The 167,629-nt window shown below is 70.4% G+C and carries 147 protein-coding genes, 3 tRNA genes and 6 pseudogenes (1 of these 156 running past the window's edge); 94 read left to right on the forward strand and 62 right to left on the reverse strand.

What is annotated here, in order from left to right:
• Positions 1 to 50 carry the end of a hypothetical protein gene (locus tag Ani05nite_RS15360; RefSeq protein WP_203768924.1) on the forward strand. Its footprint begins 313 nt before the window's first position, so 50 of the gene's 363 nt are visible here — the last part of the coding sequence; its start codon lies off the left edge, out of view; it ends in the stop codon at positions 48 to 50.
• Positions 51 to 57: 7 nt separating this feature from the next.
• Here Ani05nite_RS15360 and Ani05nite_RS15365 read toward each other — a convergent pair whose 3' ends face one another.
• The gene (locus Ani05nite_RS15365) at positions 58 to 819 is read right to left on the reverse strand and encodes a dienelactone hydrolase family protein (RefSeq protein ID WP_203768926.1); all 762 of its coding nucleotides are present in this window, start codon (positions 817 to 819) and stop codon (positions 58 to 60) included.
• A gap of 184 nt (positions 820 to 1,003) precedes the next feature.
• On the opposite strand from Ani05nite_RS15365, the gene Ani05nite_RS15370 reads away from it, so the two are divergent.
• Positions 1,004 to 2,452: a cellulose binding domain-containing protein gene (locus Ani05nite_RS15370; RefSeq protein WP_203768928.1), complete on the forward strand. Its 1,449-nt coding sequence runs from the start codon at positions 1,004 to 1,006 to the stop codon at positions 2,450 to 2,452.
• 664 nt (positions 2,453 to 3,116) lie between these two features.
• Here the strand turns inward: Ani05nite_RS15370 and Ani05nite_RS15375 are convergent.
• Positions 3,117 to 3,719, reverse strand: coding sequence for a TetR/AcrR family transcriptional regulator (locus Ani05nite_RS15375; RefSeq protein WP_203768930.1), 603 nt, complete (start codon positions 3,717 to 3,719; stop codon positions 3,117 to 3,119).
• 106 nt (positions 3,720 to 3,825) lie between these two features.
• On the opposite strand from Ani05nite_RS15375, the gene Ani05nite_RS15380 reads away from it, so the two are divergent.
• Together Ani05nite_RS15380 and Ani05nite_RS15385 are read left to right on the forward strand one after the other, a co-directional pair.
• Positions 3,826 to 4,314 carry a MarR family winged helix-turn-helix transcriptional regulator gene (locus tag Ani05nite_RS15380; RefSeq protein ID WP_203768932.1) on the forward strand — a complete coding sequence of 163 codons (489 nt, stop codon included), beginning with the start codon at positions 3,826 to 3,828 and terminating at the stop codon, positions 4,312 to 4,314.
• The gene (locus tag Ani05nite_RS15385) at positions 4,311 to 5,909 is read left to right on the forward strand and encodes an MDR family MFS transporter (protein WP_203768934.1); all 1,599 of its coding nucleotides are present in this window, start codon (positions 4,311 to 4,313) and stop codon (positions 5,907 to 5,909) included. Before Ani05nite_RS15380 ends, Ani05nite_RS15385 begins: the two co-directional genes overlap by 4 nt.
• Before the next feature lie 1,093 nt (positions 5,910 to 7,002).
• Here Ani05nite_RS15385 and Ani05nite_RS15390 read toward each other — a convergent pair.
• Together Ani05nite_RS15390 and Ani05nite_RS15395 are read right to left on the reverse strand one after the other, a co-directional pair.
• Positions 7,003 to 8,430: a DHA2 family efflux MFS transporter permease subunit gene (locus Ani05nite_RS15390; protein ID WP_203768936.1), complete on the reverse strand. Its 1,428-nt coding sequence runs from the start codon at positions 8,428 to 8,430 to the stop codon at positions 7,003 to 7,005.
• Positions 8,431 to 8,550: 120 nt separating this feature from the next.
• Entirely contained in the window at positions 8,551 to 9,222 is a 672-nt protein-coding gene (locus tag Ani05nite_RS15395) for a TetR/AcrR family transcriptional regulator (RefSeq protein ID WP_203768938.1), read from the reverse strand.
• Positions 9,223 to 9,427: 205 nt separating this feature from the next.
• On the opposite strand from Ani05nite_RS15395, the gene Ani05nite_RS15400 reads away from it, so the two are divergent.
• Together Ani05nite_RS15400 and tsaA are read left to right on the forward strand one after the other, a co-directional pair.
• Entirely contained in the window at positions 9,428 to 11,032 is a 1,605-nt protein-coding gene (locus Ani05nite_RS15400) for a GGDEF domain-containing protein (RefSeq protein WP_203768940.1), read from the forward strand.
• Between the two features lie 14 nt (positions 11,033 to 11,046).
• Complete coding sequence (tsaA, locus tag Ani05nite_RS15405) at positions 11,047 to 11,451, forward strand: tRNA (N6-threonylcarbamoyladenosine(37)-N6)-methyltransferase TrmO (RefSeq protein WP_203768941.1); 405 nt, start codon at positions 11,047 to 11,049, stop codon at positions 11,449 to 11,451.
• Between the two features lie 1,331 nt (positions 11,452 to 12,782).
• Here tsaA and Ani05nite_RS15410 read toward each other — a convergent pair.
• Both Ani05nite_RS15410 and Ani05nite_RS15415 read right to left on the reverse strand, forming a co-directional pair.
• Positions 12,783 to 13,154: a hypothetical protein gene (locus Ani05nite_RS15410; protein ID WP_239130002.1), complete on the reverse strand. Its 372-nt coding sequence runs from the start codon at positions 13,152 to 13,154 to the stop codon at positions 12,783 to 12,785.
• The gene (locus Ani05nite_RS15415; RefSeq protein ID WP_203768942.1) at positions 13,132 to 13,383 is read right to left on the reverse strand and encodes a hypothetical protein; all 252 of its coding nucleotides are present in this window, start codon (positions 13,381 to 13,383) and stop codon (positions 13,132 to 13,134) included. The genes Ani05nite_RS15410 and Ani05nite_RS15415 overlap by 23 nt, the downstream gene beginning before the upstream one ends.
• Positions 13,384 to 13,640: 257 nt before the next feature.
• On the opposite strand from Ani05nite_RS15415, the gene Ani05nite_RS15420 reads away from it, so the two are divergent.
• The gene (locus Ani05nite_RS15420) at positions 13,641 to 13,877 is read left to right on the forward strand and encodes a DUF397 domain-containing protein (protein WP_203768943.1); all 237 of its coding nucleotides are present in this window, start codon (positions 13,641 to 13,643) and stop codon (positions 13,875 to 13,877) included.
• A 50-nt stretch (positions 13,878 to 13,927) separates the two neighbouring features.
• Here Ani05nite_RS15420 and Ani05nite_RS15425 read toward each other — a convergent pair whose 3' ends face one another.
• Positions 13,928 to 14,818: a Sco1979 family transcriptional regulator gene (locus Ani05nite_RS15425; RefSeq protein ID WP_203768944.1), complete on the reverse strand. Its 891-nt coding sequence runs from the start codon at positions 14,816 to 14,818 to the stop codon at positions 13,928 to 13,930.
• Positions 14,819 to 15,140: 322 nt separating this feature from the next.
• On the opposite strand from Ani05nite_RS15425, the gene Ani05nite_RS15430 reads away from it, so the two are divergent.
• A complete protein-coding gene (locus tag Ani05nite_RS15430; protein WP_203768945.1) occupies positions 15,141 to 15,467 on the forward strand; it encodes a hypothetical protein in 327 nt (108 codons plus the stop codon).
• Positions 15,464 to 15,664, forward strand: a complete 201-nt coding sequence (locus Ani05nite_RS15435; protein ID WP_203768946.1) for a hypothetical protein — start codon at positions 15,464 to 15,466, stop codon at positions 15,662 to 15,664. Before Ani05nite_RS15430 ends, Ani05nite_RS15435 begins: the two co-directional genes overlap by 4 nt.
• A gap of 203 nt (positions 15,665 to 15,867) precedes the next feature.
• Here Ani05nite_RS15435 and Ani05nite_RS15440 read toward each other — a convergent pair whose 3' ends face one another.
• The gene (locus tag Ani05nite_RS15440) at positions 15,868 to 16,644 is read right to left on the reverse strand and encodes an NAD(P)-dependent oxidoreductase (RefSeq protein ID WP_203768948.1); all 777 of its coding nucleotides are present in this window, start codon (positions 16,642 to 16,644) and stop codon (positions 15,868 to 15,870) included.
• 79 nt (positions 16,645 to 16,723) lie between these two features.
• On the opposite strand from Ani05nite_RS15440, the gene Ani05nite_RS15445 reads away from it, so the two are divergent.
• From Ani05nite_RS15445 to Ani05nite_RS15470, 6 genes are all read left to right on the forward strand, one after another.
• A complete protein-coding gene (locus Ani05nite_RS15445; RefSeq protein ID WP_203768950.1) occupies positions 16,724 to 17,650 on the forward strand; it encodes a LysR family transcriptional regulator in 927 nt (308 codons plus the stop codon).
• A complete protein-coding gene (locus Ani05nite_RS15450) occupies positions 17,647 to 18,099 on the forward strand; it encodes a hypothetical protein (RefSeq protein ID WP_203768952.1) in 453 nt (150 codons plus the stop codon). Before Ani05nite_RS15445 ends, Ani05nite_RS15450 begins: the two co-directional genes overlap by 4 nt.
• Before the next feature lie 55 nt (positions 18,100 to 18,154).
• Complete coding sequence (locus tag Ani05nite_RS15455) at positions 18,155 to 18,502, forward strand: winged helix-turn-helix transcriptional regulator (RefSeq protein WP_239130036.1); 348 nt, start codon at positions 18,155 to 18,157, stop codon at positions 18,500 to 18,502.
• Between the two features lie 67 nt (positions 18,503 to 18,569).
• Positions 18,570 to 19,193: a malonic semialdehyde reductase gene (locus tag Ani05nite_RS15460; RefSeq protein ID WP_203768954.1), complete on the forward strand. Its 624-nt coding sequence runs from the start codon at positions 18,570 to 18,572 to the stop codon at positions 19,191 to 19,193.
• A gap of 65 nt (positions 19,194 to 19,258) precedes the next feature.
• On the forward strand, positions 19,259 to 19,552 hold the full coding sequence (locus Ani05nite_RS15465) for a DUF3040 domain-containing protein (protein ID WP_203768956.1): 294 nt from the start codon (positions 19,259 to 19,261) through the stop codon (positions 19,550 to 19,552).
• A gap of 20 nt (positions 19,553 to 19,572) precedes the next feature.
• Positions 19,573 to 19,758 carry a hypothetical protein gene (locus tag Ani05nite_RS15470; RefSeq protein ID WP_203768958.1) on the forward strand — a complete coding sequence of 62 codons (186 nt, stop codon included), beginning with the start codon at positions 19,573 to 19,575 and terminating at the stop codon, positions 19,756 to 19,758.
• A 14-nt stretch (positions 19,759 to 19,772) separates the two neighbouring features.
• Here Ani05nite_RS15470 and Ani05nite_RS15475 read toward each other — a convergent pair whose 3' ends face one another.
• Entirely contained in the window at positions 19,773 to 20,609 is an 837-nt protein-coding gene (locus Ani05nite_RS15475; protein ID WP_203768960.1) for a phosphoribosylaminoimidazolesuccinocarboxamide synthase, read from the reverse strand.
• Positions 20,610 to 20,647: 38 nt separating this feature from the next.
• Entirely contained in the window at positions 20,648 to 20,812 is a 165-nt protein-coding gene (locus Ani05nite_RS15480; protein ID WP_203768962.1) for a hypothetical protein, read from the reverse strand.
• Positions 20,813 to 20,898: 86 nt separating this feature from the next.
• Between Ani05nite_RS15480 and Ani05nite_RS15485 the strand changes: the two genes are divergently transcribed.
• The 4 genes from Ani05nite_RS15485 to Ani05nite_RS15500 all read left to right on the forward strand — a co-directional run bounded on the left by Ani05nite_RS15485 (position 20,899) and on the right by Ani05nite_RS15500 (position 24,776).
• Entirely contained in the window at positions 20,899 to 21,723 is an 825-nt protein-coding gene (locus Ani05nite_RS15485; RefSeq protein ID WP_203768965.1) for a DUF1206 domain-containing protein, read from the forward strand.
• A 55-nt stretch (positions 21,724 to 21,778) separates the two neighbouring features.
• Positions 21,779 to 22,885, forward strand: a complete 1,107-nt coding sequence (locus tag Ani05nite_RS15490) for an FxsB family cyclophane-forming radical SAM/SPASM peptide maturase (protein WP_203768967.1) — start codon at positions 21,779 to 21,781, stop codon at positions 22,883 to 22,885.
• Positions 22,882 to 24,489, forward strand: coding sequence for an aKG-HExxH-type peptide beta-hydroxylase (locus Ani05nite_RS15495; RefSeq protein WP_203768969.1), 1,608 nt, complete (start codon positions 22,882 to 22,884; stop codon positions 24,487 to 24,489). Before Ani05nite_RS15490 ends, Ani05nite_RS15495 begins: the two co-directional genes overlap by 4 nt.
• Positions 24,490 to 24,584: 95 nt before the next feature.
• Entirely contained in the window at positions 24,585 to 24,776 is a 192-nt protein-coding gene (locus Ani05nite_RS15500; protein WP_203768971.1) for an FxSxx-COOH-like cyclophane-containing RiPP peptide, read from the forward strand.
• A 54-nt stretch (positions 24,777 to 24,830) separates the two neighbouring features.
• On the opposite strand, the gene fxsT (Ani05nite_RS15505) is transcribed toward Ani05nite_RS15500, so the two are convergent.
• From fxsT (Ani05nite_RS15505) to Ani05nite_RS15520, 4 genes are all read right to left on the reverse strand, one after another.
• On the reverse strand, positions 24,831 to 28,721 hold the full coding sequence (gene fxsT, locus Ani05nite_RS15505; protein WP_203768973.1) for an FxSxx-COOH system tetratricopeptide repeat protein: 3,891 nt from the start codon (positions 28,719 to 28,721) through the stop codon (positions 24,831 to 24,833).
• Positions 28,722 to 28,729: 8 nt separating this feature from the next.
• On the reverse strand, positions 28,730 to 29,986 hold the full coding sequence (locus tag Ani05nite_RS15510) for a TIR-like protein FxsC (RefSeq protein WP_203768975.1): 1,257 nt from the start codon (positions 29,984 to 29,986) through the stop codon (positions 28,730 to 28,732).
• Positions 29,987 to 30,122: 136 nt separating this feature from the next.
• A complete protein-coding gene (locus tag Ani05nite_RS15515; RefSeq protein ID WP_203768977.1) occupies positions 30,123 to 30,461 on the reverse strand; it encodes a RyR domain-containing protein in 339 nt (112 codons plus the stop codon).
• A complete protein-coding gene (locus Ani05nite_RS15520; protein ID WP_203768979.1) occupies positions 30,419 to 31,873 on the reverse strand; it encodes an NAD-binding protein in 1,455 nt (484 codons plus the stop codon). The genes Ani05nite_RS15515 and Ani05nite_RS15520 overlap by 43 nt, the downstream gene beginning before the upstream one ends.
• 61 nt (positions 31,874 to 31,934) lie before the next feature.
• Between Ani05nite_RS15520 and Ani05nite_RS15525 the strand changes: the two genes are divergently transcribed.
• On the forward strand, positions 31,935 to 32,759 hold the full coding sequence (locus Ani05nite_RS15525) for an AAC(3) family N-acetyltransferase (protein ID WP_239130004.1): 825 nt from the start codon (positions 31,935 to 31,937) through the stop codon (positions 32,757 to 32,759).
• On the opposite strand, the gene Ani05nite_RS15530 is transcribed toward Ani05nite_RS15525, so the two are convergent.
• Together Ani05nite_RS15530 and Ani05nite_RS15535 are read right to left on the reverse strand one after the other, a co-directional pair.
• On the reverse strand, positions 32,740 to 33,891 hold the full coding sequence (locus Ani05nite_RS15530) for an FxsB family cyclophane-forming radical SAM/SPASM peptide maturase (protein ID WP_203768980.1): 1,152 nt from the start codon (positions 33,889 to 33,891) through the stop codon (positions 32,740 to 32,742). The two genes, Ani05nite_RS15525 and Ani05nite_RS15530, sit on opposite strands and share 20 nt — an antisense overlap.
• On the reverse strand, positions 33,891 to 34,088 hold the full coding sequence (locus tag Ani05nite_RS15535) for a hypothetical protein (protein ID WP_203768981.1): 198 nt from the start codon (positions 34,086 to 34,088) through the stop codon (positions 33,891 to 33,893). Before Ani05nite_RS15535 ends, Ani05nite_RS15530 begins: the two co-directional genes overlap by 1 nt.
• A 411-nt stretch (positions 34,089 to 34,499) precedes the next feature.
• Here Ani05nite_RS15535 and fsxC point away from each other — a divergent pair, with 411 nt between their 5' ends.
• Positions 34,500 to 35,729, forward strand: coding sequence for an FxsC protein (gene fsxC / locus Ani05nite_RS15540; RefSeq protein ID WP_203768982.1), 1,230 nt, complete (start codon positions 34,500 to 34,502; stop codon positions 35,727 to 35,729).
• Positions 35,730 to 35,878: 149 nt separating this feature from the next.
• Entirely contained in the window at positions 35,879 to 39,772 is a 3,894-nt protein-coding gene (gene fxsT / locus Ani05nite_RS15545) for an FxSxx-COOH system tetratricopeptide repeat protein (protein ID WP_203768983.1), read from the forward strand.
• A gap of 4 nt (positions 39,773 to 39,776) precedes the next feature.
• On the opposite strand, the gene Ani05nite_RS15550 is transcribed toward fxsT (Ani05nite_RS15545), so the two are convergent.
• Both Ani05nite_RS15550 and Ani05nite_RS15555 read right to left on the reverse strand, forming a co-directional pair.
• Positions 39,777 to 41,333: an aKG-HExxH-type peptide beta-hydroxylase gene (locus Ani05nite_RS15550; RefSeq protein ID WP_203768984.1), complete on the reverse strand. Its 1,557-nt coding sequence runs from the start codon at positions 41,331 to 41,333 to the stop codon at positions 39,777 to 39,779.
• 37 nt (positions 41,334 to 41,370) lie between these two features.
• Complete coding sequence (locus Ani05nite_RS15555; protein ID WP_203768985.1) at positions 41,371 to 42,723, reverse strand: TolB family protein; 1,353 nt, start codon at positions 42,721 to 42,723, stop codon at positions 41,371 to 41,373.
• A gap of 134 nt (positions 42,724 to 42,857) precedes the next feature.
• Here Ani05nite_RS15555 and Ani05nite_RS15560 point away from each other — a divergent pair, with 134 nt between their 5' ends.
• The 6 genes from Ani05nite_RS15560 to Ani05nite_RS15585 all read left to right on the forward strand — a co-directional run bounded on the left by Ani05nite_RS15560 (position 42,858) and on the right by Ani05nite_RS15585 (position 48,696).
• Complete coding sequence (locus Ani05nite_RS15560) at positions 42,858 to 44,435, forward strand: hypothetical protein (protein WP_203768986.1); 1,578 nt, start codon at positions 42,858 to 42,860, stop codon at positions 44,433 to 44,435.
• A 197-nt stretch (positions 44,436 to 44,632) separates the two neighbouring features.
• Positions 44,633 to 45,271 (forward strand): DUF4360 domain-containing protein, encoded by a 639-nt coding sequence (locus Ani05nite_RS15565; RefSeq protein ID WP_203768987.1) that lies wholly within the window; start codon positions 44,633 to 44,635, stop codon positions 45,269 to 45,271.
• A 144-nt stretch (positions 45,272 to 45,415) separates the two neighbouring features.
• Positions 45,416 to 46,468, forward strand: a complete 1,053-nt coding sequence (locus tag Ani05nite_RS15570) for an IS110 family RNA-guided transposase (RefSeq protein WP_203768989.1) — start codon at positions 45,416 to 45,418, stop codon at positions 46,466 to 46,468.
• Between the two features lie 325 nt (positions 46,469 to 46,793).
• Positions 46,794 to 47,012, forward strand: coding sequence for a hypothetical protein (locus tag Ani05nite_RS15575; protein WP_203768991.1), 219 nt, complete (start codon positions 46,794 to 46,796; stop codon positions 47,010 to 47,012).
• A gap of 93 nt (positions 47,013 to 47,105) precedes the next feature.
• The gene (locus Ani05nite_RS15580; RefSeq protein WP_203768993.1) at positions 47,106 to 47,351 is read left to right on the forward strand and encodes a hypothetical protein; all 246 of its coding nucleotides are present in this window, start codon (positions 47,106 to 47,108) and stop codon (positions 47,349 to 47,351) included.
• A gap of 238 nt (positions 47,352 to 47,589) precedes the next feature.
• The gene (locus tag Ani05nite_RS15585) at positions 47,590 to 48,696 is read left to right on the forward strand and encodes a DNA cytosine methyltransferase (RefSeq protein ID WP_203768995.1); all 1,107 of its coding nucleotides are present in this window, start codon (positions 47,590 to 47,592) and stop codon (positions 48,694 to 48,696) included.
• Here the strand turns inward: Ani05nite_RS15585 and Ani05nite_RS15590 are convergent.
• From Ani05nite_RS15590 to Ani05nite_RS42235, 7 genes and pseudogenes are all read right to left on the reverse strand, one after another.
• Positions 48,649 to 49,143: a very short patch repair endonuclease gene (locus Ani05nite_RS15590; protein ID WP_239130011.1), complete on the reverse strand. Its 495-nt coding sequence runs from the start codon at positions 49,141 to 49,143 to the stop codon at positions 48,649 to 48,651. The genes Ani05nite_RS15585 and Ani05nite_RS15590 overlap by 48 nt on opposite strands.
• A gap of 795 nt (positions 49,144 to 49,938) precedes the next feature.
• Entirely contained in the window at positions 49,939 to 53,022 is a 3,084-nt protein-coding gene (locus tag Ani05nite_RS15595) for a Z1 domain-containing protein (protein ID WP_203768997.1), read from the reverse strand.
• A gap of 1 nt (position 53,023) precedes the next feature.
• Positions 53,024 to 54,004: a PD-(D/E)XK motif protein gene (locus Ani05nite_RS15600; RefSeq protein ID WP_203768999.1), complete on the reverse strand. Its 981-nt coding sequence runs from the start codon at positions 54,002 to 54,004 to the stop codon at positions 53,024 to 53,026.
• Positions 54,001 to 55,515, reverse strand: coding sequence for an ATP-binding protein (locus tag Ani05nite_RS15605; protein WP_275410553.1), 1,515 nt, complete (start codon positions 55,513 to 55,515; stop codon positions 54,001 to 54,003). Before Ani05nite_RS15605 ends, Ani05nite_RS15600 begins: the two co-directional genes overlap by 4 nt.
• Positions 55,515 to 58,931, reverse strand: a complete 3,417-nt coding sequence (locus tag Ani05nite_RS15610; protein WP_203769001.1) for a DUF499 family protein — start codon at positions 58,929 to 58,931, stop codon at positions 55,515 to 55,517. Before Ani05nite_RS15610 ends, Ani05nite_RS15605 begins: the two co-directional genes overlap by 1 nt.
• The gene (locus tag Ani05nite_RS15615; RefSeq protein WP_203769002.1) at positions 58,931 to 61,771 is read right to left on the reverse strand and encodes a DUF1156 domain-containing protein; all 2,841 of its coding nucleotides are present in this window, start codon (positions 61,769 to 61,771) and stop codon (positions 58,931 to 58,933) included. The genes Ani05nite_RS15610 and Ani05nite_RS15615 overlap by 1 nt, the downstream gene beginning before the upstream one ends.
• Positions 61,772 to 62,606: 835 nt before the next feature.
• Positions 62,607 to 63,008, reverse strand: a pseudogene (locus tag Ani05nite_RS42235) (HNH endonuclease); the annotation flags it as partial.
• Positions 63,009 to 63,381: 373 nt separating this feature from the next.
• Here Ani05nite_RS42235 and Ani05nite_RS15625 point away from each other — a divergent pair.
• Positions 63,382 to 64,216 (forward strand): annotated as a pseudogene (locus tag Ani05nite_RS15625) (integrase core domain-containing protein).
• Between the two features lie 464 nt (positions 64,217 to 64,680).
• Positions 64,681 to 64,905, forward strand: a pseudogene (locus Ani05nite_RS41050) (ERCC4 domain-containing protein); the annotation flags it as partial.
• A gap of 24 nt (positions 64,906 to 64,929) precedes the next feature.
• On the opposite strand, the pseudogene Ani05nite_RS15630 reads toward Ani05nite_RS41050, so the two are convergent.
• Positions 64,930 to 65,283: pseudogene (locus tag Ani05nite_RS15630) on the reverse strand (replication-relaxation family protein); the annotation flags it as partial.
• Between the two features lie 347 nt (positions 65,284 to 65,630).
• Between Ani05nite_RS15630 and Ani05nite_RS42125 the strand changes: the two are divergent.
• The 5 genes from Ani05nite_RS42125 to Ani05nite_RS15645 all read left to right on the forward strand — a co-directional run bounded on the left by Ani05nite_RS42125 (position 65,631) and on the right by Ani05nite_RS15645 (position 68,808).
• Positions 65,631 to 66,005 (forward strand): hypothetical protein, encoded by a 375-nt coding sequence (locus Ani05nite_RS42125; protein ID WP_307836702.1) that lies wholly within the window; start codon positions 65,631 to 65,633, stop codon positions 66,003 to 66,005.
• Positions 66,002 to 66,955 (forward strand): site-specific integrase, encoded by a 954-nt coding sequence (locus tag Ani05nite_RS15635; RefSeq protein WP_307836703.1) that lies wholly within the window; start codon positions 66,002 to 66,004, stop codon positions 66,953 to 66,955. The genes Ani05nite_RS42125 and Ani05nite_RS15635 overlap by 4 nt, the downstream gene beginning before the upstream one ends.
• Positions 66,892 to 67,086 carry a tyrosine-type recombinase/integrase gene (locus Ani05nite_RS42130; RefSeq protein ID WP_377881240.1) on the forward strand — a complete coding sequence of 65 codons (195 nt, stop codon included), beginning with the start codon at positions 66,892 to 66,894 and terminating at the stop codon, positions 67,084 to 67,086. The genes Ani05nite_RS15635 and Ani05nite_RS42130 overlap by 64 nt, the downstream gene beginning before the upstream one ends.
• A 527-nt stretch (positions 67,087 to 67,613) precedes the next feature.
• Positions 67,614 to 68,066, forward strand: coding sequence for a PPC domain-containing DNA-binding protein (locus Ani05nite_RS15640; RefSeq protein WP_239130038.1), 453 nt, complete (start codon positions 67,614 to 67,616; stop codon positions 68,064 to 68,066).
• Between the two features lie 220 nt (positions 68,067 to 68,286).
• Positions 68,287 to 68,808, forward strand: coding sequence for a hypothetical protein (locus Ani05nite_RS15645; protein ID WP_203769003.1), 522 nt, complete (start codon positions 68,287 to 68,289; stop codon positions 68,806 to 68,808).
• A 12-nt stretch (positions 68,809 to 68,820) separates the two neighbouring features.
• Here Ani05nite_RS15645 and Ani05nite_RS15650 read toward each other — a convergent pair whose 3' ends face one another.
• Positions 68,821 to 69,126 (reverse strand): hypothetical protein, encoded by a 306-nt coding sequence (locus Ani05nite_RS15650; protein ID WP_203769004.1) that lies wholly within the window; start codon positions 69,124 to 69,126, stop codon positions 68,821 to 68,823.
• A 289-nt stretch (positions 69,127 to 69,415) separates the two neighbouring features.
• Between Ani05nite_RS15650 and Ani05nite_RS15655 the strand changes: the two genes are divergently transcribed.
• Both Ani05nite_RS15655 and Ani05nite_RS15660 read left to right on the forward strand, forming a co-directional pair.
• The gene (locus Ani05nite_RS15655; protein WP_203769005.1) at positions 69,416 to 70,549 is read left to right on the forward strand and encodes a PDDEXK family nuclease; all 1,134 of its coding nucleotides are present in this window, start codon (positions 69,416 to 69,418) and stop codon (positions 70,547 to 70,549) included.
• A gap of 45 nt (positions 70,550 to 70,594) precedes the next feature.
• Complete coding sequence (locus Ani05nite_RS15660) at positions 70,595 to 71,344, forward strand: DUF7662 domain-containing protein (RefSeq protein ID WP_203769007.1); 750 nt, start codon at positions 70,595 to 70,597, stop codon at positions 71,342 to 71,344.
• 306 nt (positions 71,345 to 71,650) lie between these two features.
• Here the strand turns inward: Ani05nite_RS15660 and Ani05nite_RS15665 are convergent.
• Positions 71,651 to 71,723, reverse strand: a tRNA-Arg gene (locus tag Ani05nite_RS15665).
• A 281-nt stretch (positions 71,724 to 72,004) separates the two neighbouring features.
• Between Ani05nite_RS15665 and Ani05nite_RS15670 the strand changes: the two genes are divergently transcribed.
• The 3 genes from Ani05nite_RS15670 (at position 72,005) to Ani05nite_RS15680 (ending at position 77,323) form a co-directional block, all read left to right on the forward strand.
• On the forward strand, positions 72,005 to 73,303 hold the full coding sequence (locus Ani05nite_RS15670; protein ID WP_203769009.1) for a hypothetical protein: 1,299 nt from the start codon (positions 72,005 to 72,007) through the stop codon (positions 73,301 to 73,303).
• A 250-nt stretch (positions 73,304 to 73,553) separates the two neighbouring features.
• Entirely contained in the window at positions 73,554 to 75,992 is a 2,439-nt protein-coding gene (locus tag Ani05nite_RS15675; protein ID WP_203769011.1) for an Ig-like domain-containing protein, read from the forward strand.
• An 80-nt stretch (positions 75,993 to 76,072) separates the two neighbouring features.
• Complete coding sequence (locus Ani05nite_RS15680) at positions 76,073 to 77,323, forward strand: hypothetical protein (protein ID WP_203769013.1); 1,251 nt, start codon at positions 76,073 to 76,075, stop codon at positions 77,321 to 77,323.
• A 62-nt stretch (positions 77,324 to 77,385) separates the two neighbouring features.
• Here the strand turns inward: Ani05nite_RS15680 and Ani05nite_RS15685 are convergent, their stop codons facing one another.
• The 7 genes from Ani05nite_RS15685 to Ani05nite_RS15715 form a co-directional block, all read right to left on the reverse strand.
• Positions 77,386 to 78,714, reverse strand: a complete 1,329-nt coding sequence (locus Ani05nite_RS15685; protein WP_203769015.1) for a nucleotide sugar dehydrogenase — start codon at positions 78,712 to 78,714, stop codon at positions 77,386 to 77,388.
• A gap of 93 nt (positions 78,715 to 78,807) precedes the next feature.
• Positions 78,808 to 79,617, reverse strand: coding sequence for a hypothetical protein (locus tag Ani05nite_RS15690; RefSeq protein ID WP_203769017.1), 810 nt, complete (start codon positions 79,615 to 79,617; stop codon positions 78,808 to 78,810).
• On the reverse strand, positions 79,614 to 80,369 hold the full coding sequence (locus Ani05nite_RS15695) for a polysaccharide deacetylase family protein (protein WP_203769019.1): 756 nt from the start codon (positions 80,367 to 80,369) through the stop codon (positions 79,614 to 79,616). The genes Ani05nite_RS15690 and Ani05nite_RS15695 overlap by 4 nt, the downstream gene beginning before the upstream one ends.
• Positions 80,370 to 80,399: 30 nt before the next feature.
• Positions 80,400 to 81,926 carry a polysaccharide deacetylase family protein gene (locus Ani05nite_RS15700; RefSeq protein WP_203769021.1) on the reverse strand — a complete coding sequence of 509 codons (1,527 nt, stop codon included), beginning with the start codon at positions 81,924 to 81,926 and terminating at the stop codon, positions 80,400 to 80,402.
• The gene (locus tag Ani05nite_RS15705; protein ID WP_203769023.1) at positions 81,911 to 83,389 is read right to left on the reverse strand and encodes a glycosyltransferase family 2 protein; all 1,479 of its coding nucleotides are present in this window, start codon (positions 83,387 to 83,389) and stop codon (positions 81,911 to 81,913) included. Before Ani05nite_RS15705 ends, Ani05nite_RS15700 begins: the two co-directional genes overlap by 16 nt.
• Before the next feature lie 420 nt (positions 83,390 to 83,809).
• Positions 83,810 to 83,900: transfer RNA gene (locus Ani05nite_RS15710), tRNA-Ser, on the reverse strand.
• Between the two features lie 84 nt (positions 83,901 to 83,984).
• Positions 83,985 to 84,899, reverse strand: coding sequence for a hypothetical protein (locus Ani05nite_RS15715; RefSeq protein ID WP_203769025.1), 915 nt, complete (start codon positions 84,897 to 84,899; stop codon positions 83,985 to 83,987).
• A gap of 79 nt (positions 84,900 to 84,978) precedes the next feature.
• Here Ani05nite_RS15715 and Ani05nite_RS15720 point away from each other — a divergent pair, with 79 nt between their 5' ends.
• Positions 84,979 to 85,656, forward strand: coding sequence for a hypothetical protein (locus Ani05nite_RS15720; RefSeq protein WP_203769027.1), 678 nt, complete (start codon positions 84,979 to 84,981; stop codon positions 85,654 to 85,656).
• A gap of 12 nt (positions 85,657 to 85,668) precedes the next feature.
• Here Ani05nite_RS15720 and Ani05nite_RS15725 read toward each other — a convergent pair whose 3' ends face one another.
• Positions 85,669 to 86,442 (reverse strand): CPBP family intramembrane glutamic endopeptidase, encoded by a 774-nt coding sequence (locus Ani05nite_RS15725; RefSeq protein ID WP_203769029.1) that lies wholly within the window; start codon positions 86,440 to 86,442, stop codon positions 85,669 to 85,671.
• Positions 86,443 to 86,599: 157 nt separating this feature from the next.
• Between Ani05nite_RS15725 and Ani05nite_RS15730 the strand changes: the two genes are divergently transcribed.
• Positions 86,600 to 87,709, forward strand: a complete 1,110-nt coding sequence (locus Ani05nite_RS15730) for a globin domain-containing protein (protein WP_203769031.1) — start codon at positions 86,600 to 86,602, stop codon at positions 87,707 to 87,709.
• On the opposite strand, the gene Ani05nite_RS15735 is transcribed toward Ani05nite_RS15730, so the two are convergent.
• The gene (locus tag Ani05nite_RS15735; RefSeq protein WP_203769033.1) at positions 87,706 to 89,268 is read right to left on the reverse strand and encodes a peptide deformylase; all 1,563 of its coding nucleotides are present in this window, start codon (positions 89,266 to 89,268) and stop codon (positions 87,706 to 87,708) included. The genes Ani05nite_RS15730 and Ani05nite_RS15735 overlap by 4 nt on opposite strands.
• Before the next feature lie 399 nt (positions 89,269 to 89,667).
• Between Ani05nite_RS15735 and Ani05nite_RS15740 the strand changes: the two genes are divergently transcribed.
• Positions 89,668 to 90,384, forward strand: a complete 717-nt coding sequence (locus tag Ani05nite_RS15740; protein WP_203769157.1) for a hypothetical protein — start codon at positions 89,668 to 89,670, stop codon at positions 90,382 to 90,384.
• A gap of 18 nt (positions 90,385 to 90,402) precedes the next feature.
• Here the strand turns inward: Ani05nite_RS15740 and Ani05nite_RS15745 are convergent, their stop codons facing one another.
• Positions 90,403 to 92,379 (reverse strand): DUF6311 domain-containing protein, encoded by a 1,977-nt coding sequence (locus Ani05nite_RS15745; protein ID WP_203769035.1) that lies wholly within the window; start codon positions 92,377 to 92,379, stop codon positions 90,403 to 90,405.
• 265 nt (positions 92,380 to 92,644) lie between these two features.
• On the opposite strand from Ani05nite_RS15745, the gene Ani05nite_RS15750 reads away from it, so the two are divergent.
• Positions 92,645 to 93,358 carry a class I SAM-dependent methyltransferase gene (locus Ani05nite_RS15750; RefSeq protein ID WP_203769036.1) on the forward strand — a complete coding sequence of 238 codons (714 nt, stop codon included), beginning with the start codon at positions 92,645 to 92,647 and terminating at the stop codon, positions 93,356 to 93,358.
• Positions 93,359 to 93,419: 61 nt separating this feature from the next.
• On the opposite strand, the gene Ani05nite_RS15755 is transcribed toward Ani05nite_RS15750, so the two are convergent.
• Positions 93,420 to 93,950, reverse strand: a complete 531-nt coding sequence (locus Ani05nite_RS15755; RefSeq protein WP_203769038.1) for a YbhB/YbcL family Raf kinase inhibitor-like protein — start codon at positions 93,948 to 93,950, stop codon at positions 93,420 to 93,422.
• Positions 93,951 to 94,301: 351 nt separating this feature from the next.
• Between Ani05nite_RS15755 and Ani05nite_RS15760 the strand changes: the two genes are divergently transcribed.
• Entirely contained in the window at positions 94,302 to 95,504 is a 1,203-nt protein-coding gene (locus tag Ani05nite_RS15760; protein WP_203769040.1) for a GAF domain-containing sensor histidine kinase, read from the forward strand.
• A 7-nt stretch (positions 95,505 to 95,511) separates the two neighbouring features.
• Here the strand turns inward: Ani05nite_RS15760 and Ani05nite_RS15765 are convergent, their stop codons facing one another.
• A complete protein-coding gene (locus Ani05nite_RS15765; RefSeq protein WP_203769042.1) occupies positions 95,512 to 96,153 on the reverse strand; it encodes a GNAT family N-acetyltransferase in 642 nt (213 codons plus the stop codon).
• A 42-nt stretch (positions 96,154 to 96,195) separates the two neighbouring features.
• Positions 96,196 to 96,945: a C40 family peptidase gene (locus tag Ani05nite_RS41860; protein WP_275410554.1), complete on the reverse strand. Its 750-nt coding sequence runs from the start codon at positions 96,943 to 96,945 to the stop codon at positions 96,196 to 96,198.
• A gap of 305 nt (positions 96,946 to 97,250) precedes the next feature.
• Between Ani05nite_RS41860 and Ani05nite_RS15775 the strand changes: the two genes are divergently transcribed.
• Together Ani05nite_RS15775 and Ani05nite_RS15780 are read left to right on the forward strand one after the other, a co-directional pair.
• Complete coding sequence (locus Ani05nite_RS15775; protein WP_203769044.1) at positions 97,251 to 97,592, forward strand: YciI family protein; 342 nt, start codon at positions 97,251 to 97,253, stop codon at positions 97,590 to 97,592.
• On the forward strand, positions 97,580 to 98,791 hold the full coding sequence (locus Ani05nite_RS15780) for an RNA polymerase sigma factor (protein ID WP_203769160.1): 1,212 nt from the start codon (positions 97,580 to 97,582) through the stop codon (positions 98,789 to 98,791). The genes Ani05nite_RS15775 and Ani05nite_RS15780 overlap by 13 nt, the downstream gene beginning before the upstream one ends.
• Here Ani05nite_RS15780 and Ani05nite_RS15785 read toward each other — a convergent pair.
• The 3 genes from Ani05nite_RS15785 to Ani05nite_RS15795 all read right to left on the reverse strand — a co-directional run bounded on the left by Ani05nite_RS15785 (position 98,760) and on the right by Ani05nite_RS15795 (position 100,676).
• Positions 98,760 to 99,221, reverse strand: coding sequence for a DUF427 domain-containing protein (locus Ani05nite_RS15785; protein ID WP_203769046.1), 462 nt, complete (start codon positions 99,219 to 99,221; stop codon positions 98,760 to 98,762). The genes Ani05nite_RS15780 and Ani05nite_RS15785 overlap by 32 nt on opposite strands.
• A 40-nt stretch (positions 99,222 to 99,261) precedes the next feature.
• Positions 99,262 to 100,053, reverse strand: coding sequence for a TIGR02452 family protein (locus tag Ani05nite_RS15790; RefSeq protein WP_203769047.1), 792 nt, complete (start codon positions 100,051 to 100,053; stop codon positions 99,262 to 99,264).
• An 89-nt stretch (positions 100,054 to 100,142) separates the two neighbouring features.
• The gene (locus Ani05nite_RS15795) at positions 100,143 to 100,676 is read right to left on the reverse strand and encodes an NADPH-dependent FMN reductase (RefSeq protein WP_239130019.1); all 534 of its coding nucleotides are present in this window, start codon (positions 100,674 to 100,676) and stop codon (positions 100,143 to 100,145) included.
• An 85-nt stretch (positions 100,677 to 100,761) separates the two neighbouring features.
• Between Ani05nite_RS15795 and soxR (Ani05nite_RS15800) the strand changes: the two genes are divergently transcribed.
• Positions 100,762 to 101,187, forward strand: a complete 426-nt coding sequence (gene soxR / locus Ani05nite_RS15800) for a redox-sensitive transcriptional activator SoxR (protein WP_203769049.1) — start codon at positions 100,762 to 100,764, stop codon at positions 101,185 to 101,187.
• A gap of 683 nt (positions 101,188 to 101,870) precedes the next feature.
• Entirely contained in the window at positions 101,871 to 102,470 is a 600-nt protein-coding gene (locus tag Ani05nite_RS15805; protein ID WP_203769050.1) for a hypothetical protein, read from the forward strand.
• 357 nt (positions 102,471 to 102,827) lie between these two features.
• Here the strand turns inward: Ani05nite_RS15805 and Ani05nite_RS15810 are convergent, their stop codons facing one another.
• Both Ani05nite_RS15810 and Ani05nite_RS15815 read right to left on the reverse strand, forming a co-directional pair.
• Positions 102,828 to 103,802, reverse strand: a complete 975-nt coding sequence (locus Ani05nite_RS15810; RefSeq protein ID WP_203769051.1) for an NAD(P)H-quinone oxidoreductase — start codon at positions 103,800 to 103,802, stop codon at positions 102,828 to 102,830.
• A 108-nt stretch (positions 103,803 to 103,910) separates the two neighbouring features.
• Positions 103,911 to 105,773 (reverse strand): ricin-type beta-trefoil lectin domain protein, encoded by a 1,863-nt coding sequence (locus Ani05nite_RS15815; RefSeq protein WP_203769052.1) that lies wholly within the window; start codon positions 105,771 to 105,773, stop codon positions 103,911 to 103,913.
• A 236-nt stretch (positions 105,774 to 106,009) separates the two neighbouring features.
• On the opposite strand from Ani05nite_RS15815, the gene Ani05nite_RS15820 reads away from it, so the two are divergent.
• Positions 106,010 to 106,097 (forward strand) — tRNA-Ser (locus tag Ani05nite_RS15820).
• Between the two features lie 105 nt (positions 106,098 to 106,202).
• Here Ani05nite_RS15820 and Ani05nite_RS15825 read toward each other — a convergent pair.
• The 3 genes from Ani05nite_RS15825 to Ani05nite_RS15835 all read right to left on the reverse strand — a co-directional run bounded on the left by Ani05nite_RS15825 (position 106,203) and on the right by Ani05nite_RS15835 (position 108,718).
• Complete coding sequence (locus tag Ani05nite_RS15825; protein ID WP_307836704.1) at positions 106,203 to 107,639, reverse strand: tyrosine-type recombinase/integrase; 1,437 nt, start codon at positions 107,637 to 107,639, stop codon at positions 106,203 to 106,205.
• Entirely contained in the window at positions 107,636 to 107,824 is a 189-nt protein-coding gene (locus tag Ani05nite_RS15830; protein ID WP_239130022.1) for a helix-turn-helix transcriptional regulator, read from the reverse strand. Before Ani05nite_RS15830 ends, Ani05nite_RS15825 begins: the two co-directional genes overlap by 4 nt.
• Positions 107,825 to 108,151: 327 nt before the next feature.
• A complete protein-coding gene (locus Ani05nite_RS15835; protein ID WP_239130026.1) occupies positions 108,152 to 108,718 on the reverse strand; it encodes a DUF3987 domain-containing protein in 567 nt (188 codons plus the stop codon).
• Between Ani05nite_RS15835 and Ani05nite_RS41060 the strand changes: the two are divergent.
• The 4 genes and pseudogenes from Ani05nite_RS41060 to Ani05nite_RS15850 form a co-directional block, all read left to right on the forward strand.
• Positions 108,678 to 108,902 (forward strand): annotated as a pseudogene (locus Ani05nite_RS41060) (GntR family transcriptional regulator); the annotation flags it as partial. The gene Ani05nite_RS15835 and the pseudogene Ani05nite_RS41060 overlap by 41 nt on opposite strands.
• Positions 108,903 to 109,076: 174 nt before the next feature.
• Positions 109,077 to 110,360 carry an AAA family ATPase gene (locus Ani05nite_RS15840; protein WP_203769058.1) on the forward strand — a complete coding sequence of 428 codons (1,284 nt, stop codon included), beginning with the start codon at positions 109,077 to 109,079 and terminating at the stop codon, positions 110,358 to 110,360.
• Positions 110,361 to 110,529: 169 nt separating this feature from the next.
• Entirely contained in the window at positions 110,530 to 111,288 is a 759-nt protein-coding gene (locus tag Ani05nite_RS15845; protein ID WP_203769059.1) for a hypothetical protein, read from the forward strand.
• Positions 111,289 to 111,298: 10 nt separating this feature from the next.
• Positions 111,299 to 112,951: a DUF262 domain-containing protein gene (locus Ani05nite_RS15850; RefSeq protein WP_203769060.1), complete on the forward strand. Its 1,653-nt coding sequence runs from the start codon at positions 111,299 to 111,301 to the stop codon at positions 112,949 to 112,951.
• 469 nt (positions 112,952 to 113,420) lie between these two features.
• Here Ani05nite_RS15850 and Ani05nite_RS15855 read toward each other — a convergent pair whose 3' ends face one another.
• Positions 113,421 to 113,903 carry a hypothetical protein gene (locus Ani05nite_RS15855; RefSeq protein ID WP_203769061.1) on the reverse strand — a complete coding sequence of 161 codons (483 nt, stop codon included), beginning with the start codon at positions 113,901 to 113,903 and terminating at the stop codon, positions 113,421 to 113,423.
• 707 nt (positions 113,904 to 114,610) lie between these two features.
• Here Ani05nite_RS15855 and Ani05nite_RS15860 point away from each other — a divergent pair.
• Together Ani05nite_RS15860 and Ani05nite_RS15865 are read left to right on the forward strand one after the other, a co-directional pair.
• On the forward strand, positions 114,611 to 115,174 hold the full coding sequence (locus tag Ani05nite_RS15860) for a hypothetical protein (RefSeq protein ID WP_203769062.1): 564 nt from the start codon (positions 114,611 to 114,613) through the stop codon (positions 115,172 to 115,174).
• Between the two features lie 91 nt (positions 115,175 to 115,265).
• A complete protein-coding gene (locus tag Ani05nite_RS15865; protein ID WP_203769063.1) occupies positions 115,266 to 115,784 on the forward strand; it encodes an AAA family ATPase in 519 nt (172 codons plus the stop codon).
• Here Ani05nite_RS15865 and soxR (Ani05nite_RS15870) read toward each other — a convergent pair.
• Positions 115,774 to 116,208, reverse strand: coding sequence for a redox-sensitive transcriptional activator SoxR (gene soxR, locus Ani05nite_RS15870; RefSeq protein ID WP_275410555.1), 435 nt, complete (start codon positions 116,206 to 116,208; stop codon positions 115,774 to 115,776). The two genes, Ani05nite_RS15865 and soxR (Ani05nite_RS15870), sit on opposite strands and share 11 nt — an antisense overlap.
• Before the next feature lie 49 nt (positions 116,209 to 116,257).
• Here soxR (Ani05nite_RS15870) and Ani05nite_RS15875 point away from each other — a divergent pair, with 49 nt between their 5' ends.
• On the forward strand, positions 116,258 to 116,926 hold the full coding sequence (locus Ani05nite_RS15875; protein WP_203769064.1) for a thiamine pyrophosphate-binding protein: 669 nt from the start codon (positions 116,258 to 116,260) through the stop codon (positions 116,924 to 116,926).
• Positions 116,927 to 116,931: 5 nt separating this feature from the next.
• Positions 116,932 to 117,822, forward strand: a complete 891-nt coding sequence (locus Ani05nite_RS15880) for a transketolase family protein (protein ID WP_203769066.1) — start codon at positions 116,932 to 116,934, stop codon at positions 117,820 to 117,822.
• On the opposite strand, the gene Ani05nite_RS15885 is transcribed toward Ani05nite_RS15880, so the two are convergent.
• Positions 117,819 to 118,277 carry a hypothetical protein gene (locus tag Ani05nite_RS15885; protein WP_203769068.1) on the reverse strand — a complete coding sequence of 153 codons (459 nt, stop codon included), beginning with the start codon at positions 118,275 to 118,277 and terminating at the stop codon, positions 117,819 to 117,821. The two genes, Ani05nite_RS15880 and Ani05nite_RS15885, sit on opposite strands and share 4 nt — an antisense overlap.
• A gap of 59 nt (positions 118,278 to 118,336) precedes the next feature.
• On the reverse strand, positions 118,337 to 119,467 hold the full coding sequence (locus Ani05nite_RS15890; protein ID WP_203769070.1) for an acetyl-CoA C-acyltransferase: 1,131 nt from the start codon (positions 119,465 to 119,467) through the stop codon (positions 118,337 to 118,339).
• A 37-nt stretch (positions 119,468 to 119,504) separates the two neighbouring features.
• Between Ani05nite_RS15890 and Ani05nite_RS15895 the strand changes: the two genes are divergently transcribed.
• A complete protein-coding gene (locus Ani05nite_RS15895; protein ID WP_203769071.1) occupies positions 119,505 to 119,927 on the forward strand; it encodes a PH domain-containing protein in 423 nt (140 codons plus the stop codon).
• A gap of 604 nt (positions 119,928 to 120,531) precedes the next feature.
• On the forward strand, positions 120,532 to 121,293 hold the full coding sequence (locus Ani05nite_RS15900) for a PASTA domain-containing protein (RefSeq protein ID WP_203769072.1): 762 nt from the start codon (positions 120,532 to 120,534) through the stop codon (positions 121,291 to 121,293).
• 5 nt (positions 121,294 to 121,298) lie between these two features.
• Here the strand turns inward: Ani05nite_RS15900 and Ani05nite_RS15905 are convergent, their stop codons facing one another.
• Together Ani05nite_RS15905 and Ani05nite_RS15910 are read right to left on the reverse strand one after the other, a co-directional pair.
• Positions 121,299 to 122,213 carry a rhomboid family intramembrane serine protease gene (locus Ani05nite_RS15905; protein WP_203769073.1) on the reverse strand — a complete coding sequence of 305 codons (915 nt, stop codon included), beginning with the start codon at positions 122,211 to 122,213 and terminating at the stop codon, positions 121,299 to 121,301.
• Positions 122,214 to 122,244: 31 nt separating this feature from the next.
• Positions 122,245 to 122,769 (reverse strand): peptidylprolyl isomerase, encoded by a 525-nt coding sequence (locus Ani05nite_RS15910; RefSeq protein WP_203769074.1) that lies wholly within the window; start codon positions 122,767 to 122,769, stop codon positions 122,245 to 122,247.
• A 174-nt stretch (positions 122,770 to 122,943) separates the two neighbouring features.
• Between Ani05nite_RS15910 and Ani05nite_RS15915 the strand changes: the two genes are divergently transcribed.
• Positions 122,944 to 123,657, forward strand: coding sequence for a hypothetical protein (locus tag Ani05nite_RS15915; RefSeq protein ID WP_239130028.1), 714 nt, complete (start codon positions 122,944 to 122,946; stop codon positions 123,655 to 123,657).
• Between the two features lie 70 nt (positions 123,658 to 123,727).
• Here Ani05nite_RS15915 and eccB read toward each other — a convergent pair whose 3' ends face one another.
• The 3 genes from eccB to Ani05nite_RS15930 all read right to left on the reverse strand — a co-directional run bounded on the left by eccB (position 123,728) and on the right by Ani05nite_RS15930 (position 127,792).
• On the reverse strand, positions 123,728 to 125,182 hold the full coding sequence (eccB, locus tag Ani05nite_RS15920) for a type VII secretion protein EccB (RefSeq protein ID WP_203769077.1): 1,455 nt from the start codon (positions 125,180 to 125,182) through the stop codon (positions 123,728 to 123,730).
• Between the two features lie 64 nt (positions 125,183 to 125,246).
• Positions 125,247 to 126,386: a magnesium and cobalt transport protein CorA gene (locus tag Ani05nite_RS15925; protein WP_203769079.1), complete on the reverse strand. Its 1,140-nt coding sequence runs from the start codon at positions 126,384 to 126,386 to the stop codon at positions 125,247 to 125,249.
• A gap of 311 nt (positions 126,387 to 126,697) precedes the next feature.
• Positions 126,698 to 127,792 (reverse strand): aminotransferase-like domain-containing protein, encoded by a 1,095-nt coding sequence (locus tag Ani05nite_RS15930; protein WP_203769080.1) that lies wholly within the window; start codon positions 127,790 to 127,792, stop codon positions 126,698 to 126,700.
• Positions 127,793 to 127,830: 38 nt separating this feature from the next.
• On the opposite strand from Ani05nite_RS15930, the gene Ani05nite_RS15935 reads away from it, so the two are divergent.
• The 4 genes from Ani05nite_RS15935 to Ani05nite_RS15950 are packed head-to-tail and all read left to right on the forward strand — an operon-like array spanning position 127,831 to position 130,825.
• On the forward strand, positions 127,831 to 128,280 hold the full coding sequence (locus Ani05nite_RS15935; RefSeq protein ID WP_203769082.1) for an NUDIX hydrolase: 450 nt from the start codon (positions 127,831 to 127,833) through the stop codon (positions 128,278 to 128,280).
• Between the two features lie 52 nt (positions 128,281 to 128,332).
• A complete protein-coding gene (locus Ani05nite_RS15940) occupies positions 128,333 to 129,064 on the forward strand; it encodes a phosphocholine cytidylyltransferase family protein (protein WP_203769084.1) in 732 nt (243 codons plus the stop codon).
• Positions 129,052 to 130,113 (forward strand): iron-containing alcohol dehydrogenase family protein, encoded by a 1,062-nt coding sequence (locus Ani05nite_RS15945; RefSeq protein ID WP_203769086.1) that lies wholly within the window; start codon positions 129,052 to 129,054, stop codon positions 130,111 to 130,113. Before Ani05nite_RS15940 ends, Ani05nite_RS15945 begins: the two co-directional genes overlap by 13 nt.
• The gene (locus tag Ani05nite_RS15950) at positions 130,088 to 130,825 is read left to right on the forward strand and encodes a CDP-alcohol phosphatidyltransferase family protein (protein ID WP_203769088.1); all 738 of its coding nucleotides are present in this window, start codon (positions 130,088 to 130,090) and stop codon (positions 130,823 to 130,825) included. Before Ani05nite_RS15945 ends, Ani05nite_RS15950 begins: the two co-directional genes overlap by 26 nt.
• A 1-nt stretch (position 130,826) precedes the next feature.
• Here the strand turns inward: Ani05nite_RS15950 and Ani05nite_RS15955 are convergent, their stop codons facing one another.
• Entirely contained in the window at positions 130,827 to 132,347 is a 1,521-nt protein-coding gene (locus tag Ani05nite_RS15955) for an arylsulfotransferase family protein (protein ID WP_203769090.1), read from the reverse strand.
• A 29-nt stretch (positions 132,348 to 132,376) separates the two neighbouring features.
• Entirely contained in the window at positions 132,377 to 133,567 is a 1,191-nt protein-coding gene (locus Ani05nite_RS15960) for a glycosyltransferase (protein ID WP_203769091.1), read from the reverse strand.
• A gap of 25 nt (positions 133,568 to 133,592) precedes the next feature.
• Between Ani05nite_RS15960 and Ani05nite_RS15965 the strand changes: the two genes are divergently transcribed.
• From Ani05nite_RS15965 to Ani05nite_RS16020, 12 genes are all read left to right on the forward strand, one after another.
• The gene (locus Ani05nite_RS15965) at positions 133,593 to 134,453 is read left to right on the forward strand and encodes an Fpg/Nei family DNA glycosylase (protein WP_203769092.1); all 861 of its coding nucleotides are present in this window, start codon (positions 133,593 to 133,595) and stop codon (positions 134,451 to 134,453) included.
• Positions 134,454 to 134,705: 252 nt separating this feature from the next.
• Positions 134,706 to 136,202: a sugar transferase gene (locus tag Ani05nite_RS15970; protein WP_203769093.1), complete on the forward strand. Its 1,497-nt coding sequence runs from the start codon at positions 134,706 to 134,708 to the stop codon at positions 136,200 to 136,202.
• A gap of 1,464 nt (positions 136,203 to 137,666) precedes the next feature.
• Positions 137,667 to 138,878 carry a sensor histidine kinase gene (locus Ani05nite_RS15975; RefSeq protein WP_203769094.1) on the forward strand — a complete coding sequence of 404 codons (1,212 nt, stop codon included), beginning with the start codon at positions 137,667 to 137,669 and terminating at the stop codon, positions 138,876 to 138,878.
• Positions 138,875 to 139,618 carry a LytR/AlgR family response regulator transcription factor gene (locus Ani05nite_RS15980; RefSeq protein ID WP_377881510.1) on the forward strand — a complete coding sequence of 248 codons (744 nt, stop codon included), beginning with the start codon at positions 138,875 to 138,877 and terminating at the stop codon, positions 139,616 to 139,618. Before Ani05nite_RS15975 ends, Ani05nite_RS15980 begins: the two co-directional genes overlap by 4 nt.
• 223 nt (positions 139,619 to 139,841) lie before the next feature.
• Complete coding sequence (locus tag Ani05nite_RS15985; protein ID WP_203769095.1) at positions 139,842 to 140,537, forward strand: response regulator; 696 nt, start codon at positions 139,842 to 139,844, stop codon at positions 140,535 to 140,537.
• Positions 140,534 to 141,793 carry a sensor histidine kinase gene (locus Ani05nite_RS15990; protein WP_377881508.1) on the forward strand — a complete coding sequence of 420 codons (1,260 nt, stop codon included), beginning with the start codon at positions 140,534 to 140,536 and terminating at the stop codon, positions 141,791 to 141,793. The genes Ani05nite_RS15985 and Ani05nite_RS15990 overlap by 4 nt, the downstream gene beginning before the upstream one ends.
• A 445-nt stretch (positions 141,794 to 142,238) precedes the next feature.
• Positions 142,239 to 143,873: a DUF4153 domain-containing protein gene (locus Ani05nite_RS15995; protein ID WP_239130030.1), complete on the forward strand. Its 1,635-nt coding sequence runs from the start codon at positions 142,239 to 142,241 to the stop codon at positions 143,871 to 143,873.
• 66 nt (positions 143,874 to 143,939) lie between these two features.
• A complete protein-coding gene (locus tag Ani05nite_RS16000; protein ID WP_203769097.1) occupies positions 143,940 to 144,332 on the forward strand; it encodes a DUF485 domain-containing protein in 393 nt (130 codons plus the stop codon).
• Positions 144,329 to 145,966, forward strand: a complete 1,638-nt coding sequence (locus tag Ani05nite_RS16005; RefSeq protein WP_203769099.1) for a sodium/solute symporter — start codon at positions 144,329 to 144,331, stop codon at positions 145,964 to 145,966. Before Ani05nite_RS16000 ends, Ani05nite_RS16005 begins: the two co-directional genes overlap by 4 nt.
• Positions 145,967 to 146,061: 95 nt before the next feature.
• Positions 146,062 to 146,691, forward strand: coding sequence for an SCO2207 family protein (locus Ani05nite_RS16010; protein ID WP_203769101.1), 630 nt, complete (start codon positions 146,062 to 146,064; stop codon positions 146,689 to 146,691).
• A gap of 71 nt (positions 146,692 to 146,762) precedes the next feature.
• Positions 146,763 to 147,539 carry an ABC transporter ATP-binding protein gene (locus Ani05nite_RS16015; RefSeq protein ID WP_203769103.1) on the forward strand — a complete coding sequence of 259 codons (777 nt, stop codon included), beginning with the start codon at positions 146,763 to 146,765 and terminating at the stop codon, positions 147,537 to 147,539.
• A complete protein-coding gene (locus Ani05nite_RS16020; protein WP_203769105.1) occupies positions 147,530 to 149,128 on the forward strand; it encodes an ABC transporter permease in 1,599 nt (532 codons plus the stop codon). Before Ani05nite_RS16015 ends, Ani05nite_RS16020 begins: the two co-directional genes overlap by 10 nt.
• On the opposite strand, the gene trpS is transcribed toward Ani05nite_RS16020, so the two are convergent.
• Positions 149,122 to 150,147, reverse strand: a complete 1,026-nt coding sequence (gene trpS, locus Ani05nite_RS16025; protein WP_203769107.1) for a tryptophan--tRNA ligase — start codon at positions 150,145 to 150,147, stop codon at positions 149,122 to 149,124. The two genes, Ani05nite_RS16020 and trpS, sit on opposite strands and share 7 nt — an antisense overlap.
• Before the next feature lie 51 nt (positions 150,148 to 150,198).
• Between trpS and Ani05nite_RS16030 the strand changes: the two genes are divergently transcribed.
• The 12 genes and pseudogenes from Ani05nite_RS16030 (at position 150,199) to Ani05nite_RS16085 (ending at position 162,364) form a co-directional block, all read left to right on the forward strand.
• On the forward strand, positions 150,199 to 150,843 hold the full coding sequence (locus tag Ani05nite_RS16030) for a flavin reductase family protein (RefSeq protein WP_377881505.1): 645 nt from the start codon (positions 150,199 to 150,201) through the stop codon (positions 150,841 to 150,843).
• A 111-nt stretch (positions 150,844 to 150,954) separates the two neighbouring features.
• Positions 150,955 to 151,307 (forward strand): annotated as a pseudogene (locus Ani05nite_RS16035) (DUF485 domain-containing protein); the annotation flags it as partial.
• Positions 151,308 to 151,343: 36 nt separating this feature from the next.
• The gene (locus Ani05nite_RS16040; RefSeq protein ID WP_203769113.1) at positions 151,344 to 153,026 is read left to right on the forward strand and encodes a monocarboxylic acid transporter; all 1,683 of its coding nucleotides are present in this window, start codon (positions 151,344 to 151,346) and stop codon (positions 153,024 to 153,026) included.
• 69 nt (positions 153,027 to 153,095) lie between these two features.
• Complete coding sequence (locus tag Ani05nite_RS16045) at positions 153,096 to 154,061, forward strand: NAD-dependent epimerase/dehydratase family protein (protein WP_203769115.1); 966 nt, start codon at positions 153,096 to 153,098, stop codon at positions 154,059 to 154,061.
• Positions 154,062 to 154,171: 110 nt separating this feature from the next.
• The gene (locus tag Ani05nite_RS16050; RefSeq protein ID WP_203769117.1) at positions 154,172 to 155,431 is read left to right on the forward strand and encodes an LCP family protein; all 1,260 of its coding nucleotides are present in this window, start codon (positions 154,172 to 154,174) and stop codon (positions 155,429 to 155,431) included.
• A 163-nt stretch (positions 155,432 to 155,594) separates the two neighbouring features.
• Positions 155,595 to 156,788, forward strand: a complete 1,194-nt coding sequence (locus Ani05nite_RS16055; RefSeq protein ID WP_203769119.1) for an LCP family protein — start codon at positions 155,595 to 155,597, stop codon at positions 156,786 to 156,788.
• A 15-nt stretch (positions 156,789 to 156,803) separates the two neighbouring features.
• Positions 156,804 to 157,139 (forward strand): rhodanese-like domain-containing protein, encoded by a 336-nt coding sequence (locus Ani05nite_RS16060; protein ID WP_203769121.1) that lies wholly within the window; start codon positions 156,804 to 156,806, stop codon positions 157,137 to 157,139.
• Between the two features lie 11 nt (positions 157,140 to 157,150).
• Complete coding sequence (locus Ani05nite_RS16065) at positions 157,151 to 157,954, forward strand: glycerophosphodiester phosphodiesterase (RefSeq protein WP_203769123.1); 804 nt, start codon at positions 157,151 to 157,153, stop codon at positions 157,952 to 157,954.
• Positions 157,955 to 158,039: 85 nt separating this feature from the next.
• Complete coding sequence (locus Ani05nite_RS16070; protein ID WP_203769127.1) at positions 158,040 to 159,494, forward strand: sensor histidine kinase; 1,455 nt, start codon at positions 158,040 to 158,042, stop codon at positions 159,492 to 159,494.
• Positions 159,495 to 159,565: 71 nt separating this feature from the next.
• Complete coding sequence (locus tag Ani05nite_RS16075; protein ID WP_203769128.1) at positions 159,566 to 160,450, forward strand: DUF5926 family protein; 885 nt, start codon at positions 159,566 to 159,568, stop codon at positions 160,448 to 160,450.
• 81 nt (positions 160,451 to 160,531) lie between these two features.
• On the forward strand, positions 160,532 to 161,605 hold the full coding sequence (locus tag Ani05nite_RS16080; RefSeq protein WP_203769129.1) for a hypothetical protein: 1,074 nt from the start codon (positions 160,532 to 160,534) through the stop codon (positions 161,603 to 161,605).
• Between the two features lie 18 nt (positions 161,606 to 161,623).
• Complete coding sequence (locus tag Ani05nite_RS16085; protein ID WP_203769130.1) at positions 161,624 to 162,364, forward strand: glycoside hydrolase family 16 protein; 741 nt, start codon at positions 161,624 to 161,626, stop codon at positions 162,362 to 162,364.
• Positions 162,365 to 162,370: 6 nt separating this feature from the next.
• Here the strand turns inward: Ani05nite_RS16085 and Ani05nite_RS16090 are convergent, their stop codons facing one another.
• Entirely contained in the window at positions 162,371 to 163,573 is a 1,203-nt protein-coding gene (locus Ani05nite_RS16090; protein ID WP_203769132.1) for an arginine deiminase, read from the reverse strand.
• Positions 163,574 to 163,910: 337 nt separating this feature from the next.
• Here Ani05nite_RS16090 and Ani05nite_RS16095 point away from each other — a divergent pair, with 337 nt between their 5' ends.
• The 5 genes from Ani05nite_RS16095 (at position 163,911) to pheA (ending at position 167,391) form a co-directional block, all read left to right on the forward strand.
• The gene (locus tag Ani05nite_RS16095; RefSeq protein ID WP_203769166.1) at positions 163,911 to 164,645 is read left to right on the forward strand and encodes a hypothetical protein; all 735 of its coding nucleotides are present in this window, start codon (positions 163,911 to 163,913) and stop codon (positions 164,643 to 164,645) included.
• 151 nt (positions 164,646 to 164,796) lie between these two features.
• Positions 164,797 to 165,267, forward strand: a complete 471-nt coding sequence (locus Ani05nite_RS16100; RefSeq protein WP_203769134.1) for a hypothetical protein — start codon at positions 164,797 to 164,799, stop codon at positions 165,265 to 165,267.
• 75 nt (positions 165,268 to 165,342) lie between these two features.
• Positions 165,343 to 165,735: an ACT domain-containing protein gene (locus tag Ani05nite_RS16105; protein ID WP_203769136.1), complete on the forward strand. Its 393-nt coding sequence runs from the start codon at positions 165,343 to 165,345 to the stop codon at positions 165,733 to 165,735.
• Between the two features lie 38 nt (positions 165,736 to 165,773).
• A complete protein-coding gene (locus Ani05nite_RS16110; protein ID WP_203769138.1) occupies positions 165,774 to 166,379 on the forward strand; it encodes a hypothetical protein in 606 nt (201 codons plus the stop codon).
• A gap of 55 nt (positions 166,380 to 166,434) precedes the next feature.
• Positions 166,435 to 167,391 (forward strand): prephenate dehydratase, encoded by a 957-nt coding sequence (gene pheA / locus Ani05nite_RS16115; protein WP_203769140.1) that lies wholly within the window; start codon positions 166,435 to 166,437, stop codon positions 167,389 to 167,391.
• Positions 167,392 to 167,629 lie beyond the last annotated feature (238 nt).

Consider the following 167,629-nt stretch of genomic DNA (forward strand, 5'->3'; position numbering starts at 1 on the left):
ACGACGTGGTGGCGCTCCGCCGCTACTTCCCGGGCCTGCTCGACGAGTGATCCGGGGTCAGCGGGCCGGCGTGGGCAGCGCGTGGTCGAGCAGCTCGAAGAGCTTCTCCCAGTGCCGCTTCTCCGCCTCGGCGTTGAAGACAGCGGTGTCGGCCATGGTGAAGCCGTGCTCGGCGCCGGGATAGATCTCGGAACGGAAGCGCACGTCGGCCGCGTCCAGGGCGGCCTCGAGGCGGTCGATCTGCTCCTGCGGCATGGCATGGTCGTGGTCGGCGTGCGCGAAGTACACCTCACCGGTGATCCGGGGGATCTCCAGGTGCGGGCTGTCCGGCTCGTCGGTGGCCAGGTGGGCGCCGTGGAAGCTGGCCATGGCGACGATCCGCTCCGGGTGCGCCGTGATGGCCCGCAGCGCGTTGCGGCCGCCCATGCAGTATCCGACGACCGCGTCCGGACCGGGCGAGACCCCGTCCTGGGCGGCCAGGAAGTCGAGGTAGGCGCGGGTGTCCCGGGTGATCGCGCCGGCGTCCAGGCGCTGCATCATCGGCATGAGCTTGGCGAAGACCTTCCCCCGCTCGGCCGGGTCGGCCAGGTTCGAGGTGTCGGCGACCGGCGAGCGCGCGCTGCGGTAGAACAGGTTCGGCGCCAGGACGGCGTACCCGCGCTCGGCGATCCGCTCGGCCATCTCGTACAGGCGCGGGCGGAGGCCGAACGCGTCCATGAAGAACAGCACGCCCGGGAAGGGGCCGTCGCCGTCCGGCACGACCAGGTACGCGTCCGCGACCCCGTCCTCGGTCGACACGTCCACCATCGTCTTGCGCATGCACTGCCTCCTGAAGAGTGCTCCGGATGACCCTCCGCGAACGGTAGCTCTTCGTACCCTCCGTGAGCGGGATCCCCCCTCCCCGCGGGTCGCTTCAGAGAGATTTAAGGATTTTCCCCTCTTCCTTTAATGCACCCAGCGTCAGGATCATCCGCGTCGGCATCCCCCGCGATCGGAGTAATCCATGGCCCGCAACCGTCTTCGCCTCGCCATCTACGGGACAGCGGCGTTACTCACCGTAGCCGGAGGCGCGGTAGCGGCGGTCGCGGCGACGGCCCCGGCGGCCGGCGCCGGCGCACTCACCGCCACGTTCAGCAAGGACTCCGACTGGGGTTCCGGCTACCAGGCCCGGTACACGATCAGCAATTCCGGCGGCGCGGCCGTCTCCGGCTGGCAGCTGAGCTTCACCCTGCCGGCGAGCGCCAAGCTCGGCAGCTTCTGGGACGCGGCCGTCACCACCTCGGGCGCGACCTCGACGGCCCGCGACCGCGGCTACAACGCCTCGATCCCGGCGGGGGCGACCGCCGAGTTCGGCTTCATCGTGGCCGGCAGCGGCGCGCCGGTGAGCTGCACCATCAACGGCGTCTCCTGCGCGGGCGGCGGTACGGCCCCCACCACCGCACCGACCAAGCCCCCGGTCACCGCGCCGACCAAGCCGCCCACGACTGCGCCCACCACCGCACCGACCACCGCACCGACCACCGCGCCGACCACCAAGGCGCCCACCACCGCGCCGCCTGCCCCTTCCGGTGGGCGGGTGCTCGTGGCGCCCTACGTCGACATGGGCCTGCTCTCCAACGGCGGCACCACGCTGGCCCAGCTCGCCGCGAGCGGGAACGTGAAGTCGTACACGCTGGCCTTCGTCACCAGCGCCGGCTGCAAGGCCAGCTGGTTCAACGCCTTCGACCCGCGCGCCCGACAGTTCGGCGACCAGATCGCGGCACTGCGCGCGGCCGGCGGCGACGTCAAGGTCTCCTTCGGCGGCGCGACCGGCATCGAGCTCGCCCAGGCCTGCACCGACGTGCGGGCGCTGCAGGCCGAGTACCAGGCGGTCGTGTCGGCGTACGACCTCAAGTACATCGACCTCGACATCGAGGGCGCGGCCGTGGCCGACCCCACCACGATCGCCCGCCGCTCGACCGCGCTGGCCGCCCTGCAGCGGGCCAACCCGGGCCTGAAGATCTCGCTGACCCTGCCGGTGCTGCCCGAGGGCCTCACCGCCGACGGCCTCGGCGTGGTCAAGTCGGCCAAGAACGCCGGCGTCGACCTCGACCTGGTCAACATCATGGCGATGGACTACGGCCGGTCCGCGCAGGACTACGGCGACCTGGCCATCCAGGCCGTGAAGTCGACCAAGGACCAGCTCAAGGCGATCTACGGCGGCAGCGACGCGGCAGCGTTCAAGATGGTCGGCGTCACCCCGATGCTCGGCCGCAACGACGACAACGGCACGTTCAGCCAGAGCGACGCCCGCGACCTGGTCGCCTTCGCCAACAGCAACCACCTCGGGTTCGTGTCCTTCTGGGAGACCAACCGCGACCGCAACGCCTGCACCGGGGCGCTCTTCCAGTGCACGAACGTGGCGCAGGCCCCGTTCGAGTTCAGCAAGATCTTCGCCAACTTCCAGGGCTGACCGCCCCCGTCCCCGGCAGGGCCTCCCCGGGTCCTGCACCTGTCGCGCGGCGTCGAGAGCCCCCACTCTCGGCGCCGCGCCCCTGTCCGGGCCACGGGATGGCGCGGTGAGGTCGGCTCGATACGGCTCAAATCCGGTCGCCCGAGAGGGATGGGGCCGGCGCGGCTTGGCGTGACGCGGCTTGGCGTGACGCAGCTTGGCGTGACGCGGCTCAACGCGACGCGGCGTGGCGCGACTCAACGCGGCGTGGCGTGGCGCGGCCCGAGGCGGCGCGGCGCAGCGCGGCCCGACGCGGCTCAGGGCGGCGCGGCTCAGGGCGGCGCGGCTCAGGCGGCGCGGCTCCGATCCGGCTGCTCGGCGCGGCCCGGATCAGCTTCCGGTCGCCCGGTCCCTGGTTGGACCGGCTCCGCGCGGTTCGGCCCGACTGAGATCCGGTCGGCTGGCGCGCCCGGCGCGGCCCGGCACGGGCTGACCCAGCCCGACGCGGCAGGCGCGGCCCGGCACGGGCTGGCCCAGCCCGACGCGCCCGGTGCGGCCCGGCACGGGCTGGCCCAGCCCGACGCGGCAGGCGCGGCCCGACGCGGCAGGCCCGGCCCGACGCGGCCTCAATCAACTCCGGTCGCCCGGTCGGGTCGGCTCGGCCCACCCGGCCCGGCGCGGCTGCTCAGGCGAAGCCGCGGCCGGCCTCGGCCAGCGCCCGGTCCACCAGCTCGGCCAGGGACGTGTCGGCCGGCGCGTCGAGCCAGATGTGCAACGCCACCCGCAGCGACGCCATGAAGGTGGCGGCCGCCAGCTTCGCGCGTACCCCCGAGGGGTCGGGCTCGGTCATCCGGGCCGTGACCGCCGCCGCCAGCTCGCGCTCCACCGCCGCGAAGGTGTTGAGCTGCTGCGCCAGCAGCGCGGGCTGGCTGCGCAGCAGCCGGGTCTGGGCCACCCAGGCCGGGTCGAGCCGGCCCACCTGCCGGTAGAACTCGCGGGCCGCCTCGGTCAGCGCCTCCCACGGCCGTTCGCCGGTGGGCCGGGCCCGCACCATGCCGATCAGCGCGCTGATCCGCTGGTGGTCGCCATAGAGCAGGGCCTCTTCCTTGTTGGCGAAGTAATTGGAGAACGTGCGCCGGGAGACCCCGGCCTCGTCGGCGACGGCCTCCACCGTGATCTTGTCTGCGCCGTGCGCGATCGCCAGGCGCACCGCGGCCTCGTGCAGCGCCTGGCGGGTCGCGGCCTTCTTGCGTTCCCGCAGGCCCAGCTCGGCGGTCGTGGTGCTCATACCGCTGAGCCTAGCGAGGTGTGATTCAGTTCCCAACGGGCAAACTTGCGCAGTGGGCAACTTGAGCCGATAGTTGTATGCGGCAACCATTTGGAGGAGGTGGCACATGGTCGACGACGCCGGACCCGCGTCACGCCGGGAGCTGCTCACCGGCGTGCGGGACCTGCTCAAGGCCGTACGCCTGTTCAAGAGCGACCTGCCCACCGGGCACGAGGCCGTACCCACCGGCACGCTCGGCGTGCTTGCGACGATCAGCACCATCGGCGGTGAGCCGATCGGCGGCTGCCACCTCAAGGACCTCGCCGCCCGCTGCGCCCTCGATCCGTCGACGGTCAGCCGGGCCGTCGCCGCGCTGGTCCGCTCCGGCCTGGTCGCCCGCACCGCCGACCCGTACGACGGCCGCGCCAGCGTGCTGACCGTCACGCCGCAGGGCGGGCAGACCCTCGACGACTTCCACCGCCTGGCCGACGAACGCCTCGCCGACGCCCTCCGCGGGTGGAGCGCCGAGGACGTCGACGCCTTCTCCGCGATGCTGCGGCGCTTCGCCACCGACCTGATGACCCGTACCGACCGAACCCTGGAGGCCGCGCGATGAGCGCACCCACCACCACGCGCGCCGAACCCGGCGCGATGAGCCACCGGCAGATCCTCGAGGCCCTCAGCGGCCTGCTGCTGGTGCTGTTCGTCGCGATGTCCAGCGCCACCATAGTCTCCACCGCGCTGCCGAAGATCATCGGTTCGCTGAACGGCAGCCAGACGCAGTACACCTGGGTCGTCACGGCCACCCTGCTCACCGCCACCGCGAGCACCCCGATCTGGGGCAAGCTGTCCGACCTGTTCAGCAAGAAGCTGCTGATCCAGGTGGCCATCGTGGTGTTCGTCCTCGGCTCGATCGTGGCCGGCCTGGCCCAGAGCGCCGGGCAGCTCATCGCGGCCCGCGCCTTCCAGGGCATCGGCGTCGGCGGCCTGCAGGCGCTGGTCCAGGTGGCCATCGCGGCGATGATCCCGCCCCGCGAGCGCGGCCGCTACAACGGCTACCTCGGCGGCGTCATGGCGCTCGCGACGGTCGGCGGCCCGCTGCTCGGCGGCCTCATCGTGGACACCCCCTGGCTGGGCTGGCGGTGGTGCTTCTTCATCGGCGCGCCGATCGCCGCCATCGCCCTGGTCGTGCTGCAGCGCACCCTGCACCTGGTGACCATCCGCCGGACCGACGTGAAGATCGACTACGCGGGCGCCGCGCTCATCGCGGCCGGGGTGAGCGTGCTGCTGATCTGGGTGTCGTTCGTGGACAGCTCGTTCGCGTGGGTGTCCTGGCAGTCCGCCGCCATGGTCGGCGCGGGCCTGCTGCTGCTCGCGGCGGCGGTCTGGGTCGAGTCCCGCGCGGCCGAGCCGGTGGTGCCCCTGCAGATCGTCCGGCAGCGCACCACGGCCCTGTCGATCCTGGCCAGCCTCGCGGTCGGCATGGCGATGTTCGGCGGCTCGGTCTTCCTGGGCCAGTACTTCCAGATCGGCCGCGGCTACAGCCCGACCGAGGCCGGCCTGCTGACCATCCCGCTGATGGCCGGCGTGCTGGTGTCCTCGACGATCTCCGGCCGGATGATCAGCAACTCCGGCAAGATCAAGCCCTACATCGTGGCGGGCACGGTGGTGCTGGTGGCCGGCTTCGCGGCCCTCTCGGTGATCGACCACCAGACCCCGCTCTGGTACGTCGGCATCGGCATGGCCCTGGTCGGCATCGGCGTCGGCATGTCGATGCAGAACCTGGTGCTCGCGGTGCAGAACTCGGTCGAACTCAAGGACATCGGCGCGGCCAGCTCGACGGTGGCGTTCTTCCGCTCACTGGGCGGCACGATCGGCGTCTCGGTGCTCGGCGCGGTCCTCGCCCACCGCGTGACCGACTCGATCACCACCCAGCTCGCGGCGGCCGGCGTCCCGGCGACCAGCGGAGGCGGCACCAGCAGCCTGAACCTGGCCGAACTCCCGCCGGCGATGCAGAACATCATCCGCGCGGCGTACGGCGACGCGACCGGGCACATCTTCCTGATCTCGGCGGGCATCGCGGTGGTCGGCGTGATCGCGGCGCTGCTGTTCCGCCAGATCACGCTGCGCACGACGATCGACCTGGCCAAGGCCATGCCGGAGAACGACGGCGACGCGGCTGCGGTGCCGGCCGCGGCGGTCAGCCGGTAGGTGGGTTGGGGTGGGGACGGCGCCCGGGTTGTCCGGGCGCCGTTCGCTTTTGGGTGGCGGGTTCGGGAGTGGACTTCCGGAGGCTCTTCTCGGGGTCGTCCTGGTCAGCCGCCTGTCCGGGCTGATGCGGGACCGTCTGGCTCGCTGGGCGCTTCTCGGCCGTCACCGTGATCTTGCCGGCCGGCCGACATCATCGCCGGACCTTGGGGAATCCTCCTCCGCACGCTATCCACAGCCACGCTGTCCACGGCCTCGCCGTCCACAACCGGGGGCTCCACAGCAGCGCCGTTCACAACCCCTCGCCGTCCACATCCGTGCGGTCCTCAGCGGTGGCGTCCACAGCTGTGCAATCCATAGCAGCGCCGTCCACAACCCCGCCGTCCACAGCCTGGCTGTCCACAACCGGGCCGTTCACAACTGGGCCGTTCACAACCCTGCGCTGTCCACACCCGCGCTGTCCACAACCCGCCTGTCCACAACCCGCCCTGTCCACAACCAGGGCTTTTCCACAGCCGGGGTCCACCTACACAGATCGCTTGCACAGCTTGACTGCGGCCCCTTAATGCCGCCGCTCACAACATCGACGGCCCTGAACAGACCGCTGCGGCCCGACCCGCCGCTCACGAAACCGACCACCGTCATGTGGCCGAAGCCCTCCGCATGAGCGTGCTGCGAGCCCTGCCAATCTGCTCGGCGAAGCCGTGGCCGCCCACAGCCCCAACCGCCATCCGCGCCCGAGCAACCATCCACAGCCGGACCGCCAGGTCCCCAGCAACCCCGACCGCCGACCGCCCGACCACCGCGACTCCAGCGACGCCGCCCCGACGCCTCGACTCGCGACCCCCGACCCCCGACCCCCGACGCCTCGACGCCAACGGCCGACGCCGCGGCCCGCGACCCCCGACCGCGACCCCCGACCCGCGACGCCCGACCCCGCGACGCCCGGCCCTCGAACCCCGACCCCGACCCGCGACGTCCGACCCCGCGACGCCCGGCTCCCGGCTCCCCACGCCACGCCACGCCACGCCACGCCACGCCACGCCACGCCACGCCACGCCACGCCACGCCACGCCACGCCACGCCCCAACGATGATCAGGCCGCGACCGCAGCCTCAGCCAACTGCTCAGAAGTAGGCCGCAACCGAGGCGCACCCAACGCCATCACGATGTTCACCGCCGCGAACACCGCCGCGATCATCAACCCCCGCTCGAAGCCGCCCACCAGCGCCTCCTGCTGCCCGGCCCCGCCGCTGACCAGCCCCTCCACATGCGACGTGGCCAACGTCGTGATCGCCGCCAGGCCCAGTGCCCCGCCGACCTGGTACCCGGCGTTCACCACCCCGGACGCCGCCCCCGCCTGGTCGTGCGAGACGTCCGCGACCGCCGCGATCGAGGCCGGGGTGCCCACCGCGATGATGCCCATGCCGAACAGCACGAGGCCGGGCAGGATCGTCAGGGCGTACGAGCCGGTGGCGTCCGCGCCGGACAGCAGCACGAGGCCCAGCACGCTGAGCGCCGCGCCGCCGAACTGGACCGGCTTGGTGCCGAAGCGGGTCACCAGTTGCGAGGCGATCACCGCGCTGGCGATCGCGGCGATGCCCATCGGCAGGAACTGCAGGCCCGTCTCCAGCGCCGTCAGGCCGCGGACCTGCTGCAGGAAGATCGCGGTCAGGAAGAACATCGCCAGGAACGCCGCGCCGTTGAGGGCCAGCGCCACGATCGACGTGCTGAGGCCGCGGGAGCGGAACAGGCTCAGCGGCACCAGCGGGGCGGCGGATCGAGACTCCACCCGGACGAACGCCGCGAGCAGGGCCACGCCGCCGGCCAGCAGGGCGATCACCTCGACGGACGACCAGCCCAGCGGTTCGGCGCGGATCACGCCGAGCACGATCGCCAGCAGGCCGGCCGTGCTGAGCAGGGCGCCCGCGACGTCGAAGGTGCGCGTACCGGTGGGGGTGATCTTGGATTCTCCGACGAACAGCGGCACGATCGCGGCCAGCACCAGCGCGATCGGCACGTTCACCAGGAAGACCCAGCGCCAGCTCAGCGAGTCGACCAGCAGGCCGCCGGCGATCACCCCCAGGGTGCCGCCGAGCCCGGCCAGGCCGCCCCAGACGCCCATCGCGATGTTGCGTTCGCGGCCGTGCTTGAACGTCACCGTGAGGATCGCGAACGCGGCCGGCGACAGCAGCGCGCCGCTGAGGCCCTGGATCGCGCGCATGACGACGAGCTGCTCCGGGTTCTGCGCGAGCCCGGCGATCAGCGAGGTCAGGCCGAACAGCACCAGGCCCACGACGAAGACCCGGCGGCGGCCGAGCAGGTCGGCCGCGCGGCCGCCGAGGAGCAGAAAGCCCCCGAAGAGCAGGGTGTACGCGCTGACGACCCACTGCAGCCCGGACGCCGAGAAGCCCAGGTCCCGTTGGATGTCGGGCAGCGCCACGTTCACGATCGTCACGTCCAGCACGACCATGAACTGGGCGACCGCGATGACGGCCAGGGTCGACCACGGATTGCGTTGCATCGGTTCTCACCTCCACCGAGCGCCGCACTGTGCGGCGTACATGTACACCGTAGATGTACGCCGTATAGGTACGTCAAGGGGTCGCCTGGATCGAACGGTGTGACGGAGAACGCGCTGGGCTCAGCCGCGGCGCAGGCCGTGCAGGCCCCCGACCAGGAGGTCCAGGTTCAGCGAGAAGTAGTCGTCCTCGTCGCGGCAGACCACCAGCGCGGGCGCAGCGGCGATCACGTTGGGGTAGCGGCCCGGCGGCAGCGACTCGAGCCGGGCCCGCTTGTCCCGCAGCGCCTGCTCACGCTCCTCGCCCGTGGGCGGGGGCCCGGGAACGGCGTCGGCCACGGCCAGCGTGATGATCGAGCAGATCAGGAAGGTGCCGACCTCCGCCGCCTGCGCGGGCGCGAAGCCACCCCGGCGCAGCAGCCCGAGGACCCGCTCGGCGATCAGCAGCCCCGACTCGGCGGCGAGGATGCGGCGCATCGCGAGACCGGCCAGCGCCGGGTGCGGGCGGATCGCCGCCAGGAACGCGTCCAGGATCTCGCGCAGCTCCTGGTCCCACGGCGCGTCGCCCGGCTCGGGCAGCTGCACCGCCTCGATCAGGTGCTCGGCCAGGCCGTCGAGCAGGCTGTCCTTGTCGTTGAAGTGCCAGTACATGGCCATCGGGGTGACGCCGTGCTCCTGCGCGAGCCGGCGGATGGTGACGGCGTCCAGCCCTTCGGCATCGGCCAGGGCGACCGCGCTGACGATGATCGCTTCCCGGCTCAGCCGTCCCCGGGTCGCCTCGTTCCGCTTGGCCATCCCATAACTGTACGACGTACATGGGGGTGACCCCGCGGTGGTGGCGAGCTGGATCACGTCTGCGACGCTGGGACCGACACTTACTCACGGCTAGCCTTTGAGAGCGGAGCGCAATGCTCCGTACACCCGGAAAGGTTCTGTCATTTCTCTTCAGCCGGGCTCCCCGACGTCGATGAGGTTCCCTGACCGGAATGGGGTGAGCTTGATGGACGGACGCGGGGAAGAAGCGGTGCGGCTGTCGGCCGCCCTGACCGAGATCGAGGACCAGTACCTCTGGGACGCCGACGCCTCCCTGGCGGCGGCCATCGAGAGCGAGGAGCAGGCTCTCGCCCTCGGCGACGAGCGGCTCGTCTTCCGCGCGCGGCTCTGCCAGGCCAACATGCTCATGCGCAAGGGTGAGGTCGCCGCCGCCGCGCGCCGGATCTGGAAGATCCACCAGTGGGCCACCGACCACAACGACCAGGTCGTGCTGGCCCGCACCCACCTGGTCTGGGCCAACATCCACCGGCACCTGGGCGACGCCGCGCAGTGCCTGGAGCACTCCGTGCTGGCCGTCGAGCTGCTCGACGAGCGGGCCACCGGGCACATGCACGTGTGGCACCGCGCCAAGCTGGCCGACGCCCTCGGGCTGGCCGGCTCCATGGATGCGGCCCGGCAGCGCTACGCGCAGACCGAGGAGCTGGCCATCGAGCTGCGCCACCCGCGGCTGCTCATGGGCATGCTGAACAACTACGCCTACACCGAACACGCGGCCGGCGAGAACGGCCGGGCCCAGCAGGTCGCGCGCCGGCTCCAGCAGGTCGCCGAGCTGCACGGCTTCCGGCTCGACCCCGCGGTGCTGGACACCATCGGCGTGATCGAGATCGAGAACGGCAACTACCTGGCGGCCGAGCAGACCCTGCGCGAGGCGGTCCGCCGCCACCACGAGGGCAACTACGAGGACGCCGACGCGCTGGCCGAGTACATGTTGACGCTGGCCCGGGCGCAGCGCTTCCTGCGCGCCACCGACCGGGCGCAGGTCAGCCTGGACCAGTCCCGCACCCTCTGCGTGGAGCGCGGTCTCGGCGACGTGCTGGTCCGGGTGCACCAGGAGCAGGCCGAGCTGCACGCGGCGCGGGGTGAGTTCGCCGAGGCTTTCGCCGTACACAAGATCTTCTTCTCCGCCCACAACGCGTTGCACTCCTCGCAGCGCGAGGCCCAGGCCCGCACCCGGCAGGCCATGTTCGAGACGACCGAGGCCCGGCAGGAGGCCGAGCGGTTCCGCGAGCAGGCCCGCCGCGACCCGCTGACCGGGCTGCGCAACCGGCGCTACCTGGACGAGGAACTGCCCGGCCTGATCGAGACGGGCGGCCCGTTGACCGTGGCGATCGTCGACCTGGACCACTTCAAGCGGGTCAACGACCAGCTGTCGCACGACGTGGGCGACCAGGTGCTGGTGCTGGTCGCGAAGCTGCTGGAGACCGAGCTCGCGGCGGTCTCGCCGGAAGGCTTCGTGGCCCGGATGGGCGGCGAGGAGTTCCTGATGGTGCTGCCCGGCACCGAGGTTCCCGAGGCGGCCGGCCGGCTGGACGACATCCGCCGGACGGTCGGCTACTACGACTGGGCCGGGCTGACCCGCGGCGTGCCCGTCACGGTGAGCATCGGCGTGGCCGGCCTCCGTGAAGCGCCGGCACCCACCCAGGCCAGCCTGCTGTCCACAGCCGACCGACACCTGTACGTCGCCAAGCACGCCGGACGGGACCGGGTCGTCTCCGCGGCCCCGCACGAGGCCCGGCACCAGTCCTACCGCAACAGCGCGTCCGCCGCCTGAGGTACCGTCCGCCGATGTTCGAAGTGCCTCCCATCGGCAGAGTCGAATCCCCGCTGACCGACCCGGCGTCGGCACCGAAGCAGGGCGACGAAGGCGCACCCGAGGCCTGGCTGATCTTCGAGGCGCACGTCGCCGCCGGCCTGCGCGACATCGAGCCGGGCGCCGAACTCCTGCTCATCACCTGGCTTGACCGCGCCGACCGCGACGTCCTCACGGTCCACCCCCGCGGCGACCACACCCGCCCCCCGACCGGCGTGTTCAGCACCCGCTCACCGGACCGTCCCAACCCCCTCGGCCTGCACCGGATCACGGTGCGGTCGGTGGAGGGCCTGCGCCTGCGCGTCGCCGACCTGGAAGCCGTGAACGGCACCCCGATCATCGACGTCAAACCGGTCCTGCCCACCCAGGCCGAACGCTGACGGCCGCATCGTCGGCTGGGGCCGGGCGGTCCACTGCGGCTGCGGTTCCGGTACGCCGCATGGCGACGCCCGCCCCAGCCGGAGCACTCTGCGTCAGCCGGGGGTGGTTGCGTGGCTAACGCGGGGTAGTTGCGGCGAGATACCGCTGGGCGTGGGCGGGATGCCATGGCGCGTGAACGGGATGCCGCAGCACGTAGGCCGAAGTCTGTGCGGCGGGGGTCAGGAGCTGCGGGGCGTGGGTCGGATGCCGCAGGGCTTGGGCTGGCATCCCGCGGGGCGGGGGTCGGGATGCCGCGGAACGTAGGCCGGACGCCCACAGCACGTGAGCCGAGCACCTGGGAGTGGGCCGAACGCCTGGGGGCGTGGGCCGGACGCCGGCGGCGCGGGCCGAACGCCGGCGGCGCGGGCCGAGCGCCTGGGGGCGTGGGCCGAACGCGCGGCGCAGGCCGGGAGGTCGGGGGCGCGGGCCAGACGCGGGCGGCGCGGGTTCGGGCGGCGCGGGTTCGGGCAGCGCGGGTTCGGGCGGCGCGGGCCGGACGCCGGCGGCGCGGGCGGGGCGCCGCAGGTCCCCGGCAGGATGCCGCTGCACGTAGGCAGGTTGCCGCGCTCGGACGCCATGGGGGCTGACTACGCCGCGGTGTGACCATCCGCGCGAATCTTGGATAGTGCGGGCCATTTTTGGAGCCCTGGTGCCACAAGATTCAGCCCAGGATGGCCCCTGAGGCGATTGGCCCACTCGAGCAAGGCAGAAATGCCCGTCATAACCGGAATGGCGGGGACGTTCACCGAGCGACCGGGCACCCGAGCGACCGGACGACCGGGCACCCGGGCGACCGGGCACCCGAGCGACCGGACGACCGGGCACCCGAGCGACCGCGCGACCGACCTGGAGGAGCGAGAGGCCGCGCAGAGGCGCGAGGCGTCGCAAGACCGCAAGACGACGCGGGAGCGCCAGTCAATCCACAAGTGCGAAGGCGGAGCCGCCATGACCCGGACCGGCCGGAAGGTCACCCAGCCACGAGGATGCCCCACAGCAGGGATCAAGCCTGACCGCCCGAAGTGGGGCATCCCCGCCCCCAAGCCCCACCATGCATCCAGCCCGAACCGACTAGAGCAAAGCACGAAGCTCGCAATCGGCGGGAGCGACGGTCAGCACCATGCACCCACGCACGACATGCCCTTCAAGAATTTGATCTTGATCGGAGCAACCCCCGAACCGGCCGAGCGATCCGGCACGGGGGAACCGGACCGCCCGGCCGGAGTCGGGCGGCGCGCCCTGCGGCGCGCGCGTGGAGCGGCGCCCGCCGGCGTCGCTCCTCGGGGTGAAATTGTCAGGGCCGCAGCCGCGGTCGCTTCCGCAGCGGCGGGTGGGGCAGCCGGCCGGCCCGGACCAGCACCTGGCGGCGTGATCCTTCCCGGCCGGCCTGGTCGATCACCAGGCCTTCGACCTCGAGCCAGGTGTCGCCCTCGTACGGGATCGGCCGGGTCCATTCGACCCGCTCGACCCGCAGCGTCAGCGGGCCGATGCCGTAGCAGTAGTCGGTCTCCGCGAAGACGTGCACCGGCCAGCGCGGGACGCTCAACTGGATGCGTCCGCTGCGGATGATCGGGGCGGCCAGGGCCCAGGCCTTGCGGCCGGGCGCCGTCCCGGTGCGCCGTCGGCGCGCGCAGTGGACGTGTTCAGTGACTCGCGTCGGGATCACCGCCGTCGTTCGGGTGGGGCTCGGCCGGGGGGAACCTGTCGGGGCGGGTCAGGGGGTGGCGGACGCCGCCGAACCGGTGTGACACGGCGGTGGCTCGCGTGGAGGCCGCCTGCATGCCGCCGGTCAGCGGTTCGTCGCGGTAGACCATCGCGGGGTTGCCGCGCCGGGCTTCGGCGCCGTCGGTTTCGGACGGGTCCGGCTGCTGCGGGCCGGCGTTCGGGACCGTCATGCTTTTTCCTCCCGCTCGGACGCCCCCGCGAGGGAGCTTCGCGTTGAGCGGCACCGCAGTCGCGGAGGCGTTTCCGCGACCGACCCGTCACTCAAAGATGTCACCCTCCGTGACCCACCTACGGTGGGGCTCGTGCGTTATCATGCTCACAATCATGTGAGAACGCAAGGCCAGATGCACGTGCATTTGCACAGCAAGTAGCCGGCGTGACACACAGAGCCGGTCCCCGGACCGGTCAAACCGTTAGGGAGCAAGTAATGACGCGCATTGTTAACGGCATGCCCGCCGGGCAGCTGGAGGGCGTGACCTGGCAAAAGAGCGGTCGGAGCAACCCCAGCGGCAACTGCGTCGAGTGCGCCGCACTCCCGGACGGCAGCGTCGCCATGCGGAACTCACGCGACCCGGAAGGAGCGGCTTTGATCTACACGCCGGCCGAGATCGAGGCGTTCCTCGGCGGCGTCCGCGACGGGGACTTCGACAACCTGCTCCGCTGAGTCACCCCGCAGGGTGATTGACAGAGAGTGAAAGCGCCACGACCCAGGGGTCAGGACAGCCGGCCCACCTCGTGGAGCAGCTTGCCCAGGATCTCCTGGGTGTGGTTCGGCGGCTCGGCATCGATGCAGACGCGTTCCATCGCGATCGCGTAGTGGTCGACGTCGTCCCGCTTCTCCAGATAGATGGCGCTCGTGAGCTGCTCGACGTAGACCACGTCGGGCAGCTCCGGCTCCGGGAACCGCAGGATGGCGAACGGCCCGCCGGCCGCGGCGTGCCCGCCGGCGTGGAACGGGATGATCTGCAGCCGGACGTTCGGCTTCTTGGCCGCCTCGATCAGCGCCTCGATCTGCGCCCGCATGACCTCGGGGCCGCCGATGGGCCGGCGCAGCACGGCCTCGTCGATCACGGCCCACAGCTGGGGCGGCTCGATCCGGTCGAGGATCTGCTGGCGCTGGCGGCACAGCTCGACGCGGCGGTCGATCTCGTCGGCGGTCGCGCCCGCGTGGCCGAGCAGGATGACGGCCCGGGCGTACTCCGGCGTCTGCAGCAGGCCGGGAACGAACTGGATCTCGTACGTGCGGATCAGCGAGGCCGCGGCCTCCAGCCCCAGGTAGGACTGGAACCAGGGCGGCAGGATGTCTCCGTAGTGGTGCCACCAGCCGGGGTTGTTGGCCTGGCGGGCCAGCCCGAGCAGCGCCTCACGCTCGGCGTCGTTGGCGACGCCGTACATGCTGAGCAGGTCGGCGACGTCGCGCTCCTTGAAGCTGACGCGGCCGAGCTCCATCCGGCTGATCTTCGAGCCCGATGCCCGGATCTCGTAGCCCGCGTCTTCCCGGCTGATGCCCTTGCCCTCACGCAGCCGTCTCAGCTGGGCACCGAGCAGGATGCGCAGCACGGTGGGACCGCTGTTCGGCGGCTCCTCCTGCGTACCCGCGCTCACCGGACTCCCATCGATCGTCCTTGGAGATGCAACTTGCAGCCCCTTCGCCCCAGAGCATCCTAAGGGTGTGATCGTTCGGCGAGAAACCGATCGATCGGTCACCCTTACGGGCGCGCACACGCCAGATGCACGTGCAGACGGCCTTGCGGACGCACTTGATCCAGAGCATGATAGCTGACAGGCGGTTACTTGGCTGCTGACACAGCGTGTTGAAAAGTCTGTCCTCTTTGGGGAGTCGGACCGATCGAAATGCTGGTGACGACCGAGTCGAACGCCCCGGTGTCCGCCCGACGACCGAGTCCCGGAAACAGGAGGCTCTCGAATGTCGACCCCGTCCATAGCCCCGCCCCAGCGCGACCCGGCCGATGTCGCACCGGCCGACAGCTACCACAAGGCTGACCCGGTCTGGGTCTACCGCGATGGCTGGCGGGCCGGCGTGATCGAGGCCGCCTCACCCCGGGCGGTCACGGTGACCTACCGTCCCGGATCCCACCGGGGCACCGGCGTGGACACCTTCACCGCCCCCTACGTGACCTCGCGAGCGGACGAGGACCCGGCGCTCGACCGGCGCAGCAGCGGACCGCTGATGACCCGGCGCCCCCGCATCGGCACCGACGGCGCGGCCGCCATGGGTGGCCTGGCCTCGTGACCGGTGCTGTTCTCCTGGCCGCGGTGATAGGGCTGGTCAGCCTGCTCGCCGGGGTCGCCCTGGGCTGGTATCTGCGCCGGTCCAACGACTGGTGCGCGCACTGCGGCGACCAGCTGAGCTGCGACGGCTGCGGTAGCAAGGCCGCCTGGCCCAAGCGCCGGCCCGGGGCCGAGCTGAGCTTCCGGCCCGGGCCCTGATCAGACGGCCGCGGTGACCTCCACCTCGAGCACCGCTCCCGGCAGGAAGAGCCGGCTCACGTCGACCGTCGTGCTCGCCGGCGGCGGCCCGGGGAAGATGCGGCGCCGCACGACCGCATAGCCGGCCGGCTGGGAAAGATCGGTTCAGGAAGGTCCGCACGTGCAGCACGTCGGCGAAGCCGGCGCCGTGCGCGGCCAGCAGCTCACGGCTTCGCCTCCGGGACGATCGTGCCGAGGTCGGCGTCCTGATCGGGTGCCCCCCGCAACACCTCGGCGGCGGCCCGCACCATGGGCGCCGCGACGTGGCTCAGCACCAGCTCGAGATCCTTGGCCGCCAGGGCGACAGGGAAGGCCGCGCCGGCGGCGGTCGCCCGGGTGACCGCACCGCCGAGCGCTCCCTGCCCCACCACCGACAGCGCCGTCTCGACATCCACGCCGACGGCGCGGGCGACGGCCACCGTGTCGGCGAGCGCAGCGAGCCCGGTGACCAGGGCCGTGTTGGCCACCAGCTTCAGCGCGGCGCCGCTGCCCAGCTCGCCGCAGCGGCGCACGGTGCCCAGCGCCTCCAGCACCGGCAGCGCCCGCGTCACGTCGCCGCCGGCCAGCACGGTCAGCCGGCCCGACTCCGCGGCCGCGACGCTACCCAGGACGGGCGCGTCCACCAGCGTCACCCCATCGGGCACCGTCAGCCCGCGGACCGCCGCCGGCCCGATGGTCGACATCTCGACCAGGACGCTGCCGGGACGCGGAGCCGCAGCGGCCAGCACCGCGCGGACCGCCTCGGTGTCCGTGAGCATCGTGATGACCACCTCGGCATCCGGTACGGCCGGCGTCGGCGCGGCGCGGGCGCCGGCCGCCACGAGCGGCGCCGTCTTGGCGGCCGTACGGTTCCAGACGGTCACCTGATGTCCGGTGGCGAGCAGGCGGCGCGTGATGGCCGCGCCCATCCGGCCGGTGCCGAGAACGGCGATCGATGTCATGCCGACGACGCTAACCAGCCCCCAGCCATGCCACCAACGACTGTTCCGCATCACTGCCATGCCCATCTAGCATGGCAGCGTGCAGACCCAGAGCCTCGAGGTATTCGTGGCGGTCGCCCGCGGCACGTCGTTCACCCGGGCCGCGCGCTCGCTGGGCTACACCCAGTCGGCCGTCTCCCGGCAGATCGCCGTCCTGGAGAAGGACCTCGGCGCCGCCCTCTTCGACCGGCTGTCGCGCGGTGTCGAGCTGACCGCGCAGGGCCGCGCGCTGCTGCCGCACGCCGAGGCGATGCTCGACCGGTGGCACTCGGCGCAGCGGGACATCGGCGCGCTGCGCGACCTCGGCGGCGGGCGGCTGCGGGTGGGCGCCTTTCCCACGGCGGTCGCTGCGCTGGTGCCGCGGGCCCTGGCCGCTTTCCGCTCGGCGTACCCGCAAGCGGAACTGTCCCTGGTGGAGGGCCTGACCCCGGCCCTGCTGGACCGGCTCGCCGCGGGCGAGGCCGACCTCGCCGTGGTCAGCGCCCCGCCGGACCGGCCGCTGGACGCGGCCCGCTTCGAGCTGCACCACCTGCTCGACGAGCGGCTGCTGGTCGCCGTCCCGCCCGGGCACCCGCTGGCCGGCCGGCCCACCGTGCGGCTCGCCGACCTGGCCGGCGACCCGTTCATCGCCGGCTCCGCGACCGCCGAGGAGACCCTGCTGCGGGCCACGCTGCCGAGCGGGTTCCGGCCCCGGATCGACATCGTGGCCGCCGAGTGGACGGGCAAGCTGGGCTGCGTCGCCGCCGGGCTCGGGGTCGCGCTGGTCCCGGCCCTCGCGGTCCGCGCCACCCCGGCCGACGTGGTGCTGCTCCGGTTGCATCCGGACGACGCCTCGGTGCGCCGGGTGTTCGCCGCCACCGCCCGGCGTCCGGCGCCCGGCGTCGTCCACATGCTCGCGTTGCTGCGCGGGATTGCCGCGACCCTGCAGGGGCAGGAGGAGGCGGGGACGGGGAGGGTGGGCGCGTGAGCACGTTCATGCTGATCTGGGACGCCAGCGAAGCCGGTTATCCACCGGCCAACCTCGCCGCGGACATCGCCGCCACGGCCGCCGGCGGGCTGGTCCGGGGCCGGTGGAGCTTCGGCTCGCGACGCGGCGGCACGGCGCCCGGCGACCGGGTCTTCCTGCTGCGCCAGCGCCGCGACCGCGGCATCGTCGCGAGCGGCACCCTGGCCGACGGGGAGATCTTCGCCGCCGCGCACTGGCAGGGCCATCCGGCGAAGCGGACGTACTACGCCGACGTGCTGTGGGAGCGGGTGGTCGCGGTGGCCGACCGGCTGCCGTTCGAGGAGTTGGCGCACCAGGTTCCCGGGCACGACTGGCGCCACATCTACGGCTCCGGCCAGCGGGTGCACCCGCCGGCGGACGTCGCCCTGGAGCGCCGCTGGGCCGGGCACCTCGCCGGTCTGCGCCCGTGATCCGGCCTCTCGGACGACCGGGGCGCAGCCGCGGCGATGTTACGTTTGGCCGGTGATGACAGCGCCGGAACACATGCCGGTCGATGCCGGGCAGTGCGCCCGCGGCGACGCGGCGCTGGCGCGGGCGTTCCAGTTCCTCGGTAAGCGCTGGAACGCCGCCGTGCTCGGCAGCCTCTCCGCGGGCCCGGCCGGCTTCCGCGAGCTGTCGCGCAGCATCGAGGGGATCAGCGACTCGGTGCTGTCCAACCGGCTGGTCTCGCTGGCCGAGACGGGGCTGATCAGCCGTACGGTCGACGCCGGGCCCCCGGTGACCGTGGCGTACGCGCTGACCGACCGCGGCCGCGCGCTGATGCCGGCGCTCGAGCAGATCTCCCGCTGGGCCGACGAGCACCTGCCCTGCTGAGGATCCACCCTGTTGCGAAGCTCACTTCCCATCCACTTTGCAACTCGAAGCCGCTAGCGTTTTAGAAGTGAATACTGAAGCAGAAGCCAGCGTCACCCGCCTGCCCCGCCTCGACGAGGCCGGGCGGGCGCTGTTGTTCACCGAGGCCCGCACCGCGAACACCTTCGCCGCCACGCCGGTGACCGATGCGGAGCTCAGCGCCGTCTGGGAGCTGGCCAAGTGGCCGCCGACGGCCGCCAACACCCAGCCGCTGCGGGTGCTCTACGTGCGGACGCCCGAGGCCAAGGAGCGGCTGGTCTCGTTCATGAACGAGGGCAACCGGGCCAAGACCGCCGCCGCCCCGGTCACCGCCGTCCTCGCCGTCGACACCGACTTCCACGAGCACGTGCCGGAGATCTTCCCGATCAACCCGGCGCTGCGGGACGTCCTGGCGGACGCGCCGCAGATGCGCGACGGGATGGGCCGGTTCAGCGCCGGGCTGCAGATCGGCTACTTCCTGCTCGCGGTACGGGCGGAAGGCCTGGTCGCGGGTCCGATGGCGGGCTTCGACGGCGAGGCGATCGACAAGGAGTTCTTCCCCGACGGCCGGTTCAAGTCGCTGCTCGTGGTCAACATCGGCCACCCGGGCGAGAATCCCTGGTTCCCCCGCCTGCCCCGGCTCTCGCACGACGACACGGTCGTCTGGGCCTGAGGTGTTTCGGCCTCCGCTCGGCGGGTAGCTGAGACCGTCGGCTCCCCGCGGCGGAGGTGGTCAGGGTGCGCGATCCCGCATTCGAGGCAATCGTGGCGCGGCTGTGCGCCGACGACCCGGAGTTCGCCCGCCGGATGAGCGAGCCGGGCGGACCACCCTCGAAGAAGCGGATGGTCCTCGCGGTTCTGCTGTGGACGATCGCGCCGGTGTGCGTGTTCCTCGGCGGCGCGACCGGTGTGCTGATGGCCGTCGTCGCCGTGGCGTACGCCGCGTACCTCAGGTGGTCCGGTTCGTTGTTCGTCGCGGCCGGGTCACGCACGACCCTGCCGCGACGCCGCCGGCCGGGCGCCTCACTCTGACCCGACCTGGAGGCACCGCGATGACCGACCCCGGCACCGACCGCGAGGACCTGCGCCCGGACACCCGCGAGGAAGCGGCCGAGATCGTCACCAGCAATCCCGCCCTGAACACCGCGACGGACACCGCAACGCCGGACGACGACGCCGCGACGGACGACGACGCCCGCACGCCGGACTCGGCCACGGCCGGCGAGACCCGCGACTGAACCGCGGGCCGGCCTCAGCGCCAGCGGTCGCCGGTGAGCCGCTCGTAGACCTCCACGTAACGGTTGCGGGTGGCCTCGACCACGGCGTCGGGGATCTCGGGCCCCGGCGCCGTCCGGTCCCAGTCGGTCAGCGAGGACGACCAGTCGCGCAGGAACTGCTTGTCGAGATAGCGCTGGGCGCCGCCGGGCTGCCACTCGTCGGCGGCCCAGAATCGCGACGAGTCCGGCGTCAGCAGTTCGTCGCCGAGCTTCAGCGACCCGCCGGCGAAACCGAGCTCGATCTTGGTGTCGGCGATGATGATGCCCCGGTCGGCGGCGATCTCGGACCCGCGCCGGTACACCTCCAGGGTGATCCGGCGCAGCTCGGCGGCCACGTCGGCGCCGACCGAGGTCTCGACGTCGGCGTACGTGATGGACTCGTCGTGACCCTCGCCCGGCGCCACCTTGGTGGTGGGGGTGAACACGGGCTCGGGCAGCCGGGAGCCCTCGATCAGCCCGTCCGGCAGCGCCACGCCGGAGACGGCGCCGTCCTTCTCGTACGCCTTCAGACCGGAACCGGCGAGATAGCCGCGGGCGATGCACTCGACCATGACCATCTCGAGCCGCTCGCAGCGCACCGCCCGGCCGGCCCACTCGGCGGGCACGTCGGTGGCGGAGATGATGTGGTTCGGCACCACGTCGGCCAGCCGGTCGAACCACCACAGCGAGAGCTGCGTGAGGATCTTGCCCTTGTCGGGGATCGCGGTCGGCAGCACGACGTCGTAGATCGAGATCCGGTCAGAGGCGACCAGCAGGATGTCGTCGCCGTCGGCGTAGACATCCCGCACCTTGCCCGAGTGCAACAGCTCCACGAGTTCCCCTCACCGCGCCCGACCCGACACCGGTCACGCTATCGGACCGGCGCGGCGGCCCGGCCGCGGTCCCGGCTCCAGCGCTCAGGGCACAGACCGCTGCGGCGCAGCGCCCCGAGCGCGCTCTCCACGGCGTACACGCCCAGCATGCCGGCCAGCCCGGCCACGGCCGGCTGCGCGAGGTCGACCCAGGTCAGCTCCATCCCCGCTCATTCGGTCGGGGCCCGGCGGGGTTGAGCGGAAACCCCGGCGGGTTTCGAAGAACCGGCTTCCGGTCAAAGCAGGGGCCATGCCCTCCCTCCCCTCGCAGGCCCGCGGCGCGGCGTCGCGCACCGCCGACAGCAGCTGGCTCGAACACCTCACCCGCGGGGGGCTCGTCGGGTACGGCGTCATCCACCTGCTGTTCGCCTGGCTCATCCTGCAGATCGCCTTCGACGGCTCCGGCACCGACGGCGACCAGTCCGGCGCCCTGCACGAGCTCGCGGAGAAGCCGTTCGGCACGTTCCTCATCGTGGTGATCGTCATCGGCCTGATCGCCATGACCCTCTGGCAGGTGCTCGAGGCCGCCGTCGGCCACCGCGCGGAGCGCGGCCGGCACCGCCTGTACGAGCGCCTCGCCTCCGCCGGCCGGGCGCTGTTCTACACCTACTTCGCCTGGACCGGCATCAAGGTGCTGCGCGGCAAGAGCGCGTCCAGCGCCGACACGCAGCAGCAGGCCAGCGAGGATCTGATGGTCTCCACCGGCGGGCGGATCACGGTCGGGCTCGCCGGCCTCGTGATCGCGGCGATCGGGGTCGGCCTGGTGATCTACGGGGTGCTGAAGAAGTTCGAGAAGCACCTGCGGACCAGCCGGATGAGCGCCGACATGCGCCGGCTCAGCCGCCGGCTGGGCGTCGCCGGCTACGCCGCCAAGGGCGCCGCGTACGGGATCGCCGGCATCCTGTTCCTGGTGGCGGCCGTCCGGTACGACCCCGACAAGGCCCGCGGCCTGGACGCCACGCTGAACGTGCTGTCCGAGCAGAGCTACGGCCGCTGGCTGCTGGCGCTGACGGCGCTCGGCATCGCCGCATACGGGCTCTTCTCGATCGTGCAGTCCCGCTACCGCAAGGTCTGACCCCGAACGGGCGTTTCGCCTGTCACCGCGGCCGGACCAGTGGCAGGATGCTCGCGTGTCCGCGTCTGTCCGGCAGATCATTCTCAAGCTGCACAGTCGCTGCAACTTGTCCTGTACGTACTGCTACGTCTACCACAGCGTCGACGAGACCTGGAAACGCCAGCCCAAGACGCTGACCGCCGACACCCGGCGCCGGGTGGCGGAGCGGATCGGCGAGCACACCCGCCGCCACCGGCCGGCGTCGCTGTCGGTGGTCCTGCACGGCGGCGAGCCGCTCCTGGCGGGACCCGAGCAGGTGGCCGCGGTGCTGGCCGCGGTCCGCGACGCGGCCGACCCCGGCACCCGGCTGCGCTTCGGGGTGCAGACCAACGGCATGCTGCTCGACCAGCGCTTCCTGGACATCTTCCACGAGTACGGCGTGCGCGTCGGCGTGAGCCTCGACGGCGGGCGGGCAGCCAACGACCGGCACCGCACGTACGCCGGGGGCGGCGGCTCGTACGACCGCGCCGCCGCGGGCCTGCGCCTGCTGGCCCGGCCGGAGCATCGCGCGATCTACAGCGGCGTGTTGTGCACGATCGACGTCCGCAACGATCCGGTCCGGGTCTACGAGGACCTGCTCGCGTTCGATCCGCCCGCGATCGACCTGCTGCTGCCGCACGGGAACTGGACCAACCCGCCGCCCCGCCCGCCCGGCGGCATGCCGTACGCGGACTGGCTGATCGCCGTCTTCGACGCCTGGTACGCCGCGCCGGTCGCCCGCACCCGGATCCGCCTGTTCGAGTCGATGATGATGCGCCTGCTCGGCGGGCGCAGCGACACCGAGGCGATCGGCGGCGACCAGCCGGGCATCGTGGTGATCGAGACCGACGGCACGTACGAGGACACGGACTCGCTGAAGGTCACCGCCGACGGCGCGGCGGCCACCGGGCTGGACGTGATGACCCACTCGCTCGACGACGTGCTGGCCCGCCTGGACCGGCCCCCGGCGCTGAGCGCACAGTGCCTGGCCTGTCCGGTGCTGCGTACCTGCGGCGGGGGCCTGCGCGCGCACCGCTTCAAGGACGGCTCGTTCGAGCATCCGTCCGCCTACTGTGCGGATCTGTTCGCGGTGATCCGCCACATCGAGCGGCGGATGGCCGCGGACCTGGTGGCGGCCGGATGATCACCGACCACTACGTGCTGACCGCGGCCCAGTTCGACGGCCTGGCCGCTGGGTACGGAACCCCGGACGCCCTCGCCATGCTCCGGCAGGGGCAGCTGGCCAAGCGCAAGATCCTGCTCCAGGGCGTGCTGGCCGCGTACCCGGGTCCGGCGGTGGATCTGCTGCTGCGGGCCGAGGAGGCGGACGCCGCGGTCACCGGCGAGGTGCTGCGCCACCCGCACGTCGACGCCTGGGCCGCGCAGGCCCTGCGGCACGGCACCGCCTTCGGCTACCTGGCGCAGCTGGCGGCGGCCGCGGCGGTACGGGCGGGACTGTCGTTCGCCATCGACGCTCCAGTGAGCCACGGGTGGGCGTACCTGCCCGGGCTGGGTGCCGTACCGGCGGACGGCGGGACCGTCACGGTGACGCCGGCGGTTCTCGGCGCCGACGGCTGGGAGCCGTTGCGCAGCGTGGAGTTGGAACCCGGCTACGCGGTGGCGATCGAGGACCTGGAGCCCTTCCGGGACACGTATCACTGGCGGCCGGCGCCTCGCCTGGACGCCGCCGCGTTCGCCCACGCCGCCGCGCTGCTGCGCGACGCCTGGCAGATCCTGACCCGGCGGCACCCGGAGCACGCCGCCGCCATGCGGGTGCTGCTGCGATCCGTGGTGCCGCTGCTGCGCCCGGAGTCCGGGGCGAGCGTGAGCGCGGCGTCCCGCCAGGCCTCGGGCTCGGTGGCGGTGGTGATCACCGACACCGCCGAGGAGCTGAGCCTGCTGCTGCTGCACGAGTTCATGCACATGAAGCTCGATGCGCTGCGGGACCTCGTCGATCTGCACGCCTCGGGGGCCGCCGGCCGGTTCCTGGCCCCGTGGCGGATGGACCCGCGCCCGGTCGGCCCGTTGTTCCAGGGCGTGTACGCCCACACCGGCGTCACGGACTACTGGCGGGCCCGCCGGGGCGAGCCGGACGCGCCGGCGGTGGCCGAGCTGGAGTTCGCGTACTGGCGCCGGCAGAGCGCGATAGCCGCCGAGTCGCTGGCGGAGTCCGGGGAGCTGACCACCGAGGGCGAGCGATTCGTGCGCGGCCTGCGCGAGACCCTGGGCCGGTGGGAGCGGGAGGCGGTCGCGCCGGACGTGGCGGACAAGGCCGACGCGATGGTCCTCGCGCAGACCGTGCGGTGGCGGCTGCGCAACTGGCGGCCGTCGCGGACCGAGCTCGCCGAAATGACGGGGGCTTGGCAAGCCGGCAGCACACCTGTCGCTCGAAAATCGGGTGTGCTCCGTACGGACGCCGACGGCGAACCGTCGGGCATGCCGGGGCTCGTCGGACTGATCAGGTCGAGCCGGGTCTCGACGCCCGAGACCGCGGACAAGGCCGCCGCGGCCCTGCTGGCCGGACACCCGCGCGAGGCTTGCTCCGCGTACACCCTGCGGGTGACAACCGGCCACCCCGATGACGACTCGCTGATCGGGTGGGCGGTCGCCGCCGCGGCGGTCGACCCGGATCTGGCCGTGGCGCTCCGCATGCGACCTGACCTGGCGCAAGAGGCGCTGCGTTCGATCCGCGACACAGATCAGTGCGACTTCTTGCGATGCCTGGGCCGATCTTTGCGCATGATCTAGTATTGAGGCGGCGACGCCCCCGATCCTGGAGCGCCCCGGGCGGCTGGCTATTGTTCAGAAGCCATAATCAGCCCTAGGCACGAGAAGGTACCCGCATGGGCCACGCAAGCAGTGTCGACGCGGTTGACGTCGAGACTCAGCTTCTCGACGTCGCGGACGCCTCCCTCCAGAAGCTGACCTCGCTGCGGAAGACCGCTGCCGACAGTGCGCTCGAGCGTGTGCTGGCAATGCTGCTCGCCGGGGACGAGGGCGACGCGGTGTCGCCTTTCACATCGTATCTTCCCTGAAGCGCGCGCACGGCCCGGTTCGCATATTTCATGCCGTTGGGGCCGGCCGCCCCCTCAGGTCGGTGGCGGCGAGATGTCGCAGTTGAGTCGCCGACCCTCGCGCATGGCGAGGAAGTTCGGATGCTTGCCCCCCAGAACGGCCTCGCCGCGACGCAAGGTGTCGGCCAGGAGGTCCTCGGCAGGGGCCCGCTCGCCGAGCTTTCGCCGGCTCACCGCGAGGTTGGACGCCACAGCCAGGGTGTCGGGGTTGTCCGGGCCGAGCACCTCCCGCAGCGCCAGCCACGTCGCCTCGTCCAGCAGGAGCGCGGCGTCGTATTCACCGGCATCGAAGAGATCGTTGGCCAGATTGACCTGTGCCGACAGCGTGTACGGGTGCCTCTCGCCCAAGGTCTCCTGGAAGCCGGCCACCACCTCGTTGGACAGGACGCGGGACTCGGCCGGCGCGCCGGCCAGGCGGGTGAAGACGGCGAGGTTGTTCATCCCGGCCAGCACGAACGGATGCTGGGGCGCGTAGACGCGCTGGAAGCCGCTGACCGCCTGCTGCGCGGTGGCGCGCGCCGCGGCGTGGTCGCCCAGGGCCGACTCCTCGCAGGCCCGGTTCATGAGGCAGGACAGCGCTTCCGGATGGTCCAGGCCGACCGATTCGCGGTAGCGGCGGAGGGTGTCGTTGGTCAGCGCGTGCGCCGCCTTGAATTCACCGGTCTTCCGCAGCGTGGCGGCGAGGCTCTTCGCGGTTCGCAGCGTGAGTGCGGCGCTGCTCCCCATGACCTCGCGGTACCGGGTGAGTGTCGGCTCGAGCAGCGCGCGTGACTGCTCGAACCGGCCGATGGCCCGCAGGTCGTGCGCGAAGTTGTCGACGGCCTGAAGGGTCTGCGGGGCGCTCATGCCGAAGTGCCGGCGCCGGTCTTCGACCACCTGTTCATCGATCTCGGCGGCCTGGGCGAAGTCGCCGATCAGGCGCAGCGAGACGGCCAGGTTGGTGTCCGCCCGCAGCTTGAGGTCGTTGGTCTCGCCGAACACGGTCAGGGCCAGCTCCGCCGCGCTCCGGGACATTTCGAGCGCCTCGCGGTAGCGGCCCAGGGCGCGCAGATCGGCGGCCACGCTGCCGGCCACGATCACCGAGTACGGATGGTCGGGTCCCTCCGTCGCGGTGAGGTGCGCCAGCGCGTTGCGGTCCAGCCGGTAGGCCTCGGCGTAATGCGCCTGCCAGCGCAGGGCGTTGCCGAGATGGAAGGTGAGCAGCTGGGTGGTCGTGTCCTCACCGAACCGGGCGCGCCAGATCTCCAGCGCGTTCTCGGCGAGCTCGCGGCTGCTCGAATAGTCGCTGCGCCGCTCGAGGAAGCGGGCCATGTCCGCCACCAGTTGCCGCACGGCGGGGTTGGCCGACTCCAGCGCGCCGGAGGCCCGCAGGTGCGGCCAGAGCAGCGCGTACGTCTCCCAGCTCTCCGGTACCTCCGGGCTGCCGCGCTCGAAGGAGGCCAGGATCTCTTGCACGTTCTTGCTGTTGGCGTGCTGCTCGTCCGTGTCGAGGCTGTTGCGGATGACGGCCTGCACCAGGCGGTGGATCTGGATGCCCTGGTGCACGTTGTCCACGGTCGCCAGCGCGTAGCGGCCGATCTCGCGCAGCAGCTGGCCCTGGAGGATCGGGTCCCGCAGGGCCGGGTCGTAGTCGAGCAGCACCTGGGTGAAGCGGCTGCTGTAGATGAGCTTGGTGGAGATCGGCTCGGGGGCGAAGAACGCACAGATCTCCAACAGCTTGGCCGCCGCCGGCTTGGTCTGGCGCAGCCGTTCCAGCGACAGCAGCCAGGTGGCGGCCGTGGTCTTCTCGTAACCCAGCGGCGGGTTCTCGTCCAGCATCCGCATCAGCTGGGTGTCGAGCAGCTCGAGGTACTGCGCGACCGGCATCAGCGTGGTGGTCAGCCACGCGCCGGCCTGCTCGATGGCCAGCGGCAGGTCGCCCAGCTTGTCGGCCACCTGCTCGGCGTCGGCGGTGCTCAGCTGGGGCACCCGGCGGGTGAGCAGGGCCACGGACTCGGCGCGGGTGAAGACGCCGAGCTGCACCGCCTGGGCCTCGGTGTTCCAGGCCTGGTTGCGCGATGTCAGCAGGACGTGGCCGGCGCCCTGGGGGATGAACTCGCGGATCTCCTCGGGCCGGTCCACGTTGTCGAAGACGATGAGCCAGCGCTGGTAGGGCCGGCCCTGCCGGAGGGCGTCCAGCACGATCCGGACCGCCTCGTCCAGGCTCTCCCCGCCCTCCAGGCGCAGCGCGCGGCCGAGCTCGGCCATCGACGACCGGACCATGTGCGACTGTTCCGCCGGGATCCACCAGACGACGTCGTAATTCGCGGCGAAGCGGTGCGCATACTCGAGCGCGAGCTGGGTCTTGCCGACGCCGCCCAGGCCGAACAACGCCTGCGGCACGACCGCGGTGATGCTGGCCGAGAGGCGGTCGCGGAGCCGTTCCAGCACGGCGCCGCGGCCGGTGAAGTCCGTGTTGCGCTGCTGGAGGTTCCAGATCGGGGGCAGGGTGCCGGGGAACCGCGGGCCCGAGTGCCGGCTCGGCGCGGCCGGCGACTCGGCCCCGACGACGTCGAGCAACAGCTCACGGGCCCGCTCGGGGGTGGCGCCGGTGAGATCCACCGGGAGCCGGTCGTTGTACGGGGCCTCCAGCCGGGTGCCGTCGATGCGGACCGGGATCAGGGCGGCCCGGTTGGCCGTGCCGGCCCGGGAGAGCTGGCGCCAGGCCGTTGCCGCGTGGCGGGACCCGACGTACTCCTTGGAGAGCAGCACCAGGGTGTAACGGGCCGCGGCCGGACCCGGGTCGGCCGGTTCGGTGGTCTCGGCGTCCACGAAGTCCACGTCGGACAGCCGGGACCGCAGGCCGACGGCGCTCAGCTCGGAGGCCGCCCACTCGGCCCACATCCGGTCCACCGGGGCGTAGCTGATCTCGATGTCGGGGGTGGCGGGGGGCCGGCGGCGTTCGAACTCGCGCAGCCACTCGCGGCGGAGCGTCTCGTCCAGGGCCGGGAGCTCGCGGACCCGGCCGTCGGTGATCCAGCCGGCCAGCCGCTCGTACGACGCCAGCAGCGAGTTCTCCAGCAGGGGCCGCTCGGCGAACGGGGCCAGGATCTCCTCGTACGCGAAGAACGGCTTGTAGGGGATCTCCACGTCGCCCCAGTAACGGTCCGCGGAGTCGCCGAGGGCCGTCAGGAACGGGCGGAACTCCTGGCGGGCGTAGTCGCGGCCGGCCTCGAGCTTCAGCGCCTCGGCGTTCTCGATCCGCATCGGCACCGGCAGGATGCGCACCGGGCGGCGGTCGCGTTGGGCGCCGACCGACCGGGCCACGGAGACGGCGCCGTCGATGCTCTGGGTGCTGAGGGTGAAGCAGTTGACGATGGTGTCGGGCAGCTGGACGGTGCAGATCCCGGCGCTGTCGCTCAGGCCCGTCCGGCTGTCGATCAGGACGTAGTCGTAATGCGCGCGCATGTCGTCGGAGAGCGCGTCGATGAAGACTCCCCCGCCCAGCCGGTCCCAGAAGCTCGACCAGTCGAACGTGCTGACCCGGCGCGCGTAGGAACGGTCCTGCTGGCCCGCGGGAAGCAGGTCGATCCCGCCGCCTTCGGGGAATTCCCAGTCCAGCGAGACCGCGTAGTCGAGCACCCGCGCGCGCTCGGCCAACCATTGATCCGAGTCATTGTGCTCGGGCTCCATCGCGGCCGACGCGTAGTCGCGGATCATGTCGATCATGCCGGGAGAGGAAGTGAGCTTCTTGTCCAGCAGGAACGGGTGGAAGTAACGGTGCAGTCCGGGCGATTCGAGATCCCAGTCGACCACCAGAACGCGCAACCCGTTGCTCGCGAGCAGCCAGGCCGTGTTGGCGACGCACATGGTGCGGCCGGTGCCGCCCTTGTAGGAGTAGAAAGTCACGATGTGACCGCTGCTCATCGCCCCTCCTAGGGACCCTCGAGGATGGGCCGGCTACCGGAGGTTCCCGGCAGTGGTCGTCGGATCCTGCCGTTGGCGATCGCCCGGTTGCGCGACTCCTCCAGCACCACGTGCAGGTCGGAGCCGAAGGTCTCGTGGGTCAGCACGCTCTGCCGGAAGGTGGTGTTGTGCGGCCGCCGCACGTTGCGGGGGAACGTCCGGTTGACCGCGCTGGTGAGCTCCGAGGCCTTCGCCTGGGTCTCCGCGTCGTCGCGGTTCCACGGGATCATCACGGCGGCCGGATGGTCCTCGCGCTCGTCGTAGCGGTGCAGGATGTCGTGGTTGCGCGCCAGCCGGGTGCTCCACGGGTCCACCAGCAGCACCACGATCTGGTTGTCCCGCTCGGCCTTGTCGATGCACTGGTCCAGCTCCCCGACCTCGGTGATCTGCGCGTCCAGGCTGCGGGCGCCCGCGATCCGGGTGGCGTAGTCGGCCAGCGGCTGATCGAGCGCCGGCCGGTACGGCGACCAGGCCCGCGCGGATTCGCCGTAGAACCGCGGGTCCCGGCGGCCGACCTCCGGCGTGGCGGCCTGCGCGGCGGTGGGCGCGGACATGACGAAGTAGACCTTGTCGGAGCGCGGCAGCAGCTCGCTCGGCTCGATCGCCGGGGTCCGGCTGCCGTTGAGCGACACCTGGTCGTGGAAGGCGCTGGGCACCATCTCGAACTGCACGCGGTCGGCGGCGGCCGGCAGGGGGTTGTTGGTCGCGGCGTCCATCACGAGCTCGGCCACGGTGGTGACGAACTCGAGGTAGTCGTCGCGGTTGCGCTGGATCCGCAGCAGCTGCCGGATGCCGCGCTCGCGCCCGGACTCGTGGGGCGGGTTCTGCCGCTGCGGCTCCTGGACGTACTGGACGACCTGTACCGCCGTGGGCATCGTGCGCGGCGGCAACCAACGCAGCGGGATCAGCCCGGACCCGCTGGTGCCGACGTGGCGCCGGTGCCGGCGGGCCCGCTCGGCGAAGATCGCCCACTCCCGGCCGCACGGCTCGCTGAGGAAATAGGCCGGCGAGCAGAGCGCGAGAAACGACTGGCAGCGCGACAATGCATCGACCAGCGTCTCGGGCCAGATGTCCCCCGGCTGGATGTTGCGATTGTCCAGGAAACCGATCTCGGCGTCCTGGTCGAGGCCGGCCATCAGCCGGACCTCTTCGCACAGGTCCTGGAAGAATTGGTGGACATAGACGTCGTCGCTACCGCGGGCGTAGCTGAGGAAGAAGTACAGCACGCAGTCTCCGACGAAGTCCGGGCCTCATGCGCTCGATGAGGCTGCGTAACGCAGAGTATATTGACCAGAACGTTAAGTGAATAGCTGCGTTGGGCGGACTTCAGAGTGCCGCCCGGGCGCAAACTCCGCCCCCCGGCTACACAGTGGCCCTGCCCTGGCTTTCTCCGGCCGGACGGCGCCGCGGCGCCGACGCGGTGGCCGCGCCGACGCGCACTATCCGAAAACCAGCGTCCGCCAGCAATTCCGGCAGTTGCCGAACGGCCTCGCGGTCCTTCTCCCGCGCCGCTTCGGACAGTCGCTCCCACTCGACGAGATCGGGATGCTGCCGCCCCGCGTCGTCCCGCCGCTCGCCGTACCGCCAGCCGTTGGCCCGCTGGAACCGGCACCACCGGTCGTGCTCGCGCCGGGCGAGCCGTTCGATCAGCTCCGCCGTCAGCGTCTCCGGCTCACCCCAGACCGGATTCGGGGCGAGCACGCAGCCCACCTCGTCCAGCTTGGGTCGATGTCCCCAGCCTGCGCGCGGTTGCCGCCGCGCACCTCCTCCGGGAGGTCGCGCCACTCGCGCATCGCGGGCGTCGCACCGAGCGGCACCCCGGCCCGCACCTGGTGATGCAGGTAGCCGTCGTGGATGGCCCGGGCCAGCCGCTCGGTGAGGCTGTCCTCGGTGCCGCTGACGTCGGTGCCGGCGCGCAGCGCGTCGAACATGTCCAGCCGCCCGGACACCGAGTCGAGCAGCCGCTCGCCGGGCCCGTGGAACGCCTGGACGAGGCCGCCGAGCTGACCCAGCCGCACGATGACCGACCCGGGGCCGGAGCGCCAGAAGTGGTCCATCGTCAGGGCCAGTTTGAGCCCGGCCTCCTCGTCGTCGCAGCAGATGTAGACCTGGTCCGGCGGCGCATCCGGCAGGTCGCCGTCGAGCAGGGTGGCGACGTTGCGGTTGCGGGTCACGAAGTCGCAGACCGTGCCGACGAACGGATAGAGCCGGCGCAGCCGGTGCACCGCCTCCCACGCGCCGGCGTCGACCACGACCACCTCGAGACGCCGGCGCTGCCCCCGCAACCGCCAGGTCCGGGCCAGCTCGACCATCAGCGCCCGGCCGAACCAGGAGGCGCCGACCACCATGACGCGGGTCGGGCGGTCCGGATGGACCGGCGGCCGGTGCCGGCTCAGCAGGGCGTGCGCGGCGCGCTCGTGCCAGTTGAAGAAGTTGACCACCATCCGGTCGTCGGTACGCCGGGCCAGCCGGCGCGCCTGCAACGCCATGCACAGCTCCGGATCGTCGACCTGAACGTGCACGCGCAACGGCGTGCGCCGGCGCAGCCGGTCCGCGGCCACCACCACCGCCAGGTCCCGGGCGGTGTCGCCGGAGCACACGTAGAGCGTCTCGGCGTGGTGGATGCCCGCGCCGCGCAGCAGCTCGGCCCGGGTCGAGTCGCCCGGCGCGAGCAGCACCCCCCGCCGCCCGGCGGCCGGCGCACCGGCGCCGGCCATCCGGACGACCCGGCGGCCGCCGTCCGCCAGGCGCGTCGCCAGCGCGTCGGCGACCAGGCTCTCCCCGCAGACGATCACGTGCCCGCGGGACCGGCGCGCCCGCAGCCGGGCCAGTTCCGCGGCGAACAGCAGCCGGACCGCCTCGATCACCGCGTAGACCGTCACGGCCGGGGCCAGGAACCGCGCCACCTGCAACGACACCGGCATGACACCGCCCTCGTCGAGCGGGGGCGCGCCGAGCACGAACAGCTGCAGCGTGTAGTAGAGGCGGTCCCACGTGTCGTCGGCGAACTCGACCCGGGCGGCCAGCAGCCCGCCCATGCCGACGTAGCCGAGGATCACCGAGACCAGGGCGAGCAGCGGGAACAGCAACCGCCACACCACGGGCTTCGCCATGACCCACCCCCGCGGCCTCGGGTATCAACGTACCGCTATGGAGGAGTTACTTTAAGCCACGTTGCCTGCCACAATCCACGACGTGGTGATCAGCTATCCCCCGGTGGGACCGCAGACCCGGCAATCCCTCGTGGACGACCTGCACGCGCTCGGCGTACGGGAGGGCGGCGTGCTGCTCATCCACACATCGCTGCGCTCCCTGGGCTGGGTCTGCGGCGGGGCCCTCACCGTCGTCCAGGCGTTGCTGGACGTGCTGGGTCCCTGGGGCACCCTGGTGGTCCCCAGCCAGACCGCGACCAACCGGGACCCGTCGACCTGGGCGCCGCCGCCGCCGCAGTCCTGGTGGCCGGCGATCCGGGAGAACCTGCCCGGCTTCGACGTGGCCCGCACCCCCAGCACGGCGGTCGGCGCGATCACCGAGCAGGTCCGCACCTGGCCCGGCGCCGTACGCAGCGGGCACCCGCAGACCTCGTTCGCGGCGATCGGCGCCCGGGCGGCCGAGCTGATGAGCGTGCACCGCACCGACTGCCACCTGGGCGAGGACTCCCCGCTGGCGGCCCTGGCCAAGGCCGACGCGGCCACCCTGCTGCTGGGCGTCGGCTACGACCGGGCGACCGCGTTCCACCTGGGCGAGTACCGGGTGCCGGACCCGCCACGCCGGACGTACTCCTGCGCGGTCCTCACGCCCGGCGGCGAGCGGCGCTGGCTCGAGTACGAGGACGTCGTTCTCGACGATCACGACTTCGGGCGGCTCGGCGCGGACTTCGAGCACGACACCGGGCTGGTGACGAGCGGCACCGTGGGCGCCGCGAACTGCCGGCTCTTCCCGATCGCCGACGCCGCCGGGTACGCGCAGCGGTGGTTCGTCAGGAACCGGGGCGCCTGACCAGGTCGTCCCGGAGTCGCCCGTGGGCGTGGGCGATGAGGTGGTAGAGATCGGGGCAGTACACGCTGCGGTTGGCGAACCCGGTCCCGTCGTACCGGTGGGCGTGCAGGCCGCCGCCGCAGACCCGGACCACCGGACAGCTGCGGCATTCCGGGCCGAGGGCGATCACCCCGCTCCGGCGTGCCCGGATGCCCGGATGCGCCGCGGCGTCGTCCAGCGAGGCGGTGATCAAATGCAGCCCTGTTGTCGCGGCGTCCTCCGCCACGGTCTTGAGCACGTCGCTCTGCTCGATGGAGCCGTCGGTGTCCACGGTCACGATGTCCGCTGGTTCGAGGCCCAGCCACTCGGTATGGCTGTGTCCGCCCAGGAGCAGGTCCAGCAAGCTCTCGAAGAGCCGGATGCGGGTCTCGCGGACGGGCGCGTCATACCACCGGTCGAAGACGGCGACCAGCCAGTCCCCGTACGCCGACAGTTGATCGTCGAGCGGCCGCGCCGGTGGCGGGTGCTCCCGGTTGCCGTGCGGCAGCAGCAGGTCCATCGCCGGAGGACGGTAGGTCAGCAGATGCTCGTACGTCTCCAGGGGATCACTGTGGACATCCACCGTGCAGAGGATGCCCGCGTACAGCTGCCGGTACCGCTCCGTTCCCAGCAGGCGCAGTGCCTCGACGACCGCGGGATGGCTGCTCCGGCCACCCGCGAACCGCCGGTGGCGGTCATTGGTGGCACGAGAGCCGTCGAGGCTCACGCCGACCCGAACTTCCTCCTCGAGAAACAGCTCGAGGACCGCGCGGTCCAACAGCACGCCGTTGGTCTGCACGGTGAACAGCGGCCGGGTCCCGCACGGCAGCGCCCGGCGGATGGACCGTACGGCATATCGCAGGAAATCGGCACCAGCCAGCAACGGCTCACCGCCGTGCAGGATCACCCGCAGATACGGCAGGTGGTGCGTGCGGGCGTGCTCGCCCAGCCGGTCCGCGAGCCGCTCCATCGTGGACCGGCTCATCGCCACCGGCTTCCGGCGCCAGCTCTGGTCGGCGTGCCGGTAGACGTAGCAGTAGTCGCACGCGAGATTGCAGCGTCCGTGGACCTTGACGACAACTTCGCCGAACGGCCTGACCGGCGAGCCGCCCATCACCCGATTGCGCTGCCGAAGTCGGCTGAGCCGGTGCCGTCCTCCGCGGCGGCGTCCGACTCACCGCGGGCCCGGGCCAGGGCGTGCACCAGGGCCGAGGCCCTCCGCGGATCCAGCTCGCCGGTGAGCAGTTCGGCGAGATCTTCCGGAAGGTCCGGCAGCACGGTACGCAGGACCGGTTCGTCGTGGCTGAGCATCGGCATCCACTCCCTCGTGAGGATGTGCGGACGAGGATCTGACCGGGTTTCAGCGTTACGGTCGCATGTCCGCCAGATCAAGCACGGACCGAATCAATCGCCCTCCGGGAAATTTGCGGCTTGCGGCCGAAGGATCCGATCAGACGTCTAGTGTGGGAAGCCTCGGTCGCGTTCGGGGGGTCGACTCGCATCTTCGCCGTCGGGAAGGGGTGAGCGCGGTGCACAGCATCGGGGTCACCGGCCGGATACACCCTACCCAGCCCCGCATCCGACCCGCGGGACGTTCGGCGTCGGCCGACGCTGTCGGAAGTACGACATTGCGATGATCGAAGGACCCGGCCACCGGGCCGATAACGTGCTGGGGGACCCGGCCGTCACCGGCTTCGTCCCCTGCCGATCGGCGACCGCCTGATGAACGACGTAGCCGCTGCGGCCCCGGAGGAGCACGTGCCCCTTTTCCTGGTGAGCCACATCCGCGGTGACGACGACGCGTACGTCGAGGAGTTCTTCCACGACCTCTGCCGCGAGGTCCGCGCGCTGACCGGCACCGGGCGCACCGACGACGTGGGGACGCTCGCGACCGACCTCGATCCGGCGGAGGGCGACTGGCCCCCGGCGACCGCCCGGGCGCTGGCCTCCTGCCAGGTATTTCTCCCGCTCTGCTCGCCCCGGCTGCTGTTGAGCGAGAGCGGGGGCCGGCACTGGTGGCTGTTCCACGAGCGCCTGCGCCGCTTCAGCGAGGACAACCAGCGGGACGCGGCCTCCCTGCTGCCGTTGCGCTGGGTGTCGATGCCGGACCTGCCCCCCAGCTTCCCGGAGTTCCTGGCCGCCGACCCCACCGACCCGCGTCGACCCCTGCGGCAATACCTGCGGCTGCGCACCCTGCGGCCGCACTACCGGTCCTTTCTGCACCGGCTCGCCGGCCAGATCGTGAAGACCGCGCGCAGCTGTCCGTTGCCGCCGTACTGGCCGCTGCCGTCCGCGGCGCGCACGCCGAACGCGTTCGCCCCGTCCGAGACCGGCCTCGACCGGCCGCTGGTGCCCGGCACCCGCAACGTGCGCTTCGTGGTCGCCGCCGGGTCCCGCGGCGACATGGAACGCGTACGGGCGGCGGTCGAGTACTACGGCAAGGACTCGACCGAGTGGGCGCCGTACCGGCCGCTGCGCCGGCAACCCCTGGTCGAGCAGGCCCAGGCGATCGCCGCCGGGCAGCTGTTCGACTCGCACGTCACCGGCCTGGAGGACCTGCGGCGCACCCTGGACGTCGCCAAGGAGGCCAACGACCTGGTCGTGCTGCTGCTCGACCCGTGGTCCACCCGGCTGCCGGCCAGCCGGCGGCAGCTGTCCGAGGCCGACCTGGCCGGCCTGCCGGACGCGGCCGTGCTGGTCCCCGTCAGCGACGCCGACCCGGAGAGCGAACAGAGCCGCGACGAGCTGATGTTCGACGTGGAGCAGACCCTCGCCCGGTTCCTCGGCCGGTACGACGCGCTCTACAGCGGCCGGTTGCCCACCCCGGAAAGCTTCGGCAACCAGCTGGCGTCGACCCTGGAACAGAGCCGCAACCGCCGGTTCCGGGTCGGCCGGCCCGCCCCGGGATCCGCCTCGGCGGCCGGCGACCGGCCCATCCTCAACGGACCCTGACCGTCACCCGGACGAGTCAAGACCGGCGAGGAAAAATAGCGCCATCATCGAGTGGCTTCCACCTCCATTGGGTCGTCCTCTCTAGGCTGAGACTCTGGAGTCTTGGCCCGGACGACGATTCATCGCGTCATGAACGACGAGGAGCCGGCGTGAGCGCACCCGTGGACCGCTCGGATGGGCAGATCGTCACGTTCTATTCGTACAAGGGCGGCACCGGCCGGACCATGGCGCTGGCCAACATCGCCTGGATTCTCGCCGCCTCCGGCTATCGCGTGCTGACCGTCGACTGGGATCTCGAATCCCCGGGCCTGCACCGCTATTTCCACCCCTTCCTGCGCGACAAGGAGCTGCACGAGACCGACGGCGTGATCGAGATGATCCGCCGGTTCTCGGAGGCCACCCTGGGCGGCGAGGCGGATCTCGACATCGCCGAGCTCGCCGACTTCCGCGAGTACGCGGTGTCGCTGGAATGGGACTTCGGCACCGGCTGCCTGGACCTCATCGGCGCCGGCCGGCAGGGTCCGCAGTATTCCGCGATCGTGAGCACCTTCGACTGGGACTCGTTCTGGGCGGCCCACGGGAGCGCCTTCTTCGACGAGCTGCGACACCAGATGCGCTCGGGCTACGACTTCGTGTTCCTCGACAGCCGCACCGGGCTCAGTGACACCGCCGGCATCTGCACGGTGCAGATGCCGAGCACGGTGGTCAGCTGTTTCACGCTGAACACCCAGAGCATCGAGGGCTCGGTGGCGGTGGCGCGGTCCATCCTCAAGGCCCGGGAGCAGCGGGACGCCCCCGCGCCCCGCATCCTCCCGGTGCCGACCAGGGTCGAGGACGGCGAGCAGCGCCGGTTGGAGCGCGGCCGGGCGTACGCCCACCGCAGCTTCAACCCCTTCCTCGCCGCCTCCGGGATCGACGACGCGGTCGAGTACTGGGGCTCCGTGGAGCTGCCCTACCGCACCTTCTACGCCTACGAGGAGATCCTCTCCACCTTCGGCGACCAGCCCCGCCAGGAGAATTCGCTGCTCGCCCCGTACGTGCGGCTGGCCCGCCGGATCGCCGGCCACCCGGTCGCCGCGCCGGTCGTCGAAGAGGGCGTGCGGCAGCGGGTCATCCGGATGTTCGAGCGGTCGGAGCCGGTCGAACCCAGCCGCATCCTGATCAACTATGTGCCGCTGGACCGGATCTACGCCGAGTGGCTCAGCGAGCAGCTGAGCCGGTGCGGGCACCATCCGGTACGCCACTTCGCCGGCACCGACCTGCCCGACCTGGACACCGTCGACCGGCTGATCACGCTCGTCTCCCGGGACTACGAGACGTTCCCCGAGAACGACCGGCTGGCCCAGGCCCTGCTCCAGCGGGACACCCCCGACGACGTCTTCGCCGTCGCGGTGCAGACCGCCTCGGTGTCACTTCCCGACCAGCTGCGCCGTTACCCCAGCGTGGACCTGACCCGGCACAGCGGCGACCGCGTCCTCGAGCTGGTGCTCAACGAGCTGCGGATCCAGCCCGACGGCTCCCGGGCGTCCTACGAGGAGCCCGAGGAGGGCGTCCGCTACCCGCGCGTGCGCGCCGATCTCTGGAATCTCCAGCTGGCCCGCAACGCCGCCTTCTCCGGCCGCAACTTGCTCCTGGAGGCCCTGCGCGACCAGCTGCTCGCCACCGAGAACGTGGACGGCGGCCGGATCGCGCTCGAGGGCATCAACGGCGTCGGCAAGACCCAGATCGCCCTGGAGTACGCCTACCGGTTCGCCGCCGCCTACGACATCGTGTGGTGGGTCTCGGCCGAGCAGACCGACCGGGTCCGCACCAGCCTCGCCGAGCTGGCCGAGCGCCTGGGCATCCCCGGCGACGCCGAGGCGCAGGTGGCCGAGGTGCGGGAATGGCTGCGGCAGGGCAAGCCGTCGGCGCGCTGGCTGATCGTGCTGGACAACGCCGACTCCCCGGAGGAGCTGTACGACTTCCTGCCGACCGGTACGGGCCATGTCATCGTCACGTCCCGTAACCCGCACTGGTCGGAGAAGTACCACCTGCCGCGCCTGGACGTGAACGTCTTCGCCCGCGGGGAGAGCATCGAGCTGCTGCGCCGGCGCGTCGACGGGCTGAGCCACGACGACGCCGACCGGATCGCCGACGCGCTGGGCGACCTGCCGCTGGCGCTCGAGCAGGCGGCCGCCTGGCTGGCCCTGACCGGCTCCAGCGCCACCGAATACCTGGCCGAGCTGGGCGCCCGGACGGCTCGGCTGCTCGACCAGCAGGCGCCGCCCAACCAGCCGTCGACCACGGCCAGCGTCCGGCTCTCGTACGACCGGCTCCGGGCCAAGAGCCCGGCGGCGGCCCGGCTGCTGGAGCTGTTCGCCTTCCTCGCGCCCGAGGCGATCCCGTTCCGGTTGCTGGAGGGCGAGCGACTCTCCGACCACCTGGCCGGGATCGATCCGGCCATGCACGACCCGCTGCTGCAGCGCACGCTGATCAGCGTCATCGGCCGGTACTCGCTGGCCCGCGTCAACACCGCGGTCGGGGGCGCGGTCGTGCACCGGCTCACCCAGGGCATCATCCGCGACAGCCTGAGCGCCGAGGAGCAGGCGGCGACCCGCGACGAGCTCTGGCGGATCCTGGCCGGTGTCAAGCGTCCCCCGCGCGAGGACTCCGACAACTGGCCGATCTACGAGGAGCTCCGGGCCCACCTGGAGGCCTCCGGCGCGATCGAGTCCCCGCGGCCGGAGGTGCGCACCCTGTTCCTCGAGCTCGCCGGCTACCTGCGCCACCGCGGTGACTTCATCGGCGCGGAGGATCTCATCGCCCGGGTGCAGACGCGCTGGCGGGAGCTGTTCGGCGAGGACGACGTGCTGACCATGCGGCTGCAGTCCGAGCGCGGGAACACCGCCCGGGAACGCGGTCACGTGACACGGGCGTACGAGATCGACCGGGATGTCGTCGAGCGGATGACCACCGTGCTCGGCGCCGAGCACCCGTACACGCTGCTCGCCGCGAACGGGCTCGCCGGAACCCTGCGGGCCCAGGGGGAGTTCGCTCGCGCCCGCGACATCGACGAGAAGACCGTTCCCCTGGTGCGGGACGTGTTCGGCCGGAATTCCGACCGCACCCTGCTGCACCAGAACAACCTCGCCCTGTCGCTCTGGCTCACCGGTGACTACTCCGAGGCGCTGGCGGCGTCCCGGCAGGTGCTCGACTCCGGCCGGCGGCTGCTCTCCACCAAGGACTACCGGCTGACGCTCTTCGCCGACAACCACGCGCGCTACCTCCAGGCGGCCGGCCGGCACCGCGATGCCCGCGACATCCTCGAGCCGCTGGTCGCCCAGCGGCGCGAGAGCGCTCCGGACGCCGTGCTGACCTGGCGGGCGGCGGTCAACCTGGCAGCGGCGCTGCGGCTCACCACCGGCACGACCCGCGACCGGCTGATCGCCGAGGAGGCCTACGAGCGGCTCGGTGAGCTGGTCGGCTCGCAGCATCCGGAAACCATGGCGGCCGAGACCGAGATGATGTTCGGGCTGTGGGCGCAGGGACGGGTCGAGACGGCCCGCAAGCACGCCCAGCGGGTGTCCGACTTCTACCGCGACCGGCGCGGCCCCAAGCACCCGTTCGCCCTGGTCACCGCGGCCAATCTCGCGATGGTCGAACGGGCCAACGGCGACCTGACCACCTCCCGCTCGCGCGCCGAGGAGGCCGCCACCGGCCTGAAGGCCGTGCTGGGTCCGGCGCACCCGTGGACGTTGACGGCTCAGACGAGCGCCGCCACCGGCCGGCTGCGGCTCGGCCTGGTGGAGGAGGCGTACGTCCTGGACCAGGAGGTGCACCGCCGGCTGAGCGAGCAGCTCGGCGACCGGCACCCGAGCACGCTGGCCGCCGAGGTGAATCTCGCGCTGAGCGGCCGGGAACGGCGGGAGGGGCCGCAGGCCCGCGCCGAGCTGCAGAAGGCCAAGCACCGCTGCGCCGAACTGCTGAGCCTGACGCACCCCTACACGGTCGCGGCCGACGAGGCGCGGCGCATCGACGTCACCATCGACCTGCCGCCGACCTGACCGGTCAGCGACCGCCGGCGCACCACCGCACGACGTCCCGGGGGTCGGGCGCCGGGCCGGTCGCCGCGAGCGCCGCGTGCAGGTCGCGGGGCAGCTCGGGCCGGTCCGGGGCGCCCAGGGCGACGGCCAGACCGGCCCAGTCGTCGTCTCCGCCCGTACCGGAGTTGATCGTGGCCGCGTAGCTCTCGGCCGCCCGCCGGGCGTCTCCGGCCAGCAGGGCCCGGTCCCCGGCGGGCAGGGCGGGCCGGTCGTTCCGCAGGGCGGCGAGGATGCGCGCATCGGCCCCGGCGCCGGCCCGTTCGGTGCCTGCCGCCCCCGGCGGCACGGCGGAGCCGGCCGCCCACGCGTCCGTCAGCCGGTTCAGCCCGTCGGACCCGACGGCCCGGTGGGCCAGCCGCCACCTCGCGCCGCTCACCTGGATGCACACGCCGGCGACGCGCCGGGCCGCCTCCGGAACCGGCTCGCCGGCCCAGCCGTCCAGCGTCGCCCGCATCCCGGCCACGAAGCGGGCGCCGGCCGCGGTCAGCTCCCGTGCCCCGTCCAGGGTCGCCGCGGCCCGGCTGGTCTGACCGTGCCAGTACGCGAACTGGACGGCGCTGCGCCCCCGCCAGAAGTCGGTCACCCCGAGGTGCGCGTAGGTGCCCTGGAGCAGGCCGCGGAACGGGCGCGGGTCGGCCCGCCACGGGGCGTGGTACAGCGCCTGGCTGCGCTGGTCCAGGTCCACCAGGTGCAGCAGGGAGCTGAGCTTGAGGTGCTGGGTCTCGTGCAGGACGAGCAGCGCCATCGACTCGGCGGTACGCGGCAGCGCGAGGGCGATCGCCCCGACGGCCCGGCCGCTGCTGGCGCTGTGCTCGGCGCCGCCGGCGGGCGCGGCGAGCGGCACGAACGAGCGCACCAGCAGCCGGACCGCGCGGGCGTGCGCCGGATGATCGGTGGCCAGCAAGGGCCAGGCCGCACGCCACAGGGCCGCGAAACGGTCGTGGCCGGCGCCGGGCTCGGCGACCGGCAGCCGGTACTGCGCCCGGTACTGGTCGACGTCCTCGATGGCGACGACCGGGCCGCCGACGTCGCCGAGGTCGATGGACCGGCGCGCGCGCAACGGCGCCGGCGAGCCGTCGGCGGTGAGCCGCTCGCCGTCGAAGGCCAGGCGCACCGGATCGCCGGCGCCGGCCAGGGCACCCAGGCCCGGCAACGTCACGGCCCCGGCGGCGGCGGGCACGTCGATCGTGAAGGGCACGCCCGCCCGGATCGCGGCCGCGGCCGCGAGCGCGTGCAGATAACCGAGGGCACGGGTCCGGGGGAAGTCCGCGGCCCACGCGTCGACCTGCGGATGGGCCAGCATGTCGGCGACCGTCCCGGCGGACCGGGCCTGCACCCGCAGCAGCAGGTCGACGGCGTCGCGCACCGGGAGAGCCGCGGCCCGGGCCTCCCGCACGACGCCCCACAGCAGCAGCCGCCGCCGGACGAGCTGTCCGGCGGCGAGCTTGCCGAGCGCCGCGGCCGATCCGTGGCCGGCCGCCAGACCGGCGAACTCGTCCGCGGTGAAGGCGATCGGCGGCACACCACATACTGTCACGGACGTCGATGGACTGCCGTTCCTACCGGGGCGGCACCGCGTCCCAGACGAAGACGCGGTAGCCCTCCTGGCCGAGCGGCGGGCCGCCGGGCTGCGGGTCGACGTCCGAGCCGAACGACACATGCCGGCCGTCGGCCGAGATGGCGGCGGTCTGGCTGCCGTTGCCGGTGTCCGGGTACAGCCGCCGCTGCCCCCGGGTGATCCAGGTGACGACCCCGGTCCGGCGGTCCCGGACGTACGTGTCAACCAGGGTGTCCTCATCGGAGCGGAACACGGGCGTGGCCGTGGTGAAGGCGACGAAGCGCCCGTCGGCCGACACGTCGGCATTGGCGTACGCCCCGATCGTCGTGTTCGGGCGGCCGCGGTAGTCGGCGGAGACGATCTCCAGCCGGCCGGTCCGCAGGTCACGCAGCCACACGTTCGGCACCGGGTCGACGCCCACGCCCAGCGATCCGCTGTGCTCGAAGACGACGAAGCGTCCGTTGTCGGAGACCGATGGCTCGGCGCTGGTCGCGATGAAGGACCGCGGGTCGACCGGGACGTCCCGCGACAGCACGACGGTCGTGCCGCGCCGCCGGTCCCGCGCGTAGGCCAGCGAACTGGTGAACACCGGCAACGGCGGCCCCGGCACCAGCGCCTGGTCGGAGGCGAAGGCCACGACCTCGCCGTGCGCGGAGACCGACGCCTCGGAGCTGAAGGACTGGCTCTGCTCGCCCTCCGGCGTCAGGGACACCCGTTCCGTGCGGGCGGTCGCCAGGTCGCGGACGAACACGTCGCTGGTGTCGTTGGTGTCGCCGGGGATCAGGTTCGTCGAGGCCGAGTCGAAGGCGACGTACCGGCCGTCGGCGGAGATGTCGGGCCGCAACGCGCCGCGGTCGGCCAGGCCGCCGCCGGCAGCGACGGACACCAGGGTGGTCCGGCCCCGCCGGAGGTCCCGGACGAACACGTTCCACTGGTGGCTCTCGTTGCCCGGCAGGAACGAGGCGGCCGCCGACTCGAAGACGACGTACCGGCCGTCGGCCGAGATGTTGCCGGGCCGGCTCTCGGCGTCGCTGGGCACGCCGCCGGTGCCCTGCGAGACGAGCACGGTCCGCCGGGCGACGGTGTCCCGGACGAACACGTCGGTCTGATCGTTGGTGTCCCCGGCGACCAGGTCCGTCGCGGCCGAGGCGAAGACGACGTACCGGCCGTGCGCCGAGACGCCGGAGCCGGGAGTGGAGTAGCTGTCGGCCGGACCGCCGTCGCGCGCCGCCGACACCAGGCTGATTGTGCCGCGCCACGCGCTGGGCGCGGCCTGGGCACCGGGTGGCGCGCTCCCGAGCACCACCGCGGTCACGGCCACCAGGACCGTCGTACCCGTCCATCCTTTGTGCATGGTGAGACCTCCGGTCGCCGGCGTCCCTCCGACTCTCCTCTCGTGCCCGGACGGGCGCAACGCCCGCCGCGAGTTGTGGCAAGATCACCGCCAATCCTCCCGCGTCACCCCGCCAGCCAAGGGGATACCCCACGATGCTCTCGTTCCTCAGCCGGGCCCGTCTCGGCCGCCACCTGGCCGTCTCCGCCGTGGTGCCCGCCCTGGTGCTCAGCACCGGCGGCGCCGCCGTCGCGGCGACCCACACGCTCACCCTCACCGCGCTGAACCGGTCCGGCGCCAAGGTGTCGGTCTCGGCCACGGTGGTCGACCTCCTCACCAGCTCGCGGTACACGGTCCGCACCGGCAAGAAGAAGAAACTGCCCAAGGGCAACTACGCCGTGCTCGCCTCGATCACCAGCGGCGACGCGACCACGCTGGGCGGCCGGACCGTCAAGGTCTCCGGATCCGCCAAGCTGACCATCGACGCCCGCGCGGGCCGGCGGGTCAACCTCGCGGTACGCCCGGCGCCGACCGGCCTCAGCCGCAATCTCAGCGCCCGGATCTGCACCAGGACCGGCGGCGCCGACTACGACGTCGAGGCGTACGGCGACAACCTGTACGTCATCCCGAGCACCTCCAGGAAGCTCGCCTTCGCGGCGCTCGGCACCTGGAGCGACAGCTGGGGCGCGGCCGACGCGTACGCGGTGGTGCACCAGACGATCGGCGTGCCGAAGAGCCCGACCCGCACGTTCACCCGGTCGTCGCTCGGCAGCGTGTCGGTCGTGTCCCGCCTCGGCCCGGCCGGCTCCAACTACACCGACGTCGCCGTGCAGCCGATCAAGCGCGGCTGCGCCGACGACATGTACAGCGGCCTGTGGTCGGCCGACCGGCCCACCCGTCCCCAGCTGCGGCTCTCGACCGGCTCCTGGCACATCCGGTCGGGCACCTTCGCCACCACGAAGGACAACCAGACCTGGAACATCGGCTCGTACTTCGCCGAGCGGAAGATCGTCGCGGGTAAGTCGTCCTCGGTCCGCTTCTACAACGCCGCCTGGGGCCCGGGCCCGCAGCTGCCGATCACCATCCGGGGCCGGGTCATGTTCGGGCTGAACGACATGTTCACCGACCCGGGCTTCCTCCGCGACGGCAGCGAGGGCGGCGACAAGGCGCGGGCGACGCTGACCTACAAGGGCAAGACGGTCAAGACGGCCCGCGACCGGGGCTGGGAACCGGAGGGGACGACCCTCACCTACCCGGTGAAGAAGGCCGGCTGGTACACCCTCACCAACACGGCCACCCGGTACTACCCGGAGATCACCTACCCGGCCGGCATGCTGTCAACCAAGAGCGTGGTCAGCTACCGCTTCCACACCAAGCCCAAGAGCAGCGCGCTGGCCGAGGTCAACTCCGTCACGATGGTCCCGATCGGACTCAACGGCTGGAACAAGGCCCCGGCCGGCAGCACCACCAACGTCGCGCTCAAGCTGAACCGCTACGCCCAGGACCCGGACGCCAAGCGCGGCAAGAACCCGAAGCTCAAGTCGCTCAGCACCACGATGTCGGCCGACGGCGGCCGGACGTGGCGGGCGGTGAAGGTCAAGAAGATCAACGGGGTGTGGACCGCGGTGGTGCGCAATCCCGGCTCGGGGGCGGTGTCGTTGCGGGCGCGGGCCACGTACGCCAGCGGTGGGTACACGGACGTGACGATTTATCGCGCTTACGGAATCGCCTGACCCGGGCCGGAAAAGAACGGCCGATCGGATGATTTGATCATCGGCCGCCCGGCCCAAAAAGGCGATCGCGTCATCCGTTCGTGATCCTCTTAATTCGGAAAATGCCTCGGGCCCCACGAAACGCTCCATATCTTGCGAATGCGCCGGCTCCCGCGACCACCGATGACGGGAGGCCGGCCATTCGCGAGAGGACCTCAATGTTCAAGGCATTTGCCATCGGCGCCACCCTGGTCGCCTCCCTTGCCGTAACGGCCGCGCCCGCCACCGCCGCCCCGGCCCCGCCCCGGGACCACAAGATGATCGTCGATGTGGTGTCGGCCAACGGCTCCGGCTGCCCGCGAGACACCGCCGAGGTGACGCCGTCGCCGGACGGCACCGCGTTCACCGTCACCTACAGCCAGTTCACCGCGCAGGTCGGCGCCGGCACCCGGCCCGTCGACTTCCGGAAGAACTGCCAGCTCGGCGTGAACGTCCACGTGCCGCAGGGCTACACCTACGCCGTGGCCGGCACCGACTACCGCGGCTACGCCAGCCTCGCCCCCGGCGCCTTCGCCTCGCAGACGTCCTTCTACTACTTCCAGGGCGAGCGCCGGACCACCCGGATCCGGCACAACTTCTCCGGGCCCATGGACGCGAACTGGCAGCGTACCGACACCGTCGGGGTGAGCTCCCTGTCGTTCCTGCCGTGTGGCGAGGAGCGCTACCTGAACATCAACACCGAGCTGCGGGTCAACGCCGGCTGGTCCAACTCGCGTCGGACCACCAGCCTCCTGACCATGGACTCCACCGACGGCCACATCGACACCATCTACCACGTCGCCTGGAAGAAGTGCTGACCTCTTCCCTGCGGGGCTGATCGGCCGCCGACGGCACGGGCGGGGCCCCATCCGCGTTGCGGGTGGGACCCCGCCCGGCTAACCTGCCGTTCTCCGTACCGGACCGGGACCTGCAAGCGTCCCTCCGGGCAAGGAGAAGAACGCATGTCCATGCTGGCAGACATCGCCGAGGTCGTCATCGGCGTCGACACCCACAAAGACACCCACACGGCTGCGGTCCTCGACACCCGCACCGGCGCTGTGCTGGCCCGGATCACCATCAGCACCGATCCCGACGGCTACGCCGAACTCATCGCCCTGGCCGACCACCATTCAGCATTGCGGGCCTGGGCACTGGAAGGATCCAGCGGATACGGCGCCGGCCTGACCCGGCACCTCAGCCAAACCGGGGAACTGGTCGTCGAACTCGACCGGCCACAACGCCCGGCCCGCCGCGCCGGGGCGAAATCAGACCCGATCGACGCCGAACGCGCCGCCCGCGACGCCCTGGCCCGCACCCGGATGGCGCAGCCCAAGACCGGTGGGCAACGCGCCGCGCTGCAGATGCTGTTGACCGCACGCCGCGCGGCGGTCGAAGCCGGTGCTGACGCTCAGCGACAGCTGCACGCCATGGTCATCACCGCCCCGGAGGTGGTCCGGGCCCGGTTCCGGGGCCAGAGCACCCGGATCATGCTGGCCACCGCGATCAACCTGCGTCCGACCACCGCCGCAGGCGAGGTTGAGGTGTTCACCAGCCTGAACGTGCTGCGTGATCTGGCCCGCCGGGTCCGGTTCCTCGAAGCCGAGGCCGCCGTCGACGAGAAAGCCATCCGAGCCATCGTGCGCGCGTGGCGCCCGGAGCTGCTCGCGTTGACCGGGGTCGGGCCTATCGTCGCTGCGACGATGCTCGCCGCCTGGTCACACCCCGGCCGTTGCCGCAATGATGCCGCGTTCGCCATGCTCGCCGGCACCGCCCCGATCCCGGCCTCGTCCGGCAAGACGGTGCGCTACCGGCTCAACCGCTCCGGCGACCGCCAACTCAACCGCGCCTTACACACCATCGTGTTGACCAGGCTGCAAAAAGACCAACCAACCCAGGCCTACGCCGACCGACGCCGCACCCAAGGCAAAACCGACCGCGAGATCAAACGCTGCCTCAAACGCTACGTCGCCCGAGAGCTCTACCGCCTCCTCGAAACAACACCATCAACCCCTTGACGCGCCATAGGAGCGTCCGTCTGCTCCTCGACCGGCTCGCCGCCCGAGCCAGAACACCGGCCCGCAGGGCGCTACGACACCTATCCCGCGGTGCTACGCCGAGCCGGGTTCGATCCCGCCCGTACCGGTCTGCTCGGCGACTTCCCCGTGACGTACCTCGCCGTCGGCTATTCCCGCGCGGGCTTCGGTCGTGCCGAAGCGGACCTCGTGCCCTACCGGGACCGGGTCAACCGAGGCAACCCCCACGACCACCCTGCTCTACGCCCACCCCTCGACCACCGAGGCCCTGCTATTCGCCCTCGACCCGGAGCGGATACGCCGGTGGATGTACGCCAAGCGGCTCGCCGATCCTTCCCAGATCGGCAGCGCTTCCGACCTGCGTCGCTGGTTCGCCACCCATCTGGACCCCAGGGCCGGACAGGTGCCTGACTTCCCCGGCAACATCGACGAGCGGCACCCTGACTGGCCGGCCCACCAGATCTTCGGCCTTCTACACACCCTTGCCCATCAGGCCCTGCGGGCCCCGGCCGTCGACTCCGGCTAGTCGGAGACCTCCCTGTCCGAGTATCTGTTCCCGTACGAGCTGGCCCTCGCCGTCCACCCCAACGGCGCCCGAGGCGAGTCCAGCATCGGCGCGTTGCGCACCGTTCTCGAACAGAACCTCGACGCGGTCGCCAAACGGGCAGTCGACAACGACACCTGCCTGTACGACCCCAACTGCATGACCGCCAACCGCGGCGCCGACCACGGTTGCCTGCTCCTGCCGGAAACCGCCTGCCAGTGCTGGAACCGCTACCTCTCACGGGGGCACCTCTACGGCTCGCCGGAGGGAACAGCCGTTGGATACTGGGACCCGATGCTGGCCCCGGCCCCCATCTATTGACCATGCCACGCCGCGCGGGCCGCAAACGCGCCCCGCCCGAGCCGAGGCCGGAACGTTCAGCCCGGTTTACCCCGGCTACCATCAGCACGTCCGACCTCGGAAGGAGAACAGAGGGCCGAGCTGCGGCGGACATCACCTTGCGGACGACGCGCCGGCAGATGCCTGTACGACACCGGCCCGGGGACGCTATGGTCCTAATCCATACCGGCGTTGGCGGGCATAGACGGGAGGATCGCGGGTGCACACCGTCGTGGATTTGTTCTGCGGCTGCGGCGGTGGATCGATGGGCTTCCACCGGGCCGGATTCCGCACTGTCGGAGCCGTCGAGATCGACGAGGACGCCGCCACCGCATTCACCCTGAACGTTGGAATCGCGCCTATCGTCAAGGACATCCGCGACGTCCGCGGTGAGGATATCGTTGGCTCGGCCGGCTTGCGCCGCGGCGAGCTCACCCTGCTTTTCGGGTGCCCGCCCTGCCAGAGCTTCACCGTACTCCGCCGCGCCGCCAAACCCTTGGATTACGACGAGCAGCGTCGGGAACTCATATACGAGTACCTTCGACTGGTCGAGGAACTCTACCCGCGACACATTGCGTTCGAGAACGTCCCAGGACTGGTGGAGGGCCGCTGGCGCCCCTACTATGACAACTTCGAGAAGATCCTGTCAGACCTGGGCTACCGATTCGAACAGGCCGTGGTCGACGCGGCGGAGTACGGCGTCCCGCAACGACGGCGAAGGGTCCTCGTCATCGGAAGCCGCGTGACGGAACCCGAATTGCCCTATCCGACCCATAGCACCACCGGCAACAACGAAATGGGCCTGAAGAAGCGCCTACCTTTCGTCACGGTACGGGACACGATCGAATGCCTTCCGGCGCTGGCCTCGGGAGAACAGGACCCGACGGACGAATTCCATAAAGCCCGCCGACACAGTGACCTGGCCCTGCAACGCCTGGCCTCGCTGAAAGAGGGCCAGGGTCGAGCGGACCTGCCCGCCCACCTGGTTCTCGAATGCCACAAAGACCACAAGGGCCACTACGACATCTACGGCAGGATGTGGTGGGATCGGGTCGCACCCACCCTCACATCCGGTTGCACCAACGTCACGAGGGGGCGGTTCGCCCACCCCGAACAGCATCGCGCCATCACGCTGCGCGAGGCGATGCTTCTGCAGACCTTCGACGAAGGCGCGCGGCTTCACGGCGGCGTAGAGAAGATGGCCCTGCAGGCCGGAAACGCCGTTCCCAGTCTGCTCGCCGAACACATTGGCAAGACGATCAAGACGATGGAGCGCCGTTCACGTCAATCCACGCGCCCGGCGGACGGGCTTGAGGCCGAGAGCTAGGCGACGCGACAGTACGCACGCCTTTACGGACTCGGCCATGGCGTCGGGCTCCTCATGCGACCAGAACCGAAGAACCACCCACCCGAGAGCGGAAAGGTGGGCAGAGGTTTCGGCGTCCCGACTACGGTTTCCGTCCAGTTTCCGGGACCACCAGTCCCGATTCGCTTTAGGCGTCATGCCGTGATCTGGGCAACCGTGCCAGAAACATCCGTCGACAAAGACCGCGACCCGTACCCGCGTGAACGATATGTCGACGGTCCGACGCGGCATCCCCGTTACCCGTTCATGCACGCGATATCGGAGGCCGCTGGCGAACAGCAACCGGCGCAGCGCCAGTTCCGGTGTCGTATCTTTGCGCGGCAACCGGCTCATCCGCTCGGACACCTGGGCGGAAGACGCAACCATGGCGGGCGGCGTCTGGGTTTCCTGCAACTCAGTGCGGTTCATCCACACGGATCTGCCTCAGTATCGACCTCTCTGCCTGACACAACTTTACCCCCCGGGTCTCGCCGCAACGGATCGGAGCAGGCACGAAGAACCACCCATTGCCGCGCCGAACTGGGACCCTCGGACAGTTGGCCATGACGAGTTCCCGCACACCACCGACTCCGATCCCATGCCTCGATGGGGTCACTGCGCCCAGACTGCTTCCGGTGCGATCTTGATGCACAACACCTGCCGGTGTGATCTTCAAACGGCGGCTGCCTCAGTTCCGAGGGGCACAGGCTGGGAGGCGCTCGGAGACCCGTTGTCACTGATGGGCGGCTGTGATCACAGTTGGGCACGGATAGCCAGCCGGCCCGCCAGCGTGTGATCGCCCTGCTCCGAATGCGCTCCGCCGGCCGGATCATCCCGTAGACGGCACCCCTGGTCACGGTGGGCCATTGCCAGGTACCGGTGGTCACCGCTGGTCAGCAGTGAGTCGGGTGACATACCCATCGCGCCATCGTAGCTCGGGGTATAGAGCAACGGTTTCCTAATGCCGACAGCCGTCGGGGCTCGTGGACTACCTGCAGGAACACCATTTGAGGGCGCCACATTGCAGGCCCATCGCTCGACGTCTGCACCGTGGGTCGAGCGATCGACGGTCTGACTGACTGCCAGGGTGGGGTCGATCCGGTCCCCGGCATGAAGGGCCCAACATCGTCATCCAGATGCCGAATCGCGTCGTGAGCGGCCCCGACGCAATCCCCTTGGACAGGTGTTGTGACGATCACCTGAAGCCACCCCCGGCGGGCGATATCAGTGGCCTAAATCGTTGTCCACGATCGCGTCGTCGGGGCGGTCCTTGCGGCGCACGGTGAAGGCGATGCGACCAGCTGGCGCGGACCCCAGCGGGAGGGCGTACGAGAAGAGCGTCGCGATATTCTTCGGGTCTGTCGGGTTGGGCAGCTTGTTTGGGTCGGTCCTGCCCTGTGCATCATGGAACCGCACGGAGGTGCTGTCGCCAGCAAATGTGAGCAAGAACGCTCCACGGGTGGCAACCTTGAGCTCCTTGACGTGGCTGAATTCGGGCAACTCGAGTGCCGATGCGATCTCACCATTCTGGTCAACGGTTTCGGCGTCGATCCCCCCGGAGATCGCCACCAGCGCATCGCGTTGGCGTGTCGAAGAACCCGAGAACTGCCAAGGACGGTCTGTTCGACGGAAACGCCGAATAATCCTGAGGTCTCTGCCAGCGACGGTTCTGGTCGGCAGTGAGTCAAGCTCGGGCACAATGATAGCCCAATCCTTGAGGGTGCCCTCTGTGATTGCCTTGCACATGAATGCGAGATACGGACCGAACTTGAAGTTGCTCGCCCATCTAAATTTGCGGATGATGTCAATGAGAACCTCAGCACTGACTACTCCGTAGCGAGCGTTCCAGGGTCGGGGCAGGCCGGCCTCGTTGATGTAGAAGAACTGGCCCTTGGTGTCGGCAGCGTCGAGCAACGGCTGAACGGCCTCGAAGTGATCCTCATTCACCTTGTTGTCGTGGTCGCCGTGTTGGTTGAAGTCGACGACCTTGCCGCCCTCGCCCTGCTCGGTGAGCTCAGCGTTGTACATCTTGTTGCTGCTGGTCGGCTTGAGGTACGGCAGGCTCTGGAAGACCAGCGGAGGTACATCCATCGGGCGTACGAGCGGCCGGCCGTCCTCGTCGAAACCCTGGAAGCGGCGGAGTTCCTGACGGAAGTCCTCCTCATCACGGACGATTGCCTCGAACGACTTGTACAGGTCGATGACGGTCTTTCTCGGCCCGGGCACATTCCGGCCGATATACAGCCGTACCAGGTCGCCGTAGTGCAGCCGGTATCCGAACCAGCGGCCCATCTGCATGAGTGTGTCGGCCGCGACCGTGCGTCGAGTGTAGTAAGAGACCGTCAGGCCCTCTACGGTGAAACCGCGAGAGAGCTTGGTGCCGCCGACGAGGATCTTCCAGACGTTGCCGGACTGGAAGTTGATATCGGCCTGGAGGTAGTCCTTCTCTGCGACGCCGTTGACGATAACGACGGGATTGACGCCTTCCTGGATTCTGTCCACGGCGTGGCCGATGTGAGGGATCAGGTCGCCGAACCTGGAGATGCCCGGTTCCTCGGGGACGCGAGCCTCCGTCACCGGTCGGAAATCTGTGTTCCACAGATCCTGGAGACGCTTGAGCCCCATGGGGAGGTCGTAACCCGCCGATGCCCAGACCCGACGAATGTCGCCGGCGAGCCATGCGTGCTCGGTCGTCTTGACTGATTGGTGGACTAGCATCGTGTGGTGCGGGAAGAGTTTAGGCTTGTTGAGTAATGCGGCCCGGTGCAGTTTGATTGCACCCGATAGCACGTACGCGTCCAGGGCCGCGAGCAGTTCAGTGTTGCGGGCCTCGGTGTCGTCCGAACCCGCAAGAAGTGAACGGACGTAAGCCTTCTCGTTCGAGTTTGCGTAGGTCCTCTCCTCGGCCTCTTCGCCCTCTTCCCCTGACATATCCCGTTGGAGGTCGTGGAAGGCCCCGCCGCCCATGTATCCCGGGGGCGGTTGGAGGCTAACGATGAAGTCTTTCGGAAAGATGTCCGCGGAATCCTCAGGGTCAACGAACACATTCGCGAACGGCGTTGCGGTGTAGCCCACGTACTGGGCACGTCGGATCTCGCTGAGAAGCTGTGCGATCAGGCGGTTGATCGCGGTGCGTTCCTTCTCCTCCGGCGAGTCCTTCTTCGGCCGAGTCGTGTTGATCGATGCCTGGTCGGCCTCGTCGTCGATGATGAGCGCGGGAATCTCGCCTAGGTCGGTTTTCACCGACTGGAGGTCGTGAACCAGCTTCTTCAGCACCGTCGAGTTTTTCTTCACGACGGCGATCCGAATATCCGGCCGGTAGAGGTTCTGTGGGTCGTACAGCGGTCGAGCAGGGTCGACGAGATGGTCGGTTTGGCGAAAGTCGAGATAGCCTAGTCCGGCCTTGAGCAGCTTGTAATCGTCCTTTGCCCCAGTGAGCCGGCGGATGCCGGGCATTCCTAGCTCCTTCGGGTCCTTGCCGTAGGAGACAAAGTTGCCCTCAGCCCAGTCGACGTCCCCGTCGCCGATGTAGTCGACGGAAGCTGTGAGTTCACGGTTGTTACGGTCCACGCCACCAAGGATGTTTTCCTCACCGATGAGTTCCATGTCGACGCGACGCTGGGTCTGTCCACGAAGAAGCTCGATGGTGCCGGTGAGAACGACGACCAGCTTGTACCCGGCGTCGATCGCCTTGGCAATCACCCCTGTGAAGTTTGCGGTCTTGCCGGACTGTACGTGACCAACGACCAGTCCCTTTGACTGATAGGGGTCCTCCCGAGTGGGGTCCGCGAGACGCTTCACAACCTCATCTGTGGTGCGGTTGAGCTCGCTGATCGCGTCAGCGTCCCAGCCCTTCGCCTCGAGCACGCCTCGGTACCCGTCCCAGTAGAACGAGCGATCCGGCTTGACCTCGTACCAGGGGTCCCAGTCGGCCGGCTTACCGGAGATCACGACGGCGCCGGAGAGATTTACCTGGAAGGCGTGGTTGATCGTAAGCTGCGCCTCGTCGGAGAAGCCGAGAGCGCCGAGGATAGCGTCCCGTCGCTCTTGCGAGTACGCATTAGTGCCGGCAACCCAGGTCGGGTCGCGCACGGCGTCCCACTTGGAGAGCTGGATGTGAAATTCATAGCGCGCGGGGCTGTTGACGTCGGTCGAGGTAACCGCAGCGACCAGGTCCTTCTCAGAGTAGTTGTCGGACACACCTGCGTCCTCCAGCTCGAACCGGACGCGTTTAAGCATCGGCTTGGGCTCACTCTTGGTCATGCTGCGCACGACGCTCACGATCGCGTCGGTGTACTGGTCGGTCACGTCAAGCCTCCTGCGAGGGAGTACTGATGAATCCGCTAAGCGGCTCGCCCGGGTCTCCCGGCGTGCGCGAGGAGACGTCCACACGGTAGCTCACGGCACTGACAAGATTGCTATGCGGAACGATGGCGTGAAGGCGACTGGGCGTGACTGCGGGGAAGTCCTCGTCCACCAGGTAGGCCGCTGGCGTCGTGCGAAAGATGTACGACGTCGGGTACATCGCAGCGTCGTCGTCTTCCCATCCTGCCGACATCAGATAGGTGATGAACCGGTCCCGAGTCGTAGTGAGCCGCTCGCGGATCTCCTGGATCAGTTCTGGGAGAGCGATGCCGTTGGGATCGCCACCGGCCCGCGTAATTTGGATGGATACCAGCCAGAGGGGCCTGCCCGGGCTCGGTTCGAGCTGCCCGGCTCCGTGGATCACATGCATCCGCGACTCGCCGAGAGTGGTTTTGACCTCGACATCGAACGCCGGGAAAGCATAGTCCCGTTCTTCAGCGAGCGGACCCAGCCACCAGTCGATGATCGTGTACTCGTCGTAGGCGTCCAACAGCGCCCGGAACAGCAGGAGCTCGCCGACCAACCCGATCTGCTTTTCCTCCGAGATTCGCGGCTTGGCTGCGAGCAGGGCTTTCATGTTCGTCATCGCCGCCGATGTTGCCGCTGCAAAGGTCGCGCCACCGTGCATCGCCTGGACGACGGAGAGCATCAGACCGTACGCCTCGACGAACATGTTGCGCGCATCGACCGTGAAGCGGGCCCAATCTTGGCCGTTGTGCGTCTCGAGTCCGGTGCTGACGCGCTTCAGCTCAGCCGTGTCCTGGACCATGCCGGTGTGTGGTGTCAGCAGTGAGATCTTTTGTCCGGGGCCGTCGATCCTGATGATGACGTCCGGGGATGCGCTGACACGATGGGCAGTCGTTGTCCCGCTGCGGAAGTACTTCTCCAGGGTGTCCGGATTCAGTTCTGACAACGGCTCGTTCATGGTCGACCGTCTCTCTCCTTGCGCGTTTGTGCCTGGATCGCGGCCAGCAGGATGGCCTGCCACGCCGTGCTCTCGCGCTTCTTTCTTGCGCCGCTACCGGTGCCGACGAAGTGGTCCGCCAGGAGCAGGAGTAAGAGGCCCTTGAACAATGGCGCGTCGTTGATGTCCAGGCTCTGGCGCCCGGCGATAACGGAGCGGTATCTCGCATTCAGGACGAGCCGGTGCCTCTCGACGTCGATGTCGTAAACCTGATCATCGGGAAGGAGACTCCACCTGATGTCGATCGGAGTCGCGTCGTTCGGTTCGGTATATGTGGCGAACGTGTCCTTCACCTGGCCGGGAAGTCCATCACCTGGGATCGGCGCCTCGATGGGTGAGGCGACCCGCTGCCGAGCGAACCTGGCAGCGTGCTTCGCGTCTTCCCGGAACGCCGCGAGCGCCTTCCCGTCGCCGGCGCGGGCGAAGGCGCCGCGCAGTTCGTCGTCGAATGTGGTGCCGATCTTCTCGGGGTTGATCGTTACGTGGCTTTCCATATCCACCGTCAGGTCAAAGGCAACCCGCGCAAAGACGAGGTCGGCATGAGGAGTCGCCAAGCCGTTCCATCCGCCCGCTTGGAGCAGCCGATCGTTGCGGTAGATGTAGAGCCCTTGGGACTCGCTCGCCGACCGTCCGCCTTGCACGAAGCCCAGTCCTTTGTCCCAATGAGGCCAGATATGCAGGTGTGCGGTCCCGGCGGCGTCACCGACCACCACTCGAACGTCCTTGGGGTAGCCCGAGTGTCCCAGACTGCGATAGTCGAACGGGTCGATGGCGGTGACCTGTCGTGGTGGACCGCCGATGCCCAGCCCTACGTCGAAGGTCTGAACCTTAATCGACAGGTCGCCCCGCTCCACGATCCGGTGCATGACGAGCCCGAGGTGATTGACCAGCTCTTGGGTGGTCCTGCTCGTCCAAGCTCTCTGCTCGTCTTCGCTCGATGAGGTGAGGAACGTCTGTACACCCTCCCATTCGACGATCGTTCCGGTGTCGATTGCGAACTCGACGTTGGCGTTGGCGAGACGCTCGCCGGCGTCGACGGTGGAGAACTCCTCGACCACGGGCCCGGTGTCGATCGTCTCCCGGCGCAGTCGTCGTCCGACCGGCGGTGAGCCGTAGCGCTTCGACCACACCACCAGTGTGTTCGCTTGGCTGAGCGATGCCGCCTTGAGTCCGATGCCGAAGTGCCCTAGATCGCGGCCTTTGTACTCCCGCTTCTTGGCATAGGTCATCGCGTCGTCGATGCCCGCCGAATCCATCCCAGAGGCGTTGTCGATGACCTGCAGGCCGACCGGGCGTGCACCGTCCATCAGAAACCTGATCATGACGTGGCTAGCGCCGGCATCGATGCTGTTGTCCACGACGTCTGCCACGGCAGTGACCAGTGTGTGGTGGCGGCCGATGGCCGACGTGATCGATGGATCGGGAGGGACGACTCGCGAACCGACGGGCTGGGGTATGGACGCCGAGCCCATTACAGATCCTTGAATGCGCCGTGCGTAAGCCCGAGGTCTTCAGAGTTCTGCTTCACAGCTCGAACAGTGTTCTCGTCGAACCCAACTGCTTTCTGTGCATCCACAGTCAGGGTGATGTCTAGGACGTCGGGGTTGGCGTTGCGCAGAAGCTCTAGGACCTCTTGAGCGATCGTCTGCAGCTTGGTGGTCATGTCTCCGCCGGGATCGACGATGTGCCTGAGCGAGTATGTGGCGTTGGCGATGATCTTGCGTGGGGCAGGCGTGGGCGCAGGACCGGGTGTATTTGTAAAGCCGGGACCGGCACCAGGACTAGGAGTGGGTGCCGGCCCAGGTTCAGGCTCAGGCTTCACCCGCTCACGCTGCCGCTGCGTGATCGCGAGGTCGGGGCGTACGACAAGCGTCTTGTCGTCGAACGGTCCGAACTCCGTGTCTTCCAGCGGGACGGCCAACCCGAGGAAGTCGCCCGTCGCCGAGTCGAAACCGGTCGCCAGGGCAACCCCCGCGTCCGCGAAGGCCGCGTCCAGGAGCGACTCCTCGAGAGCCCTGACGAGGACGGACTTGTCCCGCAGCCGGTGCAGGTACGGGTAGCGACAGAAGTAGGCCCACAATTCGGTGAAGCTGATGAAACCGCGGGTCCACCGAGCTCGTAGGAAATCTTCGATGTCCAACCTAACGACGCGGTTCGCGATGTAGGAGTGGGCGGCGTCGACTGAGGCAAGCTTGACGCCGATGCGCTTGGTGAGGTTCTTCTCCTGCCCGTCTGCGCGTACTTGTCCGACGACGAACGGCGCCTGCGGGTCGTCCTGCACTGCGTGCAGCCCCCAGATCCAGGTATGCGCCAGGCGATCGTCGACCGTTCGGTTCGCGGTCTCCAGCATCGACTGCGCTTGCGCCGCAGCGGACTGGGTCAGGTCGAGTCGTGCGGTTTCACCGAAGATCGATTTCCAGGCCAGATACGAACGGACCGCCGACTCGAGCGTGCCCCACTGTTTATCGTCCGCGGCGACCGCGACGATCGTGTTCACATTCGTGCGTGGGGCATTACCGCGCTGTCGCAGCAAGTCGTGCACCCACTTAGAGGCACTGGATTCCTTGTCCTTGCCGTTGTGTGTGTACTGCGGCGGCACCACGACCAGGCGCAGGTAGTCGGCCTCATCAACGTCGGAAGAGGACTCGGGGTGCAGAACCTCGGCGATGACGTCAGTGGAGCCCTTGAACACCCGGCGGAGCCGGGTCGCTACCTCGCCGTTTACGGCCGGAGTCGACAGCTGCGCCGCACGCTCGGCGGCGAGCCGGTTGAGCGAGGGTTGGGTGTCATACCAGTAACGTCCATCCTCCGTGTAGTAATGCGAGGACTTCTCCTGGAGCCCGTCCAGCGCCGATCCGATGTTGCCCAGAACATCGCCGGGCATGGCGATGCCTAGGGCGATGCTCTTGCGGTCCCTGCCCTTGAGCGCAGCGTCAAGCGTAGGCGTAGCTTCGATGAAGATCGCCCGGGCGGTACGGAGAGCGAGTGACCGGTCCTTCAGCACAGGGCGCTCTGCGTCGACGGTACGGGCGACGGCGTTCTCACCGTCGATCTCGGCCTGGATGATCGCGTCCCATGCGTTGCCGACGTATTGCACGATCTCCGACCGTACAGGCTGAGCATCGAGCGGAACGGAGCCCGCCATGATCAACGGTGAAGGATCCTGACGCTGGTAGAGCTGGTGGATCACGTGGCTCATGAGACGAAGCACGCCCCGCGTGCGCTGGAACTTCTCCAGCGTCGACCAGTCGGAGTAGAGCCGGTCCAGCAGCTCAGGGTGGATCGGGTAGGCCGCCTTGATCCTCGACTCGTACTCGAACTCCCCGACCCCTGTGGGGAACTCCTTCTGGTGGTGGCGGTAGTAGTCGGTGAACCGCCGCGCCGCGGCCGCGATGGACGAGAGCGCCTTCGCGTCCGGTTCCACGAACAATCGGCGGCGGACGATCTCATACGACTCGTCACGTGTCGCGGGCGTCCACTGGTAAGCCACTCGGCGGATCACGTTGTCCAGGCGCTCCAGGGCGTCGCGGCCGCGCTGGCCGCCCACCTCCAGGTCGCTGGCCTTGCTCGCGTGGGCTTCGCGTCCCTCACCGGCCCCGGGGCTCTTGCCTTCGCTCGCCGGCACGGAGACGAGCAGCAGGGTACCGGGCACGTTCTCGGCCGCAAGTGTTAGCGCCTGGGCGAAGGTGAACTGAGTCTCGAACAGGCCCGCGGCCACTCGAAGCGCGTGGGGGCCGTTGTTGTCATAGTCGTCCGGGAGTTGGCGGGCGTATGCGACCCACTCGTCGATCAGCACGACGGCCGGCCCGAACCTGGCGAACAGGTCGCGCAGGAGGTTCCCGGGATTGGTGCCGGTCCTGTCGGCCTCGGCGACGATCTCGTACCCCTCCGCGCCACCGAGTTGCCAGGCAAGTTCGCCCCATAAGGTGTTGACCACGGTGCCGTCGGGCTTCTTCGACGGCGTACCCGGCGGGATCTCGTTGCCTACAAGTGCGGCCTTGCGCACCGGCCGGCCGAGCACCTCGGCGTGCTCGTCGGCGAACAACTCCTGCACGCCTTGCGGGAACTCGTGCAGCGCTCGACCGGAAAACAGATGCCACACCGCAAGCATCGAGTGGGTCTTGCCACCGCCGAACGTGGTCTGCAGGTTAATGACCGGATTGGCCGACTTCGACCCGGAGATCCGGTCCACCGCCCGGCGCAGAAGCTCCTTGAGCCCGTCGGTGAGGTAGGTGCGTCGGAAGAATTCGACCGGATCCTGGTACTCACCGGCGGCGTTCCGCTGTACCGCAACCGAGTACAGGTCGGCGGCGAACTCGGCATTGTTGTACCGTCCCGACGCCACGTCCGGGTGCGGCTTGAGCACTTCGCGCCACGCCGGCAGCTCCGCATCCGGTGTGCCGGGCAGAGCGATCGCCTCGCGCACCGCCTTGCGCGTCTGCTGCTCGAAGCTTCCGCGCAGGATGTCGAGCCGGGAGGTACGGACCGCATCGGCCTCACGCACCGCTCCGATCGCTCGCATCACCCGCTCGATCGTGTCCAGCGCGCGGACCGCGTCGTCGGGGGAAAAGGGCTTGAAGTGCGCGACGTCGTTGCGCACGCTGCGCAGCTCGCCCACGAACCCCTGCTCGCCCCTCGACAGGTGGTCGTTGAAGAGATACCCAAGCGAGGACATCGGCTCGGTGATGATCCGGAACTGGTCCTGCGGGTCAGTACGCGAGTAGGACTTGCCCTGAACGCCCTTATCTTTATCCTTCGCCGCGAGGAGCACCGTCCAGTCCTTGCCCGCCGGCACGTACTTCGCAGTGACCTGCTCGATGTACGGATCGAGGACCGCGGACAGCGACTCGAGCGCCGTGCGCACAACCTCGATGTTGCTCTTCGCCATCAGCCCTCATTCCCGAAGTCGAGCTCGGTCTGCACTTCAGACCGAACCTGCACGCGGCTCGCGGCCTCGGTCAGATCTGTCCACGACCCACCGACGAGGTTGAAGAGTCGTGCGTCGTCTGTGCGGGAAGTCTTGGTCATTTCGTACAGCCGGTACGCCAACCGCTGCACGGCCTCGACGTCGATCTCGGGTCGCGTGGCCGCCAGGGACATGAGCCTCGCCGCGGGCTCCAGCCCGCCGTCCTCGGCCGAGAGCACCCGGCCGAGATGGCACATCACCTCCCAGACCGAGATCCGGGCATCGGTGAGCGGGTTCCACGTCGGCGGCAGGTCCGCTGGCGCTAAAAGCTGCACAATGCCCTCGCCCTGCGTCAGTACGCCCGAATCAGCGACACCGCGCACCGACGTGTCGTAGGAACGAGCGAGCAGGTCGGCTGCCCCGAACGGACCCCTGCCCCAGCCGTATTGCTCGTACCACTTCAGGCAGAAGCGGGTATCGGGATCGAGGTCGCCCTCACCCTCGGCGAGCACCTCGTCGAGGGCCTGGTTGATCAGCCGGAGCGCGGCCTTCACGTTCATGTCGCTGCCGTCGTTTTCTACAACCCGCGTGAATCGGGAGAACACCGCCATGCCGGGGCCGATCGTGGCTTGCGTGAGGTCCACCGGCGCGACGGAACCCTGACGCAGATTCTCCAGCGCGTCGGGCAGTTCGCGCCGCATAGCAGCGAGGAATCCCCGCCGAGTCGTCTGACCCGCCGTCTCGTGACGCGGGCGGAGCACGAGGACGATCGACGAGGCCAGAGCATTCGTGCCTACGGCGATCATTCGACCGCTGCGCTCAGATCGCACTGGCCAGGTGGCGGTGATCGCCCAGCCCTCGCGGATCATTCCCTCCAGGATCGTGGCCCAGCCTGTACTGGTGATGCCTTCAGCCTGTAGTTCGGACTGCTTGAACGCGTAGTAGACCGTAACCGGATAGTCCTCGGATGCATGCTTCCGAGCCCGCGCGAAGACGTGCTCGAATCCGATCTCGAAGAACTTCTCCGCACCGTCGCGACCACCGTGGCGGTATGGGTTGGCGACCAGTTCCTCAGCCTTCGGAACCAGCATCGAGGCGAAGAGTTCAGGATGGACGTCCCGCAGCGAACGCCGTAGCCAGACGTAAAAGAAGTCGGAGAGGTCCGAATAGCCAATGTTATCGTAATACGGCGGATCGGTCGAGACGACAACACCCGTAAAGTCTCGCGTGGCGGCGTCCGCCTGCTCCGCATCGGCACCGACCGTCGGATCCACTCGTTCGAGAACGGCGACTATCCCAGGGATCGTGTTGCTGAAGTCGCCAGCAGTGCCCGACAGGGGATTCGCCTCGGCGTAGTCCCATACCATGGGAAGCGCCTGCCGCGCAAATGTTGATCGTGTCGCACCTGTGCCGTGACTCGATCGCCACGAGACCAGTGATGAGTGATCGTCAGCCGTGTTCGACACAGCCATGCCGAGGTAGGTGGCGACTGCGTCGGCGTACGCCTCGGCGCCGGTGCCTCCGTCGGGGAGACGAACACCCGACGGGAGCCCCGCGGCGACGGCGTCCTTCAGCACCTTCTCCCGCGCCTCGCCCACGAGATCGCTGAACGTCGTCAGCGCCACCAGCTGCCGATTGGTGAACAGGTCCGAAAACTTCGTCAGGCCGTACTGAGGCGGCGAAAACCAGCGCGGGTTCTCAGCGACCTTACCGCCGGGCAGACTATCGGGTGCCCGTACGCCAGCGGCGGCGATGTGGTCCGGCGCAGCTGGTACGTAGATGCGTCGTCGGTTTCCCTCCGCAACGATAGCGAGCAGCCGGGTCCCGTATCCTTGCGCGAGTGCGCTGCTTCGGATCTCTGCGAGCGGGCTGAACGACTCGCAAGCGACGCAGGTGGCGCCGCGCGCCGCCGTCATCGTGCCATCATTGTGTGTAGTCGGGCCCTTCTTGGGCTCATGTCCGATCGTAAACTCGACACGGCGCCCGCTTGGGGCGTTGGAATCGTCGACCACTGTCGCGACGACGTACGCCTCCTTGCCCTTCTTTTTGCTGAGCCACCAGGAGCGGACCAGGGGCATCTCGATGCCGCAGGCCGGGTTGGGGCAGGTGACGGTGCGAGCCCAAATCCAGGCAATCGTGGTCGCCTTGGTCTTTTTCTTGGTCTTCTCGTCGAGGATGGTCGCGTCGGGGTAGAGGTCACCGATGTGCTCCTTGGCCTGCTCGCGCATCCAAGCGCCGTAGCGGCGTACGTCCTCGGCCAGGCCTGTTGCGCGCGGCCACACGCCGAGCCTGGTCTCGGCCGCTCCCGGGAAGACCGGCGGCTTGCCGGCGAACTTCGGTGGGATCTCGATGAGCGCCTTGTTGATGAGCACGGCTACCGGGTTGAGGTCGGAGGCGTGTGCCTCGAGGCCAAGCCGCTGTGCCTCGAGCGGAATGGTGCCGCCGCCGGCGAACGGGTCGAGGATCGCCGGCGGCTTGCCACCGGTGGACTTGAGGATCTCCTCGTGCGCCTGGCGCAGCAGGGTCTCGTTGTTGACGTTCTCCCACTTGACCAGTCGCCGGATGATCCCGTGCAGCCGCTCACGCTCGACCTTTTGTTGCTCCTCAGTCAGCTCGGGGTTCGACGAGGGATCGTCGACGAGCTGCGCGAAGAGCACGGCGCGTGCTGCAGCGAGCGGTCGGCGCGCCCACCACAGGTGGAGCGTCGAAGGGTGGCCGTGGCGGATCGACTTCTCCCGGGCGGACTCGGCGTTGATGTCCTCCAACGGGATTGACACCTCGATCAGCTTCTTGCGGATCCGGGCGTCGGGCGTCGTCGTCATGCGTTTTGACTCCTGTGGTGGCTCGGCTGCTCTGATGCTAGTTGCCACCTCCGAAGGTCGCTCGGAGTTGGGCGGTGAGGACGGCGCGCTTTCGTGGAGCCGCGCGGCGCCCGGCTATATGTTGTCCCCGCGCTCCGAGGCCTCCGTTGCGCGCCTCTTTTGGGCGGGGCCCGTGCAAATCGTGGATCGTCCCTGTCGTCGGACGTGCACGAGTAGTTCGTCCGCGGTCTGAACCAGCCCTTCTTCATTCCAGACGACCACTACCGAACCTCGCGTTAATTCAAGTGACACCCCGCAACGAAAAAATTCTCACGGTGGCCCCACTCCCCCCAACTGGGCCATCGGTGCGGTCGATCGTATCCATATCAACGCAAACAGCGGTATCCGCACATACGGTTTTCCTACATCGATCATCAGCCCAAGCGAGCCCACGAATGGTGGAATCGCCGCTGGCAAAGCCGGGTCAGGTCTCGGCGCCTCCGCGGGAGTAGAGAGGGCTTCCTGTCACCGCCGCAGGGAACCCTCCTGCCCGCTGCGACCATCCAACTATCGGACGGTCGGACGGTCTAGAGCCGCCAGCGGACGGGATCGCTCGACGAGGCTGCAGCAACGTTGCCACTGCTCATGAGCTTTACCTGTGCTCCTACATTCATTCGGGCCCTAATCTTCTGCTTCGGCAGTGAGGCCGAGTCGGCGTCATGCCCGTGTTCCTGTGATCGCTGTGCGGATGCCGTGTACTGCACCTAACGACATGCACCATAAGCGGCATTCCGGGGCAAGCGCCGCGGTAGGCGAATCGGTTGGAGGAGTCGGGCGCTCGGGTCTCGCTGTACGGTCAGGCTCCGAGGTGCTGCCTTCTGAGCACCAGGCGCCGGTGCCAGTCCAGGTGCTGCTCGGCCGACGTGACAGTGCCAGGACGGGCTTGCACGGAGCTGCCGTGGAGGTAGCACAGCGGCCCGGGCGGCCGTGGTGCGCGAGGTGTAGCTGGCGGACACCAGGATCCGCACGTCCGGGTCCAGGCCGAGGGCGCCCCCGTCAAACAGCTTGTGGTGCAGGGCGCACAGCGCCAGCCCGTTGTCCGGCTCGTCCCGACCGTCGAGTGCGAACCAGGGTACGTGTGCGGCGTCGATGCCGACGTCGCGCCGAGGATCTGGCCGTCAAAGCCGCAGAACGCGCACTGCCGATCCCACGCCTGGATGATCGCCGCCGATTCGCGCACCGCGGGCGGCCGTTGCGCGCCCCGCAAGGCTCCGCCGGGACGGCCCGGAGGCCCGGTCGGCGCTGGCCGATCGCGGCGACGTGTGCCTCAGGTCGATCACTCGGCCCGGCAGGGTGGCTTGATCTGCTTCGGCGGCCTGGTCGGCGCGTGGATCGTCTTCCTCGCGGCTATGGCGTTTCCTGCGCGCGCTCCTGAACCACCACGGGTAGGCCGCCACGATGGCCCTGGGGCACTCCGCAGCGACCGGTGTGGAAGTGCTAGGTGTACTGGCCAGGCACGTTGGTCGAGATCGTGTGACGAATCGGTCTGAGCGCAGATCTTGAATAGAGAGGACCTCCTGTCGTGGAGTGGAGCTGCTGAAGGCGACCACACCACAGACCAGGAGGTCCTCGTGTCACACGCTAACGCAGCGCTGACCCCACGCGCGCGGCTGCGTCTGGCCCGGCTGATCGTCGAGCAGGGCTGGCCGATCGCGCGCGCCGCGCAACGCTATGACGTGGCCTGGCCGACCGCGAAACGCTGGGCGCAGCGTTACCGTGAACTCGGCGCGGCCGGTATGCGCGACCGTTCGTCTCGGCCGGCGTCACAGCCGAACCGCACTCCGCAGCCGGCGGTCCGCAAGATCGTGCACCTGCGCTTGAAGCACCGTCTGGGTTCGGTCGAAACTCGGCAACATCCCCGACGGCGGCGGCTGGCGCTACCTCGGCCGCGCCCAAGGCAAAAAGAACCGGAACACCACCGCTGACGCCCGGCGCAACAAGTACCGCCAACCCGTGCCGGGCACCGCGTTCGTCCACACCGTCATCGACGACCACTCCCGCGTGGCTTACGCCGAAATCCACGACGACGAGACCGCCGCCACCGCGGTCACCGTACTGCGCAACGCCGTCGCCTGGTTCGCCGAGCGTGGTGTCAGCACCCAACGCGTGCTGTCCGACAACGGCAGCTGCTACCGCAGCCACGCCTGGCGCGATGCCTGCACCCAACTCGGTATCACCGCGAAAAAGACCCGCGCCTACCGGCCGCAGACCAACGGCAAGATCGAGCGCTTCCACCGCACCATGACCCAAGGCCGGGCCTTCAAAAAGATGTACTCCAGCGAGTCAGCCCGCCGCAGAGCACTACCAGCCTGGCTGCACGAATACAACCATCACAGACCACACACCGCCATCGGCAAGCAGCCACCCATCACCCGCTTAACCAACCTGCCTGGGCAGTACACCTAGGCCGGCGTACGACGTCCTCGTACGCCGACATGCCTTGCGGTTGACGTTGTTGCTGGCCTGGTGTAGTTGACACTGGTCGGGTGCAGTTGCTGATCGCGCGAAACCCGGATCCGGAGTCCCGGCTGCCCTACCTGTTGCGGGTTCCGCTCGGCGCCGGGCTGGTGTTCCGGACCGCGGGGACCTGGCCGCGGACCAACGCGTTGTACTGCTACCTGGTGCCCGAAAGCGAGTGGCCCGCAGCGCCGGAGATCGTCGAGCAGGTGCCGGTGCGCTCGTGTGTGCGCCGGGGCGCGGCCATCGACCTGGTGCTGGACCGGGGCCGGGAGAATAGGTCGCAGTTGGTGTTCACCACCGCCCGCGGCTGCGAGGCGGTGTTCTGGCAGTCGGCGCGGACGCGGAAGCAGGCGCGGCCGAACGTGCGGACACCGACCGCGCGGGCGGCCGGCATCGCCGAGCTGGAGATCGTGGTCGACTCCCACGAGCAGTACCCGTACCGGTTCGCGGGCCAGCAGGTCCGTACCGTCCGTCGGGCTCTGCCGTGCGGCGACTACGGCCTGACCCTGGGTGGGCGGCTGGTCGCGGCGGTCGAGCGCAAGTCGATGGTGGATCTGGTGGCCAGTCTGACCGGCGGCAAGCTGCGGTACGCGCTGGCCGACCTGGCGGCGTTGCCCCGCGCCGCGCTGGTGGTGGAGGACCGCTACTCGCAGATCTTCGCCCAGCAGCGGGTCCGCCCCGCGGTGGTGGCCGACGGCCTGGCGCCGTTCCGCGCGGGCGTGGTCGCGGCGTGGGGGCCGTTCGTCGCGGGCTGCGGCGACGACCTCGGCGCCGAGTTGGTCGATGACCCAGTGGTACGGGTAGGAGCCGCCGTCGGCGCGCTGGGGCCAGAACCGGGCGACCAGCCGTAGTTGGTACAGGGTGCGCAGGCGGCGCTGGCAGAAGTCGAGGGACGGGAACAGGGCGTGGGCGAGTTGGAAGGTGGTCAGGACGCCGTGGTCGTAGAACCAGCCGAGAAGGATCCGGTCGCGGGCGGTGAGCTGGGACTGCACGCGCAGGACGGGATCATCCATGGCGTCCTCCCGGGGGAAGACCCGAATAGTCGAAGGGTCTGTCGGAGGACACGGCTGCCCCGGCGACAGGCGGGTTGACCAGGGTTGTGAGACGGTCCTGCGGGTCGGTTCGGGGGTCAGGTTGAAGACTGACGTTAACGCTGACGGCAACACTGACGCCTGAACGGACGTCGAGACGGTCGATGGCCGGGATGCTGGTCGCACGAGAGTTCTCCTCAACGGAAGCTGCTTGACGGCGAAGACGTCCGTGACGAGTCGGCGGTTCTCCCGCGCCTCCCCCAAGATGGAGCGCGCCGGCAAGCTGCGCGCTAAGGCAGCGTCACTGCCGCGGCGGCGGTGGTCGCCGGATGTCCTCATCCCTCAAACCGGGCTTTGTCAGCTCTGGCGAACACCTGCCGATGGGTAAACGGCTCAACGCCAGTTGCCCGAAGCTGCGCCGGCCGGGCGGCTCGTGGAGCACCATCCACGGCACCTGGGGCTACCAGCTCGAGCTGCCGACCGCGCCGGGACGCAGCCGCCGGCAACTTCGCCGGAGTGGGCTCGACAGCCGCGACGCTGCCCGCTCGGAACTCGATCACGCCCGATCGCTGCTCGCTCTGGCCAGCGGAGACGAGCACCTCGCGGTGCAGATCGGCGACCTGCTCTACGCCTGCAAGAGCGGCACGCCGCTGCCGGACCGGGACACCGTCGCTGCCCGGGTGCGGCAGGTGTGGCGGCTATGACGCCCGTGACGACCGGCGAGTACCTGACCACCTGGCTCGCCGGGCGGCGGGGGCTCTCGCCGAAGACCGTGCGCGGATACGGCGACCACATCCGCGCCTACCTCATCCCGCACCTCGGCGACATTCCGCTGCAGCACCTGCGGGCCAGCCACATCCAGGCCATGTTCACCGCGCTCCACACCCGCAACGAAGAGATCCGCGCCGGACGGGCGAGCGACGATCCGATCGTACGGATGAAGTTCCGCGGTGTTCGGCCGTTGAAGGCGGCCAGCCTGCGGGGGCTGTACGCGACGCTGCGGGTGGCGCTCAACGACGCCGTACGCCGGGCGAAGTTGATCCCGGCCAACCCGGCGCTCGGTGTGGAGCTCGAGGCCGGTAGCCGACCGAAGGCGCGGGTGTGGACGCCGAAGGCGATCGAGTGGTGGCAGGCGAGTGGGGAACGGCCGAGCCCGGTGATGGTGTGGCGGCCCGAACAGGCCGGGCAGTTCCTCGACTACGCCCAGCGGCACGACCCCGTGCTGTACCCGCTGTTCGCGCTCATCCTGCATCGGGCGCTGCGGCGCGGGGAGGCGTGCGGGCTACGCGACCACGACGTCGACCTCGGCGAGGCGGATCTGACCGTGGTCCAGCAGATCACCACCGTCGGCTACACCCCGGTCGTACGGAAGGTGAAAAGCGACGCCGGGGACCGCATCATCCCGCTCGGGCCGACGACCGTCGCGTTGCTCGCCGAGTACCTGAACATGCGGCAGGGATGGCAGGAGGCCAGCGGGGACGCGTGGCCGAACACCGGGTTCTTCTTCATCCGGCCGGACGGGCAGCCGTGGCATCCCAGATCGTCAGCGACCGCTTCGACTACCTCGTCACCGCGAGCGGCCTGCCGCCAGTGCGGCTGCACGACCTGCGCCACTGTGCCGCCACGTACCTCCGGCACGGCGGCGCCGACATGAAAGAGATCCAAGAGGTACTCGGGCACTCCACGATCGGGCTCACCTCGGACACCTACACCTCGGTCATCCTCGAACTGCGCCGACCGAACGCGGATGCTGCCGCGAACCTCATTCTCCGCAAGGCGGTATGAGCGCTGAGCTCAGTTCTGCTGGCGATGCCTTTGCCACGACCGAGCGGCCGCGCCATCTGGTCTTTCCAGGAGCCGGGGTCCGCATTGGCGATCTCTGACCACATCCTGGGCAGAGCCGCGGCAAACGCTGTGGGCATCCTGGCCAAGATCGGCTCACCGGCCATCGACAACGAGGCGTCTCTGTTCTGCATGCCGACAGCGAGACTTGCCGCCTCTATTTGGCGGCAGTAATCCACCGCGTGCTTCGAATCTCGTGGGACAGCGCCGCAAATCTGGTGTCCAGCCGATCGCGGCTTAGCGACCCAGATCAGCTTCGCCTGTTCGCAGCCGAGCTGTCGAACCGGGGCAGATAGCGAAGCGTGGTATTGCTCGACGCTGATACTGGCGCGAAGCCACCCGAGCCGGCCGCTATGGACGCCCCTTCTACAAGCTTGCGTACCGAGCAACGTTGCGAGAATGTACGCGCTGTCGGAGCAGCCCTCGCCGGTGTCGACCCCACTAATTTCTAGGAGAATTCCTTGAGCACAGTGCTCGTGCAGGTCAGCCGCAACCAGGAAGTCATCAAGACCATCGCGCGTGAGGCGTCCAGGCGCGGTATCACCGCGGCGAGTATCAGCCTCATTGGAGCCGTTCAGCGGGCAACGGTCTCCGTGATGAAGAAGGACCAGCCCAAGACCGACTATCTCCGTGAGTATGATCAGCCCTTCGAGCTCACCGGCACCGGTGAGATCACCAACGACGGCGTCCACGTTCACGTCACCCTGGCGGGCGAAGACCTGATCGTGGCCGGCCACCTCCACGCGGGACGGTCCAGGATTTCTTCGTCCGGGCGTACGTCACGCCGCTCGCCGATTGACGCGCCAACCGATCAGCACCCCTCGGCCCGATCGGCGGCCACGGGTGTAGCGGCCTGCAGTAGACGTTCACCGTGCCATGACTACAACGGGCATTGCGCGGGAAGCCGGGAACGCTTACGGTGACCGAGGGACAGCGGTCCGTTCGCATCCCTACAGCTGACTCAACGAGCTTCGGCTCGCCGCTTCCTCTCGCGGAGCCCGTCGCGGCCGTCGTGCCGAGGGCTGAAGACCGCTCGCGGCACTCTCTTCTCTATTTCCACGCGTTCGTCTGCATCGACGGATCGCTCGTCTCGCTACCGCGTGCGGCTTCACCGCCGCCGCCCGATGCGAGAGGAACAACACCATGTCACCACACCCGCACGAGGCACCGGAGAGCCCCGCTGAAGCTTGGCTCAACCGGACTCTTCCGCTTCGGTACGGCTTCTGCGCCGAAATCGGCGCAGACCTGCGCAGCCACACTGCCATTCCGGTCGACGTCGCCGACAAGTCGTTCTTCGGGGACCTCATGGAACGTGCGATCGGCCTATCCCTCTGCGGCCAGCCTCCATACCTCAACTTGTTCCGCCTCCTCAGCGATGACCGCGCTGCCCGGCTTCTGCGGCTCGCGGGGTACGACAAGGCCTGCGCCGCACCGACACCGACACCGACACCGACACCGACACCGGGCAACGTCTTTCTCGTCGCCTACCGCCTGGCTCAGATCAATCAGCTCCTGAACCCGCGATGGGGCGGCCGAGTCGATCCGGAAGTCATCGCACGCTTCCTTCGCCGGCATCCGGACGCCCTCCCACGCCATATCGGCGAGACGAACCCCCAACGGCGCGCATTCGACGACCTCTGGGCAAGCTACAGCGGCGGCTTCTAGACAGCGCTCAGGTCATACGGCAACGCGACCGCCCAGGTACCACTGCTCGGCGGACAACGACATGCCGACTTCCTGGTCGGCCGAACCGTACTGGAGGTCAAAAGCGGGCGACTTGACCGAGAGGCCTACATCCTCCAGCTGATCAACCAGCTGATCGGATACGCCCTCCTCGCCCATGTCGACGGCCACGCGGTCACCCACGTCGCGGTCTACGCCGTCCGCTACCAACGACTGCTGCGCTTTCGGATAGAGCCGCTGCTCACTCGGCTCGCGGGCCACCGGCTCGACATGGATCCAGCAAGCGGCGGATTCGCTCAAGCGGTAGACAGCCGCCGGTACGGGACAACGGCAGCCTGAGCGCCACGCGCCGGGCCTCCCAAACGGGAGGTCCGGCGACGCTGCCACAGCGATGTCCTACGTAGGACCGTTTGCCACGGTGCCGGCCGCAAGGCGGCCGGGTGCACGAACGGTCGCTCCACTCTTCGCAACGGTCAAGTCGACCGCCGAGAGCTACGACGGAATAGTACTGATCCAGCAGGCGCCTGGAAGAAAGGCGGACCGCCGCGGCCCGCAGAGAAAGGACCGAAGAAAGTGTTACCGTCCGTCGATGACACTCGTCTGGGGACTCGACCATGCCGGTGCCTGGAAGCCTTTGGCGGCGAGCCCATACGCCGCGGAGAAAGTGCTGCAAGACCTTGTCGCACAGAGCCCGCAGATGTTGCCGTTGGCGGGTTCACCCCGGCTGACGGTCCTCGGCACTGAGGTACAGCTCGGGGCGGGGCGGGCCGACATCGTGGCGGTGGAGTCGTCGGGCCGACTGGTCGTCATCGAGATCAAACTCGCCGACAATCCCGAAGCCCGCCGTGCCGTCGTGTCCCAGATCCTCTCCTACGCCGCCTACCTGCAAGGCCTCGACCCGCAATACCTCCAGTCGGCCACCCTGGCCGTGCACTTGTCACGGCAGGGCAACAGCACGATCTGGGAAGCCGTCCACAACGACGATCAGGAAACCGCGCTCGACGAGGCGGCGTTCGCTGACGGGTTAGCCGCCAGCCTTTCCGCGGGCGCATTCCGCCTGGTCATCGTCCTAGATCAGGTGCCGGACGAGTTGGTCCAACTCGTCGGCTATCTCGAACTGGTGACTGACAAGGTCATCATCGATCTGCTGACGATCTCGTCGTACGAGGTCGGCTCGTCCAAGGTCCTGATACCGCAACGGATCGACCCAGGCCGGCGGCAAGCGGAGCTGTCGTCCGCCGAGGCGACAGCGCGTCAGGCGAACGCTGCTCAACCGGGGTCGCAAGATTTCCGCGCAGCCATAGCGGAGGCGCCAAGCGAGTTCCGACCCTTGCTGGAGCGCCTGCTCACCTGGGCAGACAGCCTCAACACTTCGCCGATGATCAAGCTGGAGACCTACCGTGGCAAGAACCAGATCACCACACTGCTACCGAGGATCCGCAGCGACAACGCGGGACTGGTCACCATCTACCTGGATCCGAAGACCGCCTGCATCCAGCTCTGGCCGAGTGTCTTCCAACGGCGAGCGCCGGCCAGCATCCTGGCGGTCAACAGGGAACTGGGCGTCGAGATGGCTGCGGGCCGACGGATTCACGAGGTGTCCGACGGACTACTGGCGGCACTCACATCCGCGTACGAGGAGGCGGCCGGGGCTCCTCGTTCCGTTCCATCAGGCGAGTCACGCGGTCGAACCACGCCACCGTCCGCCTCGCAGCCGACGTGATCGCCACCAGCACGTGCTCCGCCGGTGAAGTCGTGAAGGAAGCACATGGGTAAGTACGACCCTCTCCGAGACCTTTCGGCATCCCGGCAGCTTGACGAGGTCGTCCTCACGTTTGACGAAGTCGAGACGCTGGTCGGGCCATTGCCACCCTCCGCCCACGAACACCGCGCTTGGTGGGCGAACGACTCCAAGGTGCAGGCCCAGGCGTGGCGATCGGCGGGATGGCACGTCGCGGCCGTCGACCAGACGATAGGGCGGGTCACCTTCGCCCGAGGGACGGTCGGCGGGGCGTACTTGGCCACCCGCAAGGTCGAACCGGCCACCGGGGGCACGCCAAGGACGCGGGGAGAGGCCAATCAGCAGAACCTCGGCTCCGACATGACCGAGGAGGCCGTGCAGGGCCGCCTCGTCGCGTACCTGGTCAAGGAGGGCTGGCGAATCCTCCGAGTAGCCCACACTGCCAACCGTGAACGAGGGACGGACGTGCTGGCAACCCGCCACGAGCGCACCCTCGCCGTCGAGGTCAAGGGATACCCCAGCCTGACCTACGCGGACCCCCGCCGAGCCGGCGAACTCAAGCCCACCCAGCCCACGACGCAGGCAAGGCACTGGTACGCCCAAGCCGTACTCAAGTGCATGCTGATCCGCGACGAAGAGCCGGACGTCGACGTCGCAATCGCTCTTCCTGACGTGCCCACCTACCGCAGCCTCTTCCAGCGCACGAAGACCAGCCTGCACTGGGCTGGAATCGACGTGCTCTTCGTCGCCGGGGACGGCGAAGTCTCCCTGGGTTAGGGAGGACGATGGCGCTGGGCCACCAACCTCGTTCGACCGGACGAGGCGGCGCGCATACCGCGAACCCACGCGAGATCGGTGGCCTCCCTGCAACAACGGATAGCCGCTGGGTGCCGTCCGCCGTGGTGCCCAGCCGTCCGCATCAGCTCGCTGCCCACGGACTACAGCGGCAGCAACCCTCCGTCACGAATCGACGGAGCACCATCCGAGCACCACGCTCCCAGAGACCGGGAACCGGCTCGCCAATCATGGGAACGAGAAAGGCCGCTACCCGCGTTCCCGCTGGTGACGGCCTTCTAAAGTCTGTGCGCCCGAAGGGACTCGAACCCCTAACCTTCTGATCCGTAGTCAGATGCTCTATCCATTGAGCTACGGGCGCTTGCACAACCCCCACCCACCTGGCGCGCGATGATGCGCCAACCGAGTCGCGGTCACGTTTTCGCAGGTCGCGGCCGTAGGTGCGCCCTGGCCTGCTAGACGACGACTCTAGCACGGCGCCGATCGGACCCGCGGGCCGGTGGGGGTGGTGCGGACCACCCCGGCGTCCCGGCACCGTAACGGCACCTCGCCGGCTCCCGTACCGCGATCAATCGTTCCCGCTCAGCAGTCGACTGGCCTCAGGAGGGACGGACCGATTCGATCGATCGAAGGCGAGCAACCATGCGTTTTGCCAGACCACTGTTCGTAGCCGCGACGGCTGCCGGCCTTCTCGCCGGGCTGGTGGGCACGCCCGCCGCCGCCGCGGGAACCACCTCGGTGGCGGTGCCGAACTCCTCGTTCGGCGACGGGTGGCTGGACGGCAAGCTGAAGTGCTGGAACACCGGCCCTTCGGGGGCCGCGAAGCTGACCTTGACGAGCCGGTCGCACAGCGGCCCGTGGGCCGCTCACGCAACGGGCACGACCGCTGCCGGCAGCCAGGTGGTGCTGTCCACCGACCGGACGGAGGCCTGTCCGATTCCGGTGACGGCCGGCCGGCAGTACACGCTGGGCTTCTGGATGAGCTCCTCGGCGGGTGCCCAGCCGGTGGTGTCCAGCTACTCGACCACCGCGGGCTGGACCGAGTGGTTCCGGGGCACCAAGATCTCCGCCACCACGGATCTGCGCCGCTACACGGCGGTGCTCCCCGTCGTGCCGACCGGCGTGACCCGGCTCAGCGTCGGCCTGTCCTTTCCCGGCACCGGCACCGTGGTGCTCGACGACGTCGACCTGACGGCGCCGGAGACCGTGCTCACGGCGCCGCAGACCACTGCCCCGGCTGCGCCGGCCGCGCTCTTTCAGCCGGTTTTCCCCGCGTCGGGGCTGGTCACCAACGAGTTCGCCTACTGGAATCCGACCGACCCGCAGCGGGCCGACTCCCGGGACTGGGAGATGACCAGCGGCTCGTTGTTCGCGCTCGACGGCAGCGGCTATTCGGGCAAGGTCGACGGCGGCTCGCCGGATGTGCGATCGGTCACGAACACCGGATCGGCGATCTTCCGGCTCAACACCCGCGATCATTCGTTCGGCGACGTTCAGGTCGCCATGAAGCTCAACGTCTCCGGCCTCACCGCGACCTCCCGCACTCCCGCGGTCGACTGGGACGGCGTGCACATCTTCCTGCACTACCAGAGCCAGTACGAACTCTATTACGCCAGCGTGGCCCGCCGGGACGGCCACGTGGTGATCAAGAAGAAGTGCCTGGGTGGGCCCTCCAACGGCGGCGCCTACTACGCGCTGGGCAGCAGCGAGGTCAGCGGCCTGAGCCTTCCCCTGAATTCCTGGCAGGACGTCGGCGCGTCCATTCGCAACAATGCGGACGGTAGTGTATTCATCGCGCTGCAACGCAATGGGAAGACCGTTTCCACCGCCACCGACTCCGGCGTCGGATGCGCGCCGATCCGGGCGGCCGGGGCGACCGGCATCCGCGGCGACAACGCCGAGTTCCGATTCTCCGGCTTTACCGTTTCGGCCCTGGGCTGACGAGTTCGGCGGAGGGCGCGACAGCCCTCCGCCGAACGTGTTGTCCGCCCCGGCCGGTTCGGTCAGGATTGCCGCCGCAGGACCTTTTAGCGGCTGTCGCGCCATCGTTTCGCACCAGCGCTCGTTAACCGGTTGAAGGCCGGCAATCAGGTCAAATATCAACGATCAGGTATAAGCCCGGCCGGTCAAAAGGTCCCCTCAGACCAGCAGAACGGGCATCTACATGCGATGGCAAACACGACCATTCCTGGTGGCGGCAACTCTTGTGCTCGCCACCACGCTGCTTTTCGTACGTCAATGGCAGCCCTCGGCCCAGGCCGAGACCGGATCCGTAGCGGCGCGCTCGCCGGTCACCGTGTCGTTCACCTACGACGACGGGTCGAGCGACCAGCTCGACGCGGCCGAGATCATGTCCCGCTATGGCTTCAAGGGCACCTTCTACCTCAACTCCAGCCTGCTGGGTGCGTCCGGCCGGCTGAGCGTCGCCCAGGCGACCGCCCTGCAGTCGGCCGGCCACGAGATCGGCGGGCACACGGTCACCCACGCCGACCTGCCCACGCTGAGCGCGGATGAGCAGGCGCGGCAGGTCTGCAACGACCGGACGACGTTGCTCTCACACGGGCTGCAGGTGAGCAACTTCGCCTATCCGTACGGCGACGACAGCCCCGCGGTGCAACAGGTCGTCCAGAACTGCGGCTACAACTCGGCCCGGATCGTCGGCGGCATCGCCTCGTCCGGCTCCTGCTACGGCTGCCCGACGGCCGAGAAGCTGCCTCCGGTCAACCCGTACGCCATTGCGACGCCCGAGTCGATCAAGCCGGGTACCTCGCTGGAGGCCATGCAGAACCTCGTGCTGCAGGCCGAGGAGAACGGTGGCGGCTGGGTGGTTCTGGTCATGCACCGCGTCTGCGACCGCTGTGACCCCTACGCCGTCGCGCCGTCCACGCTGGACAGCTTCTCCTCCTGGCTCGCCGGGCGGGGGCCGGGTGGCACCGTGGTCAAGACTGTCGCCGACGTCATCGGCGGGCCGGTCCGAGCGGCGGTACCCGGTCCCGCGCCCCAGCCTCAGCAGGATCAGGGGGAGCTGATCCGGAACACGTCGATGGAGACCGACAGCAACGGCGACACGATCCCGGACTGCTGGCAGCGTGGCGGCTACGGCGCCAACACCGCGAGCTGGTCCAACGCTGCCGCTCCCCACACCGGCAGCAAGGCGATGCGGGTCAGCATCGACGCGTACACCGACGGCGACCGCCGCATCATCACCCAGCAGGACCTCGGCGCCTGCGCCCCGAAGGTGGTCCCCGGCCACACCTACCGGGTAGCCGGCTGGTACCGGTCGGCCGGCTCCAGCCGGCCCGTCGCCTACTACCGGGACGGCTCGAGCCGTTGGCAGTTCCTCGGCCAGGCGCCGCTGCTGACGGCCTCCTCGACGTGGCGCCAGTCGGAGTGGACCACTCCGGCGCTGCCCGCCGACGCCGGCGCGCTGTCGGTCGGCCTGTCGCTGCGCTCGTCCGGCATGCTCGAGGCCGACGACTTCAGCGTGCAGGACACCGACGCGACACCGCCGCAGGTGGCGCTGACCTCGCCGGCCGACGGCTCCCGCGCGCGGGGCACCGTGACCTTCACCGCCGTGGCGAGCGACGCCTCCGGCATCGACCACGTCGACTTCCTGGTGAACGGGGAGCAGGTCTGCCGGACCACGACCGCCCCGCACAAGTGCGCCTACGACACCACAGCCCACCCCGACAGCGTGATCGCGGTGACGGCACGGGCGACCGACACGGCCGGCAACGTCACGCTGTCGTCCGGCTTCAACTTCACCGTCTCGAACAGCGTGCCGCTGGACACGACAGCGCCCTCGGTGAGCCTGATCGCTCCCGCCGGCGGGTCGGTGGTCAACGGCACGGTCACTCTCAGCGCCGCCGCCAGCGACGACGACTCGGTGATCCGGGTGCTGTACTCCATCGACGGCGAAGTGATCGGCGCTCCGACCACCGCGCCGTACACGCTGTCGTGGAACACCACGACCCACCGGGACGGCCCGGCCCGGATCCAGGCCAAGGCGCTGGACGCCTCGGGCAACGTCGGTGAGTCGGAGGAGCGGACCGTGGAGGTCAGCAACTATCAGCTCGACTCCACACCGCCGGTCACGTCCGCTTCCTGCGGCACAGCGCCGTGCGACGGCACCTGGTTCAACACCTCGGTGACCCTGAGCCTCAGCGCCACCGACGCCGACTCGGGGGCGGACCTCATCATGGTTACCACGGACGGGTCGACGCCGACCCGGACCGACGGCACCCGGTACGTCGGCCCGCTCACGATCCCGGCGAGCACCACGGTGAAGTACCGGGCGTGGGACCGGGCCGGCAACGCCGAGGCCGTGCACACGCTGGACCTGAAGGTCGACAAGGTCGCACCCACGGCGAGGGTGAGCGCGCCGGACGCCGGTGCCACCATCAGCCGCCCGCTGACCTACTACAAGACCGAGGTCACGGACGACAACGGCATCGCCCGGGTGCTGTTCTACGTGGACGACGTCTTCCTCGGCAGCCGCACCAAGACGCCGTACCAGTGGGTCTGGGACACCACCAACGTGCCCGCCGGCCCGCACAAGCTGCAGGTCGTGGCGCGTGACGTCGCCGGGAACGAGACCCGCTCGGCAGCCATCACCATCACCGCACCCTGAGCTGACCGGCGCCGGGCCCCGGGGAACCTGCCCCGGGGCCCGGCGTCCCCGCTGTGCCACGACTTCCAGAAAGACACCACATGCGTCCGACCAGAACATTGGCATCCGGAGCCGTCCTGCTGCTCACCACGCTGGCGTCGGTGGCGGGCACCGCGGGGCCCGCGTCAGCGGCCGCGTCCGCCGTACCGAATTCCTCGTTCGAGGGCGGCTGGAGCGGCGGCAAGCTCGCGTGCTGGGATCTGTCCAGCAAGCTCGGGCGGCTGACCCTCACGCGCAAATCCCATCACGGCCTCGCCGCTCACGCGCAGGGCGGTGGCCCGGCGGGAACCCAGCTGACCCTCGCCTCGGACGCCACCACGGCCTGCCGGATCGGGGTCTCCGCCGGTGACCGTTACCGCCTGCGGTTCTGGCTGCGGTCCACCGCCGGCGCCCGCCCGGTGGTCTTCGCCTATGCGCCGGGGAGCGGCTGGCGCTCCTGGTTCACCGGCGAACGGTTCGCCGCCGCGTCGCTGCGGCAGTACTCGGTGACGCTGCCGGCTGTGCCGGACGGCGTCACCGCGGTCCGGGTGGGCGTCGGGTTCGACGCCGCCGGCACGGTGGTCCTGGACGACGTGACGTTGACCGCCGGGGCCGGTCAGGTGCTGTTCCGGCCGACCTTCCCGGACGGGGACGGCCTGGTCACCAACGACTACGCGTTCTGGAGCCCGACCGATCCGCGCCGCGCCGGCTCGCGCGTGTGGGACATGACCAGCGGCTCGCTGTTCGCCCACGACGGCAACGGCTACTCGGGGGTGCCCGACGACAAGCCGACCGACGCCCGATCGCGAACCAGCACCCGGTCGGCCATCTTCCGGCTCACCACCCACGACTTCTCCTTCGGCGACGTCTCGGTGCGGACGACGCTGAAGGTCCGCCGGCTGTCGTCGACCCGCAGCACTCCCGCGGTGGAGTGGGACGGCGTCCACCTGTTCCTGCGCTACAAGAGCCAGTACCGGCTGTACTACGCCAGCGTCGCCCGCCGGGACGGCACGGTGGTGATCAAGAAGAAGTGCCCGGGCGGGCGGTCCAACGACGGCACGTACTACGAGCTCACCCGGGAGAAGCCGGGCTATCCGATCCGTTTCGGTACCTGGCAGCCCGTCGGCGCGACCGTCAGCGACAATTCCGACGGTAGCGTGGAGCTCACCGTGAGCATCGACGGCCGGCTCGCGGCGAAGGCCACCGACCGGGGCGTGGGCTGCGGACCGATCACCGGGACCGGCGCGGTGGGTATCCGCGCCGACAACGCCGAGTTCGAATTCGCCCGTTACCGGGTCTCCTCCCTCGACTGACCCCCACACGACAGCGGGCCCGGCGCTGCCGGGCCCGCTGTCGTGGCGTATCGCGCGGCCCGCTACAGGATCGCGCGGTTGTCGAACTCCCGGAGCCGGTACGTCGCGTCCAGCACCGCCGGGACCCGGCTCAGCCACGACACGTCGGCGCCCGGGTGGAGCGTGTGGGCGAGGACCAGCTCCCACTCCATGGTCTCCGGCTGCTCGGTGCGGCGCAGTTCCCCGTCCGACGTGACCAGCGACGGGATGAAGTCGTCGGCGTACGACACCTCGGCGCCGGCCGCCCGCAGCCGATCGATGATCTCCAGGGCCGGCGACTCCCGGACGTCCGCGATGCCCGGCTTGTAGGCCACCCCGAGGATCAGGATCCGCGCACCCCGCAGCGCCCGGCCCCGGTCGGCCAAGATCTCCAGGGCGCGCTGCACCACCTTGCCCGGCCGGCCGGCGACCAGTTGCATGGTCGCCTCGATCAGCGGCGCGGACACGCGGTCGGCGCGCAGCTGCCAGAGCAGGTAGTGCGGGTCGCAGGGAATGCAGTGCCCGCCGACCCCCGGGCCGGGGTAGAACGCCATGAACCCGTACGGCTTGGTGGCCGCCGCGTCGATGACCTCGGTGACGTCGAGGCCGAGCCCGCGGCTGATGTCGGCGAACTCGTTGGCCAGCGAGATGTTGACCGCCCGGAAGGTGTTCTCGTACAGCTTGGTCAGCTCGGCGGTCTCGACGCTGCTGACCGGGTACACGAAGCTGGCGCAGTCCTCGAGCACCCGGCGGGTACGCCGCACGCACTCGTCGGTCACGCCGCCCACCACCCGGGGAACCTGCCGCTGGACGTGCTTGTCGTTGCCCGGGTCGATCCGTTCCGGGGCGAACGCCACGAAGACGTCGCTGCCGACGACCAGGCCGCGCCGGCGCAGCGGCTCGACCAGCATGTCCCGGGTGCAGCCGACGTAGGTGGTCGACGTCAGCACCAGCGTCTGGCCCGGCACGGCCTGGGCCACCACGGTGCGGCAGGCCGCCGCCAGCGGCGACAGGTCGGGCAGCAGGTGGTGGTCGATTGGGGTCGGCACGCAGATCAGCACGGTGTCCGCCTCGGCCAGCCGGGACGCGTCGGCCACGAGGTCGAACCGGCCCTCGTCGCCGATCGCCTCCGCGAGGCGGTTGTGGTCGGACGGCAGCAGATCCACCCGGCCGGTGCGGATGTCGCCCAGGCGCGCGTCGCTGACGTCGAGACCGAGCACCTCGTGCCCGGCCGAGTGCAGGGCCAGGGCGGTCGGGAGCCCGACGTAGCCCAGGCCGACGACCGCGGTCCGGTAACGGAACGCCGGCGCCGACTGGCGGTCGGCCTTCTCGGTGCGCTGGCCGACATTCTGAAGCTGATTTCCGGTCGCCATGGAACTGTCGCGCCGGCGGCGAGCCTTGTCTGCGGTGAGCATATCTGGAGAACGAATAACAAGATCTACGGTCGCCTGGACGTACAGCGCGACTCAGTTATCCGAATGGCCGATGACCGTGCCGGCCGGCGTGCCCGCGGAACGCACCTGGAAGTCGGCGAACTGGAAATCGCAATTGTCGGCGCGCAGGCCGACGGCTCCGGCGGTCAGATTGGGTGGCGCCGCCCCGCCCCGGTCGACCACCCGCAGCAGGGTCCGGTCGGCGTTGCCGATGGATATCGACACGGTACGACCGGCGGTGTTCTCGATCGCGATCCGGAAGGTCTGCCAGGCGCCGTACGGCACGGGATAGGCCGTTTCACCGAGCGTGGCGTACGTGCCGCCGTTGACCGTGCCGCCGGGGGTCTTCCGCTTGACCACGATCCGCTCGTCCCGGCGGTTGAGCGACACCACGTACAGGTCCTCCGGGCTGTGCCAGCGCAGGAAGACGTGGATGCCGTCGGTGGAGGAGGGCGCCATCCGGCCCCGCGAGGTCAGCCCCAGGTTCCTCACCCGCAGCACGACGAAGGCGTCGAGGAAGGAGTGGCGCTTGGTCGTGGCCCGGAAGACACTCGACCCGGTCCCGTTGGCCGAGCGGATGTCCGGCCTGGCCGCGTCCGGCGGCCCGGTCCACCCCGTACCGTCCCGCAGGAAGAGCGACCCGCTGGTCACGTCCCATTCGGGCGATCGGACCGTGCGCGGGTCGCCCGGATTCCAGTGCGCGTATTCGTTCGCTATCAGGCGGTCCGGTCCACTCAGATCGGGGCGGTACACCTGGGTACGGTCGGCCGCCCCGGACTGCAGGCACAGCAGTGTGATCCCGGTCAGGGCGAACGCCTGGGAGGTTCGCCTCAGCGCATTCATGACAGGGTGGCGGTGCAGTAACCGCGGCTGCGGATCCCCTGGATGATCGCCGGGAGGGCGTTCAGCGTGTTGGCGGGGTCCTGGATCCCGTCGTGGAGCAGGACCACCGCGCCGGGGTGCAGCCGGGCGAGGACGGCGTCGGTGATGTCCGCGGAGCGCCGGCCCCGCCAGTCGTTGGTGTCGATGTCCCACTGGGCCAGCTTGAGCCCGTGCCGCGCGGCCGCCTCGCGGACCTCGTCGTCCTGATCGTTGAACGGCGCCCTGAGCATGGTCGGTGTCGGGGCGCCGGCGGTCCGCAGCGCCTGCTGGGTCCGGGCGATCTGCGCGTCGATCTCCGCCGGCGTCAGGTCGCCGAGATGCGGATGGTCCCAGGTGTGGTTCTCGACGAGGTGCCCGTCGCGGACCGCGGTCCGGACCAGCTGCGGGCGCCGGCTCACCTTGGAGCCGAGCACGAAGAAGGTGGCCTTGGCCCCGTACGCGTTCAGCACGTCGAGGATGGGCTGGGTGTAGACGTCCGGCCCGTCGTCGAAGGTCAGGGCGACCTCGCCCGCGACACACGGGTTGTGCTTGGATGCCGACCGCAGCAGGGCCGGGTCGAGCGACACCGCCTGCGGCTTCGGCGGGGGCTTGCTGCCGAGCTCCGGGAACGACACGTGGACCACCACGGCCGCGGCCAGCGCGACGAGCACGACCAGCCCTTCGAACGCGGTGCGGGACAGCGAGGTTCGGTTGCTGCCAGAGGCTCTCTGCATGCTTGATCCCTCCCGGATCGGGCCGGAGCGTCAGGGGGCGGAGCGGTTGGCCAACGTCGGGTGCTCGAACGTCACCGCGCCGGAGCCGATCCGCGCCAGGGTGACGCCGCCCTCGTGAAGGCGCCGGTCGAAGGTCACCGTCGCGGCGGGGCGGCCGTCGACCCGTACGGTCAGCGCGTCTGCACGCACCTCGAGGCGCAGCGTCCGTTTCGTGGCGCTGGGCAGCGGGAAGGTGTGCAGAACCTTGATCGGGTCGGAGTGGACACGCTGCCGGACGACCATCCGGGTCACCCCGACCGACACCTCGACCCGTCCGTAGTGGCCCGCGCCCTCGCCGTCGCGGACACCGATCACCGCGGTGGTCCTGGGCGAGAGTCCCGCGACCTTCAGGTCGAGGACATAGTTGAGCCAGCGGCTGGTGTTCACCCCGTGCACCGCGCAGGTTCCGTAGCTGCCGGTCCGCGACTTCACCGTCACCGACTCGGGACGGGTGAGGCACTCGGCGTCCTGGCCGGTCCACCGCAGCCGGGTGAGGTCGGACGGCATCGCCGTCGGCATCGACTCCTTGAGGATCTTCAGCAGGTCCGCGACGGACGTGGTGCGGCGGATGCCGATGCGCGGGAGCAGCCACCGCGGCGAGGAGTCCGTCACGGCGTCGACGTGTCCGGTCGGCACGTTCTCGCCGACGAAGGCGATGTCGAAGCCGCCCCGTTCCAGCAGTCCGGGGAGCTCGGTGGCGATCGTGGGGATGTTGCTGCCGTGCCCGGCGTCCCCGAACGGGTAGCTGAACGCCACCGCCGGATCCCCGGTCATCTCCTGCAGACGCCGCTGGCTGCGGGCCAGCTCGCCGGCCACCCGGGAACGCCACTGCTCGGTGGTCTCGTCGCCGCGGTCGGTACGCAGGCGGTTGGTCAGCGGCGCCCCGACGTCACCGGGAATCGGCGCCAGCTTCTCCATGGCCGCGCTGTGCGAGCCGAACTCCCACCGGCCCGTCTCCTTCAGCTGCCGCACCTGGCGGGTGGACAGGAAGTACGACGGGGTGCCCGGGTCGACCAGCGAGTCCGTGGTCAGGAAGGCCACCGCGGTGAAGTGGTGCCGTTCGAGGACCGGATCGACGGTGGTCCACGTGGTCAGCGAGCCGTCGTCGAAGGTCAGCAGCAGCGGGCGGGCCGGCAGTCGCACCGGCTTGTGCCGGACCAGGTCCCGGACGGTCGTGAGCGGCACCGTCTGGTAGCCGAGCGCGGCCAGGGTGGCCATCTGCTCGCCGAAGGCCCGCCGGGTCAGGGTCTTGGACGACGGGTTCCGGTCGGAGATGTCGTGGTACGTCAGGACCGTGATCGCACCGGGGTAGGCCGGTACCGCTCCCGTCGTGGCCGCCGCGGCCACCGGCAGCGGAGCGATCCTGGGCGGGTCGAACGGCTTGCTGAGATCGATCCAGGTCATCACCGCGACGCCGAACGCGCACACGGCGACCAGGGCCGTCAGCGTGCGCAGCAGGGCGGCGCCGGCCCGGGCCGCGGCGCCGGGACGCTGCGGGCGGCTCACGCGGCCAGACACGGCTGAGCCATGGTCCGGTCGGCGGCTTCGCTCCGCGGGGCCGGCGGCGACTGGCCGGTGCCCGCGTCGTCCCGTGTTCCCCACTTGCCGTCCCGGATCCGGGCGAGCGCCCACAGCAGCTGCGGCGAGAACGCGATGTAGAAGAACGTGCCGAGGAACGCGTAGATCCACATGCCGTCGTTGCGGAGCATCCGGTACACCAGCGCGTAGGCGCACGACACCAGGAAGAGGCCGACGAAGTAGACCGCGGGGAACCGCCCGTGGGTCAGCGGCTGCGCGAGGCTGTAGAGGATGACGAGGGGACTCATCAGGCCGGCGACCGTCTGCACGGCCACCGACGGCAAGGCCCTGAGGCGCGAGCGCCAGATGTGCGCCAGCAGCAGCGGCCCTTCCCGGCTCCACGACTTCTTCCAGCGCAGCTGCTGCCGGAAGAACTTCCGGTAGTCGTCCGGCGCGTCCGTCCACGCCTCGGCCCGGGAGTCGTACCGGGTGGTCCAGCCGGCCTTGATCACCCGGTTGGTCAGCGCCCGGTCGTCGCCGTAGGTGCACTCGACGCCGAGGAAGCGCTGGTGCTCCCACTCGTCGAGCAGGTCGACGACCGCGGACCGGCGGTACGCCGCGAAGCATCCCGAGCAGCACGTGACCGCGCCCAGCACCGACTCGGCGCTCTTCAGCAGTTGGAACGAAACGTAGTAGCGCGTCGCCTGCATCCGGGTGAGGCTGTTCGTGTCGGCGTTGCGGACATAGGTCAGGCCCGAAATGGCGCCCACCTTCTCGTCGGCGAAACCCTGTACCAGCTTGGTGATGGCGTCCTGCGCCGGCATGGAATCGGAATCGACGAAGACGAGAATCTCCGAACTGGTGGCGCGGATGCCGGCGGCCATCGCCGCGCGCTTGCCCATGTTCCGGCCCAGATCGATACATCGCACCGCGCCGGGCGGGTACTGCGCCGCCGCCTCCTGCATCCGCTCCCACGTGTCGTCGGACGACCCGTCGTTGATCACGACGATCTCGATTTTGTCGCGCGGGTAGTCGAGGGCCAGGCAGGAGTGGATGGTGCGGCTCACCGCCTCGCTCTCGTTGTACGCCGGCACGATGATCGCCACGGTCGGCTCGATGCCGCGGTCGGCCGGGGGCCGGTAGAACGCGGCCAGCCCGAACCGGCTCAGCACGTAACTGCTGATGAGGATCGTGTAGCCGGCCATGATCAGGTTGCCGCGGATGAACAGGATCTTCACCCCGACGTGCCAGGCGATCAGGCCGCAGATCACGGCTACGCCCAGCAGGCTCAGCAGCTTCAGCAGGCCGCGGCTGCGATCGCCGTCCCCGTCCCCCGATCCGGCCGGCTCCGGCGGTCCCGGTTCACCGCTGTGGACACCGCCCGGAGCCCGCCGAGTATCCAGGACGAGGGTGTCGGCCTCGTCCGAGGATTCGCGCAGACGGGAAGCAGGACTGTAGAGCACAGGATTTCTCCGAGGAGTCGAGACCGGATGTCGAATGGTCGCCGGTGAGGAAATGTGGCGGCGGCAGCAAGGCCATTTCCCGAAGGGTCACGACCATTACTATCAGCTGGGGGAATCCGCCTCAAAACGGCGTCACTCGCACGAGGAATACGAGATCAGGATATGGTCCGACCAAATGGCGGTTCGCGATTCCGAGTGGAATGTTTCGACGACTGGTGCCGTCACCACCGCCGACCGAATGGGGCCGGGCGAACTGTCGGACTAATCCTTTAGCGATGAGACGAACGCAACGTCGCTCCGGCCGCAACCCGGAGCCGGAAGCGCCACCCGCGGGCGCCGGAGCGCCGGGCGGCCCGGCGGCGTGCGGGGGTGAGCATGCGAAGAGGCCGTGAGCAGCAGCTCACGGCCTCTTCGGTCGTGCGGAGACTCCGGGATTCGAACCCGGGAGGGGCTATAAAACCCCAACCGCATTAGCAGTGCGGCGCCATAGACCGGACTAGGCGAAGTCTCCCCCGGCGGCTCGCAGGCCACCGACGGTTGAGGATACCGGACCGCCCCGGGGCCCGGCAAAGAGGTCGCCCCCCGGCCACGCCGATCATGGAAATCGGCGGCCGCGCCGCCTTCCCACAGGTGAAACCGCCGGAGCGCGACTAGGCTGCCTCGGCATGGAGGAGAACGAGCCGAAGCAGCGCCGTCCGCGGACGTCGAACCCCGCGTTCAGCACGCCTGACCAGCCCACTCCCCAGGCCAAACCCGCGAAGGCGCCGCCGGCGGTGACCTTCCGGCCACCGGCGGGCGACAAAACCTCTTCCGGTACGGGCGCAGAGTCCCCGGAAGCAACACCGTCGCCCCGCCCCCGGCGAAACCCGGCGAAGTCCGCACCGCGCGGCGCCGCCCAGCCTTCGCCCGCCCAGCCTTCGCCCGCCCAGCCTTCGCCCGCCCAGCCTTCGGCCCCCCAGCCCTCGGCCGCACCGCCGCCCGCCGCGGAGGCACCCGGCAGCCGGACTGCACCGGCGAAGCGCCAGCCGCGCAAGGCCGCACCCCCGACCAAGGCCACCCCGGCCGATGTGGCGCCGGCGAAGACGACCCGCCCCGGCACCCGCCGGCCGTCCCAGCCGGCCCAGGCAGCCGAGCCCGCCCAGCCCGCCACCGCCCCGGCAGCGCGGCAGACCGAACCGGCCAAGCCGGCGGCCCAGCCCGGGTCCAGCCCCGCGAAGAAGGCAGCCCCGGTAAAGGCGCCGAGGCCGGCCAAAAAGGCAGCGGCGACCGTCAAGGCAGCAGCAGCCGAGATCGCCCCGGCCGTCGTGCGGCCGGACATGAGCACCGTGCCCGACGAGCCGCCGACCACGAGCACCACACCGGCCAAGCAGCCGGCCTCCAGCACCGCATCCGACGAGCCGCCGACCACGAGCACCGCGCCTACCGACCAGCCCGCCGCGACGCCCGCTCCGCCCACATCCGGCGCGAGCTCCGCGCCCTCGGCGGAGAGCGAGTTCCTGCCCGCCGCCACCGCCGACCTGGCTGCCGGCGTACAGGAAAAGGCCCGCACCGCAACGACGTCCCCGGGGCAGCCGGGGACTGCCGTCGGGGTGACCCTTCCGCCCGCCGCCGCGGCCGTGGCGGACGCGCTGTCCGGCATCCGGACCGAGGCCTGGGCCGCGGTGATCGCCGATCCCGGCCACAGTCCCGAGCTTCTCGCGGTGGCCGCCACCCAGGCCATCGGCCCGCGCGCCAAGGAGTGGGCCGAGCGCACCCGGGCCGCCTATCCCAGCGCGACCCGCGACGCCCTGGCCCGGCTGGCCGCCGCCCAGTTCACCCGCTTCGGCAGCGTCAGCAGCGTCTTCGCCGCGGTCGCCGGTTCCTACGCGCCGATCGCCCTGCTCGGCGCGGCCGCCGTCACGCACGCCCAGCTCGCCCTGCACGTGGCCGCCGCGTACGGGCTCGACCCCACCGACCGGGAGCGCGCGGTCGACCTGTTGGTGCTGACCCGGGTGCACCCCGACCGGGCGGACGCCGAGGCCGCCCTGGCCGCGGCCGAGCAGCACAGCTACGAGCACACCGCGCTCACCGACGTCGCCTGGCGGCTGGGCCGGATGGTCGCTGTCCAGGCCGGCGGCTGGGCGGCGGTGCGGGCGGTCAGCCGTTTCCTGCCCGGCACCAGCCTGCTGGCCGCCACCCTGGCCAGCCGGGGCGCCGCCCGGGCGATGGCGGCCCGCGCCACCGTCCATTACCGCGCGCTGAGCCGGGCCGAGGTCGGCGCCCGGTGACGGCGGGGCGCGTCACAGCCAGCTGAGCCATTCCTTGGGCAGCAGCGTGTAGCCCACGAACGCGACGACGTCGAGCAGGGTGTGCGCCACGATCAGCGGCATGACCCGGCCCTTGCGCAGGAAGAACAGGGCGAACACGACGCCCATCACGGCGTTGCCGACGAACGCGCCGAAGCCCTGGTAGAGGTGGTACGAGCCGCGCAGGACCGCGCTCGCCGCCACCACGTAGCCCAGCCGCCAGCCCAGTTGGCGCAGGCGGGTGGTCAGGTAGCCGACCACGATCATCTCTTCCAGGACCGCGTTCTGCATCGCCGACAGGATCAGCACCGGCACCGCCCACCACACCGGCTGCAGGGCGGCCGGCACGATCTGCGCGTTGAGGCCGAGCTGCGCGGCCTCGTACACCAGCAGCAGGCCGGGCAGGCCGATCGCCGCCGCCAGGGCGATGCCCCAGCCGGTGTCGCCGGCGGGCCGGCGGAAGTCGACGCCGAGGGTACGGGCCGGGTCCAGCCGGTCCCGGCTCAGCAGGTAGACCGCCAGCAGCACTGGGACCAGGGCGAAGCCGATCCCGAGCAGCTGGTACGTGAGGTCGAGGTAGGGCCGCGGCGACTGGGACGGGTTCAGCGTCGCGGTCTGCTGGGACAGGGGCTTGCTGGCCGTGAGCTTGGCCACCAGGGAGACCACCGAGTAGACGGCCGACTGGCCGAGCGACAGCAGCAGGACGAGGGCGACCTCGAGGCCGAGCTGGCGGCGAGTGGCCGGGGGGCGATCAAGGGCTACCGTCACGCGACCACTCTAGAAGTGGCGGGGCCGTGCGAGCGCCCACGGTCATGCACATTCGGACCTATCGGGGCGAGCGACGCGCCGGGTGTCGGCAATTGTGCGGCGTACATCGCACTTCGCGTGCGATGCGTAACCGGCCGTTGTGCTCAGGCTGAAGGGCATGGGAGACCTCGCTCGTTTGCTCAAGGAGAGTTGGAGCCTCGTCGAGGAGCATCAGGACAAGGTTGCCGGCTACTTCTACGCGCGGATCTTCCTCTCGCACCCGGATCTGCGGGACCTGTTCCCCGTGCACATGGACATCCAGCGCTCCCGACTGCTCAACGCCATCGTGACCGCCGTCCAGACGCTGGAGGATCCGGAGAAGTTCGACGACTACCTGCGGGGGCTGGGCCGTGATCACCGCAAGTTCCACGTGGAACCGGCGCACTACGAGGTCGTCGGTGGCGCTCTGATCGAGGCGATGCGGCAGTTCGCGGGCGAGCAGTGGGGCGTCGAGTACGACCAGGCGTGGGCCGACGCGTACGCGGTGATCGCGGCCAAGATGCTCGCCGGCGCGGAGGCGGACACCAACCCGCCGTACTGGTATGCCGAGGTCGTGTCGCACGAACGCCGCGCGTCCGACATCGCCGTCTTCACGGTCCTGCCCATGCAGCCGCTGGAGTACCGCGCCGGCCAGTACCTGAGCCTGGAATGTCCGCGCTTCCAGCCCCGGCTGTGGCGGACCTATTCGCCGGCCAACGCGCCCCGGCGCGACAACACCATCGAGTTCCACGTCCGGGCGGTGGGCGCGGGCTGGGTCTCCAGCGCGCTGGTCCGCCGGCTGGAGGTGGGTGACATGATCCGGCTGGCCGCGCCGATGGGCGCGATGAACCTGGACCGCCGCTCCACCCGGGACGCCGTCTTCGTGGCCGGCGGTACCGGCCTGGCCCCGGTCAAGTCCCTGCTCGAGGAGCTGACCCGCTACAACCGGACCCGCTGGGTGCACGTCTTCTTCGGCGCCCGCACCCGCGACGACCTCTACGACCTGGCCGAGCTGAACCGGCTCGCCGCCCGCTACCCCTGGCTGTCCGTGGTGACCGCGTGCAGCGACGACCCGACCTTCCCCGGTGAACAGGGCAACATCTCCGACGTCGTGGCCCGCTACGGCCCGTGGAACGAGCACGACTTCTTCGTCTCGGGCTCCGGCCAGATGGTCAAGGCGACCATGAGGACCCTGGCCGAGCTCCAGGTCCCGTCCGTACGCATCAAGTACGACAGCTTCGGCGACTAGTAACTCCACGGCTTCCCGGCCTGGCTGTACTCCTCGACCGGCACCAGATTGGCGCCCGCGGCCATCCGGTCCACGTACAGGCGCCCCTCGAGGTGATCGATCTCGTGGCTGACCAGCCGGGCCATGGCCTGCTCGAAGGAGGTGATCACCCGGGTGCCGTCGAACCGGGCGTGCTCCACGTCGACGCGCAGCGGCCGGACCACCAGGCCGCGGTAGTCGAAGAAGGAGAGACAGCCCTCGTACTGCTCGTCGGTCTCGCTCGACTCGTCGACGACCCGCGGGTTCAGCAGGACCACCGGCTCCGCGCCGCGCTCAGGTGGGCGTACCACGGCGGCGGCAACCGCCAGGCCGATCTGCGGCGCGGCCAGCCCGACCCCCTTGCTGAAGTCGTGCAGAGCCTCGAGCCGGTCGAGGGTGGTGCGCAGGCCGGCGACCGCGTCGCGGGCGGCCTGCTCCTCCCGGGGGAGTTGGAAGTGCCGGGAGCGCTGGCGCAGCAGATCCGCGCCGCGCTGCACGATGCCGATTCCCCGCATCCGCTGGCTCGCTCTCAGCTCGTGGCCGTTGGTGCTGCGCTCCTGGCCGTTGACCCGGGGCCGGGGGACTCCTTCGTCCGGGGTGGTCGGTGCGGACTGGCCGCGGAACCGCCACTCCAGGCGGTAGCGGGCGTTGAGCAGCGGCGCGTCGGTCGACCATTCGAAGACCGCGCGGCGCGCGTCGTTGTGGCGCTCGAGGGGGGTACGCACGGGCACCTCGGCCGCCAGCGAGGTCTCGACGCCCCAGACCTGCGGCTCGAACTCGACGGGGAAGTTCAGCCGTACGGTGAGGTTGCGGGTGGGCAGGCGGACGGCCCGCTGGAACCACTGCCCCCACTTCTCCTCGCCGACGGTGTACGCGTACTCGATGCTGGTGCGCTCGCCCGGGTAGAGCGGGAACTGGCCCTGGTCGTTGGCGAAGAGCAGCCAGACCTCCTTGGCGGCGTCGCGGTCCAGCTTGAGCCGCCACTGCATCGGCTCCCGGGCCGCGCCCTCGCCGGCCACGGCGCGCAGGTCCATCTCCTCGAAGCTCAGCGGGTGCTGCCGGTGGTGGCGGTTGGAGCCCTGCGGGTCGTGCGGGTAGCGGTCGACCGCGATCTTGACCAGGTACCGGGTGACCGGCTCGACCCCGGCGTTGTAGAGGGCCCGCCGGATCACGCACCGGTACGCCCCCTCGGTGTACGTGAGCTCGGCCACTTCCTGCTCGACGATGAGGCCGGTGCCGGGCGGCATCCACTGGGCGGGCACGGGCGGGTCGCGGTGCAGCACGGGGCCGCGGGCGTGCCGCAATTCGTCGTACTCCTGGAAGCTGTGCCAGATCGCGCCGCCGGCGGCCAGCACCGCCTCCGCGCGGCGGGCGAAGTCCTCGGTCGGCTTGTGCCGGCGGCCCTCGACGTGGCTCACGTACGACGGATCGAACCCCATGCGCGCGGCGAGTTGCTTCTTCGTCATCCCGCGTTCGACCCGCCATTGCGCCAGCGCCGAAACGAAGCGGTCGGCAGCCCTCTCGACAGGCGAGGTGGTCATCACGGATGTCCCCTTTGCGACAGGAATTTCAGTGTCCATGTCTTCCGGTGTCCGCATGGGGCTAGTAGCGCGTTGCCGACAGATACCTTGACGAAACCGGCAACGGCGCAACGCTCGGTTAGGTCACCCTTGCTGGGGGTATTTACCCTCAGGAACACCTGTCCGGGGCCGGGTATGGGAGGGTTTTGCTGGCGTGGTTAGGTTAGCCTTAACAAGGTATGGTGGGCAGTCCTGACCGGCGAAGCGTGGCGAGGTGACAGTGGTGATCCAGCGGACGAAGCCGCGTTGCCGGCGCCTGAGCGGCACCCGAGGGTGACCACCGCGCTGGATCGTGTCCTCGCCGATCACTCCGCCTACGCCGCGCAGCCCCTCGCGCCGGTGACCGCGACACTGCGGGCCATGTTCGGCACCAGCACCGAGCTGCCCGGCCTGGCGCCGGACCTCACGGTCCAGGACCCGACCGGCTGGCTGCCGGCCGCCGACCTGACCGGCGCGAGCCTGGACACCCTGCTGAACTCCTCCCGCGAACGCTGGCAGGCCCAGCCGCACGCCGCCGCCGCGCTGGCCTGGAAGGCCTACACGTACTGGCTGGCGCTGCCGGCCGTGCTGGGCTGGGCCTCGGCGCGCCGGGTGCCGCTGCTCACCGGCACCGACGTGCTGATGCACTTCAACGACCCGCGGCCGCTGGTGACGCTGGGCCTGCACCGGGACATCACGGTGGCGGTGCTGCCGTCCGACCCGCTCGCGGTCAGCGGCCTCGCCCAGGTCAAGGTCGTGGCCGACGAGACGGCGCTGCTCGAGGAGCTGCGCCGGTCGCTGCTGGACGAGCACCTGACGCCGCTGCTGGACGCGATCCACGCCAAGGTCCGGCTGGGCCAGCGGACGCTGCTGGGCTCGCTGTCGTCCGGGGTGGCCTACGCGGTGCTCCGCTCGGCCGACGTGCTGCCGGGCTCGTCGGCGGAGACGATCGCGACGCTGCTCGGCACGCTGGGCGTCGAGGACCTGATCGAGCTGGTCCCGGACCGCACCGGACGGCTGGACGTGCAGCGCAAGACCTGCTGCCTCGCCTTCACCCTGCCCAAGCCGAAGGTCTGCGTCGGCTGCTGCATCAAGTAGCCCGGCGGTACGGCCCGGCTACTGCTCCACCTTCTCGGCGTCCACCAGATTCCGGACGTTCCAGATCCAGGCGCCACCGGTCCAGGTGGGCCGGAAACCCAGCAGCTCGGTCATGGTCCGCAGCATCTCGATGTCGCGGACCTGCGGGGTGAGCACCACCACCCCGGCCTTCCAGTAGCGCAGGTCGGCCAGCGTCATCTCGCGACGGGTCTCGGTGATCTCCGGGATCGGGTTGCCCTGCTTGATCGACGCCATCAGGCCGCTCGTCGGCCGCCACGGCGGCGCGAACAGGGCCGAACGGTCCGTCGGGTCGAGCGGGTTCTGGTTCGGCAGCAGGGCGTACGCGCTGGCGATCCGCATCTGCTGGCCCGTGTAGGCGCTCCAGCGCAGCGGGTCCGGATACGAGCTGTCCGGCAGCGGCAGCGCGACCAGGGTGTGCTGGTCGTCGACGTACTGCTTCCAGGCGCCCGAGGTGACGAACGCCGGCACCGGGTCCATCGGGGTGGTGCGCAGCGGGGTGGGCGCGAGCGGGACCAGCGCCATGGCCACCGCGGTGATCATCGCCACCCGGACCGGGCCGCGCGCGGCCGGCTGGGAGCGCATCAGATCCGAGGCGCGCTGGCAGCCCAACGCCAGGATGATGGCGACGATCGGCGCGATCGCCAGGGCCCAGCGGGTCGGCACGGCCGAGTTGAGGACCGGGACGCTGTGCAGCAACGACCAGAGGCCGGGGACGCCGGTGTCGACGCCATTGAGCCGGATGCGCGGGCCGAGCGACATCGCACCGAAGAACAGGGCGACGCCGGCCAGCGTGACGATGGCCACGTTGCGGCGCATCCAGGTCACCAGGCCGAAGAAGAGGATGACCAGGCCCCAGCCGAAGAACGCGTTCTCCTCGGCGGCGTTCTGGGCCAGGCGGCCCGCGGTGACACTGTTGCCGGCCACCGAGCGCTGGGCGTACGCGGTGAAGGAGCCCAGGTCGGCGCCGAAGTACCGGACGAACTCGGGCAGCCCGTGATAGCTCTGCGGCCCGAAGAACTGCACGCAGAGCGGGTACGCCAACACGGCCAGCGTCACCGCGGCGGCCACGCCGAGCCCGCGCAGGAAGGACGTGATCTCCCCCGGCCGGCGCCGGCGCCGCGAGATCGCCATCACCGTGCAGAAGATCCCCAGCCCGACCGCGGTCATGAAGAGGATCTCGAGGTTGATGAACGCCTGCCAGACCAGCAGCCCGGCCAGCAGCAGCCCGTTGCGGGCGGCCCGGCCGGGTGCGCGCAGCGCCAGCGTGCGCCAGATGATCAGCGGCACCAGGAACTGCGAGACGATGTTCGGGTGCCCGCCGGCGTGCGAGATCATGCTCGGCGCGAAGGTGGCGAACAGCGCGCCGACCCAGGCCGCCAGTCGCGAGGCGACGAACTGGCGGGACAGCACGAAATACCACGAAACGCCGGTGACTGCCAAGGCCAGCGTAAGAAACGCGTTGAACGCCACATGCGGGCCGAACATGGCAGTGATGGGCGTCATCGGCAGCGAGACGGCCAACACCGACGTGTTGGCCATCATGTTCACCCCATCGGGGTAATTCATGCGATCCGAGAAGAACGGATAAACGCCATCAGTGAGCACGCGGGCACCGTGCGCCAACATCCACTCAAAGAATGCCTGATCCTGGGGATCATCGCGCAACTCATGATCAAGATTGAGCCACAACGGGGCGGTGACGAAGAGCGCTACCGCAATGAAGGTGACTATTGCGAGAACATCTCGCCAGGTGAGAGAGCGCCACCACCGCGGCCGGGGCGCCGGCTCGGCCTGGCGCTCGGGTGCGGCGTCAGCAGCGGGTACGACCGCGATCGGCGCCGTGACGACTTCGGTCTGCAGGCTTTCCAGCGCGCGCAGCTCGGCGTCCAGGTCGTCGGCGTCGGCGGCGGGGTCGGGCGGCAGAACGTTCCCGCCGGCCGACTGGCCTGTCGAGTCAATACCCGTAATCGTCATAGCATCGGCGAGCCTAACCGAGGTTGGTAACAGTGTTGTGACGGGCAGCGCAGGCGTGATCGAGCCGATATCTAAGCGCGTATTACCGCTGCCTGGCGCCGACGGTGCATGATGGGTAAGACAGGTGGGTACCCACGGGTCAATGTCTCAATCAGGCAAAAACCGAGCGGGCGGCCCCCGCTCAACTTTCGGTTGCGCGCAGCGGATGGTTAACTCTTCCGGTCCCGCTGTCAGCTCGGATCGGCAAGACGAGGGAACCTTACTTATGGCAGACATCACTGGAGACCAGCGGATCCAGTCCGAAGTGCTCGAAGGCCTCGCCACGGCCGTGAACCACCGCCGGTGGTTCGTGGAGCTCGCCCTCCCGTACCTGGGCGACAACCCGATCGAGATCGGCAGTGGCCTGGGCGACTACGCGCTGGAGTGGGCGGAGCACCTGCCCCGCTTCACCGCCACCGAGGCCGACCCCGACCGGCTGGTGCAGCTCAAGGAGCGCCTGGCCGACCACGACAACATCGACGTGCGGCAGATGCTGCTGCCCTCCGCCGACGCGAACGGCGAGTACAGCGCCGCCGTCTCGTACAACGTCCTCGAGCACATCGAGGACCACGTCGGCGCGCTGCGCAGCATGGCCGAGCTGGTCCGCCCGGGTGGCCGGATCATCCTGATCGTGCCGGCCTTCATGTTCGCGATGAGCCAGGTCGACATCGCGACCGGGCACATCCGCCGCTACACCAAGAAGACGATGCGCGCCGCCATGACCGAGGCCGGCCTCACCATCGAGAAGCTGCACTACGCGAACGCCCTGGGCCTGATCGGCTACTACGGCGCGACGAGCATCTTCAAGCTGGCCCCCAAGGAGGGCCCGATGGTCAAGGTCTACGACAGCATCGTGCTGCCGGTCACCAAGGCCGCCGAGAGCATCGTGAAGCCGCCGTTCGGCCAGTCGGTCTTCGTGGTCGCGAAGGTTCCCGGCTGATCCCGACCCCCGCACGCAGGCCCGCCGGATCCGCGATCCGGCGGGCTTCGTCGTCAGTGGGTCAGCCCCTGACCTGGTACGTGGGCCGGATCGTCGCCCGGGCCAACGTGTGGAAGGCCAGGTTGAAGCCGACGTAGGCCGGGGTGGCGTCCGCGCCCACCTCGAGCCGGTCGACGTCCAGGGCGTGCACCGCGAAGACGTACCGGTGCGGCCGGTCGCCGGGCGGGGGCGCCGCGCCGCCGTAGCCGGTGTCGCCGTAGTCGTTGCGGACGGAGAACGCGTCCTCCGGCAGCGGGTCGACACCGCGGTCGAGCTCGGTCACCGAGACCGGCAGGTTGACCGCCACCCAGTGCCAGAAGCCGCTGCCCGTCGGCGCGTCCGGGTCGAAGCAGGTCACGACGAAGCCCCGCGTCTCCGCGGGGAAGCCGGACCAGGACAGCTGCGGGGAAAGGTTCTTGCCGCCCACGCTGGTGTGGGCGTACAGCTCGTCGAGCGGTTGGCCGTCGGTCACGTCCGCGCTGGTCAGCGTGAAGGCCGGGACCGGCGGCAGGAGGTCGTAAGGATCCGGCGCTGGGGCTCGCTCCAGGCTCATGCTCGGTAGTCCTTCCACGTCGTCGGCACCGCGATGGCGCCGGTTCGAGAACTTCCCCCGTCTGCCGACAGTAACCGGGTGAGGTGTCACACATCTTTCGCGCCGTCGCCGCTGTGCTCCTTTTCAGGAAACGCACAGGTGGTGCGCGTGGTCGGGGTTGCGCGCGGTGATAGTGGTGTCAGACATCCGACCGGGTACGTAGGGCAGAGATCCCCGTGCTCGGTGGCGATCGGTCGCCGCACGGCGGCCAGCAAGTCGGCACCCGCCCTCGCGACGGGTGCCGACTGCTGTCTGCGGAGGTTGCGCCGCGAATCACCACGGACACCGGGCGCGCGGTGAGAGCATCGAGGCGTGAGAGCCCCTCTCCCGACCGACGAAGAGGCTCGCCTGGCCGCGCTGCACGAGGCCAAGGTGCTCGACACCCTGCCGGAGGACGACTTCGACGACATCGCCCTGCTGGCCTCGGAGATCTGCGGCACCCCGATCAGCCTGGTCACCATGGTCGACGCCGACCGGCAGTGGTTCAAGGCCAAGGTCGGGCTGGAGCTCGACGGGACGCACCGGGACGACTCGCTGTGCGCCCACGCGATCCACCAGCACGACGTCCTGGAGGTGCCCGACGCCGGCGCCGACCGCCGGTTCGCCGACAACCCGCTGGTCACCGGCGACCACAAGTTCCGGTTCTACGCGGGCGCCCCGGTCCTGCTCGACGGCACCCACGCCGTCGGCACCGTGTGCGTCGTCGACCACGTCCCCCGCGAGCTCACCGAGGCCCAGCGCCGCGCCCTGCGCTGCCTGGCCCGGCACGCCTCCGTCCAGCTCGAGCTGCGCCGCTACGCCCAGCACGCCGGGGACATCGCCGACCGGATGCGCCAGCTCGACCGGATGAAGGACTCGTTCCTGGCCGGGGTGAGTCACGAGCTGCGGACGCCGCTGACCTCGATCCGCGGCTACCTGGAGATGCTCCAGTCCGACGGCTTCGAGCCCGAGACGTCGCAGCGCTTCCTGTCGGTCATCCAGCGCAACTCCGACCGGCTGCTGCGGCTCATCGACGACCTGCTCACGGTGTCCCGGCTCAGCGACGGCGGGATCCGGCTGGACCTCGTGGAGCTGGACCTGGCTGAGCTGGTCCACCAGGTCAGCACGGCCTGCCGGCCGCTGGCCGAGCACCGCGACGTGGCGCTGCACAACCTCGTGGATCACCCGGTGCCCGCCCGGGGCGACTCGCGCCGCCTCGGTCAGGCGCTGAACCACCTGGTCGTCAACGCGATCAAGTTCACCGCGCCGGGCGGCGAGATCATCATCCGGACCACGGCCGGCGCCGAGCCGGAGCTGCTCATCATCGACACCGGGATGGGCATCCCCGCGGCGGAGCTGCCGCACGTCTTCGACCGCTTCTTCCGCAGCGCGGCCGCCGACCGGATGGCGGCGGCCGGTTCCGGGGTCGGGCTGTCGATCGTCAACCTGATCATCGAGGCCCACCACGGCAGCATCCACCTGGACAGCGAGCCGGGCGTGGGCACCACGGTCCGGATCACCCTGCCGCGGCCCTGACCCGGCCTCAGCAGCCGAACAGGGGCAGGCAGGGCTCCAGCCCCTCGATCCGGACGTCGATCGTGCGGTTCGCCGCCCAGCCGGCCCGGTCGAGGCGCAACCGGCGGCCCACCACCGCCTCGCCGCGGACGACGTGCCGGGCGATGCCGTCGTCGGCGTAACCGAGCTTGCGCGAGACGCCGTACGACGCGGCGTTGTCCGCGAACGCCTCGGAGATTGCCCACTGGGCGTCCAGCCCGGCGAACGCCAGCGCCAGCACGGCCGCGCGCATCTCGGTGCCGAAGCCCCGGCTGTGGTGCTCGCGGCCCAGCCAGGAGCCCGTACCCACCTCGCGCAGGACGGCGAACCGCCGGGCGTCGACGCCCTGGGTGCCGATCACCTGGCCGTCGTGCACCGCCACCAGGTGCAGCGCCCAGTCGTCGGGCGCCCACTGGCCCCACATCCGCCAGTGGAACTGCAGGGTGCCGCGGGCCACCTCGCCCGGAGGGCGATCGGTCCACGGCACCACGAACGGCATGACGCCGGGGTCGTGCACCCCGGCCGCCGCGACCTGCGCGAGCCCGGCCAGGTCGGTCAGGTCCGGAACGCGCAGTTCGAGCCGCGGCGTCCGCAGCCGCAGCCCGAACAGCGGCCAGTGCTCAGCGATCATGCGAAGGATTCTCGCCGCCGGGCACCGGCCCGCGCCAACCCCTCAGAACCGCTCGATGTGCAGACCCGCGTAGAGCGGGCGGTAGACGACACCGGTCCGCGGGTTCCCGGCGTCGATCATCATGCCGCCGCCCATGTAGATGCCCACGTGCCCCGGCCCGACGACCAGGTCACCCGGCCGGGCGGCGGACCGCGAGACGGTACGGGCGCGGGCCGCCTGAGCCCCCGAGGAGTGCGGCAACCGGAGCCCGGCCAGCGCGTACGCCCGCTTGGTGAAGCCCGAGCAGTCGAACGCGTGCGGCCCCTCCGCGCCGCGCCGATAGGTCTTGCCGACCTGCGACCGGGCGAACGCGATGACCGACGACATCCGCATCGACGTGCGCACCCGGGTCACCGTACGGCGCTTGGGCACCGCCCGGTGCCGGACAGCCGACCGGGTCCGGGCCCCGACCGCGGACCCCCGCTCGGCCGCGGCCCGGCGGGCGGCAACCGCGCGTCGCACGGCGACGCGGCGTTGCGCGGCGGCCCTGACCTCAGCGACCCGGCGGGCCTGCGCGGCCCGGCGTAACGTCGCGATTTTCTGGGTCTCCCGCTGGGCGGAGCGCTGCGCCGCCCGCACTGCCACGGCAACCGGCCGCGCGGTGGACCGGCGCACGGCCGAGCGCGACGCTCGCAGTGCGGTCCGGGCCAGCAGGGCCGGCTGTGGGTCCACCACGGCGGGCGCGGCGGCCGGCGCGGCGGCCGGCAGGCTTTCCAGGGGAGGTTCGACGGATTCGAGAACCGGCGAGCTCACGGCGAGCGCGAGGGCGCCGGCGGCCAGGACGCGGCCGGTGGACGGACGGGACAGCGAAGCCTCCGAGTTCGGCCCGGGGCTCTCACGCGAATCCCAATTCCGTTGCGACGGGTGGTGCCGCCGTGCCGGAAGTCGACCGCGCAAACGGTGACAATGGGAACCCAGGCGATATTGGTAATTCCGTCGACCATGCCAACACACAATCACGGTCGCGTTGCGGAGAATCGAAAAAAAGTGCCCCCGGAGTGTCGATCCGAGCGTGACCCGTTCGTGTATCCGTAGCGATCCCGAGCAGTGGAGCAAACATGAAGACGTACCTGATCAGCATCTTCCAGCCGGACGGCCCGCCGCCCGGGCCGGAGGTTCTGGAACCGATGATGCACCAGCTCGAGGCACTTCAGCAGGAGCTGAAGGACACCGGCGCGTTCGTGTTCGCCGCGCCGCTGTGCCCGCCCAGCACCGCTACCGTGGTGCGGGTCAGCGGGGCCGACGCCGTGCTGACCGACGGGCCCTTCCTGGAGAGCAAAGAATTCCTCGGCGGTTTCACGGTCGTCACCGCCGCCGACCTCGACGCCGCGCTGAAGTGGGCCCAGCGCATGGCGGCGGTCACGACTCTGCCCGTGGAGGTGCGGCCATTCGCGGATTGAGCGACGTCTTCCGGGCGGAATACGGCCGCGCGGTCGCCGTCCTGACCCGCTTCCTCGGCGACCTCGATCTCGCCGAGGAAGCGGTGCAGGACGCGTTCACCGTGGCCAGTGCGAAGTGGCCGGCCGAGGGCGTCCCGCCGAGCCCGGCCGGCTGGATCATCACCACGGCCCGCAACCGGGCCGTGGACCGGCTGCGGCGCGAGTCCGCCCGGGCCGCCAAGGAGGCCGAGGCGGCGCTGCTGGTCCCGGACTCGCCGGCGCGGGAGCGCACCGACCAGCTCCGGCTGATCTTCACCTGCTGCCATCCGGCCCTCGCCCCCACCGCCCGGATCGCGCTCACGCTGCGGCTGCTGGGCGGGCTGAGCACGTCCGAGATCGCCCGCGCGTTCCTGGTGCCGGAGCCGACCATGGCCCAGCGCATCGTCCGGGCCAAGGGCAAGATCCGGGACGCGGGCATCCCGTTCCGGGTGCCCGGCGACGACGAGCTGCCGGGCCGGCTGCGGTCGGTCCTGGCCGTGCTCTACCTGATCTTCAACGAGGGGTACGCGGCCAGCGGCGGCCCCACCCTGACCCGCGACGACCTGTGCGCCGAGGCCGTCCGGCTCACCCGGATGCTGGTTCGGCTGATGCCCGAGGAGCCCGAGGTGCAGGGGCTGCTGGCGTTGCAGCTGCTCATTCTGGCCCGGCGTCCGGCCCGCACCACAGTGGACGGGACGCTGGTCCGACTGGCCGATCAGGACCGCTCCCGGTGGGACGCCGCGCTGATCGCCGAGGGGCAGCAGATCGTGCGGGCCTGCGTACGGCGCGGGCAGCCGGGCCCGTACCAGCTCCAGGCCGCGATCAACGCCGTGCACAGCGCCGCGCCCACCGTGGCCGCGACCGACTGGCCGGCCATCGTGGAGCTCTACGACCAGCTCATGACCTGCACGCCGACCCCGGTGGTGGCCCTGAACCGCGCGGTGGCGGTGGCCGAGGTGTCCGGCCCGGCCGCGGCGCTGCCCCTGGTGGAGGCCCTGAACCTGGACCGCTATCACCTTTTCCACGCGATCCGGGCGGACCTGCTGCGCCGTCTGGGCCGCGACGCGGAGGCGAAGGCGGCCTACGCCCGGGCGGCCGGGCTGACCGGCAACGCGGCCGAGCGGGCGTTCCTGCGACGGGCCGGGGACCTCACCAGCCCCGGGTTCCCGGACCGCCCTTGAACGGCCCGGTGATGTCCTTGGTGATCCACCCCCCGTAGAAGTCACCCTCCTGCGCCCGGACCAGCTCGCCGTCGACCCGGCACTCGTCCACCCGGCTCGGGTAGAACGCGACGGCCCCGGCCAGCTCGGCGTAGGCGGGCTCCGGCACGGCGTAGGACCAGGCGGCGTCGGGCACCCGGGTGCCGCCGACGACCAGGTCCCAGTAGCCGGCGGTGCCCTTGAACTCGCAGAACGAGTGGCCGCGGGCCCGCTCCAGCACGCCGGGGGCGACGTCGTCGAACGGCACGTAGTAGACGGGCGGGTGCGACGTCTCCAGCACCCGCCAGCAGCGGTCGCTGTCGACCAGAGTCACCCCGGCGTGCACGACGGTGATGCGGGCGGCGCTGCGCTCGAGCCGCGGCGGCCGCGGGTAGTCCCAGACGGATTCCACCTCGTCACGGTACGTCGCTCACCTGGGGAACCCCGGGTCGTCAGCGCGCGGCGCCGCCGGCGCCGGCCAGAACAGCCGCGAACTCGGCGCGGTTCGGGCCCAGCACGGCGAACACCACGTGCACCATGGGCTGCCCGGCCAGCGCGGCGGCGAAGGCCTCCGCGACCGTGGTGGGGTCGTTGCCGAACACCCCGCACCCCCACGCGCCGAGCACCAGCCGGCGATGGCCGTGCGCGGCCGCGACGGCCAGGATCCGCGCCGCGCGACGGCGCAGCACCTCGGGCACCCCGGCGGCCCGGTCCGGCTGATTGCGGCGGATCGCGCCCAGGTTGGGCGCGGCCGCGGTCAGGAACGAGACCGGGTACGGCTGCGTGAGCAGCGCCGCCCGATCGTCCCGGAAGACGGGTACGCCCGGTGAGTAGATGACCCGGTCGGAGTAGGTGAGCTCGGCGTGCGACCGGTGGAACGTGTAGAACTCACCGGCGGCGCGCAGGCACGGATACAGTCCCGAGCTGCGGGCGATGCTCTCCTCCTGGGCCTGCGCGCCGTTGAGGAAGCCGCCGCCCGGGCTGCGGGCCGAGGCGAAGACCAGCGCCGCGACATCACCGCCGAGGCGTCGCGCCGCGGCCAGCGTGGACTCGCCCGTGACCTCGACGAGCCCGGCCGGCCCGGCGTCACCGGCGGGCAGCTCCTCCGTGGGCAGGTGCAGCCGGGTGCCGGCGACCGCGGGCGCGACGTCGATGCGCACCTCGGTCCCGCCCGGGTCGTGATACCAGCCACGCTCGGTGATGGCCACGGTCTCCCGGGCGATGGCCCGCAGTCGTTCGCTCATGATGTAGTCCATCATGGTCGCCCGGGCGCCCGCGGTCACCGGAGTTACGCCGCCGTCATCCCGCGGCCCACCCTCCCGGGATCCGCACGTCAGGCCGTCACGTACGGGCGGGCCTCGTGGGCGTCGCGCAGCGTGAGGCCCCACCAGGCCAGGCGGTCCAGCAGCAGCTGGGCGGCGGCGCCGGGCACCTCGGGATCGAGCGGCAAGCCGTCCGGCCCGAAGCAGCTCCGCCCGCCGTGGAAGCTGACCGTGTCACGGACCGTGACGGCGTGCAGCTCGGCGAAGACGGGGCGCAGATGCTCGACCGCGCGCAGGCCGCCCGACAGCCCGCCGTACGAGACGAAGCCGACGGGTTTGGCGAGCCACTCGCGGAAGTGGCCGTCGATGACGGCCTTGAGCGGTGCGGGATAGCTGTGGTTGTACTCGGGGGTGACGACGACGAAGGCGTCGGCGGCGCCCAGCCTCGCAGTGACAGTGGCGGCGTCGGCCAGGTCGACGACCTGGACGTCCAGGTCGGCACGGCGGCGCGCCTCCCCGGCGAACCAGGCGGCGACGGTCGGCCCGAAGCGCCCTTCCCGGGTGCTGGCGACGATGACGGCTACGCGGAGCGGTGGTACGGGCACGGTGTTCTCCTCGGTCGGTGCGGTGACGGCCGACGCTAAAACCCCAACTAATGTTGAGGTCAAGCCGAGGATGGGGGACGGACCCATGGAACTGAGCGTCGGCGAACTGGCCGCCCGCAGCGGGGTACGGGTGTCGGCCCTGCACTTCTTCGAACGCCAGGGCCTGATCACCAGCCGGCGCACGGCCGGGAACCAGCGACGGTACCGGCGCGACGCGCTCCGGCGGGTGGCGTTCATCCGGATCGCGCAGCGGGTGGGCATTCCGCTGAAGGAGGTGCGCGCGGTGCTGGCGCTGCTGCCGGACAGCCGCACCCCGACCCGCGAGGACTGGGCCCGGGTGTCGCGCTGCTGGCAGGAGGAGCTGGACCGGCGGATGCGCCATCTGGAGCAGCTGCGCAGCGACTTCACCGGCTGCGTCGGATGCGGGTGCATGTCGATCGACCGGTGCCCGCTGATCAATCCGAACGACGAGCTGGGGCGGCAGGGGCCGGGACCGCGCCGGCTCATCTGACCGCTCCCCCCGCCGGCGGGCCGGACGGACCGGCGGTTGCTTGCGGGCGCGGCGCGCGCCTCAGCGACACCGAGGTGGCAAAGTGGGGCATATCCCCTTAAGTCATCGAGAGGTAGTTCCCTTCCATGCTTCGTCGTCCCGCCTTTGTGCTCGGCGCCCTGGTCGTTGCCGCCTTCGCGCTGCCGCTGGAGGCGGGTTTCGCCCGGACTGGTGATGCCGGTGCGGAGGTCAACCCGGCAGCGAACTGGGCCGGCCCAGCGGGTGCGGCCGAGCCGGCTGCGCCGGTGGGTGGTGCGGTGGGGAGGCCTCATCCGGTCGCATCTTCCACGCCGACTGCTTCGGCTGGTCCGGCCACGTCGGCCGGTCCCGCCACGTCGGTTGATCCGGCCACATCGACCGGTCCGGCTGCGTCGGCCAGTCCGGCCACATCGACCGGTCCGGCTGCGTCGGCCAGTCCGGCTGCGTCGGCCAGTCCGGCTGCGTCGGCTGATCCGGCTGCGTCGGCTGATCCGGCTGCGTCGGCCGGTCCGGCTTCGGCTTCGGCTTCGACCGGGCAAAGCGGCCTCGCAGCCGCTCCGAGCAGCCCGGCCGCTCCGAGTAGCCCGGCCGCTCCGACCGGGCAAGCCAGCCCGTCGCGCCCGGCCGGTGCGCCCGCCGCTCCAATCGGCACGGCGGCGGTGAGAATGAGCTTCGACGCCGGTCCCGAGCCGGTCGTCAAGGGCGCGACCATCACCCTGACCGGCCGGGTGTGGCGAACCGCCCGCGGCAACCAGACCACAGTGGACTTCTACTTCCACCCGGCCACGGCGCCGGCGAACTCCTACACCTATCAGGGCTCCGCGACGACGACGGACGCCGGGGACTTCCGCCGCCGCGTCGTCGCACAGACCACCGGCACGTGGAAGGCGGTCTTCGCCGGGTCGGCGAGCCGTCGTAACGCGGCCCGGCTGGACACGGTGCAGGTGTTCCAGCGCCGCTCGCGGGAGATCGCCGGATGGTCGGCCCAGACCCCCTCGTGGCAGAGCCCGGCGCTCCGGATCCCGACCCCGGAATACAAGGCCGTCGTGAACTGGACCTGCCCGGCAACCGGCTCCCCGTTCATCCACCTGTCCTGGACCGCCCGGGGCGGCGGCAGCGAATACGTGCACGGCGCCCAGCCGGCCGGCGCTCTGACCTTGGCCGGTCACGCGGGCGGCCGGCGGGGATCCTTCCGGGTCACCACCTCGGCCGACTGCACGTGGCGGGTCCGCGTCTTCTCGGGCATCACCGTCTTCCAGGTCTGATCCGCACTTCTCCGAGCCGGGGCCGGCCCGGGGCCGGGCGTGGGGCCGAGCCGGGCGTGGGCGGCCGGGCCGGGCGCGCGGGCCGAGCCGAGCGGGGGCCGAGCCGAGCGCGGGGGCCGAGCCGAGCGCGGAGGCCGAACCCGCGCGCGCCGAGCCGAGCCGATCGCGGCCCGGGCCCGGAGGCCGAACCCGCGCGGGCCGAGCCGAGCCGAACGCGGCCCGGGCCCGGAGGCCCAACCCGGCGCGAGCCGAGCCGAGCACCGGCCGGGTCCCGGAGGCCAAACCGGGCGGAGGCCAAACCGGGCGGAGGCCGAACCGGGCGTAGGCCGGGTAGGGAGAGGGCCGGGCCGGCGAGGGTCAGGGCAGGAGCAGGATCTTGCCCAGGTGGTCGCTGCTCTCCATCAGCCGGTGCGCCTCCGCCGCCTGCGCCATCGGGATCGTGCGGTCGATGACCGGCCGGATCGTTCCCGCGTCGACCAGCGGCCACACCTGGTCGCGGACGCCCCGCACCACCCGGGCCTTGTCGGCCGCCGTGCGGGCGCGAAGGGTCGTCGCCGACACTGACGCGCGCTTGGCCATCAGGGCGCCCAGGTCGAGCTCGCCGCGGCGGCCGCCCTGCAGGCCGATGATCACGAGGTGGCCGTCGGGGGCCAGCGCGGCCACGTTCCGGTCGAGGTATTTCGCGCCCATGATGTCGAGGATGACGTCGGCGCCCCGGCCGTCGGTGAACCGCTGCGTCTCCGCGACGAAGTCGGCCGCCGTGTAGTCGATCGTCAGGTCGGCGCCGAGCGCGCGGAGCTGGGCGTGCTTGGACTCGCGGGCGGTGGTCATGACCGTGGCGCCGAGGGCCTTGCCGAGCTGGATCGCGAAGGTGCCGATGCCGCCGCCTCCGCCGTGCACCAGCAGCGTCCTGCCCTTGCGGAGCCGGGCGATGTCGACCACGTTCGACCAGACCGTGCAGGCGACCTCGGGCAGGGCCGCGGCCTCCTGCACCGACATCTGCTGCGGGATCGGCAGGAGCTGGCCGGCCGGCACCGCCACCTGCTCGGCGTAGCCGCCGCCGGCCAGCAGGGCGCACACCCGCTCGCCGACGTGGTGGCCGGTCACGCCGTCGCCGACCGCGGTGATCACGCCCGAGCACTCGAGGCCCGGATAGGGCGGCGCGCCGGGCGGGGGAGGGTAGTGGCCCTGGCGCTGCATCACGTCGGCGCGGTTGACCGCCGCGGCGGTCACCTCGACGACCACCTCGCCGGCGCCCGGGACCGGGTCGGGCACCTCGGTCCAGACGAGCGCTTCCGGGCCGCCGGGCTGGTCGATCGTGATCGCGTGCATGACTGACAGCTTGCCCGAGCCGTACGACAAAAAACGGAGAAGCCCGCGGGTAGCGCCCACCGCCACCCGCGGGCCTCCGTTGCCGGGTCTTACCCCGGCGGGCCGCGCTTATGCCGGCAAGGTCCACCGCTGGTTGGCGGCCCCGGTGCAGGTCCAGATCTGCAGCTTGGCGCCGTCCGCGGTGTTGTTGTCCTTGACGTCGAGACACTTGCCGGAGGCCGGGTTGACCAGCGTGCCGTTGCTCGCTGTCCACTTCTGGCTGGCCACCGTGTCCAGGCAGTCCCACAGGTGCACGGCGGCGCCGTCGGCCGTCGCGTTGTTCGACACGTCCAGGCACTTGCCGAGGCCGCGGACCGTGTTGTCGGCGCCGACCGTCCAGGTCTGGTTCGGGCCACCGGTGCACGACCACAGCTGCGGGAGGTTGCCGTTGGCGGTGGAGCCGTCGGTCACGTCCAGGCACTTGCCGCCGAGACCGGTGATCGCGCCGGTACGCGACGCGGGCGGCGTACCCCCGCTCTGCGTCCCGCCCCAGGTGAAGGTCGCCGAGGTCCTGGTCGGCAGGCTGTACACGAAGGACTGGCCGCCCCAGTTGACCTTGACCGTCTGCGCGCTGCCGCTGGTGTTGTACGCGATCAGCGCCTTGGACCCGTCGGGGTTCTTCCAGGCGACGTTCTTGACGGTGGCGTTGGCGGTCGAGTCGATCCGCACCGCCCCCGGCTTCACGAACTTGGTCAGATGACCCATCGTGTAGTACTCGATCGTGTAGTCGACCTGCCCGCTGCGGCCGTCGCCGTTGTGCACGGTGACCAGCCCGGTGCAGGTGCCGCAGCCGCCGTTGTGCGGGCCCATGTTCTGGTCCACGGCGAGGCTCCACTTGGTCCACGAGCGGGCCCAGTTGCGGGTGTAGTCGATCAGGTTGTTCATGTCCTCGGCCTGCTGGTTGCCGACCCAGGTGCCACCGGAGTGCTCGGTGAAGTACTGGTTCATGGCCGGGTACTGGTTGCGTACCGTGGAAGCCTTGCCCGGATCGCCGCCGTAACCGTGCCAGCCCACCCCGCCGAAGTTCGGGTGGTTGCGGATGGTCGCGTCGTTGACCAGCGGCGCGCCCCAGGTGTCGTAGTCGCTGTAGTTCCAGTCGTGCACCAGCAGCTTGGTGCTCAGCCCGGCCGCCTGCAGGGCCGGCAGCAGGTCGTTCTTGGCGAACGACTGCAGGCCGGAGACGCTCCACTGCATGGAGGGGTAACCGGGACAGCAGCCGGGTTCGTTCTGCTCGGTCACGTATTTGATGGGTACGCCCTGAGCCTGATACCCCTGGATGTACTTGACGAAGTACTGCGCGTACGCCTTGTAGTACTCGGCCTTGAGGTAGCCCTGGTCGTAGCTGTTGTTGTCCTTCATCCACGACGGCGCCGACCACGGGGACGCCATCACGAACAGGTTGGGGTTGAGGCTGCGGGCCTGCTTGGTCAGCGCCATCACGTCGACGTCGCGGGCCAGGCTGAAGTCGTTGAGGTCGCAGCACGTGCCGTCGTACGAGTAGCTGGACCGGGCCAGGTCCGACGAGCCCAGGACGTTGCGGGTGGCGCTGACCCCGATGCCGGCGGTCGGGCTGAACAGCTTGGTCATCACGTCGTTGCGGGTCGCGGCGGAGAGCGCCCCGCTGCCGTTGATGAGCCAGGCCGCGGTGTCGGTGAACGAAGCACCGGCGCCCTCGAACTGCTGGTACGTGGTGTTCTCGTTGACGGTGACGGTCTGGTTGGCGCTGCCGGTGCCGGAGGCGAAGCTGACCGGCGTCTGCGGCTGCAGGCCGCGGGTGACGGCGCGCCCGCCGCTGTCGCTGGTGGTGGTGAGGTAGACGGACACCTGCTCGTTGGCGGCGAACGCGCTCGGGGCGAGCACGATGCCGGCGCCGGCCGCGAGCACGACGGCGGCGGCCAGCGCGGTTCTTCTGGTTCTTCTGGGGACGGACATGACGGGGACTCCCTTGACCGGAGGTGGGGGCCTGGCCGGGATAGGTAAGGCAGCGAACAATAACCACGCCGCTCGATGTCGTGTCAACCGTGGATGCCCAGGTCAAGGGGCATGTTTCAGCAGCTCGGGCCGCTGTTACATGGCTTAATTTAAGTTTTTGGCAAGTCCGGCACGCCAGGGCCGCGGTCCGTTCCGGGACGCCGGGACGGGATCTGGCAGACTGGGTGCGCCGTACGGGAGGGCTCGCCTAGTGGCCGATGGCGCCGGTCTTGAAAACCGGTGAGGCGTTACGCGTCTCCGTGGGTTCGAATCCCACGCCCTCCGCTCCAAGCACGGAAAAGGCCCCACTGACCTGCGGTTACGCAGGACGGTGGGGCCTTTCCCATCGATGGGCGAGTCTCACTTAGTCTCAGATGATCTAGCTCCAGCTCACTGGTCACGGCAAATACGCGGCAAAGTTCCGGCGGGCCTACCCCTCGTCCTCCTCCGCCTCCAGGGCCTCGGCGATCCGGCGGCGCGCCGCTTCGTCCTGGCCGTCGATGCACTTGGCGTAGACCTTGAGAAGCACGTGTGCACGCTGTGACCCGCCCACTCCGCCACCTGGGTAGCGGGTACTCCCACGTTGAGCCAGAGGGACACGGCGGCGTGCCGCAGCTGATAGGGCACCTTGCCGAGCGGGGACCGCTGTTGCGCGGGAGTGAGGGCATCCTTGCGTGCCTGCCGCCAGACTCGCGAGTACGTCTCCTTCGAGACAGGACCGCCCCCGTAACCCTGCCGAGCGAACAGCCGGCCGTCCGGCGCCGCGCCGAACTCCGCGAGGTGCCACCGAAGCGCCCGAACGAGAATCGGAGGGGCGGGGACGATTCGCGTGGCCGTCTTCGCCCGGTGCTTGAGTTCGCGGTCCTCTCGCAAGTCCGTGCTGTCGTCGCCCCAAGTCCTCCCCACATGTTGTGTCGATCCGGTCAGCCGCAGAACGCCCCACCCGGACTCAGGCAGGTCACATTCCTCTTCGCGCAGGTGCAGCGCTTCGGCCGGCCGAAGCGCCGAGTAGTACATGCAGGCGAAGAACGCCACCAACCGTGGAGACTTCACGCTGATCGCGGCGAGCAGGACCAGCGCTTGAGCCGGGCTGATCACAGACCTCCGGTCAACCTCCTCGGTAGATTTGGGGGCGGCCCACTGCACGAAGTCCATCGGATGCGCTTCGAGTAGCCGAAGCTCCACGGCGTATCGAAGCGCGCCGTAGAAGACGGCACGTTTGCGGGCAATCGTGTTCGCCGCTGCTCCCTTGCCGTCGATGCGGAGGGCGAGCGTATCGAGCGCCTTACGGATCAGGGCGGCATCGGTGAGGTCCGTCAGCTTCACGGTGTGAGCCGATAGCCATTTCACCGTGGCGGCCATGTCGTCCGGCGGCGGCCCTTCCTCGCGCCGCGTGCGGTTGAAGGACCACTTGTAGAGGGCCTGCCGGATCTCGTCCGCCGACGGCGCACCTCTGTCCGTCGCGAGCAGGGCAACGGTGACGTTGGCCAGAGACTCGGCGATGCTCTTGCGCTGCTTCGGCGCGGCCCGGGACCACTTCATGTCCACGAACGCGACGGCATGGTCATACCAGGATTTCGTGTCCAGTTCGCGCGCCATCGGCTCTGGCAGGCCGCTCACCACGTCGAATGCGATGCCCTCCCGCTGCGCGGTGATCAGCCTCGACCGGAAGCTCTCGGCGAGTGCCCTGGTTTGGAACGTCTCGCCGAATTCCTCGCCCGCCACCATCCACCGGACCCGGTAGGTGCTGCGCGGCTTGCCGGTCTTGCGGTCCTTGCCCTTGTGCTCGCGGATGGCCCATACGCGCACGTCATAGGTGGTGTTCATGCGGCTTGCGGCTCCTCACGGCTCGACAACCAGGCGTCAAAGTCGGTGCGGCGGATGCGGAGCTGCCCGTTGGGAAGCTTGTAGGTCTTGGGTGCCTGGCCGAGGGCCTTCCAGCGGAAGAACGTCGACTTAGGCACCTCCAGCTCAGCGAGAAAGTCAGTCAGGGTCAGAAAGTTGCGAGCCATCGGGTCCGGCCTCCCTAGGCGGGTCATGCGGGGTGGTCAGCGTTGCGGTGACGGGTTTTCAGCGCTTCGATGTCCTCGATGGACGGTCCGGGCCGATGGCCGGGGGAAGGGCTCCTACGGGCCCGTTGAGAGCGTCGTAGCCGCTTGATCCGAAATACCCCCGGTATCAAGGCATAGCCCGGAGTGGCTGTGTGGCTCTGAGCGGATCGGCGTTGCGTCGACCGGGTGGGTGCGACCCGCCGGAAGGGGCGTGCCAGAACTGCCACAACTGCCAGAACCTCGGCGGATGGGAGGGTTGTGGCGGTTGTGGCAGTTCTGGCAGGGCCATCACGCCGACCTCCGAACGGCGGTAATCGGGTGCACGCTGGCGGCGGGCCGGTGCACTTCCGGGTGGACCAGGAAGCTGGGCGACGGTGGTCGGCCTCCGGCCCGTTTCGGTGCGGGCGGGTCGAGCTGGCGCAGGTAGCCGTGGGCTTCGAGCACCGACAGCGGCGGGTCGAAGTCGGCGGCGGTGGGCAGCTGGGAGGACTTGAGCGCCCGGAACACCTCGCGTTTGGTGAACGCGCTCGATCCGGTGCGCTCGATCCACGCCAGGATCGTCCGGGCATTGCGGGTCGACTGGTCGGCGCTCATGTCGTCGAACGCGGCCAGGGCGTGCGCGGCGTAGTAGTCCCCGATCAACGCCGCCCGCTCGATGGTGTCGGCGTCGATGGGCTGGCCCCATCCGTCGTGCAGGTGTTCGGCCAGGTGCAACAGCCCAGCGATCCGCACAACAGCCCCGACGTACTTCGATCCCCAATCCACGATGTGCGACCACGCCGCGCCGGGCCGCAGCCGAGGCTCCACCTGGCGTTCGCCCGAAACGATCGCTGTACGGGTACTGATCTCCGACATGACAGCGCCGATGGCGCTGCCCGCACGCGCCGAGACCCAGGCCGACGATCCGGCCGTACGGGAACGCGCCGAGCGAATCACCCGCCGCGCCGCAGACGGCATCATCGACCAGGTTGCCGAGCTGGGCGACCTCGGCCTGGTCCGCTCCACCACCGTAGAAGTCCGGATGCACCGGGCATCGCCGCACGGTCCCTTCGTCACGGGCCGTGTATCCGGTCCCAACGGCATGGAAGACCCCAACCGTCCGAGCACTAGACGATGGTGGGCGGCTTGCCGCTAGGATGCCCGGCTCCTCCGCAGTCCAGGTCGCAACGGCACTAGGCGGACGCCATGCAGGCAGAACGCTACTGTGTTCAACATGGCACTGATCGGCATGGGACTCGCCAACTATAGATGCTTCGTCGAGCGCCAGGATATCGAGCTGCGACCAATCACCGTTGTCCTCGGACGCAACAACTCGGGCAAGAGCGCGCTCGTACGGACCCCTCTTGTGCTTTCGACCGGTATCAGGACTGACTCACCTTCGCCCCTCGACCTCGATTTGCTTGGCGAGGATGTTGTCGATTCCTTCACCGACTTGCTGTATGGCGGTCGGCCACATGGCAGCCTGCAACTCGATGCAAGAGTGGCTAATCCCGAGTCAACGGAATTAGCAATGTCCGCCACTGTGCAAAACATCGATGAATACCGGCAGCAGGTTGTAAGCGAGCTGACCATATCGAGTGAAGGCAGGAGCTTTTGCCTTCGCTGGCAACCGGACGGCAATCTAAGCGACCTCCGCTATGTCGTCGAAAGCGACGGCCTGACCGAACGCGATGTTAGGGTAACGTTTGAAGGGCTATTGCCGTCCGCGATCGTCGGAGACCCAGCGAATGGCGAGCGCGATCGAGCTCTTCTTTCGATGGCGAGCGCAATCCGTGCTGGGTTCGGAGAAGTGCGTTATCTTGGACCCTTCCGGGACAGGCCGGCGCGGTATTATCGGTCCCCTGCACGGATGCCGAATAACGTTGGCCATAGTGGCGAGCATACTGCTGGCGTTCTTTCTTTGGACTTGACTCGGAATCAGGGCAAGTTGCTTCGCCAAATCAATCGCGAACTGAAAGACAGTTTGCCGGGCTGGGACGTTGATATCTTGGCGCGAGGAGGCGTTTTTAACATCGTCCTCCGATCGCAGATGGATAATACTCTGGCAATCAATCTTGCTGATACCGGCACGGGCGTTGCTCAGGCGCTGCCGATCTTTGTTCAACGCGCGCTTGACGTTCTGTATCCGTCGGCAGATCCTGTTCTTGAAATAGTCGAGCAGCCGGAACTGCACCTTCACCCCGCGGCGCACGCTGCACTTGCCGACCTGTACCTGCGTGCCTCGTCGGTGAGCCGCCAACGATTCCTAATCGAGACACACAGTGAGACGATCCTACTACGACTTCGTCGGAGGATTGCTGAGGGAACGGCGGATCCTGCGAACATTGCCGTGTACTTTGTGGAGAGCAATGGCGGCGCTAGTAGTACACGAAGGATCAATATCAGCCAAGACGGCGGTTTGGACTATTGGCCGGACGGGGTCTTCTCTGAGGACTATCAGGAAACCAAGGCCCTAGCCAGTGCTCAGATTTCGAGGCTGAAGTCCAATGCGCGTTAGTCTCACTCCCGACGTTTTTGCTGAAGCCACGGCTCTCAGACCTCTTCTGAATATCCTAAACTGCTTCACGACCGAACGACACGACTGGGCGGCAACCACGGAGATAATTGAGGCCGCGTACGGATACCTAGAGCGCGAAGCGTCGAGCATGGCGAGTACTATTGCTCAGTTGGGCGAGAAGGCAATTGTAAGCTCCGTATGGGGGAGCAATTCAGCGGACGCGGTGCAAGTAAGTGCCGAAGATTTGGAAGACGCCGCAGATGACCTTTGTCAACCAGCAGTTCTAGTTGTTGAAGATCAAGAGAATGACGGCTGCTTCGTCAAGAGTGTCGCTAGCGCACTCGGCCACACCCGACTCATTGATGCAATCGACCGAGGATGGCTAGTGATCCGCCATGCCGGCGGTGAGCGTCTGGAACTTGTGGCCAAGAATGAGCTCCTCACCTTTCGTAGACTTTCACGAATAGCTGCCCTCTTAGATAGTGACCGTTGGACTCCCTCAGACCGCACCAATAATCATGTGAAAGCTGAGCGGCTGACTGCCCTCGGAATTTCGGTACACGTGCTAGAGCTTCGCGAAGCCGAGAACTACGTTCCGAGCCGGATCCTTGCTCTGATTGGAAAGCCTGCGGAAACATCCAAGAAGCTGGAGGCGCTGAAAAGCCTTACCCCCAGCCAAAGAGGCTATTACGATATGAAATTCGGATTCGGCCCTGTTGCGAGTCCCCCGAGAATTAGGGCAGAGCAAACGGAACTCTTCTCTACGATCGACATGCCAACGTTGCTTCGGTTGCGCGGCGGGTTCGGACGTAAAGTCCTTGCCGCTATGTATGAAAATCGTGCCCGCCTGAAACAATCCGACTTAGCAGCACTGGGCGTTGAGCAGGAGCTCGAAGAGATGCTCATGCGCATTGAGAGCTTGGTATAGGAGAGAGCACATGGCATCATACAATGACATCACGGTAAAGCCCGAGATCATGTTACTGGAACAGGTCCTAAGCGAGATTAACGATGGCCAGCTTCGGGTTCCGAAGTTCCAACGTCCTTTCGTCTGGCGGCCGGAGCAGATGGTTAATCTTTTCGACAGCATCGAGCGTGGCTATCCAATCGGCAGCCTGCTTGTTTGGGATACTAGCATTCCTATTCCGAGCCTTGACCGTATCGCCGATGTAGAAATTCCCTCGCCACCAGACAAGCCGGTGTCTTATCTGCTAGATGGTCATCAACGCCTGTCCACTCTTTACGGATGCCTCATGCGTCGACCAGCCGACAGGACGATTTCGGGTCAACAGGACTGGATGTGGAATGTTTTTCGAGCACTCGGGGAACGTGACGAAAGCGCTAACCGCTTTAGACACTGGAAGCATCCACAACCGCCGCCCCCTAACTACCTCCCGATGCGGTCAGTGCTGCGCACGATGGACTTCTTGGCTTACGCTCGCAGTCTCTCCGATGCGTCCGAACACATCGCGGACTTGACCTCATTGGTCGATGAGGCCGAAGAGCTAGCCCAGCGCATCAAGTCCTACAAGATTGCCGTCGTCAGGCTTGTAGGAGGCGACTTGGAGCATGCCGTCGAGGTATTCTCGCGCTTAAATAGTAGCGGTCAATCAATCACGCCGGATCAGATGGTGTCTGCCCTTACGTACAAGGTCGATGAAGGCGAAAGTTTGGCCGAGCGCATCGATATGCTTCGCGAGGGCCTTGCTGATATCGGGTACGGCCAAATCCCGTCCATAACGGTTTTTCAGTCTGTTCTCGCGGTTGCCGGCGAGCAGGATGTTCAAAGAGCTCGATGGGAAGTTCTATCTCAGCGAGTAAAGGGCGGACTCGCGGATGCAGTCGATTCCACTGAGAAAGCTTTGTATCGAGCGATCGAGTTCTTACGTGTGGATGTCGGCGTTCCCCTTGCTCGGCTGATACCTTACAACACCCAACTGATGCTCTTGGTCGCCTTTTTCAATGAAGTTGCCAATCCCATCCCAGCGCAACGACGTAAGCTGGTCGACTGGTTCTGGACGACCTCACTGTCGGGATTTTTCGCCGGAGCAAACACAACGCAGATCAAGAATGCTCTTATAGAAATGCGGCATTTTGCCTTGAGCGGTGAAGACCTCAATCTTAAGGGTCAGATAGCGAGGCCTTTCCCGGACCGTTTTGACCTACGAAGCGCGCGGATCCGATCTTTTATCATCTGGGAGCTGGGCACTTATCGTGCGCGTCTAGATTTGACCGGCCAACCGGTCGATGCGGTCGAGCTGCTCGCACGTTCCGATGCTGCTGCATATCGCCAGATCGTGATTCAAGGTGCAGGCAGGTCTAGTCCTGCTAATCGCCTGATCTTTCCTACGCCCCCCGGCGTTTCGGTCAGGCGAGCCCTGACCGAGCTGTCCGACGCTCTGAAAGATTCAGTCCTGGAGAGTCAGGGAATTCCGTTAGCGGCGGCCGAGAGGTTGCAGCAGGGTGATGTCGAGGGCTTCATTAGGGAGCGAGCACAGCACCTTGCTTCCCGTGAACGAGAATTCATGGAGCAATTTAGCGTTCTACCCCCTCAAGAGCTTGTCGGGGATTCAGACATCGATACTGAATAGGCCGTTCATAATTCGCCGCAGCGGTGTGTCTTCTCACCGAGCGATCGCGATCCATGTTGTCATGATTAAACCCCGGCGGGCATGACGAGCGTCTCGCTAGACAGGGGAGAAATTCTTAAGGATTACTAATGAACGAACGGGAGCAAGCACGTCTACGGTTGCATCTTTGCTGCCAAAGCGTGTAGGCCGAGTGCCGTACTCGGCGGCTAGCGCCAGCGGGCAGGACGGCATTAGGCAGGTGTCGGACACTTAACCGAGCTACGTCGGCCGCTCGGGGCACGAATGCGGTAAGTGCATGGCCAACGAGGCGAACGATAGGGCCTCTGGCTGGTCAAGACCGTTCTGCGCACGGTATTGCAAGTCGGTGAACGTGGCGGGTGCGAAGCTGTCCCGACCGGACCACTGGCTTGGGGCTGGCGGGCTCCGCGTTGCGTACGTGTGGTCGAGGTGGGTTCGGAGGGTGCTGGATCTACTCTTCGGCTGGGGTCCAGCCACCCTTTTCTTCCTCGTAGACGACGTAAGTCCACTCTTCTTCCGAACGATCGAAGGTGGCGGAAACGGCTTCGGTAAGGCCGGTCATCGCCCGTCGAAGATATTCGGGGTCGTCCGTTCGGACGAACGCCTCCACGCTACGTCCGCCATCGTTAGTCTCATTGATCTTGAAGGTGACAAGAGGTTCCGGCCGGCTTTCCCCGTGTTTGCGCCGGAAGTTCACTAACAACAGCTTGAGGCCATCCCAGATAGCCGAAGCCGCGAGATTGGGACCAAGAGCCAGCAGGACCGCGTAGCTACCCTGCAGCAGGATCTCGACATCCCAGCCAGATCCGCCCCGCTGAAGGGGCTGGACCTCGACAGGATTTGCCGTGCTCATCTTGCGCGCAGCGTCAGCGAGCTCGTCAGGCGTAAAGCCATAGCTCGTAGCGGCAAGTCCCATTGCCTGCGGTTCAATCATCGGTTTCCGTTCGAGAATCGTTGCGCGGTCGACAGTATCGGAGGTGTCGAGTACCGATCCAGGGCGTCTTGAGGGGCGTCAGGATGTACCAGGCAACGCGTACTTCCTGGTCGGGTGCTCTCCGATCCTAGCCAGGAGGGCAGCCTGTGCGTCTGCCTGTACGCCGGATTTCAGGGTGATAGCCGTGCACCTGGCAGGAGTTCGTGCCGTTGGCATGACATTACGAGAGGCTGCCGGAGGTCACTCCAGGCCACTCAATGCCGTGCTGGCCCGCGCCGGCGCGTGTGGTCGGGCCACCTTGTACGGTTCCCGAGCTGACAGTGCCGGTTCGATGCCTTCACCGCTCCTCACGGTCTGTGAAGCGTGCCCTCAGCCGCCGGGTAGGACGCCTCGGAACGCGGTTGCGGTAAGTGTGCGGCAAGCGGGGCGATAGATCGGATGTTGTGACTGTTCAGGACGTTGCTGCGCACGGTCTTGAAACCGGTAAGGGAAACCTTCGTGGGTTCGAATCCCACGCCCTCCGCTCCAGCCCGGAACCCCGCCGAACCGCCTCAAGCGGGTCCGCGGCCTTTCCCGATCCGACGATCCCCAACCGGACGTATCCGATTATTCGGTCTGGAGGCGAACGTGTCCGTCCGGGCGGACCCACCGCCAAGGCCCGGACCTCGTGGCCCCATCAGCAAGATCCACGGTGCTACGCTGCCGCGATGCTCAAGATCCGCATTCACGACAGTCACTTCGCTAAGAGGTTGGTAGCGAAAATAGCCGCAGTATTCACCCTGGCCACCACGGTGGTGCTGATCGCCGCCTCCCCCGCCGCGGCGCATTCCGAGGTCTCCGAGACGCGTGTTTCGATCGGCGCGGCGGCGACCACGATCATCGGCCCCACGATGACGTACAACCTGGGCGAGCTCGGCCTGGGCTGCGGGTCGACCTACAAGGCGACGTTCTCGCCCACCTGGCACGTCTCCAAGGTGACCTCCACCTCCGTCTACATCGACTACATGACCTACCAGGTCACGCCCTCGCGGTCGATGGACCTCGGCGCCACCGGCGTCATCAACGGGAGCAATTCGTCGGTGTGGACCGGCAACTGGGCGCAGCTCGGCATCACCAAGACGGTCAAGAAGGCGTACTACCTCCGTAAGACGGTCAGCTTCGGAAGCCGTGGATACATTGACCTTTACCAGTGGTTCCACTTCAGCCTGGGAAACCAGCCGGGTATCTGTGGCGACGACAAGAACGTGCATTTCTGGCTCCGTCGCGCCTGACGGGAAACCAGCTCGGCCAACGAAGCCGCCCGGTGACTCCAGCGAGTCGCCGGGCGCCTTGGTTTCCCGGGCGGCACTAGCATCGGGCCCCGTGATCGTATGGCTCAACGGCACCCACGGCGCCGGCAAGACCACCACCGCCGCCCTCCTGCAGCGGCTGCTCCCGCAGTCCCGGGTGCTCGACGCCGAGAAGGTCGGCGAGACGCTCATGGACATCACCCCGGGCCTGCCCGAGACCGACAACTTCCAGCACTGGCCGCCGTGGCGCCCGCTCGTCGTCGAGACCGCTCGCCGCGTGCTGGAGTACACCGGCGGCACCCTGGTGATGCCCATGACCGTCCTGGTCGAGCAGTACTGGCGTGAGATCAGCACGGGTCTCGCCGGCCACGCCATCCCGGTACGGCACTTCGTCCTCCACGCCGACCAGGACACCCTCCGCGACCGTATCGAGCGGGAACACGCCGTCCCGTCGCCGTTCCGCCTGAAACACCTCGTCCCCTACGCCGAGGCGGCCCGTACGTGGCTGCACGCCGAGGCCGAGGTCGTCGACACCACGCACCTCACCCCCGCCGAGGCCGCGCTGCGGATCGCCGCGACGCTCACGGATTGATGATCATCTGAGGGCCCCGGCCGCGGGCGGCCAACCGGTCCTCCGGGTTGATCAGCTTGCAGCGTTGCAGGCTCAGGCACCCGCACCCGATGCACCCCGTCAGCTGGTCGCGCAGCCGTTCCATCATCGCGATGCGCGCCTCGAGCTTGCGCCGCCACCGCGCCGACAGCCGCGCCCAGTCCGCCTTCGTCGGGGTCCGGTTCTCCGGCAGCTCGGCCAGCGCCTCGCGGATCTCCTCCAGCGACACCCCGACCTGCTGGGCGATCCGGATGAACGCGACACGGCGCAGCTCGTGCCGCTCGTAGCGACGCTGGTTGCCACCCGTCCGGGTCGAGCGGATCAGACCTTCCCGCTCGTAGAAGCGCAGCGCGGACTGGGCCACGCCGCTGCGGGCCGCCATGTCGCCGATGGTGAGGAGCTCCACCCCACGCACTCCTTGAGTTGAAGTGAACTTTAACTTGCAGGCTGAGGATATGACCACGACAGCGGTAGATCCAGCCCTGCTGACCCGGCTGACCGGCGACGAGAAACACGCGCCGAGCGCCTACTCGACCCTCGACGTGCTGTGGGTGCTCTACGACCGCGTTCTGCGCGTCTCCCCCGGCACCGTCGACGAACCCGACCGGGACCGGTTCCTGCTCTCCAAGGGGCACGGGCCGGCCGCCTACTACGCCGTCCTCGCCGCGAAGGGTTTCTTCCCCCTGGACTGGCTGGACGACTTCGGCGGGCCGGACAGCCGGCTCGGTTACCACCCCGACCGGTTGCTGATCCCGGGCGTCGAGATCGGCACCGGCTCGCTCGGGCACGGCCTCGGCATCGGCGTCGGCACCGCCCTGGGCCTGCGCGCGCAGGGCCTCGACGCCCGGACGTTCGTGCTGCTCGGCGACGCCGAGCTGGACGAGGGCGCCAACCACGAGGCGATCGCGTACGCCGTCGCGGCCCGGCTGGACAAGCTCACCGCGATCGTCGTGGACAACCGGTCCGCGACGCACGGCTGGCCCGGCGGGATCGCGAGCCGGTTCCCGGGCTGGACCGCCTCCACCGTGGACGGCCGGGACCACCCGGCCATCGAGCAGGCGCTGCGCGAACAGGACCGGGACCGCCCGCACGTCGTCGTCGCGACCGTCGCAACGAAAGGCTGAGGATCATGCGAGAGACCTTCGTCGCCACCACCACCGCGTTGCTGGAGGAGGACCCGCGGACCGCCGTGGTGCTGGCCGACATCTCCGCCGACGCGTTCGCGCCGGCGCAGCGCCGGCATCCGGACCGGGTGCTCAACGTGGGCATCCGCGAGCAGCTGATGCTCGGCGTCGCCGGCGGGCTCGCCCTGACCGGGCTGCGGCCGTACGTGCACTCGTACGCGCCGTTCGTCGTCGACCGGGCCTACGAGCAGATCAAGCTCGACCTCGGACACCAGGACGCCGGCGCGGTGCTGGTCAGCATCGGCGCCTCGTACGACGCGTCCACCGCCGGCTACACCCACCACTCGCCCGGTGACGTGGCCCTGCTGGACACGCTGGAGGACTGGACCGTGCACGTGCCCGGTCACCCCAACGAGGTGCCGGCGCTGCTGCGGGCCGCCGCGCGGACCGACGACCGGATCTACGTGCGGCTCTCGTCGCAGCAGAACAGCCGGGCGTACGCCGCCGCGGGCGAGCTGCGGGTCGTGCGGCAGGGCTGGGCCGGCGCGCCGGTGGTGCTCGCGATCGGGCCGATGCTGGACCCGGTGCTCGCCGCCACCGCCGACCTGGACGTCACGGTCGCGTACACGCTGACACCCCGGCCGCTGGACGGCCGCCGGCTGCGGGAGCTGGTCAACCGCGAGATCGTCGTGGTGGAGCCGTACCTGGCCGGGACGTCGAGCCGGCTGGTGGCGGCGGCGCTGTCCGACGTACCGCATCGGTCCCTGCACCTCGGGGTGGGCCGCGCGGAGCAGCGGCGTTACGGCACCCCGGCCGACCATGCGCGGTGGCACGGCCTGGACCCGGCCGGCCTGCGCGCCTCGATCAGCGGCTTTCTGCAGGCGGCCCGGCGCTAGGCCGCGGCCGCGGCCGGCACGCGGGCCGGGGTACGCCGCTCGCGGAAGGCGTGCTTGAGCCGGGCGTCCACCTGCCACACCTGCGCCGGGTCGGCCAGGCGCATCCGGAACCGCTCGCGCACCCCGTCGACCGCGGTCGCCGCGATGTCCACGACGGAGGTCCGCAGGTCGGGGCTCCAGGAGACGTCGCTCAGGTGACGCAGGTTGGCGTTCAGGTGCAGGCGCAGCCGGTGCAGCACCCGGGTCTCCTGGATCACGACCATCCGGCGGTACGTGAGCAGCAGCAGGAATTCCCCGGCCAGCGGCCGGTCCGGGGTGACGCACCGGGTGACCAGCACCGTGGCGTCGTCCGGTTCCACGCAGCGGCGGAAGATGGGCATGTGCCGGCTCACGGTGGGGATCGCGACCCCGGCTTCGGCGGCGGCGGGCAGGAACGTACGGGAGAACACGTCCATGTGGCGTTTAACGGAGGCTGCCCGGGGAAAGCAGCGGGGAACCCACAATGAATATCGAATTACAGAAGTTCGAGCACCGTGGCGTTGGCCATTCCGCCGCCCTCGCACATGGTCTGCAGGCCGTAGCGGATGTCCAGCTGTCGCATGTGGTGGATCATCGTCGTCATGATCCGCGCGCCGGACCCCCCGAGCGGGTGGCCGAGGGCGATCGCCCCGCCGCGCGGGTTGAGGCGGGCGACGTCGGCGCCGGTCTCCGCCAGCCAGGCCAGCGGCACGGGCGCGAACGCCTCGTTCACCTCGTACACCCCGATGTCGTCCAGGGTGAGTCCCGCCTTGGCGAGCGCCTTCGCGGTGGCCGGGAGCGGCGCGGTCAGCATGATCACCGGATCGTCGGCCGCCACCACCGCGGTGTGCACCCGGGCCAGCGGCCGCAGGCCGTGCGCGGCCGCCCAGCGTGAGGTCGTGACGGCCAGGGCGGCGGCGCCGTCGGAGATCTGCGACGCGGACCCGGCGGTGACCACCCCGTCCGGTTTGAACGGCGTCTTGAGGGCGCCCAGCTTCTCCAGCGTGGTGTCCCGCCGGATGCCCTCGTCCCGGGTGATGCCGCCGACGCCGACGATCTCGGCGTCGAACTCGCCGGCGTCCTGCGCCTTGGCCGCCGCCGCGTGGCTGGCCAGCGCGTACTCGTCGAGCCGCGACCGGGAGAAGCCCCACCGCTCGGCGATCATCTCGGCCCCCACGCCCTGGTTGAAGACGGTGGTGCCGTAGCGCGCGGCGATCGCCGTGCCGTACGGGTCGGCGCCGGCCGCGCTGGAGCCCATCGGCACCCGGCTCATCGACTCGACCCCGCCGGCCACCACCAGATCGGCCTGCCCGGACAGTACGGTCGCCGCCGCGAAGTGCAGCGCCTGCTGGCTGGAGCCGCACTGCCGGTCCATCGTCGTGCCCGGCACCGACTCGGGCCAGCCGGCGGCCAGCACGGCGTTGCGGCCGATGTTCCACGACTGCTCACCGACCTGGGAGACACATCCCCACAGCACGTCCTCGACGTCGGCCGGGTCGAAGCCCGCGCGCTCGGCCAGCGCCTTCAGCACCACCGCCGACAGGTCGACCGGGTGCACCTCCGCCAGCCCGCCGTTGCGCCGCCCGACCGGCGTGCGCACCGCCCCCACGATCACCGCATCTCGCATACTGCCGACGGTACGCCGGACTGCCATAGTGGTGACCATGTCGCCTCTTCAGTGGCGGGTGCGGCCCGTCCTGCCGATCGCCAAACTGCTCGGTGCGGTGGCCCTGGTGGTGCTGGTCTCGGCGTTCGGCCACGGGGACCCGGTGCAGTGGTTCATCGCGATCGCGGTCGCCATCGCGCTGGCCGGCTGGGCGGCCCGCGACCTGATCGCGCCGGTCCGGCTCAGCGCGGACACGAGCGGGATCACCATGGTGGTCGGCCTGGTCCGGCGCCGGCACGTGGCCTGGCCGCAGATCGAGCGGGTACGGGTGGACCGCCGCGACCGGATGGGCCTGCGCAGCCGGTTCCTGGAGATCGACACGGGCGAGAGCCTGCACCTGTTCAGCGTGCACGAGCTGGGCACCGAGCCGGAAGAAGTGGCCGAGGCCCTGAACGCGCTGCGGGCCAACGCCCCGCGCTAGGCGAAATGGGCGGATCTGTCACCTCAGGGCGGGTTCGGCGGCGATGATCTTCGGTGGTGGTCATCGCCCCTATCCGTGCTGAGGAAGCGACATGCGTCTCACCCTGCCGTCCCGGACACCGCCCGAGGTGTCGAAAGCGCCCGCGCCCGTGGGGGACGCGCCGGTCGTGTCCCCTGATTCGCGGCTGTTGTCGCCGGGCGGGGAGGGCGCGGGGTCGCCACTTCGGGCGGGCCGGCTGGGGTGGATCGGCGCACCGGCCGGGCAAGGGCCGGGGCGGATCGGTGGCCCGGCCGAGCAAGGGCCGGACCGGCCGGGGCGGATCGGTGAACCGGCCGAGGAAGAGCCGGACCCGCTGAGGCGGGTCGGCGGTCCGGCCGAGCAAGGGCCGGCCCCGCTGAGGCGGGTCGATGGGCGGGCCGAGCGAGGGTCTCGCCGGCCGGGATGGATCGGCGCGCGGGCCGGGCGGATGCGGAACCGGCTGGGATGGATCAGTGGGTCGGCCGGCCGGGGGTGGGGTCGGCTGGGGTGGATCGGTGCGCCGGCCGGGTGGGACTGGGGCCGGCTCATCCGGAGCCGGGCGGTGGCCGGGACCGTGGCGGCCGGCATGGCTTTGGTGCTGGTCGCCTTCGGCCTGGGGTGGGGCACGGATGCCGGCCGGCCGGGCGCCGGGCGGGGCGGGGAGAGCGGCAGCGCCCGGGCGGGTGAAGGACCACGGCACGGCGACACGGCGAGCCGGCCGCACAACAGCCAGGCGGACGGAGGTCGACCAGGCGGGGCCAAGGCCGGCGAACCGGGCAACGCCGAGGCGGGCGGGCCGGACCGCGACGAGCCGGGTGCGGGCGGGTCAGGCACGGCCCGGCCGGGCGAAGGCCGGCCGGGCGAAGGCCGACCGGGCCGCGGCGGCGCGGATGCCGGGAACACCGACGTCACGAAGGCCCAGGACCCCGCCGAAAGCGCCGGCCAGCCCGAAGCCGCCCAGGCCGCAGCGGACCGGGCCGCCGCCGAGAAGGCCGAACGCGCCCGAGCCGCGGCGAACCGGGCCGCCGCCGAACGCGCAGCCGCCGACCGGTCCGCCGCCGAGAAGCTGACCGCGGCCCAGGCCGCCGACGCACGGGCAGCCGAAGAACGTGCCGCCCGAGCCGGCCCGGAGCGGACCGTCGCCATGCCCGCGCTCGTCGGCCTCAAGCTCACCGACGCGCTGCGGGCCGCCACCTCAGCGGGCCTGACCGGCGTCTCGATCTGCCGCACGCCCGGCGGCCCCGTCCCGCTCTGGCTGTCCCGCTGGCGGGTCGCCGGTCAGGGCGTACCGGCCGGCCGCCGGGTCGCCGCGGGCCGGCCGATCTGCCTCTTCGCCAGCCGGTCGTAGGCGGCTCAGCCCGTCAGCGCCAGTGTGCGGTAGACGGCCAGCAGCAACAGGATCACCAGCACCGCCGCGCAGCCGACCCCCTGCACGAGGTTGCGCCTCTCCCGCGGCGCGTACGCCAGGATCGCCGCCACCGCCGCGCCCACCGCCAGGCCGCCGAGGTGCCCGGCGACCGAGATGTTGGAGACCACGAAGGTGAACACGACGTTGATGACGATGATCGGCAGGATCGGCGCGACGCTCTGATTGAGGCGTTTGAGCAGCACGAAGATGGCCGCCATCAGGCCGAAGACGGCGGTGGAGGCGCCCGCGGTCATGCCGTTCGGCGCCGCGAACAGGTACGCCGCCACGTTGCCGCCCAGCCCGGCCAGCAGGTAGAGCCCGACGAAGCGGAGCGGGCCGAGCACCCTCTCGATGTCGCGCCCGAGGATCCACAGGGCGTACATGTTCATCAGCAGGTGCAGCACGCCGTAGTGCAGGAACATCGCGGTGAACAGGCGGTACCACTCGCCGTGGGCGATGCCGTGCGGGACGACGTCGCCGGCCGGGCCGTACACGGCGGAGCCGAGCACCGCGCCCCACTCGGTGAGCGGGGTGCTGCCGCCCAGCAGCCCGCCCCAGCCGCCCCCGGCGACCGCGTTGGCGCCGCCGCTCAGGATCGAGACGAGCATCACGACGACGTTGATGCCGACGAGCGCCTTGGTGACCGTGCCGGCGCGGCCGGCCACGCGGCCGCCGAAGGCGGTACGGGCCGGCCGCTGCGTGCGCCGGCCCTGGGCGACGCACTCCGGGCACTGGTGACCCACCGAGGCCTCGTTCATGCAGTCCGGGCAGATGGGCCGCTCGCAGCGGGTGCAGCGGACGTAGGTCTCTTTCGACGGATGTCGGTAACAGACCGGTGCCGTCACCGGAGACTCACTCATGCCCCAACGGTACCCGGACGGGGTAACGGAACTACGCGCGCTCGATCTCCACGCGCTCCACCACGACGTCCTCGCGGGGACGGTCGCCGGGACCCGTCGGCGTGGTCGCGATCGAGTCGACGACCTTGGCCGACGCCTCGTCCGCCACCTGGCCGAAGATCGTGTGCCGGCGGTTGAGGTGCGGGGTGGGGCTGACCGTGATGAAGAACTGCGAGCCGTTGGTGCCCGGGCCCGCGTTCGCCATGGCGAGCAGGTACGGGCGGTCGAACTGCAGCTCGGGGTGGAACTCGTCGGCGAACTGGAAGCCGGGGCCGCCGCGCCCGGTGCCGGTCGGGTCGCCCAGCTGGATCATGAAGTTGGCGATGACGCGGTGCGAGATCGTGCCGTCGTAGTACGGGCCGCTGCCCTTCTGGCCGGTCCGCGGGTCGACGTAGTCCTTGGTGCCCTCCGCGAGCTCCACGAAGTTGCGCACGGTCGCCGGCGCGTGGTCCGGGAAGAGCTGGAGCCGGATCGGGCCGTGATTGGTGTGCAGGGTGGCGTAAAGAGTCTCGGCCACGGGTACTCCCATCAGTGTCGCGGTCGCCGGTCCGCTACGTCGGGGCCGGCGCTGGACAGTTCTTTTGCAGTTCGGATCCTCCCCCATGTGTCTGATCCGGCTACGCGGGGGTACCCAAGAGGGCAACATGTCGTGGGAGAGAACCACAGGAGGTGGGCACTGGTGTTCGCAACGATGCGACGGAAGAACCGCAGCGCGAAGATGAAGAGCGAGCTCGGTCAGAGCGTTGATCACTTCAAGCGTGCGGCCTCGATCGCCGCGCAGGAGACCAGCGCGACCGTGGGTCCCAAGTTCTATGCCGCGCGTGATCGCGTGCAGCCGACGGCCAGCAAGGCCAAGGATGCCGCGTCGACCAGCTGGGAGAGCGCCCTCGCGACGCTGACTCCGCTGGTCGCTGCCGCGACCGAGAAGGCGCAGCAGGTGAGCCGGACGACGGCCAAGGCGAGCAAGAAGGAAGCCAAGGCCAGCCGCAAGGACGCGAAGAAGAACGCGAAGAAGCTCGAGAAGCGCGCCAACAAGACGCTGGGCCGCAAGCAGAAGGGCAAGAGCTCCAAGCTCGGCACCCTGCTGGTGGCCGGCGCGGCGGTCGGCGCCGCGGGCGCGTACGTGGTCCGTAAGCGTCGCCAGCAGCAGTGGGACGAGTACGACCCGAACCCGACCTCGCCGACCCGGAGCACGGCCAGCACCCAGGCCACGTTCCCGCCGGCCGACATCTCGGGTCCCTCGGGCTTCGTCACGCCGGTGGACGAGACCACCCCGGCCGTCGGGGCCGTCGGCTCCGACCCGGCCGTCGAGGTCGACGTCGACACGGCCGACCAGACCTCTTCGGCGCAGCACAGCCCGAAGGTGGCCCGGCTGGCCGGCGGCCAGAACAGCACCAAGAACTGACCCCGGTTCCGCAGTTCGAGCAGGCGGGTGGGCGCTCCGCGAGGAGTCGTCCGCCCGCCTCGCTGCGTCCTCAGCCCTCCGTGGAGTCGCTGCGGCGGGCCCGGACCGGGTCCAGCGCCGGCCCCTGCGGCAGCAGCGAGACCAGCTGGCCGGGGATCGACACGGGCGGCACGCCGCCGTACCCGAGCCGGGGCAGCACATCGCGGTTCGCCACCGGATAGCGCCGGCCGGTGTCCGTCACGATGCTGACCGTGCCGGTGCCCGCCGGCGCGGTGGGTGAGGCGGCGGCGACGACCAGCGCCCCCTTGCCCCGCGGCACGTACACCGAGTCGGCCTGCACGCCGCCGGGCACGGCCGGCGCCCCGGTGACCGGGTTGCCGGGGGGCGTGGTCGGGCCGATGCGGATGGTGACCGGGGCCTTCTGATCTCCGCCGGCGTAGCTGAGGCACACCTGCTCGGGGCCGTTGAGCAGCACCGGAACGGCCGGCGGCAGACCCGCGGCGGCGGCGGCGGAGACGAGCTGGGTGTCGGAGTGCGGCAGGCTGCTGTAGAGGTTGAGCTCGATGTCGCGGCTGTCGTACGCCTCGGGGTCGACCTGCATCAGCCGGGCCTGCACGTCGGTGAGGTCGGCCACCCCGTCGCTGAGCACCGCGCCCCACTTGTCCGTACCGCTGGCATCGCCGCGGATCCGCAGCAGCTGGCCGATCTCGAAGTCGTCGATGGCCGGCGACGGGTCGCCGAAGTCGCGGATCGCCGGCGGCTTGAGGTCGGGCCCGATCGGCACCGCGTTGATCCAGGCGGCCGCCACCTCCAGCGGCTGCTGGTTCCAGCCCAGGAAGGACTGGGTCCGCTGGAGCCGGCCGGCCGGGATCAGGAAACGCTTGTTGTTGTAGACCAGGTAGGTGCGCCCGGACGGGTCGGCCACCAGCAGTCCGCGCAGGTCGGCGGCGGGCGTGTCGGCGCGCGGCACCGGCAGCACGGTGCCGTCCGACGGTGCGCCACCGACCATGAGCAGGCTCTGCGTCGCGGTGCCGGAGCCGGCGTCGGCCGGCGTCCGCGAGCACACCGTCCACACCTTGTCGACCAGCCCGCCCTTGGCGGCCGGCAGCGAGTCGGGCGCGTCCGGGATGCCCAGCGGGTCACCCAGCGGCACCTCGGCCAGGCTCTGCGACGAGGCCTCGACCATCTGGGGCTCGGCGGCGTTGGCGATGAGCAGGGCCGAGCTGTAGTTGAGCACCGGGTGCATCCGGTCGTCGGACTTGAGGTAGACGAAGCGGGCGCCCGAGCCCTTCTCCAGGAAGACCACGGCCTCGTTGCGCGGCTCGACCGAGCTGCGGCCCTTGAGCAGGCCGTAGACCGCCGCGCCGCCGACCGCGAGCGACGCCACGACCAGGCTGATCAGGGCGGCGCTGCCGGCCCGGCGCAGCGGCGAGCGGTGCGGATCGGGGTCGTGGCTGACCAGCGCGGCCACCACCCGCTGCTGCGAGTACTGGTACGAGTGCAGCTGATCCTGGCGTGACGGCACGCGGCTTCCCTCCCCAGGGCGACTCCGTCACTGTAAAGGGCGACCGGCGGGGCCGGGGGGCGGGTCAGAGCCAGCCGTTGCGGCGGAACGCCCGGTAGAGCAGCACCGAGATGCCCAGCATGAGCAGGAAGACGACCGGATAGCCGTACGGCCAGCTCTGCTCCGGCATGTGCACGAAGTTCATGCCCTCGACGCCGGCGACGGCCGTCCAGACCGTGGCGATGCCGGCCCAGGCCGCGATCTTGCGCATGTCGTTGTTCTGGTCGACCGTGACCTGGGCCAGCCGCGCTTGCAGGATGGAGTTCAGCAGGTCGTCGTACGAGGACACCTGCTCGACCGTCCGGGTCAGGTGGTCCTGCACGTCCCGGAAGTACCGCCGGATCTCCTTGGGGACCTGCCGGCTCTGCGGCGAGGTGATCGTGGCCAGCGGCCGCTGCAGCGGCACCACCGCCCGGCGGAATTCCACGATCTCGCGCTTCATCTGGTAGATCTGCTGCACCGGGCTGCCGCTGTCGCGGGAGAACGCGCCCTCCTCGATGATGTCGAGGTCGGCCTCGACCTGGTCGGCCACCGCGATGTACGCGTCCACCACCCGGTCGGTCACCGCGTAGGCGACCGCCCACGGGCCCTGGGCGAGCAGCTCGCTGCGGGCTTCCATGTCGGCCCGCACCGGCGCCAGCCGCGCGGCGTCGCCGTGCCGGACCGTGATGACGAAGCGCTCGCCCACGAACAGCATCATCTGGCCGGTCTCGACCACCTGCGAGGTCTCGGTCAGCTCGCCGTGCGGCACGTAGCGGGCGGTCCGCAGCACCAGGAAGTGGACCGCGCCGAACTGCTCCAACTTGGGCCGCTGCTCGGCCTTGACCGCGTCCTCGACGGCCAACTCGTGCAGGTCGTACGTGCGCGCGACGGCGGCCATCTCGTCGGCCGTGGGCTCGTGCAGCCCCAGCCACACGAATGCGTTCTCCCGGCTGCACGCCTCGCGCAGCGCCTCGTCCGGGGTGAAGTCGCCCGGCTCGCGCTTGCCCTCGACGTAGACGCCGCAGTCCATCACGGCGCTGCCGTGATAGGGCCGGCCGGAGTCGTCGGGCCGGCCCTCGGGGGCGCCGAGGAACCGGTTCATCGCCCGGACCGGGGCGGTCCACGCCCGCGACAGCGACCGGTTCACACCGGTGCCCCGGTTGCGGCGCGCACTCTCGCTCATGGCTGCCTCCCCCAAAGGTGATGTCGGCTCGGCCCTCGTAGTGAGGCCCGCCCGAGGCTACGCCCGTTACCTTTCCGGCCGCGCCACACACCTGCGCCTCGGCAGGGTGGCGCCGGACGGACCGGCCGCATTTCGGGGGGTGAAGGTGCGATCGGCCCGCCCGGCGCCGGGGGGCGGGGGTGGGTGTCAACGCGCCGGGCCGCATGGTCATGCAGCCGGTGCAGCAGCATTGTGAGCCGAACGCCGGTCCTGGGGAAACCCGAGACCGGCGTTCGGAGCACAGTGTCGGAAACCCGACAGTCGGGCAGGTATCAGGCGGAGACCTCGGCGATCGCCGCGGCGAGGCGGCGGACCCCCTCGTCGATCTGGTCGACCGTGACGGCCGAGAACGCCAGGCGTACGGACGACTTGCCCCCGTCCAGCAGGAAGTCGCTGCCCTTGACGATGGCCACACCCTTCTTCATGGCCGCCGGGAACAGCTTGTCCACGTCCACCGAGGAAGGCAGGTCGACCCAGAGGAAGTAGCCGCCGTCCGGCTCGGTGAAGGTGGCGCCGGGGATGTGCTCCCGCAGCGAGGCGGCCAGGACCCGGGCCCGCTCGGCGAGGGCCGTGCTCACGGTCTGCACCGAGCGCTCGATGTCGCCGGAGACGCAGAACTGGTGCACGATCGCCTCGGACACCATGCCGGGCGAGATGTAGAGGTTGGTGGCCTTCTTCGCGATGGCGTCGATGAGGGCGGCCGGGCCGACCAGGTAACCGACGCGGACACCCGGGCACACCGTCTTGGTGAAGCTGGAGGCGTGCACGACCACGTTGTCGGTGTCCATCGACAGCATCGACGGCAGGGCGTCGCCGCGGAAGCGGATGTCCACGTACGGGTCGTCCTCGAAGATCGTGAAGCCGTACTCGACCGCCAGGCTCAACAGCGCCCGGCGCTTCTCCAGCGACAGCGTGACACCGGCCGGGTTCTGGTAGTTCGGGATGATGTGCGCGAGCTTCGGGCGCAGGCCCGCCTCGAGCATCCCCTTGAGCTCGGCGACGTCGATGCCGTCCGGCTCGATCGTCACCTGGTGCACCTTGCCACCCAGGTTCTGCAGGTTCAGCAAGGTGCGGTCGTAGGTCGGCTTCTCCACGATCACGTCGTCGCCGGCCTTGACCAGGTGGTTGAACAGGAAGGCGTCGGCCTGCAGGGAACCGTTCGTCACGATGACCTGGTCCGCGTCGACCCCGTGCTTGTCGGCGATCCACTTGCGCAGCGGGACGTAACCGACGGAGGTGCCGTAGGCGGTCACGCCGGCCGGGTCGGCGTCGAAGGCCCGCGCGGCGGCGGCCTTGAGGCCCGCCACGTCGACGATGTCCAGGGACGGAGCCCCTCTTGCGAACGAGATCAGCTGCTCAGCGGTCATGCCCCAAGCTTACGAGCAGGCTCTATATCATTTTTCGCGTGTACCCCGACCCGCTGCTCGTCGCCGGAGCTCTCGTCGTGGACGACGACGGCCGCATTTTCTTCCAGCGCCGGTCACCGCAACGCAAGCTTTTCCCGAACTCCTGGGACATCGTCGGCGGCCACCTCGAACCGGGCGAAACGGTCGACGACGCGCTGCGCCGCGAGGTGCTCGAGGAGACCGGCTGGCGGGTGTCGGCCGTGCTCGCCCTGGTCGGCGACTACGCCTACACCGGCGACGACGGCCGGGACCGGCACGAAACCGACTTCCTCGTCCGGGTCGACGGCGACCTGGCCCGGCCCCGCCTGGAGGAGGGCAAGCACACGGAGTTCCGCTGGCTGGGCCCCGACGACCTGGCCGTGCTGGACGAGACCAGGGCCGTCGACGACGGGATGATCCGGCGGATCGCCGAGGACGGCTTCGCGGTCCTGCACACGCTCGGTATGTGAGTCCACGGCTATCCTCGGCTGGCACGCCCCTCACTTCGGAAGGAACCACCCCATGATCGGTCTCGTACTCGCTGCCGGCGCCGGGCGCAGGCTGCGCCCGTACACCGACACGCTGCCGAAGGCGCTGGTGCCCGTGGACGGGGAGACCACGATCATGGACATCTCCCTGCGTAACCTCGCGGCGGCCGGGCTGACGGACGTGACGATCGTGGTCGGCTACCGCGCCGAGGCGGTCGAGGAGCGCCAGGCGGGTTTCGAGCAGAAGTACGGCGTGAAGATCTCCCTGGTGCACAACGACAAGGCCGAGGAGTGGAACAACGCCTACTCGCTGTGGCTGGCGCGGGACCACTTCGCCCAGGGCGCCCTGCTCGTCAACGGCGACACCGTGCACCCGATGAGCGTCGAGCAGACCCTGCTGGCCAACCGCGGCCCCGGCATCCTGCTCGCCATCGACAATGTGAAGAAGCTGGCTGACGAGGAGATGAAGGCTGTCTTCTCGGCGGATGGCCGGCTGGAGAAGATCACGAAGCTGATGGAGCCCGCCGAGGCGTCGGGCGAGTACATCGGCGCCACGGTCATCGAGGCCGGTGCGGCCGCCGAGCTGGCCGACGCGCTCCGGACGACCTTCGAGCGCGACCCCAACCTCTACTACGAGGACGGCTACCAGGAGTACGCCAACCGCGGCGGCGAGATCCGCGGCGCGGCGATCGGCGACATCCCCTGGGTCGAGGTGGACAACCACGACGACCTCGCCAAGGCGCGGGACATCGCATGCCGTTACTAGCCCGCAGCGTCCAGACCCCGCTGCACATCGACGTGCGGCGGGGCGCGGTCGCGGACCTCGGCCGCATCCTCGCCGACGGCCGGATCTCGGCCGGCGGCGACGTCGCCGTGGTGGTCGGCCCGGGTCAGGGTGAGCGGATCGCCGAGATGATCCGGCCGTCGCTGGGCTCGGCCGACGTCTACACGACCACCGGCGGCACCCTGGACGCCGCGCTGGAGCTGGCGGCGAAACTGCGCTCCCGGTCGTACGACGCGGTGGTCGGCATCGGCGGCGGCAAGACCGTCGACGCGGCCAAGTACGCGGCCAACCGCTGGGGCATGCCGATGGTGTCGGTGGCGACCAGCCTGGCCAACGACGGCATCGCGTCCCCGGTGGCCAGCCTGATCAACGACGGGGTCAAGGGCTCCTACGGCGTGCACATCCCGTACGCGGTGATCGTCGACCTGGACTTCGTGGAGAACGGCCCGGACCGGGTCAACCGGGCCGGCATCGGCGACGTGATCAGCAACATCAGCGCGCTGGCCGACTGGGACCTGGGCCGCGAGGTGCGCGGCGAGCCGGTCGACGGCCTGGCCGCGTCGCTGTCGCGGGTCGGCGCCGAGGCCATCCTCAACATGCCGGGCGACATGCAGGACGACGTCTTCGTCACGATCCTCGCCGAGGCGCTGATCTCCAGCGGCCTGGCCATGGCCGTCTGCGGCAGCAGCCGGCCGTGCAGCGGCGGCTGCCACGAGATCATCCACGCCACGGACACGCTGTTCCCGGGCACGGCCTCGCACGGCGAGCTGGCCGGTCTCGGCGCGCTGTTCTGCACGTTCCTGCGCGGCGACGAGCGGCGCTTCGCGCAGATGTCCGACTGCCTGGTGCGGCACAGCCTGCCCCGGACGGCGGCCGACGTGGGGCTGACCCGCGAGCAGCTGGCCGAGGTCGTCGACTTCGCGCCGCGGACCCGCCCCGACCGCTACACCATCCTCGAACACCTGGCGATGTCGCCGGACGAGATCCGCAGGAAGCTGGCCGACTATGACGACGCCGTCGCCGCCCGCTGAGCCGACAGTGGACCGCCCACCCACCGCTGCCGACTACTACGGCGTGAACCGCGGGGGCGGGCTGTTCAGCGAGGCGGTCAGCCAGCGCCTGGGCGCCCGGATCTCGGTCTTCGCCCACCGACACCGGCTCGCGCCGACCGTGCTGACCGTGGCCAACCTGGGGCTGAGCTGCCTGGTCTCGTTCGTCGTGGTGGCGGCGGCCGGCCCGGTCGCCGACGGCCGGGTGTGGGCCTGGCCGATCGGCCTGCTCGCGCTGCTGGGCTGGCAGTTCGCGTACGCGCTGGACTGCGCCGACGGCCAGCTGGCCCGGGTCACCGGCCAGACCAGCCCGGCCGGCGGCCGGGTCGACGTGCTGTGCGACGTGGCCGGTCAGATCGCCCTGGTGGCGGCCCTGTCGGCCGTCGCCGAGGCGCAGGTGCCGGAGACCCCGGCGTGGCTGGTGGCGGCCTTCGCCGGCACCTGGATGGTCAACCTGGTCACCTCGGTGATGCAGACCGGCAGCCAGGCGTCGAGCATGGTGACGAGCCGCTCGCTGCCGGTCCGCGTGGTCAAGCTGGTCCGCGACTACGGGGCGGTGATCGCGCTGGCCGGCCTGGTGCTGACCCTGGCGCCACAGTGGACGATCTTCGTGATCGGCGCGTTCACCCTGGTCAACGGGGCGTTCCTGGCGGCCAGCATCGCCTTCTCGGGTCGCGCCGCGCTGCGGGGCTGACTCACACCCGTACCGGGATCGCCGACGAGGTCCCCAGCACCTTGCCGGCGCTGTCCAGCGCATCGACCACGACGTATTCCGGCGTGCCCGGCAGCGTCAGCGTCGTCTCGAAGCCGGTGCGGTCCGCCTCGGCGGTCTGGGTCAGCGCGCGCGGCTGGCCGCCGGCCCGGGCCCGCCACTTGGCGACCTTCGTGCTGCCGTTCCAGCTCGTGCTGACGATGACGTTGCCGCCCTCGGCCCGCAGGCCCATGGCCGGCTGGTCCAGCGGCGCGCCGGCCCATTCCGCCTTGTACGCCCGGTACGACTGGTTGTCGAGCGGCAGGTGCCCGGCCAGCCGCACGGTCCCGTCCGGGGCGTACTCGGTGAAGTAGGGCTTCTGGCCCCAGCCGATGAACGAGCCGCCGTCGGCCAGTTCGCGGAAGCTGCCCTGGGTCGGCGCGGAAAGCTTCTCCGGGTGCAGGAACTCGCTGACGAACGAGATCCTCTTCGCCGCCTCGTCGACCTTGAAGACCAGGCCCCGGGACTGCTCGCGCTGCTTGGTGATGCCGGCGCCGTTGTCGAAGACGCTGTACGACCCGTCGCGCCGGCGCCGGAAGTCGTGCTGCCAGCTGAACGCCGACCGCTCGTCGACGGCGAAGTCCGACTTCTTGCCGCCGATGCGCCACCGCACGTCGCCGGACTTGCGATCGATCTTGTAAACGGTCCAGGTGTGCCGGGACGAGGCGAGGATGTGCCCGTCGGCGTCGAGCCCGACCGAGTTGGCGTGGAAGTAGTCGTAGGGCAGGTGCGCGGAATCGCCCTCGGGCAGCGGCGCGTACGACTCCGCGAGGGTGACGTGGTCCCGGGCCCGCCACTCGAAGACGCGCCGGCCGGTCCTGATGTCGATCTCCTGGATCACCCCGTCGTGCAGCACGCCGTCGGTGGGCCCGCCGAGCGCCGACAGGTCGTACGGGACCGGGTCGTAGACCCAGAAGAGCGCGGTGTCGTTCGGCGTGATCACGAAGTCGTGCTGGTCGGCCTGTTCCGAGCCGGCCGCCCGGACCCGGGTGATCTCCCGGTACGAGGTGTCCGCGATGACGAACTCGCCCTGCCCCACGCCCTGCCCGCCGGTGCCGCCGATGGTCCCCTCCCACCAGGTCAGGACCGGCTGGTTCCGATACTGCTGGACCTTGAAGTCGATGGCCACCGTGGCGGGGTCGGGCACCTTGCGGAACCACACCGGCGAGCCCTTGTCGTCCACGATCAGCGGTCCCCACAGGCCGGTGCCGGAGGCGGGCGTCAGGAAGACGTAGCCGGGGGCGGTCGCGTTGGCCGGCGTCGTGATCGTGACGTCGGGCAGGGTGCGCAGGTCGGGCCGGGACCGGTACTTGGCCGGCCCGGCCTGCGGAGCCGCCGCCGGGACGCCCGCGTCGTCCTTGCTGTCGGCGATCGCGTAGCCGGCGCCGGCGCCCGCGGCGGTGAGCGCCACGGCGCCGCCGACGCCGAGCAGGAGGTTCCGGCGCGAGAGTTTGGCATCGGTCACGGATCAACCTTTCCCGATTCGATGGCGATCTACCTCGGTGCCGGCTCGAAATTCTCTGTGAGCCCGGTGTAGATGTCGATGAGCCGCCGGGTCACCACATCGGGGTGGAAGGCGCTCAGATAGCGGGCGCGCGCGGCCGGCGCGACCGCCGCGGCGCCGGCCCGGGCGACCGGCAGGGCGGCGGCCAGCGCCTCCGGGTCGGGCCGGACCGCCCAGCCCGCCGGCGCCGCCGGGCCGCCGATCCCCAGCAGGTACGGGATGCCGCCGACATCGGTGCCGAGCACCGGCCGGCCCGCCGCCATCGCCTCCAGGATCACCGTGGGCAGCACGTCGTCCCAGGTCGGCACGGCCACGATCACGGACGCGGCCCGGCGCTCGGACGCCATGCCGGCCTGGTCCAGGGCGCCCAGGTAGGTCACGTCGGCCCGCTCGGCGGCGGCCCGCTCGGCGAGCGGCCGCAGCTCCCCGTCGCCGGCGATGCGCAGCGGCCCCAGCTCGCCGTCCGGGTGCCGGCGCCAGGCGTCGAGCAGCAGCGCCAGGCCCTTCTCCGGGGAGAGCCGGGCGGCGTACAGGAATCCGTCGCCCGGCGGTTCCGGCGCGCCGGGATCGGGCAGGCCGTTCGGCTTGATCACGATGCGCTCGTCCGGAATGCCGTAGTCGCGCAGGTGGTCGGCGATCCGGCCGGTCAGCGCGATGTAGCGGTCCACCGACCGCCAGGTGGGCCGGTGCACGGCCAGGGTGGTCGCCATCAGGGCGCTCTGCGCCGCCGAGCCCCGGTAGCACCTGTGCACGACGGCCGGCCAGCCCAGCGCCTTGCCGCGGCAGTCGTGGCAGTTGTGCCCGTCGCGGAAGTACAGACCCGAGGAGCACACCTGCCGGTAGTTGTGCACGGTCTGCACGACCGGGACCCCGTGCGCGTGCGCGGTCCGCACGACCGACGGCGACAGCAACGGGTACGGGTTGTGCAGGTGCAGCAGGTCGGGGCGCTCCCGGCGGAGCAGCTCGGCGAGATCCCGCTGGGCGGCCCGGCCGAGGATCGGCGAGAGCGGCAGGAGGGCCTTCTGCGCGAGCGGGAGCTCCCCGATCGAGTCGGAGGCCCGCTGGAACGGCAGCACCTCGATCCCGGCCGCCGTGAGCTGCGCGATCTCCGTGTCGACGATGACGTTCTCGCCGGACGGGATGGCCTCGCGATATCTGTTGTGCGCAACGACGACCTTCACGGGTGGAAACGCTACCGTTGAGGGCGTGCCGGAGCTTCCCGAGGTCGAGGCGCTCGCCGCGTATCTGCGGGAGCGTGCGGTCGGCCGCACAGTGCAGCGCTTCGAGGTCTCGTCGTTCAGCGCGCTGAAGACGTACGACCCGCCCGCCTCCGCCGTCGCCGGCCTGGTCGTCACCGGCGCCGGCCGGCACGGCAAGTTCCTCGACCTCACCCTGGGCCAGGATCTGCACCTCGTGGTGCACCTGGCCCGCGCGGGCTGGCTGCACTACCGGGAGTCGTTCAAGTCGCCCGCGCCGCTCAAGCCGGGCAGCGGCCCGATCGCGATCCGGGTACGCCTCGACGACGAGTCCGGCTTCGACCTCACCGAGGCCGGCACCCAGAAGTCGCTGGCGGCGTACCTGGTGCGCGACCCGGCCGAGGTGCCCGGCGTGTCGCGGCTCGGGCCCGACGCGCTGGAGGTCGGCCGCGAGGAGTTCGCCGAGCGGCTGCGCGCCCGCCGCGGCCAGGTCAAGGGGGTGCTGACCGACCAGGAGGTGCTGGCCGGCATCGGCAACGCCTACTCCGACGAGATCCTGCACGTGGCCAAGATGTCGCCGTTCGCGCTGACCCACAAGCTGACCGACGAGCAGATCACCACCCTGTACGAGGCCATGCGGCAGGTCGAGACCGACGCCGTGACCCGCTCGGTGGGTCAGAAGGCCGCCGAGCTCAAGGGCGAGAAGCGCGCCGGGATGCGGGTGCACGCGCGGACCGGGCTGCCCTGCCCGGTGTGCGGCGACACGGTCCGCGAGGTCTCCTTCGCCGACAAGAGCCTGCAGTACTGCCCGACCTGCCAGACCGGCGGAAAGCCGCTCGCCGACCGCCGCTTGTCCAAGTTGATCCGATAGTCACGCAGAGTGCACAGGTGGCTCCGCGGGGGAAAGCGGGCACAACGTCCCCTTCTGCTGGACCGTTCCATCGGTATAGTGGCCCGGTCCCACGCTTCGTGCGCGGCGCGCAGGGGACCGGCGGCCCGCCGGAGCCCCCAGGGCCGTGGCGGTGCGTAATGTTCTCGGTGTGGGCGGTACGTGATGCGGGAGGACGTAGGCGAGGTGACCACAAGCCTCCAACGCCCGGGAACCAGCAAGAGCCGGAGCGGCATGCCGTACGACAGTTTCGAGTGGCAGCAGGAGCCGCCGCCCAGTAACGGCGTACCCAGATCCGCCTGGACCCGTTCGCACCGCCGGCTGTCGCGCTGGCACCGGCCGTACACCATGATCCTGATCCTCCTGGATCTCGTGTCGGCGATCCTGGCCAGCGCCCTGGCCGTGACCTTCATCCAGAAGGCCAGCTCCGGTTTCCAGGGCCGCGAGAACATCTTCTACTTCGTCGCCTTCGTCGCCCTGCCGCTGGGCTGGATCTTCACCCTCTGGGCCAACGGCAGCTACGACCGGCGCTACCTGGGCCTGGGCAGCGAGGAGTTCAAACGGGTCGTCCGCTCGTCCATCACGGTCGTGGCCGCGGTCTCGCTGCTGGCCTTCGGCACCCGCACCCAGCTCTCCCGGGTGACGGTCGCCTACGTCTGCCTCGCCGCGCTGATCTTCATCCTGTTCTGCCGCTACTCGGCCCGCCAGGTGCTGCACGTGGCCCGCCGCCGCACCGGCCACGGCGCCCACCGGATGATCCTGATGGGCACCCTGCCGGAGGCGCTCGAGGTCTACACGGCGGTCACCCGCAGCCCCGCGGCCGGCCTGATCCCGGTGGCGATCCACCTCACCGACGGCTACTCGGCGGCCCGCGGCATAGAGACCCCGGTGCCCGTCTACGCGGGCCGCGACGTGCTCGCCCTGGTCCGCGAGGTCGGCGGCGACACCATCGCGGTCTGCGGCTCGGCCAGCGCCGAGCCCGGCGAACTGCGCCGCCTGGCCTGGGCACTGGAAGGCACCGGCGTCGACCTGGTGGTGGCCCCCCAGCTCACCGACATCGCCGGCCCCCGCGTGCACATCCGCCCGATCGAGGGCCTGCCGCTGCTGCACGTCGAGGAACCCACCCTGTCCGGCCCCGGCTGGCTGGCCAAGAACCTGCTCGACCGGGTGGCCGCCTTCTTCGGCCTGCTGTTCCTGAGCCCGGTCCTGGCCGTGATCGCCGCCGGCATCAAGATGGCCAGCCCCGGCCCGGTCTTCTTCCGCCAGCCCCGGGTCGGCCACGAGGGCCGCACCTTCCGGGTGTGGAAGTTCCGGACCATGGACGTGGACGCCGAGGAGCGCAAGGCCACGCTCGAGGAGCTGAACGAGGCCGACGGCATGCTGTTCAAGCTGAAGGAGGATCCCCGGATCTTCCGGTTCGGCAGCAAGCTGCGGGCGACCTCGCTGGACGAGCTGCCCCAGCTGATCAACGTGCTGAAGGGCGAGATGTCGCTGGTCGGCCCCCGCCCCCTGCCCGCCGACGACGGCGACTACCTGGGCGACGTCCGGCGCCGGCTGCTGGTGCGGCCGGGAATCACCGGGTTGTGGCAGGTGTCGGGGCGCTCGGATCTGTCGTGGGACGAGGCGGTCCGGCTGGATCTGTACTACGTCGACAACTGGTCGCTGACGTATGACCTCGGCATCCTGTGGCGGACGATCTGGGTGGTTCTCAAGCGCAAGGGTGCTTATTAGCTCGGCGGCCGATCAAGATCAAATCTTTGGGGGCATGTTGTGTGGGCCCGCGGCTCCGTCCACAGCCTCGCCGCCATCCAGGGCGTCGCTGCCATCCACAGGGCGGCCATCCACAGGGCGGCATCCACAGCTTCGCGGCCTCCGCTCGTCCTCCTCGCGTTCACGGCTTTCCGGCCGTCCTCTCGGTGGGCCCACCGGTGAGGCGTTCCTGGTTGGGTGTTGAAGCGCCGGTCGCCTCACCGCACCGTTGCTGACTGTCCGCCCGCTCGCTCGGCCGCTCACCAGGCCGTAGTTCGCCCGCGTGCCCGCGCGCACATCCGCCCGATGGTCCGGCTGCCCGCACTCTCGCCTGCACGCCTGCACGCCTGCACGCCTGCGCGGCCGCTCGCCTACCCAACTGCCGCACGCACGGCCGCTCGCCTGTCCAACTGCCGCACTCACGGCCGCTCGCCTGCCGAGCTGTCGCCGCACGGCGCCGCCCGCTGCGCCTCGGCCGGCGTGCCGGCGGCCCGGGCGGTGACCATGCCGCTCGCCTGAACAACTGGCCGCCGGGCCACCTGCCCGCCGGGCCACCTGCCCGCCGGGCCACCTGCCCGCCGGGCCACCTGCCCGCCGGGCCACCTGCCCGCCGGGCCACCTGGCCGCCGGGCCACCTGGCCGCCGGGCCACTTGCCCGCACGTCAGCCCGCCTCCCGGCTCGCTTCGCGCGTGTCGCGCGTGTCGCGCGGATCTTGATTAGCTAAAACGATTCCTCTCGACCGCCACGCATCAAGATCCGCTGCCGCTGTCTACTGCAACCGCCACGACCACCGCCACTGCCCACCACCCACCACCGCTGCCACCCGCCGCCTGCTGACTCACCGCTTCAACTGCCGCCGGCGGCAGCGGCGTTAGCTCTGGCTCTGCCACTGACGGCGGCACTGGCGCCGGCCGCGCCACCGCTACCGGCCGCGCCACCGCCACCGGCGGCGGCACCGACGGCGACGGCGACACCGGCACCGGCACCGGCACCGGCACCGGCACCGACGGCAGCACTGCACCGGCGGCGGCAGGCGCCGACGGCGACACTGGCACCAGCGACGGCAGGCGCCGACGGCGGCAGGCGCCGACGGCGACACTGGCACCAGCGACGGCAGGCACCAAGGGCGACACTGGCACCGACGGCGGCATTGGCATTGGCGGCGCCACTGGCACTCGCGGCGGCATTGGCGGCGCCACTGGCACTCGCGGCGGCACTGGCACTCGCGGCGGCACTGGCGGCGGCACTGGCCCTGGCGGCACCACTGGCTTTGGCACTGGCACTGGCCAGAGACCCGGAGACGGTGAACTCCCGGAATCGCCCGCACCGTCCGCACAGCCCCGGGCGCACCCAACCCCCCCCCGACCCGACGACAGCCGCCCTCCGCGCCCCACTCTCACCCCCACACGCTGGCAATTTCGGCACGTTCCGGTCAGGATGCGTGCGTGGCTGGTCAGGTCGGCAGTGCGCTCGCGGTTCTTGCGGTGCTTGCTGCCCTGGTCGGTGCCGTGGTCGCGGTCCTGCGGCTGCGGGCCCGCCGGGGCATCGCGACGGCGGGACAGCGCGCCACGTACGACGTACTGCACACCGCCTCGCTCGCCGCCGAGCCGTTGCGTACCGGTTTGACGCCCGCGTCGGCCGCCAAGGCCGCGCGGCATCTGCGCCGGCTGGTCGGCGCGCCCGGGCTCACCATCGCCGACCGGGAGCGGTGCCTGGCCGTCGACGGGCGCGGGGGGCACCACACCGCCCAGTTCAGCGCGGCTGCCGCGCGGGCCGTGCAGGCCAACCGGTCGATTGTGTTGGGGGTGGCCGACCTGCCCTGTGACCGGATGGACTGCGTGGTGCGGGGCGCCGTCGTCGCCCCGCTGACCGGCGCCGACGGGCAGGCCGTGGCCGCGCTGGTGGCGGTCGCGGACGATCAGCCGGCGCCAGGGCTGGTCCAGGCGACCATGGAGACCGCCCGCTGGGCGAGCTCGCAGCTGGCCCTGGCCGAGCTGGACTCCTCGCGCGAGCGGTTGGCCCGGGCCGAGGTACGCGCGCTGCGGGCCCAGATCAGCCCGCACTTCATCTACAACGCGCTGACCGCGATCGCCTCGTTCGTGCGCACCGACCCGGAGCGCGCCCGCGAGTTGATCCTGGAGTTCGCGGAGTTCACCCGCTACTCGTTCCGGGCGCACGGCGAGTTCACCACGCTGGCCGAGGAGCTGCGCTCGATCGACCGCTATCTGACCATCGAGCGGGCCCGTTTCGGCGACCGGCTGCAGGTTCGGCTGCAGATCGCCCCCGAGGTGCTGCCGGTGGGCCTGCCGTTCCTGTGCCTGCAGCCGCTGGTGGAGAACGCCGTCCGGCACGGCCTGTCCCGCAAGCCGGGCGTCGGTATGGTGAGCATCGAGGCCCGGGACGCCGGCGCCGAATGCCACATCACGGTCGAGGACGACGGGGTCGGCATGGACCCGGCGGTGCTGGCGGCGGGGGTCGCCGAGGCGGTCAACGCGCGGGACGACGACGCGGGCCAGCACGTCGGCCTCTCGAATGTGGATGAGCGGTTGCGCTCGGTCTTCGGCGACCACTTTGGGCTGGTGGTGGAGACCGCGCCGGGCGCGGGGACGAAGGTGAGCATGCGGGTGCCGAAATTCCATCCGGGGGTACGGGCGTGAGTCTCGTGGTGCTTGCCGTGGACGACGAGCCGCCCGCCCTGGACGAGCTCGCGTACCTGCTCAACGCCGACAGCCGGGTGGCCTTCGTGCACCGGGCGGGCGACGCGACCGAGGCGCTGCGGGTGCTGCGCGACACCGAGGTCGACGCGGTGTTCCTGGACATCCGGATGCCGGGGCTGGACGGGATGGAGCTGGCCCGGATATTGCACCGGTTCGCCCGGCCGCCCGCGATCGTCTTCGTGACCGCGTACGACGACGGCGCGGTGGACGCTTTCGACCTGGGCGTGACCGACTACGTCCGCAAGCCGGTGCGTTCGGAGCGGCTGGGTGAGTCGCTGCGCCGGGTCGCCGGGTTGCGGGCCACGCCGCCTCCGGCCCCGGTGAAGCAGCAGGACGAGCCGAGCATCCCGGTCGAGCTGGCCGGTACGACCCGCATGCTGCCGCGCTCCTCGGTGCGCTGGGTCGAGGCGCAGGGTGACTACGCCCGGCTGCACACCCTGGACGCGTCCCACCTGGTCCGGGTGTCGCTCGCGACGCTGGCCGAGCGCTGGGCGGACGCCGGCTTCGTCCGGATCCACCGCTCCTACCTGGTGCAGTTGCGCCTGGTGGCGGAGCTGCGGCTCACCCAGTCGGGCTACGTGGTGGCGATCGACGGCGTGGAGCTGCCGGTCAGCCGGCGGCACACCCGGGAGCTCAAGGACAAGCTGATCCGGGCCGCGAAGCACGACTGGACCCGCTGAATCCACCGTTCTCCCCACCGGATCCACAGGTTTATCCACAACCCCACAGCGTTATCCCCAGAGTTATCCACAGGTCGATCATCTTCACAAGTTGTCCACAAAGCCGCCCCCGGCCCTGCACGACTGATCAATAGGCTGCTCAGCGCAGGGGGTCGGCGGGTCACGGGGGCACGCCGGTCTTGCGCCGGTCACGCACCATGCGGGCGGGGCGGAAGGGGGCGACGTGACGGCCAAGAGGGTCCTCGTGGTCGAGGACGAGCGCACCATCGCCGAGGCGGTGGCCGCGCGGCTGCGCGCGGAGGGTTTCGAGGTGCACGTCGCCGGCGACGGCCCGGGCGCGGTCGACGCCGCCCGGCGCACCCGGCCCGACGCGATCGTCCTCGACGTCATGCTGCCGGGCTTCGACGGTCTCGAGGTGTGCCGGCGGATCCAGGCCGAGCGCGGCGTACCGGTCCTGATGCTGACGGCCCGCGACGACGAGACCGACCTGCTCGTCGGCCTGGCCGTCGGCGCGGACGACTACCTCACCAAGCCCTTCTCGATGCGTGAGCTGACCGCCCGGGTGCACGCGCTGCTGCGGCGGGCGGCCCGCAACGCCGCGCCGGGCGAGACCGCCCCGGCGGAGGCCGCGATGCTGCGGTTCGGCGACCTGGAGATCAATCTGGCCGAACGCCGGGTGCACCGCGCCGGGGTCGAGGCCCGGCTGACCCCGACCGAGTTCGACCTGCTGGTGCACCTGGCCGGCCGGCCGCGCACGGTGCTGCCCCGGGAGCGGCTGCTCGCCGACGTGTGGGGCTGGGCGGACGCCTCGGGCACCCGCACGGTCGACAGCCACATCAAGGGCCTGCGCCGCAAGCTCGGCGCCGATCTGATCCGCACGGTCCACGGCGTCGGGTACGCCCTGGAGGTGCAGCGGTGAGCTTGCCCCGGCTCGGGCGGGTGCTGCGCTGGGTGTCGCTGCCGCTGGGCCTGGCCCTCGGCTGGCTGGAGCCGGCGCTCGGCTGGCTGCCGCGCCCGCTCGACCCCGTACGCTCGATCAAGGCGAAGCTGTCGGTCGCGCTCGGCCTGGCCGGCGGCGTCGGCCTGCTGATCTTCTGGTGGAGCCTCGACTTCATGCGGGTGGAGCTGTCCTGGTTCGCCATCGCCGTCGCGCTCGGGCTGGTCACGCTCCAGGTCGCGGCGCACGGCACCACGGTTCCGCTGCGCGAGATGACCGACGCCGCGCGGGCGATGGCCCGGGGCGACTACACCCGCCGGGTCCGGGCCACGTCCCGCGACGAGATCGGCGAGCTGGCCACGGCGTTCAACCAGATGGCCGGGGACCTGGCGGCGGCCGACCGGCAGCGCCGCGAGCTGATCGCCAACGTCTCGCACGAGCTGCGGACCCCGATCACCGCCCTGCGCGGCCTGCTGGAGAACATCGTCGACGGCGTGTCCGAGGCTGAGCCGGAGACGATGCGCACCGCCCTGACCCAGACGGAACGCCTCGGCCGCCTGGTCACCGAGCTGCTGGACCTCTCCCGGCTGGACGCCGGCGTCGTGCCGATGGACCGCACCGCGATCGACGTCCGCGCGTTCCTCGGCGACGTGGTGCGCGAGGCCACGGTGAACGCGGACGGGGCGGGTCACGACGTCCGCTTCGAGGTGTCGGCGCCGGCCATCCACATCGAGGGTGACCGCGAACGCCTGCACCAGGTCTTCGCCAACCTGCTGGACAACGCGGCCCGGCACAGCCCACCGGGTGGCACGGTCACCGTGCGGGCCGAACGCCACGACGAGCACGTGCTGGTGGCGGTGGCCGACGAGGGCGACGGCATCCCGCCGGCCGACCGGGACCGGGTCTTCGAACGCTTCACCCGGGGCGAACGCGCCACCGACGGCGGCACCGGGCTCGGCCTGGCGATCGCCCGCTGGGTGGTCCAGCTGCACGGCGGCACGATCGCCGCGGTCGACCCGGCCCGCACCCCGACCGGCGACCCGGCCCGCGGCCCAGCCCTCTCCTCAACCGGCAACCCGGCCCGGACCCCAGCCGACAACCCGACCCGCACCCCGGCGAACGATCCAGCCCGCGGCCCGGCCAACGATCCAGCCCGCGGCCCGGCGCCGGTCCGGCGGCCGGGCTGCCTCATCCACGTGACCTTGCCCCTGCAGCCGACCGGCCTCATCCCCTCCTGACGGCGAAGCGGCCCGGCGAACCGGGCCGCCGCCACCTCTCAACCTCCTGAAGAGGGAGCTCACTGTGCCCACGAACAACCCGTCGCCGCGCACCGGGAACGACCCGGCGGACGAGCCACCCCACGCCCCCGAGCGAACCGGCCCACCACACCCGGCGGACCAGCCCCGCGCCGCTTCCGACCCGGCGTCCCAACCGGATCGGGCCGGACCCGCCGGCAGCGCCGGCCCACCACCGACAGCAGCGGACCCCGCAGCATCCGGCCCCCCATCCGCCACCCCGCCGCCCACCGCGCCGCTGCCCGCGGCCCAGCCGCCCCGCAGCGCCGCCCAGCCGGCCCGCAGCGCCGCCCAGCCGCCCCGCGACGCCGGCCAAGCAACCACCCCCGAGGCACGACCCGCCGCAGCAGCAACCAACCCCACCGCACCAGACCAGGCCAAACGCCTGATGGATCCCGCCCGCCTCCCGCACCAGGCCGCCCCGGAAGCCCGCACCCAGGTCTCCACCCAACCGACCCCGGCCCACCTGCCACCAGCCCCGCTGCACGGACCCTGGGCGGACATGCGCGTGTTCGGCAACCGCTGGCCCGGCCCGCCCCGCCCAGCCTCCCGGGCCACCATCGCCGCCGTGCTGGTCGCCGCCGTGGTGGCAGCGCTCAGCGTCCCGCTCGACCGCGCCGGCGTCGGCTGGCTGATCACCGCGATCGCCGGGGTCGTGGCCCTGGCCGTGGCCCGGCTGGTGCCCGATCCCGCCCCCGCGGCCGTTCCCCCGCCGCTGGTGCGCCGGCCGAGCGGCCCGGAGGCCCTGAGCAAGTTCCGCTACTTCTGGGCCGCCGCCACGGTCGCCCTGCTCGGGGTGGGCACGGTGCGGGCCGCGGGCTGGCTCTTCTTCCTCTGCCTGTGCACGGCGGTGCTGACCGCGGCGCTGGCCGTCGCCGGTGGGCGGTCGCTGCGGGCGATGACCGTCGCGGTGTTCCTGGCGCCGGTCGCGACCCTGCGGGCCCTGCCCTGGATCGCCCGGGGAGTCGCCGCGGCCCGGCGGGGCGGTGGCGGCCGGGGCCTGCGGGTCGCCGCCACGGTCGCTGTCTCGGCGTTGCTGCTCCTGGTCTTCGGCGCGTTGTTCTCCTCGGCCGATGCGGCGTTCGCCGGGCTGGTCGGCCGGGCGGTGCCCGATGTCGACGCCGGCACGGTGACCCGCTGGATCTTCGTCTTCGGGGTCGCGTCGTTGGTGCTGGGCGGGGCCGCGTACCTGCGGGCCGCGCCGCCGGACCTCACCGTCCTGGAACGTCCCGGCCGGCGGCGGGTGGCCCGGCTCGAGTGGGCGGTTCCGCTGACGCTGCTGGTGCTGCTGTTCGCCGTGTTCGTCGCCGTGCAGCTCACCGTCCTGTTCGGAGGGTCGGCGCACGTCCTGGACACCGAGGGCCTGACCTACGCCGAGTACGCCCGCAGCGGCTTCTGGCAGCTCCTCGTGGTCACCGGGCTGACGCTCGGCGTCCTCGCCGGCGCGGCCCGGTGGGCGCCGCGGGAGACGGGCGCCGACCGGGTGCTGATCCGTACGGTGCTGGGCGCCCTCGCCGCCCTGACCCTGGTCGTGGTCGCCTCGGCCACTCACCGCATGGACGTGTACGCCGACACCTACGGCCTGACCCGCCTCCGGCTGCTGGTCATGATCTGCGAGCTGTGGCTGGGCCTGGTGTACGTGCTGATCCTGGCCGCCGGCCTCCGCCTCACCGGCCGGTGGCTGCCGCGGGCCGCCGTCGCGACGGCCGTGCTGGCGCTGCTCGGCCTGGCCGGCGCCAACCCGGACCGGCTGATCGCCGACCACAACGTCACCCGCTACGAGCAGACCCAGCGGATCGACACGCTGTACCTCTCCGAGTTGTCCGCGGACGCGGTTCCCGCCCTGGACCGCCTCAGCGGCGTCAACCGCGACTGCAGCCTGGCCCCGATCGCCGCCGGGCTGCGCAGTGACCCGGACGACTGGCGCGGCGGCAACCTCGGCCGGCACCGGGCCCGCGAGCTGCTCGCCCACCACCCGGCGCCCGCCCCGGCCACCTGCCCGGGCGACTACCGGTACCGCTGACCACGCGACGCCACGAAAGCGGCGGCGTGTCTTGACATCGCCGCGCGGGCGGCCAGACTGCCGGGCATGGACGACGTGAGGAACGGCGCCCCGGTGCGGCGTACCCGCGTCGTGCTGGGGGAGGCCGCCGCCCGGCGGCCGGCCCCCGACCCGGCCCGGGCCGATCTGGCCGAGCAGACCCCGGTGGGCGAGGCGCTGGTCAAGGGGCTGGTACGCGCCCAGCTGGCCCTGGCCCTGCGGCTGTCGCTGGTGGTGGTGACCGGCCTGGGCGCTCTGCCCCTGCTCTTCGCCGTGGCGCCCGCCGTCGGCCACGCCAAGCTGCTCGGCGTCAATCTGCCCTGGCTGCTGCTCGGCCTGCTCTCCTTCCCGTTCCTGCTCGGCGTCGGCTGGGCCTACGTGCGCTGGGCCGAACGCAACGAGCAGGACTTCACCGCCGTCATCACCAGGCCGGAAGGGTGAACCCGTACGTCGTGCCGGGGCTGATCCTGGTCGTGCTGGTCACGGTCGGGATCGGCGCGTACGGGCTGCGCTTCGCCCGTACCACCTCGGACTTCCTGGTCGCCTCCCGCTCGGTCAGCCCGACCTGGAACGCCGCCGCGATCAGCGGCGAGTACCTGTCCGCCGCCTCCTTCCTCGGCGTGGCCGGGCTGATCCTGCGGTACGGCGTCGACGTGCTCTGGTACCCGGTCGGCTTCGCGGCCGGCTACCTGGCCCTGCTGCTGTTCGTCGCCGCCCCGTTGCGCCGCTCGGGCGCGTTCACCCTGCCCGACTTCTGCCAGGTGCGGCTGCGTTCACCGGTGCTGCGCCGGCTGGCCACGGTGTTCGTCGTCTTCATCGGCTGCCTCTACCTGGTGCCCCAGTTGCAGGGCGCCGGCCTGACCTTCACCACCGTCACCGGCGGCCGGTACGAGTGGGGGGCGCTGCTCGTCGGCCTGGTCGTCACCGCCAACGTGGCCCTGGGCGGGATGCGGGCGATCACCTTCGTGCAGGCGTTCCAGTACTGGCTGAAGCTGACCGCGCTGGCCGTACCGGTGATCTTCCTGGCCCTGCAGTGGCAGTCGGACGGCCGCCCGGCCGTGACGCCCCCGGCCGGGCCGGTCTTCTCGGCCACCACCACCGTGACGTTCGCCGAGGCGGCGACCCTCACGCTGCCCGACGGTTCGCAGAGCCGGGTCGCCGAGGGCGAGGAGCGCACGTTCGCGGCCGGCGCGGCCGTGCCGGAGGTCAGTTCCGTCGACGATCGCCGGGGCGCGGACTGGCTGCTGCCCGGCGGGGACACGACCCTGTTCGCCACCTATTCGCTGATCCTGGCGACGTTCCTGGGCACGATGGGCCTGCCGCATGTGCTGGTCCGCTTCTACACCAATCCGGACGGCGCCTCGGCCCGGCGCACGACCCTGGTGGTGCTCGGCCTGGTCGGCCTGTTCTACCTGCTGCCGACCCTGTACGGCGTCCTCGGCCGGGTCTACACCCCGCAGCTGTTGATGACCGGGCGCACCGACGCGGTGGTTCTGCTCCTGCCGGAGGCGGCCCTCGGCGGCGGCCATCTGGGCCAGTTCCTGGGGGCGCTGGTCACCGCGGGCGCGCTGGCCGCCTTCCTGTCCACCTCGTCCGGGCTGCTGACCAGCGTCGCGGGCGTGGTCTTCACCGACATCCTGCACGCCGACCGGGGCGGTTCGGTCCGGGACTTCCGGCTCGCCACCGTGCTGGCCGCGATCGTGCCGATGGCGCTGTCGGTCTATGTCGCCGACATGGATGTCTCGCGGGTCGTGGGGCTGGCGTTCGCCGTGGCCGCGTCGAGCTTCTGCCCGCTGCTGGTGCTCGGCATCTGGTGGCGCGGGCTCACCGATGTCGGCGCGGTGGCCGGGATCCTGGCCGGCGGCGGGGCGGCGATGGTGGCGGTGCTGATCACGGTGCTGGGGCCGCCGTTGTCCGGCTGGCCGGCACAGCTCATCGGGCAGCCCGCGGCCTGGACCGTGCCGCTGGCGTTCGTGGTGATGGTGACCGGTTCGCTGGTGTCCAAGCGTCGGGTGCCGCGGGACGTGGGCGCGACCATGTTGCGCCTGCACGCTCCGGAGTCACTTCGTCTCTAGAAGTTTTAGGAAACTTTACTGAACCCTTCGTGGGGTCCGTCCCGTAGCTAACGATGCTGCAACGGGGCAGCCGGACGAACGCGAAGGAGCGCTGCATGTACCGCAGGAACAGGATGAGCGGCCGGGTCCGCAAGCTGCTGATCGGCGCGGCGGCGGCGACGCTGGCCGGCGGCGCCTTCGCGGTGAGCACCGGGATGAGCAGCGCCGGCGAGAACTGCGCGGGCCTGGACGGCGCCCTGCGCAACAACCTCGACTTCATCGCCGGCCAGCGGGCCGCCCCGGACGCGCTCTCCGACGCCCGCATCGCCAACCGGCAGGCAGTCGTCGACCTGATCAACCAGCGGCGGGCCGCCGCCGGCTGCACCGGCGGCGGGCCGGCCGCCCCGCCGGCGAAGGGCGCCACCAAGCCACCGACCAAGCCACCGACCAAGGCACCCACCAAGGCGCCGGCGCAGCCCGCGCCGGCACCCGCGGGTGGCGACGTCGTGTGCAAGGGCTCGACCGTGACCCTGTCCGGCGAGGGTGGCGCGCCGGCGGCGTCCAGCGGCACCTTCCCGATCGGCACCACGCTCAAGGTGACCAACCTCGACAACAACAAGAGCATCACCGTGAAGGTGGCGACCCCGTCGGGCAGCTGCGTGCTGCTCAACAACGCGGCCTTCGAGCAGGTCCGCGAGGCCGGCAAGTTCCTCATCCGGCGCGCGGTCATCGAACGCGTGGGATAAGCGGTGTGATCTGGCCCGGGCCGCCCACGGGGGGTGGCCCGGGCCGCTTACCAACCGTTAGGTTCTTCCCCATGACGGTTCCCCAGCAGCGCTCGAGCCCGGATCCGGCGCTCGCGCTGCGTGGTCTCGTCAAGCGGTTCGACACCAAGCTGGCGGTGGCCGGCGTCGACCTCGACGTGCCGGCCGGCTCGTTCTTCGGCCTGCTGGGCCCGAACGGCGCCGGCAAGACCACCACCCTGTCCATGGCCGTCGGCCTGTTGCGGCCGGACGCGGGCCAGGCGCGCCTGCTGGGTCACGACGTGTGGGCCGACCCGGCGGCGGCCAAGGCCCGGATCGGCGTGCTGCCCGACGGCGCCCGCCTCTTCGACCGGCTCACCGGCACCGAGCTGCTGGCCTACCACGGGCTGTTGCGGGGGATGGACGCCGGCGTGGTCGACCAGCGCGCCGCCGAGCTGATGGACGTGCTGGCCCTCGGCGCCGACAACCGCACCCTGGTCGTGGACTACTCCGCGGGCATGAAGAAGAAGATCGGCCTGGCCTGCGCGATGCTGCACGCGCCCCGGCTGCTGGTGCTGGACGAGCCGTTCGAGGCGGTCGACCCGGTGTCGGCGGCGCTGATCCGCGACATCCTCCAGCGGTACGTCGCCGGCGGCGGCACGGTGGTCTTCTCCAGTCACGTGATGGCCGTGGTCGAGCGGCTGTGCAGCCACGTCGCGATCCTGGCCGACGGCACGATCCGGCTGCGCGGCACGCTCGCCGAGGTCCGCGGCGAGCGCTCGCTGGAGGACGTGTTCGTCGAGGTCGTCGGCGGCCGCACGGCGACCGGGTCGGAACTCGCGTGGCTGTAGGCGTCCGGCACTTCGTCAAGCTGAAGCTGCGCATCACCGCCAACGGCCTGCGGGGTCAGACCTGGCGGGTCGCCCTGTTCGTGCTCGGCGCGGTGCTCGCGGCCGGCGCCGCGGTCGGCGGGTACGCCCTGTTCAGCCTGCCCGGCCTGCTCGGCGAGCAACGGGCGGCCGAGGTGGCGTTGCCGCTGGCCGGCGGGCTGATCGTGCTGGGCTGGCTGTTCCTGCCGCTGGTCTTCTTCGGCGTGGACGAGTCCCTCGACCCGGCCCGCTTCGCGCTCCTGCCGCTGCCCCGCCGCACGCTGATCCGGGGCCTGTTCGTCGCCTCGCTCGCCGGGGTGCCGGCCGTGGCCACCTTCGCCGGCACGCTGGGCATGGTCGACTCGGCGGCGCGCCTCGGCGGCCCGCTCGCGGCCCTGGCCCAGTTCGTCGGCGTGGTGACCGGCCTGCTGCTGTGCGCGGCGATCAGCCGGTCGCTGACCAGCGCCTTCGCCACCGCCCTGCGGTCGCGGCGGGCCCGCGACCTGGCGACCGTGCTGCTGGCCTGTGTCGCCGCGCTGCTCGGCCCGCTGCAACTGGCCGCGCTGGCCGGCGCCGAGAACGCCGACTGGGCCGGCATCGCGCGGGTGGCCGACGTGATCGCGTGGACGCCGTTCGGGGCGCCGTACAGCCTGGGCCCGGACGTGGCCGCGGGCCGGCTGTGGGCCGTACCGGTGAAGGTGGTCCTGATCCTGGCCACCATCGGGCTGTTGCTGTGGTGGTGGTCCCGGACGCTGGAGCGGGCGATGCTCGGCGCGGTCGGCCGGTCCGGCCCGCGCGAGCGGGCGGCCTCGGCGCGCCGGCCCGTCGCCCAGCTCGTGCCGGCCTGGCTGCCCCGCACCCGCTTCGGCGCGCTGACCGCGCGCGAGATGCGCTACTGGTGGCGCGAGACCCGGCGGCGGGCCAGCCTGATCACGTTCAGCGTGGTGGGCGTGTTCCTGCCGGTCTTCATCGGCGTGAGCAGCGGATCCGCCGGCGCGCCGACCGGCATGCTGATCTTCGTGGGGGCGCTGGCCGCGGTCAGCCTGGCCAACCAGTTCGGCTTCGAGGGCAGCGCCTACGCGGCCAACGTCGTGGCCGGCGTCCCGGGGCGGCTGGAGCTGACGTCGCGGGTCGCGGGCTTCTCCGTGTACGTCGTCCCGGCGCTGCTCGTGATCTCGGTGGTGGTGGGCCTCGCCGTGGGCCGGCCGGAGTCGATCCCCGCGCTGTTCGGCGTGCTGGCCGCGGCGTACGGCGTGGGCCTCGCCCTGGCCCTGCCCGTCTCGATCCGGATGGCCTACGCGCTGCCCGACACGGCCAACCCGTTCGCCCTGTCCTCGGGCGGCGGCATGGCCAAGGGCCTGCTGACCTTCGCCGCCCTGTTCGGCGCGGCGCTGCTGACCGTGCCGGTGCAACTCGTGGCGTTCCTGGCGCACGACGTGTGGCTGTGGGCCGGCCTGCCGCTCGGCGTGCTGTACGGCGGGGGCGCCCTGCTGCTCGGGCTCAGGCTGGCCGGCCCGATGTTGGACCGGCGCATGCCCGAGCTGCTGGCCACGGTGACCGCCCGTCAGTAACGGGTGCCCATCGCCTCCCGTACCTCGGCCAGGGTCTGCTCGGCCCGGGCGCCGGCCCGCGCGTTGCCGGCCCGCAGCACGTCCCACACCAGGCCGGGCTCCCGGGCGTACCCGGCCCGACGGGCCCGCAGGGGCGCCAGGAATTCGTTGACCGCCTCGGTGACCAGCCGTTTCAGGGCCGCGGCCCCGGCGGCGCCGACCGTCGCGGCGACCTCGTGCGGGTCCTGCCCGAGACAGAGCGCGGCGAGCTGGACGAGCCCGGACACCCCCGGTCGCGCCTGCGGGTCGTACGTGATGTGCCGGTCGGCGTCGGTCTTCGCGCTCCGGATCAGCCGGGCGGTCTCGTCCGGCGTGGCGGAGAGCGCGATCGCGTTGCCGCGGCTCTTGCTCATCTTGGTCCCGTCGGTGCCCAGCAGCAGCGACGTGGTGCCGAGCAACGCCTCGGGCACCGGGAAGACCTCGCCGTAGCGCTCGTTGAAGCGCCGGGCCACCGTCCGGGTGAGCTCCACGTGCGGGAGCTGGTCCTGCCCGACCGGCACCAGGTTGCCCTTGCAGAACAGGATGTCGGCGGCCTGGTGCACCGGGTAGGTGAACATCAGCCCGCTCACCGCGCTCTGCCGGGAGTGCGCGATCTCGTCCTTGACGGTCGGGTTGCGCTGCAGCTCGGGGACGCTGACCAGGCTGAGGAACGGCAGCACGAGCTGGTTGAGGGCGGGCACGGCGCTGTGGGTGAAGATCGTGGCCCGCTCCGGGTCGAGCCCGGCGGCCAGGTAGTCCAGGATCAGCCCGTGCACGGTCGGCGCCAGTCGGTCGGCGACGTCGCGATCGGTCAGCACCTGGTAGTCGGCGACCACCACGATCAGCTCGACGCCGCGTCGCTGGAGGCGGACCCGGTTGCGCAGGGTGCCGAAGTAGTGGCCCAGGTGCAGCGGGCCGGTGGGCCGGTCGCCGGTCAGCACCCGGAAGTCGCCGGGCCGGGCGTCGATCCGGTCCTGGAGGCTCGCGGTCTGGATGGTCATCTCTGTCTCCCGGGGTCGTGGACGTCCCGGGAACGAGCAACGGGCCGTCCGATGGGACGGCCCGCGCGTGCGGAAGTGGCGGCCGTCGCTAGGACGGGCGCCAGCTCTGCGGGCACGCGGTGTTCATGGGACCGACTGTACCGCGAGGACGGCAGAATGTTTCCCGTGAAACCTGTCGAGCCCGGCGCGCACATCCACTCCAGCGACCCGTTCGCCACTCCGGAACCGGACAAGTCCGCGGTCCGGCGGCTGCGCGGCCGGCTGGCCGCGCCGGTGACGCTCTGGACCGCGCCCGGTCCGGCCGGGCTCACCGTCTCGTCGATGCTGGTCGCCGACGGCAGCCCCGGCCGGGTGCTCGGGCTGGTCGACGAGGAGAGCGAGTTCTGGGACGCCGCCGCGGTGGCCGGGCGCTTCGCGGTCACGCCGCTGCGGCCGGGCGACCAGCAGCTCGCCGACCGGTTCGCCGGGCTGATGCCCGCGCCCGGCGGCCTGTTCGCCGGCGACGGCTGGGCCGACACCGACTACGGCAAGGTGCCGGCGGGCGCGGGCACCTGGGCCGGCTGCCGGCTCGACGGGCACCGGCCGTACGGCTGGGGACTGCTCGTCGAGGCGACCATCGAGGAGATCCGGCTCGACGACGGCGGCCTCGCCCCGCTGCTGCACTTCCGGGGCCGGTACCGCGCGCTCGACCGGTAAGCGCAACAGGGCCGCCGCTCGGCGCACCTGGCGACCAACGGCCAGTGATCGCCACCACTGCTTCGTACGGTGCGGAAAAGACCCGCCCCTCCACGAAGGTGGTGAGCCACGTTGACAACCGAAGCGACCCCGTCCGAGAAGTATCTCGAGGTCCAGCGATCCGATGAATTCGCCGGGTTGCGCCGCAGACTGCGCAACTTCGTCTTCCCCATGACCGTCGCGTTCTTCCTCTGGTACGCCCTCTATGTCCTGCTCTCGGCGTACGCCCGGGGCTTCATGTCGGTGAAGATCATCGGCAACATCAACGTCGCGCTGCTGTTCGGCCTGCTGCAGTTCATCTCGACGTTTGTGATCGCCTGGTACTACTCCCGGTTCGCGGCCCGCCAGGTCGACCCGATCGCCGACAAGATCCGCGAGGACCTGACGGCCGGCGCCGCCACCCGCAGCGCCGCGGCCCGCGAGGACGACGCCACCCCGACGGACACGGAGGTGGCCAAGTAATGCACTCGCACCTGATCCTCGCGGCCGAGGCCGGCACCACCTCGACCAGCCGCACCCTGACCATCACGCTGTTCCTGGTCTTCGTGGCGATCACCCTGGGCATCACCATCTGGGCCAGCCGGCAGACCAAGACGGCGACCGACTTCTACGCCGGCGGCCGGCAGTTCTCGGGCTTCCAGAACGGCATGGCGATCGGCGGCGACTACATGTCGGCGGCCTCGTTCCTGGGCATCGCCGGCCTCATCGCCCTGTACGGCTACGACGGCTTCCTGTACTCCATCGGCTTCCTGGTCGCCTGGCTGGTCGCGCTGCTGCTGGTGGCCGAGTTCCTGCGCAACTCGGGCCGGTACACGATGGCCGACGTGCTGGCGTTCCGGATGCGGCAGCGCCCGGTGCGCACCGCGGCGTCCGTCTCCACCATCGTCGTGTCGATCTTCTACCTGATCGCCCAGATGGTCGGCGCGGGCGCGCTGGTCAGCCTGCTGCTGGGGATCAAGCCCGGCACCACGTTCTTGGGCATGGACGCCGACACCGCCAAGGTCGCCACCATCATCCTGGTCGGCGCGCTGATGATCGTGTACGTCGTGGTCGGCGGCATGAAGGGCACCACGTACGTGCAGATCGTCAAGGCGTTCCTGCTGATGACCGGCGCCCTGCTGATGACCCTGCTGGTGCTGGCCCACTACAAGTTCAACCTGTCGTCGCTGCTCGGCGACGCCGCCGAACAGTCCGGCAAGGGCTCGGCGTTCCTGGAACCCGGCCTGCGGTACGGCGTGGAGACCGCCGGCGACGCGGCGAAGACGTTCTACAGCAAGATGGATCTGCTCTCGCTCGGCATCGCCCTGGTGCTCGGCACGGCCGGCCTGCCGCACATCCTGACCCGCTTCTACACCGTGCCGACCAGCAAGATCGCCCGCAAGAGCGTGCTCTGGGCGATCGGCATCATCGGCACGTTCTACCTGTTCACCCTGGCCCTCGGCTTCGGCGCGGCGGCCCTGGTGGGCGGCAAGGCGATCACCGCGCAGGACAAGGCGGGCAACACCGCCGCCCCGCAGCTGGCCCAGGCGCTCGGCATCGACTACTTCGGCGGCGAGACGGGCGGCGCGGTGCTGCTCGCCATCATCGCGGCCGTCGCCTTCGCCACCATCCTGGCCGTGGTGGCCGGCCTGACCCTGGCCTCGTCGTCGAGCGTCGCGCACGACTTCTACGCCAGCGTCGTCAAGCGCGGCCAGGCCTCGGAACGCGACGAGGTGCGGGTGGCGCGGATCGCGGCATTCGTCATCGGCGCGATCGCGATCGTGCTGTCGATCTTCGCGCAGAGCCTGAACGTGGCCTTCCTGGTCGCGCTCGCGTTCGCGGTGGCGGCGTCGGGCAACCTGCCGGCGATCCTCTACAGCCTGTTCTGGAAGCGGTTCAACACCTCCGGCGCGCTGTGGGCGATCTACGGCGGTCTGATCTCCGCGGTGTTCCTCGTGTTCTTCTCGCCCGTCGTGTCCGGTGCGCCCTCGGCGATGTTCCCGGACAGCGACTGGCACTGGTTCCCGCTGAACAACCCGGGCATCATCTCGATCCCGATCGGCTTCCTGTGCGGCTGGATCGGCACGGTGCTGTCGAAGGAGTCGGACGAGGACAAGTACGCCGAGCTCGAGGTGCGGTCGCTGACCGGCTTCGGCGCCCACTAGAAAGCGGACAAAGAACCCGGGGCCGACGTGCGAAATGCGCGTCGGCCCCGGTCGCTTAGAGTGGCCTCCATGTCAGTGCAGCAGCGGTACGGCGCAGGCCATCGGATTCTCGTCAGCGGCGGCGCGGGCTTCGTGCCGTCCCACGTCGTCGATGCCCTGCTGAGCCGGGGCTGCACCGTGGTGGCGATCGACAACTTCGTCACGGGCGCCAAGGAGAACGTGGCCCACCTGGCCACCGAGCCGCGCTTCACGCTGATCGAGGCCGACCTCACCGAGGGCCTGCCGAACCACCCGGCGATGCGCGAGCGCTTCGACGCGATCCTGCACATGGCCTCCCCGGCCAGCCCCACCGACTTCGCCAAGCTGCCGGTGGAAATCCTCAAGGTCGGCTCGGTGGGCACGCTGGCCCTGCTGGACCGCGCGGTCGCGGACGCGGCGCGCTTCCTGATGGCGTCGACCTCGGAGGCGTACGGCGACCCGCTCGTGCACCCGCAGCCGGAGTCGTACTGGGGCAACGTCAACCCGATCGGCGTGCGCGCGGTCTACGACGAGTCCAAGCGGTTCGCCGAGGCCGCAACGATGGGCTACCACCGGTTCCACGGGCTCTCCACCGCGATCGTGCGCATCTTCAACACGTACGGTCCGCGGATGCGCCCCGACGACGGCCGGGCCATCCCCACCTTCATCAGCCAGGCGCTGCGCGGCGCCCCGATCACCGTGCACGGCACCGGCGCGCAGACCCGGTCGATCACCTACGTCGACGACCTGGTCCGCGGCATCCTGCTGCTGCTCGACTCGGACGAGACCGGCCCGATCAACTGCGGCACCGAGCACGAGCTGACCATGCTCGAGCTGGCCGAGCTGATCGTCCGGCTGTGCGGCAGCGACTCGCGGATCGACCTGGTCGAGCGCTCCGCCGACGACCCGGAGAAGCGCCGGCCGGACCTGACCCTGGCCCGCACCCTGCTCGGCTACGAGCCCCGGGTCGCGCCCGAGGAGGGCCTGCGGCGCACGATCGACTTCTTCAGAGGCTGAGCATTTAGCCTCGGTAGTGAACGTTTCACCGTCGGTAATTGTCTCCTCCCTTCGTGCCGCGCCAGTGTCGATGCACGCTTTGCCTGGTTCCCGGTACGTAACCTGAAGTCATGTCTGCGACCACGTCCCCTTGGGGTAGCTCCTCCGGCCGGGCTTCCGTGCCGGGCTCGATGAGCCGGGCCTCGGTGCCCGGGCCGGGCCGCGCCGGCACCGCCGGTCCCGTGTCGGGCCGGGCCGGCGCGCCCCGTGGGTACGACGACTGGCCGCCGCGGGGCTCCGCCGGCGGTCCCGGCGGGCCGGCCGGCCCGCCGCGCGGACCGGGTGGGCACCCCCGCCCCGGCCGTCCGTACAAGGGCCGGCGCAAGCCGCGCTGGGGTCGGATCGCCCTGGTGGCCGCGGCCGTCCTGCTGGTCGGCGGCCTGGTCGCCGGCATCTCGCTGTACGGCTACGCCAACGGCCTCAACGACGACCTCAAGCGCACCGACGCGTTCTCCGACATCACCGCGGGCCGCCCGGTCAAGACGGTGGACGGCGCGCTCAACATCCTGCTGGTCGGCAGCGACTCGCGGGACCCGGACGCGGCCAAGGACGACACCAACGCCTGGCGCGCGGACACGCTGATCGTCATGCACATCCCGGCCGACCACAAGTCCGCCCAGCTCGTGTCGATCCCGCGGGACCTGTGGGTGCAGATCCCGTCGGGCAACTCGGCCGACTGCAGCAGCGGCAGCCGTAACAAGATCAACGCGGCATTCGCGTTCGGCGGCCTGCCCCGCGCGGTGCGGACCGTGGAGTGCATGACCGACGTGCACCTGGACCACGTGCTGGCGATCGACTTCGGCGGCTTCAAGGAGGTCACCGACGCCCTCGGCGGCGTGGACCTGAAGGTCGAGCAGAGCATCACCTCCATCCACAAGCCGTTCCGCAAGTTCAAGAAGGGCACCATGCACATGGACGGGGCCCAGGCGCTCGACTGGATCCGCCAGCGCAAGCAGTTCGCCCGCGGCGACTTCGCCCGGATGCAGCACCAGCAGGAGTTCCTGAAGGCGCTCATGGACAAGGCGGCCAGCACCGGCACGCTGAGCAACCCGGCCAAGCTCAACAGCTTCCTCAAGGCGACCACCAACGCGATCACCGCCGACCAGGACTTCTCGCTGACCGACATGGCGGTGCAGTTCCGCAGCCTGCGCGGCGAGAACCTCACCTTCCTCACCAGCCCCAATCTGGGTGGCCAGACCATCGCGGGACAGAGCGTCGTGGTGTCGGATCGGGAGAAGGCTCTGGCTATGTACAAGGCGATGGCTGCCGACAAGATGGATGAGTGGATGTCGTCGACCAAGACGGCACCGTCCAGCCAGGCCAACGGCTGATCCCTCAAGATCCGGGCAAAGGGCGCGGGTCGGCGGTTCTCGCCGGCTCGCGCCCTTTGTTTAACGCTGCGTGTCATTGATCTGAAACGCACGAGACCTCGCAAGAGATCGAAGATGAACGTACAGTGATGTCCGCCCGGATCCCGACCCGCTTGGAGAGCGCATGACCGTCCAGACCCCCCGACGGGTTTCGTCGCTGGATCGGGACGCCGTCACGGCCCCCAGGCGCACCGCTCCGGCGGGGCCCGCCAAGCCCGCCGCCGGCCGCAAGAAACGCCGCGATCCGCTGTGGGCCAAGGCGACCCTGGTCTTCGGCGCGGTCCTGATGATGGCCAGCGGCGCGGGCATCGTCGGCACCAAGTGGGTGGTCAGCAGCGCGACGAACGCGGTCACCCAGGACGACCTGCTGGGCGGCACCAAGAAGACGGCGGCCGAGGGCGGCAACAGCCTCAAGGGCCCGATCGACCTGCTGCTGATGGGCGTGGACGCGCGCAAGCGCTGGGCCGTCGACGACCTGCACGCCGACACGATCATCATCCTGCACATCCCGGCGAGCCACGACCAGGCGTACCTCGTCTCGGTCCCGCGCGACACCGAGGTGCAGGTCCCGCCGTTCGCCAAGAGCAAGTATCCGGGCGGCACGGCGAAGGCCACCGAGGCGTTCTTCCACGGCGCCCAGAACGGCGGCGGCTGGGCCGGCGGCGCCCAGCTCATGGCCCAGACGCTGAAGAACACGACGGGCATCAGCTTCGACGGCGCGGCGATCATCGACTTCAACGGCTTCAAGGGCGTCATCGACGCGCTCAAGGGCGTGAAGATGTGCGTGGACCAGCGGGTCAAGTCGCACCACATGGTCATGGTGGGCGGCAAGCCGATGTACCTCGCCGAGGCCCGCAAGACCGGCCGGGCCCAGACCCCGATCTGGCACGAGAAGGGCTGCCGGGACATGGAGGGCTGGGAGGCCCTCGACTACGCCCGCCAGCGCTACGGCCTGGAGAAGGGCGACTACGACCGCCAGCGCCACCAGCAGCAGCTCATCAAGGCGATGGCGAAGAAGGCCAGCAACAGCGGCGTCCTGACCAACCCGGTGAAGGTCAGCGCGCTGATGAAGGCCGCCGGCAAGGCGTTCGTCCTGGACACCGGCGGCGTGCCCGTCGCCGACTTCATCTTCACTCTCAAGGGTGTAGCCGCCAACGATCTGGTGCTGCTGCGCAGCAACGACGGCTCGTTCGCCGGCAACCAGAACGGCCGCGAGGCCATCACGCCCAAGACGATGGCCATGTACCGGGCCGTCAAGCAGGACAAACTCGCGGACTTCATCATCGGCAACCCGGACGTCGTGGCCAAGGAGAAGTAGCTTTACGCTGGTCGGGTGTTCGGACCTCAGGTACCCAGCGTGACGCCGTCCCAGGTCGAGGCCACGGCCTACCTGCTCGACGTGCGGGAGCCCGACGAATGGGCGGCGGGGCATGCGCCCGGCGCCCATCACCTGCCGATGATGGAGGTCCCGGCGCGCGTCGCCGAGATCCCGCACGACACCGAGGTCGTGGTGGTGTGCCGCTCCGGCGGGCGCTCCGGGCAGGTGGTGTCGTACCTGATGGGCAACGGATGGGACAACGTCCGCAACCTCGATGGCGGCATGCAGGCGTGGGCCGGCGACGGCCGCGATGTCGTCAGCGAGAACGGTCAGCCTCCCCGCGTCCTGTGAGCCCCGGTTCCATGGCCTCCGGACGCCCGCTGGTCTTCGCCCATCGCGGCGGCGCCGACGCGCTGCCCGAGCACACGCTGGCGGCGTACCTGCGCGCCCTCGACGAGGGCGCCGACGGCGTGGAATGCGACGTGCGGCTGACCCGCGACGGCCACCTGGTGTGCGTGCACGACCGCCGGCTCAACCGCACCAGCAACGGCACCGGGCTGGTCAGCGGGAAGACCCTGGCCGAGCTGGAGGAGCTCGACTTCGCCTCCTGGCACCCGGCCGCCGCCGCAGCCGCCGACGAGTGGCCGGAGGAGCACGCCCGGCTGCTCACGCTGGAGCGCCTGCTGGATGCTCTGCGGGAGCACGGCCGCCCGGTACGCGTGCTCATCGAGACCAAACACCCGTCCCGCTACGGCGCCGAGGTCGAGCGGCGGCTGGTTGCCATGCTGCGCCGGTACGGCCTGGCCGAGCCGAAGCCGGACGACCCGATCCAGGTGACCGTGATGTCCTTCGCGGCCCTGGCCCTGCGCCGGGTACGCAAGCTGGCGCCCGCCGTCCCGACGGTCTACCTGCTGGAGATCGTGCCGCCCGGGGTGGGCCGCGGCCGGTTGCCGTTCGGCGCGCGGATCGCCGGCCCCGGGATCGCCCTGCTCCGGTCCCGCCCCCAGCTGGTCTCCGCCCTGCGCGCCGCGGGCCACCAGACGTACGTCTGGACGGTCAACGAGGAAGCGGACCTCGATCTGGTCGTGGCTCAGCGCCCGGACGGCATCATCAGCGACCGCCCGAAGTTCGTGCTGGAGCGTCTCGAGAAGGTATCCGAAGTGTGACGCCGGACACTCTCGGCCCGGTTAGCGGCAAGATCCACACCAACCGCCCTGCCCAAAAGCGCGTAAGCGAGGCAGACTCGCAGACATGCCGGATCGTCCCGACTACGCCGCGCTGACGCGAGGGCAGATCGCGCTTCTCGACCGGATCAACGCCGGCGAGGCCGGACTGGCCGTGCTGAACCAGCTGGTCCGCCTCGCCCAGGACGTGCTGGGCGGGCTCGGCGCCGGCTTCGCCGAGTACAGCCCCGGCCACGGCCGGATCATCGCCGCCGCCGGCGTCTGCGCCCGCGCGCTCGGCCGCCGGGTGGAGCTGGCCGGCAGCCCGCTGGCCACCGGCCGCCGGACCCAGCTGCTGCCGCTGGAGGAGGTCAACGACGAGTTCGCCGGGCAGATCGAGGGCGGCGACCGGCACCGGATGCTCGGGGCGCGGTGCGAGATCAGCGGCCTGGCCGTCGGTTCCCTGCACGTCTACTACGGCGAGGACGACAGCGAGCCCGGCCCCGAGCACCACGACGTGCTGGAGTTGCTCGCCACCAACATCGCCCACATGTACGGCGACCAGGCCGGCCTGCCGGTGCACGGCGACGGCCCGGTGGTGGCCGCCCTCTCCGACGGGCTCACCATCATCGACCGCGACTGCGTCGTGCAGCTCTGGAACCCGGCCGCCGAGCAGCTCACCGGGCGCAGCGCCGCCGAGATGCTCGGCCGCGAGCTGCCCTTCCCGGTGCCGCCGCCCGGCCAGGTGCTGGTCCACCGGCTCCCGTCCGGCCGCCTGCTCAAGGTAACCGCGGGCGACCTGCCGCACACCCCGGCCATGCGGGTCGTCACGTTCCGGGACTCCACCGACCAGGACCGCCGGCACGAGGACCGCGACCTGTTCGTCGCCGTCACCAGTCACGAGCTGCGCACCCCGGTCACGGTGATCAAGGGGTACGCGGACACGCTCACCAACCACTGGCAGACCCTGGGCGAGGACGGGCGTCAGGAGGCGGTCCGGGTGATCGGCGCCCGCGCCGGCGAGCTGGCCCGGCTCGTCGACCGGCTGCTGTCGGCCACCAGCGACGACGGCGAGGTGGCCGGGCACCCGCCCGGGCCGTTCGACCTGGCCGAGGGCCTGCGGCAGGCGGCCGCGGACCTGCCGGTGGACCTGCGCCGCCGGCTGGTGCTCGACGGGCTGCCGGCCGAGCTGCCGAAGGCGTTCGGCGACCGCGACTCGCTCGCCACCATCCTCACCGAGCTGGCCACGAACGCCGACAAGTACTCCGACCGCGACACCGAGGTCGAGGTGAGCGCGGCGGCCGACGAGGCGACGGTGACCTTCCGGGTGGCCGACCGCGGCATCGGCGTCAAGCCGGAGCACGTGGAGCGCGCGTTCGAGCGCTACTGGCAGGGCGACTCCCACGACCGCGGCCGCAACCCCGGCGCCGGCCTGGGCCTGTACCTGGTCCGCCGGATCGTGGAACGCCAGCACGGCTGGGTCTCGCTGCGCCCGCGCGCCGGCGGCGGAACGGTCGCGGAGGTCCGCCTCCCCCGGGCCTGACCGGATGATCCTTTTCGCCGCGGCGGCCCGGAGTGCCGGGATCGGGCGGCCACCGCCTAGGCTGATTCGCCGTGAGCAAGCGTCGAAACCCCCGCGCCGCCGCCAACGCGGCCCCCAAGCGCCAGAAGGTGCGTGACATCTTCGTCGCCCGGCCGTTCGAAGGCCTGGCCGACGAGCCGGAGTGGATCGCGCTGCGGGAGCTGGTTCCGGCCGCCTCCGCGCCGCTGACCCTCAAGCCCGAGATCATCGAAGAGTACGGGGACCGCCCGGTCACGCTCTCGACGGTGCTCCCGATGGCCTGGCCGGCGATGACCCGCCAGGACGGGCGCGTCTTCGTCGGGCTGCAGCGGCACGTGCAGTCCGGCGACGTGTCGCGGGACATCGCCGTGGCGATCCTGTGCGCCCTGAAGACCGAGCCGGGTGACACCGTCGCCGTGCCGGCCCTGCCCGGCGAGGGCCCGCGCCTGCAGGACATCCTCGTCGACGGCCCGCTGGACATCACGATGCACGACGGCTTCGAGTACTGGCTCGACGCCGAGCAGGCCGAGGACCCGAACGTGAAGGCTTCGCTGGAGCGGGCCAACGCGTCGATCTACCCGACCGTGCGGATGGGGGTGCCGGCCGCGTACTGGTGCCGGGTGCAGCCGGACAAGTCGCACGTGCGCTGGGTGCTGCCCCAGGACGAGGACCCGGCGCTGGACGCGCTGGCCCGCCTCTCCGCGAGCGGCGACCTGCTGCTCGGCGAGCACACCAAGTTCGCCGGGATGTTCCGGGCCCACGGCCGGCTGGTCCCGGTCTGGGATGTGCCGGGTGAGCCCGAGGCCGGCGACTGGGAGGCCCCGCTGGCCGACTTCGCCAAGCGCTACAGCGACATCCTGGCCGAGACGGCGCCGCTGGACGCCGCTGGACGCCGCGCCAAGCAGGGTCTGGTGAGCCGGCAGCTGACGCTGCGCTGACGGCCGCGCTCCGTTCGGCGGGGTGCGCTTCCCCCGCCGAACGGGACGGACAGGCTCGCGTGTGGTCCGTACAGTGCCGGTATGCGCTTGTCCATCGCCGCGCCGGTCGCCGCGGCAGTTCTGCTGTCCGTCCTGCCGGCCGCACCGGCCCTGGCCGAGGCGGACACCGCGGCGCCGGAGGTCCACTCGATCACCTTCGCCGAGTCGTCGGTGACGGTGTCCGGCCTCGAGACCCACTTCGTCGAGGTGCGGGTCCGCCTGACCGACGAGACCGGGGTCCAGCAGCAGGACTACGTGCCCAGCGACCAGGCGGCCGGCCCCTCCGTGGAGGTCGACGGCGGTCTCAACCGCTACGTCGTGCTGCGCCGGGTCGAGGGCACCGACCAGGACGGGATCTGGGCCGGATCGATGCCGGTCACCTCGGCCTGGAGCGGGACGATCGAGCCGGTCGGCATCAACGCGATCGACAAGACGTTCCGCAACACCCTGGACCTCGATCCCCGTACGGTCGTCGACACCCCGAGCCTGCAGGTGCAGAGCTCGCACCGGCCGATGATCGAGATGACCTTCGCGCCGGAGCCGGCCGACAGGACCAAGCCGGTGACGCAGCGGATCCGGGCCTGGGACAACACCACCGGCGACCCGTGGCCCAGCCTGCCGTTGCAGGTCGGCTCCGACAACAGTTGCGTGGAGGACGCGGGGACCCTGTCCGCGCGGACCGGCGCCGACGGCATCTACCAGCGGACGCTGAACGCCAACGAGGCGCAGTGGCTGCAGTGCGCCTGGGTGACCGGCACGGCCCGGCCCGGCGTGCCCTGGCCGCCGACGATGCTCGCGGTCGACAGCGCCCACGTCCGCTACAGCCGCTACGCGGTGAGCGCGACGCCCGCCGCGACATCCGTGCCGGCCGGCACCAACGTCAACGTCGACGGCAACGTCACGCCGCTCGCGGTGGGCAAGACCGTACGTTTGCAGCGGCTCTACCCGGACAACATCTGGCGCCAGGTCAGCACCGGTCAGGTCCGGGCCAGCGGCCGGTACACCGTGGTGGCCACGCCGGGAGGCCAGGCCACGTACTCGTACCGCGTCTACGCGCCGGGTGACGCCGCCGCGGTCGGCGGGACCTCGAAGGTCTTCACCATCCGGGGCACCTGAGCGCGCTACATTGCGTCGATGGAGGACCGCTTCGCCGGCGACGCGCTCGACCTCTCGGTGTGGCTGCCGTACTACCTGCCGCACTGGAGTTCGCGCGCGTCGTCCGCGGCGACGTACCGGGTCACCGGTGGTGAGCTGCGGCTGAGCATCCCGCCCGAGCAGGGCCTGTGGTGCCCGGAGCTGCACGAGGAACCGCTGCGCGTGTCCGGCATGCAGAGCGCGAGCGGCTCCGGGCCGGTGGGCAGCCCGAGCGGTGGTCAGCCGTTCCGCGACGACCTGCTGGTGGCCAGCGAGGAACCGGAGTTCCGGGGCTACACCCCGCTCTACGGCCACGTCGAGGTGCGCGCCCGCGGCGTGCTCTCCCCGCGGTCCATGATGGCCTGCTGGCTCGCCGGCATCGAGGACAAGCCGCAGCACTCGGGCGAGATCTGCGTGATGGAGATCTTCGGCGACGCGGTCCGGCCGGGCTCCGCCGACGTCGGCCTCGGCCTGCACGCCTTCCGTGACCCCGTCCTGACCGAGCAGTGGTCCACGGTGCCGCTCGACATCGAGGTCACCGAGTTCCACACGTACGCGGTCGACTGGCAGCCCGGCTCGCTGGTGTTCAGTGTGGACGAGGCCCGGGTACGCCGGATCGACCAGTCCCCGAACTACCCGATGCAGCTGATGCTGGCGGTCTTCGACTTCCCCGGCAAGGCCACGGGCGAGGACCAGGCGCCCGTGCCGGAGCTGATCGTCTCGCACGTACTGGGGTCGTGACGCCCGTCAGAGTGGCACGCGCTCGATCGGGCAGCTCATGCAGCGCGGGCCGCCCCGGCCGGAGCCCAGCTCCGAGCCGCTGATCGCGATCACCTCGATGCCCGCCCGCTCGAGCTGGGCGTTCGTCTCGACGTTGCGCTCGTACGCCACGCAGAGCCGCGGCGCGATCGCCAGCGTGTTGTTGCCGTCGTCCCACTGCTCGCGTTCCGCGGTGACCGGGTCCAGGCCGGTGTCGATGATCCGCAGCCGGTCGATGCCCATCGCCTCCGCGGCCGCGTCCAGGAACGGCCGGGACGGGCCGACCGTCGGCTCGCCGTCGAAGCCGGCGGTCACCGGGTACGCCCGCAGGGTGTCCGCGATGTTGGGGTACATCACCACCGCGTCGACGTCGACCATCGTGCAGACCGTGTCGAGGTGCATGGTCGCGCGTTCCTGGGCGATCGGCACCGCCAGGATGGTGTGGGCCAGCCCGGCCGCGAACACCCGGCGGGCGAGCCGCTCGGCGCCGGCCGGCGTGGTGCGCTCGCCGACGCCGATCGCCAGCACGTTCGGCGCGAGCAGCAGCACGTCGCCACCCTCCACATGCTCCAGACCGGGCTGGTAGAGCAGCTCGGTGCCGGCGAAGCGCGGGTGGTGGGTGTAGATGGCCCGGGTCAGGGTGGTCTCCCGGTCGCGGGCCGGCATGGCCAGGCTGGTGACCGCCACCCGGTCGCGCACCCAGACCGAGGAGTCGCGGGTGAACAGCAGGTTGGGCAGCGGGTCGATGACGAAGTCCAGCCGGTCCATGAGCTGGTAGACCAGCCCGCCCGAGCGGCCCGGTCCCGGCTTGACCTCCTCGTGGGCCAGCCCGGCCATCAGCACCTGGGCCAGCTCGCGCGGCGCCAGGTCGGCCAGGTGGGCGGCGACCCGCTCGCGCAGGGTGTCGCCGAGCCGGGAGGTGTCCAGCACGCTCGCGGTCAGCGCCTCCCGGGCGGCGCTCACGGCCAGCGTCTGCTCCAGCAGTTCGCCCAGGTAGAGCACCTCGACGCCGCGCTGGCGCAGGGCGGCGGCGAACGCGTCGTGCTCCTCCTGGGCCCGGCCCACCCAGGGGATGCCGTCGAACAGCAGGGAGTCGTTGTTGCGCGGGGTCAGTCTCGCGAGCTCGGCGCCGGGCCGGTGCAGCATCACCGTGGCAAGCCGGCTCACTTCGCTGTCGACGTAGTGGGCCACGGGACGAGCCTAGGGCGGATCGGCCGTCCCGGCGCGCTCACCGGAAGTCCGGCCGCAGAGCCGCACGCCGTGGAGCCGGACTGTGACTTAGCGCGCAGATTTTTGAGACAACGCTGCGCTAGCAAGGTAGGTAAGGCTAACTTGGCGGGGACGTTTCGGATTCTTGGGGAGCCCTAGGTCGCGTGATGCACCATACGGAAAAAGAACTTGTCCGTGAATGCGGCATTCATCCCCACTCATTCCGCTTTCTTTCCGGTCCGATGACTTGCTTGAGTACCGGGTCCAACACGTACCGTAGTGGAAAGAGAGCCCGATGGACCTTTTGCCGGAGGTCGCAGTGACTGTCTTCCCCGCACGCCCTGCCCTGCCCGTACCGTCCCGCAACTATCCGCCCGCCATCGATCCTCGGCGCACCGCACCGCCCGCGGCGCTCGAGCCTCGCCCCAGCCCCGTCGAGTGGGCCCGCCGACGCCGCGCCGAGCGCGACGCCCGCCGCCTCGAGGCCGCCGGTGCTCGCGCACTGACCCGCCTCGACCGGCTCGGACCCGCCTGGCACATCGTCGACTGGCCCCGCACCGACTCGCTGGGCCACGAGAGCGACCCGACCGACGACCGCGCCGGATTCCTCGCGATCGGCCCGGGCGGCGTCTACGCCGTCACCGTCGCCGACCACGGCCGCGCCCGCGTGCTGATCGCCGGGGACGTCGTCCAGATCAACGGCAAGCGCCCGGCGTACGTGGCCGAGGCGCGCCGTGACGCCAAGCGCGCCGGCCGGGCGATGAGCTCCGCCGTCGGCCTGAGCGTGCCCGTGACCCCGGTGCTGGCGTTCGTCGGCTCCGGCGTGATCAGCGTGCACGGCCTGCCGAAGGACTGCCTGGTCGCCACCCACAAGGAGCTCGACCGGCTGCTGATCGCCGGTGGCGCGCGGATCTCCCCCGCCACCGCCGGCAAACTGTCAGCAGTGGCACAACAGCCCGCCACCTGGGCGAACGCGCCCTACCGGCCCACCGGGGACTACCGGTGGCTGCCAAGCGGCCAAACGGCCGCTGACAAGCGGGCGACCCGCCGGTAACGTTCCTTCCGAGCACCGCCTGCCGTCGAGCTGACGTCAGCGACGCCGGCCGGACACCCGACAATCGAGGCTAAGCTTCGGATCGGGCGGGTCCGGCCGGAGTCAGGTCACGTCGGCCCGTCCGGCGTCGGATGAAGAGAGGGAGGTGCGGGTGGCGCACGTCGAGCTCTCACTCTCGGGAGCGTTCGTGCCGCAGGCGCGTACGCCGGCCGAGTCCGAGTTCGTCTCCAGCGTCGACCGCTGGGCGGCGACGGTCTGGCAGGCCGTCGAACCCTGTCTGGTCATCGACACGGCGTTCCGGATCGTGGCCGTGTCGCCGTCGGCGAGCGAACTCCTCGGCCTGGGCAAGGGCCTCGACGCGGTCGGGCAGCCCCTGCTCGGCGGCGACGGCTCACTGCGGCTGATCGACTTCACGGCCGGCGGGGGCGACCTCACCGAGCAGGAGATCGAGAAGATCCCGCCGCTGCTCGCGCTCACCAGCGAGCGCCTGGCCCGCGGCCTCATGCGCGTCCAGCCCACCGGCGAGGACAGCCATCTGACGGTGGACGCGATCGCCACCCCCCTGGTGGAATCCGGCCGGGTCGCGGCGTCGCTGACCTTCTTCTCGGCAATCCGGTACTAGTCACCCTTTCGTGTGGCGATCAACGCACCCGCTACCCATTGGGATCGTGGGGGTCCGGACCGTAGTGTTCCCCTCATGCTCGATCTAGATCTGCTACCAGCGGAGTACGCGGTGTGCCGGCTGCCGGCCGGTTCAGCCCTGCCGGCCTCCCTGAGCAGCGGTCCGGACGACAAGAGCGTCATCTCGGTGACCTGGGCGCCTGACGAGCTGTCGGTGATCTGCCCGGCCGACCGGGTGCCGGACGGCGCGACCGTCGAGGCGTCCTGGCGCTGCCTGCGCGTCGTCGGCCCGCTCGACCTCGCGCTCACCGGCGTGCTGGCCTCGCTGATCGGCCCGCTGGCCGACGCCCGGGTCAACATCGTGGCGTTCTCCACGTACGACACGGACTATCTGCTCATCCCCCAGGTGCGGCTCACCGAGGCGGTCGACACATTGACCGCCGCCGGTCACCGGCTCGCCTCCGCCTGACCGCAGCGGGACCCGGCCGGAAGTCCTACCATGGGCGCGTGCAGCGCAACGTCCGCCACCGGCTCCTGGCCCTCGCCGGGCTCCTGACGCTGCTCGCCGGGTGCGGGGAACCGCCGGCGCCCCCACTGACGGCGCCACCGCTGGACGGCAGCACAGGCGCCTCCACGTCCGCCTATCCGCTCCCGAGCGGCCTCACCGTGCCCGCGCCCGTGCCCACCGGCATCCTGCCGCCCGCCACGCTGCCGACGGTGCCGTACGTACCGCCCGCGACGCTGCCGCCGGTCGCCACGACGCCGCCGCGGACCACCACCACGACCACCACCCCGCCGGCCCCGACGGTGTCCCTCGCGCCGAAGTGCCGCAGCGGGCCGACGCCGGCGCAGATGCTCGCCGTCCTGAAGGGCCTGCCGGGGATCCCGGACCGCAAGCTCGCCGTGGCCGACGGCCCGTACTGCGCGGGATCCTGGCAGTTCGCCGCGGTGCAGATCGCCGGCGAGGACCCGAAGGAGGCCGAGCAGCTGTTCGTCGTCACCACGGGCACGCCCACCGCCCTCAAGGTGATCGAGGCGGGGACCGACGTCTGCAGCGTCGAGGTGCAGAGCAAGGCGCCCGCCGGCATCCGGGCCCGGGCCTGCGGGGCCTGACCGGACGGCGAGCCGCCCGCACCGCCGTACGGGCGGTTGCCGCTAGGCTCGGCCCATGCCGGGAAACCCGCCCACCCGCTTCGTCTACCTCGGCCCCGAGGGCACCTTCACCGAGCAGGCGCTGCGCACCATCCCCGCCGCCGAGCACGGCATCCGTACGCCTGCCCGCAGCGTCCCCGAGGCGCTGGAGGCGGTACGCAGCGGGGAGGCCGACGCCGCGCTCGTGCCGCTGGAGAATTCCGTCGGCGGGGCCGTACCGGTCACCCTCGACGAGCTCGGCACCGGCGCGCCCCTGGTCATCACCCGCGAGGTGGTGCTGCCGGTGGAGTTCGTCCTGGCCGCCCCCCGACTGACCGGCCTGCACCGGATCCGGTCCGTGGCGGCGCACCCGCAGGCCTCCGCCCAGTGCCGCACCTGGCTGAGCACCCACCTGCCCGACGCCGTGGTCGTGGACGTGCTGTCGAACGCGGCGGCGGCGATCAGCACCGCGGCCGGCGAACACGACGCGGCCATCTGCGCGCCGATCGGGGTCCCCCGCAACGGCCTGACCGTCCTGGCCGAGAAGATCTCCGACCACGCCGACGCCGTCACCCGCTTCGCGCTGCTGACCCGCCCCGACAAGCCCGGCCCGCCCACCGGCGACGACGTGACCTCCCTGGCCGTGATGATCGACCACGACCGGGTCGGGGCGCTGCTGTCGGTACTCACCGAACTGGCCGTCCGCGGCATCAACCTGTCGCGGATCGAATCCCGCCCCACCGGCGAACAGCTCGGCGTGTACGTGTTCTTCCTGGACTGCACCGGGCACGTGGCGGAGCCGCGACTGGGCGAGGCGCTGCAGGGGCTGCGGCGGATTTGTGCCGAGGTGCGGTTCCTGGGGTCGTACCCCCGGCACCGCTGGTCGACGGCTGCGGCTGCGGAGCCGCTGCCGTCGCAGCCGGGTCTGACCAATGCGGACTTTGCGGATAGTGCGGCTTGGCTTTCGCGTTTGCGCGCTGGTGACCCGAGCTGACGTTCGGCGGGGTTCTGCCCTGTAGGGAGCCGGCAGGTCGGTGATCGGGTGCTGCCGGGTTTGCCTCAGGAGTTGGTTTGGGGTGGTGCCGCGCTCGCGCTGCCTACTCGCACTCTGCCCGCCGTTGCGCTCGAACGGCTCTGCCCGCCCACTCCGCCGTTCCGCTCGCTCGCACCGCCCGCCGCTGCGCCCGCCCGCTCCACCCCGCCGCTGCTCCCGCTCGCACCACCCCGCCGCC

It is taken from the genome of Actinoplanes nipponensis (assembly GCF_016862275.1).
In the GTDB taxonomy this organism is placed as follows: domain Bacteria; phylum Actinomycetota; class Actinomycetes; order Mycobacteriales; family Micromonosporaceae; genus Actinoplanes; species Actinoplanes nipponensis.

Coding starts and splice junctions, on each gene's coding strand:
- Ani05nite_RS15670 (WP_203769009.1), top strand. CDS start 72,005: ATGCGTTTTGCCAGACCACTGTTCGTAGCCGCGACGGCTGCCGGCCTT.
- Ani05nite_RS15605 (WP_275410553.1), bottom strand. CDS start 55,515: ATGGGCTCGGCGTCCATACCCCAGCCCGTCGGTTCGCGAGTCGTCCCT.
- Ani05nite_RS15535 (WP_203768981.1), bottom strand. CDS start 34,088: ATGCTCAGCCACGACGAACCGGTCCTGCGTACCGTGCTGCCGGACCTT.
- Ani05nite_RS15790 (WP_203769047.1), bottom strand. CDS start 100,053: ATGAGCGAACGACTGCGGGCCATCGCCCGGGAGACCGTGGCCATCACC.
- Ani05nite_RS15375 (WP_203768930.1), bottom strand. CDS start 3,719: ATGAGCACCACGACCGCCGAGCTGGGCCTGCGGGAACGCAAGAAGGCC.
- Ani05nite_RS15735 (WP_203769033.1), bottom strand. CDS start 89,268: ATGACCACCTCGCCTGTCGAGAGGGCTGCCGACCGCTTCGTTTCGGCG.
- Ani05nite_RS15485 (WP_203768965.1), top strand. CDS start 20,899: ATGCCCTCCCTCCCCTCGCAGGCCCGCGGCGCGGCGTCGCGCACCGCC.
- Ani05nite_RS15840 (WP_203769058.1), top strand. CDS start 109,077: ATGGCACTGATCGGCATGGGACTCGCCAACTATAGATGCTTCGTCGAG.
- Ani05nite_RS15385 (WP_203768934.1), top strand. CDS start 4,311: ATGAGCGCACCCACCACCACGCGCGCCGAACCCGGCGCGATGAGCCAC.
- Ani05nite_RS15560 (WP_203768986.1), top strand. CDS start 42,858: ATGCTCTCGTTCCTCAGCCGGGCCCGTCTCGGCCGCCACCTGGCCGTC.
- Ani05nite_RS15805 (WP_203769050.1), top strand. CDS start 101,871: ATGAGCTTCGACGCCGGTCCCGAGCCGGTCGTCAAGGGCGCGACCATC.
- trpS (WP_203769107.1), bottom strand. CDS start 150,147: ATGACCATCCAGACCGCGAGCCTCCAGGACCGGATCGACGCCCGGCCC.
- Ani05nite_RS15810 (WP_203769051.1), bottom strand. CDS start 103,802: ATGCACGCGATCACGATCGACCAGCCCGGCGGCCCGGAAGCGCTCGTC.
- Ani05nite_RS15570 (WP_203768989.1), top strand. CDS start 45,416: ATGTCCATGCTGGCAGACATCGCCGAGGTCGTCATCGGCGTCGACACC.
- Ani05nite_RS15880 (WP_203769066.1), top strand. CDS start 116,932: ATGCGAGAGACCTTCGTCGCCACCACCACCGCGTTGCTGGAGGAGGAC.
- Ani05nite_RS15930 (WP_203769080.1), bottom strand. CDS start 127,792: ATGACCGCTGAGCAGCTGATCTCGTTCGCAAGAGGGGCTCCGTCCCTG.
- Ani05nite_RS16080 (WP_203769129.1), top strand. CDS start 160,532: ATGCGCTTGTCCATCGCCGCGCCGGTCGCCGCGGCAGTTCTGCTGTCC.
- Ani05nite_RS15730 (WP_203769031.1), top strand. CDS start 86,600: ATGGGAGACCTCGCTCGTTTGCTCAAGGAGAGTTGGAGCCTCGTCGAG.
- Ani05nite_RS15575 (WP_203768991.1), top strand. CDS start 46,794: ATGTACGCCAAGCGGCTCGCCGATCCTTCCCAGATCGGCAGCGCTTCC.
- Ani05nite_RS15530 (WP_203768980.1), bottom strand. CDS start 33,891: ATGGGCGGCTCGCCGGTCAGGCCGTTCGGCGAAGTTGTCGTCAAGGTC.
- Ani05nite_RS15685 (WP_203769015.1), bottom strand. CDS start 78,714: ATGGCGACCGGAAATCAGCTTCAGAATGTCGGCCAGCGCACCGAGAAG.
- Ani05nite_RS15900 (WP_203769072.1), top strand. CDS start 120,532: ATGGCTTTGGTGCTGGTCGCCTTCGGCCTGGGGTGGGGCACGGATGCC.
- Ani05nite_RS15825 (WP_307836704.1), bottom strand. CDS start 107,639: ATGAACACCACCTATGACGTGCGCGTATGGGCCATCCGCGAGCACAAG.
- Ani05nite_RS16000 (WP_203769097.1), top strand. CDS start 143,940: ATGGACGACGTGAGGAACGGCGCCCCGGTGCGGCGTACCCGCGTCGTG.
- Ani05nite_RS16105 (WP_203769136.1), top strand. CDS start 165,343: ATGCTCGATCTAGATCTGCTACCAGCGGAGTACGCGGTGTGCCGGCTG.
- pheA (WP_203769140.1), top strand. CDS start 166,435: ATGCCGGGAAACCCGCCCACCCGCTTCGTCTACCTCGGCCCCGAGGGC.
- Ani05nite_RS15905 (WP_203769073.1), bottom strand. CDS start 122,213: ATGAGTGAGTCTCCGGTGACGGCACCGGTCTGTTACCGACATCCGTCG.
- Ani05nite_RS15520 (WP_203768979.1), bottom strand. CDS start 31,873: ATGGCGAAGCCCGTGGTGTGGCGGTTGCTGTTCCCGCTGCTCGCCCTG.
- soxR (WP_203769049.1), top strand. CDS start 100,762: ATGGAACTGAGCGTCGGCGAACTGGCCGCCCGCAGCGGGGTACGGGTG.
- Ani05nite_RS16055 (WP_203769119.1), top strand. CDS start 155,595: ATGACCGTCCAGACCCCCCGACGGGTTTCGTCGCTGGATCGGGACGCC.
- Ani05nite_RS16085 (WP_203769130.1), top strand. CDS start 161,624: ATGGAGGACCGCTTCGCCGGCGACGCGCTCGACCTCTCGGTGTGGCTG.
- Ani05nite_RS15695 (WP_203769019.1), bottom strand. CDS start 80,369: ATGCAGAGAGCCTCTGGCAGCAACCGAACCTCGCTGTCCCGCACCGCG.
- Ani05nite_RS15400 (WP_203768940.1), top strand. CDS start 9,428: ATGGACGGACGCGGGGAAGAAGCGGTGCGGCTGTCGGCCGCCCTGACC.
- Ani05nite_RS15970 (WP_203769093.1), top strand. CDS start 134,706: ATGCCGTACGACAGTTTCGAGTGGCAGCAGGAGCCGCCGCCCAGTAAC.
- Ani05nite_RS15690 (WP_203769017.1), bottom strand. CDS start 79,617: ATGAATGCGCTGAGGCGAACCTCCCAGGCGTTCGCCCTGACCGGGATC.
- Ani05nite_RS16010 (WP_203769101.1), top strand. CDS start 146,062: ATGTACCGCAGGAACAGGATGAGCGGCCGGGTCCGCAAGCTGCTGATC.
- Ani05nite_RS16050 (WP_203769117.1), top strand. CDS start 154,172: ATGTCTGCGACCACGTCCCCTTGGGGTAGCTCCTCCGGCCGGGCTTCC.
- Ani05nite_RS15835 (WP_239130026.1), bottom strand. CDS start 108,718: ATGTCGGAGATCAGTACCCGTACAGCGATCGTTTCGGGCGAACGCCAG.
- Ani05nite_RS16030 (WP_377881505.1), top strand. CDS start 150,199: ATGGGACGGCCCGCGCGTGCGGAAGTGGCGGCCGTCGCTAGGACGGGC.
- Ani05nite_RS15440 (WP_203768948.1), bottom strand. CDS start 16,644: ATGACATCGATCGCCGTTCTCGGCACCGGCCGGATGGGCGCGGCCATC.
- Ani05nite_RS15600 (WP_203768999.1), bottom strand. CDS start 54,004: ATGAACGAGCCGTTGTCAGAACTGAATCCGGACACCCTGGAGAAGTAC.
- Ani05nite_RS15750 (WP_203769036.1), top strand. CDS start 92,645: ATGGCAGACATCACTGGAGACCAGCGGATCCAGTCCGAAGTGCTCGAA.
- Ani05nite_RS15390 (WP_203768936.1), bottom strand. CDS start 8,430: ATGCAACGCAATCCGTGGTCGACCCTGGCCGTCATCGCGGTCGCCCAG.
- Ani05nite_RS16065 (WP_203769123.1), top strand. CDS start 157,151: ATGGCCTCCGGACGCCCGCTGGTCTTCGCCCATCGCGGCGGCGCCGAC.
- Ani05nite_RS15815 (WP_203769052.1), bottom strand. CDS start 105,773: ATGTCCGTCCCCAGAAGAACCAGAAGAACCGCGCTGGCCGCCGCCGTC.
- Ani05nite_RS15415 (WP_203768942.1), bottom strand. CDS start 13,383: ATGACGGTCCCGAACGCCGGCCCGCAGCAGCCGGACCCGTCCGAAACC.
- Ani05nite_RS15590 (WP_239130011.1), bottom strand. CDS start 49,143: ATGAACCGCACTGAGTTGCAGGAAACCCAGACGCCGCCCGCCATGGTT.
- Ani05nite_RS16015 (WP_203769103.1), top strand. CDS start 146,763: ATGACGGTTCCCCAGCAGCGCTCGAGCCCGGATCCGGCGCTCGCGCTG.
- Ani05nite_RS15740 (WP_203769157.1), top strand. CDS start 89,668: ATGTTCGGCACCAGCACCGAGCTGCCCGGCCTGGCGCCGGACCTCACG.
- Ani05nite_RS15555 (WP_203768985.1), bottom strand. CDS start 42,723: ATGCACAAAGGATGGACGGGTACGACGGTCCTGGTGGCCGTGACCGCG.
- Ani05nite_RS15680 (WP_203769013.1), top strand. CDS start 76,073: ATGCGTCCGACCAGAACATTGGCATCCGGAGCCGTCCTGCTGCTCACC.
- Ani05nite_RS15890 (WP_203769070.1), bottom strand. CDS start 119,467: ATGCGAGATGCGGTGATCGTGGGGGCGGTGCGCACGCCGGTCGGGCGG.
- Ani05nite_RS15950 (WP_203769088.1), top strand. CDS start 130,088: ATGACGACGCCGTCGCCGCCCGCTGAGCCGACAGTGGACCGCCCACCC.
- Ani05nite_RS15430 (WP_203768945.1), top strand. CDS start 15,141: ATGTCGACCCCGTCCATAGCCCCGCCCCAGCGCGACCCGGCCGATGTC.
- Ani05nite_RS15775 (WP_203769044.1), top strand. CDS start 97,251: ATGAAGACGTACCTGATCAGCATCTTCCAGCCGGACGGCCCGCCGCCC.
- Ani05nite_RS15915 (WP_239130028.1), top strand. CDS start 122,944: ATGCGACGGAAGAACCGCAGCGCGAAGATGAAGAGCGAGCTCGGTCAG.
- Ani05nite_RS15365 (WP_203768926.1), bottom strand. CDS start 819: ATGCGCAAGACGATGGTGGACGTGTCGACCGAGGACGGGGTCGCGGAC.
- Ani05nite_RS16070 (WP_203769127.1), top strand. CDS start 158,040: ATGCCGGATCGTCCCGACTACGCCGCGCTGACGCGAGGGCAGATCGCG.
- tsaA (WP_203768941.1), top strand. CDS start 11,047: ATGTTCGAAGTGCCTCCCATCGGCAGAGTCGAATCCCCGCTGACCGAC.
- Ani05nite_RS15875 (WP_203769064.1), top strand. CDS start 116,258: ATGACCACGACAGCGGTAGATCCAGCCCTGCTGACCCGGCTGACCGGC.
- Ani05nite_RS15855 (WP_203769061.1), bottom strand. CDS start 113,903: ATGATTGAACCGCAGGCAATGGGACTTGCCGCTACGAGCTATGGCTTT.
- Ani05nite_RS15850 (WP_203769060.1), top strand. CDS start 111,299: ATGGCATCATACAATGACATCACGGTAAAGCCCGAGATCATGTTACTG.
- Ani05nite_RS15995 (WP_239130030.1), top strand. CDS start 142,239: ATGGATCCCGCCCGCCTCCCGCACCAGGCCGCCCCGGAAGCCCGCACC.
- Ani05nite_RS15830 (WP_239130022.1), bottom strand. CDS start 107,824: ATGGCTCGCAACTTTCTGACCCTGACTGACTTTCTCGCTGAGCTGGAG.
- Ani05nite_RS15395 (WP_203768938.1), bottom strand. CDS start 9,222: ATGGCCAAGCGGAACGAGGCGACCCGGGGACGGCTGAGCCGGGAAGCG.
- Ani05nite_RS15940 (WP_203769084.1), top strand. CDS start 128,333: ATGATCGGTCTCGTACTCGCTGCCGGCGCCGGGCGCAGGCTGCGCCCG.
- Ani05nite_RS16045 (WP_203769115.1), top strand. CDS start 153,096: ATGTCAGTGCAGCAGCGGTACGGCGCAGGCCATCGGATTCTCGTCAGC.
- Ani05nite_RS15370 (WP_203768928.1), top strand. CDS start 1,004: ATGGCCCGCAACCGTCTTCGCCTCGCCATCTACGGGACAGCGGCGTTA.
- Ani05nite_RS15660 (WP_203769007.1), top strand. CDS start 70,595: ATGGGTAAGTACGACCCTCTCCGAGACCTTTCGGCATCCCGGCAGCTT.
- Ani05nite_RS15635 (WP_307836703.1), top strand. CDS start 66,002: ATGACGCCCGTGACGACCGGCGAGTACCTGACCACCTGGCTCGCCGGG.
- Ani05nite_RS15755 (WP_203769038.1), bottom strand. CDS start 93,950: ATGAGCCTGGAGCGAGCCCCAGCGCCGGATCCTTACGACCTCCTGCCG.
- Ani05nite_RS15945 (WP_203769086.1), top strand. CDS start 129,052: ATGCCGTTACTAGCCCGCAGCGTCCAGACCCCGCTGCACATCGACGTG.
- Ani05nite_RS15860 (WP_203769062.1), top strand. CDS start 114,611: ATGCTCAAGATCCGCATTCACGACAGTCACTTCGCTAAGAGGTTGGTA.
- fsxC (WP_203768982.1), top strand. CDS start 34,500: ATGAACGACGTAGCCGCTGCGGCCCCGGAGGAGCACGTGCCCCTTTTC.
- Ani05nite_RS15455 (WP_239130036.1), top strand. CDS start 18,155: ATGACAGCGCCGGAACACATGCCGGTCGATGCCGGGCAGTGCGCCCGC.
- Ani05nite_RS15495 (WP_203768969.1), top strand. CDS start 22,882: ATGATCACCGACCACTACGTGCTGACCGCGGCCCAGTTCGACGGCCTG.
- fxsT (WP_203768973.1), bottom strand. CDS start 28,721: ATGAGCAGCGGTCACATCGTGACTTTCTACTCCTACAAGGGCGGCACC.
- Ani05nite_RS15885 (WP_203769068.1), bottom strand. CDS start 118,277: ATGGACGTGTTCTCCCGTACGTTCCTGCCCGCCGCCGCCGAAGCCGGG.
- Ani05nite_RS15615 (WP_203769002.1), bottom strand. CDS start 61,771: ATGACGACGACGCCCGACGCCCGGATCCGCAAGAAGCTGATCGAGGTG.
- Ani05nite_RS16040 (WP_203769113.1), top strand. CDS start 151,344: ATGCACTCGCACCTGATCCTCGCGGCCGAGGCCGGCACCACCTCGACC.
- Ani05nite_RS15765 (WP_203769042.1), bottom strand. CDS start 96,153: ATGATCGCTGAGCACTGGCCGCTGTTCGGGCTGCGGCTGCGGACGCCG.
- Ani05nite_RS15380 (WP_203768932.1), top strand. CDS start 3,826: ATGGTCGACGACGCCGGACCCGCGTCACGCCGGGAGCTGCTCACCGGC.
- Ani05nite_RS15480 (WP_203768962.1), bottom strand. CDS start 20,812: ATGGAGCTGACCTGGGTCGACCTCGCGCAGCCGGCCGTGGCCGGGCTG.
- Ani05nite_RS15610 (WP_203769001.1), bottom strand. CDS start 58,931: ATGGCGAAGAGCAACATCGAGGTTGTGCGCACGGCGCTCGAGTCGCTG.
- Ani05nite_RS15500 (WP_203768971.1), top strand. CDS start 24,585: ATGGGCCACGCAAGCAGTGTCGACGCGGTTGACGTCGAGACTCAGCTT.
- Ani05nite_RS15645 (WP_203769003.1), top strand. CDS start 68,287: ATGTCACCACACCCGCACGAGGCACCGGAGAGCCCCGCTGAAGCTTGG.
- Ani05nite_RS15895 (WP_203769071.1), top strand. CDS start 119,505: ATGTCGCCTCTTCAGTGGCGGGTGCGGCCCGTCCTGCCGATCGCCAAA.
- Ani05nite_RS15565 (WP_203768987.1), top strand. CDS start 44,633: ATGTTCAAGGCATTTGCCATCGGCGCCACCCTGGTCGCCTCCCTTGCC.
- Ani05nite_RS15745 (WP_203769035.1), bottom strand. CDS start 92,379: ATGACGATTACGGGTATTGACTCGACAGGCCAGTCGGCCGGCGGGAAC.
- Ani05nite_RS15925 (WP_203769079.1), bottom strand. CDS start 126,386: ATGAGCGAGAGTGCGCGCCGCAACCGGGGCACCGGTGTGAACCGGTCG.
- Ani05nite_RS15655 (WP_203769005.1), top strand. CDS start 69,416: ATGACACTCGTCTGGGGACTCGACCATGCCGGTGCCTGGAAGCCTTTG.
- Ani05nite_RS42125 (WP_307836702.1), top strand. CDS start 65,631: ATGTCCTCATCCCTCAAACCGGGCTTTGTCAGCTCTGGCGAACACCTG.
- Ani05nite_RS15470 (WP_203768958.1), top strand. CDS start 19,573: ATGACCGACCCCGGCACCGACCGCGAGGACCTGCGCCCGGACACCCGC.
- Ani05nite_RS15420 (WP_203768943.1), top strand. CDS start 13,641: ATGACGCGCATTGTTAACGGCATGCCCGCCGGGCAGCTGGAGGGCGTG.